The 230686-nt window shown below is 39.9% G+C and carries 222 protein-coding genes, 1 tRNA gene, 1 pseudogene, 1 riboswitch and 1 other annotated feature (2 of these 226 cut by a window edge); of the genes and pseudogenes, 169 read left to right on the top strand and 55 right to left on the bottom strand.

Annotated features, from left to right (window positions below):
• The 3 genes from AUF14_RS12280 to AUF14_RS12270 form a co-directional block, all read right to left on the bottom strand.
• On the bottom strand, window positions 1-121 hold the 5' end (the start) of the coding sequence (locus AUF14_RS12280; RefSeq protein ID WP_016179460.1) for an MATE family efflux transporter. 1268 nt of this gene lie to the left of the window's left edge; 121 of the gene's 1389 nt are visible here — the first part of the coding sequence; the start codon lies at window positions 119-121; its stop codon lies beyond the left edge, outside the window.
• A 122-nt stretch (window positions 122-243) separates the two neighbouring features.
• Window positions 244-567: a DUF960 domain-containing protein gene (locus AUF14_RS12275; protein ID WP_016179461.1), complete on the bottom strand. Its 324-nt coding sequence runs from the start codon at window positions 565-567 to the stop codon at window positions 244-246.
• A gap of 210 nt (window positions 568-777) precedes the next feature.
• Window positions 778-1395, bottom strand: a complete 618-nt coding sequence (locus tag AUF14_RS12270; protein WP_048717826.1) for a 50S ribosomal protein L25/general stress protein Ctc — start codon at window positions 1393-1395, stop codon at window positions 778-780.
• Between the two features lie 482 nt (window positions 1396-1877).
• Here AUF14_RS12270 and AUF14_RS12265 point away from each other — a divergent pair, with 482 nt between their 5' ends.
• The 3 genes from AUF14_RS12265 to udk all read left to right on the top strand — a co-directional run bounded on the left by AUF14_RS12265 (window position 1878) and on the right by udk (window position 3989).
• Window positions 1878-2594, top strand: a complete 717-nt coding sequence (locus tag AUF14_RS12265; protein ID WP_048717828.1) for a 16S rRNA pseudouridine(516) synthase — start codon at window positions 1878-1880, stop codon at window positions 2592-2594.
• Window positions 2595-2605: 11 nt separating this feature from the next.
• Entirely contained in the window at window positions 2606-3292 is a 687-nt protein-coding gene (locus tag AUF14_RS12260) for a YjjG family noncanonical pyrimidine nucleotidase (RefSeq protein ID WP_048717829.1), read from the top strand.
• 70 nt (window positions 3293-3362) lie between these two features.
• Window positions 3363-3989 carry a uridine kinase gene (gene udk, locus AUF14_RS12255; RefSeq protein WP_048717831.1) on the top strand — a complete coding sequence of 209 codons (627 nt, stop codon included), beginning with the start codon at window positions 3363-3365 and terminating at the stop codon, window positions 3987-3989.
• A gap of 49 nt (window positions 3990-4038) precedes the next feature.
• On the opposite strand, the gene AUF14_RS12250 is transcribed toward udk, so the two are convergent.
• The 3 genes from AUF14_RS12250 to rpiA all read right to left on the bottom strand — a co-directional run bounded on the left by AUF14_RS12250 (window position 4039) and on the right by rpiA (window position 5718).
• Window positions 4039-4122 (bottom strand) — tRNA-Leu (locus AUF14_RS12250).
• Window positions 4123-4224: 102 nt separating this feature from the next.
• Entirely contained in the window at window positions 4225-4911 is a 687-nt protein-coding gene (locus AUF14_RS12245; protein ID WP_016179466.1) for a 2,3-diphosphoglycerate-dependent phosphoglycerate mutase, read from the bottom strand.
• Window positions 4912-5037: 126 nt separating this feature from the next.
• Window positions 5038-5718, bottom strand: coding sequence for a ribose-5-phosphate isomerase RpiA (gene rpiA, locus AUF14_RS12240; RefSeq protein WP_049220099.1), 681 nt, complete (start codon window positions 5716-5718; stop codon window positions 5038-5040).
• 411 nt (window positions 5719-6129) lie between these two features.
• Here rpiA and rpsL point away from each other — a divergent pair, with 411 nt between their 5' ends.
• From rpsL to truA, 38 genes are all read left to right on the top strand, one after another.
• On the top strand, window positions 6130-6543 hold the full coding sequence (gene rpsL / locus AUF14_RS12235) for a 30S ribosomal protein S12 (protein WP_010742744.1): 414 nt from the start codon (window positions 6130-6132) through the stop codon (window positions 6541-6543).
• 44 nt (window positions 6544-6587) lie between these two features.
• Window positions 6588-7058, top strand: a complete 471-nt coding sequence (gene rpsG, locus AUF14_RS12230) for a 30S ribosomal protein S7 (protein WP_016179468.1) — start codon at window positions 6588-6590, stop codon at window positions 7056-7058.
• Window positions 7059-7138: 80 nt separating this feature from the next.
• Complete coding sequence (fusA, locus tag AUF14_RS12225) at window positions 7139-9223, top strand: elongation factor G (RefSeq protein ID WP_016179469.1); 2085 nt, start codon at window positions 7139-7141, stop codon at window positions 9221-9223.
• A gap of 164 nt (window positions 9224-9387) precedes the next feature.
• Window positions 9388-10575, top strand: a complete 1188-nt coding sequence (gene tuf / locus AUF14_RS12220; protein WP_016179470.1) for an elongation factor Tu — start codon at window positions 9388-9390, stop codon at window positions 10573-10575.
• Window positions 10576-10969: 394 nt separating this feature from the next.
• Window positions 10970-11278: a 30S ribosomal protein S10 gene (gene rpsJ, locus AUF14_RS12215; RefSeq protein ID WP_010756438.1), complete on the top strand. Its 309-nt coding sequence runs from the start codon at window positions 10970-10972 to the stop codon at window positions 11276-11278.
• 22 nt (window positions 11279-11300) lie between these two features.
• Entirely contained in the window at window positions 11301-11930 is a 630-nt protein-coding gene (gene rplC / locus AUF14_RS12210; RefSeq protein ID WP_016179472.1) for a 50S ribosomal protein L3, read from the top strand.
• A 28-nt stretch (window positions 11931-11958) separates the two neighbouring features.
• Window positions 11959-12582, top strand: coding sequence for a 50S ribosomal protein L4 (gene rplD / locus AUF14_RS12205; RefSeq protein WP_048717838.1), 624 nt, complete (start codon window positions 11959-11961; stop codon window positions 12580-12582).
• Complete coding sequence (locus tag AUF14_RS12200; RefSeq protein ID WP_048717840.1) at window positions 12582-12869, top strand: 50S ribosomal protein L23; 288 nt, start codon at window positions 12582-12584, stop codon at window positions 12867-12869. The genes rplD and AUF14_RS12200 overlap by 1 nt, the downstream gene beginning before the upstream one ends.
• Window positions 12870-12908: 39 nt before the next feature.
• Entirely contained in the window at window positions 12909-13742 is an 834-nt protein-coding gene (gene rplB / locus AUF14_RS12195; RefSeq protein ID WP_016179474.1) for a 50S ribosomal protein L2, read from the top strand.
• Window positions 13743-13784: 42 nt separating this feature from the next.
• Window positions 13785-14063, top strand: coding sequence for a 30S ribosomal protein S19 (rpsS, locus tag AUF14_RS12190; protein WP_049220104.1), 279 nt, complete (start codon window positions 13785-13787; stop codon window positions 14061-14063).
• A 21-nt stretch (window positions 14064-14084) separates the two neighbouring features.
• The gene (rplV, locus tag AUF14_RS12185) at window positions 14085-14432 is read left to right on the top strand and encodes a 50S ribosomal protein L22 (RefSeq protein ID WP_010742755.1); all 348 of its coding nucleotides are present in this window, start codon (window positions 14085-14087) and stop codon (window positions 14430-14432) included.
• A gap of 13 nt (window positions 14433-14445) precedes the next feature.
• On the top strand, window positions 14446-15102 hold the full coding sequence (rpsC, locus tag AUF14_RS12180) for a 30S ribosomal protein S3 (protein ID WP_010747212.1): 657 nt from the start codon (window positions 14446-14448) through the stop codon (window positions 15100-15102).
• Between the two features lie 2 nt (window positions 15103-15104).
• The gene (gene rplP / locus AUF14_RS12175; RefSeq protein WP_010747211.1) at window positions 15105-15539 is read left to right on the top strand and encodes a 50S ribosomal protein L16; all 435 of its coding nucleotides are present in this window, start codon (window positions 15105-15107) and stop codon (window positions 15537-15539) included.
• Entirely contained in the window at window positions 15529-15720 is a 192-nt protein-coding gene (gene rpmC / locus AUF14_RS12170; protein ID WP_010747210.1) for a 50S ribosomal protein L29, read from the top strand. Before rplP ends, rpmC begins: the two co-directional genes overlap by 11 nt.
• A 21-nt stretch (window positions 15721-15741) precedes the next feature.
• A complete protein-coding gene (gene rpsQ / locus AUF14_RS12165; RefSeq protein WP_010742759.1) occupies window positions 15742-16008 on the top strand; it encodes a 30S ribosomal protein S17 in 267 nt (88 codons plus the stop codon).
• Window positions 16009-16063: 55 nt separating this feature from the next.
• Entirely contained in the window at window positions 16064-16432 is a 369-nt protein-coding gene (gene rplN, locus AUF14_RS12160; protein ID WP_010742760.1) for a 50S ribosomal protein L14, read from the top strand.
• 35 nt (window positions 16433-16467) lie between these two features.
• Entirely contained in the window at window positions 16468-16779 is a 312-nt protein-coding gene (gene rplX / locus AUF14_RS12155; RefSeq protein WP_016179476.1) for a 50S ribosomal protein L24, read from the top strand.
• Window positions 16780-16805: 26 nt separating this feature from the next.
• Window positions 16806-17345 carry a 50S ribosomal protein L5 gene (gene rplE / locus AUF14_RS12150; RefSeq protein WP_010742762.1) on the top strand — a complete coding sequence of 180 codons (540 nt, stop codon included), beginning with the start codon at window positions 16806-16808 and terminating at the stop codon, window positions 17343-17345.
• A gap of 17 nt (window positions 17346-17362) precedes the next feature.
• On the top strand, window positions 17363-17548 hold the full coding sequence (locus AUF14_RS12145; RefSeq protein ID WP_028020384.1) for a type Z 30S ribosomal protein S14: 186 nt from the start codon (window positions 17363-17365) through the stop codon (window positions 17546-17548).
• A 32-nt stretch (window positions 17549-17580) separates the two neighbouring features.
• Window positions 17581-17979: a 30S ribosomal protein S8 gene (rpsH, locus tag AUF14_RS12140; protein ID WP_016179477.1), complete on the top strand. Its 399-nt coding sequence runs from the start codon at window positions 17581-17583 to the stop codon at window positions 17977-17979.
• 31 nt (window positions 17980-18010) lie between these two features.
• Window positions 18011-18547: a 50S ribosomal protein L6 gene (gene rplF / locus AUF14_RS12135; RefSeq protein WP_048717845.1), complete on the top strand. Its 537-nt coding sequence runs from the start codon at window positions 18011-18013 to the stop codon at window positions 18545-18547.
• Between the two features lie 52 nt (window positions 18548-18599).
• Entirely contained in the window at window positions 18600-18956 is a 357-nt protein-coding gene (gene rplR / locus AUF14_RS12130) for a 50S ribosomal protein L18 (protein ID WP_016179479.1), read from the top strand.
• Between the two features lie 20 nt (window positions 18957-18976).
• Window positions 18977-19477: a 30S ribosomal protein S5 gene (rpsE, locus tag AUF14_RS12125; protein ID WP_010747203.1), complete on the top strand. Its 501-nt coding sequence runs from the start codon at window positions 18977-18979 to the stop codon at window positions 19475-19477.
• A 14-nt stretch (window positions 19478-19491) separates the two neighbouring features.
• Window positions 19492-19671, top strand: a complete 180-nt coding sequence (gene rpmD / locus AUF14_RS12120) for a 50S ribosomal protein L30 (protein ID WP_010747202.1) — start codon at window positions 19492-19494, stop codon at window positions 19669-19671.
• 40 nt (window positions 19672-19711) lie between these two features.
• Window positions 19712-20152 (top strand): 50S ribosomal protein L15, encoded by a 441-nt coding sequence (gene rplO / locus AUF14_RS12115; RefSeq protein ID WP_010742768.1) that lies wholly within the window; start codon window positions 19712-19714, stop codon window positions 20150-20152.
• Window positions 20152-21453: a preprotein translocase subunit SecY gene (gene secY, locus AUF14_RS12110; RefSeq protein WP_049220108.1), complete on the top strand. Its 1302-nt coding sequence runs from the start codon at window positions 20152-20154 to the stop codon at window positions 21451-21453. Before rplO ends, secY begins: the two co-directional genes overlap by 1 nt.
• 62 nt (window positions 21454-21515) lie before the next feature.
• Window positions 21516-22163, top strand: coding sequence for an adenylate kinase (locus AUF14_RS12105; RefSeq protein WP_016179481.1), 648 nt, complete (start codon window positions 21516-21518; stop codon window positions 22161-22163).
• A 177-nt stretch (window positions 22164-22340) separates the two neighbouring features.
• On the top strand, window positions 22341-22559 hold the full coding sequence (infA, locus tag AUF14_RS12100; RefSeq protein ID WP_010742771.1) for a translation initiation factor IF-1: 219 nt from the start codon (window positions 22341-22343) through the stop codon (window positions 22557-22559).
• A 33-nt stretch (window positions 22560-22592) separates the two neighbouring features.
• Entirely contained in the window at window positions 22593-22709 is a 117-nt protein-coding gene (gene rpmJ, locus AUF14_RS12095; protein ID WP_010742772.1) for a 50S ribosomal protein L36, read from the top strand.
• Between the two features lie 18 nt (window positions 22710-22727).
• Complete coding sequence (rpsM, locus tag AUF14_RS12090; RefSeq protein ID WP_016179482.1) at window positions 22728-23093, top strand: 30S ribosomal protein S13; 366 nt, start codon at window positions 22728-22730, stop codon at window positions 23091-23093.
• A gap of 24 nt (window positions 23094-23117) precedes the next feature.
• Window positions 23118-23507 carry a 30S ribosomal protein S11 gene (rpsK, locus tag AUF14_RS12085; RefSeq protein ID WP_016179483.1) on the top strand — a complete coding sequence of 130 codons (390 nt, stop codon included), beginning with the start codon at window positions 23118-23120 and terminating at the stop codon, window positions 23505-23507.
• A gap of 79 nt (window positions 23508-23586) precedes the next feature.
• Window positions 23587-24525 (top strand): DNA-directed RNA polymerase subunit alpha, encoded by a 939-nt coding sequence (locus tag AUF14_RS12080; protein ID WP_010747196.1) that lies wholly within the window; start codon window positions 23587-23589, stop codon window positions 24523-24525.
• Window positions 24526-24552: 27 nt separating this feature from the next.
• Window positions 24553-24933, top strand: coding sequence for a 50S ribosomal protein L17 (gene rplQ, locus AUF14_RS12075; protein ID WP_016179484.1), 381 nt, complete (start codon window positions 24553-24555; stop codon window positions 24931-24933).
• 253 nt (window positions 24934-25186) lie between these two features.
• Window positions 25187-26023, top strand: coding sequence for an energy-coupling factor ABC transporter ATP-binding protein (locus tag AUF14_RS12070; RefSeq protein WP_048717850.1), 837 nt, complete (start codon window positions 25187-25189; stop codon window positions 26021-26023).
• Complete coding sequence (locus AUF14_RS12065) at window positions 25999-26868, top strand: energy-coupling factor ABC transporter ATP-binding protein (protein WP_048717852.1); 870 nt, start codon at window positions 25999-26001, stop codon at window positions 26866-26868. The genes AUF14_RS12070 and AUF14_RS12065 overlap by 25 nt, the downstream gene beginning before the upstream one ends.
• On the top strand, window positions 26858-27655 hold the full coding sequence (locus AUF14_RS12060) for an energy-coupling factor transporter transmembrane component T family protein (protein ID WP_048717854.1): 798 nt from the start codon (window positions 26858-26860) through the stop codon (window positions 27653-27655). The genes AUF14_RS12065 and AUF14_RS12060 overlap by 11 nt, the downstream gene beginning before the upstream one ends.
• Window positions 27656-27767: 112 nt before the next feature.
• The gene (locus AUF14_RS12055) at window positions 27768-28340 is read left to right on the top strand and encodes a DUF6434 domain-containing protein (RefSeq protein ID WP_102866067.1); all 573 of its coding nucleotides are present in this window, start codon (window positions 27768-27770) and stop codon (window positions 28338-28340) included.
• A gap of 98 nt (window positions 28341-28438) precedes the next feature.
• Window positions 28439-29185: a tRNA pseudouridine(38-40) synthase TruA gene (gene truA / locus AUF14_RS12050; protein WP_049220112.1), complete on the top strand. Its 747-nt coding sequence runs from the start codon at window positions 28439-28441 to the stop codon at window positions 29183-29185.
• 53 nt (window positions 29186-29238) lie between these two features.
• Here the strand turns inward: truA and AUF14_RS12045 are convergent, their stop codons facing one another.
• Window positions 29239-31833 (bottom strand): YfhO family protein, encoded by a 2595-nt coding sequence (locus AUF14_RS12045; RefSeq protein ID WP_049220114.1) that lies wholly within the window; start codon window positions 31831-31833, stop codon window positions 29239-29241.
• Window positions 31834-32218: 385 nt separating this feature from the next.
• Window positions 32219-32407 carry a 50S ribosomal protein L28 gene (gene rpmB, locus AUF14_RS12040; RefSeq protein WP_010747188.1) on the bottom strand — a complete coding sequence of 63 codons (189 nt, stop codon included), beginning with the start codon at window positions 32405-32407 and terminating at the stop codon, window positions 32219-32221.
• A 323-nt stretch (window positions 32408-32730) separates the two neighbouring features.
• Here rpmB and AUF14_RS12035 point away from each other — a divergent pair, with 323 nt between their 5' ends.
• The 5 genes from AUF14_RS12035 to acpP all read left to right on the top strand — a co-directional run bounded on the left by AUF14_RS12035 (window position 32731) and on the right by acpP (window position 38707).
• The gene (locus AUF14_RS12035) at window positions 32731-33093 is read left to right on the top strand and encodes an Asp23/Gls24 family envelope stress response protein (protein ID WP_010742791.1); all 363 of its coding nucleotides are present in this window, start codon (window positions 32731-32733) and stop codon (window positions 33091-33093) included.
• 29 nt (window positions 33094-33122) lie between these two features.
• Window positions 33123-34805, top strand: coding sequence for a DAK2 domain-containing protein (locus tag AUF14_RS12030; RefSeq protein WP_049220116.1), 1683 nt, complete (start codon window positions 33123-33125; stop codon window positions 34803-34805).
• 145 nt (window positions 34806-34950) lie between these two features.
• Window positions 34951-36984, top strand: coding sequence for an ATP-dependent DNA helicase RecG (gene recG / locus AUF14_RS12025; protein WP_049220119.1), 2034 nt, complete (start codon window positions 34951-34953; stop codon window positions 36982-36984).
• Window positions 36985-37342: 358 nt separating this feature from the next.
• Window positions 37343-38344, top strand: a complete 1002-nt coding sequence (gene plsX, locus AUF14_RS12020; RefSeq protein WP_048720261.1) for a phosphate acyltransferase PlsX — start codon at window positions 37343-37345, stop codon at window positions 38342-38344.
• 117 nt (window positions 38345-38461) lie between these two features.
• Window positions 38462-38707, top strand: coding sequence for an acyl carrier protein (gene acpP / locus AUF14_RS12015; RefSeq protein ID WP_034875629.1), 246 nt, complete (start codon window positions 38462-38464; stop codon window positions 38705-38707).
• Between the two features lie 69 nt (window positions 38708-38776).
• Here acpP and AUF14_RS12010 read toward each other — a convergent pair whose 3' ends face one another.
• The 3 genes from AUF14_RS12010 to AUF14_RS12000 form a co-directional block, all read right to left on the bottom strand.
• Window positions 38777-40117: an ISL3 family transposase gene (locus tag AUF14_RS12010; protein ID WP_102866054.1), complete on the bottom strand. Its 1341-nt coding sequence runs from the start codon at window positions 40115-40117 to the stop codon at window positions 38777-38779.
• Between the two features lie 179 nt (window positions 40118-40296).
• On the bottom strand, window positions 40297-40902 hold the full coding sequence (locus AUF14_RS12005; RefSeq protein WP_049218168.1) for an HAD family hydrolase: 606 nt from the start codon (window positions 40900-40902) through the stop codon (window positions 40297-40299).
• A gap of 43 nt (window positions 40903-40945) precedes the next feature.
• On the bottom strand, window positions 40946-41449 hold the full coding sequence (locus tag AUF14_RS12000) for a cysteine hydrolase family protein (RefSeq protein WP_049218169.1): 504 nt from the start codon (window positions 41447-41449) through the stop codon (window positions 40946-40948).
• Window positions 41450-41616: 167 nt separating this feature from the next.
• Between AUF14_RS12000 and rnc the strand changes: the two genes are divergently transcribed.
• Genes rnc through ftsY form a run of 4 tightly spaced genes read left to right on the top strand, consistent with a single transcriptional unit; the run spans window position 41617 to window position 48148 of the window.
• Window positions 41617-42312, top strand: coding sequence for a ribonuclease III (gene rnc / locus AUF14_RS11995; protein WP_016179504.1), 696 nt, complete (start codon window positions 41617-41619; stop codon window positions 42310-42312).
• A gap of 35 nt (window positions 42313-42347) precedes the next feature.
• A complete protein-coding gene (gene smc, locus AUF14_RS11990) occupies window positions 42348-45941 on the top strand; it encodes a chromosome segregation protein SMC (protein ID WP_102866066.1) in 3594 nt (1197 codons plus the stop codon).
• Window positions 45938-46753 carry a Cof-type HAD-IIB family hydrolase gene (locus AUF14_RS11985; protein WP_048720269.1) on the top strand — a complete coding sequence of 272 codons (816 nt, stop codon included), beginning with the start codon at window positions 45938-45940 and terminating at the stop codon, window positions 46751-46753. The genes smc and AUF14_RS11985 overlap by 4 nt, the downstream gene beginning before the upstream one ends.
• Before the next feature lie 12 nt (window positions 46754-46765).
• Window positions 46766-48148, top strand: a complete 1383-nt coding sequence (gene ftsY / locus AUF14_RS11980) for a signal recognition particle-docking protein FtsY (RefSeq protein WP_102866065.1) — start codon at window positions 46766-46768, stop codon at window positions 48146-48148.
• Window positions 48149-48243: 95 nt separating this feature from the next.
• Here the strand turns inward: ftsY and AUF14_RS11975 are convergent, their stop codons facing one another.
• Window positions 48244-48441: a hypothetical protein gene (locus tag AUF14_RS11975; protein ID WP_016179508.1), complete on the bottom strand. Its 198-nt coding sequence runs from the start codon at window positions 48439-48441 to the stop codon at window positions 48244-48246.
• 172 nt (window positions 48442-48613) lie between these two features.
• Between AUF14_RS11975 and gshAB the strand changes: the two genes are divergently transcribed.
• Window positions 48614-50875 (top strand): bifunctional glutamate--cysteine ligase GshA/glutathione synthetase GshB, encoded by a 2262-nt coding sequence (gshAB, locus tag AUF14_RS11970; RefSeq protein ID WP_049221848.1) that lies wholly within the window; start codon window positions 48614-48616, stop codon window positions 50873-50875.
• Between the two features lie 91 nt (window positions 50876-50966).
• Here the strand turns inward: gshAB and AUF14_RS11965 are convergent, their stop codons facing one another.
• The 3 genes from AUF14_RS11965 to AUF14_RS11955 form a co-directional block, all read right to left on the bottom strand.
• Window positions 50967-52241 carry an ISL3-like element IS1476 family transposase gene (locus AUF14_RS11965; protein ID WP_016252543.1) on the bottom strand — a complete coding sequence of 425 codons (1275 nt, stop codon included), beginning with the start codon at window positions 52239-52241 and terminating at the stop codon, window positions 50967-50969.
• A 175-nt stretch (window positions 52242-52416) separates the two neighbouring features.
• A complete protein-coding gene (locus AUF14_RS11960; RefSeq protein WP_049221846.1) occupies window positions 52417-52962 on the bottom strand; it encodes an LOG family protein in 546 nt (181 codons plus the stop codon).
• 46 nt (window positions 52963-53008) lie between these two features.
• On the bottom strand, window positions 53009-53410 hold the full coding sequence (locus AUF14_RS11955; protein WP_049221845.1) for a hypothetical protein: 402 nt from the start codon (window positions 53408-53410) through the stop codon (window positions 53009-53011).
• Window positions 53411-53597: 187 nt separating this feature from the next.
• Here AUF14_RS11955 and AUF14_RS11950 point away from each other — a divergent pair, with 187 nt between their 5' ends.
• The 13 genes from AUF14_RS11950 (at window position 53598) to AUF14_RS11890 (ending at window position 65305) form a co-directional block, all read left to right on the top strand.
• The gene (locus AUF14_RS11950; protein ID WP_049221843.1) at window positions 53598-54497 is read left to right on the top strand and encodes a metallophosphoesterase; all 900 of its coding nucleotides are present in this window, start codon (window positions 53598-53600) and stop codon (window positions 54495-54497) included.
• A 27-nt stretch (window positions 54498-54524) separates the two neighbouring features.
• The gene (locus AUF14_RS11945; protein ID WP_049221841.1) at window positions 54525-55871 is read left to right on the top strand and encodes a hypothetical protein; all 1347 of its coding nucleotides are present in this window, start codon (window positions 54525-54527) and stop codon (window positions 55869-55871) included.
• Window positions 55855-56304 (top strand): YaiI/YqxD family protein, encoded by a 450-nt coding sequence (locus AUF14_RS11940; RefSeq protein WP_048720283.1) that lies wholly within the window; start codon window positions 55855-55857, stop codon window positions 56302-56304. The genes AUF14_RS11945 and AUF14_RS11940 overlap by 17 nt, the downstream gene beginning before the upstream one ends.
• A 100-nt stretch (window positions 56305-56404) precedes the next feature.
• Window positions 56405-57469: a D-alanine--D-alanine ligase gene (locus AUF14_RS11935; protein ID WP_016179515.1), complete on the top strand. Its 1065-nt coding sequence runs from the start codon at window positions 56405-56407 to the stop codon at window positions 57467-57469.
• Between the two features lie 164 nt (window positions 57470-57633).
• Window positions 57634-58989 (top strand): UDP-N-acetylmuramoyl-tripeptide--D-alanyl-D-alanine ligase, encoded by a 1356-nt coding sequence (locus AUF14_RS11930; protein WP_049221839.1) that lies wholly within the window; start codon window positions 57634-57636, stop codon window positions 58987-58989.
• A gap of 331 nt (window positions 58990-59320) precedes the next feature.
• A complete protein-coding gene (gene cshA / locus AUF14_RS11925; RefSeq protein ID WP_048720287.1) occupies window positions 59321-60871 on the top strand; it encodes a degradosome RNA helicase CshA in 1551 nt (516 codons plus the stop codon).
• A gap of 147 nt (window positions 60872-61018) precedes the next feature.
• On the top strand, window positions 61019-61369 hold the full coding sequence (gene acpS, locus AUF14_RS11920) for a holo-ACP synthase (protein WP_016179518.1): 351 nt from the start codon (window positions 61019-61021) through the stop codon (window positions 61367-61369).
• A 19-nt stretch (window positions 61370-61388) separates the two neighbouring features.
• Entirely contained in the window at window positions 61389-62516 is a 1128-nt protein-coding gene (gene alr / locus AUF14_RS11915) for an alanine racemase (RefSeq protein WP_102866064.1), read from the top strand.
• 36 nt (window positions 62517-62552) lie between these two features.
• A complete protein-coding gene (locus AUF14_RS11910) occupies window positions 62553-62924 on the top strand; it encodes a type II toxin-antitoxin system PemK/MazF family toxin (protein ID WP_016179520.1) in 372 nt (123 codons plus the stop codon).
• A 270-nt stretch (window positions 62925-63194) separates the two neighbouring features.
• Window positions 63195-63512 (top strand): helix-turn-helix domain-containing protein, encoded by a 318-nt coding sequence (locus AUF14_RS11905; protein WP_048720293.1) that lies wholly within the window; start codon window positions 63195-63197, stop codon window positions 63510-63512.
• The gene (locus AUF14_RS11900) at window positions 63487-63702 is read left to right on the top strand and encodes a hypothetical protein (RefSeq protein WP_048720295.1); all 216 of its coding nucleotides are present in this window, start codon (window positions 63487-63489) and stop codon (window positions 63700-63702) included. The genes AUF14_RS11905 and AUF14_RS11900 overlap by 26 nt, the downstream gene beginning before the upstream one ends.
• Window positions 63703-63822: 120 nt before the next feature.
• Window positions 63823-65127 (top strand): IS91 family transposase, encoded by a 1305-nt coding sequence (locus AUF14_RS11895; protein WP_071879978.1) that lies wholly within the window; start codon window positions 63823-63825, stop codon window positions 65125-65127.
• The gene (locus AUF14_RS11890; RefSeq protein ID WP_040005624.1) at window positions 65105-65305 is read left to right on the top strand and encodes a hypothetical protein; all 201 of its coding nucleotides are present in this window, start codon (window positions 65105-65107) and stop codon (window positions 65303-65305) included. Before AUF14_RS11895 ends, AUF14_RS11890 begins: the two co-directional genes overlap by 23 nt.
• A 53-nt stretch (window positions 65306-65358) precedes the next feature.
• On the opposite strand, the gene AUF14_RS11885 is transcribed toward AUF14_RS11890, so the two are convergent.
• Window positions 65359-66387 (bottom strand): sortase domain-containing protein, encoded by a 1029-nt coding sequence (locus tag AUF14_RS11885; RefSeq protein ID WP_049221835.1) that lies wholly within the window; start codon window positions 66385-66387, stop codon window positions 65359-65361.
• Between the two features lie 243 nt (window positions 66388-66630).
• Here AUF14_RS11885 and AUF14_RS11880 point away from each other — a divergent pair, with 243 nt between their 5' ends.
• From AUF14_RS11880 to AUF14_RS11865, 4 genes are all read left to right on the top strand, one after another.
• Entirely contained in the window at window positions 66631-68085 is a 1455-nt protein-coding gene (locus AUF14_RS11880; protein WP_102866063.1) for a helix-turn-helix domain-containing protein, read from the top strand.
• A gap of 297 nt (window positions 68086-68382) precedes the next feature.
• On the top strand, window positions 68383-70122 hold the full coding sequence (locus tag AUF14_RS11875; RefSeq protein WP_049221831.1) for an ABC transporter ATP-binding protein: 1740 nt from the start codon (window positions 68383-68385) through the stop codon (window positions 70120-70122).
• Window positions 70112-71992, top strand: coding sequence for an ABC transporter ATP-binding protein (locus AUF14_RS11870; RefSeq protein WP_016179528.1), 1881 nt, complete (start codon window positions 70112-70114; stop codon window positions 71990-71992). Before AUF14_RS11875 ends, AUF14_RS11870 begins: the two co-directional genes overlap by 11 nt.
• A gap of 152 nt (window positions 71993-72144) precedes the next feature.
• Window positions 72145-72624 carry a GNAT family N-acetyltransferase gene (locus tag AUF14_RS11865; RefSeq protein WP_102866062.1) on the top strand — a complete coding sequence of 160 codons (480 nt, stop codon included), beginning with the start codon at window positions 72145-72147 and terminating at the stop codon, window positions 72622-72624.
• A 91-nt stretch (window positions 72625-72715) separates the two neighbouring features.
• Here the strand turns inward: AUF14_RS11865 and AUF14_RS11860 are convergent, their stop codons facing one another.
• Window positions 72716-73903, bottom strand: a complete 1188-nt coding sequence (locus AUF14_RS11860) for an IS110 family RNA-guided transposase (protein ID WP_002297293.1) — start codon at window positions 73901-73903, stop codon at window positions 72716-72718.
• A 322-nt stretch (window positions 73904-74225) separates the two neighbouring features.
• Here AUF14_RS11860 and AUF14_RS11855 point away from each other — a divergent pair, with 322 nt between their 5' ends.
• From AUF14_RS11855 to tnpA, 8 genes are all read left to right on the top strand, one after another.
• Window positions 74226-75158: an NADP-dependent oxidoreductase gene (locus AUF14_RS11855; protein ID WP_049221827.1), complete on the top strand. Its 933-nt coding sequence runs from the start codon at window positions 74226-74228 to the stop codon at window positions 75156-75158.
• A 1-nt stretch (window position 75159) separates the two neighbouring features.
• Entirely contained in the window at window positions 75160-75477 is a 318-nt protein-coding gene (locus AUF14_RS11850; protein ID WP_102866061.1) for a hypothetical protein, read from the top strand.
• Window positions 75478-75631: 154 nt separating this feature from the next.
• On the top strand, window positions 75632-78367 hold the full coding sequence (locus AUF14_RS11845; RefSeq protein ID WP_053089566.1) for a YhgE/Pip domain-containing protein: 2736 nt from the start codon (window positions 75632-75634) through the stop codon (window positions 78365-78367).
• Between the two features lie 239 nt (window positions 78368-78606).
• Window positions 78607-80430, top strand: coding sequence for an APC family permease (locus AUF14_RS11840; protein ID WP_049221823.1), 1824 nt, complete (start codon window positions 78607-78609; stop codon window positions 80428-80430).
• A gap of 206 nt (window positions 80431-80636) precedes the next feature.
• Window positions 80637-81083, top strand: coding sequence for a MarR family winged helix-turn-helix transcriptional regulator (locus tag AUF14_RS11835; protein ID WP_016179534.1), 447 nt, complete (start codon window positions 80637-80639; stop codon window positions 81081-81083).
• A complete protein-coding gene (locus tag AUF14_RS11830; protein WP_049221822.1) occupies window positions 81083-83464 on the top strand; it encodes an ABC transporter ATP-binding protein in 2382 nt (793 codons plus the stop codon). Before AUF14_RS11835 ends, AUF14_RS11830 begins: the two co-directional genes overlap by 1 nt.
• A gap of 15 nt (window positions 83465-83479) precedes the next feature.
• On the top strand, window positions 83480-85324 hold the full coding sequence (locus AUF14_RS11825; RefSeq protein WP_016179536.1) for an ABC transporter ATP-binding protein: 1845 nt from the start codon (window positions 83480-83482) through the stop codon (window positions 85322-85324).
• Between the two features lie 200 nt (window positions 85325-85524).
• Window positions 85525-85992 (top strand): IS200/IS605 family transposase, encoded by a 468-nt coding sequence (gene tnpA / locus AUF14_RS11820; RefSeq protein ID WP_028020983.1) that lies wholly within the window; start codon window positions 85525-85527, stop codon window positions 85990-85992.
• 132 nt (window positions 85993-86124) lie between these two features.
• On the opposite strand, the gene AUF14_RS11815 is transcribed toward tnpA, so the two are convergent.
• On the bottom strand, window positions 86125-86703 hold the full coding sequence (locus tag AUF14_RS11815) for a hypothetical protein (RefSeq protein ID WP_049220539.1): 579 nt from the start codon (window positions 86701-86703) through the stop codon (window positions 86125-86127).
• Window positions 86693-87712: a DUF4947 domain-containing protein gene (locus AUF14_RS11810; protein WP_102866060.1), complete on the bottom strand. Its 1020-nt coding sequence runs from the start codon at window positions 87710-87712 to the stop codon at window positions 86693-86695. The genes AUF14_RS11815 and AUF14_RS11810 overlap by 11 nt, the downstream gene beginning before the upstream one ends.
• A gap of 279 nt (window positions 87713-87991) precedes the next feature.
• Between AUF14_RS11810 and AUF14_RS11805 the strand changes: the two genes are divergently transcribed.
• Window positions 87992-88630 carry an L-fuculose-phosphate aldolase gene (locus tag AUF14_RS11805; protein ID WP_204371494.1) on the top strand — a complete coding sequence of 213 codons (639 nt, stop codon included), beginning with the start codon at window positions 87992-87994 and terminating at the stop codon, window positions 88628-88630.
• A gap of 26 nt (window positions 88631-88656) precedes the next feature.
• Window positions 88657-89697 (top strand): 2-hydroxyacid dehydrogenase, encoded by a 1041-nt coding sequence (locus tag AUF14_RS11800; protein ID WP_049220544.1) that lies wholly within the window; start codon window positions 88657-88659, stop codon window positions 89695-89697.
• Window positions 89698-89739: 42 nt separating this feature from the next.
• On the opposite strand, the gene AUF14_RS11795 is transcribed toward AUF14_RS11800, so the two are convergent.
• Genes AUF14_RS11795 through AUF14_RS11785 form a run of 3 tightly spaced genes read right to left on the bottom strand, consistent with a single transcriptional unit; the run spans window position 89740 to window position 92349 of the window.
• Complete coding sequence (locus AUF14_RS11795) at window positions 89740-90729, bottom strand: transketolase family protein (protein ID WP_049220546.1); 990 nt, start codon at window positions 90727-90729, stop codon at window positions 89740-89742.
• A 22-nt stretch (window positions 90730-90751) separates the two neighbouring features.
• Window positions 90752-91657: a transketolase gene (locus AUF14_RS11790; protein ID WP_049220549.1), complete on the bottom strand. Its 906-nt coding sequence runs from the start codon at window positions 91655-91657 to the stop codon at window positions 90752-90754.
• 38 nt (window positions 91658-91695) lie between these two features.
• Window positions 91696-92349, bottom strand: a complete 654-nt coding sequence (locus AUF14_RS11785; RefSeq protein ID WP_102866059.1) for an L-ribulose-5-phosphate 4-epimerase — start codon at window positions 92347-92349, stop codon at window positions 91696-91698.
• Window positions 92350-92563: 214 nt separating this feature from the next.
• Here AUF14_RS11785 and AUF14_RS11780 point away from each other — a divergent pair, with 214 nt between their 5' ends.
• The 6 genes from AUF14_RS11780 (at window position 92564) to AUF14_RS11755 (ending at window position 97716) form a co-directional block, all read left to right on the top strand.
• The gene (locus AUF14_RS11780) at window positions 92564-93967 is read left to right on the top strand and encodes a PTS galactitol transporter subunit IIC (RefSeq protein WP_048718953.1); all 1404 of its coding nucleotides are present in this window, start codon (window positions 92564-92566) and stop codon (window positions 93965-93967) included.
• Window positions 93964-95004: a zinc-dependent alcohol dehydrogenase gene (locus tag AUF14_RS11775; RefSeq protein ID WP_049220554.1), complete on the top strand. Its 1041-nt coding sequence runs from the start codon at window positions 93964-93966 to the stop codon at window positions 95002-95004. The genes AUF14_RS11780 and AUF14_RS11775 overlap by 4 nt, the downstream gene beginning before the upstream one ends.
• Window positions 95005-95018: 14 nt before the next feature.
• Window positions 95019-95483 carry a PTS sugar transporter subunit IIA gene (locus AUF14_RS11770; RefSeq protein WP_016179546.1) on the top strand — a complete coding sequence of 155 codons (465 nt, stop codon included), beginning with the start codon at window positions 95019-95021 and terminating at the stop codon, window positions 95481-95483.
• A 92-nt stretch (window positions 95484-95575) separates the two neighbouring features.
• Window positions 95576-95881 carry a PTS sugar transporter subunit IIB gene (locus AUF14_RS11765; protein WP_048718959.1) on the top strand — a complete coding sequence of 102 codons (306 nt, stop codon included), beginning with the start codon at window positions 95576-95578 and terminating at the stop codon, window positions 95879-95881.
• A 52-nt stretch (window positions 95882-95933) separates the two neighbouring features.
• Window positions 95934-96740, top strand: a complete 807-nt coding sequence (locus tag AUF14_RS11760) for a Cof-type HAD-IIB family hydrolase (protein ID WP_049220556.1) — start codon at window positions 95934-95936, stop codon at window positions 96738-96740.
• Between the two features lie 40 nt (window positions 96741-96780).
• Window positions 96781-97716: a sugar-binding transcriptional regulator gene (locus tag AUF14_RS11755; protein ID WP_102866058.1), complete on the top strand. Its 936-nt coding sequence runs from the start codon at window positions 96781-96783 to the stop codon at window positions 97714-97716.
• A gap of 95 nt (window positions 97717-97811) precedes the next feature.
• Here AUF14_RS11755 and AUF14_RS11750 read toward each other — a convergent pair whose 3' ends face one another.
• On the bottom strand, window positions 97812-98537 hold the full coding sequence (locus AUF14_RS11750; RefSeq protein ID WP_049220560.1) for a GntR family transcriptional regulator: 726 nt from the start codon (window positions 98535-98537) through the stop codon (window positions 97812-97814).
• 230 nt (window positions 98538-98767) lie between these two features.
• Between AUF14_RS11750 and AUF14_RS11745 the strand changes: the two genes are divergently transcribed.
• Window positions 98768-100078 (top strand): PTS sugar transporter subunit IIC, encoded by a 1311-nt coding sequence (locus AUF14_RS11745; RefSeq protein ID WP_102866057.1) that lies wholly within the window; start codon window positions 98768-98770, stop codon window positions 100076-100078.
• 26 nt (window positions 100079-100104) lie between these two features.
• Window positions 100105-101523, top strand: a complete 1419-nt coding sequence (locus AUF14_RS11740) for a glycoside hydrolase family 1 protein (protein WP_049220564.1) — start codon at window positions 100105-100107, stop codon at window positions 101521-101523.
• Window positions 101524-101577: 54 nt separating this feature from the next.
• Here AUF14_RS11740 and AUF14_RS11735 read toward each other — a convergent pair whose 3' ends face one another.
• From AUF14_RS11735 to AUF14_RS11720, 4 genes are read right to left on the bottom strand one after another with little or no spacing between them, the layout of a single operon-like run.
• The gene (locus tag AUF14_RS11735; protein ID WP_016179553.1) at window positions 101578-102240 is read right to left on the bottom strand and encodes an ABC transporter permease; all 663 of its coding nucleotides are present in this window, start codon (window positions 102238-102240) and stop codon (window positions 101578-101580) included.
• Window positions 102241-102245: 5 nt separating this feature from the next.
• Window positions 102246-103163, bottom strand: coding sequence for an osmoprotectant ABC transporter substrate-binding protein (locus tag AUF14_RS11730; protein ID WP_049220566.1), 918 nt, complete (start codon window positions 103161-103163; stop codon window positions 102246-102248).
• Window positions 103164-103166: 3 nt separating this feature from the next.
• Window positions 103167-103802 (bottom strand): ABC transporter permease, encoded by a 636-nt coding sequence (locus AUF14_RS11725; protein WP_016179555.1) that lies wholly within the window; start codon window positions 103800-103802, stop codon window positions 103167-103169.
• A gap of 2 nt (window positions 103803-103804) precedes the next feature.
• Complete coding sequence (locus AUF14_RS11720) at window positions 103805-104977, bottom strand: betaine/proline/choline family ABC transporter ATP-binding protein (RefSeq protein ID WP_016179556.1); 1173 nt, start codon at window positions 104975-104977, stop codon at window positions 103805-103807.
• Window positions 104978-105404: 427 nt separating this feature from the next.
• On the opposite strand from AUF14_RS11720, the gene queA reads away from it, so the two are divergent.
• The 10 genes from queA to AUF14_RS11675 all read left to right on the top strand — a co-directional run bounded on the left by queA (window position 105405) and on the right by AUF14_RS11675 (window position 117940).
• A complete protein-coding gene (queA, locus tag AUF14_RS11715; protein ID WP_102866056.1) occupies window positions 105405-106436 on the top strand; it encodes a tRNA preQ1(34) S-adenosylmethionine ribosyltransferase-isomerase QueA in 1032 nt (343 codons plus the stop codon).
• Window positions 106437-107244: 808 nt separating this feature from the next.
• Complete coding sequence (locus AUF14_RS11710) at window positions 107245-109887, top strand: cation-translocating P-type ATPase (protein WP_049220570.1); 2643 nt, start codon at window positions 107245-107247, stop codon at window positions 109885-109887.
• A gap of 165 nt (window positions 109888-110052) precedes the next feature.
• Entirely contained in the window at window positions 110053-110514 is a 462-nt protein-coding gene (locus tag AUF14_RS11705) for a DUF2975 domain-containing protein (protein WP_049220572.1), read from the top strand.
• 9 nt (window positions 110515-110523) lie between these two features.
• Window positions 110524-110730 carry a helix-turn-helix domain-containing protein gene (locus tag AUF14_RS11700; RefSeq protein ID WP_016179560.1) on the top strand — a complete coding sequence of 69 codons (207 nt, stop codon included), beginning with the start codon at window positions 110524-110526 and terminating at the stop codon, window positions 110728-110730.
• A 121-nt stretch (window positions 110731-110851) separates the two neighbouring features.
• A complete protein-coding gene (tgt, locus tag AUF14_RS11695; protein WP_016179561.1) occupies window positions 110852-111997 on the top strand; it encodes a tRNA guanosine(34) transglycosylase Tgt in 1146 nt (381 codons plus the stop codon).
• Between the two features lie 86 nt (window positions 111998-112083).
• A complete protein-coding gene (gene yajC / locus AUF14_RS11690; RefSeq protein WP_049220574.1) occupies window positions 112084-112464 on the top strand; it encodes a preprotein translocase subunit YajC in 381 nt (126 codons plus the stop codon).
• 301 nt (window positions 112465-112765) lie between these two features.
• Window positions 112766-113674, top strand: coding sequence for a hypothetical protein (locus AUF14_RS22815; protein WP_227656344.1), 909 nt, complete (start codon window positions 112766-112768; stop codon window positions 113672-113674).
• Window positions 113675-113749: 75 nt separating this feature from the next.
• Entirely contained in the window at window positions 113750-114358 is a 609-nt protein-coding gene (locus AUF14_RS22810; protein WP_227656343.1) for an MSCRAMM family protein, read from the top strand.
• Between the two features lie 276 nt (window positions 114359-114634).
• Complete coding sequence (gene adhE, locus AUF14_RS11680) at window positions 114635-117235, top strand: bifunctional acetaldehyde-CoA/alcohol dehydrogenase (RefSeq protein ID WP_016179564.1); 2601 nt, start codon at window positions 114635-114637, stop codon at window positions 117233-117235.
• 231 nt (window positions 117236-117466) lie between these two features.
• Window positions 117467-117940, top strand: coding sequence for a hypothetical protein (locus AUF14_RS11675; protein ID WP_016179566.1), 474 nt, complete (start codon window positions 117467-117469; stop codon window positions 117938-117940).
• Window positions 117941-118025: 85 nt separating this feature from the next.
• Here AUF14_RS11675 and fni read toward each other — a convergent pair whose 3' ends face one another.
• Genes fni through mvk form a run of 4 tightly spaced genes read right to left on the bottom strand, consistent with a single transcriptional unit; the run spans window position 118026 to window position 122070 of the window.
• Window positions 118026-119069 (bottom strand): type 2 isopentenyl-diphosphate Delta-isomerase, encoded by a 1044-nt coding sequence (gene fni / locus AUF14_RS11670; RefSeq protein ID WP_049220577.1) that lies wholly within the window; start codon window positions 119067-119069, stop codon window positions 118026-118028.
• Entirely contained in the window at window positions 119059-120147 is a 1089-nt protein-coding gene (locus AUF14_RS11665; protein WP_048720951.1) for a phosphomevalonate kinase, read from the bottom strand. Before AUF14_RS11665 ends, fni begins: the two co-directional genes overlap by 11 nt.
• Window positions 120144-121136 (bottom strand): diphosphomevalonate decarboxylase, encoded by a 993-nt coding sequence (gene mvaD, locus AUF14_RS11660; protein ID WP_049220580.1) that lies wholly within the window; start codon window positions 121134-121136, stop codon window positions 120144-120146. The genes AUF14_RS11665 and mvaD overlap by 4 nt, the downstream gene beginning before the upstream one ends.
• Window positions 121129-122070, bottom strand: a complete 942-nt coding sequence (mvk, locus tag AUF14_RS11655; protein ID WP_049220582.1) for a mevalonate kinase — start codon at window positions 122068-122070, stop codon at window positions 121129-121131. Before mvk ends, mvaD begins: the two co-directional genes overlap by 8 nt.
• A 380-nt stretch (window positions 122071-122450) precedes the next feature.
• On the opposite strand from mvk, the gene AUF14_RS11650 reads away from it, so the two are divergent.
• On the top strand, window positions 122451-123107 hold the full coding sequence (locus tag AUF14_RS11650; RefSeq protein WP_048720956.1) for a deoxynucleoside kinase: 657 nt from the start codon (window positions 122451-122453) through the stop codon (window positions 123105-123107).
• A gap of 25 nt (window positions 123108-123132) precedes the next feature.
• Here the strand turns inward: AUF14_RS11650 and AUF14_RS11645 are convergent, their stop codons facing one another.
• The 4 genes from AUF14_RS11645 to AUF14_RS11630 are packed head-to-tail and all read right to left on the bottom strand — an operon-like array spanning window position 123133 to window position 129296.
• Window positions 123133-124755, bottom strand: coding sequence for a glycoside hydrolase family 13 protein (locus AUF14_RS11645; RefSeq protein WP_049220584.1), 1623 nt, complete (start codon window positions 124753-124755; stop codon window positions 123133-123135).
• On the bottom strand, window positions 124752-126383 hold the full coding sequence (locus tag AUF14_RS11640; RefSeq protein WP_049220587.1) for a glycoside hydrolase family 13 protein: 1632 nt from the start codon (window positions 126381-126383) through the stop codon (window positions 124752-124754). The genes AUF14_RS11645 and AUF14_RS11640 overlap by 4 nt, the downstream gene beginning before the upstream one ends.
• Window positions 126384-126411: 28 nt before the next feature.
• Window positions 126412-128178 (bottom strand): glycoside hydrolase family 13 protein, encoded by a 1767-nt coding sequence (locus tag AUF14_RS11635; RefSeq protein ID WP_048720959.1) that lies wholly within the window; start codon window positions 128176-128178, stop codon window positions 126412-126414.
• A gap of 14 nt (window positions 128179-128192) precedes the next feature.
• Window positions 128193-129296 carry an ABC transporter ATP-binding protein gene (locus AUF14_RS11630; protein WP_102866055.1) on the bottom strand — a complete coding sequence of 368 codons (1104 nt, stop codon included), beginning with the start codon at window positions 129294-129296 and terminating at the stop codon, window positions 128193-128195.
• Window positions 129297-129738: 442 nt separating this feature from the next.
• On the opposite strand from AUF14_RS11630, the gene AUF14_RS11625 reads away from it, so the two are divergent.
• The 4 genes from AUF14_RS11625 to AUF14_RS11610 all read left to right on the top strand — a co-directional run bounded on the left by AUF14_RS11625 (window position 129739) and on the right by AUF14_RS11610 (window position 134332).
• Entirely contained in the window at window positions 129739-130995 is a 1257-nt protein-coding gene (locus tag AUF14_RS11625) for an extracellular solute-binding protein (RefSeq protein WP_049220591.1), read from the top strand.
• Window positions 130996-131093: 98 nt separating this feature from the next.
• Window positions 131094-132455, top strand: a complete 1362-nt coding sequence (locus AUF14_RS11620; protein ID WP_016179577.1) for a carbohydrate ABC transporter permease — start codon at window positions 131094-131096, stop codon at window positions 132453-132455.
• Window positions 132455-133294 carry a sugar ABC transporter permease gene (locus AUF14_RS11615; protein WP_016179578.1) on the top strand — a complete coding sequence of 280 codons (840 nt, stop codon included), beginning with the start codon at window positions 132455-132457 and terminating at the stop codon, window positions 133292-133294. Before AUF14_RS11620 ends, AUF14_RS11615 begins: the two co-directional genes overlap by 1 nt.
• A gap of 132 nt (window positions 133295-133426) precedes the next feature.
• Window positions 133427-134332 (top strand): magnesium transporter CorA family protein, encoded by a 906-nt coding sequence (locus AUF14_RS11610; RefSeq protein ID WP_016179579.1) that lies wholly within the window; start codon window positions 133427-133429, stop codon window positions 134330-134332.
• 41 nt (window positions 134333-134373) lie between these two features.
• On the opposite strand, the gene AUF14_RS11605 is transcribed toward AUF14_RS11610, so the two are convergent.
• Window positions 134374-135183, bottom strand: coding sequence for a Cof-type HAD-IIB family hydrolase (locus AUF14_RS11605; RefSeq protein WP_049220594.1), 810 nt, complete (start codon window positions 135181-135183; stop codon window positions 134374-134376).
• Between the two features lie 79 nt (window positions 135184-135262).
• Complete coding sequence (locus AUF14_RS11600; protein ID WP_049220598.1) at window positions 135263-136297, bottom strand: FUSC family protein; 1035 nt, start codon at window positions 136295-136297, stop codon at window positions 135263-135265.
• A gap of 192 nt (window positions 136298-136489) precedes the next feature.
• Window positions 136490-136618: a sequence feature (ribosomal protein L20 leader region), on the top strand.
• A gap of 27 nt (window positions 136619-136645) precedes the next feature.
• Between AUF14_RS11600 and infC the strand changes: the two genes are divergently transcribed.
• From infC to rplT, 3 genes are all read left to right on the top strand, one after another.
• The gene (gene infC, locus AUF14_RS11595; protein WP_010747120.1) at window positions 136646-137170 is read left to right on the top strand and encodes a translation initiation factor IF-3; all 525 of its coding nucleotides are present in this window, start codon (window positions 136646-136648) and stop codon (window positions 137168-137170) included.
• Between the two features lie 73 nt (window positions 137171-137243).
• Window positions 137244-137444: a 50S ribosomal protein L35 gene (gene rpmI, locus AUF14_RS11590; protein WP_010747119.1), complete on the top strand. Its 201-nt coding sequence runs from the start codon at window positions 137244-137246 to the stop codon at window positions 137442-137444.
• Between the two features lie 63 nt (window positions 137445-137507).
• On the top strand, window positions 137508-137867 hold the full coding sequence (rplT, locus tag AUF14_RS11585) for a 50S ribosomal protein L20 (protein ID WP_010781965.1): 360 nt from the start codon (window positions 137508-137510) through the stop codon (window positions 137865-137867).
• Between the two features lie 199 nt (window positions 137868-138066).
• Here the strand turns inward: rplT and AUF14_RS11580 are convergent, their stop codons facing one another.
• Window positions 138067-139407: an ISL3 family transposase gene (locus AUF14_RS11580; RefSeq protein ID WP_102866054.1), complete on the bottom strand. Its 1341-nt coding sequence runs from the start codon at window positions 139405-139407 to the stop codon at window positions 138067-138069.
• A 364-nt stretch (window positions 139408-139771) separates the two neighbouring features.
• Between AUF14_RS11580 and cls the strand changes: the two genes are divergently transcribed.
• Window positions 139772-141301: a cardiolipin synthase gene (gene cls, locus AUF14_RS11575; RefSeq protein ID WP_049218095.1), complete on the top strand. Its 1530-nt coding sequence runs from the start codon at window positions 139772-139774 to the stop codon at window positions 141299-141301.
• Window positions 141302-141333: 32 nt separating this feature from the next.
• Here the strand turns inward: cls and AUF14_RS11570 are convergent, their stop codons facing one another.
• Window positions 141334-142812 (bottom strand): helix-turn-helix domain-containing protein, encoded by a 1479-nt coding sequence (locus AUF14_RS11570; RefSeq protein WP_227132175.1) that lies wholly within the window; start codon window positions 142810-142812, stop codon window positions 141334-141336.
• Between the two features lie 272 nt (window positions 142813-143084).
• Here AUF14_RS11570 and AUF14_RS11565 point away from each other — a divergent pair, with 272 nt between their 5' ends.
• The 8 genes from AUF14_RS11565 to AUF14_RS11535 all read left to right on the top strand — a co-directional run bounded on the left by AUF14_RS11565 (window position 143085) and on the right by AUF14_RS11535 (window position 152794).
• The gene (locus AUF14_RS11565) at window positions 143085-144026 is read left to right on the top strand and encodes an L-lactate dehydrogenase (RefSeq protein WP_016179590.1); all 942 of its coding nucleotides are present in this window, start codon (window positions 143085-143087) and stop codon (window positions 144024-144026) included.
• 343 nt (window positions 144027-144369) lie between these two features.
• On the top strand, window positions 144370-145293 hold the full coding sequence (locus AUF14_RS11560; RefSeq protein WP_082158204.1) for a YitT family protein: 924 nt from the start codon (window positions 144370-144372) through the stop codon (window positions 145291-145293).
• Between the two features lie 15 nt (window positions 145294-145308).
• Complete coding sequence (locus tag AUF14_RS11555; RefSeq protein WP_048721992.1) at window positions 145309-146514, top strand: hypothetical protein; 1206 nt, start codon at window positions 145309-145311, stop codon at window positions 146512-146514.
• A 26-nt stretch (window positions 146515-146540) separates the two neighbouring features.
• The gene (locus tag AUF14_RS11550; RefSeq protein WP_049218096.1) at window positions 146541-147536 is read left to right on the top strand and encodes a SepM family pheromone-processing serine protease; all 996 of its coding nucleotides are present in this window, start codon (window positions 146541-146543) and stop codon (window positions 147534-147536) included.
• Window positions 147537-147579: 43 nt separating this feature from the next.
• On the top strand, window positions 147580-148692 hold the full coding sequence (locus AUF14_RS11545) for a M20/M25/M40 family metallo-hydrolase (RefSeq protein WP_016179594.1): 1113 nt from the start codon (window positions 147580-147582) through the stop codon (window positions 148690-148692).
• A 316-nt stretch (window positions 148693-149008) separates the two neighbouring features.
• Window positions 149009-149683, top strand: coding sequence for a GTP pyrophosphokinase (locus AUF14_RS11540; RefSeq protein WP_049218097.1), 675 nt, complete (start codon window positions 149009-149011; stop codon window positions 149681-149683).
• Between the two features lie 189 nt (window positions 149684-149872).
• Complete coding sequence (locus AUF14_RS23110) at window positions 149873-150001, top strand: hypothetical protein (RefSeq protein ID WP_016179596.1); 129 nt, start codon at window positions 149873-149875, stop codon at window positions 149999-150001.
• A gap of 240 nt (window positions 150002-150241) precedes the next feature.
• Window positions 150242-152794: an HAD-IC family P-type ATPase gene (locus AUF14_RS11535; RefSeq protein WP_049218098.1), complete on the top strand. Its 2553-nt coding sequence runs from the start codon at window positions 150242-150244 to the stop codon at window positions 152792-152794.
• 9 nt (window positions 152795-152803) lie between these two features.
• On the opposite strand, the gene AUF14_RS11530 is transcribed toward AUF14_RS11535, so the two are convergent.
• Window positions 152804-154252: a helix-turn-helix domain-containing protein gene (locus AUF14_RS11530; protein ID WP_102866053.1), complete on the bottom strand. Its 1449-nt coding sequence runs from the start codon at window positions 154250-154252 to the stop codon at window positions 152804-152806.
• 154 nt (window positions 154253-154406) lie between these two features.
• Between AUF14_RS11530 and AUF14_RS11525 the strand changes: the two genes are divergently transcribed.
• The 11 genes from AUF14_RS11525 (at window position 154407) to celB (ending at window position 170564) form a co-directional block, all read left to right on the top strand.
• On the top strand, window positions 154407-155333 hold the full coding sequence (locus AUF14_RS11525; protein ID WP_049218100.1) for an aldo/keto reductase: 927 nt from the start codon (window positions 154407-154409) through the stop codon (window positions 155331-155333).
• A gap of 667 nt (window positions 155334-156000) precedes the next feature.
• The gene (locus AUF14_RS11520) at window positions 156001-159486 is read left to right on the top strand and encodes a MucBP domain-containing protein (RefSeq protein ID WP_102866052.1); all 3486 of its coding nucleotides are present in this window, start codon (window positions 156001-156003) and stop codon (window positions 159484-159486) included.
• An 878-nt stretch (window positions 159487-160364) separates the two neighbouring features.
• A complete protein-coding gene (locus tag AUF14_RS11515) occupies window positions 160365-161570 on the top strand; it encodes a glycine C-acetyltransferase (RefSeq protein WP_016179601.1) in 1206 nt (401 codons plus the stop codon).
• 40 nt (window positions 161571-161610) lie between these two features.
• Window positions 161611-162612 (top strand): NAD-dependent epimerase/dehydratase family protein, encoded by a 1002-nt coding sequence (locus AUF14_RS11510; RefSeq protein ID WP_016179602.1) that lies wholly within the window; start codon window positions 161611-161613, stop codon window positions 162610-162612.
• A gap of 244 nt (window positions 162613-162856) precedes the next feature.
• Window positions 162857-164209, top strand: a complete 1353-nt coding sequence (locus AUF14_RS11505; RefSeq protein WP_016179603.1) for an APC family permease — start codon at window positions 162857-162859, stop codon at window positions 164207-164209.
• Window positions 164210-164416: 207 nt separating this feature from the next.
• The gene (locus AUF14_RS11500; protein WP_049218101.1) at window positions 164417-165850 is read left to right on the top strand and encodes a 6-phospho-beta-glucosidase; all 1434 of its coding nucleotides are present in this window, start codon (window positions 164417-164419) and stop codon (window positions 165848-165850) included.
• Between the two features lie 95 nt (window positions 165851-165945).
• The gene (locus AUF14_RS11495) at window positions 165946-166260 is read left to right on the top strand and encodes a PTS cellobiose transporter subunit IIB (RefSeq protein WP_016179605.1); all 315 of its coding nucleotides are present in this window, start codon (window positions 165946-165948) and stop codon (window positions 166258-166260) included.
• A gap of 15 nt (window positions 166261-166275) precedes the next feature.
• Entirely contained in the window at window positions 166276-168297 is a 2022-nt protein-coding gene (locus AUF14_RS11490; protein ID WP_049218102.1) for a BglG family transcription antiterminator, read from the top strand.
• A 12-nt stretch (window positions 168298-168309) separates the two neighbouring features.
• The gene (locus AUF14_RS11485) at window positions 168310-168624 is read left to right on the top strand and encodes a PTS cellobiose transporter subunit IIA (protein ID WP_016179607.1); all 315 of its coding nucleotides are present in this window, start codon (window positions 168310-168312) and stop codon (window positions 168622-168624) included.
• A 42-nt stretch (window positions 168625-168666) separates the two neighbouring features.
• The gene (locus tag AUF14_RS11480) at window positions 168667-169176 is read left to right on the top strand and encodes a hypothetical protein (protein ID WP_016179608.1); all 510 of its coding nucleotides are present in this window, start codon (window positions 168667-168669) and stop codon (window positions 169174-169176) included.
• Between the two features lie 14 nt (window positions 169177-169190).
• Window positions 169191-170564, top strand: coding sequence for a PTS cellobiose transporter subunit IIC (celB, locus tag AUF14_RS11475; RefSeq protein ID WP_016179609.1), 1374 nt, complete (start codon window positions 169191-169193; stop codon window positions 170562-170564).
• Window positions 170565-170610: 46 nt separating this feature from the next.
• On the opposite strand, the gene AUF14_RS11470 is transcribed toward celB, so the two are convergent.
• Window positions 170611-171045 (bottom strand): acyl-CoA thioesterase, encoded by a 435-nt coding sequence (locus AUF14_RS11470; protein ID WP_016179610.1) that lies wholly within the window; start codon window positions 171043-171045, stop codon window positions 170611-170613.
• Window positions 171046-171047: 2 nt separating this feature from the next.
• A complete protein-coding gene (locus tag AUF14_RS11465; RefSeq protein ID WP_049218103.1) occupies window positions 171048-171887 on the bottom strand; it encodes an NAD(P)H-hydrate dehydratase in 840 nt (279 codons plus the stop codon).
• Window positions 171888-172281: 394 nt separating this feature from the next.
• Here AUF14_RS11465 and pepV point away from each other — a divergent pair, with 394 nt between their 5' ends.
• Together pepV and AUF14_RS11455 are read left to right on the top strand one after the other, a co-directional pair.
• A complete protein-coding gene (gene pepV, locus AUF14_RS11460) occupies window positions 172282-173694 on the top strand; it encodes a dipeptidase PepV (protein ID WP_049222237.1) in 1413 nt (470 codons plus the stop codon).
• 270 nt (window positions 173695-173964) lie between these two features.
• Window positions 173965-174885, top strand: coding sequence for a nucleoside hydrolase (locus AUF14_RS11455; RefSeq protein ID WP_102866051.1), 921 nt, complete (start codon window positions 173965-173967; stop codon window positions 174883-174885).
• Between the two features lie 61 nt (window positions 174886-174946).
• On the opposite strand, the gene AUF14_RS11450 is transcribed toward AUF14_RS11455, so the two are convergent.
• The 3 genes from AUF14_RS11450 to AUF14_RS11440 form a co-directional block, all read right to left on the bottom strand.
• Window positions 174947-175282, bottom strand: a complete 336-nt coding sequence (locus AUF14_RS11450) for a membrane protein (RefSeq protein ID WP_048718218.1) — start codon at window positions 175280-175282, stop codon at window positions 174947-174949.
• A 177-nt stretch (window positions 175283-175459) separates the two neighbouring features.
• Window positions 175460-177400 carry an oxidoreductase gene (locus AUF14_RS11445; protein ID WP_102866050.1) on the bottom strand — a complete coding sequence of 647 codons (1941 nt, stop codon included), beginning with the start codon at window positions 177398-177400 and terminating at the stop codon, window positions 175460-175462.
• A gap of 2 nt (window positions 177401-177402) precedes the next feature.
• On the bottom strand, window positions 177403-177918 hold the full coding sequence (locus tag AUF14_RS11440; protein WP_049222229.1) for a DUF3237 domain-containing protein: 516 nt from the start codon (window positions 177916-177918) through the stop codon (window positions 177403-177405).
• 158 nt (window positions 177919-178076) lie between these two features.
• Here AUF14_RS11440 and AUF14_RS11435 point away from each other — a divergent pair, with 158 nt between their 5' ends.
• The 4 genes from AUF14_RS11435 (at window position 178077) to ytpR (ending at window position 180971) form a co-directional block, all read left to right on the top strand.
• Window positions 178077-179306, top strand: a complete 1230-nt coding sequence (locus AUF14_RS11435; RefSeq protein ID WP_225844223.1) for a PucR family transcriptional regulator — start codon at window positions 178077-178079, stop codon at window positions 179304-179306.
• 77 nt (window positions 179307-179383) lie between these two features.
• Window positions 179384-179701: a thioredoxin family protein gene (locus tag AUF14_RS11430; RefSeq protein ID WP_016179618.1), complete on the top strand. Its 318-nt coding sequence runs from the start codon at window positions 179384-179386 to the stop codon at window positions 179699-179701.
• Window positions 179702-179710: 9 nt separating this feature from the next.
• Window positions 179711-180166, top strand: coding sequence for a universal stress protein (locus tag AUF14_RS11425; RefSeq protein WP_016179619.1), 456 nt, complete (start codon window positions 179711-179713; stop codon window positions 180164-180166).
• 193 nt (window positions 180167-180359) lie between these two features.
• Window positions 180360-180971: a YtpR family tRNA-binding protein gene (gene ytpR, locus AUF14_RS11420; protein WP_049222227.1), complete on the top strand. Its 612-nt coding sequence runs from the start codon at window positions 180360-180362 to the stop codon at window positions 180969-180971.
• A 38-nt stretch (window positions 180972-181009) separates the two neighbouring features.
• Here the strand turns inward: ytpR and AUF14_RS11415 are convergent, their stop codons facing one another.
• A complete protein-coding gene (locus AUF14_RS11415; RefSeq protein ID WP_016179622.1) occupies window positions 181010-182302 on the bottom strand; it encodes a S1C family serine protease in 1293 nt (430 codons plus the stop codon).
• 414 nt (window positions 182303-182716) lie between these two features.
• Between AUF14_RS11415 and rlmH the strand changes: the two genes are divergently transcribed.
• The 6 genes from rlmH to AUF14_RS11380 all read left to right on the top strand — a co-directional run bounded on the left by rlmH (window position 182717) and on the right by AUF14_RS11380 (window position 190307).
• A complete protein-coding gene (gene rlmH, locus AUF14_RS11410; protein ID WP_048718007.1) occupies window positions 182717-183196 on the top strand; it encodes a 23S rRNA (pseudouridine(1915)-N(3))-methyltransferase RlmH in 480 nt (159 codons plus the stop codon).
• 97 nt (window positions 183197-183293) lie between these two features.
• Window positions 183294-184757 carry an IS1182 family transposase gene (locus tag AUF14_RS11405; RefSeq protein ID WP_456151921.1) on the top strand — a complete coding sequence of 488 codons (1464 nt, stop codon included), beginning with the start codon at window positions 183294-183296 and terminating at the stop codon, window positions 184755-184757.
• A gap of 459 nt (window positions 184758-185216) precedes the next feature.
• Window positions 185217-185386, top strand: a riboswitch (M-box (ykoK) riboswitch).
• Between the two features lie 570 nt (window positions 185387-185956).
• On the top strand, window positions 185957-186388 hold the full coding sequence (locus AUF14_RS11395) for a GNAT family N-acetyltransferase (protein WP_049218776.1): 432 nt from the start codon (window positions 185957-185959) through the stop codon (window positions 186386-186388).
• A gap of 200 nt (window positions 186389-186588) precedes the next feature.
• Window positions 186589-189243, top strand: coding sequence for a magnesium-translocating P-type ATPase (gene mgtA / locus AUF14_RS11390; protein WP_049218775.1), 2655 nt, complete (start codon window positions 186589-186591; stop codon window positions 189241-189243).
• A 95-nt stretch (window positions 189244-189338) separates the two neighbouring features.
• Window positions 189339-189695 carry a VOC family protein gene (locus AUF14_RS11385; RefSeq protein WP_016179690.1) on the top strand — a complete coding sequence of 119 codons (357 nt, stop codon included), beginning with the start codon at window positions 189339-189341 and terminating at the stop codon, window positions 189693-189695.
• A 102-nt stretch (window positions 189696-189797) separates the two neighbouring features.
• A complete protein-coding gene (locus AUF14_RS11380; RefSeq protein WP_016179691.1) occupies window positions 189798-190307 on the top strand; it encodes a DNA-3-methyladenine glycosylase I in 510 nt (169 codons plus the stop codon).
• 105 nt (window positions 190308-190412) lie between these two features.
• Here the strand turns inward: AUF14_RS11380 and AUF14_RS11375 are convergent, their stop codons facing one another.
• Window positions 190413-191186, bottom strand: a complete 774-nt coding sequence (locus AUF14_RS11375) for a DeoR/GlpR family DNA-binding transcription regulator (RefSeq protein ID WP_049218772.1) — start codon at window positions 191184-191186, stop codon at window positions 190413-190415.
• A 351-nt stretch (window positions 191187-191537) separates the two neighbouring features.
• Between AUF14_RS11375 and AUF14_RS11370 the strand changes: the two genes are divergently transcribed.
• From AUF14_RS11370 to AUF14_RS11315, 12 genes are all read left to right on the top strand, one after another.
• On the top strand, window positions 191538-192611 hold the full coding sequence (locus tag AUF14_RS11370; protein ID WP_102866048.1) for an alcohol dehydrogenase catalytic domain-containing protein: 1074 nt from the start codon (window positions 191538-191540) through the stop codon (window positions 192609-192611).
• A gap of 31 nt (window positions 192612-192642) precedes the next feature.
• Window positions 192643-193077 (top strand): PTS sugar transporter subunit IIA, encoded by a 435-nt coding sequence (locus AUF14_RS11365; protein WP_049218768.1) that lies wholly within the window; start codon window positions 192643-192645, stop codon window positions 193075-193077.
• 21 nt (window positions 193078-193098) lie between these two features.
• Entirely contained in the window at window positions 193099-193572 is a 474-nt protein-coding gene (locus tag AUF14_RS11360) for a PTS sugar transporter subunit IIB (RefSeq protein ID WP_016179695.1), read from the top strand.
• A gap of 24 nt (window positions 193573-193596) precedes the next feature.
• Window positions 193597-194364 carry a PTS mannose/fructose/sorbose/N-acetylgalactosamine transporter subunit IIC gene (locus AUF14_RS11355; protein ID WP_016179696.1) on the top strand — a complete coding sequence of 256 codons (768 nt, stop codon included), beginning with the start codon at window positions 193597-193599 and terminating at the stop codon, window positions 194362-194364.
• Window positions 194364-195221 carry a PTS system mannose/fructose/sorbose family transporter subunit IID gene (locus AUF14_RS11350; protein ID WP_048717791.1) on the top strand — a complete coding sequence of 286 codons (858 nt, stop codon included), beginning with the start codon at window positions 194364-194366 and terminating at the stop codon, window positions 195219-195221. Before AUF14_RS11355 ends, AUF14_RS11350 begins: the two co-directional genes overlap by 1 nt.
• 717 nt (window positions 195222-195938) lie before the next feature.
• The gene (locus AUF14_RS11345; RefSeq protein ID WP_049218766.1) at window positions 195939-200753 is read left to right on the top strand and encodes a SpaA isopeptide-forming pilin-related protein; all 4815 of its coding nucleotides are present in this window, start codon (window positions 195939-195941) and stop codon (window positions 200751-200753) included.
• A 103-nt stretch (window positions 200754-200856) separates the two neighbouring features.
• On the top strand, window positions 200857-201486 hold the full coding sequence (locus tag AUF14_RS11340) for a CatA-like O-acetyltransferase (protein ID WP_102866047.1): 630 nt from the start codon (window positions 200857-200859) through the stop codon (window positions 201484-201486).
• Between the two features lie 43 nt (window positions 201487-201529).
• The gene (locus AUF14_RS11335) at window positions 201530-202183 is read left to right on the top strand and encodes an endonuclease III domain-containing protein (RefSeq protein WP_016179700.1); all 654 of its coding nucleotides are present in this window, start codon (window positions 201530-201532) and stop codon (window positions 202181-202183) included.
• A 113-nt stretch (window positions 202184-202296) separates the two neighbouring features.
• Complete coding sequence (gene map, locus AUF14_RS11330; protein WP_049218762.1) at window positions 202297-203049, top strand: type I methionyl aminopeptidase; 753 nt, start codon at window positions 202297-202299, stop codon at window positions 203047-203049.
• Window positions 203050-203276: 227 nt separating this feature from the next.
• On the top strand, window positions 203277-204320 hold the full coding sequence (locus AUF14_RS11325) for a hypothetical protein (protein WP_102866046.1): 1044 nt from the start codon (window positions 203277-203279) through the stop codon (window positions 204318-204320).
• Window positions 204321-204608: 288 nt separating this feature from the next.
• Window positions 204609-206381, top strand: a complete 1773-nt coding sequence (locus tag AUF14_RS11320) for an oleate hydratase (RefSeq protein ID WP_049218336.1) — start codon at window positions 204609-204611, stop codon at window positions 206379-206381.
• A gap of 269 nt (window positions 206382-206650) precedes the next feature.
• Window positions 206651-207622 (top strand): diaminopimelate dehydrogenase, encoded by a 972-nt coding sequence (locus tag AUF14_RS11315; protein WP_049218338.1) that lies wholly within the window; start codon window positions 206651-206653, stop codon window positions 207620-207622.
• Between the two features lie 49 nt (window positions 207623-207671).
• On the opposite strand, the pseudogene AUF14_RS23265 reads toward AUF14_RS11315, so the two are convergent.
• Window positions 207672-207791, bottom strand: a pseudogene (locus AUF14_RS23265) (GHKL domain-containing protein); the annotation flags it as partial.
• A gap of 124 nt (window positions 207792-207915) precedes the next feature.
• Between AUF14_RS23265 and msrA the strand changes: the two are divergent.
• The 6 genes from msrA (at window position 207916) to AUF14_RS11285 (ending at window position 211866) form a co-directional block, all read left to right on the top strand.
• Window positions 207916-208740, top strand: coding sequence for a peptide-methionine (S)-S-oxide reductase MsrA (gene msrA, locus AUF14_RS11305; protein WP_049218340.1), 825 nt, complete (start codon window positions 207916-207918; stop codon window positions 208738-208740).
• A gap of 93 nt (window positions 208741-208833) precedes the next feature.
• Complete coding sequence (locus AUF14_RS11300) at window positions 208834-209496, top strand: TetR/AcrR family transcriptional regulator (RefSeq protein WP_016179706.1); 663 nt, start codon at window positions 208834-208836, stop codon at window positions 209494-209496.
• Window positions 209497-209612: 116 nt separating this feature from the next.
• Window positions 209613-209972 (top strand): hypothetical protein, encoded by a 360-nt coding sequence (locus AUF14_RS11295; protein ID WP_102866045.1) that lies wholly within the window; start codon window positions 209613-209615, stop codon window positions 209970-209972.
• 438 nt (window positions 209973-210410) lie between these two features.
• Window positions 210411-210734, top strand: coding sequence for an AAA family ATPase (locus tag AUF14_RS22805; RefSeq protein ID WP_225844220.1), 324 nt, complete (start codon window positions 210411-210413; stop codon window positions 210732-210734).
• Window positions 210735-210758: 24 nt separating this feature from the next.
• Window positions 210759-211142 carry an AAA family ATPase gene (locus AUF14_RS22800; protein ID WP_225844219.1) on the top strand — a complete coding sequence of 128 codons (384 nt, stop codon included), beginning with the start codon at window positions 210759-210761 and terminating at the stop codon, window positions 211140-211142.
• A 76-nt stretch (window positions 211143-211218) separates the two neighbouring features.
• Entirely contained in the window at window positions 211219-211866 is a 648-nt protein-coding gene (locus AUF14_RS11285) for a DUF998 domain-containing protein (RefSeq protein ID WP_049218344.1), read from the top strand.
• A 39-nt stretch (window positions 211867-211905) separates the two neighbouring features.
• Here AUF14_RS11285 and AUF14_RS11280 read toward each other — a convergent pair whose 3' ends face one another.
• Together AUF14_RS11280 and AUF14_RS11275 are read right to left on the bottom strand one after the other, a co-directional pair.
• Window positions 211906-212640, bottom strand: coding sequence for a GntR family transcriptional regulator (locus AUF14_RS11280; RefSeq protein ID WP_048719329.1), 735 nt, complete (start codon window positions 212638-212640; stop codon window positions 211906-211908).
• 144 nt (window positions 212641-212784) lie between these two features.
• Entirely contained in the window at window positions 212785-213147 is a 363-nt protein-coding gene (locus AUF14_RS11275) for a PTS glucitol/sorbitol transporter subunit IIA (protein ID WP_048719332.1), read from the bottom strand.
• Between the two features lie 176 nt (window positions 213148-213323).
• Between AUF14_RS11275 and srlA the strand changes: the two genes are divergently transcribed.
• The 7 genes from srlA (at window position 213324) to AUF14_RS11240 (ending at window position 219565) form a co-directional block, all read left to right on the top strand.
• Window positions 213324-213851: a PTS glucitol/sorbitol transporter subunit IIC gene (gene srlA, locus AUF14_RS11270; RefSeq protein WP_016179717.1), complete on the top strand. Its 528-nt coding sequence runs from the start codon at window positions 213324-213326 to the stop codon at window positions 213849-213851.
• 46 nt (window positions 213852-213897) lie between these two features.
• Window positions 213898-214908 (top strand): PTS glucitol/sorbitol transporter subunit IIB, encoded by a 1011-nt coding sequence (gene srlE, locus AUF14_RS11265; protein ID WP_049218346.1) that lies wholly within the window; start codon window positions 213898-213900, stop codon window positions 214906-214908.
• Between the two features lie 18 nt (window positions 214909-214926).
• Entirely contained in the window at window positions 214927-215295 is a 369-nt protein-coding gene (locus AUF14_RS11260) for a transcriptional regulator GutM (protein ID WP_016179719.1), read from the top strand.
• Window positions 215296-215299: 4 nt separating this feature from the next.
• Window positions 215300-216778: a xylulokinase gene (locus AUF14_RS11255; protein ID WP_049218348.1), complete on the top strand. Its 1479-nt coding sequence runs from the start codon at window positions 215300-215302 to the stop codon at window positions 216776-216778.
• The gene (locus AUF14_RS11250; protein ID WP_225844218.1) at window positions 216768-217442 is read left to right on the top strand and encodes a triose-phosphate isomerase; all 675 of its coding nucleotides are present in this window, start codon (window positions 216768-216770) and stop codon (window positions 217440-217442) included. Before AUF14_RS11255 ends, AUF14_RS11250 begins: the two co-directional genes overlap by 11 nt.
• 19 nt (window positions 217443-217461) lie before the next feature.
• On the top strand, window positions 217462-218295 hold the full coding sequence (locus AUF14_RS11245; RefSeq protein WP_049218352.1) for a class II aldolase: 834 nt from the start codon (window positions 217462-217464) through the stop codon (window positions 218293-218295).
• A 445-nt stretch (window positions 218296-218740) separates the two neighbouring features.
• Entirely contained in the window at window positions 218741-219565 is an 825-nt protein-coding gene (locus AUF14_RS11240) for a class I SAM-dependent methyltransferase (protein ID WP_016179724.1), read from the top strand.
• Between the two features lie 44 nt (window positions 219566-219609).
• Here the strand turns inward: AUF14_RS11240 and AUF14_RS11235 are convergent, their stop codons facing one another.
• The 3 genes from AUF14_RS11235 to AUF14_RS11225 form a co-directional block, all read right to left on the bottom strand.
• On the bottom strand, window positions 219610-220248 hold the full coding sequence (locus AUF14_RS11235) for a CPBP family intramembrane glutamic endopeptidase (RefSeq protein WP_049218354.1): 639 nt from the start codon (window positions 220246-220248) through the stop codon (window positions 219610-219612).
• Window positions 220245-221027, bottom strand: coding sequence for an LPXTG cell wall anchor domain-containing protein (locus tag AUF14_RS11230; RefSeq protein WP_102866044.1), 783 nt, complete (start codon window positions 221025-221027; stop codon window positions 220245-220247). The genes AUF14_RS11235 and AUF14_RS11230 overlap by 4 nt, the downstream gene beginning before the upstream one ends.
• A gap of 92 nt (window positions 221028-221119) precedes the next feature.
• Window positions 221120-221968, bottom strand: coding sequence for a helix-turn-helix domain-containing protein (locus AUF14_RS11225; protein ID WP_049218357.1), 849 nt, complete (start codon window positions 221966-221968; stop codon window positions 221120-221122).
• A 130-nt stretch (window positions 221969-222098) separates the two neighbouring features.
• On the opposite strand from AUF14_RS11225, the gene AUF14_RS11220 reads away from it, so the two are divergent.
• Both AUF14_RS11220 and AUF14_RS11215 read left to right on the top strand, forming a co-directional pair.
• Entirely contained in the window at window positions 222099-222791 is a 693-nt protein-coding gene (locus AUF14_RS11220) for an aspartate/glutamate racemase family protein (RefSeq protein WP_049218358.1), read from the top strand.
• A 12-nt stretch (window positions 222792-222803) separates the two neighbouring features.
• The gene (locus AUF14_RS11215; protein ID WP_049218360.1) at window positions 222804-224033 is read left to right on the top strand and encodes a glycosyltransferase; all 1230 of its coding nucleotides are present in this window, start codon (window positions 222804-222806) and stop codon (window positions 224031-224033) included.
• Between the two features lie 47 nt (window positions 224034-224080).
• Here AUF14_RS11215 and AUF14_RS11210 read toward each other — a convergent pair whose 3' ends face one another.
• Window positions 224081-224647, bottom strand: coding sequence for a hypothetical protein (locus AUF14_RS11210; RefSeq protein WP_049218363.1), 567 nt, complete (start codon window positions 224645-224647; stop codon window positions 224081-224083).
• Between the two features lie 161 nt (window positions 224648-224808).
• Window positions 224809-225699: a helix-turn-helix domain-containing protein gene (locus AUF14_RS11205; protein ID WP_016179731.1), complete on the bottom strand. Its 891-nt coding sequence runs from the start codon at window positions 225697-225699 to the stop codon at window positions 224809-224811.
• 293 nt (window positions 225700-225992) lie between these two features.
• Here AUF14_RS11205 and kduI point away from each other — a divergent pair, with 293 nt between their 5' ends.
• From kduI to AUF14_RS11175, 6 genes are all read left to right on the top strand, one after another.
• Entirely contained in the window at window positions 225993-226835 is an 843-nt protein-coding gene (gene kduI, locus AUF14_RS11200) for a 5-dehydro-4-deoxy-D-glucuronate isomerase (RefSeq protein ID WP_048719356.1), read from the top strand.
• Between the two features lie 18 nt (window positions 226836-226853).
• On the top strand, window positions 226854-227657 hold the full coding sequence (locus AUF14_RS11195; RefSeq protein ID WP_049218366.1) for a gluconate 5-dehydrogenase: 804 nt from the start codon (window positions 226854-226856) through the stop codon (window positions 227655-227657).
• 171 nt (window positions 227658-227828) lie between these two features.
• Window positions 227829-228938 (top strand): beta-galactosidase BglB, encoded by a 1110-nt coding sequence (bglB, locus tag AUF14_RS11190; RefSeq protein WP_016179734.1) that lies wholly within the window; start codon window positions 227829-227831, stop codon window positions 228936-228938.
• 18 nt (window positions 228939-228956) lie between these two features.
• Complete coding sequence (gene dctP, locus AUF14_RS11185) at window positions 228957-229988, top strand: TRAP transporter substrate-binding protein (RefSeq protein WP_102866043.1); 1032 nt, start codon at window positions 228957-228959, stop codon at window positions 229986-229988.
• Window positions 229985-230470, top strand: a complete 486-nt coding sequence (locus tag AUF14_RS11180; RefSeq protein ID WP_016179736.1) for a TRAP transporter small permease — start codon at window positions 229985-229987, stop codon at window positions 230468-230470. Before dctP ends, AUF14_RS11180 begins: the two co-directional genes overlap by 4 nt.
• Window positions 230471-230472: 2 nt before the next feature.
• On the top strand, window positions 230473-230686 hold the beginning of the coding sequence (locus AUF14_RS11175; protein WP_016179737.1) for a TRAP transporter large permease. Its footprint extends 1082 nt past the window's final position; only the first 214 of its 1296 coding nucleotides appear in the window; its start codon is at window positions 230473-230475; its stop codon lies beyond the right edge, outside the window.

Here is a 230686-nt window from a genome sequence, read left to right as displayed (position 1 = left end):
TTTGACCTACTACGATCATATCAACCATACTGTAAAATTGCTGAAAAACATTTCCTATAAACAAAGGCAAGGCGAATAAAATGATCAGCTTTGCCGGATTTCCTCGAGTTAATTCTTTCATCTTTTTCCTGCTTTCTAATAAAATTTTCTGATTGATATTACCATAAAATTTTCTGAAAGCAAGTGTCTTGAATAAAAAGTTAAGAAAAAAGAGACAACCCTTAAGAAAGGTTGTCTCTGAAATTAACGTTGCCGGATCTCGTGCGGCAAAAGGATCGTCTGACGGCTGCCGTCATCGTAGGCATAAACTTCTTGAGGGAAGTCATTAGAATAACCAAATGGGAGATCTATTCCCATTTCGACGCTACTTCCTTCTTGGGAGAAGTGCATCGTAACACGACCATCATTATTGATCAGGTCAAAACTTAAGATATTGTCTAATGGGATCAAGCCCTTTAAGTCTAGGTCAATGATATACCAGATACTATCAATCAGCTCGCCTGGCAAGCTGGATACCACACCGACAGAGGCATAACGACTTTTTTTAGAATCAAATGTTTCAAACATAGATTTTCCTCCTTTAGTTGGAATCACTTACTTAAAGTACGAGTAAGCTTTGTAGTGACTTATTGTAATTCTTTTTTTTAGAAAAAACCACTTATTACGCTTAGTCTATAAGAAAAAGTAAAAAATTCTAAATTTTTAAAGGAAGGAACCAGACTTTTGTAGTTTAAAAAAAGATGACCGGCTAGAAAAGCGGGCCATCGCATTAAATTTTTATTCTTCTGTTGACTCACCAATAACTTCTGGTTCAGCGCCTTCAGCAGCTTCATCTTCTTCAGGTAGTTCTTGCGCTTCTTGAACAGCAACGATTTGTTCTTCTGCATCAGTTACGATTGTGTAATCATCATTCTTAGGTAGATCACCTACAGAAATTGATTGGCCGATTTCTAATCCAGAGATGTCTACATCAATGCCTTCTGGTAATTTTTCTGGTGTTGCAGAAACAGTGGCTGTGTAAAGCGTTTGAGTTAATACACCGCCAGCTTTCACGCCAACAGATTCACCAACTAAGTTGATTTCTGTTTCAGCTTCAGTTTCTTCTGACAAGTTTACAGATAATAATTCAATATGCGTTAAACGACGAGTAAAGGTATCAACTTGTGAGTCGCGTAATAGTGTGTTCACCTTTTTACCGCCAATTTCAATGGCGAAAACAGTATTCGCACCATTTTCACGTAACAATTTTGAAAATTCACGTTCATCAATTGAGATAGGTGTACTTTCTATCTTGTACCCATTAACGACTGCAGGAACTTTTCCTTCGTGACGTAATTTGTTGCGAATGGAACGGGGACGAGTTGCTCTTTCTTCTACTTTCAATGATACTGCCATAACCAAATTCCTCCTTAAAATGTGACTGTCTGTGGTTGTTCAGACAGATTTTATTTAAGTGACGGGTTATTCTCAGCACAATGGCTTTGCGAAAAAACGCAAAAAGACAGTCGTCTACACAACTGTCCAAAAAAAGTCTACGTTCAACTTTCTCTACCAGGTCATAACGCTGTGTATGAGAAACCTTTGATTCACTTAATCATACGAATCTCTGACTCGTATAATTAAATTCTAGGACTTATCTAATCAAAATGCAAGTATAATGTCTGTTGACGATTTAAGTAAGGAATTTTTCGTAGTTGGTAAATACTATGTTAACGGAGCTAAATGTTCAAATGTGTCATTAGTTTTTGAGAGTTGTTTTCTTGATAGCAATACTTTTGTTTTTGAAAGTGAATAAAAACATCAAGAAAGAGTGTGAGGGTTTTGTCTCTTTTTGAAATTCGGTATAATGAGTCCAACAATATTGAAGGAGTTTTACCATGCGATTAGACAAAGTGATTGAGCAGAACTTAAAAACAACACGAAAAGAAATGAAACGTTTATTTCTAATGAAAAAGGTTTTAATCGATGGTGAAGTTGAGCTGAACCAGTGGCGCAACGTCGATAGTCAACTCCATGAGATTCAAGTAGATGGGCAGAAGTTGCAAACGGATCACGTGTATTACTTATTAAATAAACCAGCCGGCGTTGTAACAGCGAAAAGGGATAATAAATTTCAAACAGCTATAGAACTGGTGAAAGAAGGAGAGCGTCCAGCAGATTTATATCCAGTAGGTCGCTTGGATCGTGATACGACCGGGTTGTTGTTATTGACTGACAATGGTCAACTAGGTTACGATCTCTTACAGCCGTATGCTAAAGTTGCAAAGACATATCGTGCCACAATCAACGATACAGTGACATTTGAGGACGTGTTAGCTTTTGAAAAAGGGATTGTTTTTCGCGGAGGAATTCGTTGTCAGCCAGCGCGTTTAGCGATTTTACAATCTGATCCAGACCAGTCGGAAGTTTTACTTACGATCAAAGAAGGAAAATTTCATCAAGTCAAAAAAATGTTTTTGGCTTGTGGGAAAAAAGTTACGAGCTTGACTCGTATTGCGATGGGACCAATAGTTTTGCCAGCAAATTTAGCAGTAGGTAATTACCGTTCGTTAACATTGGCAGAGCTTAAACAATTAAAATCATATTTTAGATAGAAGGTTTGAAGATGGGATACGAGACAATTTTATTTGATATCGACGATACGTTGCTGGATTTTAAAGCAGCAGAAGAACAAGCATTAAGTCAATTGTTTCAAGATATGGGAGTGGAGCCTTCTTTATCTGTGAAGAACAATTACAAAAAAATGAACCAAGGCTTTTGGCGCGATCATGAAGCAGGACTGCTATCACGCCAAGAATTACTAGACAATCGTTTCCGCCTATTTTTTGAACAATATGAACGAGAAGTTGATGGGCCAAAAACAGAGGCGCGTTATCGCTACTATTTGAATCAAGGACATCAGTTGATTTCAAACAGCCTAGAAGTTGTAGAAAGTCTGAGTCAGAAAAAAGATCTTTATGTAGTAACAAATGGTGTGTCTGTAACTCAGCATCAGCGTCTAGAAAAATCAGGACTTGCACCTTATTTCGAAAAATTCTTTATCTCTGAAGAAATGGGTGTTCATAAACCAATGAAAGAATTTTTCGACATCGTTTTTGCGGAAATTCCTCGATTCGACAAAGAAAAAACCGTGATTATCGGTGATTCTTTAACTTCAGATATTAAAGGTGGGCAGGTTGCTGGGATCGACACGATTTGGATGAATCCCCATGAAAATGAAACGAAAGAAATTAGACCAACGTTTCAGATAAAAAAATTGACGGACCTCTATCAGATTTTAGATGATTTTTAAGTTTTATATAGCAATTTGACGTTGTTTCGCTATAATAGGACTAATGAAAAACGAAAGAGGTTTTACTTGCATGAAAAACAAACCGATCATCATTGGTGTAACGGGCGGTTCAGGTAGTGGGAAAACGAGTGTTAGCCGTGCGATTTACAATCGGTTTCCCGATCATTCAATTATGATGTTGGAGCACGATTCTTATTACAAAGACCAAAGCGCTATCAGCTTTGAAGAACGATTAAAGACAAATTACGATCATCCTTTTGCGTTTGATACAGATTTATTGATTGAACATTTAAAGGATTTAACAAAATATCAATCGGTGGAAGTGCCAATATACGACTATGTGGCGCATACGCGCAGCGCTGAGGTTTATGTACAGGAGCCTAAAGAAGTCATCATATTAGAAGGAATTCTGATTTTAGAAGATGAACGTTTACGTGATTTAATGGATATCAAAATTTATGTAGATACAGATGATGATATTCGGATTATTCGCCGAATTAAACGTGACATGAACGAGCGTGGAAGAACATTGGAATCGGTGATTGATCAATATTTGACAGTGGTGAAGCCAATGTATCATCAGTTTATCGAACCAACAAAACGTTATGCGGATATAATCGTGCCAGAAGGCGGCGAAAATCACGTAGCGATCGATTTGATTGCAACTAAAGTAGCAAGTTTTTTGAATCATGAGTAAAAAGAGCAAAGCAGAAACTTCCTGCTTTGCTCTTTTCACGTATTTGTTATGCGGCCGAGAAGACTCGAACTTCCACGGTATTGCTACCACTAGCGCCTGAAGCTAGCGCGTCTGCCAATTCCGCCACGACCGCAAGGAAATTACTTATTTATTTTAGCACAAAAATTTTTTTGTGCCAGAGATAACGTCGATAAGTCTCAAAAAACCCGACTCGCTATTGAGTCGGGAGAAAATTTTATAAGTAGTATTTTTTAGCAACTGTTAAGTCGTCGTTCAAGTCATAAACAAGTGGTTGACCTGTAGGAATTTCTAAGTCCATGATATCTTCGTCAGAAATACCTTCGATGTGTTTAGCTAATGCACGTAAAGAGTTACCATGTGCAGCGACTAAAACAGTTTTACCGTCTTTCAAAGCAGGAGCGATTTCGTCTTGCCAGAAAGGTAACGCGCGTTCCAAAGTAACTTTCAAGTTTTCGCCACCAGGGATATCGCGAGGGTCTAACATAGAGTAACGGCGATCTTGAGCTGCTGAACCTTCGTCAGTTGCTTCCATTAATGGAGGTAATACGTCGTATGAACGGCGCCAGATATGAACTTGTTCGTCACCATACTTTTCAGCGGTTTCTTTTTTGTTCAATCCTTGTAATTTACCATAATGACGTTCATTTAAGCGCCAAGATTTTACAGTTGGTACCCAAAGTTGATCAGATTCTTCAAGAATATAGTTACAAGTTTTAATTGCACGAGTTAAAACAGATGTATAAGCTACATCAAATTCAATTCCTGCTTCTTTGATTTTACGTCCGCCTTCTTTTGCTTCTTCGACACCTTCTGGAGCCAAATCAACATCTGCCCAGCCTGTAAATTGGTTCAACTTGTTCCATTCACTTAAGCCGTGACGAGAAAAAACTAATTTTGGCATAACATTCTCTCCTTTTGAAATTTCTGAAATTTTCAATTCCTGATTCATTGTACAATGTTTCTGCCGTGATTTCCATTAAATTGAGTGTGTTTTTTATCAAAACACAAGCTTTACAAGGATTTTTTATTATTTCTTTGGAACTTCCAAAGTTTTTGGACCTTCTGGTGTCCCGACGATTACGCGTGAGATCATATCAATAAACAATCCATGCTCAACTACCCCGACGCACTTATCCAGTTCTGCTGCTAAGGCGTGAGGATCTTCGATAACCTCTAGATGTAGATCAATGATATAATGTCCGCCATCTGTTGTTAAAAGTTCGTTGGAGTCAGTCATCCGCCATGTCGGGCTGTACCCCTTTGATTCAAATAAACGGAAGACATTGTGACTACCAAAGGGCACTACTTCGACTGGTAAGGGAAAGTTTCCCAATTTATTGACCATTTTACTTTCGTCTACGATCCAGATGCAGTCTTTGGAATAAGTTGCTACTACTTTTTCGAAAAGCAGTGCAGCACCTCCGCCCTTGATTCCTTGGAAATCATCACTGATTTCATCCGTGCCATCAATAGTAAGATCGACTGATTCTACATCATCGATTGCTTTTAACGGAATTCCTAATTCTTTAGCTTGTTGTTCTGTTTTAGAAGAAGTCACGACACCAGTGATTTTTAAACCTTCTTCATTTACTCGACGCCCAAGTTCCTTCACTAAATAGTAAGCTGTTGACCCAGTTCCTAATCCAACGGTCATTCCATCTTTGACAAACTTTGCTGCCTCGATCCCAACTAACTCTTTCAAATTCATTGAAAATCCCACCTTCTGCTAAGTTATGTCCATTGTAATCGCAAAAAAAGAAAAAAGATAGCCTTTTCAGTAAAAAAGACCAAAAAAGTGGATGCGCTTTATACAGCTTTCCTTCAGGTGATAGGGAGTATAGTTTAAAGAATAAATTTTTTCTTATTTTGAGCCATCTCGAAAACAAAAAAATACGATATTAAAAAGAAGAAAAAAACTTTAAGTAGTTTGTTGACAGTGAAAATCAATCATGGTATGCTATCAAAGGTGCTTTGTGAACAGGTCTCTCGATAGAGACGTGCTGACTGTGTCGAAGTACGCTTGATAGAGAATGCAGGGATGCATTATTTTTTATCGCTGAAAAAGAACCACCAGGATGTGTGGTACTAGAAAGCGGATCGAGGAAGGAGGAAACAAGGAATGCCTACAATTAATCAATTAGTACGTAAACCTCGTAAATCAAAGGTGGAAAAATCAAATTCACCAGCATTGAACAAAGGATATAACAGCTTTAAAAAAGCTCAAACAAACGTGAACTCACCACAAAAACGTGGAGTTTGTACACGTGTGGGGACTATGACACCTAAGAAACCCAACTCAGCATTGCGTAAATATGCTCGTGTTCGTTTGTCAAACTTGATCGAAGTAACAGCTTATATTCCAGGTATCGGCCATAACCTACAAGAACATAGTGTTGTTCTATTACGTGGTGGTCGTGTAAAAGACTTGCCAGGGGTACGTTACCATATCGTTCGTGGCGCACTAGATACTGCCGGTGTTAACGATCGTAAACAAAGCCGTTCTAAATACGGTACTAAGAAACCTAAAGCTTAATCAAACGAATAGATAAGACATATTTTCGGAAGGAGGAGTTACGTATGACTCGTAAAGGAACGATTGCAAAACGTGATGTTTTGCCAGATCCTATGTATAACTCTAAGCTAGTAACTCGTTTAATCAACCGTGTAATGGTTGACGGCAAACGTGGTACTGCTTCAAATATCGTATACAACGCTTTTAGTACTATTAAAGAATCAACAGGAAATGATCCATTGGAAGTTTTTGAACAAGCAATGGAAAACATTATGCCTGTATTAGAAGTTAAAGCTCGCCGTGTTGGGGGTTCTAACTATCAAGTTCCCGTTGAAGTGCGTCCAGAGCGTCGTACTACTTTAGGCTTGCGTTGGGTTGTGAATTTCGCACGTTTACGCGGCGAACACACAATGGAAGAACGCTTAGCAAAAGAAATCATGGATGCTGCTAATAATACTGGTGCTTCTGTGAAAAAACGCGAAGATACACACAAAATGGCGGAAGCCAACCGTGCATTTGCTCATTATCGTTGGTAAGATTTTTTCTGCTGACAAAGGTCAACAGATTTCTGACCAAACAACGCTAAATTTAATTTAAGAGAGGAGCAAACTAAGAAATGGCAAGAGAATTTTCTCTAGAAAACACTCGTAATATCGGTATCATGGCTCACGTTGACGCTGGTAAAACAACAACAACAGAGCGTGTTTTATACTACACTGGTAAAATTCATAAAATTGGAGAAACCCACGAAGGCGCTTCTCAAATGGACTGGATGGAACAAGAACAAGAACGTGGTATCACAATCACATCTGCCGCTACTACAGCGCAATGGAAGGGTCACCGCGTAAACATCATTGATACCCCAGGACACGTGGACTTCACAATCGAAGTTCAACGTTCATTACGTGTACTTGACGGTGCAGTAACTGTTTTGGACTCACAATCAGGTGTAGAACCACAAACAGAGACGGTTTGGCGTCAAGCAACAGAATACCGCGTTCCACGTATCGTATTCTGTAACAAAATGGACAAAATTGGTGCGGACTTCCTTTACTCAGTAAGCACTTTACATGATCGTTTGCAAGCAAATGCTCATCCAATCCAATTACCAATTGGTGCGGAAGATGATTTCACTGGAATTATTGACTTAGTCAAAATGAAAGCTGAAATCTATACAAACGATTTAGGTACGGAAATTCAAGAAACTGAAATTCCTGCTGAATATCAAGAACAAGCTGAAGAATGGCGTGAAAAATTAGTTGAAGCAGTCGCTGATACTGATGAAGACCTAATGATGAAATTCTTGGAAGGTGAAGAAATCACTGAAGAAGAATTGAAAGCAGGAATTCGTAACGCAACTCTAGCAGTAGATTTCTACCCAGTACTATGTGGTTCAGCCTTCAAGAACAAAGGTGTTCAATTGATGTTGGATGCAGTCATTGACTATCTTCCAGCGCCAACTGATGTACCTGCGATCAAAGGTTTCGATCCTAAAACAGACGAAGAAACGGAACGTCCAGCTGATGATTCTGCTCCATTCTCATCACTTGCGTTTAAAGTTATGACTGACCCATTCGTAGGTCGTTTAACATTCTTCCGTGTTTACTCAGGTGTTCTAAATTCTGGTTCATACGTATTGAATGCTTCTAAAGGTAAACGTGAACGTATCGGACGTATTCTACAAATGCATGCGAATACGCGTAAAGAAATCGAAACGGTTTACTCAGGCGATATCGCTGCAGCTGTTGGGTTGAAAGACACAACAACTGGGGATACATTGTGTGACGAAAAAGCGCCAGTTATCCTTGAATCAATCGAATTCCCTGATCCAGTTATCGAAGTTGCTGTTGAACCTAAATCAAAAGCTGACCAAGATAAAATGGGTGTTGCTTTACAAAAACTTGCTGAAGAAGATCCTTCATTCCGCGTTGAAACAAATGTTGAAACTGGCGAAACTGTAATCGCTGGTATGGGTGAACTTCACTTAGACGTATTGGTTGACCGCATGCGTCGTGAATTTAAAGTAGATGCTAACGTAGGTGCGCCTCAAGTATCTTACCGTGAAACATTCCGTTCTGCTACAAATGCGGAAGGTAAGTTTGTACGTCAGTCTGGTGGTAAAGGTCAATACGGTCACGTATGGATCGAATTTACACCAAACGAAGAAGGTGCCGGCTTCGAATTCGAGAACGCAATTGTCGGTGGTGTGGTTCCTCGTGAATACATCCCAGCTGTTGAAAAAGGATTAGAAGATGCGATGGCTAATGGTGTATTAGCTGGCTACCCGTTAGTTGATATTAAAGCTAAACTTTATGATGGTTCTTACCATGATGTCGATTCGAATGAAACGGCCTTCCGTGTAGCTGCGTCTATGGCGCTACGTGCTGCTGCGAAGAAAGCTAATCCATCAATCCTTGAACCGATGATGAAAGTTACGATTACTGTTCCAGAAGATTACTTAGGTGATGTGATGGGTCATGTAACTGCTCGTCGTGGACGTGTTGAAGGTATGGAAGCACATGGTAACTCACAAATCGTTAACGCTATTGTGCCGTTAGCTGAAATGTTTGGTTACGCTACAACACTTCGTTCTTCTACACAAGGACGCGGGACATTTATGATGGTCTTTGACCACTATGAAGATGTACCGAAATCAGTTCAAGAAGAAATCATTAAGAAAAATGGCGGTAAAGCTGAATAATTCTTAAAAGTCAATTGATTTTTGACGGCTTTTTCCAAAAGAACTGTATTTTTAACAACGTTTCATGTAAAATAATTAACTGATGATATGGGCTCGCATCGCTTTTGTGATGCGGACCTATCAGATAAAAAACTAAACTCATTTACTTAGGAGGAACATTTTAAATGGCTAAAGAAAAATTTGACCGTTCAAAACCCCATGTTAACATTGGTACTATCGGACACGTTGACCATGGTAAAACTACTTTAACAGCTGCAATTACAACTGTACTTGCTAAACAAGGCGGAGCGCAAGCTATGGATTACGCTCAAATCGACGGAGCTCCTGAAGAACGCGAACGCGGAATCACTATCAACACTGCTCACGTTGAGTATGAAACTGACAACCGTCACTATGCTCACGTTGACTGCCCAGGACACGCGGACTACGTTAAAAACATGATCACTGGTGCTGCTCAAATGGACGGAGCTATCTTAGTAGTATCTGCTGCTGATGGCCCTATGCCTCAAACTCGTGAACACATCTTGTTATCTCGTAACGTTGGTGTTCCTTACATCGTTGTATTCTTAAACAAAATGGATATGGTTGACGATGAAGAATTACTTGAATTAGTTGAAATGGAAGTTCGTGACTTATTAACTGAATACGACTTCCCAGGCGACGACACTCCAGTTATCGCAGGTTCAGCTTTGAAAGCTTTAGAAGGCGACGCTTCATACGAAGAAAAAATCTTAGAATTAATGGCTGCTGTTGACGAATATATCCCAACACCAGTTCGTGATACTGACAAACCATTCATGATGCCAGTCGAAGACGTATTCTCAATCACTGGTCGTGGTACTGTTGCAACTGGTCGTGTTGAACGTGGACAAGTTCGCGTTGGTGACGAAGTTGAAATCGTAGGTATCGCTGACGAAACTGCTAAAACAACTGTTACAGGTGTTGAAATGTTCCGTAAATTGTTAGACTACGCTGAAGCAGGCGATAACATCGGTGCTTTGTTACGTGGTGTTGCACGTGAAGATATCCAACGTGGACAAGTATTGGCTAAACCAGCTTCAATCACTCCACATACAAAATTCTCTGCAGAAGTTTACGTTCTAACTAAAGAAGAAGGTGGACGTCATACTCCATTCTTCACTAACTACCGTCCTCAGTTCTACTTCCGTACAACTGACGTAACTGGTGTAGTTGATCTACCAGAAGGTACTGAAATGGTAATGCCTGGTGATAACGTAACTATGGAAGTTGAATTAATCCACCCAATCGCGATCGAAGACGGAACTCGTTTCTCTATTCGTGAAGGCGGACGTACAGTTGGTTCAGGCGTTGTAACTTCAATCAAAGCTTAATCAACCTTACAATTCAAATTTATTATGCTCGGACGTAAAAGAGTCACCGATTATCGGTGACTCTTTTTTAGGATTATTCATTGGTCGCGAGAGGGATACATTGCTGTTTTTATATAGAAGAAAACTTTTATTCTGTTTAAAAGATTAAACTTTCTGAAAACAAAACAGAAAATCCTAAAAACTTTAGAAAATCCTTGCAATCATAGGTCCCATGTAATATAATCATAAAGGTGCTGTTTGCAGGAGTGTAAATATCACTGGGGGGTTCTGAAAAGAATCCGTCGGCTTTGAAACGAGAGGTTGCGACACGCCCGGACGCTTTGCCACGAACGAGCGTGACGGAGATTTTCGTGGAGCTATGTCTACTTTTAAAATAGGCGAAGGAGGGAACAAGATGGCAAAACAAAAAATTCGTATCCGTTTAAAAGCGTATGAACATGGTATTTTAGATCAATCAGCGGATAAAATCGTGGAAACTGCAAAGAGAACTGGAGCTAGCGTATCTGGTCCAATTCCATTACCAACTGAACGCAGTCTTTACACTGTAATCCGTGCGACTCACAAATACAAAGATTCACGCGAACAATTCGAAATGCGTACTCACAAACGTCTAATTGACATTGTGAACCCAACACCGAAGACAGTTGATGCTTTAATGAAGCTTGACTTACCATCAGGTGTGAATATTGAAATCAAACTATAATTAAGAAGATGGAGGTGTAATCATGACCAAAGGAATCTTAGGGAAAAAAGTGGGAATGACTCAAATCTTCACTGAATCTGGCGAACTTATTCCAGTTACTGTTATCGAAGCTACTCCAAACATTGTTTTACAAGTAAAAACAATGGAAAACGATGGCTACGAAGCTGTTCAATTAGGTTACCAAGATATGCGTGAAGTTTTGTCTAACAAACCTGCGAAAGGTCATGTTGCAAAAGCAAACACGGCTCCTAAGCGCTTCATTCGAGAATTCAAAGATGTTGAGCTAGGAGACTATGAAGTAGGTAAAGAAGTGAAAGTTGATACTTTCCAAGCTGGAGACATCATTGATGTTACCGGAACGACTAAGGGTAAAGGATTCCAAGGCGTTATCAAACGTCACGGACAAAGCCGCGGCCCAATGGCACACGGATCTCGTTACCATCGTCGTCCTGGATCTATGGGTCCTGTTGCACCAAACCGCGTATTTAAAAATAAAAAACTTGCTGGTCGTATGGGTGGCAATCGCGTAACGATTCAAAATCTTGAAATTGTACGTGTTGACGCTGACCGCAATGTTATCTTAGTAAAAGGAAATGTTCCTGGAGCTAAAAAATCTTTAATTACTATCAAATCAGCTGTGAAAGCTAAATAATTAGTTAGAGGAAAGGAGGAACTAAGGAATGCCAACTGTAGCATTATTCAAACAAGATGGAACACAAAATGGTGACATCACTTTAAATGAAGAAATCTTCGGAATTGAACCAAATGAAAGTGTTGTTTACGATGCAATCGTTATGCAACGCGCTTCATTGAGACAAGGAACACACGCTGTGAAAAATCGTAGCGCAGTTCGTGGCGGTGGTCGCAAGCCATGGCGTCAAAAAGGAACTGGACGTGCTCGTCAAGGTTCTATCCGTTCACCACAATGGCGTGGGGGTGGCGTTGTTTTCGGACCTACACCACGTTCATACAGCTACAAACTTCCTAAAAAAGTTCGTCGCTTAGCAATTAAATCTGTTTTATCAGAAAAAGTTGCTGAAAATAACTTGGTTGCTGTTGATGCTTTAAGCTTTGACGCACCTAAAACAAAAGAATTCAAACAAGTTTTAACTAGCTTGTCTATTGATTCTAAAGTATTGGTTGTATTGGAAACAGGAAACGAAGTTGCAGGCTTAGCTGCTCGTAACTTAGCAAACGTAACTGTTACTACTTCAGACAACGTTACTGTATTAGATGTAGTCGCTAATGACAAAATCTTAGCAACGCAAACTGCTCTTACTCAAATTGAGGAGGTGCTTGCATAATGAACTTACTAGACGTAATTAAACGCCCAGTGATCACTGAAAAATCTATGTTAGACATGGATGAAAAGAAATACACTTTCGAAGTGGACACTCGCGCAAACAAAACTTTAGTCAAACAAGCGGTTGAAGCTGCTTTCGACGTTAAAGTTAAGAATGTAAACATTATGAATGCTAAACCAAAAGCAAAACGTATGGGTAAATACCAAGGCTTCACTAAAAAACGTCGCAAAGCTGTTGTGACTTTAACTGAAGATTCAAAAGAAATCCAAATTTTTGACGCTGAATAAGCGTTAAAAAATCACTAGTAAATAGGAGGGAAACTAGACGTGGCGATTAAAAAGTACAAACCTACCTCAAATGGCCGTCGTAATATGACAAGTTCTGATTTCGCTGAAATCACTACTTCAACGCCTGAAAAGACGTTATTACAACCATTGAAAAACAACGCCGGTCGTAACAACAACGGTCGCATCACTGTACGTCATCAAGGTGGCGGACATAAACGTCAATATCGTGTTATCGACTTTAAACGTAATAAAGATAACGTGGTTGCTACAGTTCAAACGATCGAATACGATCCAAACCGCTCAGCAAACATTGCATTAGTTCATTATTCAGACGGAGTGAAAGCATACATCTTAGCCCCTAAAGGCTTAGAAGTTGGCATGACAATCGTATCTGGAGCAGATGCAGATATTAAAATCGGGAATGCATTACCACTAGAAAATATTCCAGTCGGTACTGTAATCCACAATATTGAAATGAAACCTGGTAAAGGCGGACAATTGATCCGTTCAGCTGGTACAAGTGCTCAAGTACTTGGTAAAGAAGGAAAATACGTATTAGTACGTTTAAACTCTGGCGAAGTTCGTATGATCTTAGCTACTTGCCGTGCTACTATCGGTTCTGTTGGTAACGAACAACATGAATTGATTAACATCGGTAAAGCTGGACGTTCTCGTTGGATGCGTAAACGCCCAACTGTACGTGGTAGCGTAATGAACCCTAACGATCACCCACACGGTGGTGGTGAAGGTAAAGCTCCAGTCGGACGTAAGGCTCCAGTATCTCCATGGGGACAACCTGCATTGGGTTACAAAACTCGTAACAAGAAAGCTGCTTCAGACAAGCTTATTGTACGTCGTCGTAAGACTAAATAAAATCATTGACTATGTGTCGCATATTTTGAGAGGAGGTACACCATGGGTCGTAGTTTGAAAAAAGGACCTTTCGCTGATGATCATTTGATGAAGAAGATCGAAGCACAACAAGGTGTTGAAAAGAAAAAAGTTATTAAAACTTGGTCTCGTCGCTCAACAATTTTTCCTGATTTTGTAGGATTTACTATTGCTGTTTATGACGGACGCAAACATGTGCCAGTTTACATCCAAGAAGACATGGTAGGACATAAATTAGGTGAATTTGCACCATCAAGAACTTATCGTGGACATGCCGCCGACGATAAGAAAACAAGACGTTAATTTTGAGGGGAGGATATTAACATGGCAGAACAAATTACATCAGCTAAGGCAACTGCGAAAACAGTTCGCACTTCTCCTCGTAAAGCACGTTTAGTAATCGATCTTATTAGAGGAAAAAGCGTAGCAGAAGCAATTTCAATCTTGAAATTCACACCAAACAAATCTGCAGGAATCATTGAAAAAGTAATGATGTCAGCAGTTGCTAACGCAGAAAACAACTTTGACTTAGATGTTGAAAATTTGGTAGTTTCTGAAGCATTTGTTAACGAGGGACCAACAATGAAACGTTTCCGTCCACGTGCAAAAGGTTCAGCTTCACCAATCAATAAACGTACAAGTCATATTACCGTTGTGGTATCAGAAAAATAAGGAGGGATAATCAGTGGGTCAAAAAGTAAATCCTATTGGAATGCGTGTAGGCATCATCCGTGAGTGGGATGCTAAATGGTATGCTGAAAAAGAGTATGCTGAATTTTTACACGAAGATTTGAGAATCCGTAAGTTCATCGCAACGAAACTTGCTGATGCCGCTGTGTCAACTGTTGAAATCGAACGCGCTGCAAACCGCGTAAACATTTCAATACACACAGCTAAACCTGGTATGGTTATCGGTAAAGGCGGATCTGAAGTTGAGAGCCTAAGAAAAGAATTAAATAAATTAACTGGTAAACGAGTTCACATCAACATCGTTGAAATCAAAAAACCAGATTTAGATGCAAAATTAGTCGGAGAAGGAATCGCACGTCAATTAGAAAACCGTGTTGCTTTCCGTCGCGCACAAAAACAAGCGATCCAACGCACTATGCGTTCAGGCGCTAAAGGAATTAAAACTCAAGTATCTGGTCGTTTGAATGGTGCGGATATCGCTCGTTCAGAAGGATACTCTGAAGGAACAGTTCCTCTTCATACATTGCGTGCCGATATCGACTACGCATGGGAAGAAGCAGATACAACATACGGAAAACTAGGAGTTAAAGTGTGGATTTATCGTGGAGAAATTCTTCCTACAAAGAAAAACACTGAGAAAGGAGGGAAATAATCATGTTAGTACCTAAACGTGTAAAACACCGTCGTGAATTCCGCGGAAAAATGCGTGGGGAAGCTAAAGGTGGTAAAGAAATCGCATTTGGAGAATACGGCTTACAAGCTGTTGATTCACATTGGATCACTAACCGCCAAATCGAAGCTGCCCGTATTGCAATGACTCGTTACATGAAACGTGGTGGGAAAGTATGGATTAAAATTTTCCCTCACAAATCTTATACTGCCAAAGCAATTGGTGTACGTATGGGATCTGGTAAAGGTGCTCCTGAAGGCTGGGTTTCACCAGTTAAACGCGGTAAGATCATGTTTGAAATCGCCGGCGTTCCTGAAGAAGTTGCTCGTGAAGCATTACGTCTTGCTTCTCACAAATTACCAATGAAGACTAAGATCGTAAAACGTGAGGAAATGGGTGGTGAATCGAATGAAGGTTAAAGAAATCAGAGAATTAACCACTGCCGAAATGCTAGATCAAGAAAAACAATTAAAAGAAGAATTGTTCAATCTTAGATTCCAATTAGCAACAGGTCAATTAGAAAACACTGCACGTATTAAAGAAGTACGTAAATCGATTGCACGCATCAAAACTGTGTTGCGTGAACAAGCTGACAAATAGTGGAAGGAGGCCATTTCCAGTATGACTGAAGAAAGAAATCAACGTAAGGTTTATCAAGGACGTGTGGTATCAGACAAAATGGACAAAACGATCACTGTTGTCGTTGAAACCAAAAAGAACCATCCAATCTACGGTAAACGTATGAAATATTCTAAAAAATACAAAGCTCACGATGAAAACAATGAAGCAAAAATTGGCGATATCGTGAAAATTATGGAAACTCGTCCATTATCAGCTACCAAACGTTTCCGTCTGGTTGAAATCGTTGAAAAAGCAGTGATTATCTAATCACACGAGATTTTCCTATATAGATGTTTCTTAAATCTGAAAGGAGGATACACAAGTGATCCAAGCAGAAAGCCGTTTAAAAATCGCGGACAACTCAGGCGCTCGTGAAATTTTAACTATTAAAGTTCTTGGCGGATCTGGTCGCAAAACTGCAAATATCGGTGATGTGATTGTTGCTACGGTTAAACAAGCAACGCCAGGTGGTGTTGTCAAAAAAGGTGACGTTGTTAAAGCCGTTATCGTTCGGACTAAATCAGGCGCTCGTCGTACTGACGGTTCTTATATCAAATTTGATGAAAATGCAGCTGTTATCATTCGTGATGACAAGAGCCCAAGAGGAACACGTATCTTCGGACCTGTCGCTCGTGAACTACGCGAAGGCAACTTCATGAAGATCGTTTCATTGGCACCGGAAGTATTATAATCGAAAGATTCAACCAAAGGAGGTGCGCAACAGTAATGTTCGTTAAAAAAGGCGATAAAGTAAAAGTTATCTCTGGTAAAGACAGAAATAAAGAAGGCGTAGTATTAGAAGCCCTTCCTAAAAAAGACAAAGTCGTTGTTGAAGGCGTCAATATCGTAAAGAAACATAAGAAAGCCTCTCAAGAAGCCCCTCAAGGCGGAATCGTTGAGGTAGAAGCACCAATTCATGCTTCTAATGTAATGGTGATCGACCCTTCAAATGGAGAAGCGACACGCGTTGGCTACAAAGTGGTTGACGGAAAGAAAGTCCGCGTTTCTAAGAAAACCGGCGAAGCTCTAGATAAATAATTAAACAAGGAAGGAGGATCTTATAGATGAACCGCCTAAAAGAAAAATTTGTAAGTGAAATTACACCATCTTTGATGGAAAAATTTAACTATGATTCAGTTATGGAAGTTCCTAAAGTTGAGAAAATTGTCATCAACATGGGTGTTGGTGATGCGGTATCAAACGCAAAAAACTTAGACAAAGCTGTTGAAGAATTAGCATTGATTTCTGGTCAAAAACCAATCATCACTAAAGCTAAAAAATCAATCGCTGGTTTCCGTTTACGTGAAGGAATGCCTATCGGTGCGAAAGTAACACTACGTGGAGAAAGAATGTATGAATTCTTAGATAAATTAGTGTCTGTATCACTTCCACGTGTACGTGACTTCCACGGAGTAAGCAAAAAATCCTTTGATGGCCGTGGTAACTTTACTTTAGGTGTCAAAGAACAATTGATCTTCCCTGAAGTAGATTATGATTTAGTTGATAAAGTCCGTGGTATGGATATCGTTGTAGTAACAACTGCTAAAACAGACGAAGAATCTCGCGAATTATTAACACAACTTGGAATGCCATTCCAAAAATAATCAAGGAGGCGAAAAAATTGGCTAAAAAATCAATGATTGCTAAAAATAAACGCCCAGCTAAACATTCAACGCAAGAATATACTCGCTGCGAACGTTGCGGACGTCCACATTCAGTTTATCGTAAATTTCATCTTTGCCGTATTTGCTTCCGCGAACTTGCCTACAAAGGTCAAATTCCCGGCGTGAAGAAAGCTAGCTGGTAAAATAAACTCGCATAAAGGAGGTAAACAGTTCAATGGTCATGACAGATCCAATTGCAGATTTTCTAACTCGTATTCGTAATGCCAACATGGTAAAACACGACACAGTAGAAGTACCTGCTTCAAAAATCAAACGTGACATCGCCGAAATCCTTAAACGTGAAGGTTTCGTACGTGATGTTGAATATATCGAAGATGACAAACAAGGCATGATCCGTGTTTTCCTTAAATACGGTAAAAATGACGAACGTGTTATCACGAACTTAAAACGTATTTCTAAACCAGGCTTGCGTGCTTATGTCAAAGCTGACGAAGTACCAAAAGTATTAAACGGTTTAGGTATCGCAATCATCTCTACTTCTGAAGGTTTAGTAACTGACAAAGAAGCTAGAGGTAAAAACGTCGGCGGCGAAGTGCTAGCTTACGTTTGGTAAGATCAAACAATCCATGAGGAGGTGTCTTTAAGTGAGCCGTATTGGTAATAAAGTTGTCGTTTTACCTGCAGGAGTTGAAGTAACTCAAAAAGGAAACGAAGTAACTGTTAAAGGACCTAAAGGTGAATTAACTCGTACTTTTTCTTCTGATATCAAAATGAACATCGAAGGAAACGAAGTAACATTCACGCGTCCAGATGACAGCAAAGAAATGAAAACAATCCACGGAACAACTCGTGCAAACTTCAATAACATGGTTGTTGGTGTTTCAGAAGGGTTCCAAAAAGCATTAGAATTAATCGGGGTTGGGTACCGTGCACAATTACAAGGATCAAAACTTGTATTGAACGTTGGTTACTCACATCCAGTTGAAATGGTAGCTCCAGAAGGTGTTACGATCGAAGTTCCTTCAAACACTCAAATTGTTGTTAAAGGATCTAACAAAGAAGTAGTAGGCGAATTAGCTGCGAAAATCCGCGGAACTCGTCCGCCAGAACCTTATAAAGGCAAAGGTGTTCGTTATGTTGGCGAATACGTACGTCGTAAAGAAGGTAAAACTGGTAAATAGTAGGTTGACCCTACACGCGGCTTAGGCCAGCTTAATTAAAGAGGTGACAATTGTGATTACAAAACCAGATAAGAATAAAACACGCCAAAAACGCCACATGCGCGTTCGCGGAAAAATCTCTGGTACTGCTGAGTGCCCACGCTTGAACGTTTTTCGTTCTAACAAGAACATCTACGCGCAAATCATTGATGACGTAGCGGGTGTGACGCTAGCAAGTGCCTCTGCCTTGGATAAAGAAATTTCAGGTGGAACAAAAACTGAACAAGCACAAGCTGTTGGGAAATTAGTAGCAGAACGTGCTTCAGAAAAAGGTATTAAGAAAGTAGTCTTTGACCGTGGTGGATACCTTTACCATGGCCGTGTAGCAGCTTTAGCTGAAGCAGCACGCGAAAATGGACTAGAATTTTAGGAGAAGGAGGAACACCATTCATGGTTTATATCGATCCAAAACATTTGGAATTAGAAGACCGCGTTGTAGCGATCAACCGTGTTACTAAAGTTGTTAAAGGTGGACGTCGTCTACGTTTCGCAGCACTAGTAGTTGTTGGTGACAAAAACGGTCACGTAGGCTTTGGTACTGGTAAAGCTCAAGAAGTACCTGAAGCAATTCGTAAAGCAATCGAAGACGCTAAGAAAAACCTAGTCGAAGTACCAATGGTAGGAACTACACTTCCTCACGAAGTTATTGGTGTATTCGGCGGCGGACGTATCTTAATGAAACCAGCCGTTGAAGGTTCTGGAGTTGCCGCTGGTGGACCAGTTCGTGCCGTCTTGGAATTAGCTGGGGTTGCCGATGTAACTTCTAAATCTTTAGGTTCAAATACACCGATCAACGTTGTTCGTGCAACTGTTGAAGGCTTGACTCAATTGAAAAAAGCAGAAGAAGTAGCGCAATTACGCGGCATCTCTGTTGAAAACTTAGCTAATTAAGGAGGACGAATGAAATGGCTGAATTAAAAATTACTTTAAAACGCAGTATTATCGGACGTCCTCAAAACCAACGTGACACTGTTAAAGCGTTGGGTCTAAAAAAAATGAATAGCACAGTTGTTAAACCAGCCAATGATGCAATCAAAGGTATGGTTAATACAGTGTCTCATTTAGTGGACGTAGAAGAAGTTTAATAAGACAATGATGATTAAAATCTAAGGAGGTGCCAATATAATGAAACTTCATGAATTACAACCTGCCGAAGGTTCACGTAAAGTTCGCAACCGCGTTGGACGTGGTACTTCATCAGGTAACGGAAAAACATCTGGACGTGGTCAAAAAGGTCAAAAGGCTCGTTCAGGCGGTGGTGTACGTTTAGGTTTTGAAGGTGGACAAACTCCTTTATTCCGTCGTTTACCAAAACGCGGATTTACTAACGTGAATCGTAAAGAATACGCTGTAATCAATCTAGATGTCTTAAATCGTTTTGAAGATGGAACTGAAGTAACACCTGTTGCTCTAGTTGAAGCTGGAATCGTGAAAAACGAAAAAGCTGGAATCAAAGTTTTAGGAAACGGATCATTAGATAAAAAACTAACCGTTAAAGCAGCAAAATTCTCTAAACATGCTCAAGAAACAATTGAAGCTGCTGGTGGTTCAATCGAGGTGATTTAATGTTCAAACTTTTAAAGGATTCATTCAAAGTTCAGAACATCCGATCACGGATATTGTTTACTGTCTCAATGCTGTTAGTATTCCGGCTTGGTGCACAAATCACTGTGCCGGGAGTTGATGCGCATGGATTGCAAGGCCTGAGTGAGATGCCATTTTTCAGAATGTTGAATATGGTTAGTGGCTCAGCTATGCAAAACTTCTCTATCTTCTCGATGGGGGTTTCTCCATATATTACTGCTTCAATCGTTATTCAATTGTTGCAGATGGATATCATTCCTAAATTTGTTGAATGGTCAAAACAAGGGGAAGTCGGTCGTAAAAAGCTAAATCAAGCAACTCGCTATTTAACTTTAGTCTTGGCTTTCATCCAGTCTGTAAGTATCACAGCTGGATTTGACTATTTTGCGCAATTTGGTTTTGTTCCAAACCGTAATGTTCAGACGTTTGTTACAATCGGCGTAATCCTTACTGCTGGTACAATGTTTGTTACGTGGTTGGGAGAACAGATCACTGAAAAGGGAATCGGTAACGGTGTATCAATGATTATCTTTGCGGGGATCATTTCGCGATTGCCACAAAGCATCAAAGATATCTATGATGATTATTTCGTGAACATCGATTCTAGTGATCTTTGGAAATCTGTTATTTTTGTTGTGATTTTACTTATCGCTATCGTGTTGATTGTCGTTTTTGTAACGTACTTTCAACAAGCGGAAAGAAAAATTCCGATTCAATATACAAAACAAGTCGTTGGTGCACCAACAAGCAGTTATTTACCGCTAAAAGTAAATGCTGCCGGAGTTATTCCGGTTATCTTTGCCAGCTCATTTATTGCGACTCCAAATGCGGTGTTGCAGGCATTAGCTAGCAAGTATAGTGCGGAAGGCTGGTACGATATGTTAACGAAGCTATTCAGTTATGATACCGTTCCGGGTGCTGCGATTTATACTGTTCTGATTGTTGCCTTCACCTTTTTCTATGCGTTTGTTCAGGTTAATCCTGAAAAATTAGCAGAGAACTTACAAAAACAAGGAAGTTACATTCCTCGTGTGAGACCAGGTAAAGGAACAGAAGAATATGTTTCTGCAATTTTAATGCGTTTAAGCGTAGTCGGAGCTATTTTCTTAGGTTTGATTGCCTTGATTCCAATTATCGCACAAATGATTTGGAATTTACCTCAATCAATTGGTTTAGGTGGAACAAGTCTTTTGATCGTCGTTGGTGTGGCGTTAGAAACTGCAAAACAATTAGAAGGACTCATGTTGAAACGACGGTATGTCGGATTCATGGATGAAGAGTAGATTCGTGTGTTGAGGGTCATCCTCAACGCCGTTCTCGCTTCAAATATTTAGGAGGGAAATCAATGAACCTGATCTTAATGGGACTGCCAGGCGCAGGAAAAGGAACACAAGCAGAAAGAATTGTTGCGACGTACAATATTCCGCATATCAGCACGGGGGATATGTTCCGAGAAGCAATCAAAAACGAGACAACACTCGGATTGAAAGCAAAATCATATATGGATGCAGGGGATTTGGTCCCAGATGAAGTTACTAACGGTATCGTGAAGGAGCGTTTAGCGCAAAAGGACACTGATAAAGGGTTCTTGTTAGACGGATTCCCTCGTACTTTAGATCAAGCCAAAGCATTAGCTGAAATGTTAACGGACTTGAATAAAAAGATTGATGCTGTGATTGAAATTCAAGTAGCAGAAGAAGTGTTAGTTGAACGTTTGGCAGGACGCTTCATGTGCCGCAACTGTGGTGCGACTTATCATAAAATCTTCAATCCTACAAAAGTAGAAGGTACTTGTGATCGCTGTGGTGGTCATGAATTTTATCAACGTGAAGATGATAAGCCAGAAACAGTTAAAAATCGTTTGTCTGTAAATGTTAAAAACAGCGAACCAATTTTAGCTTACTATAATGAAGAAGGTCTGTTATATCCAGTTGATGGAGATCGTGAAATTGATGCCGTATTTGCGGATGTAGAAAAGATTATCGAAAAATAATTTTGCCTGCCGACTTGAGATGCAGTTTATCTTGCCAAGTTCGATGTTTTATGATAGAATTTGTCAGTCCGACTTCTAGCTTTTTTTAGAAGTTTAACTTTAGAATTACGGTGGGAACTGCAGTTTCCGCCATTTTATCGTGTGAAAATGCGAAACAACTACAAGGAGGTACTCTGCGTGGCAAAAGAAGATATGATTGAAATCGAAGGAACAGTCGTCGAAACTTTGCCGAATGCAATGTTTAAAGTCGAATTGGAAAACGGACACGAAGTTCTTGCACACGTATCTGGTAAAATCCGGATGTATTATATTCGAATCTTACCTGGAGATAAGGTTACAGTAGAACTTTCTCCATATGATTTGAGCCGTGGTCGCATTACCTATCGCTTTAAGTAAGTTGTACTCCGTAAAACTTCAGGAGGTATAATCATGAAAGTAAGACCATCAGTAAAACCAATGTGTGAACATTGTAAAGTAATTCGTCGTAATGGACGCGTTATGGTGATTTGCCCAGCAAACCCAAAACATAAACAACGTCAAGGATAATTGGAGGTGTAATTAAGTATGGCTCGTATTGCAGGAGTAGATATTCCTCGTGATAAACGCGTGGTAATTTCACTTACTTATATTTACGGTATTGGAAATACTACAGCGAAACAAATTTTAGCCAACGCAGGCGTTTCTGAAGATGTTCGTGTACGTGACTTAACGAATGAACAAACAGACGCTATCCGTGCTGAAGTTGATAAATTAAAAGTTGAAGGCGATCTTCGTCGTGAAACTAACTTAAACATCAAACGTTTGATGGAAATCGGTTCATACCGTGGAATTCGTCATCGTCGTGGCTTGCCTACACGTGGACAAAACACTAAGAACAACGCTCGTACTCGTAAAGGCCCAGCTCGCGCTATTGCCGGCAAGAAAAAATAATTAGTGAAGGAGGTATAAATCTTCATGGTAGCAAAGAAAGTCAATCGTAAACGTCGTGTGAAGAAGAATATCGAAACAGGTATTGCTCATATTCATTCGACTTTCAATAATACAATCGTCATGATCACTGATGCTAGCGGTAACGCTGTAGCATGGTCATCTGCAGGTTCATTAGGTTTCAAAGGTAGTAAGAAATCAACTCCTTTCGCTGCTCAAATGGCTGCTGAAACTGCAACAAAAGCTGCAATGGAACATGGATTGAAAAGTGTTGAAGTCACTGTTAAAGGACCTGGTTCTGGTCGTGAAGCAGCGATTCGTTCATTGCAAGCAACTGGTTTAGAAGTAACTGCAATTCGTGACGTGACTCCAGTACCTCATAATGGATGCCGCCCTCCAAAACGCCGTCGTGTTTAATGAGTGCCCAACTCTATGAGTTTTACAGGAACGTCATTGAACAAGACACTTTTCGTTTTGAAAGGGGTAAAAGACAAGAATGATTGAATTCGAAAAACCAAGAATCACAAAAATTGATGAAGACAGAGATTATGGCAAGTTCGTTGTTGAACCTTTGGAAAGAGGTTATGGAACTACTTTAGGTAATTCTCTACGTCGTATTCTACTTTCTTCTTTACCAGGCGCTGCCATTACCAATATTCAAATCGATGGGGTGTTACACGAATTTTCAACCATCAAAGGTGTAAGAGAAGACGTTGTACAAATCATCTTGAATATCAAAGGTTTAGCGTTGAAATTATTTGCGGAAGAAGAAAAAACCCTTGAGATCGATATTACTGGACCAGCTACGGTAACTGCCGGCGATATTATCGTTGACAGCGACGTTGAAATCTTGAATAAAGATATGTACATTTGTACTGTTGCTGAAGGTGCGACATTCCATGCTCGCCTAACAGTAAAACCTGGTCGAGGCTATGTTCAAGCAGACGAAAATAAAAAGGAAGATATGCCAATTGGTGTCCTTCCAGTCGATTCTATCTATACACCGGTACGTAAAGTCAACTATCAAGTTGAAAATACACGTGTTGGTCGTCGTGATGACTTCGATAAATTAACGATGGAAATTTGGACTGACGGATCGATCATTGCTCAAGAAGCATTGAGTCTTGCAGCGAAAATTTTAACTGAACATTTAGATATTTTTGTAAATCTTACAGATGAAGCGAAAAATGCTGAAATCATGGTAGAAAAAGAAGAAACACAAAAAGAAAAAATGTTGGAAATGACCATCGAAGAACTAGACCTGTCTGTACGTTCGTACAATTGCTTGAAACGTGCCGGAATTAATACGGTTCAAGAATTAACGAATAAATCTGAACCTGAAATGATCAAAGTACGTAATTTAGGACGTAAATCACTTGAAGAAGTGAAAGCTAAGTTACATGATCTTGGTTTAGGACTACGTAAAGACGATTAATATTGTTGACAAAGGAGGGAAACCTACGTGAGTTATCGTAAATTAGGACGCACATCTAGCCAACGTAAGGCAATGTTGCGTGACTTAACAACTGACTTAATTATCAACGAACGCATCGTTACGACTGAAGCTCGTGCGAAAGAAGTTCGTTCAACTGCTGAAAAGATGATTACTTTAGGAAAACGCGGGGATCTTCATGCACGTCGCCAAGCTGCAAGCTTTGTACGTAATGAAGTCGCTGATGTTCGCGAAGAAAACGAAGAAATCGTTACTGAAACTGCATTGCAAAAATTATTTAACGATATTGCTCCTCGTTACGCTGAACGTCAAGGTGGATACACTCGTATCTTGAAAACTGAACCTCGTCGCGGCGACAACGCCCCTATGGTTGTTTTAGAACTTGTATAATAATCACTCTTCACTTTATAGATGATTCTTTTAGAGTGTTATGATGTTGGAGATTTTCTCCGAGTCTAGCTCAGCGCCGCTTCCCAGAATGTCTGGGAAGCTGGCACTCATCATAAAGTGTTTTTTTATACCCAAAAACACTGTCAAGACAGATCGGTATACAAAAGCATTTTATTGAGTATCAAGGATTGATAAAGTGAAGCTTTTTTGCTAGTCTTAGTACATATTTGCAATGAAGCGGAAAGGTGTAACCATGAAGCCAATTATTGAAATCAATCAAATTGAATTTAGTTATCAAGAAGAAGCAACTCCTGCTTTAAAGGATATTAGCTTTTCGATTAATAAAGGCGAGTGGGTCGCGATTGTTGGACACAACGGATCAGGGAAATCAACATTAGCCAAAGCAATCAACGGTCTGCATTTGCCTCAAAAAGGAACGGTTACTGTCGGAGGAATGACATTATCTGAGGAGTCTGTTTGGGATGTTCGTCGAATGGTCGGGATGGTTTTTCAAAATCCGGACAATCAATTTGTTGGAGCGACGGTCGAGGATGATGTAGCATTCGGATTGGAAAATCAGGGAATCGAACGAAGTGAAATGCAGCGACGTGTTCAAGATGCATTGGAAAAAGTAAAAATGCAAGAGTTTGCAACGCGTGAGCCTGCCCGCCTTTCTGGTGGTCAGAAGCAACGCGTGGCAATCGCAGGAGTAGTAGCTTTGCGCCCTGACATCATTATTTTGGATGAAGCAACAAGCATGTTAGATCCTGAAGGTCGAGATGATGTTATTGCAACAATTCGTAAGATTAAAGAAGAAAGTGATTTGACTGTTATCTCTATCACACATGATATTGATGAAGCAGCTAGTGCCAATCGCATCCTAGTGATGAGAGACGGGGAACTGTATCAAGAAGGAACCCCAGATGAAATTTTTTCTGCTGGACCGGAATTAGTTTCGTTGGGCCTAGATTTACCATTTCCTGAGAAGTTAAAATCAGCATTAAAGGATCGCGGTGTAAATGTACCTGCGAACTATTTGGATGAAGAAGGGATGATGGACTGGTTATGGACATCCGTTTTGAAAAAGTAAGCTACGTTTATCAACCGAATACTCCCTTTGAACAACGGGCGCTTTATGATATTGATTTGAATATTAAAGAAGGTTCTTACACAGCATTGGTAGGGCATACTGGTAGTGGGAAATCGACCTTGTTACAACACTTGAATGCATTATTGAAGCCAACTGACGGTCAAGTTATGATTGGGGAACGAACGATTACACCAACGACAGATAATAAGAATTTAAAACCTGTACGAAAAAAGGTGGGAATTGTTTTTCAGTTTCCAGAAGCTCAACTTTTTGAAGAAACTGTAGCAAAGGACATTGCTTTTGGACCGAAGAATTTCGGTGTTAGTGAGGAAGAAGCATTAGCATTAGCAGAAGAAAACTTAAAATTAGTTGGACTAGATGAAGAATATCTTGAACGCTCACCATTTGAGCTTTCTGGCGGTCAAATGCGCCGTGTAGCGATTGCTGGTGTTCTGGCTATGGAGCCTGAGGTTTTGGTCTTAGACGAGCCGACAGCGGGTTTAGATCCACTAGGCCGTAAAGAGATGATGGAAATGTTTTGGCGTCTTCATAAGGAAAAAAACATAACGATCGTCCTAGTTACACATTTAATGGATGACGTCGCGAATTTTGCTGATTATGTTTATGTTTTAGAAAAAGGACATGTGGCAAAACATGGTGATCCGCAAACGGTATTTGAAGATGTTGCCTGGTTAAAGGAAAAGCAATTAGGTGTACCGCAAGCAACTGCTTTTGCTGAAAAAATGCAGGCTCGCGGCGTGAATTTTGAAGCGTTACCTTTAACTGAAAATGAGTTGGCAGACTGGATCGTAAAATTTGCAGGAGGTCCTGCTCATGATGAATAAATTGATTTTTGGTCGTTATATTCCAGGTGATTCTCTGATTCACCGTCTGGATCCACGAGCAAAATTGATCGCAAGTTTTTATTTTATCGGAATTATTTTTTTGGCGAATAATTGGCAAAGCTATCTATTTCTAGGAGCTTTTACGATGTTCGCAGTATTCCTATCTAAAATTAATTTGAACTTCTTTTTGAAGGGTGTTAGACCACTAATTTGGTTAATTATTTTTACAGTCGCGTTGCAGATGCTGTTTACGCGAGGCGGAACCTTGTATTGGTCGTGGGGCGTCTTTAGTCTTTCTTCTTATGGAATCCAAAACGGGCTATTTATCTTTTGCCGATTTGTTCTAATCATTTTTATGTCGACGTTGCTAACATTGACAACACCGCCTTTATCAATGTCTGATGCGATTGAATCATTGTTGAATCCTTTAAAAAGATTTCACTTGCCAGTACATGAGATCGCGTTGATGTTGTCGATCGCTTTGCGGTTTGTACCGACATTAATGGATGAAACGGAAAAGATCATGAATGCTCAGCGTGCTCGTGGTGTTGATTTCAGTGATGGGAATTTGATTCAGAAAGTCAAAGCGATAGTGCCATTATTGATTCCTTTATTTGTCAGCAGCTTTAATCGTGCAGAGGATTTAGCGACGGCGATGGAAGCTCGCGGATATCGCGGCGGTGAAGGTCGAAGCAAGTATCGTAAATTAAAGTGGGCATCACGAGATACAATCGTTCTCGTTGTTTTTGCTATTGCAACAGTCATTTTAATCTTTTTACGCAGTTAAGCTTGGAGTGATCCAGGCTTTTTTTGAGCTTTTGGTAATTTTAACTTGTTGGTTCGATGGTTGTTTCTTTATGGTAGGATGAATGAAGGAGTAAGCAATTGGAGGAGAAAAAATGACTGAGGAACGTCCAAAACTGCGAATTGGATTGAAGCCAGAAATATTTCGAGAATATTATTATTTGAAAGCAGAACTACAAACTTTCTGTCAGGAACATGGATTATCTAAATCAGGAAGTAAAGCAGAACTAAATGAACGGATCGAATATTTTTTACGAACGGGTGAACAATTAGCAAGACCAATGAAGGAAAAACGGTCGGTTCGTACAGAGGAATTAACGCTGGAAAGTTTGATTGAAGAAAATATTATTTTTTCAGAAGTTCATCGCGCTTTTTTTAAAAGAGAACTTGGAAATTCTTTTACTTTTAAAGTTGCTTTTCAAAAATGGCTGAAGGCAAATACTGGAAAAACATACCGCGAAGCGATTGCGATCTATCCTGAAATCGTAGCGAAAAAACCACAAAAAATTGATGCACAATTTGAATACAATACCTATATTCGTGATTTTTTTGCTGACAATCAAGGTCGCTCTTTGCAAGAGGCGATTGTTTGTTGGAAGTATAAAAAGTCACTCCCGGGTAGTAACAACTATCAATCAGAGGATTTAAGTGCGTTGGATTTCGAATAAAAAGCTGCTATAATGACTTCGGCAGAAATTAGTTGAGGAGATGGATCATAGTTCTAACCTTAACAATCGGGTTCATTAATAGGAAATAGGAGAATAGCATGGTCAGATATAAAGCAGTGATTGCTTATGATGGTACAAAATTTAATGGGTTTCAGCGACAGCCGAATGGGCGAACGGTACAGGAGGAAGTCGAAAAGACGCTACAAAAAATGAATAATGGACAACCGGTGACAATTTTTGGTTCCGGACGAACAGATGCTGGAGTCCATGCAATCGGACAAGTGATTCATTTTGATTATCCGCAGGAACGACCGTTGGAGCGGATGCGGTTCGCATTAGATACCCAGACGCCTGAAGATATCGCGGTTTCTTCAGTAGAAATTGTAGCGGACGATTTTCATGCGCGGTATCATGTCGTCGAGAAGACGTATCATTTCAAAGTTCAAATAGCTAAGCCGCGAAGTCCCTTTCGCCGTTATTATGCGGCCTATTACCCTTATCCATTAGACTTAGATTTGATTCGTCGGGCGTTGCCAGATTTATTAGGTACGCATGATTTCACCTCTTTTTGTGCGACAGGTGGTTCGATCGAGGATAAGGTCCGGACGATTTATCAAGCGGATTTGGTTGTGAATGAGAATGAGACGGAATTGACCTTTATTTTTAGAGGGAATGGTTTTCTGTATAAGATGATTCGGATATTAGTCGGAACCCTATTAAAAATTGGGAATGGACGTATCCCGGCGGAGAGTATTCCAGCGATCATTGAAGCAAAGGATCGTAATGCTGCTGGACCAACTGCTCATCCAGAAGGCTTGTATTTAGCCGAAGTAAAATATGAATAGCAAAAAAGCATCCAATAACAATCACAAGTGATTGTTGCTGGATGCTTTTTGAGCTATTGACGTTGATCTTTTTTCGATTTCAACATTCGCAGATAAAGAACGAACATCCCGATCGCTACTATGAAGGAAACAGCACCGGCAATAAAGCCTTTTGGCATATAACTGAAAGTTACTTTGTGTTTGCCCTTTGGTACATGGATACTGACAAAAGCGTTTTGGAAGGCTTTTGTCTCGACTTTTTTACCATCGATTTTGGCAGACCAGCCTTCATCATATGGAATGGTCGTGATCAATGTTTGGGCTTTATTGCTGTTTACAGTTCCTTCAGCACTGCGTTTTCCAACCTTCATGTCTACACTGTTATCTTTAATCTTATCTACTGCTAGTCGATAAGCGACTGTATCCAAAGCTAAAACTTGTGGATTCTGGAAGCTAATAGATTTTGTTCCATAGAAGCTGGCGGTAAAGGTAACCATCGTTGCTTGTTGGTAATAGCCTAGATCATAATATTGTCCGCTGATCCCAATTTGCGCTTGCCGCGTTTGGCCGTTAGCGGTGACGGTCGCTGTTGAGCTTTCTAATTCAGCGAAATCGTAAGGATAGAGACTCAGATAAGCTTGTGTATTTGCGGGAACTTGAACCTTCCAAGTAACGTCTTTTGCCACGTTTCCTTGTTTTTCGGTAATTGTTGTAATATTCCCCGCGTTAGTGACGTTAGCATTTTTTGTGTCTATTTGCGTAATCGGTAAAAACTGGAAGTATTGGAACTGTTCTTGCGATAAAGCGTTAAATAATTGTGTTTGCGTACCTAGATTATCATTTGGTGAAGCCTGTAGTTTATCGATGCTCTGCGGTGCAGTGAAGGCTAATGGCAAGGCATAATTATTCTCGAAAAGATTATACTCACCGACGCTATTTTTCTTAGTAAAACCATATTTATTCAAGTTTTTCGTTTTGGCAATATTGTATTTAATTCCAGTAAAGGCATCCGCTAATAACGTATTGTTTTGATAACGAATATTGAGACTAGTTCCTCGCGAGCGGAAGCCCAACTGATCCATATAACCAGAAGAATGTCGGTTACGGATCGAAGAGAACATGCTGATACCGCTGTAGCCGTAATTAAATGCATCATTAGAAGAAACAGGATCTAGATTTTCCATCCGATAAAAGCTGTCATTGTCATTTTTCGTTTCGTCGACTAAAGCCTTGATGGATGGATATGGCTCCGTATAAAGGCTGCGTGACGCATAATTCCAATCCTTTAAAATGCCTTGTGTCATAAAGCTACTATTAATAAATGCCTCTGAAGACATCAACAGCAGTAATAGTATACTTAGCGCTTTTAATGGAATTTTGTTGTAATGATGTGCGGTAAAAATCAGCGCATAGACAGCCAAGAAACCAAGTGTGATATATAAGGAACTATTTTTGAGATAATCGTAGTCTTTTCCCTTCATACCCCAGAAAATCGCAAAGAGAGCGATCAGCATCAGACAGGCAGCGACTAATTGCAAAATATTTTCTTGATCTAATTTCTCCCATCCCCATACAGCTAATGTAATCACTAAAAATGAGAGCAGGTAGGCGTAACGGAATAGGAACATATTTGGTGCATGCATCCCATGCCAAAATAAATTCATTGGCTGGATGTAAAAGCTTGCGATCAAGATTGCGGCTACTGCTCCATAAGCAAGTTTATTTTTCCACGGTATTTTTTTGCAGATAAAGAAAAATAAACAGAATGCTAAAGGCAAAAGTCCTATATAGATAAAAGGAATCGAGCCATATTTAGTCGTATCATACGAACCAACCAAGTTCTTAGCGATAAAATCCCACCAGCTTGTCGCTTCTGTTTTAAAAGTCGTGATTTGTGTCAATTCCTCACCGTTAGCACGAAGGTCTAGAATTGACGGTAAAATCATGATCATAGATGCAAAGCCGGCTAATAGTGAAGTGAAGCCGTAGGGAATAATACTTTTTTTGTAGCTTTTCCAATTGGTAATCAAACGGGCGATGAAATAGAGGACCGAGAAGACCCCAATCATAAAGCCCATATAAAAACTAGTCAAAAACAGCATTAAATAGGAAACAAATAGAACGATCGGTTTTTTCTGATCCATCACGCGATTGATACCCAAGATGATCAGAGGCAGATAAACAAACGCATCCAGCCACATAATAATTTCTGAATGGGCAATAGTAAAAGACATCAATGCATAAGTAGTGCTTAAAGCTACGCGTGACCAATTAGGCAGCTTGAAGCTATCTTTCGCATAAAACCAAAAAGCTAATCCTGCTGCCCCGATTTTTAACAGCGTAAGAAAATACAACGCATCGGGCATCAGCTGATTAGGAAAGAAAATTACTAACGGAGTAAAAAAACCACCGAGATAATAGGAAACCAGTGATAAATAATTTAACCCCATAGAAGCATTCCAGGTATATAAAAAGCCTTGCTTACCTAAAAGCATATTGCGAAAACTTGCGTGGAAATTCGAAAACTGTGAAAAGGCATCACTGGCTAAAATACTACGACTTGATCCGGGATAAATACCGATCGTCAAGTAAACAATCACCATAATTAAAAATGGCAGGAAAAAACTGGCCAGTAAATACCAACGGTTTTCTTTAAGGTAGTTCTTCATATAAAAATCACCAAACTTCTTTCAACAGACTATTCAAATTTTACCATATAAGTGCCGAAAATAATGTGAAAGAGGTGTGAAGCCAAAGCTAAGAATTTAAAAATGAGCTTGCTCTATTATAAATAAGCAAGCAAAAAAGAGCCGAATCGATCGGCTCTTTGAATTAATAAATTATCTACAAAATAGTAATGTTAAAACACTTAGGGTTCTACGAATACTTAAAACCATGCTGAAATTGAAAGCTAGTTCACATCTTTCTGATGATCTAAAAAACAGTCTGAAACTATAAAGTAAGCGAAGACAGAACTTTGCTTTCTGTGAAAAATAGAAGAAACAAAAAAACCGTTCGTAACTGAACGGTTTGATATTGTTTGATTGGATAATATTAAACGCGCTCAACTTTTCCAGATTTCAAAGCACGAGTTGAGACCCAAACTTTTTTAGGTTTTCCGTCCACTAAAACGCGAACTTTTTGTAAATTAGGTTTTACAGTACGTTTCGTAGCGTTCATAGCGTGAGAACGGTTATTTGCACTTCTTGTTTTACGACCAGTAAAATAGCAAACTTTTGCCATGTGTAGTTTCCTCCTTTAGCCTTGATATTGGAGCGCTTCTTTGGCTCATACTAAAATAAAATAGCACAAATTGACAAGATTGGCAAGTGAATTTTTTTAGAAAGATTGACATTCTAAGGATTTGCAGGTAAATTATACTCTGTTAGCGTAAAAATTTTTAACAAAAGTTTTGATGCAAGAAAGTTAGCAGAAATCTGCGTCAACGCAGGGAGCGCCCTATCAGCAAATCACAATGGAACTTTCTTTTATTTGTCATAGGGCTATGATAAACTATTATAGTAGAAAAAATGGGCAATTAGGCCTATTTAAGGAGGCTAACAACTATGGCTGTGAAAATTAATACACAGACTGGTATGATCGAAATTTCAAACGACGTCATCGCGACGGTTGTCGGCGGTGCAGTTACTGACGTGTTTGGTATCGTCGGTATGGCTAGCAAAAATCAAATCAAAGACAATATCACAGAAATTTTAAGAAAAGAAAATTATTCACGCGGCGTCGTTGTACGTCAAGAAGAGAATGGTATCGCAGTCGACGTCTACACGATTGTCAGCTACGGCACGAAGATCTCAGAAGTATCGCGCAATGTCCAAGAAAAAGTGAAATACAATTTGGAAACGATGCTTGGGGTAACAGCTAACTCAGTGAATGTCTATGTTCAAGGTGTACGTGTTCTGCCAGACTAAAGGCAGCGTTCTTAAGGAGGACTAAGTAAGTGAAGGTAACAGAAATCAGCGCGAGTCAATTCCAAGAAATGGTTGAGGCTGGCGCTAAACGTCTGCAAGTTAATGCAGAATATGTCAATTCGTTAAACGTTTTTCCCGTTCCCGATGGCGATACTGGGACGAATATGAATCTATCGATGACCAGCGGTGCGACTGCTGTAGTCAACTCTGCTTCAGATAAAGTTGGTGAATTAGCCAACGTTTTGGCGAAAGGTTTGTTGATGGGTGCCCGGGGGAACTCAGGCGTTATCTTGTCACAATTATTCCGCGGTTTTTCTAAAGCAATTTTAGATGTGGATACATTAAATGCAGAGGATTTGGCGAAAGCCTTAGTTCATGGGGTAGAAACAGCTTATAAAGCAGTCATGAAACCTGTAGAGGGAACAATTTTGACTGTCGCACGTGAATCAGCGAAGGCTGGGGAACGCAAAGCTAGACAAACAGATGACGTGGTCGAAGTGATGTCAGCTGTTGTCAAATATGGGAAGAAAGCATTAGATAAAACACCGGACATGTTGCCAGTTTTGAAAGAAGTTGGCGTAGTCGATAGTGGTGGTCAAGGCTTATTGTTTATTTATGAAGGCTTTTTGAACGCCCTGAATGGTGAGTTCCAAGCAGATGATACGTATGAACCAAGTCCGGCTGAAATGGACGAAATGGTCAATGCCGAACATCATCGCAGTGTGCAAGGTCAATTAGCAACAGAAGATATCAAGTTTGGTTATTGTACTGAAATTATGGTGCGTTTAGGTGAAGGTCCAACTGTTGATAGCAATTTTGATTACGATACTTTCCGCAACTATTTGGATGGAATTGGTGATTCGCTGTTAGTTGTTAATGATGATGAGATTGTCAAAGTGCATGTGCATACAGAACATCCAGGGGAAGTCATGAATTATGGCCAAAAATTTGGCGCTTTGATTAAGGTCAAAGTCGATAATATGCGCTTACAGCATGAAATAATTTTGGAACATGACGAAGAAGTAGCTGAATTCGAAGCCGCTCCAACAGAACGTAAACCCTATGCAGTGATCGCTATTGCTGCTGGTGAAGGTGTTCAAGAGTTATTCAAGAGCCTAGGAGCAGCCTACGTAATCAGCGGCGGTCAAACGATGAACCCAAGTACCGAAGATATCTTAAAGGCGATCAAAGAGGTTAACGCTGATCAAGTAATCATTTTGCCGAATAATAAAAATATCTTTATGGCAGCTGATCAAGCAGCAGAAGTTGCTGACGTTCCTGTGGCAGTTGTTCCAAGTAAAACAGTCTCTCAAGGGATGACTGCGATGTTGGCCTTCAATGGAGAACAAAGCCTAGAAGAAAACAAAACAGCAATGACTGAAATGCTTGACTCTGTAGTTAGTGGTCAAATCACGAATGCGATTCGCGATACAGCGATTGATGGTGTAGAAATCCACGAAGGCGACTATTTAGGTATGGTCGATGGTAAAATCATTCTTTCTGAAGCGGATAAATACCAAGCGACGTTAGATACTTTAAACAAAATGATTAGTGAAGATATCGAAATCATTACGATCATTGTTGGTGAAGAAGGAACACAGGCTGAGGCTGAAAAATTAAGCGAAGCGATCGAAGCAAGCTACCCAGACCTAGAAGTTGAGATCCACGAAGGAAAACAACCGGTCTATCCATACTTGCTTTCAGCAGAATAATATGAAAAAAGTCGGAAGGAGTGGGCCAAGAATATCTGGCTCGCTCCTGTTTTTTTAGGAAAATGACACCCTTATCTCCGAAATAATTGCCGATAGATAGAACTTAGCATTTGAAAAACGTATTTTAATTGAAAGGAGGCTGTTTATGCCGATTCAAAAATCTGTATCGGTGCTGCCTGGTGTAGGGCCGAAGCGTGCACAAACGTTAGCTGATTTAGGAATCGTAACGATCGAGGACTTATTGAGTTACTATCCTTTTCGTTATGAAGATATTCAGGAAAAAAATTTATTAGAAATCAATGACCAGGAAAAGGTTACATTAAAAGGTGTAATCGTCTCGGCGCCAGTGGTTAGTCGTTTTGGCTACAAAAAAAGCCGGTTGCAGTTTCGAATGATGCAAGATCACGCGGTCTTTATGGTCTCCTTTTTCAATCAACCCTATTTGAAAGACAAAGTCGAAGTTGGTGAAGAGCTGGCGGTTTATGGAAAATGGGATGCTAAGCGAAAATCGCTGACTGGAATGAAGATTTTAGGTGGTAAGCAGACGGAAGAATACGCGCCAATCTATCACGTGACTAAGGCTATCCGTCAAAGTACCTTAGTTGATTTAATCAAAGTAGGATTTGAAAAATTTGGTGATCAGGTAACAGAAAACTTGCCAGATTATTTATTGGAAAAGTATCGCTTGATGCCACGAAAGCAAGCGATGCGGGCAATGCATTTTCCTAAAGATCCAAAGGAAAATCAGCAAGCAAAACGACGAGTGGTTTTTGAAGAGTTTTTCCTCTTTCAAATGCGGATGCAAGGGTTGAAGAAAAGTGAACGTAGCGAGAAGAATGGAATCGCGATCCGTTATAATGTCGAACGCTTGAAGCAGTTTACGCAAAAGCTGCCTTTCGAATTGACTGACGCCCAAAAACGTGTGACCAATGAGATTTGCTACGACTTACGCAGCAAGAAGCACATGCAGCGTTTATTGCAAGGAGATGTGGGGAGTGGGAAGACAGTTGTGGCGGCAATCGCCTTATATGCTACCATGACGGCTGGTTTTCAAGGTGCCTTGATGGTGCCAACAGAAATTTTGGCTCAGCAGCATTTAGAAAGTTTGAATCAACTATTTGATCCATTCGAATTAACAACTGCATTACTAACTGGTTCTACCAAAACCAAAGAACGACGCGCGATTTTAGCTGGTTTAGAAAATGGGGAAATTGATGTGGTGATCGGGACTCATGCGCTGATCCAAGATGATGTACAGTTTGCTAGTCTCGGATTGGTCATTACTGATGAACAGCATCGATTTGGAGTGAATCAACGAAGAGTTTTGCGAGAAAAAGGACTGCATCCAGATGTTCTATTCATGACAGCAACACCGATTCCGCGAACTTTGGCAATTACTGCTTATGGTGAAATGGACGTATCAATCATCGATCAAATGCCGGCAGGCCGAATCCCTGTTAAAACTAGCTGGATCAAACCTAAACAACTGGAGCATACCTTGGATTGGGCGAAGCAGGAGTTACAGGCGGGGCATCAGCTGTATGTAATCTGTCCTTTGATTGAAGAATCAGAAGCGTTGGATGTGAAAAATGCGACGGAGATTTATGAGCATTTAAAGGAATACTATGCACCTACTTATCAGGTCAGTTTGCTACATGGGAAAATGAAGAATGCAGAAAAAGAAACAATCATGGAAGAATTCAAAGAGAATCAAAGTCAGATTTTAGTTTCAACGACTGTTATTGAGGTCGGAGTCAACGTACCAAACGCAACGGTGATGTTTATTATGGATGCGGATCGTTTTGGCTTGGCCCAGCTGCATCAATTGCGGGGACGGGTCGGACGTGGTTCGGATGCGTCTTATTGTATATTGGTAGCAAGCCCCAAAAATGACATGGGGAAAGAGCGCATGAAAATCATGACTGAGACTAACAATGGGTTTGTATTGAGTGAAAAAGATCTAGAATTACGCGGACCTGGTGAAGTCTTTGGCTTCCGTCAATCTGGATTGCCGCAATTCTTGATCGCTGATCTGGTAAATGATGCAAATGTTTTAGAAGTGGCACGAGATGAAGCCAATCAAATTTGGCAGGTAGAAAATTGGCGTCAGCAGCCAGCTTTCGCACCATTAGCAGGAGCGTTGAAGCCTACTGAAACTGGAGAAACATATTTCGATTGAGTGTGCTATACTGTAGAAAAATTAAAAAGCAGTCAGTCTTATGCCCTGTTTCTATCAGAGATGCTGGCGGATATACGACTTAATACTCAGACTTATGTTCTAGAAAGTAAATAAATACATTAAAACAAAAAAGGATGCTAGTTCCTCTTGATGCTGTAGCATATTAGAGGAATAGTATGCGGCTTGAGAATCAGACTTATTTTTCAAAAAGAAAAATAAATACATTAAAACGAAAAAAGGATGCTAGTTCCCCTTGGTGCTTTAGCACAATAGAGGAATAGTATACGGCTTGAGAATCAGACTTATTTTTCAAAAAGAAAAATAAATACATTAAAACGAAAAAGGAGAGATTTTTCTCATGAAAATTGCTGTAGACGCAATGGGTGGCGATTTCGCACCAAAAGCGATCGTGGAAGGTGTAATGTTAGCGCAAAAGAATCATCCGGAAATTGAATTTCAATTATATGGAAAAGAAGACGCGATTCGTCAATATATAACAAATGAAAAGAATATTACGATCATTCATACGGATGAAAAGATCAATAGCGATGACGAACCAGTGAAGGCGATCCGTCGTAAGAAAAATGCCTCAATGGTTTTAGCAGCTCAAGCAGTCAAAGAGGGCAAAGCGGATGCGATCTTTTCAGCAGGAAATACGGGGGCGCTATTAGCTGCTGGTTTGTTTGTAGTGGGACGAATCAAAGGAATCGAGCGTCCAGGCCTGATGTCCACATTGCCGGTTTTAAATGGAGATAGCGGGTTTGATATGCTTGATTTAGGCGCGAACGCAGAAAATAAAGCAGAGCATATCCATCAATATGCAATTTTAGGATCATTTTATGCGAAGCACGTTCGTGGAATTGAAAATCCTCGTGTGGGCTTATTGAACAATGGTACAGAAGAAACCAAGGGCAGCGAGTTAACGAAAGAAGCCTACAAACTTTTACAAGCAGAAGAGAGTATCAACTTTATTGGAAATGTAGAAGCACGTGAACTGTTAAACGGTGCTGCCGATGTCGTTGTAACAGACGGATTTACTGGAAATGCTGTTTTAAAAACGATTGAAGGAACAGCTATGGGCTTGATGAGCTTGATTAAAGGCAGTATCAGTGATGCTGGGGTTAAAGGGAAAATGGGTGCTCTTATGCTGAAGGATACATTATACGGTCTAAAAGACAAATTGGACTATTCCTCTCATGGAGGTGCCGTTTTATTTGGACTGAAGGCTCCTGTGATTAAAACCCATGGATCTACCGGACCTGAAGCAGTGGCAAATACCATCGATCAAATTTACACGATGCTAGACACGAATGTTGTTGGGCAATTGGTCCAGTTTTTTGAAGCACCTAAGGGTGAATAAGAACCACGCCAATTTCGTGAAAAAGGTAGACAAAGCAATCAAACATCAGTAAAATGAACTGTGACCTTCTGGTAAAACATAGACGAATAATAGTTGATCAGGCGGAGGTGAATGTTGTTGACTCGTGAAGAAGTATTTAGCAAAGTTGCTGAAATAATTTCAAATCACTTTGAAATCGATAAAGATAAAGTGACGGTTGAATTGAGTATCAAAGACGATTTAAATGCAGACTCAATCAGTATCATGGAATTTGTTTTGGAATTAGAAGATGAATTCGGAACAGAAATTTCTGACGAAGACGCTGAAAAAATTGAAACAGTTGGAGCTGCAGTTGATTACATTATGGAAAACAACCAAGCTTAACAAAAAAAGGCTCTTCGTCAATGAGTGTTGGTGAAGAAATTCAATAGAATAATCGAGATACTCACACGGCTAGACAGCTATCTTGTCTAGCCGTGTTGTTGTTCTGGCTTTAGTCAGTTGGGTAGTATTCTTAGTTTTCTTAAAATATTTTCCTCGATATAAAAAGATTCGTTCTCGGTAGTTTTGAAAGTTTCTAAAGCCATAGGCAATTCGTTTTAGTACTTTGATATGGTTATTCAAACATTCTATAGGGCCGTTGGAATAGGGAACGCGCAACGCTCGTTTGATTTCTGTTTGGTATTTCTTGAAGGTCGTGAACACTGGTTGGTAGTGCTCTGGCAACTCCTTGTAGTCTTCTTTTAGGAGCGCGACGAATTCAGGAACATCTTGTCTTCTGATAACGGAAAGAAAATCCTGGTAGACTTCATAGCCTCGCTTTAAGGAATCATCATAAGATAATAGCCGATCGACTATCTCTGCTTCTGTCAGATGATCTCGAAATGACGGACGCCAGTAGCGATGCTGACCTTTCAATTCCCACGCATTCTTTTGAAGTAGTCTCCAGTATTTCTTTAAGTGCTTCGACCGACGATCCCCTTTTTTAAAGGTCTTCATTACTTGAATTCGGTGGTTGGTAAAAGCCCGACCAATGTGTTGGCTAATATGAAAGCGATCGGCGACGATTCGGGCATTCGGAAAACACTCTTTCACCAATGTGCGATAGGGTGTATAGAAATCTGAAACCACTAGACGCACTTGTTCACGGACTTTTATAGGGTAGCGCAAGAAATAGTCGCGTAAAGGATCAAGTTGCCGATTTTCCACAATATCAATCAGTTGATGGGTTTTGCCGTCCATCATGACAAAGCTCATGGCTCCCGAGACGTTTTTCACCGATTTGAATTCATCGAAACACACCACTTCTGGTAACGGCTGGTTCAAAGAAACGGTTTTAGGCCGAAGGCTGCGAAGTATTCGAATGACAGTGGTCGGAGAAATGTGCTTCATACGTGCAATCAAAGACATAGAAATAGGCTCACTTAATAGCTCAAGAATGGCTTGTTTGACTCTGCGGGCAATGGAGCAGCGACGATCACTAACTGAATCTTCTGCTAAAAAAGTCTTTCCACAGTGTTTACATTTGAAGCGCTGTTTGTTAATCCGCACAATGGTCTTGTAGTTACTGACATCATTCAATAAGATGGATACTTTTTTCCAGCCCCATTTAATGATCGTTTGCTTATTTTGATAGTGGCAATGGAAGCATTCCTCTGGTTGATAGGTCAATGTGCCATCAAAAACAAAACATGTTTCGTCATTAATGCGCTCTTTGCGAAAGGCATCTTCATGAAAGGTAAGATTTAGGTCTAGAATATCTAGTAACTCTTTGGTAAACTCTGAATAGGACATCTTGAAACACTCCTTTGAATGGTTTTCGTCGACTTTATTCTAAAGGATTTCAAGGTGTCTGTTTGCGTTTATTAGAAAAAAGAAAAAGTATTGGCAACAGAAGGCGTCACCAACACTAGATATTATAGAGCCCAAAAAAAAGGTGCACCAGCAATTTGCTGGTGCACCTTTTTTTACAGTTATAAAACCCCAAGGGCAGTCAAAGCTTTTTCTAGTGCTGAAAAATTTCTTTTAAAGTGAAAACCGTCCATCCCGGTTTCTTCAGCGGCTAAGATATTCGCTGCTGAATCATCGATGAAATAGCACTCGGCAGGATTTAAGCGGAAATGGCTGTAAAAGGTCCGGAAGATTTCATGCTCAGGCTTAGATAATTTCCAATCTGAGGAAATAAAGATACCATCAAAAATACTGTGACTAGGGACTTTATCTTCATAAAGATAATAGTCCTGCGGGGCATTTGAAAGGATATAGAGAGACAACCCTTTTTCTTTCAACCGTTTAGGAAGTTCCTCCATTTGTGGTATAGCATTCAGCCCGATATACCAAGTGTCCAGCAAGTCTTCGGCGATAGCATGCAATTCTTTTGGAAGCCGTGATTTTGCGGAGGTTAAAAGCTCCTCCCGATTCATCGTTCCCTTATCGAAACGCAGCCAGTCCACGGAACCAAAAATTTCGGACATAAGCATCTTTTGTTGATCCTTATTGGCAGTTTTTTCCATGACAAAACGTGGTGGATCAAAATCAACTAAAACATTTCCTAAATCAAACACAATATTTTTTATCATTCAAAGCCCTCCTAACAAGTAGATAACGTCTATTAAAATCCTTTTATTGAATAAGCTGCAAAAAACGTTTATTCCAAATATTTTCGTAAAAAGCGATGGTCTCTTCAGCAGAGAGAAAATCATTGTCATAGGTGGTTGACCCATTTTTCAGCATGGTTAATTGATAGCCTAAGCCATGGGCAAATTTTACAGTAGCGTCAATGCAGTACTGGGTTTGAGCGCCGCAGATTTCCAAGCTGGTAATGTTTTTCTGCTGTAAATTTTTTTGTAAATCAGTATGATAAAAGGAATTTGTGTGAGACTTCTGAAGAGTAATATCGTTCGGTTTACGATCAAGTTCCTCTACGATTTCCCAGGTTTCTGAATGTGGAACCAAAATTTCGTCACAATGCTGAACAAAGAGAATCAATTTATTTTGTTCTCGGTAGCGCTGGATACGCAGATTGACAGTAGTAATTAACTCAGAAAAATGGTTGATCGTTTCTCCGGCAAAGCAAACGCCCTTTTGTAAATCAATAATCAATAATGCATCAGAAAGATTTTCCATCGAAATTCCTCCGGTCGTTTTCTTTACTTTAGCATTTTTTAGATGTAAGAAGAGAAAAGTTCGTTGAATCTTTGAAAATTTCTTACTATAACGACTTCTGATTTAAAATTCACAGAAAAAACAGTATAATAGAGCGTGATGGAAATCTCAAAAAAAGGAATGAGCCCATGGATACACAGTTGATCAATGAATTGAAAGAAAACTACGACATCGTCTTTCACGATGTGAACTTATTGGAACAGGCGTTTACCCACTCATCATATGTGAATGAACACCGTAATATGAATATTTCAGATAATGAACGGTTAGAATTTTTAGGGGACGCTGTCTTAGAAATTCAAGTATCGGACTATTTGTATCACCATTATCCAAACTTGCCGGAAGGACGTTTGACGCGTTTGCGTTCGGCGATTGTGCGAGAAGAAAGCTTATCAAAATTTGCAAAAGAATGTCATTTTGATCACTATATTATGTTAGGTAAGGGCGAAGAAAATTCTGGCGGGCGTGATCGTGCAGCGTTATTGTGTGATCTATTCGAGGCTTTCTTAGGGGCCTTGTATTTGGATCAAGGCTACGATGTGGCGCTACGTTTTATTCAAACGGTCGTTTTTCCAAAAATCGAAGCAGGTGTTTTCACGCGGGAAATGGATCACAAGACGCGCCTGCAGGAAGTGTTGCAAAAAAGCGGAGATGTGACGATTGATTATCGTTTAGTCAATGAAGAAGGTCCGGCTCACGAACGGATTTTTACAATTGATGTATATGCGGATGATCGTTTGATCGGTTCAGGACAAGGTAAATCGAAAAAACTAGCAGAGCAAGATGCAGCGGAAAAAGCATTGATTAAGATCGCTGCAAATTAGTTTATATTTCCTGGGAAAATTTTAGGAGGAACATTTTGTATTTAAAACGAATTGAGATCGCTGGCTTCAAGTCTTTTGCTGATCGTACCAAGATCGAATTTGAAGAAGGCGTGACAGCGGTCATTGGGCCAAACGGCAGCGGAAAAAGTAATATCACTGAAGCAATTCGCTGGGTACTCGGAGAACAATCGGCAAAAAGTCTACGTGGCGGCAAGATGCCGGATATTATTTTCGCTGGTTCAGAATCACGAAAGCAGTTGAATATTGCCGAAGTAACGGTAGTATTGGATAATACCGATAATTATTTACCGCTAGGCTTTAGTGAAGTTAGTGTGACAAGACGTTATCGCCGAACAGGTGAAAGTGATTTTTTCATAAATAAAAAAGCCTGTCGTTTGAAAGATATTCAAGATTTATTCATGGATTCTGGTTTAGGGAAAGAATCCTTCTCGATTATTTCGCAGGGAAAAGTCGAGGCGATATTTGCCAGCAAGCCGGAAGATCGCCGAGGAATCTTTGAAGAAGCGGCTGGCGTCTTGAAATACAAGCAGCGAAAACGCAAAGCGGAGCAGAAGCTTTTTGAAACGGAAGATAATTTGAGCCGGGTTCAGGATATCATTTATGAATTAGAAGATCAGCTGACTCCTTTAGCTGCTCAAAGCGAAGCAGCCAAGGAGTTTTTGGCGCTCAAAAAAGAATTAACTGCGACGGATGTCAGTTTAACAGTTGCGAAGATTAAACAAACACGTGATTCTTGGGAGTCAGCGAAGGCAGATTTTGAAGAACTCTCCAAAACAGTTGAAGAAAAAAGCCGTTTTATCCAGCAAACTGAACAGCAGTTAGGCACGTTGAGAGAAAAACGCGGTTCATTGGATGAGCAGCTGGAAACTGGTCAGCAGCAATTGCTGCATTTATCCGAGGCGTTGAAGCAGGCTGAAGGGCAAAAAGCATTATTAAGCGAACGCTCAAAGAATACGCAAAAGACCAGCGCTGAATATCGTGAAACTTTGAATGAGCAACGTAAGAAAAAAGACGATGCACAAGCGAATTTACAGGAAGTTCAAACGCAACAGGCGGATAAGCAAACCGAAAAGGTCGCCTTAGAAGAAAAAATCCAGCAGCTGACAAATGAAGCGGAAAAATACAAGAAATCGCCGAAGGAACTCTTGGAGGATTTGCGTGGTACTTATGTTGAATTGATGCAAGAGTCTGCAAATGTCAGCAATGAATTAAAGTATTTAGAACGACAATACACACAAGAGACTGCTAAGAACCAACAGAATGTGACACGCTTTGAAGCGTTGCGAGATCAACTAGAAGAATTGACGGAGCAGCAGAGCGCGGCGCAGACGAAAACTAAAACGCTTGAAGCTCAGTTGACGGAAGAACAAGAAAACTACCGACGCTTAGCGGAAGAGAAAAACGTGTCACAGCAGCAATTGCAAAAAGAACAGCAGTTAATGTATGACATGATGAGTCAGGTTCAACAAGCGCGTGCGCGACAAAAAAGTCTGCAAGAGATTCAGGAAAATTATAGCGGCTTTTATCAAGGTGTCCGCAGTGTTTTACAGCACAAAGAACAATTAAGTGGGATTGTCGGTGCAGTAGCAGAGCTGATCGAGGTTCCAGAAAAGTATACCTTGGCGATCGAAACGGCCTTAGGAGCCTCGGCACAGCACATTATCGTAGAAAATGAGAAGGATGCACGGCAAGGGATCACATTTTTGAAAAAACAACGTAGCGGTCGTGGCACCTTTCTACCGTTAACAACGATTAAGCCACGTAGTTTAGGGGCTCATCACTATCAAGCAATTAAAGACGTAGACGGCTTTTTAGGTATTGCCAGTGAACTAGTTTCTTTTTCAGAAAATGTTGCTCCAGTCATGCAAAATTTATTAGGAGCGATCGTTATTGCTCGAGATCTTGATAGTGCTAATCTGCTTGCTCGTCAACTGCGATATCAGGTTCGTATAGTTTCCTTAGATGGAGATGTGATGAATGCTGGCGGATCAATGACCGGTGGCGCTACGAAGCAAGGAAATCGTGGGAATTTGTTTAATCAAGGACACGAATTAGCTGAATGGACCAAACGTTATGAAGAAATCAATCAGGCGTTACAGGCAAAAGAAGCATTTGTCCGTGATTTGCAAGCAAAGATTGCGGATCAGACGGAAAGTCTAGAAACATTACGGACACAAGGTGAACAAACGCGGTTGGCATATCAAGAAGCGCAAAGTAGTGAAGAACGTGTTGCAACGGAATTAACACGTTTGCAAAAGGAACAGAGCTTGTTTTCTTATGAAGCGAAAGAGCTGGAAAGCTTCTTGAATGATTATCAAGTACAAAAAGAAACGTTGGAATTTAAGCAAGTCGAGTTGAAAACCCAGCAAGATAAGATCAATCAAGAGATCCAACAGCTTAATGAAGAGAGCGACCAGCTAGAAGAAAAGCGTGCCGGTATTAATGCAGAATTGAGTCGCTTACAGGCGGACTATGCAGTATTAGATGAACGGCTGTTGTATTTGGAGCGGCAAGCACTAGGTTTTGAAGAACAGATTAACGAGTTGACCAATCAGATTGTAAACTTAGAAAATCAATTACTAGCACTTTCAAGTGATTCATCGGATCATGAAGAATCAGAAGAAAGTCTAACCCAGCGTTTGACAGAATTAGCTACAGCACGCGAACATTTGCAGGAGCAGCTGGCTGTTTGGAAAGAAATGCGGCAAAGTCTGCAGCAGCAAGTGGATCAAGCAGATAGTGAGTTGACTGAAGCCAATCGCGAGCAGAAACAATTATTAGCACGTCAATCACAAGCCGATGTCCAAAAAAACCGTTACGAGTTGAAATTGGACAATGCTTTGGCGTATTTGCAAGAAGAATATAGTTTGACTTTTGAAGGTGCGGAAGCACAAGCGGACCCTGAAATTGATCAGCAGGTTGCGCAAACGGAAGTTAGTCACTTAAAGCAAGCCATTGAAAAGCTTGGACCAGTCAACCTAAACGCCATCGAACAATACCAGCAAGTGGAAGAACGCTATGATTTCCTAACGACGCAGCGAGATGACTTATTATCGGCGAAGGAGCAGCTGTTCGAAACGATGGATGAAATGGATGATGAAGTTAAAACGCGTTTCTTCACGACCTTCCAAGCGATTCGTGAAAAATTCAATGTGGTTTTTCCAAATATGTTTGGCGGCGGTCGAGCGGAATTAGTATTGACAGATCCTGATGATTTATTGAATACCGGGATCGAAATCGAAGCTCAACCTCCAGGTAAAAAACTGCAAAGTTTATCCCTGCTTTCTGGTGGTGAACGGGCCCTGACGGCGATTGCGTTACTATTCTCGATCATCCAAGTCCGTCCCGTACCGTTCTGTGTGTTAGACGAAGTCGAAGCGGCGTTGGATGAAGCAAATGTTGCCCGTTTTGGTCGCTATCTGAGTGCCTTTCAAAACGATACACAATTTATCGTGGTTACTCATCGTAAAGGAACGATGGAAGCAGCAGATGTGCTCTATGGTGTCACAATGCAAGAATCCGGCGTCTCGAAAATTATTTCAGTGCGCCTTGAAGAAGTGAAGGAAGATGGGAAATTTCAAGTGAAGGAAGGGGAACTTCGGAAATGATAAAATTAATCGCGATTGACTTAGATGGTACGCTATTGACGGATGCTAAAACAATCTCTGATACAAATAAAAAAATATTGGCAAAAGCGAAAGCACGGGGTGTGAAGATTGTGATCTGTACAGGCCGTCCTTTAATCGCTATCAAGGATTACTTAGCAGAGCTAAATTTGCTTGATGCAGATGATTATTCGATCACTTTCAACGGCGGGTTAATCCAGACCAATACCGGTGAGATTTTAGGCAAGACAGCGATGGATTTGGCAGATGTAAAACATATCCATCAGCTGTTAGAAAAAATTGATTTACCGATGGATGTTTTATCAGACGCTTTATGTTTTCAGCTTGAGACATCAGCGGCTCATCCTTCAACCTATCCAACGATGAACAAGGCTTTAACTTACGTTTCGAAAACGATAGAAGCATTAAAAGAGGATGCGCTATACAATAAAGTTGTCTCAGCTGTGGATGTGGATTATTTAGATCAGCAGATGGCGTTGATCCCAGCAGAAGAATATGAGCGCTTTGAGATATTTAAAACACGGCCAAACTTACTAGAGTTTATGCCAAAGGGCGTGACTAAAGCCTTTGGTCTCTCTGTTTTAGGAGAACATCTCGGGATTGCAGCGAATGAAATGATGGCCTTAGGTGATGAAGCCAATGACTTATCCATGATTAATTATGCTGGTATGGGTGTAGCGATGGAAAATGCTACTGACGGCGTTAAGACGGCGGCCAATTTTGTCACTAGAACGAATCAAGCGGATGGGGTGGCACATGCCATTCAAAAATTCGTATTCGATGAATGGAAATAAGGGGGATTTTACATGGGATTATTTGACCGCATAAAAAAAGCCTTTAGTGGTGAACAGAATGAAGAACCTGAAAAGCAAGAAGAAGTCGTTGAAGATCAATCAGTCTCCGAGGATCGCGATGAGGTAGAAACCGGGGAAGTAGTTGAAACACCAAGCAATGAAGAAGCCACTGCTGATACGGATGAGGAGCAAGAAGGGGAACCGGAAAAATCGTCTGACCAAATCGAGAAATCAATGGAGCTTCCGCAAGAAATACCAACACAAGGATTAAAAAGTGATGATTTAGAAGTAAAAGAAGAGCCTGTCGATTCAGCAATTGGTAGTGAAGAAGTTCAGGTTGAACAGACAGAAATTGAATCCACACCTATAGAACTGAAAACAGAATCGGAATCGATAGAAGTTTCAGAGCTGGAATCTGAAAACATAGTTCCTGCTGAACCTGAGCAACCGGAAGAAACCGTTCAAGAGAAATACGACAAAGGTCTAGAGAAGACTAGAAAATCATTTGGTGAACGAATGAATGAGTTGTTTGCTCGTTTCCGTCGAGTGGATGAGGATTTCTTCGAAGATTTGGAAGAAACCTTGATCGGTGCCGATGTTGGTTTCGATACTGCTATCAAACTAACAGATTCATTACGGCAAGAGGTCAAGCTGAAAAATGCTAAGAAACCGGCTCAAGTTCAAAATGTCATCATTGAGAAATTGGTCGACATTTATGAAGCGGAAGGCATCAACGAGAATAATGCAATTAATCTGCAAAACGATGGATTGAGTGTGATTTTGTTCGTGGGTGTGAATGGGACTGGGAAAACTACCAGTATCGGAAAATTAGCGAACCAATACAAAAACGAAGGCAAGAAAGTCTTACTGGCTGCAGCAGATACGTTTCGTGCAGGTGCGATTGATCAATTAGTTGTTTGGGGACAGCGTTCAGGTGTTGAAGTTGTTCGCGGCAATGCCGGCGGTGATCCAGCAGCTGTAGTATTTGATGCTGTTGACAAAGCTAAGAAGGAAAATTATGATGTTCTGCTGATTGATACTGCAGGAAGATTACAGAATAAAGTCAACTTAATGAACGAGCTGGAGAAAATCAAACGCGTCATTCAACGAGAATTTCCAACAGCTCCTCATGAAGTGTTATTGGTCGTAGATGCGACGACAGGACAAAATGCGCTAGTTCAAGCACGACAATTTAAAGAAACAACGGACGTTACTGGTTTGGTCTTGACGAAATTGGATGGAACAGCTAAGGGCGGTATTGTTTTGGCAATTCGCAATGAGTTGCATTTGCCTGTTAAATTAGTTGGTCTAGGAGAAGGCTTAAATGATCTGGAAGCTTTTAACCCAAATGATTTCGCAGTCGGTCTGTTTAAAGGATTATTGAAAGAAGAGTAAAAAAGAGCTGTTGAGTCCACCTCAACAGCTCTTTTTGCAATTTTTAAAGTATAGATGTTAGTTACAAATAATGATTGGCTGTTTAGCAAAATGGGCTAGTGCTTTTCTTGAAAGTAAGGTGGAACGTGTAGACTGACCTTGTTTTGTCGGGCATTCGCGTCCATTATCTTCTGGATATCATCGCAATGAAATTGGTGCTGACGATGTGGGCGCAGCATTACAAATTCTTTAGTCCCACTCTTTTGACTTAGATGAGAGGGATCGTTTGTCATTGATTGATTTTTTTCCTGCATAAGCTAGGCCTCCATTCTTTTTAATAAAAGACGTGTAGTGATTTTTTTGATTAATCTTTTTGTTATTAATATTTAATCATATTATCATATTTAATACTATCTTTTTTTAAGCATTTTCGTTCTGTTTCTGGATATTCTTCTATATAATGTAGCATGGGAGGGCTATGGACAAATGAATACAAAAAAAATGATGACACAAGAAAAGGTGAAGCCTTTTTTACTGCAAGCGCGTTATGGAATTGAAAAGGAAAGCCAAAGAGTGACTTTAGACGGAGATCTTGTACAGACCGATCATCCGACATCTGTAGGAAATCGGAGCTTTCATCCTTATATTCAAACAGATTTTTCTGAAACACAATTGGAGTTGATTACGCCAGTTACTGAGTCTGTTGACGAAGTATTGGCTTATTTAGAAGCGATTCATGATGTGGCGCAACGGAGTATGCCAAAGGATGAGATGATGTGGCCATTTTCTATGCCGCCAGCACTTCCGGAGAATGAAGGAGATATTCAGATAGCGAAATTAGAACGACACGCGGATGTTTTGTATCGTCGGTATCTAGCTCGTGAATACGGCAAGCGGAAACAAATGGTAAGTGGGATTCATTTTAATTTTGAATATGGCTTAGATTTGATTCGGCAATTGCATTTAGCATGCGAGGAAGAGGTTTCAATGGAGGACTTCAAGACTCGTTTATATATGAAAATCGCCCGCAATTTTTTACGTTATCGTTGGCTGCTGACCTATTTATTTGGAGCAAGTCCACTTAGCGAAGCACGCTATTTTGATGATGAAGATCGTCCAAAGGAGCCTGTCCGTAGTATTCGTACCAGTCATTATGGGTATGTGAATAAGCCAGATGTGCAGGTCTCTTATGAAACTTTGTCGCGATATAGTGAAGATCTCGCTGAGAATGTTGCCTTAGGTCGTTTATCGGAAGAAAAAGAATTTTATGCGCCAATCAGGATGCGTGGAGGCAAAAAAGTTGCAGATCTATTTCATACAGGAATTCGTTATGTGGAATTACGTAATATTGATTTGAATCCCTTTGACCGCGTCGGAATTGATGCAGCTGAGATTGAATTCATCCATTTGTTCATGCTCTATTTACTATGGACAGACGAAAAATTACCAGCAGATGAATGGGTAGCTGAAGGCAATCGCATTAGTGATGCGGTTTCTTTAGAGCATCCTGCAAAAACAACGGCTTATTTAACAGAAGGACAAGCGATTTTTGCTGAAATGCTGCAAATGGTGGATGAATTAGAAATAGAAGGTGCCGACCTGCTGAAGAAATATCAAGCATGGCTGGATTATCCGGAAGAAACGCTAGCTGCAAGAATATTAGCCCTGGATGAAGCAAACGGTCAAGCTGCTGTAGCAACTGAATTGGGTCGTAAGTTTTATGAACAGGCTTGGGCGTATCCGTATCAATTGGCGGGCTTTCAAGAAATGGAACTGTCAACACAGAATTTATTATTTGATGCGATTCAAAAGGGGATCGAAACAGAAGTGCTGGATCGACAAGATCAATTTGTGAAACTACAGCACGACGAACATCAGGAATTTGTCAAAAATGGCAATATGACTAGCAAAGACACATATATTGCGCCATTATTGATGGCAAATAAAACAGTCACTAAAATCGTACTAGCTCGAGCGGGTTTCCGTGTGCCAGATGGTGAAACGTTTGGTTTGATGGATGACGCGAAGAAGGCCTATCCGCGATTTGCTCAAAAAGCGTTTGTCATTAAACCAAAATCAACGAATTATGGCTTAGGCATTACGATCTTTAAGGGTGAAACGTCAATAACCGATTTCAATGCAGGTTTAGCAATGGCTTTTGCAGAAGACGATGAAATCATTATTGAAGAATTTCTGCCAGGAACGGAATACCGATTTTTTGTGATTGATCATCAAGTAAAGGCCGTTTTACTGCGAATACCAGCGAATGTAATTGGTGATGGTGAACGTTCAATCGAAGAATTAGTTGCTGAAAAGAATGACAACCCTTTACGAGGGACGAATCATCGGTCACCATTAGAGAAAATCCAATTAGGTGATTTGGAGCAGTTAATGTTGAAAGAACAAGGATTGCGAATCGACAGTATTCCTGAAAAAGGTCAACAGGTCTTCTTGAGAGAAAATTCAAATGTATCCACCGGCGGAGACTCCATTGATGTTACGGATGATATTCATGAAAGCTATAAGCAGCTGGCGGTTGATGCAGTAGAAGTACTAGGCGCCAGCATCAGCGGCATTGATTTGATCATCCCTGATAAGGACAAGCCATATGAGACACACGAGGATTATGGAATTATCGAAGCAAATTTCAATCCGATGATGCACATGCATATCTATCCCTATGCTGGGAAGAGTCGGCGTTTAACGTTGGATGTGCTGCGTTTCTTATATCCTGAAATGACAATCTAAAAAAATAGGCTCTTCGTCAAATCGTGTTGGTGAAGACAAATTTGAATAAAACTTAGTCCGATATGCGGCGCGTTCTGTGCGCCGCATATTTTTAGTTTTCAAAGATCAGACCTTGTTGTAAATAGATCCGTGCCCGAAAGTTATAAAAGTTGCGATAACCAAACGCAATTCGTTTAATCAGCTTGATCTTGTTATTCAGCCCCTCAGTGACGCCGTTTGAGTGGGACACCTTAAAGGCATTTGAAATACCCGATTGGTAGCGATGGAAGATCGTAAATTTCTTTTTAAACGACTGAGGTAACGTAGATGAAATTGTTTTAAGGGTTTCTTGAAAGCCTTCCGTATCTCGTTTAACGAAATAATAGCGTAATAATTGACAAAAATGATACGCTGTTCGCAATTCTTCGTTGTAGCTTAACAGTTCATCGACGATTTCTGTTTGACTAATCGGTCGTTTAAACAGTCGGTGATAATGTCTTTTGAGTGGCTCCAATGTCGTGGAATCTTTGAGTAAGAGTTTCCAATATCGCTTGAGCCGACGGTACTTCTTCTGATTTTCAGAGTGTGAGGTTCGAAAACGATTCATGATCTGGACACGCAATTGATTGAAGCTGCGATTGATATGTTGGACAATATGAAAGCGGTCAGTTACGATCTCCGCATTTGGAAAGACCGTTTTAAGCAGCTGACAATAGCTGGCATTCATGTCCATCACTAGGTACTTGACCTTTAAACGAGCTTTTCTAGGAAAGCGCAGGAAGTATTGAGTTAGTTTGTAAAGTCTACGATCTTCAAGGATCGTAAATAGCTGATTGGTTGTTCCATCAACACAAATAAAACTCATGGAACCAGAAACAGACTTCATTGATTTGAACTCATCCATGCATAACACCGTCGGAAGGAAGTTCATACGTGGCTGGTAATGCTTCGTTGCTTCACGCAAGATCCGTGTCACCGTCCCATCCGAGACGAAGTACTTCTTAGCGATTAGTTTACGTGATTGATTTTCGTACAGTTCCATGAGAATCGCCTGCTTCAGTTCCTTTGTTAGTTGATGATGTTCATCAACTAAGTCCGTTTTCGCAGAAAAGGTCCTTCCACAATCATGACAGAGAAAACGGGTACGTTTTAATTCTAAAATAGTTAACTTTTCTTTGACTTTCAACATCTGAGTGCGTGTCGTATAGGAACCGTTGCGGATAATACGAACCGATCGACAGTGTTCACAACAGGAAGGAGAGTCATCCAATTTTCCTTTAATAAACTGCGCTTGAACGCCTTTATATTCTTTTTCAATCAGCCATTCTTCATCAAAAAATAAATGTTTATCTGTTAATCCGAGTAATTTTCTAGTATGATTATCCATTGAGAGACTCCTTTGGTAGGGTGACGTTTTGGTCGACTAAATTTTACCAAAAGTGAGTCTCTTTTTGAGTTGAAACGAAGAAAAAAGTGTTAGTAGAAAATCGCCTTCGATTTTCCACCAACACAAAATATTATAGAACCAAAAAATAAATCCACGCTGCATTGGCAACGTGGATTTATTTTGCATAATAGTTGTGAATGAATGTATCAATCGCTGACAATGAATCAGAAAATAAAACCAACTGCCGATCCTCCTTTGATAAAAAGGCTTGCTCCACCATCTGATCAAAAAATGCCTGCAACAGCTGATAGTAGTTTTTTACATCAAAGAAAATACAGGGATTATTATTCTGTCCAACTCGTGCCCACGAAAAGGCTTCACTGATTTCTTCGAGAGTTCCCACACCGCCTGGTAATGCCAGACAAACATCGCTATGCTGCATCAAGGCCTTTTTGCGTTCATCCAAGTCGTTAACAGTAATCATTTCTGTTAGTCCAGTGTGTATACGTTCGGTATCTTGTAAAAATTTTGGCATGATGCCAATCACTTTTCTATTCCCAGCCAAGACCATATCAGCTACTGCGCCCATTAAGCCTAGTCTACTGCCACCATAGATGAGCTCGTGATTATTTTCGACGATCCATTGTCCTAATTCCTTTGCGGCCGCTAGGTAGGCAGGATCTGCTCCAAGGTGAGCACCGCAGTATACAGCGATGCGCATATGATCGCCTCCTATTGGATTTAAGAATCCGTTTATTCGGGTGAAATTAGAGCTCTTCCAGCTCGATTGTTTGTTTTGTCTCTTCGACCGTCAGGCCAGTCTTTTCTTCCCACCAAGTTTTCATTTCTTTTTCGTAATTATCGGGGAAGCGATTGACGGTATCAATCAGGGGTTCGCCTTGGATCTTCGCGTGGGGAAAGTTCATAGCTAGATTGAATTTCAATTCTTTCAGCAGGCTGTAGTATTGGAACATCATATAATACATCTCTTCATCATCACCGCTAGCCAATACTAGCGCCGCGCGATCAAGCATGAAACCTAAACTTCGCATCATAAATAAGAAGCCTGGTAGTTCTTCTCTTTCGATATCATCAACTTCCTTTAAAATATCAATGTGCAGATCAAGCGCTTGCAATAAATCAGTTTGCAAATTGTGATAAGTAACCATTTAGATCCCCTCCTTTTTGTCTTCCAGAAAAAATAAATCTGTTTAATAAAACTTGTAAATAAACAGTTTGAATAATTTCTCTTATTTAAGTATAGCACAGACATAAAATTTCCAAATCAACATTTCAGCTTTTGACTCGCATTATTGTGGTGAGTTGTGTAAAGTAGACCAAGAAGGAGGATGTGAGATGGGAAAATTAGCGGTGATCACAGATTTACATGCCGATATCAATCACCTTGGCGAGTCAGAGTTGACCAAGCTTTTTGAGTTGTTGCAGGAATATGGAGCAACCCGCTTACACTTTGCTGGTGATACGGCTAATAAGATCGACCAGACACTAGCGATCAATCATTTTTTTCGCTCACGTGGGCTGCCAACAACCTTTAATTTAGGAAATCATGAGATGGGAAATGTTAAAGGAGAGCAGATGATTGAGCATTATCCTGACAGCCATTTTCTGAATCTACGCTATGTACCGTTGAATCAGCAAACCGTATTATTAGGCTTTAATGGCTGGTACGATTATGGCTTTTCTGAGCTTAGTGATCCGCAGCAAATTCGTTCGATCAAGAATATTTATTGGTTTGATCGAATTATTGAACGCTTTTCTGATGATCAGACGGTGGATAAAGCTATCTTAAGTCAATTGCACACTGTCTTAGATGATTTGGAGCAAAAAAAATATCAAATTATCTTAGCAACGCATTTTGTGCCGAAGGAAGAATTTATCGTGCACCTCAACGGAAAATATCAGATTTGGAATAAATTGAACGCTTTTTTAGGTTCTCAGGGTTTAGGAGAATTATTGGATCAATATTCCAATATTCAGCAGGTCGTGTTTGGACATACTCATCGGCGCTTTACTGATCAAAAGATTCAAGGAACGACCTATAGCTGTCGGCCATTAGGATATTATTATGAATGGGGAATCACACGGGATTTCGTTTTGGACAATCAATTAGCAGAAGTCTTTATTCCAATGAAAATGCGGAGCCTATTGAATAAGTATCAAGCGGAATTTGCCGCTTATAAAGAGGCCCACTTAATCGAAGAATTTCGAAAAGCAGTGACGTTGATTGCTTATTGATTTTGTATTAATGGGAAGGGATTTTTTATGGAAACAATGAAACGTTTTTTTAGACAGTTTACTCAGACGACACCATTCGTATTAGCCAATACGATGATTGTTATACCGTATTTACTTTTTATGCATCTTATCAATTATCAATCTTCCGTTACGGTATTGCCGTTTGTTTTATTTTATACTTTTCGAGTAACTGGGATTTTTTTGATACGAGGATTGTATCGCTCGATTGATCAATATACGTTATTGATGGTGTCACTCTTAATAGGTGGAATTGGTTCATTTCTAACATTAATTGGAGCATTACATTTTACTTTCTATTTATTTGGCAGTATCTTTTTAGGACTAAGCGCAGCATGGTTGCCCCCAGCAAATACGAGCGTAACTTATCTTGAAAAGTCTAAAGGCTTTCAAACGATGAGTAGTCACCGCTATTTGGCAGCACTGATCGTTTTAGTTCCTTTATTTTTTGGAACGACGCTCTCCTTAACGCTTCAAGCGGTGATTGTACCGAGTATCGTTACGTTTTATTTTGTTTGTGCATATCATACTGTAAAGCACTATCCGCATTATGAAATGGATTTTAAGGAGTTAACAAAACAGTTTTTTTCTATTTCAGAACTAATTTGGTTCCTATTGTTTTTTGCGGCACTCTTTTTACTTCGTAGCGGTCGTTTGCTATTTAATGAGTCCATGCTGGATTATGCGATTATCTTATTCGCTGGTATTTTTATGTTAGCTATTGTTGTGGTGAATCAAGTAAAAGATCGTTGGAAACTACCACTTTGGCAAAATATGTTAACATTTCTTAATGGTATGCTGGGCAATTTTATTTTTCTTTTTGGAGCCTTTTATGTTGCTGTCTATAAAGGCCCCGCCGCACAAGGAACGTATTTGTTTTTACCATATTTGTTAGGTGTAATCAGTTCGCTAGTTTTGGCTGGCAGCGTACGTCGCTATTTCAAAAATGATTTGTTTGTTCAACTTGTGGGTTTAGCCGCAGGGTTAGTATTGTTGAGTATTCGCTTCATGTTTCCAATCGCGATTTTTGTCTTAACCTTCTTTCAAAAGGGCACGAGTGCATGGTTAAATCGTTTGTATTATCAAACAGAAACAATCGAACCACAGCAACGTCTTACCGCGAAGTTCTCAACGTCAAATAAGGGCAGTATCACTCACCAGTTTATCTTGATGTTTTTGTTATTGATCACGCTGCAATTAAAAAAACTACCAATCAAAGATATCTTTTTACTGCGCAGCTTGCACACACCGGAGATCCTTGCAACAATGGATATAGTGAAATTTGCTTCGATCATTCTTTTATTGATTGGTCTTTGCTGGATTGGAAGGGTTGGAAAACATGCGTTTGATCATTGATGGCGACGGTTCGCCAGTGAAAGATACGACGATCGCCGTTGCAAAAAAATTTGGATTACCAGTAGTAATCGTAACGAGTATCGATCATTACTCGAAAAAAGAATACCCCGATTTCGTGGAGTTCATCTATGTTGATCGAGGGGCGGATTCTGCTGATTTTAAAATCGTTTCGGTCATTCAGCCGGAAGATATTTTGATTACCCAAGATTACGGGTTGGCTTCTTTGACGTTGGCAAAAGCAGCCCATGTTTTACATCAGACAGGGTTGGAATATACGCAGATGAATATTGACGCTTTACTGACGCACCGTTTTATTGGTAGTAAAATGCGTCAGGCAAAACAGCGTACAAAAGGACCAAAACCTTTTACAAATGAGGATCGCGAGCATTTTAGAAGCGTTCTAGAAAGCTTGGTTCAACAGTCTTTGATGTAATCTAAATGATAAGCATTGTAATAATTGTAAAATTTCTTTTTGGGGATTTTGATTTTTGTGCTAAAATGTTAGGGATCAGAAAGTAATGGAGGATACTCAGGTGAAAATAATTTTACTTTATGGTGGAAAGAGTCCAGAACACGATGTTGCGATTTTATCGGCTTTTTCAGTTATTTCTGCGGTTTATTTTGATTATTATCAAGTACAGCTTATTTATATTGATAAAACAGGCCAGTGGGTCAAAGGCCCCTTGTTGACAGAAGCGCCAGAAACAGATGAAACGTTGCGTTTGACGTGGGATCCGACTGGAAATGAAGTTGAAGGGTTCAGCGGCAAAGTAATCGCTCCTGGCGATATCAAAGAAGATAATGCGATTGTTTTTCCAGTCTTGCACGGACCTAATGGTGAAGATGGCACGATTCAAGGGTTCTTAGAGACATTGGATATGCCTTACGTTGGTGCGGGTGTAATGACGAGTGCTTGTGCAATGGACAAAATTATGACGAAATACATTTTGCAGGCAGCTGGCATCCCGCAGGTTCCTTACGTTCCAGTCCTAAAAAACCAATGGAAAGAAAATCCTAAACAAATTTTTGATAAATGTGAGGGAACGTTACTGTATCCAATGTTTGTCAAACCGGCGAATATGGGCTCTAGCGTAGGAATTTCACGTGCTGAAAATCGCGAAGAACTGCAAAACGCATTGCAAGAAGCTTATCGCTATGATTCAAGAGCTTTAGTTGAGCAAGGCATCGATGCTCGTGAGATTGAAGTTGCGGTATTAGGCAATGACGATGTGCGGACGACATTACCTGGTGAGGTCGTAAAGGAAGAAGCATTCTATGATTACAATGCTAAATACATCAATAATACGATTCAAATGGCAATTCCAGCGGATGTGCCGGAAGATGTGATGCAAAAAGCTCGCGATTTTGCAAAATCAGCCTATACAATGTTAGGTGGATCAGGATTAAGTCGCTGCGACTTTTTCTTGACAAATAAAAATGAATTATTCTTGAATGAGCTGAATACGATGCCCGGATTTACTGAGTTCAGTATGTATCCATTGTTATGGGAAAATATGGGCTTGAAGTATAGCGATCTGATTGAAGAATTGATTCAATTAGGAAATAAGCGCTACGAACAACAGGCGCGTTTTGAATAATCAAGTAGCTGTTTAGTCACAAACAGGACTTGAGACATGATTCGAATGAATGATGTCTCAAGTTCCTTTTAGCGTCCGGCTTATCGCATCTGTTCAGTACTCAAAAATGAACGGGTTTGCGGAGCCTTTGCAAAAGTCAGAAACAAAAATTTGGGAGGAACACCATGAATTTTACAACGACAATCATCAGCAAGGCCGTTCAAGGTAAAGTATTGGCGGAAAATGAGGTGACCGTTACTGGTGTCGAATTCGATTCACGAAAAATTGAAGCCGGCGATTTATTTGTTCCGCTACAGGGAACGAATGATGGCCATGAGTTTGTAGCAAAAGCAATTGAAAATGGAGCGACAGCAACATTATGGAGCCGGGATCCAGCTACAGCACCTGAAGATATCGCAGTGATTTTAGTGAAAGATACCTTGTTGGCTTTTCAAGCATTAGCAAGCTATTATTTACTGGAAGAAAATCCAGATGTGATCGCGATTACAGGTTCGAATGGTAAAACCACGACAAAAGATATGACTGAATCAGTCCTTAGCCAAAAGTTTCGGACATATAAAACACAAGGGAATTACAACAATGATATTGGTTTGCCGTACACGATCTTACATATGCCAGAAGGTACTGAAAAGCTGATTTTGGAAATGGGCATGGATCATGCAGGGGAAATTAACGTGTTATCTGAACTGGCTGAACCAGATGTTGCGGCAATTACAATTATTGGTGAAGCCCATATCGAAAACTTAGGTTCACGTGAAAAAATCGCAGATGCAAAAATGGAGATTATGACAGGCTTAGCCTCGGATGGTCTGCTGGTGATTCCGGCGAACGAACCGTTACTGGAAGACCGGATAACTTCATTGTCTCAAACGGTTCAAACAGTCGGCATTCAAGCAGGAGAGCTGTCTGCTACGATCCTGAACGAGAGTAAAGGTGCGACGGTTTTCTCTGTCGATGACAATGGCTATCAAATCCCATTACCAGGAAGCTACAATGTACAAAATGCATTGATCGCCATGGCGATCGGTCGCTGGTTTGGGTTAAATAATGACGAGATTTTCCAAGGCTTGGCGTATGTCCAAGTGACGCAAAATCGTACGCAATGGTTGAAAGCAAGTAATGGTGCAGACATTTTAAGTGATGTTTATAATGCCAATCCAACAGCTATGGGTTTGGTATTGGATACTTTTGCGAAATTACCAACAAACGGTCGTCGTTTAGCCGTTTTAGCGGATATGTTGGAGTTAGGTGACGATTCCTTCTCATTACATACGAGCATGGTAGAACATATAAATGATCAGGATTTTCATGAAATCTTTTTATATGGAGATGAAATGAAGGGTCTAAAGGTAGCGTTAGCTGATCGTTATCCAACATTAGCGGTACATTACTTTGGCAAAGAGGATAAACAGCAAATGTTAGAAGACATCAAAAACAGTTTGCAAGCTGATGACAGTATTGTTTTGAAAGGCAGTAATGGGATGGGCTTGTCCGAAGTCGTTGAAGCATTGCAGAAGTAATGAAAACTTGCAGAAAACGAAATGATGTGCTAAAATTAGCCATTGCCGAGAAATTGAAGTAATGATTGAACGAGTCATCTAATAAATTAAAGATTCGCTAGCGGAAGATTCGCTGGCTTACCAATTATTTTGAGAAGCGGTTGGGGCATTTTTCAGTTGAATGATGTCTCAGCCCCTTTTTGTGAGAGATGATCCTTCCGCCTGACTTCGCGGAGCGGTTTTTCGGTAGTATCGCCAAGGACGGCAACTAAAGGGACAGTTGCAGACCAAACGCAGATACCAAACCATACGCTCTAAATGATAAGGTCAACAGACATTAGGAGGATATCATTTGAAATTCAAAGAACTAAAATTAGCACCAGAACTATTAGTCGCAATCGAGCGCTCAGGTTTTGAAGAAGCAACGCCAATCCAAGAGCAAACAATTCCATTAGCTTTAGAAGGAAAAGATGTAATCGGACAAGCACAAACAGGTACAGGTAAAACGGCTGCTTTTGGCTTGCCGATGCTGAACAAGATCGACACAACGAAAAATGTATTACAAGGACTTGTCATCGCACCAACACGTGAGCTTGCGATCCAAACACAAGAAGAACTGTTTCGCTTAGGCCGCGATAAAAAAATTCGCGTACAAGCTGTTTATGGCGGAGCAGATATTGGTCGTCAAATCCGCGGTTTGAAGGACCGTCCGCATATCGTTGTAGGAACCCCAGGCCGGATGTTGGATCATATTAATCGCCACACCTTGAAACTAGAAACTGTGGAAACATTAGTCTTGGATGAAGCGGACGAAATGTTGAACATGGGCTTCTTAGAAGATATCGAAAAAATTATCAGTAAAGTCCCTGCAGAACGCCAAACATTGTTGTTTTCAGCAACAATGCCTGATGCAATTAAAAAAATCGGCGTGAAGTTTATGAAAACTCCAGAGCACGTGAAGATTAAAGCTAAAGAAATGACGGCTGATTTGATTGATCAGTATTACGTTCGAGCAAAAGATTACGAAAAATTTGATGTTATGACACGTTTGTTTGATGTTCAAACACCAGATTTAGCCATCGTTTTTGGTCGGACAAAACGTCGTGTTGACGAATTGGCTCGTGGTTTAGAAGCTCGCGGCTATAAAGCTGAAGGTATCCACGGTGATTTATCACAACAAAAACGGATGAGCGTTTTGCGTTCATTCAAACGTGGTGATTTGGATATTTTAGTAGCGACAGACGTTGCTGCTCGCGGCTTGGATATCTCAGGTGTTACCCATGTGTACAACTATGATATTCCGCAAGATCCAGAAAGCTACGTTCACCGTATCGGCCGTACAGGTCGTGCTGGTAAAGGTGGGATGTCTGTAACGTTTGTTACACCAAACGAAATGGGCTACTTGCATGTGATCGAAAACTTAACGAAAAAACGCATGAACCCAATGCGTCCACCAACCGAAAAAGAAGCCTTTAAAGGTCAACTAGGCGCTGCAATGGAACAAATTCAAAATCAAATGGAGGAAAATTCCGACAGCCTAGAAAAATACAACGAATCAGCAAAAGAATTATTAGCTGCTTATTCACCAGAAGAACTGGCTGCTTTATTATTGAAGACGACAGCCAAAGATCCTGCTGATGCGGTTCCTGTAAAAATTACGCCTGAACGTCCATTACCTTCAAATAAAAAAGGCGGTTTCAATCGTGGCGGCAAACGCGGCGGTGGAAATAACCGTGGCGGCGGACGTGGAAAAGACAACTACCGTAAAGACCGCGGTGGTGATCGTGATCGTAACAAAAATAAAAATTACGGCGGTAATAAATCACGTAGCAACAATAAAAATACGAACCGCAGCAATGATAAAAAACGCGGATTCGTTATTCGCACTAACTCAAACGATTAGTTTTTCAGAACTATCAAAGCCATCGATCTTTTTGATTGATGGTTTTTTTCTTGTTATGAAGGACTTTTCATGGATTATTAAAAAAAAATCGTAGCATTTAAAGAAGTCTTTGGTAAAATAAAGATGTTACTTGAAAGGGTTGAGAGCATGATTAAAGGAATCGGGATCGATGCGACTGAGCTTGAACGGGTCGCAAAAATCATTGAACGCCGGCCGCATTTTGTGGAACGGATATTAACTCCAGCGGAACAGACCCTTTTTGCTAGCCATTCTCCACATCGTCAGGTAGAATTTCTAGCAGGACGGTATGCATGCAAAGAAGCTTTTTCTAAAGCTTGGGGGACAGGCATTGGGAAAGTCAGTTTTCAAGATTTAGAAATATTACGCGATGATAATGGTGCACCCGCCTTTACAAAATCACCTCATCAGGGAAAGGTGTTTGTCAGCTTGACCCATACGGAGGAACTAGCAATCGCACAAGTATTGCTGGAGGAATAGAAAGAAGGACACTAAGTTTATGGTTGTAACGTATCATCGACCAACGAGAGCTATTATACATAGAAACGCATTGAGAGAGAATATTAAAAATGAAATTGATCGATTACCTAAAGGGGTAGAATTATTCGCAGTCGTGAAGGCAGATGGCTACGGACATGGAGCGGTGGCTACCGCTCAACAAGCTTTATCAGTTGGCGCAACCGGATTTTGTGTGGCAACTCTAGATGAAGCGATGGAATTACGAGAAGCGGGAATCACTGAACCCATCTTAGTATTGAGCGTTGTATTTCCAAGTTATTTATCATTGGTGATTGATTATGATTTATCAATTACTGTAGCAACAAAGGAATGGTTAATTGAAGCACAAGAGGTACTAAGAGATTTAGAGGAGGCAACAACTCCAATAAAAATTCATATCAAAGCAGATACAGGTATGAGCCGGCTGGGTTTTTTAACACCCGAAGAAGTCAAAGAGGTAGCTGCAATTATTGAAGCCTCTCCTAATATGGTCTGGGAAGGTTTGTTTACTCATTTTGCGACAGCAGATGAAAAGGATACAAGTTATTGGCACAAGCAAGCGGATCGCTTTAAACACGTGATCGAAGCACTAGATCATCTTCCTCGTTATGTGCATTCAAGCAACAGCGCAACTGCCCTTTGGCATAATCAAGAGATGCCGGGAAATATGATTCGTTACGGTGTTGGGATGTATGGATTGAATCCTTCGGGTCATGAATTACCTGAATCTTATCCATTGAAACCAGCAATGGAATTAGTATCTGAATTGATTCAGGTGAAGGAATTGGCTGCTGGTGAGGGTGTCGGCTATGGAAAAACCTATGACACACCTGCGAAAGAATGGATTGGCACCGTTCCAATCGGGTATGCAGATGGTTGGCTACGGAAAATGCAGGGTTTTTCATTGTTAGTAGAGGGCCAGTTTTGTGAGATTGTCGGCCGCGTTTGTATGGATCAATTAATGATCCGACTGCCGCGTGATTTTAAGGTTGGAACTAAAGTCACATTGATCGGTGAAAATAATGGGCAAGAGATTACGATGCAGGATGTAGCCGACCACTTAGGGACAATCCATTATGAAGTTTGTTGTATGCTTTCGGAACGCGTACCAAGAATATATCAAGAGTAAATATATAAAAAAATTCTGAAGCTCAGGAGGAAAATTATGGTTAAGCGTGGTGATATCTATTTCGCAGATTTATCGCCAGTTATTGGTTCTGAACAAGGAGGCATTCGGCCGGTGTTGGTAATCCAAAATAATTTGGGCAACCATTTCAGTCCAACGATCATCATTGCAGCGATCACGGCGAAAATGGCGAAGCCTAAATTACCAACACATATTGGAATAAAATCGAATGGAACCGGAATTGAAAGAGATTCGGTAATCCTATTAGAGCAGATTCGGACGATCGACAAATCTCGTTTAAAGGAAAAGGTTTGTCATTTGGATCGTTGTCTGATGGCAGAAGTTGACGCAGCTTTGCGTATTAGTATCGGCATTGAAACGATGGCTGCGGTCACAACGAATCTTACATAAAATCAACTTTTTGTTGGTTAGCCAAGATGCGGTTTGTTGCTATTTTTTATCTGTCTGATCATACTGCATTTTTTCGAATTTTTTAATTATAATGATAAAATTTGGGTTTGGATTCTTAATACTGTAATTTATCTTAGTTTATCGAGGGATACAACGATTCGTTGTGTCTCTTTTTTTGCGGTTCAACGATTTATCTATCAATGATTTGTAGTAAACCGGAAGTTTCTCATTGTATACTGAGGATAAAGAAAGAAGAGACGAGGGAGTAGGATGGTTGAAATCGGAGAACAGCTTAGGTATTTTCGCCAAAAGAAAAAAATGAGTCAGAAACAACTTGCTGAGCTTTTACACGTCACACCGCAAACCATTTCTAAGTGGGAATTAAATAAGAGTGCCCCGGATTATGACCAGCTGATTGTTCTTAGCAAAATTTATCGAAAAAGTATTGATGCGCTTTTAGGGCAGGCGAAGCCTAGTTTTTTAGATTATTTAGCTGATTCACAGAATGTTAGAGATAAAATCGCCTTTTATGGAATGCGTGTCACTGAAGGGAGGGAAAATCATGGAGAGGATTCGCAAAATCAATAAACTGCTTTTGATTACCTATAATTTAGGTGGTATCTGCTTGATGATGATTGGTGCAATGGTCGGGGTGCCCGGTCCTCCAGGTTATGTTCCGATGGGGATAAAGGTCGCTACTGGAATTGTTTTTGGAACCATGATTATCGCGCACATTGTTCGCTTTCTTCTAGAAAGAGGATTGAAAAAAACAGGCTGACATGAATCAGCCTGTTTTTCTTAACATTAAAGGAAGTATAACATTTTAAGCGGTCAAAGGATTGATACATCAATCTTTTGACCGCTTTTCATCTGGTCTTTTTCCTATTAAACTGGAGATATGAAACCCAATATTTTACACGCCATTTTCTTTGATGAATATCAAAACTGGGAGAAATTCAATCAAAGGTACACAAGAAGGATTCGATCCGTTGTGAAAAGAGAAGTGAAGAAGTTTCGCGATTGTGGTGACCTTAAAAAAGGTTATCGTCTATTTGTCTGTGAAGGATGCCATGATGTAAAGAAAGTGGCTTTTCGTTGTAAAGGGAAATTTTGTCCAACTTGTGCAACTGGGGAAAGTCAACGGTGGGCAGAGGTTGCGGCGAATGATCTGTTTACAGTGACGCATCGACACGTCATCTTCACGATCGATGAAGGTTTACGTGAGATTTTTCTGAAGGAGAAGTATCGTAAGGAGCTTTTAAAAGGATTAATGGATGAAGCTGCACGGATACTATTAGATTTTTTTAGAAAGCACCATATACAAGCTGGGGTTGTGGCAACACTCCACACCTTCGGTTCTCAGCTAGAATACAATCCGCATGTTCATTTAGTCGTCACCATGGGTGGACTGACGAAGGATGGAAAATGGAAGGACTATGACTATTTTCCGTTCGCAATGTTGAGGAAATATTGGCAGAATGCGGTCCTAAAGCTCATTCGAAGAACCTTATCCCAATGGGATAAGGCACGAGTCCAGCCGCTTTTACAAGCGGCGTACACGAAAAATGCAGAGGGTTTTTACGTGCATGCACCCAAAAGGAGCCGAACTTCTCTCAAAAAGATATTAGAATATATCAGTCGTTATATGAAACGTGGTCCCATTGCTTTAAATCGTATCCTTTTGTACGATGGGAAAATAGTGATGTTTCAGTATCATGATAAACGAACTAACACGGATAAGATAAAGACGATGTCGGCAGAGGAATTTATTGGTGCACTGATTCGTCATATTCCAGAGAACCAGTTCAAAACAATTCGTAGATACGGCATTTATAGTCGGCGGATCAAGACAATCATGAAAAAAGTATTAAGTAATTACCAGAAAGAGATTCAACGAATGCTTGTGAATGTGAAGAAAGCACTTAAACCAAAATCATGGTGTGAACGAATAGCCGAAGAATTCGGAGTAAATCCATTGGAATGTACTAGATGTGGCGAATATTATGAATTTAGTGGAGTTAGTGTGTCTAAAAATGGACGACTTGTAGTGAAATATGCGAAGAATAAAGAATCGGAACGATTCATGCGAGAGGAGAATAAAAAAATTGGGGAAGAAGCATCGAAACGTAAGTATGAAAAAGAAAAAGAAGCAGCTTTTAAAAAACTTCGATTCCAATGGAGTGGTTCATTACATTTGTCTTGAATGTGGGATAAAGGAAAAAATTCCAAAGGAAGTAGTTCAATTTTTGGATGCAGGAGATGTTGCATTTGATCCTGAGAACGCTCCGCAATTTGATTGCGAAAAATGTGGTGGAGAGATGTATCCAGAATACTATAAGAACGTACTTGGATACGAATTTAGAATCAGTGATCGACAATAAAATGATTTATCTAAACAAAAAGTCCTCAGGAGCGGTTTTCTCCTGAGGTTTTCTTATGCTTGTGCAAAGACGATGAGATTGACTGTGTCAGTGATACAGGTTTGTAAAGTAATGCGTTCACCACCGCCTGCTGATGTGATTTGATCCCAGTTGTCTTGTCCAGAATGGATATCTCTGCCGCTGTCATCGACTTGAATGATACCATTCACTATATATGTCGTGGCGTTACCTAAGCTATCTGTAACTATAATTGGACTTCCCGCACTAAGTGAAAAAATTGAGGAAAAGACGCCTGGATTATGACCAATAAAATGAGTATTTTGGTTATCTGTGCCAGATTGTATCGGATTACCGCCCCAAGTCGCTGCAACGGAACCGCTGTTGATGATTCCTTGACCATTACCTTGACCAGCATTTTGATAAGGGATAGAAGTTCCTAAAAGTGCAATTTGATTTGGCTGCTGTACGGATTTTTGTTGAGGAGGAGCTTCATTTGTTGGTTTTGCCGCTTCAGGCGTGACTTGTAATGTTTCTTGTGCAATTTCGACGGGTTCTTGTTGAATGGGCTCTTGAGACTTTTCTTCTGATCGTGATGGTTCGATTGGGGCGCTTGTTACTGAAGATTGAGTGGCTGAGCTTTTGGCTGTTTCTTGTGTCGTTTCTTTTGAAGAGGAGGCAGGTGTTTGATTTGGTTGAGCTTCTTTTTCAACCTGCGGCTTTTGAACGCTTTTTTCTTCTTCAATGATAATCAGAACAGTTCTTTTGTCGTAATCTTGTTTGTTTTTTGCAGATAAGGTTAAAGCGTAGCGACCAGGTTTGCTTGTGTTAATATTCGTGTAATTTAGTTTAACAGGATGATGGTCATCACCAACCGCTTTGTAGTACTGGTTGGGATTGAATGAGTCATTCGCATTGATCGTAACTTTGTCTTCGCCATAAATCCTTACTTGACGCTCATGTGTCACTTTCCTTGATTGAGACTGAGCATCGGAAATAGTAGAAAAAATGATCAGACTGGCTAGAAAGAAAAGACATACAATAACATCTGAAAAAATGAATCGTTTTCTCATTGATGAATTCATGGAAAACACCCCTTTTCCTGATTTGCTTAAATGATAAAGCATGGCTTGATAATAAGAAATAAAAATAACATAATATTTAGACCTGATTGTTATTTGTGGATTTTAGTTAAATAAATATCAATATTTTTCCGTTTTCAAAAGGTTATTTTATGATATAATGACCAAAGAATGTTATAATCCAAAAACTTAAAAATGCATATTCGATTTGAAGAATAGTGACAATTGACTGAGGAGGGTACTTTTGTGCGGAGATTACTTAAAAATACAACACAACGACGTTTAGCCATTATCGGTGTATTAAGAGATTTGATTGGCTGGCAGAATCCGGAAATGATTGCTGATTTGTTGGAATGTTCGGTAAAAACGATTTTGTCCGATGTAGACGCGATCAATAATCTTTGGGGTGAGCACGTTGGGATAGAGTATTCCCGAACAAATGGATTAAGATTAAACGATGCCCTTCACAATAAAACACGTCAGCTAGCTAGAAATTTGATGAATGAATCTGAGGCATTAATATTTTTAGAACGGCTCTTTTTTCAGCCAAATGAGGATATGGACTACTGGATCAATGCCCTTTATATCAGTGAGGCAACCTTCTATCGTATGATTAAGCAACTTGATAGAGTTTTAAATGAAAGAGGATTAGTCCTTGAACGTAGACCGTTTCGGATTACTGCAAAAAATGAACGCTGGGTACGCGTCTTTTATGTACAATTATTTTTAGAAAAATATGGCGTCAATGAATGGCCCTTTGAGCTGGAGCGTAGTAAAATGATTCATTTCATTAAAACTGCCAATCAATCTTTTGATATTGCTTACAATGATCGTGAAATTCTGGAAAGCAGTTATTTACTGGCAATTATTGTCGTACGAACTTCGCAAGGATTTCAGCTGACAAGAGGTGAGAAGTATGATTTGAAACCAGCATTGATTCATCAAATTTTGACCTTACGTCCAGAGGCGGATCGAATCGTTCAAAATACCAATTATACAGTGACAGATCACTGGTATTATGATGTGGCGAATAGTCTATTTTGCCCTTGCTTTATCACACGCTTTGATCCGAACTGTCAGATCACGTTGAATTATTTAGAGAATTTTTTAGGTGAATTGGAGCAGGTATACGATTTGCCGCTATCAGATAAAGGTCGGAAAAACCTTTTGCAAAAATTACTACAGATCCAAACTACCTATCAAGTATGGCCGTATCCAAAATCAATCTTGTTTGATTCGGCGGCGTACTTTTCACGAAATGCAAAGGTGCAGTATCCGCATTTTACAAAGTATGTCCATCAACTATTGCTACGAATAGAACGAAAGACGGGGGAACCTTGGTTCAGTCAATTTTATTTTTCGGTGGTACAAGTATTGTTTAAGGAATGGGAAGGACTTGCTCATTCACTGGATGAACATGCCGCTAAGGTGAAAATTTTTGTTGTGAGTGATTCGGGGGTAAGCCACGCGAAAATGATTGCTGAACTGATTCAAAGTCGTTTTTATTATCGGGTAGTGATTGAAACTCATGAGGGCTCAGCATTGGATTTTGAACATGATGAAAGCTTCATGGAGTATGATTTGGTTATTGCGAATTATCCGATCAAAAATTATTCCTATAGTAATTTAAAGATTGTAGATGATTTTTTGACTGAAAGTGATCTGACTTCGATTGGTTCTTATGTAAAAGAAATACGTTAGAAGGCTCTAGTTGGGTCTTCTTTTTTGTACCTAAAGAAATGCGATTGCTTTACTAAAGGTAATGGATTGCCCAGAAAAAATTGTGGATCAGGCTCAGAAAGAGGCACGCTATTTCGATGAGCAGCGGACTTGGCCAATCGTTGGTAGTGATGAGGTGTAGATAGTTTCGTTTTGAGGAAAGAATCATCCTAAGCTCGGGATGGTTCTTTTTTATGAAAAGTAGATGAATTTATTAGAACTTTTGAACAAAAATCTCTATACTAGAATAAGCAATTATTAATGAAAGGACGTGAATGCATGTTAAAAAAATTACTGGCAAATGTCGGTGAATATAAGAAGCAAAGCCTGCAGACACCTTTATTTACGATGGGGGAAGTCTTGATGGATGTGATCATGCCCTTGATTATGGCAGGTCTGATTGATAACGGAATAGAAAAAAGTGATACAAATGCGATTTTGCGTTATGGAGGCTTGCTCTTTTTATGTGCCTTGTTTGCATTAGCGATGGGGACGTTAGGTGGTCGGACAGCTGCGATCGCTTCAGCGGGATTTGCGAAGAATTTACGCCATAATTTATTTGAGCGAATCCAAGGTTTTTCTTTTTCTAACATTGATCGTTTTTCGAGTTCGAGTTTAATTACTCGTTTGACGACGGATACAACAAATGTTCAGAACGCGTATCAAATGGTGATTCGAATATTAGTTCGTTCGCCGCTGATCTTGATTTTTTCTTTAGTAATGACGTTTCATATTAATCGGGAGCTATCAATGATTTATTTAGTGATTGTGCCGATCATGATTATTGGTTTAGGCCTGATCATTCGTTTTGCTCATCCGTTGTTTGAAAAAGTTTTTCGGACATATGATCGTTTGAATAACGTTGTTCATGAAAATCTGCAAGGGATTCGAGTGGTTAAGTCCTATGTTCGTGAGGAATACGAAGAAGAAAAGTTCAGTCGTGTTTCACAAATGGTATTTGATAATTTTACTAAGGCGCAACGAATCGTGGCCTTTAATATGCCGCTTTTACAAGTAGCAGTGTATACATGTATGTTACTGCTTTCGTGGTTGGGTGCCGAATTGATTGTGAATAAAGGGAATCTGTCTACTGGTGAATTAGTCAGCATGTTCAATTACACGATGCAGATTTTGATGAGCTTAATGATGATGTCTATGACCTTTGTCCAATTAATGATCGCTCGTACCTCTGCCGAACGTATCACTGAAGTCTTGAATGAAGAAAGTGACCTGAAGAATGGGGAAAATCCACTGATGGAAATTCCAGATGGTTCAGTAGAATTCAAGAATGTTTGCTTCAGCTACAAGGATGACATGGATAAACTCGTTTTAGAAAACATTGATTTAAGGATCGCTTCTGGTGAAGTAATCGGGATTGTCGGTGGAACTGGTAGTTCCAAGTCCAGTCTAGTGCAGCTGATTCCACGATTATATGATGTGACCCATGGGCAGATCAAAGTTGGCGGTCATGATGTGCGGAGCTATGACTTGGAAACTTTACGGGATCAGGTGGGGATGGTTCTGCAAAACAATGTGTTGTTCAGTGGAACAATCACTGATAATTTGCGCTGGGGTAACGCTAATGCGACGGAAGAGGAAGTCATTCACGCAGCAAAGATCGCTCAAGCCGATTCCTTTATCCAAGAGTTTCCTAATAAATATGACACGATGATTTCTGAAGGCGGAAATAATGTTTCTGGTGGACAAAAGCAACGTTTGACCATTGCTCGTGCATTGTTGAAGAAGCCGAAGATTTTGATCTTGGATGATTCTACCAGCGCGGTAGATACAAAAACAGATCGTGCAATTCGTGAAGGCCTAGCAAAGGAAATTCCTGGAACGACCACCTTCATCATTTCCCAACGGGTCAGCTCAATTCAGGATGCCGATCGAATTATTGTCTTAGATGACGGAAAAATCAATGGAATCGGGACCCATGATGAATTGCTGGCGAACAATGTCATCTATCAAGAAGTCTTTGATTCTCAACAGAAAGGATTTGGGGAACATGATGAATAGAGGAACCGCAGCCAAATCCAGACCCACCAAAACCATCAAGCGCTTGCTGAAGATCATGGCAAAAGAACATAAAGCTCAATTAATCATTGTCTTTTTTATGATTCTGATCAGCGCCTTTGCCAATGTACGAGGTTCGCTGTTCTTACAGGTCGTGATCGATGATTATATCACTCCGCTGATTGGTCAAAGCAATCCGAATTTTACAGGATTGTTAAAGGCAATCATGACTATGGCCTTAATCTATGTAATCGGGATTGCTGGTACCTTGTCTTACAACTTGATCATGGTAAAAGTATCTGAAGGTACCCAGAAAAAAATTCGCGATCAGATGTTTACTCATTTAGAAACATTGCCGTTACGTTATTTTGATTCAAATGCCGATGGTGATATCATGAGTCATTTTACCAATGACACAGATACTTTGCGGCAAATGATTTCACAGAGTATTCCTAACCTGATGATGGCTTTAGTTACTTTTGTTTCTGTGTTTATCGCCATGTTTTCATTAAGTGTTCCCTTGACCTGCTTTGTGATTGTCTCAGTCTCTTTGATGTTTGTGATGCTGCGTTTTATCACCAATCGCAGTGGCCGTTATTTTGGTGAGCAGCAGCGTTCACTTGGTAAGGTCAACGGCTATATCGAAGAGATGATGCACGGCCAAAAAGTCGTGAAGGTTTTCAACCATGAAGAGACAGCGATAAAGGAATTTGATGTAATCAATGATCAATTACAGGAAAGTGCCACGAAGGCCAATGCGACTGCGAATACCTTGATGCCGATTATGATGAATCTTTTGAACATCCAATATGTGCTTGTAGCAATTATTGGCGGTTTATTCGCAGTTTACGGTGTTTCAGCATTGACTGTCGGGATGATTGCTTCCTTCTTGCAACTGAGTCGTTCACTCAACGGCCCGATTAGTCAAATTTCTCAACAAATTAATTTTGTAATTATGGCTCTGGCAGGGGCTGACCGAATCTTCCAATTATTAGATGAAGAATCAGAAGTCGATGATGGCTATGTGACACTGGTAAACGTAAAGGAAGTTCAGGGTGAATTGATCGAGACGAAAGAACGGACTGGAATCTGGGCTTGGAAACATCCTCATGAGGATGGAACGACTTCTTATGTTCGTTTAACCGGCGATGTCCGTTTTGAGGATGTTAATTTTGGCTATAATGACGATCAGCTTGTACTGCATGATATCAATCTATATGCAGAGCCGGGACAAAAAGTCGCTTTTGTGGGTGCGACGGGTGCTGGTAAGACAACCATTACGAATCTGATCAATCGTTTCTATGATATTCAAGAAGGTAAGATTCGTTATGATGGTGTCAACGTTAAAAAAATCAAAAAGAATTCTTTGCGTTCTTCTTTGGGAATCGTTTTGCAGGATACCCACTTGTTTACTGGAACAGTCAAAGAAAATATTCGTTACGGTAATTTAAGTGCGACAGATGAAGAAGTTTATCAAGCGGCAAAATTATCAAATGCGGATACTTTCATCCAACATTTACCAGAGAAATACGACACGGTGATTACTGGTGACGGTGAGGGTCTATCGCAAGGGCAGCGGCAATTGCTGGCCATCGCTCGAGCGGCGATCGCTGATCCACCGGTGATGATTATGGATGAGGCGACGTCTAGTATTGATACTCGGACAGAAAGCATTGTTCAGTCAGGGATGGATCGCTTGATGGAAGGTCGGACGGTGTTTGTAATCGCTCATCGATTATCCACGATTCAAAACTCTGATGTCATTATGGTAATGGATCATGGCCGGATCATTGAGCGTGGAGATCATGAAAGTCTATTAGCTGAAGGCGGCATGTATTATCAATTGTATACCGGGAAAGTCGAATTAGATTAATCCTACAGACGTGTCTTGCATAAAGCGAGATACGTCTTTTTTATTGGGGGCCTCTTTGTCCCTAGAAAAGAAATACTTGAAATGATTTAGTTGGAACAATTGAAAGATAATCGTTACAATGAACTAAAGATTTCGAGAAAGGAAGTGCTGCTATGTCCATGACGGTTTTACGATTGGATGTATCCGATTTATCGGAGGTCAAGGAATTGATTAAAAAAGTATTCATGAGGTTTGAGGCTCCAGAGTATTCTGATGAAGGTGTGGCACATTTTATGACGTACTTGGACGAGGAGCTGGAAAAGGAAATCGTAATCGAACAGCTACAGCTTTGGGGTACAAAGATCGATCAGCAGCTTGTCGGGGTTCTAGCGATTCGTTCGGGTAAGCATGTGGCGTTGCTCTTTGTTGACGAAGCCTATCATTGTCAAGGAATCGCCAAGAAAATGTATCAAGCGATGCTGACAGAACTTTCGCCGAAACAATTGACCGTAAATTCTTCCCCTTATGCAGTGCCAGCTTATAAGCGGTTAGGCTTTCAACTTAACGGTGAGGAGGAGACGGTCTCAGGGATTCGTTTTCAACCAATGATTTTTATTAGAGAGACTAACTATATAGAGTCAAGTAAAAATTAGCCAAATCAAAAAATATTTTATAACAGATAATTCCGAAAAAAGGGTACAACAAATAAGCTTCTTACCATTAGTTTTTTTGAATGTTCAATAGCTAATCAGAAACAATTATATAAGGCTCGTTTTTAGTCAAAATAGCATGAATCACGTAACAAAGCTTACGAGAAACCGCACCTAAGGCAGTTAGATGATGTTTTCCTTCGGAAACTTTTTTCTGGTAAAACGCACTAAAAACAGGATCACATTGAGAAGCTACTAAAGCCGCCGAAAACAAGGCTTTTCGCAAATATGGAGACCCTCGTTTACTCATAACATTATGCGTTGCCTCATATTGCCCTGATTGTGTCACGGAAGCGTCTATCCCAGCGTAAGCAACGAGTTTTTTCGGGTTAGAAAATTTTTGAATATCTCCGATCTCACCAAGAATAGTCGCACCGTTTATAGGACCAATTCCAGGAATTGTGAGAATAACAGAATTTAAAGTGTCCATTATGTGCTTGATTTCTCTTTCCGTTTCCTTTATTTGGCTTTCAATGAATTTTAATTGTTCAATCATTGAACGTAGTTGGAAGGTGAACGCTTCTTGAGCAAATTTTACTCCAAAGGAGTTAGAAGCTGCTTGCTTCAATTGGTCCGCTTTTTCTGCCTTGATTCGGTTCCTGCTTAACTCAGCTAAGTATTGGGCCAAAGTTTCTGAGGAAATGTTTTCTAAGTCGATCGGGGCACTAAACGCCAGCAATAACTCTTTAGAAGCTTTTCCGAAAACGCCCTGCTTGGTAAAAATCGTCGCGTATTCTGGAAAGACTTGATCCAATACGGCTATAATTTTTCTTTTGAAGTCGCTCGCTGTACCTACTAAATAAGTTCGGTAACGAGAAAGTTGTTTCAAAGAAAAAACATTTTCATCGGATAAGACCGTTTCGACAAATGAGCCATAGCGCATTAAGTCAGCAATCAAAACAGAATCAATAATATCGTTTTTTCGTTTCCGTATTTCTGTACCTTTACGCCATCCGTCTGTTTGAAGGGGATTCACAACGTGAATCAAATAATCTGATTCGTGAAGGTATGAAAAGATGGACAGCCAATAGTGCCCCGTGGCTTCCATCCCTATAACAAAGTCACTGGGTGCTCCGGAATAGTCGACCATTCGCTCAATTAATGACTCTGCTCCTTCAGTGGTGTTAGGAAATGAAAAACCTTTTAGTAATACCTTTCCTTCCTCGTTCATGATAGAAGCAACGTGAGTGCGTTTACCGATATCAATGCCTAAAAAGTACATGTATATCTGACCTTTCAAAAAAAGAATTTTGGATTGAAATCCACTCAACTGAAAAGCGTCACTACCTTGTACGAGATACGGAGTAAAGTAAGGACTTTCAACATCTAACTCATACGCAATCCACTTATCAGAGAGAGGAGCCAGTCTCTCGAGTGCGGGTTCAATGACCCAAGGGGGGAACGGCTTAGCCTCTCAATCCAATAAATATATTATCTCAAAAGAAATGAGTTAATACCAAATTAAAATAACGATGGTTCATAGGGTTATCCAATCAAAACCGGAAGGTTAAAACCCTAACTCTAATATACAAGGATGTATAGAGATGAAACGTTTTGCAATGAAGGATTATGGAAAAGCAAAAGAGGTATTGATCGAAATCGAGGCACAATCGCGTCCGATGGATGAAACGCATGTTCGAGTGGAATTAGCGGCTTTCGCAATTAACCCATATGATGTGGCGCTGAGACAAGGAGCTATGCGTGATTTTCGGACGTTGAAGTTTCCTTACGTTTTAGGAAATGATGGTGCGGGGGTTGTAACTGAGGTTGGCGGTGAAGTCAGTCATATTAAAGTTGGCGATGAAGTAATCGTTCATGCAGTCGGAGGCACCTATGGTGAAGAAGTGGTTGTGCCTGGGGGAAAGGTCGTGAAAAAGCCAAATTCTATGTCCTGGGAAGTTGCGGCAGGCGCTGTAACTCCTTGGTTGACTGCTTATAACTTAGTGACTCATTTATTGGGTGACAAAATTGGTGAGACGGTGATGGTGCAGGGGGCTTCTGGTGCTGTGGGGTCATTGCTGGTTCAATTTTTAAAGGAGCAGGGAAAGACGGTCCTCACTTCTGCCTCTAAACGAAATGAAGCGATGGTCCGCAGTTTAGGTGCTGACGATTTCGCTGCCTATGATGATACGGATGCCGGAGAAGTTTTTGCAGATCGGGCCGATACGGTGATCGATGCAACAAAAGGCGGACGAGCAGGTGAAGCAGGCATGAAAATCATGAAAACCGGCGGTAATTTCGTGGCATTGAATGAGCTGCCTAGTGAACAAAAGAAAATTGGGAATTATTTAGCTTTTGGACCATCTAAAGAGTATTCTGACCACGAGGCATTAACAGTATTCACAGAGCTGTCTGATAAAATCCAGTTGAAAATTATAGAAGTGCTGCCGTTTGCCTTAGCAAGTGTTGTTTCTGCTCATGAAAAGCTGGAGGGGCATCCATCAGCTGGCAAAATTATTATAAAAAAGGTGGATTAGTATGGATCAGCAGAAGTGGTTATTAGTAAAAGCAAATTTCGATGGAACAGAGGATTTAGCAGATGGGTATTACCGTTTGAGAGAAGTTGATGGTGGCTATCAATTGGCATATTTGGTGGCTGGACCTTGTGGTGATAAAAATCCGCATCCCGAGATTACATTGCGGCAAGAAGGAAATCAGGTTCGACCAATTCGATTGCGAGATACAGAGACGTCCCCAATTTTGAACCTATCAGAAAAAGAAGATGCCACTACGATCGAGGAACTGACAGATCAGCTTTTAAATCGCTTTATCAGGATCAAGAAACTTAGTATTTAAGCATTTCTTTAGCAATTCCTAGTTGAAAAGGGATACAATTATGACAAATTGTAAGGAATGTCAAAAAAGGTGATTTCAGAGACTAACTAGAATTGAAATTAGCCGAAATTCCATGCTACATTAGTTCAGCGAGAAAAAATAGTAGGTGAAATCAATGAAAGTTATTCAATCTCTTAAACACACATGGAGTCTGTTCATATTAGATTGGCGTCGTATTTTCAAAAATCCGATCGCCATTTTTCTGATGGCTGCATTAGTCGTCATCCCATCTCTTTACGCTTGGTTTAATATCAAAGCTTTGTGGGATCCTTATTCTAACACTGGGGAATTGCCGATTGCGGTCTACAGTGCCGATACCGGAGCAAAATTCCAAGACAAGGACGTCGAAATCGGGGACGAGGTTATCAAGAACCTGCACGAGAATAAACAGCTCGGCTGGCGTTTCGTTGACTCGAAGAAACAAGTTGTCGAGGGTGTTAAGTCAGGTAAATACTACGCAGGAATCTACTTACCAAAAGAATTTTCAAAGGATTTATTGAGTTTCACTTCTGGAGATATTCAAAAACCGAAAATCGAATATTATTTGAACCAGAAAATCAATGCGATCGCGCCCAAAATCACTGATAAAGGTGCCGGTTCAATACAAACAGAGATCAGCCAAGAATTCATTAAGACAGCTAGTTCAACCTTGCTGAAGGTTTTTAACGAGATCGGCTACGACATTGATGCGAACCTCGTTAGTATTAACAAGGTCAAAAATTTAATTTTGACGACCAACGACAATTTAGGCGAGATTGACAAGTACACGCAAGAAGTTGTCGAAGTGCAAGGTAAACTGCCGGAGCTGAAAGAAAAATTAGCGAAGGCGAACGAAATCGAAACCTATGTACCGCAAGTCGATGAGCTAGGACAGAAATTGATCGTCTTGAATCAAAAAATGCCTGAAATCAAACGACAAGCCAGTGTCATCTTAACGTTGCAACAGAAAATTCCAGAAATCCAACAAGCTGGAAATCAGTTGGCACAAGTTGATAATGATTTTGCTGAAATTGAAAAAACCATGAATGATGGGATTAACGAAGCAAAACAAGGCTTGAATATCATTCATCAAGTTCAAACGATTTTACCGGATATTCAAAAGTTGGGGAATCAAGCAGATGACTTTGCTACAACGACCAAAAATGGTGCAGAACAATTGAAATCAGCTGTACCAAGTATTTCCAGCAGTGTGCAAGTGACGTTGCAGGCGATTGGACAGGTGGCTACAACTACTCAAGCAATTACAAGTGATTTATCTGCCCTGTTAGATAAAGAAGAGTTAACGCCAGATGAAAAGGCTCATATTGCTTCGATCATTAACGACTTCCAAAATAATTTATCAGAGCAGCAAACAGCTATCGACAAACTTAACCAGTTCTTAGCTGATTTGAAGAAGACTGCTGATGATAATGGTAATACTGAAGTCAGTCAAAATTTGGCAACCATTATGAGTCGATTAGATAATCTAAAAAATGCTATTGGTGATATAAGCACTCGTTTTGGACATCTAAATGATATAGTTCAAAACGGTACTACAGATCAAGCAAAAGACTATTTAAACGAGATCAATAGTGCTGCTGTAAACGTAGCGAATGTGGTAAACAGCATCAACGCTGAACAAATCGGTCAAACAGTCAGCACGATCCTTGATAAGCTAATCAATACAATTACTACAGCGCAAGGTGTCTTGAATCAAGCTCAGCAAATTGATTTTGCGTCATTATTGAATTCGACGGAAGGCACCGTCAGCAATGCGATTGCCTTTTTAGAAAAATATCAAAAGCAAATGCCGGCGATTGGTCAAGAAGTTCATGATGCGAACGTTCTATTGAACGGTCATATGAATGATATTGTCAATGGAATAAATACAGGTGCAGACCTCTACAACAATGAACTCCCTATAGTAGAACAAAAATTAGGTTTGGCCGCAAACTTTATGCAAAATGACTGGCCTGGTGTGAAAAAAGATTTGACTAGCAGCTTGAAGCTGGCAAATGATAAAATGCCAGAGGTTGAACGGGCGTTGAATCTTGCAACGGATCTGATCAAAAATGATTATCCAACCTTGCGAGCAGGGATTCAAAAAGCAGCAAATGCTATCCAACAAGGCGATCAGACGATTGACTTCGGTCAGGTCTTGAAATTATTGAAGCTGGATGCCCAAAAGGAAAGTGACTTCTTCACGACTCCGGTAGATTTACAGACGAATACAATGTACCCAATCGCCAATAACGGTTCAGCTAGTACACCATTCTACACGGCTTTGTGTTTGTGGGTCGGTGCGGTACTATTCTCTAGTGTTACTACCACTGAGTTTTTCTTAGACAAAAAAGATCGCGGCAAATACACGAAACGTGAACAATTTGGTGCTCGGATGTTAACTTATTTAGTTGTAAGTGTCGGACAGGCCCTGATTGTTACATTAGGAAATATGTTTTTGTTAGGCGTTTATGTGAAGAATCCAGTGTATAGTGTCCTCTTTGCTGTTTTAGTTGCTCTAGCCTTCATGATGATTGTGTACGTGTTGGTTGCGCTCTTTGGAACAGTCGGGAAAGGAATTGCGATTATTATTCTCGTGCTCTCCATTTCCGGCGGGGGCGGAAACTATCCGATCCAAGTATCCGGGAAGTTCTTTCAAGCGGTCAATCCATGGCTGCCATTCACCCATGCTGTCAATTTATTGCGTGAGAGTGCTGGCGGAATCTATTGGCCAAATGCGTCAGGCGATATCATAATCATGATTGTTTTGTTTGTGGTATTCGGTACATTAGGTACGTGGGCATATCCACTCTTGCAGCCACATTTGACGAAGTTGACAAAAGTGGCTCATGAAAGTAAAATATTCCACTAAAAAACAACAGGTAAGACAACAGCGTATTGCTGTTGTTTTACCTGTTTTCGTGTTTTACTAAATGTATGAAAAGTCATTGAAAAAAACATTGACTTTTAGATTAAGGACGAGTAATATTTCGCTTGTTTGCTTTTTTTTAGAAGACTTTTATTGATAGAAATAATAATTTGCGGCGTAAAAACAAACATATTTTTCTGTAAAGTAAATGAGTACATTATTTGGAACAAGGAGTGAGTCTAATGGATTATCTTAAACGCTTGCTGGTTGGTCGACCATTGAAGTCGTCTGAAAATGATGATCAAAACTTATCACGTTTCGCAGCTTTAGCGATGCTTTCATCAGATGCGTTATCTTCTGTTGCGTATGGGACAGAACAGATCGTCGTCGTTTTGGTAACCTTGTCAGCAGCAGCGATTTGGTATTCATTACCAATTGCATTTGTAGTATTAATTTTATTGGCTTCATTGATTTTATCTTATCGTCAAATTATTCATGCTTATCCTCATGGTGGAGGCGCTTATGTCGTTAGTAGTGAGAATTTGGGGAAGAATGCCGGCTTGATTGCTGGGGGCTCGCTTCTGGTGGATTATATGTTAACTGTTGCTGTATCTGTTTCAGCTGGTGCTGAAGCTATCGCCTCTGCGATTCCTGCTTTGTATCATCATCGCGTCCTGATTTCTGTCATTATTGTTTTATTATTGATGCTGATGAATTTGCGTGGTTTACGTGAGAGTGCGGGGTTACTGATGGTACCCGTCTACAGCTTTATTGCGGTGATAACGGTGTTGATCCTAGTGGGATTAGTAAAAATTGTTTCCGGAGCAGCACCGCTTCATTCCACCGCTCAAGTCGGAGCAATTGTTCCAGGAATCTCGGTGGCGTTATTGCTACGAGCTTTCTCTTCAGGTTCCTCTTCATTAACTGGTGTGGAAGCGATTAGTAATGCGGTGCCATTCTTTAAAAAACCGCGTGCCAAAAATGCAGCAGGGACATTGGCCATGATGGGCTTGATCCTAGGCTTCTTCTTTACTGGCATCACATTTTTGAACTATTGGTTTGGCATTGTTCCTACTGCTGAAGTGACAGTCTTATCCCAAGTGGGTGAAGCTGTTTTTGGCAAGGGGATCATGTATTATGTATTGCAATTTGTTACAGCCCTAATTTTAGCTGTGGCAGCCAATACGGGTTTCTCAGCATTTCCTGTTTTGGCCTACAATTTAGCGAAGGATAAATTTCTCCCGCATCGCTACCAAGATCGCGGGGATCGCCTAGGCTACTCAAACGGAATCATTACGTTAGCATTAGGGTCAATCATCTTGTTATTAATTTTTCAAGGTTCAACGGAGCGCTTAATTCCCTTGTATTCAGTCGGAGTATTCATTCCGTTTACCTTATCGCAAACTGGGATGGTTCTGAAATGGCGCAAAGAAGGCCAACATTGGTTTAGAAAATCGATTGCGAATATGATTGGTGCTTTGATTTCCTTTGCGATCGTCTTGATTTTATTTGTTTATCGTTTGCCGGATATTTGGCCTTTCTTCATTATTATGCCAATCCTGATCTATGCCTTCTATAAAGTACATGAGCATTATAAAAATGTGGCGGAACAATTACGTTTGGTTGATGATGTGGAATTACATGAGTATGCAGGCAATACAGTGATCGTACTTGTAGGGAATGTGACGCAGGTCAATATTGGTGCGATTAATTATGCTCGTTCGATTGGTGATTACGTGATTGCGATGCACGTTTCATTGGAGGAAAATGAAGAGAAAGAGCGCGAGATTCGCCATGAGTTTCGTGAGAAGTTCCCAGATGTTCGCTTCTCAGTTGTTCGCTCACCGTATCGATCAATTGTGAATCCAGTCAGTCGCTATGTTGACCGAGTAAGTAAAAATGCGAAGGAACATAATTATACGACAACTGTTTTGATTCCAGAGTTTGTTCCAAACAGAACCTGGAAACGTTCGTTGCATAATCAAACAGCGTTGCGTTTGCGTTTCCGGCTGTCCTATCGCGACGATATTATCATTAGTACGTACAACTATCATTTGAAGAAATAATTTCAAGAGTGTGCCGATATTAGGTACACTCTTGTTTATTTTAAAAAAGTTCAAAAAATAGAAAGGATAAAACGTATTCATCTTTTTTTTTGAGCAAAAAGGGTTGATTTTAGTTCTTATTAGAGGTAATATCAAACAGCATTAATTACTAACACTATTAGGTATTAATGAGACGAAAGTTATTTTTTGAAAGAAGGGGGAGTATGATGACATACGCAGAAGATGCAGAACGTGAACTAGTGCAACTGATGTTTCAGAATCGCCATGGTGCGTTTAGCAGGATTGAGAAGAGCAGTAAGGGTGCTAATATCGTCATTAAAGTACTCGATCGATTAGGTGAACCTACGAATCCAAAACATTTGGCTGATACCTTAAATCTATCCACTGCTCGGATTGCTGCTGTACTGGGAAACTTGGAAAAACGCGGGCTGATAAGTCGCACAATGGATCCTAATGATCGACGACGAATCAACGTCAGTTTAACAGAGAACGGGAAAAAAGTGGCTAAGGCTGAAAAGCTGGAAATGCGGAATAAAATCATTCGAGTATTTGAGCTGATGGGAGAAGAGGACACTAAAAAATATCTTGAATTGACTGCCAAATTTGTCAAGTACTCTCAAAAATTAACCATGGAAGGGGAAAGTGATCAATAGTGAAGATTTTTAAATATCTTGGTAAATACTGGTACGCAATTATTGCTGTGTTCATGCTTTTAATCGTGCAGGCATCTAGTGATTTGAGCTTACCAAGTTTAACGTCAGATATCGTTGATATCGGTATTCAACAAGGAGGACTTGAACAGTCAACGCCAGAAAAAATTAGAAAATCAACGCTTCAAGGAATCGAGATATTTATGACCGATAAAGAGAAGCAAACAATCAAGGAAAATTATAAAGAAGCCACCCAAACGATTGATGGCAAGAAGGTTGATATTTATAAATTAGATCTTCAAGAGGGTATGACAAAAGATAAGTTAGCAGATATCTTTAATTTACCGATGATGATGATTGCTTCCACTCGTTCAAAGGATTCAAGCAATGCGAAAGAAGCAAAAGAAGTTATCAATGATTATACAGCTATCTCAAAGGATGCTGCTCAGGCACAGGCTTTGGGGCAAGAGGCGAAAACCCTTGGTGAGCAAGCTCAATCAGCTGGTAAAGAAGCTGCTGCGGCTACAGACGGTGCAACTGCCGCTGCAAAAGGTGCGGAAGCTCAGAGATTAGCTGCTGAAGCGCAAGCAAAAGGAGAAGAAGCTCAAAAACTTGGCGATTCTATCAAAGCCAAAAATGACGCGATGCCAGCAAAAGTTGAAGCTGCACGTAAAGCTACTAAGGAAAGCCTAGGCGATGTTGGTGAAGACTCATTGAAAACGGTAGGGATTCAACTGACTTTGGCGGAATACAAAGCGTTAGATGTGAATACAGGAAAAATCCAGACGGACTATATGATCAAGACTGGAGCGAAAATGCTTGGTTTGACTTTAGTATCTGCTGTTGCGGCAATCATTGTTGGTTTAATTGCTTCATTAATTGCTGCGACTGTTGGTAAAAACCTGCGTGTTGGACAATACGAGCGAACATTGGAATTTTCAAATAACGAAATGGAGAAATTCTCACCTGCTTCATTGATTACACGAAATACCAACGATATTCAACAAATTCAAATGGGTATCGTTATGATCATGCGAATCGTTTTATACGCACCGATCTTAGGTATCGGTGGTGTTTACAGAGTATACAAGACCGGCACTGGTATGGGCTGGATCGTAGGTGTGGCTGTAGCAGCTGTTTTAGTTTTAGTCCTAACCTTATTGCTGACCACAATGCCTAAATTTAAGGCCCTACAAAACTTAGTCGACCGTGTAAACTTAGTTTCTCGTGAAATTATCACTGGGTTACCAGTTATTCGTGCGTTCTCACGTGAAAAATATGAGGAAGAGCGTTTCGATGTTGCTAATACGAACTTGATGAAGACGCAAATGTTCGTTAACCGTGCGATGTCATTGATGATGCCCATTATGATGCTGTTGATGAATGGTATTTCAGTCTTGATTGTGTGGGTTGGTGGACACAATATGGACAATGGTCAATTACAAGTTGGGGATATGATGGCCTTCATTACTTATACAATGCAAATTGTTATGGCCTTCATGATGTTGTCAATGGTATCAATCATTTTACCTCGTGCCAATGTTGCAGCTGGACGTGTAGATGAAGTGTTGAACACGGAACCTACGATTAAAGATCCAGAATATCCAAAAGACGACCATGACTTCAAAGGTGAAGTGAAATTTGAAGGTGTTCAATTCCGTTATGGCGATGCTGATGCAGATGTCTTGCATCATATTAATTTCACTGCTAAACCGGGTGAAACAACTGCTTTGATCGGTTCGACAGGTTCAGGAAAGTCAACGATCGTCAATTTGATTCCGCGTCTCTTTGACGTAACTGGCGGACGTATCACGATTGACGGTATCGATATTCGTGAAATGAGCATGCATAAATTACATGAGATTATGGGATTTGTACCACAAAAAGGTGTGCTGTTCTCTGGTGACATTGCTTCAAATATCAAATTTGGTGATGCTGATATTTCAGATGAACAAATGAAACGAGCTGCTGAGATTGCACAAGCAGATGAATTTATCAACTCGAATGAAAAAGGATTTGATCGGACAATTTCCCAAGGTGGAACGAATGTTTCTGGTGGACAAAAGCAACGGTTATCAATCGCTCGGGCACTGGCTAAGAATCCGAAAATATTGATCTTTGATGATTCCTTCTCAGCTCTTGATAACAAGACGGATGTTGCTTTGCGTAAAGCATTAGCTGAGAATATCAAGGATGCAACTCAAATTATCGTAGCGCAAAAAATTTCTACGATCTTGCATGCGGACAACATTATCGTATTAGATGAAGGCCGTGTAGTAGCCCAAGGTCGTCATGAAGAATTGATGGAATCATCAGCTGTCTATCAAGAAATAGCTCAGTCACAATTAAGTAATGCTGAACTAGGCATAGAAGAAGCGGATTAAGGAGGAGCGAAAAGAATGGCAGAACAAAAACAAAATCGCCCTCGTGGTGGCGGACCTGGTCGAGGGATGAGTGCGCCAGTTGAAAAAGCGAAAGATTTCAAAGGTACGATCAAAAAATTGGTTTCGTATCTTGGCGCTTATAAAATCGCCGTTTTCTTTGTAATGATCTTTGCGGCAGCTTCAACGATCTTCAATATTTGGGGACCAAAGATCCTGTCAAAGGCGATCACAGAATTATTTAACGGTCTGATCAAGAAATATCAGGGAACTGGCGATATCAACTTTGATAAAATCGGTGGTATCCTGCTCTTCATGTTAGGTCTTTATGTAGTTGCTTCCTTATTTGGGATCATCCAAGGCTGGATCATGTCGACGATTTCGCAAAAGATTACTTATCGGATGCGGAAAGAGATTTCTGAAAAAATCAACCGCATGCCAATGAATTATTTTGAAAGTCGGACGACTGGTGAGGTTTTATCACGAATCACTAATGACGTGGATACTTTAGGACAATCATTGAACCAAAGTTTGACTCAATTAATTACTTCAACATTTACCATAATCGGAGTTATCGTGATGATGCTTTCAATCTCAGTGAAGATGACCGGTATCGCGATCTTGATCGTGCCGATCTCACTTCTATTGATCATGGTTGTCGTGAAGAATTCGCAAAAGTATTTCAAAACGCAACAAGAATATCTTGGTGTGATCAATGGTAAAGTTGAAGAAACAATCGGTGGATACACCATCGTACGCTTATTCAACGAGGAAGAAAACTCATTGAAAGAATTCAAAGAACAAAATGATATTCTCTTCAAATCAGCATGGAAATCTCAATTTCTTTCTGGTTTGATGCAGCCGATCATGAACTTTGTCGGTAACTTAGGATATGTAGGTGTGGCGATTGCCGGTGGTGTGATGGCTTATAACGGTACGATCACTGTTGGGGATATTCAAGCGTTTATTCAATATGTACGAAATCTGACACAGCCGATCGCACAACTAGCTCAAGTATCAAACATGCTGCAATCAATGGCAGCAGCGGCAGAACGGGTCTTTGAATTCTTAGCAGAAGATGAAGAAGAACAAATGGCTGAAAATCCTGTTCAAATTGATAAGGCAAAAGGAATGGTCGATTTCGATCATGTTCAATTTGGCTATACATCTGATAAAATCGTTATTCAAGATTTTACTTCGCATGTTGATCCTGGTCAGACAGTTGCGATTGTTGGTCCAACTGGTGCAGGTAAAACCACGATGGTTAAATTATTGATGCGTTTTTATGATGTCAACTCTGGTGCGATTAAGATTGATGGTCACAATATCAAAGATTTCAATCGTGCTGATTTGCGTAAGAACATTGGGATGGTCTTGCAGGATACGTGGTTGTTCAAAGGGACGATCATGGACAACTTGCGGTACGGTCGTTTAGATGCGACCGACGAAGAAGTTTACGCAGCAGCTAAAGCCGCTCACGTGGATCACTTCATCAAGACATTGCCTGGTGGCTATGACATGGAATTGAACGAAGAATCTTCCAATATCTCTCAAGGGCAAAAGCAATTGCTGACGATTGCGCGTGCGATCTTAGCTGATAAGCCAATTTTGATCTTGGATGAGGCAACATCATCTGTTGATACACGGACAGAAGGATTGATTCAAGAAGCGATGAACAATCTGATGAAGGGGCGGACGTCATTTGTTATCGCTCACCGTCTATCAACGATCAAGGATGCCGATAAGATTCTTTATATGCAAGGCGGAGATATCAAAGAACAAGGAAGCCATGAAGAACTATTGGCTCAAAACGGACTTTATGCCGCGTTGTACAACTCACAATTTGAAGAATTATCAGAATAAAGCAAAGACCAATCATCCATTTATTTCGGATGATTGGTCTTTTTTATTTAATGACTTTAGTCAGTTTCGTTCGCGGAGCGTACGAAACAAGAAAACCGCGCGCTTCTACGCGTGGATGGAATAGCTTTAGCGATAAAAACTCCTTTCGATATACTAATAAGTGGCTACCAACCGCTTATTTTATCGAAAGGAGTTTTTCTATGTCTAAAGACGACAAAAGTTTATCACATACTAGATGGAATTGTAAGTATCACATAGTCTTCACCCCAAAATATAGAAGAAAAGTAATCTATGGGGAATTAAGAAAAGATATTGGAAGAATTTTGAGGAAGCTTTGCGAGATGAAAGAGGTAGAAATAATCGAAGCACACGCAATGCCAGATCATATTCACATGTTGGTAAAAGTACCACCAAAAATAAGTATCTCGCAGTTCATGGGCTACTTGAAAGGAAGAAGTGCGACGCTTATCCATGAGCAGCATGGAAACTTAGTCTATAAATATGGAAATAAAAGTTTCTGGTCAAAGGGGTATTACGTGAGCACAGTCGGTCTGAACCAGAAAACAATTGAAAAATATATACGAGAGCAAGAATCAGATGATCGAATCCGAGATAGTATAAGTAAACGAGAATACGTTGATCCATTCAAAATGAAGAAAAAGAAATAAAGTAGCGAGCGAAGAGCGGTTGGTGGTCTTTTAGAAAGCTCCATTTATGGAGTAGGCGAGTAGTGACCTCTTCTAGAGGTGTTAAAAAGCCACCCGTTCTCACGGGTGGATGTGTTACTAAAAAATCGTCTACTAGTAGCGACTTTTGTCTGTGATCATCTTTGTTTGTTTATCATAAGTGATTGTAACAGAGCCGTTGGCATATTCGCCGTCTTTAGTTTGATCCCATGTGGCTGTCGATCTTGGAGGCATACCATATTTTTCTCTTTCCCAGCTGGTAACTCTATCTGGTGGGCCAACTAGCTTTTCTAATTCTTCATAGCTGGCACCGCCCTTAAAGGAGTATTTTTCGTTGTCAGCATCGTAATGCTCTGTCGCGACCTTTATACTATCGTAAATCTCTGATGTCCACTCTCCAGGAAACGCCTCCTTTGGTTTGGAGGTTCCTGGTTGTGTATCGATCGGTTCATAGGAAACGGTATTAGAAAACATAAAAATGACAGAACCAATGATGAGTAAAATAGCGAAACTCAGTGCCAGCACCTTATTTTTAGGAGATTTCTTCGGGAGTGCAGTTTGTTGCCGCACTTTTTGTGACAAATCCTTTTTTTGTGGTTTTAAATAAATCGTTCCACAATAATCACATTTCCAACCTTGTTCAACTTTATGGAAATGTGTGCTACCGCAATTCATACATTCTTTACTTTTCATGATAGAGTCCATCCGATCCGTAATTTTCAGGGAAGTCATCCGGATATTTACCTAATCCAGCGCGAGAATATTGCTCTGGTAGACGGTTAAAGTAAATGTAACGCACGATTGGGGTAACATATCCTACCTGGTCATTTTTAAAATAAACGTTGGGTTTTCCCTGTTTTTCATAAACAAATAGTTTGGTGAATCCACCAAAAGTATTATCCGTGTTTATGGCGATGAAGGCACGAACCTCTCGCCAAGTCAATTCTCCTTGCTGCCACTGCTTTCTAAGCATCTTTGCTTCATAATTGATGGGATTATTTTGTTCATCAAACTTAAGAGCAAGCTTTTTTTGAATTTGCTCGGAATCTGTAACAATCTCATCTGGCTGCCCCCAAATCCGTAAAATATCTGAGCTGGAGTATTGATCGAAATCTGGTCCGTAAGCAGCTAGAAATCCAGCTTCTCGATAATAGGTCGTTATGGCGAAGTCGCTATTAGGATTTTCGATGATCATCTCTTCGTTTGGAGATGTTCTTAGACGATTTTTTTCAAGAGTATCATGTTGCTTTTGTGCGGCTGATACTCGTTCTTTAAACTCTTCCGTCTCGTCGCCGCCGTATTCTTCCGCTGATACAAGTGCTAAATCAATCTCCTCTTGGTTCAATGAAAGCTCGGCGATTCTCACATTTCGCTCAGGATTATTCAATTGGCTAGGTGAATAGGTTGTCGAATCTGTCGAGCTTTTAGCGTTGGTGACAGGCTTAAATGTAGTCAGCTTCGATCCGCTCTTTGAAGGAGTTGCTTTCAATGAAAAGGGATTAAAAATACTGCTAATAAAAAGAATACCCACAATAAGAAACAAGGTGATGCTTATAATGAAAGCCAGCTTTTTCCGCGGCTGTCTTTTTTCTAGAGGTGGTGCATCAAGCTCGTAGACTGCGTGACAATAGCTACATTCATAACCAGATTCTATTTTTTCGAACTGATTTCCACCGCAATATTTACAGACCAAGCCCTTCATTTTCACCACTCCTCTCATTTTATCCAAAGCCCCTCAGACAGATAACTTTGTTTTCGATGTTACCAGAACACTAACTGTTCATAAATGATACCACGGGATAGGTAACGCGAAAAGAGACGATGCAAAGATTTTTGGTATAGCTAGAGATTTGGTTAGAGAAATATTTCTGTAAAATGAACTTTTGCTCTTTGTTGACTAATCAACAAGAAGATGATATTTTAACTATAGAAAATATTTTCTATTAAATGAACATAATTTCGAAAAGGAGTAGCGCGTATGATGGATACAGAAAAGGTACAGCTGGTAGAATATGGCAAAAAATTGATTTCGACTGGATTGACTGCAGGGACTGGCGGAAACATCAGCATGTATGACCCTGAAAGCCAGCTGATGGCAATCACGCCTAGTGGCATTGATTATTTCGAGATGACAGTAGAGGATATTGTTGTGCTGGATCTTGAAGGGAAGGTTGTTGAAGGAGCAAGGAAGCCTTCAAGTGAATGGCAGATGCATTTGATTAATTATCAACGGCGAGGTGATGAGATTCGTGCGGTCGTACATGCACATTCGACATTTAGTTCGATTCTTGCGACTTGCCGCAAGCCTCTTCCAGCGACTAATTATATGATAGCGATTGCAGGAGGCGGTGATGTTCGCTGCTCTAAATATGCGACGTTTGGGACGGAGAAGTTGGCAGAATACGCCTTTGAAGCAATGGAGAATCGTTATGCTTGTTTTTTAGCGAATCATGGACTGCTGACATGCGGTCCGAATTTGCACGATGCTTTTTCGGTAGCAAGTGAGATCGAACGTTTAGCGGGTTTACATGTGGGTGCTTCTTTATTTGGAGATCCAGTAATATTGGACGATGCAGACATGGCCGAAGTACACGAGCGTTTTCCTAGTTATGGACAATAAGAGAAGTGTAGCGAGGAGATGAAGCGATGAGTAAAGTAATTGTTGTCGGAGATACATTTATTTCTGTAGACACATGGAGACAAGCGGTTGAAATGATGAATCTGCCCGAGCCTGTAGAGGTGGTTTCTTTAGAATGGTATCCGGAAGATTCTCCGAAAGAATTTCAGCGAAAGTTAAAATTGATTGAACAAAACGGTTCTGAATCGCTAGCGATTCCTGAAGGGATTCTGGAAGAAATAAGTGATGCCGATTATTTCTTCGTTCACGTGGCTCCAGTTTCTCGTAAGTTGTTGAAAAATGCGCAGAATCTGAAACTGATTGGAACTTGTCGTGGTGGGGTAGAGCATCTTGACATTGGGTTAGCGCGGGAAATGGGAATTCCAGTTATTCATGTCATTCGGAACGCCGAACCGGTTGCAGACTATACCATCGGTATGATTTATTCAGTGACCAGAAATATTGCGCTTTCTCATGCGGCGGTGATGCAGGGAGCGTGGCCGAAAAATTTTCCGAATGATGCCTATCGAACGACGCTTGCTAGTCAAACAGTTGGTTTAGTTGGACTGGGGCATATTGGGAAAATGGTGGCCCAACGACTTGTCAATCTTGGAGTAAAAGTGATCGCCTACGATCCCTTTGTTGATCAAGAAGCCGTACGGTCATCTGGAATTGATCTAACCTTTGTTTCTTTAGAGACATTATTTAAGCATTCAGATATTGTTTCTCTGCATATGCGGGTAACACCTGAAACAGAAAATTTGATCGACGGGAAATTGTTGTCTCTTATGCAGCCTAGTGCGTATTTAATCAATACTGCTCGTCCTGGTATTCTGGTTAAAGCGGATTTTATTGAGGTTTTGAAGAAGAGAAAAATTGCTGGAGCTGCTATTGATGTTGTGTGGGAGGAGCCAATAGCGGCGGATGATCCTTTACTCGGACTGGATAACTTGGTCATTACTTCGCATATCGCAGGGGATACTGTGGATGCGATTCCTAAATCACCGCTTTTGTTAGCGAAAACGGTAAAGGATTATCTTCAAACTGGAGTTAGTGAATTCATCGTTTAAAAAGAGTTCCTGAGAATTGATTTTCTCAGGAACTCTTTTGTTTTATACGCGATCGTAGTCTTCTAAACGAATTTCTTCTAGCTCATCCTCATTGAAGTCGAGGTCTTTGTCTAGGATTTTTTCAACAGCTCGGATTAATGAAGCGGCATCTAACCCGTATTTTTTCAACAAATAAGGTTTCGAAGCGCCGTGTGTCCATTCATCGTTGATTCCAACCTTGATTAATTGCTTATGCAGCTGATGCTCTAGCATTACTTCGCCGACTGCGGTACCTAAACCGCCAATGGTGACATGATTTTCCATGGTAACAACACCGTGTTTTACTTTCTTGATTGAATCAACTACTAATGGGTCAGTGAAAGGTTTGAGTGTCGTAACATGAACATGTTGGACTGAAACACCTTTTTTCTCAAGCCACTGAGTCGCCCGCATTGCTTCTTCGGTACAGATACTGCTAGAGAACAAAGCGACATCATCGCCTTCTGAGATGACACGACCCTTATTGAACTCTGTTGGTTTGTCAGGTGAGAAGAGACGCGGCATTTGGCCTCGCAGCATTCTGACATAGATTGGTCCATTGACTTCTTTACAAATATTCAATGCTGATTCAACGTCTGTCGCATCACCGCAGTCAAAAATCGTCATGTTTGGGATCGTTCGCAGGATACCGACATCTTCAATTGATTGGTGAGTAACACCGCCGGGAGTAGTGATCCCAGGTACGAAGCCTAAAAGGGAAACGGGCAGGTTCGGATAAGCAATCGACATTTCTAGTTGATCCAGCGGTCTGCGATAAAGAAAGACTGCAAATGTGTGTAAGAAGGGGCGGAAGCCTTCACGAGCTAAACCAGCGGCCCAACTTAACATGTTTTGTTCCGCAATCCCCATTGATAAATATTTTTCAGGGAAGACCTTTGGAAACTCTTTGACCTCACAGGAGGTACCTAAGTCAGCAGATAAGACTAACACATCCTCATTTTCTTGTGCGAATTTAATCATATTTTTTGAATGTACATCCGATTCGATTTTCATAGTAAAACTCCTTCCTTTTTTCTTACATTTCGTTATAGAATTTCGTATATTTATCGAATTCTTCGCCTTCTTTTAAACGAACGAAATGCAGGATCGGTCTTCTTTCGTTTAAATACGGAATCCCTTGCGTTGGATCGGTATAGCAAAGAATCACTAACGGCTTGTTCTTTTCTCCCTGTTTGGCAGCTTCTTCAATCGCTTCAATATCATGTCCATTAACCGAAATAGCCTTGGCGCCAAATGCAGTGAAGCGATCCTCTAGAGGTTCAATATTCATTACTTTTTTTGTTTCGCCTTCGACTTGTTGTCCGTTGATATCCACGATTAAAACCAAATTGTCCAATTGATAGAAGACCGCCGCTTGAATTGCTTCCCACAATTGTCCTTCTTCCATTTCGCCATCAGACATCATAACGAAGACACGGCCTTCTTCATCACGTAATTTCCGGGCATGAGCTGTCCCGCCTGCAACGCTGATTGCTTGGTCTAGTGTTCCGGCAGCGTTTTCAAAACCGGGTGTGTGATTTGCACCAATCATTTCCATTGAATAGCCGTCACGATTGAACATTTCTAATGCGGCTTCATCTAAACGATCTGCTTCTATCAATGCTGCATATACAGGTGCTGCATAATGTGCCGGTGAGATAAAGAATCGATCATAAGGTGCTTTTAATGATCCGTGATATTCAGCCCCTTGAATGTAATCCATATTGTCCTTCGACGGTGTACCTGGAAATTTTCCAGGTAAACGAGGTGCTTTGCTTTCGCTTAAGTTCAATACACGTAAGTAAAGAGTCGCGAAAAGCTCTGCTGATGAACAAGCTTGTGAGAGGTAGCAGCCGTTTCTTTCAAGTGTCAATTTTAGAACATGTTTGCGAATGTTTTTTGCCGCTTTTTCTACATCAGCGACCGTATAATGATTTGCCATGATAAAACTCCTTTTTCGTATTAATGTATTTAATTCCTTTATTTTTGTCCGTAATTATTTTGGTAGAAGTCATATACTTCGGCAGTATAGGAATCTTCTAATGGTTTGAGTGAGGTGTTTAAAGTTCTGGCGTAATAGACGCTTTGAGCCGTTTCTTCTAGGATAACCGCATTTTTTAGTGAATTTATCGCAGACTTTCCAACAGTAAAGACACCATGGTTTTTCAGTAGAATTGCGGGACAATTGGTTTCTTGGTAACAACGAACAATCTCGGCTCCAATGGCTTTCTCGCCGACAGCAGCGATTTCTGACAACGGAATCTCTTTGCCAAAAACGGCAGCAGAAGTAGTTGTATGTATAGGTAGTGATTCTCCGGCAATCGAAAAAGCTGTCGCATAAGGAGAATGTGTATGTGTAATACCTAATACTTCAGGACAATGGTTGTAGACATATAAATGAGATTCTGTATCGACAGAAGGAGTCAGATCACCTTCAATGACATTGCCCTTCAAATCTACGACAATCATGCTCTCTGGTGTTAAATCGTCAAAATGAATGCCGCTGGGTTTGATGACCACATATTCTGTTTCGGGATCTTTTGCGCTGACGTTTCCGCTCGTCCATAAAACCAACCCATTTTTAGGAAGCGCTTTATTATCCTTGCATACCGTTTCTTTTAATTGTTCCAGCATAGTATAACCTCCAATGTTGTTTTTTTACATTATTTCATTATAAAGAACAAAAGTCAATAAGGTTTTTTGGATCGTTTTTATTAATCTGCGTATATTTACATGGTTTATTAGCTGTAATCGTTTTCAAGAAAAGTGTTGACAATGATAAAATGTCATGCGATACTTTTCATAAGTTCTATTAAGTGAAAAAAAGTTCATAAAGGGAGGAATTATTGTGGAGTTGTTACAAAATATCTTAAGTTCATTTGGAGCGGCGGTTGTTGTACCAGTAATGCTATTCATTGTGGCATTATTTTTGAAGGTAAAACCTAAAAAAGCTTTTCAGTCTGCTTTGAATGCTGGGATCGGATTGACAGGGTTCAATTTGATCGTGAATTCATTTGTACCAATTGTTACTCCGGTCATCAACAACATGGTCGAGCAAACGGGTGTAAAGCTGCCGGTATTTGACACAGGCTGGCAGGCGACTTCGGTCATTGCGTATTCGACGCAAGTCGGAGTAGTTTTCTTAGTAGTAGGTTTGGTTCTGCAAGTGGCATTATTCTTATTAAGATGGACCGATGTATTTATGCCAAGTGATATGTGGAATAACTATTCTTTCATGGTTTGGGGCTCGATGATTTATTTGATCACCAGTAACATGGCGTTGGCAATGGCTTGCATGATCGTACAGAATTTATACGTCATGCTACTAGGTGAGGTAATTGCGAAACGTTGGGCGAATTACTATAATTTACCAGGAACAACCTTGACTGCACCGCACCATGTTACTTCAGTGCCGTATGCAATCATCATGAATTGGATTTTAGACAAATTAGGTGCTGGTAAAATTAATTGGGACCCTGCAACGCTGAAAAAGAAATTAGGCTTCTTAGGAGAACCGATTACTTTAGGATTATTTCTTGGTCTGCTGATCGGAATCATGGGGAACTTGAACAATTTAACGAGCTTAGATGGTTGGGGCAGTGTTTTCACAATGGGATTAGCAGTATCAGCGGTTATGGCAATCTTCCCACGCGTTGCGAGTATTTTTGCTTCGGCATTTACTAGTTTGACAAATGCCAGTAAGAAAACGGCAAAAGGCAGCGGTAAGAATCGTGAATGGATGCTCTCTGTTAACGACGCAGTTGGTTATGGTGAGCCTGCGACCTTGATGACGGGACTGATTCTAATTCCGATCATGGTATTATTGGCGATGATCTTGCCAGGAAACGAAACTTTGCCGTTAGTTGATTTAATCGCATTGCCTTACATGGTAGAAATGATTATTTGTGTATCAAAGGGAAATATTTTCAAAGGCGTGATCTCGGGCATTATTTGGTTTACAATCGGTTTGTATGTATGTACGTTAACAGCTCCATATTTTACTGAAGTTGCTGCACAAGTTGGTGTAAATATTCCAGAAGGAGCCATGATGATCACCAGCTTCGGAATTTTATATAATCCTGTAATGGCCTTGATCTTCTTAGCATTTTTATCAGGAAACTTTTTGTGGATGGGAATTGTTATTGTAATTTACTTCGCAATGTATATCTTATTCAAGAAAAACAAGCAAGCAGTTTGGAGCTTCTTGGAAGGCGAAAATTCAGATACGCCAAAAGAAAAGGTGGTTGCATGAAGGCGTTAGTTAAAACAGAACCTGGTTATAACAAAATGGAATTATTAGAGATTGAGAAACCTGTGCCTAAAGATCGGGAAGTCTTAGTCAAAGTCATTTACACGGGGATTTGCGGAACAGATATCCATGGGTTTAAAGGTGAGTATGATCGTTTAAAAACGCCACTAGTTTTAGGACACGAATTTTCTGGTGTAGTAGAAGCGATTGGAAAAAATGTCACGAAAGTTCAAAAAGGGTCATTCGTTACTAGTGAAACAACCTTTGATACCTGTGGAGAATGTGAATCTTGTCAAAATAAAGAATATAATCTTTGCTTGAATCGCAAAGGCATAGGCAGCCAAGTGAACGGCAGCTTTGCCGAGTATGTACTGACTCGTGAGGAAAGTATTCATGTGTTGGATGAAAAAATCAGTTTGTTGGCAGCTTCGATTACTGAACCGATTGCTTGCGGAGTTCATGCCAGCTTGGAAAAGGCTCGAGTTAAAAAGGATGAAGTAGCAGTCATTGTCGGTCCTGGTCCAATTGGGTTATGCTTAAGTCAAGTGTTGAAAAGTGTGGAGGCTAAAGTAATCGTTGTAGGGATTACCCAAGATGCCGAGCGGTTGAAGACAGCTAAAGAATTGGGTGCTGATCGAGTGATTGATTCGCTGACAGAAGATGCAACAGCGATTATCAAAGAGTTCACCAACGATAAGGGTGCGGATTATTGTTTTGAGTGTTCTGGAGCGGCACCGGCGATAAAAGCGATTTTTGATTATTTGAAGCAAAAGGGCACCTTAGTACAAATGGGCGTTTTTGGCAAAAATTTAAATGAATTGGATATGAATTCGATTGTACAGCGTGAGATGAATATTATCGGCTCGCGTTCGCAAAAGCCTTCCACTTGGCATTTGACTTTAGATCTGATGAAACAGGGAAAAATCGACGCGGAACGCTTGATCACAAAAATTTACCCATTGGAGCAATGGGAAGAAGCAATTAAACAAGTGATGGCTGGCAATGAAATCAAAGTTGTTCTGCAGCCGAATAAACAATAAAAGGAGGGTTTGCGATGGAAGAAAAGAATCTTGTTGAAAAAAATTGTATTTTACTTGATCAGGATGTTCATTCATTTAAAGAGGTCATTCAGTTGATCGGTGCTGAATTTGAAAAGGCGGAAATAGTTAAACCGTCTTATGTGGAAGCAGTCGTGGCTAGAGAAAAAGTTTTTCCAACTGGGCTAGCAGCAGATGGACACAACATCGCGATTCCTCATACAGATCCGGAGCATGTCTTGCGGCCGGGTATGGGTGTCGTCGTAACCAAAGAACCGATTGAAGTATCGATGATGGGCAGTCCTGATATTAAACTGCAAAGTAAAATATTTTTCCCGTTGGCGATGGAGCATCCGAAAAAGCAGTTGGATTTACTGCGACAATTAATGAACGTTTTTAAGACCAAAGAAGATCTTGATACAATCAGCTCTGCGACAACACCGGAAGAGGTTTTAGCAGTGACTAGCAAAATTAAATTCTAAAAAACTCCATTTTATGAAAGCGTTATACTATAATGGATAAAAGGGCTTATCAGAGTGTGAACATGAAAACTACTTAAATTGGAGGTTTTGAGATGACCGAAATCAAAATATTATCTGTATGTGGATCTGGTACGGTTAGTTCTGCCATGGTGGGGGAGCGAATCGTGGAGTTACTAGAGGAACACGGTTATGAAGTAGAAATTCAGGAAGTAAATCCAGGAATGGTCAAAGGAGCAGTTGCTAATAATGATATTGATTTAATTGCCTTTACCAGCCCAATTGATCCTGCCGATGCTGAAGGGATTCCGCAAATCAATTCTGTGGGATTACTGACTGGATTGGACGAAGAAACATTTTTAGATGCAGCATTAGCCGCCTTAAAAGAAATGGGAAAATAATATGTCAAAAGGCTGGATAAAGTGTCCAGCCTTTTTTTGAAAGGAGATTCGGATGGTATTAGTTGCTTTAGATCTTGATGGAACAGCGCTGGATTCGAATGGCAGGCTGTCACAAAGTGTTGCAGAAGCAATTCGCCAGAGAGCTAAAAGTAAAAAGTACATATTCGCCTTTTGTTCTGGACGTCCGCTTTCAGGAGTGCTGCCTCATGCTCAAGCAGTGGGAATAGCAGAGAATTATCATGTTCTCGCCAATGGTGCTCTGGTTCAAAATGGTGCTGGTGATAGACTGGTTGAGGAGCTTCTGGATTTTTCGGCGTATCAAGAACTGACAAATTATTGTTGTGAAAATGGCTTGACCTGTATTGCGGTTAATGATCGTGGAGCAATCACAGCTTTTCCTTCGATAAATCTTGGGACACTGGAATTTTGTTTTTTGACAAATAATCTGCTGAGGTTTTGTCCAATAAGCGAAAGTGAGCCGACTGAAAAATATTCCAAATTGCTTATTTGCGATAACCCCGATATAATAAAACAGAACAAAAGTCGAGTAGAACAGCGTTTTTCAAAACACTATACCTGTGTGGAAGGCTATCCGACGATGATCGAGTTTGGTAAGAAAAATGTCAGTAAAGGCAGCTCTTTAGCTAAACTGGCAGCTTATTATGGATTTTCGGACAGCGAGGTCTTTGTCGTGGGGGATAATGACAACGATCTTTCTTCTTTTGAACGCTTTTCGCAATCAATCGCGATGGGAAATGCAACGAGTGAATTAAAACAGGCAGCCAACTGGCATTGTCCGACGAATGATGAAGACGGTGTAGTCTTGGCTTTGAAAATGATTGACAACTTTATTACATAATTATAGGATGCTGATCCAGTATTTGAACTAGGAGGATAATATGGCGAATGATATTTCTACATTATTAAAAGTAGCAGAAATGTATTATTTAGATAGGATGAATCAAAACGATATTGCGAAAATAATTGGGGTATCACGTCCATCCATTTCTAGAATGCTGGAGGAAGCACGAGAGAAGCAGATCGTTAAAATCACGATCGAAGCGCCTTTTGAACGTAACAATGCGTTAATGACGAAATTAAAAGAAAAGTTCGATCTTTTGGAGGTTATTGTTGTAAAAAGCTTGGGAGATTATGAATTCAATCTCGACAATGTAGGTAAAGCTTCAGCTGATTATATCAACGGAGTTTTAGCGGATGACAAGCTTTTAGGGATTTCGTGGGGGAGAACCGTTGAAAAAATGGTTAAATACTTCCCAGATCATGAGCTGAAAAATATCCATGTGGTCCAGCTGACTGGAAGCTTAGGTCCGAACCGAACAGTGATGGATGGGAATGAGCTAGTTTTTCGCTTGGCTCAAAAATTAGATGGTCGCCATGAATTCTTCAATGCACCAGCGTTTGTCAACTCCCGTAAGCTGCAGGAAGAACTGCTGGCTCAGCCGCAAATTGATTTGAATATTTCGCTGGGACGCAAGATTGATGTGGCTTTTAGCGGAATCGGAAATATCGAAACGACGCGGAATACGCTCGTCTCTTCAGGGATCTTAGATAATCGTGATTTGAATGATTTACTCGCTGAAGGAGCTGTGGGAACAATGATTGGTCGGGCCTTTGATGTCGAAGGAAAAGAAATTCAATACCGTAATCAGTTCCCGATTTCTAGTGGTCTAGATTCACTTCGACTATCCCCAATCAGCATTGGTGCAGTCTGCTCAAAAAAAAGAGCAACAGCAACCCTTGGTGCAATCAATGGTAAATTAATCAATGTTTTGATTTGTGATGAGGAAGTCGGTTATGAATTGTTGAATAGTTAATTTAGTTGTACTGAGTTTATAGAATAGCAAATAACCTCTTCCTTTAAAAAAGGAAGAGGTTATTTGTGTTTTGGAGAATTTGCTAAATAAAAGCTTTACAACCGATAAATGTGTCTGCTGGATTTGTTTACGATGGTAATATCACCTTTGTCATAACGATGTCGTGTTTGAGAGTATTCAAAGGGCTGATCGTTTTCCAGATACACCGTTTGTTCGATTTCTAAGACAGGGTCGTCTGGCTGACAGTGAAGGTATTCAATGTCATATTGATCAGGTTTGTCTGCTTTGATTCTACGATGCGATTGACCAAATTTTAAATGCAAGTCCTCTTGGATATACTGATAGATCGAGCTCTTTAAAATTTCTTCACTGATTCCTGGAATTAGTAAGACAGGCATCACCGTGTATTCAATCGCTAAGGGCTCGTCGTCCAGCATACGAAGTCGAATAATATCATAGATTGGATCATTTTTACCGATCTTCAGTTTTTCTTGATCCTTTTCACTGGGGAAGGTCACACCAAAGGAAATAATTTTACTGTTTAGATTTCCTAGGTGCCCCAGTTTTTTTGTCATGCCGCCATAAATACTAGCGTCATAATCATAGACCGATTCAGGTCCCTTTACATAAGAACCTGATCCTTGTCGTCCTTCGATTAATCCCTCGATTTGTAGGCTTTTCAACGCTTTTTGGATTGTTACGCGGCTTGTGGTGTAAAGCTTCGCTAATTCTGCTTGATTCGGTAATCTAGAGTTTTTTGGGTAAACACCATCGATAATCTGCTTTCTTAGGTCTACTGCGATATCTTGATAAAACGCCATTTTTCTTCTCCCTTAATGTTGAAAAGTAAGTTGATAAGCCTGAGGTTTACAAATTTTTCAGAAAAAGATACTTGAATTTACAAATTTTTATAACTGTATTAGATTGGCAATGTAATCGATTACTAAAAAGATTGATATTCCGATTTTATCATGATTTTTTATAAGTTGTAAAAAGAGTATAGCATAGTTGAAAACTAAAAAAGCAAGAATCAATTACGAGGAGGAGTATTATGGAAAACGGCTTTATGGGAAAACTTACGGAAGTTCTTGGTAACTTTGCGACGAAGGTCAATTCATTTCGTTACATCATGGTAATCAAGAATGCTTTTGCTTCCTTAATCCCAGTTATCATTACCGGAGCGTTTGGGACCTTGTTCTCAGCGATGGTATTTGACAATGAAAATGGTTTAGCGAGAATCAAGGCACTGAGCTTTTTAGCAGAATTGAAACCGATATCATCAGCTGTAAGTTATGTTACTTTGAGTTTTCTAACGATTTACGCAGTTTTTCTGATCGGTATCGAGTTGGCCAGGTTGAACAACGTGAAAGGCATTTTTCCGGGAATTGTCGCGGTGATGAGCTATCTATCAGTCAATCCTTTTGTCTATGAATATGTAAATGCTGATAATATCACTGTCATAGCTGAAAATGTTCTAGCGAAACAATATACAGATACGAAAGGATTATTCCTCGGGATGTTTGTGGCGATTGCTTCGATTGAGCTGTATTGTTGGCTAGGACGCCAAGAACGTTTGAAGTTAAAAATGCCAGATACTGTTCCCACCAATGTATCAGAAAGCTTCTCAGCTTTATTTCCAACCATATTAACGGTAGCTATCATTGCAACTGCGGGTTTTGTAATAAAAGCGGTGACGGGAATGTACGCGTATGACATTATTTACAATATTGTACAGCGACCGCTCGAAGGGATCGTTCAAGGCCTGCCAGGAATCCTACTGCTTATGTTTATCGCGCAGGTGTTCTGGGTCATCGGAATCCATGGAAACCAGATGGTAAAGCCTGTGCGTGAACCGTTACTGTTGGCTGCCATCGCTGTGAATACCGAAGCCTTTGAAGCAGGAAAAGAAATCCCTAATATTATCACAATGCCTTTTTGGGATATGTATATGAGCATGGGCGGTTCAGGGGTTACGATCGGTTTATTGATCGCAATTTTATTCGTTAGTAAACGAGACGATATGCGAGAAATCACCAAATTATCCTTGGCTCCCGGAATTTTCAATATCAATGAGCCGGTAATTTTCGGAATGCCAATCATGCTTAACCCGATTTTAGCAATCCCATTTATTGCGACCCCATTGATCGCCGGGACGATCGGTTATATAGCGACATCACTTGGTTTTGCGGCAAAAGCGGTGGTGATGGTCCCTTGGCCGATGCCGCCTATCGTGAATGCTTATCTTGCGACAGCAGGTGATATTGGTGCAGTGGTTACTCAAATTATTTGTATTATCGTATCCATCTTGATCTATTTACCGTTTGTTAAAGTTTCGAACAAAGCAGCAATAAAAAATGCGTAAAACTACTATGAACTAGGAGGTAACTAATGGAAATTTCAATTCCGAAAGATTTTATAATTGGAGCAGCAGCATCAGCTTGGCAAACAGAGGGCTGGAAAGGTAAAAAAGCAGGTCAAGACTCTTTTATCGACAGCTGGTATAAAAACGAAAGATTTGTTTGGCACGAAGGATACGGTCCAGCCGTGGCGACGAATTTCATGGAAAATTATGAGAAAGATATCGCGCTGATGAAGGAGATTCATTTGACTCATTATCGAACCTCCATCAATTGGGCACGCTTTTTTACAGACTACGAAAAGTTGATCGTAGATGAGGAGTATGCCGCACACATTGATGAGATCATTGATAGGCAGATCGAAGCAGGTGTAGAGCCGATGATCTGTTTAGAGCATTACGAGGTGCCTTCATATTTGCTGGATACCTATGATGGTTGGTCTTCTAAACACGTCCTTGAACTATATGTGCAATACGCGCAGATTGCTTTTGAGCGATATGGTGATCGCGTGAAAAATTGGTTCACTTTTAATGAACCGATTGTCGTTCAAACTAGATGCTATTTGGATGCTGCGCGCTGGCCGCATGAACAAAACACAAAAAAATGGATGCTATGGAATTATCATAAGGCCTTAGCAACAGCCAGAGTCGTTGAAAGCTATCATCGGACACAAGATGACGGACGGATCGGCTGCATTTTGAATCCTGAAATGGTCTATCCTCGATCAAGTTCAGTTGAAGATGTTCAGGCAGCGAAGATGTATGATCTATTCTTTAATCGTGTGTTCTTTGATCCCATGATTAACGGCGAATATTCTGAAGAGCTGATTCAAGTATGTAAAAAACATGAGATTTATTTTGATCCGACAAACGAAGAACTTGAGGTTATCAAAAACAATCCTGTTGATTTTCTTGGAATCAATCAGTATTATCCAAAGCGCGTCCGTGCGCCAAGATATGCTTGGAATGACCAAACACCCTTCCACCCAGAAGCCTATTATGAAAGCTTTGATCTTCCTGGAAGACGAATGAATAACTCTCGCGGCTGGGAAATCTACCCAGAGATTATGTATGATATGTCGATGTATCTAAAAGATAATTATCGCCCAATTCCATGGTTGATCACAGAAAATGGAATGGGACGTGAACAAGAGGAATTATATAAAAATGAGGATGGGATTGTTCAGGATGATTATCGTATTGAATTCATCTCGCAACATCTCTACCATTTATTGCGAGGAGTTAAAGATGGCTCAACCTGTGAGGGGTATATGCTTTGGGCCTTTACTGATTGTGTTTCACCTATGAATGCTTTTAAAAATCGCTATGGGTTGGTTCGCATTGAGTTGGATAAACAACGTACGCGATCATTGAAGAAATCTGCCTATTGGTATCGTTCATTAGTGGATGATCGGAAGCTTATTGTTGAGGATGAAAAAGATTTTAAATAGAAAAATGCTCTCCAATCATTTGTATAAATAGTTGGAGAGCATTTGTTTTACGGCTTATTTACTTGTCCTTGTAGCTGGGTCGAGTTTGCGTTCGACGATACTCAAAATCCAGTCGGTCATGATTGCCATTAAAGCAGTTGGTAAAGCTCCCGCTAAAATGATGGCGGTTCCGTCTGTTGCATTGGTTCCGCGAATAATAATATCACCTAAACCACCAGCTCCAACAAAGACACCGATGGCAGTAATTCCGATCGCTACGACTAGTGCGTTTCGAATACCGGCCATAATCACCGAAACAGATAATGGAAGCTCAATCATATATAGCCGCTGCCAATTGGTCATTCCCATGCCGGTTCCAACATCCAATGCATTTTTATCGACTTGACGCATGCCAGTATAGGTGTTTTTGATGATCGGCAGCAGCGAGTACAAGAACACGGTCAAAATTACGACGTTAACTCCAAGCCCCATTCCAATCATTAAAACGGAAATCATCGCTAAAGAAGGGATGGTTTGGATAACATTGGCTAAACGAATTACCCAGTTTGCTAATTTTGTATGACGAGCAATGAAAATCCCCAGAGGAATCCCCACGATCGCCGCAAAAATCACCCCGTAAATCGAAATCAGAAAGTGGCGTATAAATTGGGCAAAAATAATACTGCCATTCGTTTGATAATATTGAATGAATTGTTGAAATGTATTTAGATTTTGCATTACGCTCACTTCCCTTCGAAATAGTTATGTTCTTTTAGAAAATCTTCTGCAACGATTTGTGGTTCCACAAGGTCATTGTCTGCTCGGTAATTAAGTCTTTGCATTTCTTCAGTAGAGATTTTTCCCGCTAAACGTTCCAACGCGTCTTTGACCTTGGGATCAGTTTTCAATAATTTATTTGAAACGATCGGTGCTGCGTCATAAGGTGGGAAGAATCGCAAGTCATCTTCTAGCATTACAAGGTCATAGCTGGCGATTCGTCCATCTGTTGAATAGCCAAGAACGATATCCATTTTTTTCGCGGACAACGCATCATAGACGAGGCTGACCTGCATAGGCAAAATGGAAGAAAACTCAAAACCGTAGGCTTGTTTAAAGCCCTCGTAGCCATCACCTTTTCGCGTGATCCAAGAAGTATCTACTCCAGCTTTTAATTCTCCTGCAACGCGCTTTAAATCACTAACCTTTCTCAGGTTGTATTTTTCTGCTGTGTCTTTTCGAACTAAGAATACATACGTATTGTCAAAACCATAAGAAGGGAGCCAGGTTTGATCAAAACGCTTCTCAAATTCATCATGGACGATAGTAAAGGCTTTTTTAGGATCCTTTTCTGCAGGTAACTGCAGGATGGAAGATAAATCCGTTCCTGTATATCGTGCGGATGAGATGGAAGCATCGTCTTTCAACATCGCTTGGTGATTGATCATATTGGTGGCTAAGTTATTGATCACTGTCGTTTTCTTGTCAGTATAATGTTCAACCATTCCAGCAGTGATACTTCCAAGTATCTGCATTTCTGAGGTGATTCCCCCAGTAACAGCGATAGTATCTTCGTCATCGTTGGAGGCTAGACCAGGAAAGGAACAGCTGCTTAGGAACAATAGAGAAAGTCCCATTAAAATGAAAATCTTTATTTTTTTCATGGATTAATCCTCCTTCCTTAGTGCTGCCGGAGTCATCCGATCTTCCAATAAACCTAGAAGCTGATCGATGATCAATGCCATTAAAATAACAGGGACAGTACCTGCGATAATCAAAGGAGGTTGAAAGTTGTTTAGTCCACTGAAAATAAGGTCGCCTAGGCCGCCTGCGCCAATATAAGAAGCGAGTGTGGCCCATGCGATTACATAGACAGCTGCTAAACGAATTCCTGCCATGATCGTAGGAATCGCTATAGGCAATTCCACTGTAAAGATCGATTGCAGGTTGGTCATTCCCATTCCTTTTGCAACGTCCCGATAATTACGATCAACATTTTTCATCCCGATAAAGGTATTTCGCAAAATCGGCAAAAGTGAATAAATAAACAGTGCGATAATCGCCGGAAATTTCCCTACACCGAAAAAAGGGATCATCAATGCTAACAAGGCAAGTGAAGGAATGGTTTGTAAAACGCTGGCGATCCCGATCACTAAATTAGAAATTTTTGGCAAACGGGTCAATACGATCCCTAAAGGAACAGCTACGAGAATTCCTAGGCCTAAAGCGATGGCTGAAATATATAAATGTTCAGCGCTTTTTGTCAGCATTTGTCCACCATATTCATTGATGAATGCTTGCATAATTACGCCTCCTCACTACTGATGTTTTCGGCCGCATCTCCGAAAGTATCTTCCTCGCCCCAAAGAACATCATAGATAATATCCACAAGAGAAACTCTTGTTAAGATCCCCACAAGATGATTGCCTTCATCTACAACAGGCACATATTTTACGCCACGTTTTAGAATACGTTGTAGGCTATCTCGCACCAAAGCCGCTTCTTTAACATAGAATACCTTTGGATTAATGATATCACCGATGCTTGTTGCTTTTCCTCGGCGGCGTTCGCGGTCGATTGTTTCAACGTCAACGAAGCCCTTCAGGACATTTTCTTCATCAACGACCAATAAGGTATCTACCCGTTTTTCTCGCATCAGACGAATCGCATTTTGCAAACTTTTTTCTGGCGTGATAGAAATAGCTGTGTGCATCATGATCTCACCAACTGTTGTGGTATCTGGTTTTGCTTGCAATAAGCGGTCTTCACCTAATAATTCTTCAACAAACTCATTGGCTGGATTTTGCAAAATATTTTCTGGTGTATCAAATTGAATGACTTTTCCGTTATCCATAATGGCGATCCGGTTCGATAATTTTAACGCTTCATCCATATCGTGAGTAACGAAGACGATCGTTTTACCTAACCGTTCTTGCAAATCCTTTACAAGATCCTGCAAAGAATCACGAGTAATCGGATCTAAGGCTCCGAAAGGTTCATCCATTAAAATGACATCCTGATCAGCTGCAAGCGCACGAACAACCCCGATTCGCTGCTGTTGTCCACCAGATAATTCGTGTGGATAACGATCTAGCATATCTCGTGGTAATTCTACTAGGTCAATCATTTTCTCTGCTGTCTTGTTTTGCTCTTCCTTGTCGACTTTCAATAGTCGTTGTACAAGAGTAATGTTGTCACGAATCGTCATATGCGGCATCAAACCAATATTTTGAATAACATAGCCAATTTGGCGTCGTAATTCAACGGGATTTTTCTTTTGGATATCCTCTCCGTTGATTCGAATCGTTCCCTTTGTTGGATCAATCATACGATTGATCATTCGCATGGTTGTTGTTTTTCCGCTCCCACTAGTCCCAATCAAACAAATAAATTCACCCTTATTAAAAGAAAGGTTGACGTCTTCCACTGCTACTTTGTTTCCATTATAAATTTTAGAAACGTGGTCAAATTCAATCATCTTCTGTGCTCCTTTTTAATCGTTGGAAATCTTCCAATTTTTTCTTTTTTTACGGTCGATACATTTTGTTAGAACTCAAGTGAGAACAGCAAAAAGTATCAATTGAATGTAAAAAAATGAACATAGTTATGATTTTAGTATGCAACAAGAAGCGTTTAAAAACAAATAGACCGCTTCTTTTTGGTCAAAAAGAAGCAATTTGAACCGATTTCACTGAAAGAAGAATAACATTTTTAGAATGTTTTTTTCGAGTACTTTGACTTTTCGCAACGTTTAGCAGAACTCATAAAAAACATTTTTCTGGACCTTAAGAAAAATTTTGACAAATTTGCTCTTTTTTCTATTGGTATCGTGAGAAAGAAAACAGCACAGTGCTTTTCAATAGGATTGACCCATGATAGAATAGCGGAGGAAAAGAGGAGAAGCTATGTTAACCACAGAAGATTTTGATTTTGATTTACCAGAAGAATTAATTGCCCAGACCCCTCTAGAAAAACGCGACAGCTCGCGTCTATTAGTGTTAGATCGAGAATCTGGCCAAATCGAGGATAAGCATTTTGATGAAATTATTGAAGATTTGAATCCAGGAGATGCCTTAGTGATGAATGATACACGGGTATTGCCTGCTCGTTTATATGGCGAAAAGCCTGAAACGGGAGGACACTTGGAAGTATTATTGCTGAACAACACCCAAGGAGACGAATGGGAAACTCTGATCAAGCCAGCGCGTCGTGCGAAAGTCGGCACTCAGATTGTTTTTGGAGATGGCCGTTTACGGGCAGAAGTGAAGCAAGAATTAGAGCACGGTGGGAGAATTGTGGAGTTTTCCTATGAAGGAATCTTTTTAGAAAACTTGGAGTCTCTTGGTGAAATGCCACTGCCACCATATATCAAAGAACGTTTGGAAGATCCAGAGCGTTACCAAACCGTATACGCAAAGGAAAACGGCTCTGCTGCAGCGCCAACAGCTGGATTGCACTTCACGCCAGAATTGCTGGAAAAAATCGCTGCTAAAGGTGTGAAATTGGTTTACTTGACCTTACATGTAGGCCTTGGCACATTTCGACCAGTGAGTGTTGAAAATATAGCTGAACATCAAATGCACAGTGAATTTTATCGCTTAACGGAAGAAGCTGCTGCTCAGTTAAATGATGTTCGTGACAGTGGTGGAAAAATTATTGCAGTAGGGACAACGTCGATCCGTACCTTAGAAACGATCGGGACGAAATTTTCTGGGGAAATCAAAGCAGATTGTGGCTGGACCGATATTTTCATCACACCCGGCTATGAGTTCAAAATTGTTCAAGCCTTTTCGACCAATTTTCACTTGCCCAAATCAACATTAGTGATGCTGGTAAGTGCGTTTGCTGGACGTGAGAAAACGTTGGCTGCTTATCACCACGCTATCGAGGAACGTTATCGCTTTTTCAGTTTTGGCGATGCGATGTTTGTGAAATAAAGGAATCGAAAGGTAAGGCACTAGATACAGTCAAGTATTTAGTGCCTTTTTGTCGTTGAATAGTCCTTAGAAGCTAAAGCAGGAAGAAAAATTGACCGCTATCTTGAAGTAAGGAATTCATTTTTCGAAACCCATGAAAAATGAGTTTTAATCTCGCCACGCCTACGATTCGACTAAAGTGTTCAACATTTTTGATAGTCTAAAACTTTATCATAGCGGATATTAATAATAAATACTGCGAAAAGTCGATCTCGCAAAAAAAAGCCAGGCTCTCGATAAGCCTGGCTCTTAGAATTTCGGAAGGATTAGTTCATTCGAATTTTATATTACTTTATGATACATGCAAAGTATTACATGAATTTCTTGACTATAAACATAAATATTTGTTTTTACTACGTTTTCACTTCTATTCAGTTTTAAGAAACTTTTTCTTACTTACGTATCATTTTACTTGTGTGTTTGATGTACTACTCAACCTTGGATACGCATTCACTATTTATAAAGAAATACTTCACACGTACACTATTGACAACTTTTCGGTGAATCTTGTATTACTAACAATTTTATTGTTTACTTTTTTCTACTTTCCTTTATCGAGAAATCCTTCGAATGATCTAAGTTCCTCCTTCCTTGTATCTATAATATAGCACATTACCAACTTTTTTAAAAGCGATTACCTCTGGTTATTTTAGATATTTATATTTGTTACTTTTTGACGAAAATAAAAGGTGTATGCTTTGAGTTCACCTGCTTTTCTGTGTTATAGTAATAATATAGACAAGTTTTTTATAACAAAAGGAGGAATAGGATGGAACCCTACAAAGAGACAGTGGATGCTGTAGTTAGCGAATACGATGCTAGTTTGGATGATGGACTGACAGAAAAAAAAGTTGAAGAGAAAATAAAAAATAACGGTAAAAATAAGTTTGATGAAGCGTCTAAAGAATCATTGGCAAAAAAGTTTTTCCATAGTTTGACTGATTTTACGACGATTATTCTATTGGTAGCTGCAGTGATATCTTTATACACTGCCATTGCTACAGATCATGGTGATTATTTCGAGAGTTTTCTAATTATTGCGATCGTTGTGATTAACTCTGTTTTAGCAATCGTACAAGAAGGAAATGCAGAAAAAGCATTATCAGCCTTACAAGACATGAACAAGCAAACGGCTACTGTTATACGAAATGGTAAACAGGAAGAGATTGATGCAGAGGACTTAGTGCCAGGTGATACATTATTACTGGAGTCAGGCTCGATGATCACAGCAGATGCGCGAATCGCAGAAGCATCACAATTACGAGTAGAAGAATCAGCCTTAACTGGTGAAAGCGAACCAGTGATGAAGGATCCAGAATATCAGGGTGAAGAAGACGATTCTTTAGGTGATCGTTTAAATATGCTTTACAAAGGCTCGACAGTAGTAAACGGCCGCGGAAAAGCAATTGTAACGGCAACAGGTATGAAAACCGAGATGGGAAAAATCGCTGGCCTTTTAAATAGTGATGAAACTCAAAAAACACCTCTGCAAAAACGATTAAATCAATTAGGCAAACGGATCAGTTTGATCGCTTTGGCAGCTGCGGCTTTTGTGTTCTTCATTGGGCAGATGCAAGGGGAACCAATGCTAGATATGTTCATCACAGCAATCTCATTAGCAGTTGCCGCTGTTCCAGAAACCTTGACCGTTATCGTGACCTTGACCTTGGCATTTGGCGTACAGAAGATGGCGCAGAAAAATGCGATTATTCGTCGGTTACCTGCGGTAGAAACACTTGGCTCTGCGAATGTGATTTGTTCAGACAAGACCGGAACCCTAACGCAAAATAAAATGCGGGTTCGTCGCGTTTGGACGCATGGGGATTCGGTGGTGGATACAGAAGAAGGCATGACTGATGAAGCGATGGAAGTATTAAGTATCGCGGCCTTGTGTACCGATGTCATCGTGGAAAATGATGATAATGAATTAGAAATAAAAGGAAATCCAACGGAAGCGGCGATTGTTCGTGCCGTGGAAGAAAATTATCATACGAAAGCAGAACTGGAAGAAAAATATCCGCGAATTGGAGAAATACCATTTGACTCAGATCGAAAGATGATGACGACTGTACATAAGCGCGGAAAGAAATTTATCTCCATTACAAAAGGCGCTTTCGACGTTTTATATCCGAAGTTTCATTATGGTGACGTAGACCAAGCGGCGATCGTCAATGATCGCTTTGGAAAAAAGGCCTTACGGGTCATTGCAGTAGGTTATGCGATCCATGAAGAAGAGCCGAAAGAGATTACTTCAGAAGCTTTAGAGAAAAATTTACGTTTGATGGGTCTAATCGGAATGATCGATCCACCACGTCCAGAATCAAAAGCGGCAATCGCCCGTGCGAAAAAAGCCGGAATTAAAACGGTCATGATCACAGGGGATCATGTCGTGACTGCTGGAGCAATCGCAAAAGAACTAGGTATCATGAAGAGCCGCAAAGAGGCGATTTCTGGTGCTCAGCTGCAAAAAATGACTGATGAAGAGCTGGATGATCGTGTCAAGGATCTATCTGTCTATGCTCGAGTAACACCGGAGGATAAGATCAGAATTGTAAAATCTTGGCAACGATCAGGAGCTGTTGTGGCAATGACTGGTGATGGTGTCAATGATGCGCCGGCATTGAAAGCCAGCGATGTTGGTTGTGCGATGGGGATTACAGGAACAGATGTGGCTAAAGGCGCAGCCGATATGGTTTTGACGGATGATAACTTCGCGACAATTGTTGATGCAGTCGCCCGCGGTCGTTCTGTTTATCAAGGGATTCGCAAAGCGATCAATTTCTTGTTAAGCTGTAATATCTCAGAGATCTTTATTGTGGTTATTGCTATGCTGCTAGGTTGGGGGGCGCCATTTACAGCCGTTCAATTGCTTTTCGTAAACGTAGTCGCTGATGGTTTGCCAGGTTTTGCGTTAGGTAGAGAACCAGCAGAAGCGGGAATCATGGATGAAAAACCAATTCCTCGTGATGAAGGAATCTTTGCCCGTGGCCTCTGGAAGAAAATTGGTTTGAATGCAGCGGTCTTTACTGTAGTGACATTGATCGGTTTTTATATCGGGGCTTTTGTCGAACATATTAGCTACTTTACTCCGCCTAGTTTAGAAGTTGGTCAAACTGTGGCATTCTTGGTCTTAGCTTATTCATCAATACTACATGTATTTAATGTTCGCAGCAGCAAGTCGATTTTCAAAGTTGATTTAGCTACGAATAAATCATTGGCGCAAATGGCTTGGTTGGCACTAGGAATTACCACGGCGATTGCTTTGATTCCGCAAACTCAGGAGCTGTTCTACTTGGTTCCGATTAGTATGAATCATTGGATTATCGCGATTCTTCTTTCATTAGTTCCGATTATTGTGACTGAACTAATTAAGTTTCACAAAGCGCCGGAAGTCGATCCAGAAAATATATAAAAAGCAAGCGCTAAGTTGAAATCAGCTTAGCGTTTTTTGTCTGTTTAAAAACGACCTGTATAAATCTATAAAAATAGTTAAATTTATCGTTTATCAACAAAAAAATATTGAATATCAATTTTTCGAATGCTAATCTATGGGTATCAATTTTAGTGAGGTGTTTTGATGAAGCGTAAGGTCAATTTGCTTAAACTGGCGTTAATTATTATTTCGTTCTTGGTTATCTTTGTCACAGTGATTTTTACTTTCCAATTCTCTTCGGAAAGAAAAGACGGCATTAACAGTCTACTTTACTGCGCGGTTTTTGGTTCCGTTGTATTAGGATTTCGTGTGTTGTTTCTATTAAATCGAATTTTGAATTTTATTAAGGGTGCGGAGGCTTTTTCTGTCAAGACGTTGAAGGTCGTTTCGCAGATTAAGAAGCTTATTTTGTTGGTCAGTATCGTATTTGTAGGTATTTTACCGTTTTTTTACAGAGTTGCTGATCGGAAAGATGCTCCTGGTGTAATGGTGATTGGTTTAGCGTTCGTTTCGATTCCGTTCACAGCGTTTATTTTTACGCAAATTGTCGAGGAATTATTTAAAAGTGCCACTGAGTTGAAGAGTGACAGCGAGTTAACCATTTAGGGGGAAAAGATGGCGATTATCATTGATTTAGATGTTGTTTTGGCACAGCGGAAAATGAGTGTGAGCGAACTCTCGGAGAAAGTCGGAATTACGCTTGCAAATATATCAATACTGAAAAACAACCGTGCAAAGGCAATCCGGTTTTCAACGTTAGACAAGATCTGCGAAGTTCTGGAGTGCCAACCTGGTGATATTATAAAGTATCAAGGAGATTGAGATGAATAGAGGAAGTATCCTTCTTTCTTAAGCTCTAGATAGAAAGTTGCAAAAGCGGTTTAAAACCAGTATCATGATACAAGTTGCAGACTTATACATATAGAAGAAAGTAGGAAATTAAATGACTGAACCTGCCATTTCTTATCGTTTAATAAAGAAAGAAAAACATACAGGAGCTCGCCTCGGTGAGATTATCACGCCTCATGGAACATTCCCAACACCCATGTTCATGCCTGTAGGAACTTTGGCTACCGTAAAAACGATGTCGCCTGAAGAATTAAAGGAGATGGGTGCCGGTATTATCTTAAGCAATACCTATCATCTTTGGTTACGTCCTGGAGAAGATTTAGTTGCTGAAGCAGGCGGCCTGCACAAATTTATGAATTGGGATCAGCCGATCTTAACAGATTCTGGCGGCTTCCAAGTTTTCTCATTAGCGGATATGCGAAATATCGTCGAAGAAGGTGTTCATTTCAAGAATCATTTGAACGGCTCAAAAATGTTCTTATCACCAGAAAAGGCCATCGATATCCAAAATAAATTAGGCTCCGACATCATGATGAGCTTTGATGAATGTCCCCCATTTGATGAAAGCTATGACTATGTTAAAAAATCAGTCGAGCGCACGTCTCGCTGGGCGGAACGCGGTTTGAAAGCCCATGCCAATCCAGCGACTCAAGGGCTATTCGGAATCATTCAAGGTGCTGGCTTTGAGGATTTGCGTCGTCAAAGTGCCAAGGATCTTGTCAGCATGGACTTTCCTGGTTACTCGATCGGTGGACTTTCAGTCGGTGAACCAAAGGAAGAAATGAATCGGGTCTTAGAATTTACGACCCCATTGATTCCAGAAAATAAACCACGTTACTTGATGGGCGTAGGAGCTGCGGATTCATTGATCGATGGCGTGATTCGCGGTGTTGATATGTTCGACTGTGTGTTGCCAACGCGAATTGCTCGTAATGGTACCTGTATGACCTCATCTGGACGCTTAGTTGTTAAGAATGCGAAGTTTGCGCACGATTTCCGTCCATTGGATGAAAAATGTGATTGCTACACTTGTCGTAACTATACGCGTGCCTATATTCGTCACTTGATCCATTGTGATGAAACTTTTGGGATTCGTCTGACGTCTTACCACAATTTATATTTCTTAATCAATCTAATGAAGCAAGTTCGTCAAGCGATTATGGATGATAATCTATTAGAATTCCGCCAAGCCTTTTTTGAAGAGTACGGCTTTAATAAGCAAAACGCAAAAAGTTTCTAAAGTCTGAATAAAAAAGCTAGTGTAACCTTAAAAACTTTGTTACAGTTAAAAGTGGATTTACTAAGAATGCGAGGGGAAATTTAAAAATGGGAAACTTTTCAATGATTATCTTACTTGTGTTGATGCTGGGAATGTTCTTCTTTATGAATCGTTCTCAAAAGAAACAACAGCAAGAACGTCAAAATTTATTAGATGCAATGAAAGTTGGAGATAGCGTTGTAACCATCGGCGGCTTACACGGTGTAATCTCTGAGATCAACAATAGCGACAAAACAGTCACGTTAGACTGCGAAGGAATTTACCTGATATTTGATCGCGCGTCAATTAGAACGGTGAAATCTGGCGTACGTCCAGCTGCAGCACCTGTTGAACCAGCCGCAGTTGAACCAGAAACAACAGAAACAACAGAACCAGTCGTTGAAGAAACACCAGAAGATAAAACTGAAGAGAATACAGAAGAAAAGTAAGATTTTTTCTTGCTTCAATAAGCTCTAATTAGGTGCGTAGTTATACGCGCCTTTTTGCGCTCATTTTTCTAATGTCCTCTTACATATTGAACAGTAAACCAATCATTAACTGAAAAAACCAGATTGCTTATTATAAGTAAAAAATAAGGAGAATTAGTTTAGGAAAAAGCCCCAGATTTCGTGGATATTCTGAGAAAATAAGTAAAAGTAGTATTTCGGATAGAATCATAAGGGGATTAAGAGAAGCTTTTACTTCCAAGGAAGTTTGTTTGGTAAATCGTGTGCATTGGAGGGGGAAAAAATGAAGAAAGGAAGCAAATTTTCATTGTTTGTTTTGCTGTTACTATTGGTTTCTTATTTAATGACGTTGGGTTCAGCATTACCAATAGCTTCAACAGCGGCAAGCGATATTACAAAGAACATAAGCATTATGGGTTCGAAGATAATAGACAACAAGGGTGTCGAAAAATCAACAGAAAATCCGATTCGGGTAAATGATTCGATTGTTATAAGCTATTTATTGAAGATCAACCAAGAATGGATGACTCAAATTGAAGTAGGAGATACATTCAGAGTTTCTTTGCCGGATAACACTTATTTTCGCGTTAAGGATAATCTTTCAGCGCTATCATTGAAGGATTCAGTAACAGGAGAAATATTTGGTCAAGCTTCGCTAACAGGAAATCATTTGATAGTGACCATCAATGAGTCAGGTGCAAGGCAAAAAGTGTTAAATAGTCTTCAACTAACGATCGGGCTGAAAGCTGTAAAGGCAGGAAATGAGATTGATGCAGGAGGCAATAGCTCGTTGAATATACCTAAACTCGAGATTATTGAGACGCCTCTTACAACTGTTGAACTCCTTCAAGCTGAAATGAAGGTTGAAGGAAAAATGGCAGCTTCTAGAAATTTTGAGTATGTTATCGTAGATCAATCAGATGAAGGAAAACCAATTGCCTATGGAGTGACAGAAAGAATGCTGGACCGGCAGGACGAATCAGTAATGATTGATTTTTATAAAGTTAAAACAGTTGAAGGTGCCTTTAAAGATAAAATTGAAACAGACTGGCGAACACTGTTAAAGGATGGACATAGTTATTTGATTCATGAGGTTCCTGATCCTGAATACGTTGCTGTGATTACTGGCGGTATCGGAGAGGGAAATCAATATGATTATCAAGCCGAGAAAAATCGAAGCGTTCGTTTTTGAATCTTGAAGCAACCAGTAACGAAGAAACAATTGTCAAGCAAAATTTCAGATATTCCAATGTTAGCAGTTTCTAAAATGAAGAAGATAGAGGAGACAACGTCTATTGAAAGAGGCATTAAAAAACAAGCAGCGAACGATTTCTTAACAAAAGAAACGAAAACACCTGTATCGACGAGCCGCTCTGATAAGGAAGGTAAAGAAGAGAAAGGAATCAATTTGACGAAAACTGATTCAGCGACGGGAGAAAAACTTCAGGGGGCTGAGTTTGAACTAAAAAATGCGGCAGGGGAAAAAATGTATCTTCGTAGGAAGCTGATCACTGACGAGAATGGGCTACTTCATATCAACTCCTTACCGGAGGGCGAGTATTCATTAGTAGAAATAAAAGCACCAGAAGGATATGTACTTGATAGTGAACCATTAACATTTACTTTTACTAAAGAGGATAAATTAGTCGTATTAACAAAAGAGAATGCGAAGGATGGGGCAGCAGTTCCAGTAAAAAAAGATTTTCCTCAATCGTCAGAAACACGTGAAGAATTCAGCAGCCAGCAAGCGAGCAAACCCAGCTCCAATTCAAAAAAACAATATCCACGGACGGGAGAGTTAACAAATCCATTAGTGACGATCTTAGGCTTTGGCATACTGGGTGTACTTTGGATAGTTAGAAAAAAGATAGGATAATGATTGGTTAAGAAGAAGGAAGAACGCAACAATTTTATCATTGCTGCGTTCTTCTTTTTTCGTTCAAGAGACTGTAATTGTGAAAAAAGTTCTTTGATAGCGTTTTTATAAGTTCAAAATACCATAAAATCAAATGTTCAAATAATATTGATATTATAGCATTTGTTAAGAATTAGAAATGGTGTGAAAAAAATCACAAAAACTATTTACAAACGATTGACGGTGTTGTATGATGTGTATGTGAAAAGTAACACAAAAATTTTTAGGAGGATACACATGGCTAAAGCGATTGAAAAGGAAAAAGACGCAATCAGCGTTGAGCAAGTGATTGATGAATTAGCAGCAAAAGCAAATGTTGCTCTGAAAGAAATGGAAGATTTCGATCAAGAAAAAGTTGACCATATCGTTCACGAAATGGCAATGGCTGCACTAGACAAACATATGATGTTGGCGAAAATGGCGGTTGAAGAAACAGGCCGTGGGATTGTCGAAGATAAAGCAATCAAAAATATGTATGCATCAGAGTATATCTGGAACAGCATCAAACATGACAAAACAGTTGGCGTAATTGGCGAAGACAAACAAAAAGGATTGATTGAAGTTGCTGGACCAGTCGGCGTTGTTTGTGGTGTTACACCTACAACTAACCCAACTTCTACAACGATTTTCAAATCAATGATCGCATTGAAAACAGGGAATCCAATCGTATTTGCATTCCATCCAAGTGCTCAAAAATGTTCTGCTGAAGCCGCACGTATCGTTCGTGATGCTGCAATCGCGGCGGGCGCTCCTGAAAACTGTATCCAATGGATCGAAAAGCCATCGATCGACGCAACATCAATGTTAATGAACCATCCAGGCGTAGCAATCGTTCTTGCGACTGGCGGACCTGGCATGGTGAAATCAGCATACTCTACTGGTAAACCAGCTTTAGGTGTTGGTGCTGGTAACGTACCTTCATATATCGAAAAAACAGCGAAAATCAAACGCGCAGTAAACGACTTGATCGTATCAAAATCATTTGATAACGGCATGATCTGTGCTTCTGAACAAGCAGTCATCGTTGATAAAGAAGTTTACGAAGAAGTAAAAGCTGAGTTCCAAGCACATCAAGTATATGTAGTGAAAAAAGCAGAATTGAAGAGATTAGAAGACGCTGTAATGAACGAAGGCAAATATGCAGTTAACCCTGCAATTGTTGGACATTCAGCTGAAGATATCGCACAACGCGCGGGTATTAAAGTTCCTGCTGGCACAAAGATTCTGATCGCAGAATTAGACGGTGTGGGTGCTGATTACCCATTATCACGTGAAAAACTTTCTCCAGTTTTAGCAATGATCAAAGCAAATGATCACCAACATGGTTTCGATCTTTGCCAAGGCATGCTTGAATTAGGCGGATTAGGACATACAGCAGTTATCCATACTGAAGACGAAGATTTACAAGTGAAATTTGGTTTGCGTATGAAAGCTTGCCGTGTATTAGTAAATTCACCATCTGCTGAAGGCGGTATCGGTGACATCTACAATGAAATGATCCCATCATTGACTCTTGGTTGTGGTTCATACGGTAAGAACTCTGTATCTAAAAACGTATCTGCTATTAACTTAATCAATGTTAAAACTATAGCGAAACGGAGAAATAATATGCAATGGTTTAAATTACCATCAAAAATTTACTTTGAAAAGAACTCTCTATTGTACTTGACGCAAATGGAAAATGTTGAACGCGTGATGTTGGTTTGTGACCCTGGTATGGTTCAATTTGGGTATGCGGACATCGTTCGTGAAGTTCTTGGACGTCGTACAAATGATGTGAAAATCGAAGTATTCTCTGATGTTGAACCTAACCCTTCAACAAATACTGTTTACAAAGGTTTAGAAATGTTCAACGAGTTCCAACCTGATACAGTTATCGCTCTTGGTGGTGGTTCTGCAATGGATGCGGCGAAAGGTATGTGGATGTTCTTTGAACACCCAGACACATCGTTCTTCGGCGCGAAACAAAAATTCTTGGATATCCGTAAACGTACGTACAATATCGGCAAACCTGAAAAGACTCAGTTCGTATGTATCCCGACAACTTCTGGTACAGGTTCTGAAGTAACGCCATTTGCCGTTATTACAGATAGCGAAACACACGTGAAATACCCATTGGCAGATTACGCGTTGACACCAGATGTTGCGATCGTTGACCCTCAATTCGTTATGACAGTACCTGCTTCAGTAACAGCGGATACTGGTATGGACGTATTGACACACGCAATCGAGTCTTATGTGTCTGTTATGGCATCTGACTACACTCGTGGATTAAGCTTACAAGCAATCAAACTAGTCTTTGAAAACCTTGAAAAATCAGTGAAGACAGCTGATCCAGAAGCACGTGAAAAAATGCATAACGCATCAGCAATGGCTGGTATGGCATTTGCCAATGCATTCTTAGGAATTTGTCACTCTATCGCCCACAAGATTGGTGGAGAATACGGCATTCCTCATGGACGTACGAATGCAATTCTATTGCCTCATATCATCCGTTACAATGCGAAGGATCCGCAAAAACATGCGATGTTCCCTAAATATGACTACTTCCGTGCAGATGCAGATTATGCTGACATTGCTAAGTTCTTAGGACTTAAAGGCAATACAACAGCAGAATTAGTTGAAGCATTGATCGAAGCAGTTTACAACTTAGGAGCTACTTGTGGCATCGATATGAACTTGAAAGCACAAGGGGTAACTCAAGAAACATTGAATTCTACCGTTGATCGTATGGCTGAATTGGCTTATGAAGACCAATGTACAACAGCTAATCCGAAAGAACCATTAATCAGCGAATTGAAAGAAATCATCGTAACAGCTTACGATTACAAAGCATAAAAAGTTTAGAAAGTCATTTGAAATCAGATTATCTGATTTCAAATGGCTTTTATTTTTTGCTGTCTATATCAAAATAGGAAAGAAAGTATTCTTATAATTTTTGAAGGAGATAACAATAATTGTTTTTGTTTAAAAAATTCAATTCTTTAACGCAAAATGGTCCTCTTTGATTGTTATAGTCTGTGAAAAACGATAGACTAGAATTAGGATAAGAGGAAGGATTCGAAGGGCATGGAGAAACTGAAACGAGAGATAAATGAGTTGGCTGAATCAAATGCACGATTAGGCATGTTGATTGATTATTTAGTGGATGAAAAAAATTTAATGGCAAGTAAGTCAAACCATATTTTTATGTTAGATATGCAGGATTATGTAGCTGCGCTAAAAAAATTAACACCTTCGGATTCGAAAAAGTCTGTGGCGCTTCCTGAAATCAAACAAATCAATCATTTGCTGACACGACAATACGAATTGATGAAAATGATCCAAAGAGACTATGCTCGGCTTGAGGCTCAGGGAACTATCCCTGAGGAGCTAACCTTTGATAAGGATAAGAAAAAGCATTTTCGACGTCTGCAGGTTATTAATCAATTATTATTACAGGACAATATCTTTTTCCAATCAATGTTAGATGCTAAAAAGATTAGCGGTAATATTCGGATCGGTGAAAAGAAAAATTGGCTGCAACGTCTTTTCGGAAAATAAATACTGCTCTTGATTTTAGAAGTAAAATATTACTATAAGCAAAGAGGATGAGACCTATTGATCTCATCCTCTTATTATTTGTACCTTAATTGCGTACCGCTAGTTTTCTATAATCGATGCTGCGAGCTTGGCACCATTCTTTTGGTGTGCCACTGATAATGATAGGATTATGGATCAAATCTGCAGTCTTTGCTTTGTTAGTCATCAGATACAAACGTTGAAGCTGGGATTTCCAATCTTCAATCATTTCAATCGTAGCATCAATGCCATTGCTGATTAGATGATCTAGAATCGTAGCGGAGATGCCGACTGCTTTAGCTCCTAAACAAAGAGCTTTAAAAATGTCATAAGCATCGCGAATTCCGCCGGAAGCAAGAAGCGTCAGATGATCAAATTCTTGGGCTTCTAGCAAAGAGATTACCGTTGATTGGCCCCAGTCATCTAAATAGTTCAGCTCTCTTTTTTTTCGACGAGCATTTTCGATTTGTGAGAAGCTGGTACCGCCGCGCCCAGAAACATCTACGGCTTTTACGCCAAGTATTTGGAATTGCTGAATGGTTTCTCGGTTCATCCCGAAGCCAACTTCTTTAACAATCACAGGAATATCTAATTGTTGAACGGTTTGCTGGATATTATGCGGCCATTCGTGAAAATCACGATCGCCTTCAGGCATGACAAGTTCCTGTGGCACGTTTACGTGAATCTGCATCCCGTCGGCTTGAAGCAGATCGACGATTTTTTTGGCATCCTCACTTGTTCTGCCTGCGCCCATATTGCCTAAGATCAAACCGTCAGGATTTACTTCACGGACTACACTATAAGAGTCTGCAACAGTTGAATCTTTTAACGCCGCACTGACAGAACCGGTAGCCATCATTAAGTTTGTTTCACGAGCGATAATCGCTAGATCATGATTGATCTTTTTGGTTTTCTCACTGCCGCCGGTCATCGCATTGATGTAGAAGGGGGCGCTAAGCTGCAAGCCGAGAATCTCGGTACTTAAATCAATTTCTTCTGGTCGTATAGTGACGAAAGAGGAATGAATCAGACGAACAGCATCGAAATCATTTTCTTTTGGTTGTTGATGGAAGGCTCGCGCCAAGGAAACATGTTCATCTTTACGATTCATGGTAGCCCTCCGTGAAATGATAGACGTGTAAAGGAAGCGGTGTAATGCCGGCCTTTTCCCAAGAACTCATCAGAGGAAGAATACCTGCGCGCTTATCAACAATCACGATACCGCAATCGCCGCCGCCAGCACCAGATGATTTCGCTGCGCCGCCATATTGTTCTGCTAAATCATTCAAACGTTTCAATTCTTCTGTTTCAATCGAAACGTTGCTAAGACTGGTTAATTGATTCAATAGACTACGGTTTTTACGAATCATTTTTTGAATCAAAGCCACATCATTTTGTTTGAAACCTTGAATCATTTTATCGACACATTTTTTACTTTCTTGAAGAAAGTTTTCATAGGAAGTTTTCTTCTCGTCCCGAGATTGATGAACCTGGTCGACTAAATCGGAAGTCGATGCGGGACTGCCAGTCCAACCAATCAATAAACGTAAATCTTCCGGCACTTCTAAAGGTTCAATTTTTAGACTAGGCCAGTCACTTTCAATTAATGTAGTCAGTCTTTCAGATTCTAATTTGTTTAGTACCCAATCGTGATCAAAAGTAGAAAAGGCCAGCCAGCCGCCGTAACAGCTTGCCGCAATATCTCCGCAGGAGCCATTTCCCTGTACATTTAAATGGGCTAAAGTTGCTAATTTGAACAATTCCAGCTGAGAAAGCTGTAAATTATAAAAAGCATTTAACGCTTTAACCGTTGCAACTGTTACCGCACCGCTAGAGCCTAAACCATATTTACGACCGTTAGAATTATCTAATTCACTGGTTACTTTCAAATCAAAGAAGGCTAGTTGTTTCCCTTTTTCTTGAGCGAACTTTTCAGTAAAATGGATTGCCGCCAAAATGTAATGGAAGGGATTGTCGCGAATATCTAAAACCAATTCATTTTTACGTCTTGTCCAACGAATCGGCATATCACTATATTGGGCAGATTGAATACTGCCGCTTTTTTTAGTAGGGCCGATCGAAACGGAAATAAATTGATCAATCGCTGCGATAATAGCCGGGTGTCCCGGTTCCACCACCGCGTACTCACCGGCGATATATAATTTCCCAGGTGCTGTTACTTCGATCATTTTATTTCCTCCTCTGTCAAAATTTCAATTGCAGGACCAGCGTGGGCGACAACGAGTTGTTGACTGTCCATTTGATCCTTCAATATGCGAAGTAATGCTTCTTCGTTTTTACGTTCTACTAAAATCTTTACATTTGGACCAGCATCCATCGTGAAGTAGCAAGGCAATCCGCTGCTTCTAATTTGACGAACAAGGTTCATCACTTTCATACTTTCCGCTGACCAATAAGTAAACGGCGGATTCGCTGCTAAAGTGGTACCGTGCATTTTCAATGCACTGGCTTCGGTTACTTCGCCTAAAGCAGTGAAATCTTTTTCAGCGATTGCTTGCTTTGCCTTAGCTAAATCTGCTGGTACAGTTTGTAGCCAGCCATCATAAAAAGCAGAAGTTTCCACAGTGCGCTGCATGCCATCGCGACTTGAAACATCTTTTTGTGCATCATTGACGACGACAAAGATCATACTTAAGCCATCTTCAAAGCCGCCGCTGGGAATATTGACAGCATAAGAGGTTTCATCAGAATCACCTTTTTGCCATTCCGCAAAACCGCCGTAAATGCTGCGACAGGCAGAACCAGAACCACGACGTGCGAGACGAGACAGCTCTGCAGATGAGAGCTTCAAATCTAATGCGGCACTTGCGGCACCTGCTAAAGCGGCCAATCCGCTAGCAGAAGAAGCCAAGCCTGCTGCGGTCGGTACGAAGTTTTGACTTTTAACAATCGCTCGCAAGGAACAATCGGCTTTGTCGCGGATGACATTAAGAAAGCGACTCACTTTTAAGGTCGCTTTCGAATCTTGTAGTTGATTGTCTAAATAGAATTGATCTTCAATGAGCTCTTCTGAAAAGGTCACATGTGTTTCTGTATAAAAAGCATCCAATGTCAGCGATAAGCTGTTGTTCATTGGGATGATTAATTCTTGGTTTTCTTTGCCCCAATATTTAATCAAGGCAATATTCGTATAAGCTCGAGCTTTACCACTAAACATGTGCGTACACACCTAACCCTTCGATCCATGTATTTCGCGCACCAGCATCCAATAGAATTTGCTGCAGCTGACGTCCGCTAGTCTCATCTTCTGCCAGAGCGATCATGCAGCCGCCACGTCCGCCGCCCGTTAATTTTGCTCCCAGGGCTTGATTTTCTAAAGCTGTTTCAATCAAGTGGTCTAAGTGACGATTGCTGGTACCTAATAATCGTAATAAGCCTTGTGCCTGATTCATGCAGTCGCCTAAATTCCGTGGTTGGTTTTGTAAAATGGCTTTTTGTGCTTGGCTAGTTAATTTTCCTAGTGTCTGCATTTGCTTATTAGTTTCATAGGGACGCATCTCCATTAATTTTGCGATGTCTTTAACCGCTTTACGTGTCTGTCCCTTCACACCTGTATCTGCCACGACTAAAAAGGCATCCATATTTAACTGGAAAGGTTGGAAACCAATGCCTCTTTGGTAAAGGATCGGTTCAGTACCGCTGATGGTTGTCGCATCAATACCGCTAGGATTGCCGTGAGCAACCGCTTCAGCTTGATTGACAAAATGCAGTACGCTATCTTGTGTAGCGGGTTCTTCCATCCAGTCAAAAACAGCACGTGTAATTGCGACCGCTACTGCTGCACTAGAGCCCATTCCCCGTTCAGCGGGGATGGAGCTTTCAATTTTTAAATAAAATGGTTCTGGAATTTTAAAATGCTTCACTAAATACCATAGTAAGACCGTCACGTTGCGCATTGTGTTTGGGGCTTCTGAAAGCGGCCCATGGAAGAAACTAGATTCGATCCATGATTCTACTTTATTTGCGCGGACCGTTGCTTGGATGCCCGTTCCTGAAAAAGGAAAGGCAATCGCTGGTTCCCCGTAGACAACTGAGTGTTCCCCCATTAAGATGATTTTCCCGCTGGCATAACCCGTGCCAATCGATTTCATTCAAAAAACCCCTATTTCGTTTTAGAGTCGTTCTTTCTCATAAGAAAAATTAAAATATTCTTGTTAATATTTATTTTAATTGAACTGTTCTTGTAGTAAAAACAATTTGTTTTCATTTTATCTTTTACTAGAAGTGCTAACAGAAACCTTACTTAGTAATAATTTCCTACTTTAGTCTCTTCCCATTTTACTCAGAGAAGACGGACAAGTAAACGAAACGACTGAAAAGTTTTTGAAAATCAGTGATTTTTTAAACATTCTTTAGAAGAAAAAAGTGATTTTTTAGATAGGTATTTTGATTGACGATACAAGATATTGGGGGTATATTAGAAAAGTTGAGAAATAATTACTATATTTTGTATGAAGTGAGTTGGAGGTTTATGAGCGTGATTGTATTAGCAGGTACCATTGGAGCAGGGAAATCAAGTTTGACCGCGATGTTGTCAGAGCATCTAGGTAGTCAGGCTTTTTATGAATCAATTGATGATAATGAGGTATTGCCGCTGTTTTATGCTGATCCAGAGCAATATGCTTTTTTATTACAGATTTATTTTTTAAACAAACGGTTTGACAGCATCAAAAAAGCAATGCAGGATGACAATAATGTGCTAGATCGCTCAATATATGAGGATTCTTTATTATTCCATCTAAATGCCGATCTTGGTCGGGCAACGGAGACAGAAGTGAAGGTTTATGATGAATTGTTGGCGAATATGATGCAGGAATTGCCTTATGCCGCTCACAAGAAGCATCCAGATTTGTTGGTTCATATCCGTGTTTCTTTTGAAACGATGATGGAACGGATTCAAAAGCGTGGACGTGAATATGAACAACTGGAATTTGATCCAACCCTTTATGATTATTATAAAGAATTGAACAGCCGTTACGATCAATGGTATGAGGACTACAATGAGAGTCCTAAAATTCAAATCGACGGGGATCGTTTGAACTTTGTAGATGATGCTGCCGCACGCGATGAAGTCATACGCTTGATTGATGAAAAAATTTTAGAAGTCCAAGGTGTCGTATTCGAATAATGAAAAGATGCTTAATCTTAATTGGTTAAGCATCTTTTTTTACCACCACCGCTTCAAATGGTCGCAATGTCATTGTTTTTTTCCATGACGAATCTTGATAATTCGCCAATAAAATCATGGCTGGTGCGTTTACCCAGCGATTGGGTAGGGTGACAGACTGCGACTGGTCACTCAAATTTGTGAGGACATACGCTTCCTCTAAGTCTAGTTTGCGGGTGTAGGCCCAGACTTTGGGATGTTTTGCTAGTTCGATATGATAATTACCGTCTAGAAAAACAGGAAATGACTTTCTCAGTGCAATCAATTTCTTGTAATAGTTTAATGGAGAAAACGGGTCTGCTTCCTGAAGTGCAACGTTAATCTTATCCGTGTTAGGATTGATCTTCATCCAAGGGAGATTTGTTGAAAAGCCGCCAAAGTCAGTCCAGTGCATGGGTGTTCGAGAATGATCACGGGTCCAATGAGTGATTAAACGCAAGGCTTCTTCTGGTGGAATTCCTTTATTTAGACAATCATGATACGCCGCTAGTGAATCTGTTGCATTGACCTCTTCAATCGATTCGAAAGGGAAGTTCGTCATTCCTAATTCCTGACCTTGATAAATGAAAGGTGTCCCTCTCAATAGCATATAAGCAGTAGCTAGTGCCGTAGCTGATTCATGGGTTTCATTGCCAAAGGTTGAGTTGCTGCGGGGATTATCATGATTATCGGTATACAATGCATTCCATCCTAGCGGCTGCATGTCTTTTTGCCAGCGGGATAATACCTTTTTGAAGCCCAGCAGATCGCCTGTTTCAGAACCGGGTTCACCAGTTCGAACCTGATGCTCCAGTTCGAAAATCATATCGATATAGCCGCTCTCTTCATCGGTCCAAAAGGGGGCTGTTTTACTATTCACCCCGCTTGCTTCACCGACAGTCATGATGTCATAGCTTCGGAAAATCTCTCGCAATTCGGCCATATACGTTTCGATTCCGACAACATTCATGAAGGGCGCCCAAGGGTTAGTCGTGATTTTAAAATCCCAAGGTTCTTTTTGAATGTGGCTGATGGCATCTAAACGAAAACCGTCAATGCCGAAGTCCAGCCACCAGCGAATCATTTGGTAAATATTTTCCCGCATCGCTGGATTTTTCCAATTTAAATCAGGCTGCTCTTTAGCGAAGACGTGAAAATAGGCCTGTTTTGTGTTGGGATCATAGGTCCAGGTTGATCCGCCAAAAAAACTTTGCCAATTATTCGGCATTTTCTCCGGCGTCGCATCGGCCCATAAGTAATAGTCGCGATAAGGATTGTCCTTGCCTTTTTTTGATTCTATAAACCAAGGGTGCTGATCGCTGGTATGGTTGACAACTAAATCCATAATAAGACGAATCCCCAGCTCATGAGCAGCAGCCAACAAGTCTTTCAAGTCCTCAAGTGTCCCAAATTCAGGATTGATGGCTTGGTAATCTGAAATATCGTAGCCATTATCTACATTTGGACTCTTGTAAATAGGATTTAGCCAAATAAAATCAATGCCTAGCTCCTTTAGATAAGTGAGTTTTGCTTGGATACCCTTTAGATCACCGATACCATCATCGTTACTATCCATAAAGCTGCGAGGGTAAATTTGGTATCCTACGGCATTTTTCCACCATTTAGTCATATGTCTTCTCCTAGTTCTACGACAAAGGCATCCCAAGGTTCTAAGTGAATGGTTTGTTCACGTGGGATAACAGTCGTTAAATTTGAAATGATGACCTTTCCTAACGTTCCCTCGGGATAAGTAAATGAATGAGGATCATTTGAAAAGTTCGTGACAATCAGCCAGCGCTTGTTTTCATAAATTCGGAGATAGCTGAAGACGTCATCGGCTGTTTCAGTCAATAATTTGTACTCGCCCCATACCATGATCGGTTGTTCTTTTCGCAACTGGATCAATTGTTGATAGGTGTAGAAAATGGAGTGAGGATCACGTAAAGCATGTGTCACATTGATCTTGGGATAATTTGGCACGACTGCCAGCCAGGGAGTACCTGTTGTAAAACCGGCGTAAGGGGAAGCGTCCCACTGCATTGGCGTTCGTCCGTTGTCCCGTCCTTTTCGATTGATTGCTGCTAAAAGCGTTTCTTTGGATTGTCCGGCAGCGAGCCGTTCGGCATACATATTTCGACTTTCGATATCCTCGACTTCTGTGATGTCCGCGACGACATGATTGGTCATGCCAATTTCTTCTCCTTGATAGATATAGGGCGTTCCTTTCATACAATGGAGCAAAATGGCTAATAATTTCGCTGATTTTTCATGATAATCCTCATCATTTCCCCAACGTGACACAATACGAGGAAGGTCATGGTTGTTCCAAAAAAGTGAATTCCAACCTTGATCACCTAATTCGGTCTGCCATTTTGAAAAGACTTCCTTCAATTCTTTTATCTGTAAGGGGCGACTCACCCATTTGGATTGACCGGCGACTTCATCTAAGCCGATGTGTTCAAATTGGAAGACCATCGACAGTTCATCGCGTTCCGGATCAGAATAGAGCTTGGCGATTTCGGGAGTAGCACCCCATGTTTCCCCGACAGTCAGTAAATCTTTTCCGCCAAAGGTTGCCTGATTCATCTCCTGTAAATAATCATGCAGCTTTGGTCCGTTGCCGGTAATTTCTTCATCAGGAATTTTTCCAATAAGGTCAATCACATCCATGCGGAAGCCGCCGATCCCTTTATCAATCCAAAAATTCATCATATCGTACACCACTTGTCGTACAGTAGGATTTGCCCAATTCAGATCCGGTTGTTTTTTGCTAAAAAGATGGAAGTAATACTGTTGCGTTGTCTCATCATACTGCCAAGCAGGTCCGCTGAAGATACTTTTCAAATTATTTGGATAGGTGTTGTGAACAGGATCACGCCAAATATAGAAATCACGATAAGGATTGTCTTTCGATTTTCGGGCTTCAATAAACCAGTTGTGTTCATCGCTGGTATGATTGACGACTAAATCTAGGATAATTCGAATACCACGTTCTTTTGCTGCTTGGATCAGCTGCTCCATTTCCGCCATCGTTCCGAATTCCTGCATGATTGCTTGATAATTTGAGATGTCATAGCCGTTATCATCGTTTGGACTTTGATATACCGGACTTAACCAGATTGCTCCGATTCCCAGCTTCTGTAAATAATCAAGACGCGAAATAATTCCTGCCAAATCTCCAATCCCATCTCCATTCGTATCTTGAAAGCTACGTGGGTAGATTTGATAAACGACAACTTCTTGCCACCAATGATGCATATACTTTAACCTCCTAAAAAATGCATGGTTACTTTTTCAAAATGACAAAACCATTGGGCTCAATTGCGATACTATCTCCTTTGATATTCGCAAGCTGCAGCATAAGGACTTCATCAGATACCTGCTCGAAAATGGAATGATTCCCCGTATTGAAGATACCGATGATCTTTTCGTTGGAAATGTCTCGTGAAAAAATCAGCGTTCCCGTAGACGTATCCACCTTTTGCCATTCAAGCGATCCTTCACAGAGGGTGAATTGATTTTCTCGGCGAAGTGCGATCAACTGCTTTACAAATTCGAAAAGTTGCAAATCTTGTTTTTCTGGATCCCAAATCATACATTTTCGACAATCTGGATCTATGCCGCCATCCAAACCGACTTCATCACCGTAATAAAGACAGGGGATTCCTTGCTGTAAATAAAGAAAGGCTAAAACCTGTCTCATTAGGTCTTTATTACCACCAGCCAAGGTCAATATGCGTGGTGTATCGTGGCTATCAATCGTGTTAAGCATCATTTGATTGGTTTGTTTGCGATAAAGCGTCAGCTGTTCATTCAGATTGCTGACCAATTTATCTAATGGAATCGTTCTTTCCAAGAAATAGTTAATGATCGATTCGGTAAAGGCATAATTCATCACTGCAGTAAATTCATCTCCTTGAAGCCATGGCTGAGAGCTATGCCAGACTTCACCCAGCAGATAAAAATCATCCTTTAATTCGTGACAGGTCGCTGCAAATTTTTTCCATAATTGATGATCTACTTCATTGGCAACATCTAAACGCCAAGCGTCAATGTCGAATTCTTGAATCCAATATTTTGCGATCGACAAAATATATTCCTGAACTTCCTTGTTGGCGGTATTCAGCTTTGGCATGTGTGGAGTAAACGCAAACGTATCGTAATTCAAGTCTTCAGCAACTTCAAAATCGTCAGTTTTCGTATATTGAACAGGAAAAGAATGGATATGAAACCAATCTTTAAAGCGAGATTTTTCTCCCTTTTCGAGAACATCGCGCCATTGTGGGGAAGTATCTCCCATATGATTAAATACTGCGTCCAGCATAATGCGGATTCCTCGTCGATGACATTCCTCAATGAGTTTACGGAAGAGCTCTTTATCACCGAAGGCAGGATCAATCTCTAAATAGTCCGTAGTATCGTATTTATGATTGGAAGGTGCTGTAAAAATCGGGCAAAAATAAATCCCATTGATTCCCAAATCGCTTAAATAATCTAGATGATCAATGACACCTTGCAGGTCACCGCCATAAAAATCCTGTTTTCCAGGATATTCCTTACTGTCCCAAGGAAGCACGCCTTCTGGATCGTTGGACGGATCGCCATTGGCAAAGCGTTCCGGAAAGATTTGATACCAGACAGTTTCTTTCACCCATTGCGGCGCTTTAAAACGATCGATTTCATGGAAAAACGGCATGCGAAAATAATTATTCGCCATCAATAAATAGTTTTCTTCAACCGGAAAAACTCCATGTTCAGTGAAGAACACCGTCGTTTCATCATAGCCGGTAACAATAAATCCGTAGCTTAACCGATGATAAGGAGCGGTGACATCAACTTCCCAATAATCATAAAGATCTGTGGATAGTGTTTTTCGCATTGCAGACGGTTGCTTGTACCAGCGCTTTTTTTCTAGTTCATAGGGATCCCCATGAACTAACGAAACGTTTTTGCAGTCTGCGCGTGCTGTACGCAAACGCACGTGCATTAGTTCGTTGGTGTATAGATAGGCATATTCGCTTTCAGTACGATGATAGATTGCTGCTGTATTCATAGAAACCTCCGTAGTTAATCGATTGCTTTTTCTGTGTCACTATCGAAAAAGCGCGCTTTGCTTAAATTAAAGGCTAGATCAATTTGTTCACCGGGATCATGGAAATCTCGAGCATCTACTTTAGAAACAAATTCTGTGTCACCAATCGTTGAATACAGCATGGATTCATATCCAAGCAGTTCGCTGACAATGACAGTAGCTGAAACCACTGAATCTTTATAAGCTTCTAAAGCAACCTCTTCAGCTGTGATATCCTCTGGGCGGATTCCGAAAGTTAAAGGTTTTCCTTCATACCCCTGTGCCGATAAGACCTTCGCCTGACCTTCTGGTAAAGGCAAATCTAACCCTTTTTGATTTGCGATGCGTCCATTTTTGAAAATGACCTCAAAGAAATTCATTGCTGGACTGCCCATAAAGCCAGCGACAAATTTATTAGCGGGTCTGTTGTACAATTCTTGCGGTGAACCGACCTGCTGAATCACGCCTTGATTCATAATCACGATGCGATCTGCTAGTGTCATGGCTTCAGTTTGATCGTGTGTTACGTAAATCGTGGTAGAGCCAAGATTTTGATGAATCTTAGCAATTTCCGCCCGCATTTGAACCCGCAGTTTCGCATCTAAATTTGATAAAGGTTCATCCATCAAAAAGACCTTCGCGTCACGAACGATTGCTCGTCCCATAGCGACCCGTTGTCGTTGTCCGCCTGACATATCTGCTGGCTTTCGATCCAATAATTCTGTTAAGCCTAAGATTTTAGCAGCATCCTCTACGCGTTTTTTAATTTCTTCTTTCGGATATTTTCGTAGTTTCAATCCAAAAGCCATATTTTCGAACACAGTCATATGGGGATATAATGCATAATTTTGAAAAACCATAGCGATATCGCGATCCTTTGGTGGTGTATCATTCATTCTTATGCCGTCGATTTCAAAGTCACCTTCAGTAATATCTTCTAGACCTGCGATCATTCTTAACGTAGTGGATTTTCCGCAACCGGAAGGGCCGACGAAGACAATGAATTCACGATTTTCAATTTTGAGATTAAAATCCTTTACAGAATAGGTATTATTGTTCGGATACTTTTTGTTTATGTGCTTCAAATTTAGTTCGACCATTTGATTACTCCTTTTTCCTCCAGAAAAATAAGCCTGATTGTCAAGTCGTATGTCATCCAACTATACTGCTTGCCATAATATCGTCTCGTTTCACCTGACATTCTTTTTGCACGAATAAAATTGGGAAAAGTTGGACCGCAATCATTTTTTATTTACCGGTTATTGTGGTGCAATTATTACATATTGCGCAATCGGTTGCAACAAGTATATTTATAGTCTCAATAGAATTTCTAAGAGTTCCAATTGAAATTTTGAGTACTAAATATGGTAGGAAACCGCAAATAGATGGTTCTTTTCTAGTTTTGATATTTTGTAAAAACACTCGAACAAAGATAATTCTAGAAAAAAATAAATAAATTAAGCGCTTTCTCTTGCAATTATGCGCAATCGGTTGCATAATGTGCCTTGTAGCAAAAATTCAATTGACACAGGAGGAAGCGAAATGAAGAGCAATTTGAAAAAGTATTTATTATCAGGGGTAATGTTAGGTGCAACAGCCTTAACATTGGCGGCGTGCGGTTCAGGGTCAGGTGAAAAGAAAGCATCAGGCTCGTCTGATAAAACAGATGTCACGTTATGGATCACCACAGATTCAAAAAAATTCTATACGAAAGTTTTAGAGGATTTTGAGAAAGATAATCCAGATATCCATGTGAAGGTCGTTGAAACAGAAGATGCAAAAGCACAGGAAAACGTGAAAAAGGATCCTTCCTCCGCTGCGGATGTTTTTGCGCTCCCTCATGATCAATTAGGACAATTGGTTGATTCAGGAGTCATTCAGGAAATTCCTGAAAAATATGTGGATGAGATCAAGTCAGATCAATCAGAAACAGCTTTGGCTGGTGCGACTTATAAAGATAAAGTGTATGCGTTCCCATATGGGATTGAATCGCAGGTTCTGTATTACAACAAAAAAATGCTAAATGAAAATCAAGTCAGCTCCTATGAGAATATCACTAAAGACGCGACATTTGGTGCAAATTTAAAAGCTGTTGACGCTTATAAAATCGGACCATTATTTATGTCAGTGGGGGATAAGCTGTTCGGTGATACTGGAGAAGATGTGAAAGGCACGGATTGGAACAATTCAGCTGGGATTTCCGTCTTACAGTGGATTGCCGATCAGAAAAATAATTCTGGCTTTATAAATGTCGGAGATGATTATATTTCGCAATTTGAAAATGAGAAGATTGCAGCATTTGAATCTGGTCCATGGGATAAAGAAAAAGCTATCGAAGCGGTAGGAAAAGATAATTTAGGAATTGCAGTTTATCCAAAAATAACTATCGGCGGCAATGAGGTTCAGCAAAAAGCCTTCTTGGGTGTGAAGCTTTACGCGGTGAACCAAGCACCGGCTGATGGCGATTCAAAGAAAATCGCTGCAGATTATAAGCTAGCTTCTTATTTATCCAGCGAAGCGGTGCAAGAAGCCCAGTTTAAGGATGAAACTAGAAATATTATTCCATCGAATACAACGATTCAAGAAGCCGATTATGTGACGAATGATGAATTAGCAAATGCAGTCGTTACTATGAGTGGTTCGGATTACTCCGTCGTTATGCCGAAGATTCCTGAAATGACGAATTTTTGGACTGCCTCTGCAGCTGTTTTAAGTGATACCTATAATGGAAAAATCAAACCGGATCAATATCAAGCAAAACTGGATCAGTTAGTGAAGGATATCTCTGGTGATAAGTAAGATTTAGCGGATGTCGGAGCAAAAGAAATCATTTTTTTTTGCTCCGAAATCTTTTTGTATAATTGTCCGAATTAATTCGAAAAAGGGAGGTTTTATCGATGGAAATAGCCGGGAGTTACGGCGAAGTGATTTCGATGAAACAAGTGTTCAAAGAAGGTGATCTCAAAACAAAGCTATCATTTTTAATTATGGGATTCAGTAATCTGTTAAATAAGCAAATCTTCAAAGGGATTTTATTTTTACTAGCTGAAATTTTCTTTATTATCGCCTGTATTTATCAAATTATTCCCGGGATCGTTGGTCTGATAACTTTAGGGACGAAAACGCAAGGAATGCAGTGGCAAACGATTGATGGAATAAGGATGAAGGTTTCTGTTGAAGGCGACAATTCCATGTTATTAATGATTTATGGATTAGCAGCCATTATTTTTTGTGGAATATTCTTTTATGTGTATTGGTGCAGTTTAAAGAGCAACCGTAAATTATTTGTCTTGAACAAGGAACATAAGAGCATTCCGAGCTTTAGGGAGGATCTAAAAACACTGACTAATGGTCGTTTCCACATGACATTAATGATCATACCATTGATTGGAGTATTGCTATTTACGATTTTACCCTTGGTTTACATGATCGGTCTGGCGTTTACGAATTATGACCATAATCACTTGCCGCCAGGGCATTTGTTTGATTGGGTTGGATTCGCGAATTTTAGAAATATTTTGACGGGACGTATGGCAGAGACGTTTATGCCACTGTTGTCTTGGACACTGATCTGGGCCGTTGCTGCGACAGCGACCAATTTCTTCTTTGGAATTTTGTTGGCATTATTGATCAACACCAAAGGCTTACGCGGAAAAAAGATATTTCGAACGATTTTCGTTATTACGATGGCGGTACCGCAATTTGTCTCTTTGTTGATTATGCGTAATTTATTAGCCGATTGGGGACCAGTGAATGCGCTGCTAGAGAGATGGGGATTGATTTCTAACGCATTACCGTTTCTGAGTGATGGTACTTGGGCAAAATTTTCAATTATTTTTGTCAATATGTGGGTAGGAATTCCGGTGACGATGTTAATTGCGACTGGAATCATTATGAACTTGCCAACTGAACAGATTGAAGCGGCAGAGATTGATGGTGCGAATAAGTTTCAAGTTTTTCGCTCGATTACGTTTCCGCAAATTTTGTTGATTATGACACCAAATTTGATTCAGCAATTTATTGGCAACATCAATAATTTTAATGTGATCTATCTATTAACAGAGGGCAAGCCGAACAACTCTGCCCTGTATCAAGCCGGAGACACCGATTTGCTGGTCACTTGGCTCTACAAACTGACGGTCATCGCCAGCGACTATAATTTGGCTAGTGTTATCGGAATCATTATTTTTGTGTTGAGTGCGGTCTTTAGCTTATTGGCCTACACACGCTCGAAATCTTATGAAGGAGGTCTGCAATAATGAAAAAGCAAAAACGCCGTACCTTAACGTTTGTCTATGTCTTGTTGATCATTCTTTCAGTGATTTGGCTATTTCCGATTTTATGGGTCGTTTTGACCAGTTTTCGTGGAGAAGGTGCCATGTCGGTTAATTATATTATTCCAAAAACCTTCACGTTAGAAAATTACAAAATGCTATTCACCAATAGTTCGTATCCGTTTGCCCGCTGGTTTATGAATACACTGATTGTCGCCATCGCTACGTGCCTTATTTCAACCTTTATTACAGTGGCGATCGCTTATTCTGTTTCTCGAATCAAGTTTAAGTTTCGTAATCGTTTCTTGAAATTAGCGTTAGTTTTGAATATGTTTCCTGCCTTTATGAGCATGATCGCTGTGTATTACATCTTAAAGGCGATGGAGCTGGATGGTACGCTGGTTGCACTAGTCATCGTCTATTCTGCAGGTGCCGCGTTAGGTTTTTATATTGCTAAAGGCTTTTTCGATACGATTCCGTATTCACTGGATGAATCGGCGATGATTGATGGCGCTACGAAAAAAGATATTTTCCTTAAAATCACATTGCCGTTATCTAAGCCGATCATTGTGTACACGGCTTTGATGACATTTATGATTCCATGGATGGATTTCATTTTCGCCCAAGTAATTTTGGGTCAGCAAAAACAAAAATATACCGTAGCGATCGGATTGTTCACGATGCTGCAGCCGGATAAAATTAATCACTGGTTTATGCCTTTTACAGCGGGGTGTGTAATTATCGCGATCCCAATCACGTTGTTGTTTATGGTGATGCAGAAGTATTATGTGGAAGGAATCACAGCTGGCGGCGTGAAAGGATAATTAATGAAGTGATAGAGAACAGGAACGACAAGAGTTCGTTTCTGTTTTTCTTTTATTGGAGGGCGGCAGTGAACTATCAAAGCCCAGTTTTTGTTATACTGGACTAGAACGATCTAGACCAGGAGGAGTTTAATGGACAGCAAACAAACATTCAATCAAGAGATGTGTTCGTGGATTAATGTGGACAGCACGCAATCTCACGAAGTAAAGAAATTGCGGGAAAGCTACGCAATCAGTGATGAGATGTTGACCTACGCGCTGGACGATAATGAGCGGGCACGTGTGGAGTATGATCCGATGGAAAAAGCCTTGCTGCTGATTTTTAATGTACCGAACTTGTTAAAAAAGGATAATCATTATGAGACAAGTCCAATGGCCTTTATTTTAAAGGATCATTATTTCTTTTCTTTTGTAAATGAGCGGACCGCTTATGTTGAAAATATTATCGACAATTTATTAATGAATGAGCCGAATCAAAGCACCGCGAGTTTATTGTTCCATACCCTATTTTTGATTTCTGATTATTATTTTCCTTTAGTTGAGGAAGTTGATAGCCAACGAATACAATTAAATAAAAAACTTCGAGAGAAAACAACAAATAAAAATTTATTAGCACTTTCTGATCTAGAGATTGGTTTAGTTTACTTAGTAACTGCGACAAAACAGAATGCCGTACTTTTAGAGCAAGTAAAAGTCCAAGTGATCTTTTCGAGTTTCACAGATAAAGAAAAAGAAGAGTTAGATGATGCGTTGATCGAGGCCAAGCAGGCGGTAGAAATGACCAGGCTGTCCAGTGAGGTCCTGGATCAGCTATCGGGAACTTACAATAATTTATTGAACAATAATTTGAACGACACAATGAAAATTTTAACGATCTGGTCGTTGTTATTAACGATACCAACAATTGTGACTGGTTTTTTCGGAATGAACATGCCGCTGCCATTTACCCATTCTGAAATCGGTTGGGTGATTACGGTAGTGATTAGTATTGGACTGTCCATCTGGTTGATTTTGATTTTATGGCGCAGAATACGTTAAAAGCGAAGCAAGCTCAAATGAGTTGCTTCGCTTTTTTTCTTTTATAGAATAAAGGTTTCGATGACTTCAGCCACAGCGCTTTGTTCATGATCCGCAATTGTTGTATGCTGCGCTGCTTCTTTTATAGCAGGCACAGCATTCGCTACTGCAATTCCTAATTCAGCTTCGCGGATCATGGCTAGATCGTTGATATTGTCACCAATGGCGATGGTTTCGTTCATCGGAGTGCTTAAATGATCTGCCAATGTTCGCAATGCTGCACCTTTGTTAACGCCCTTTGGATTGAATTCGATATAACGATTAGAGGAATAGCTAATCTCCAATACATCGTGCAGCTCTTTAGGCATTTCCTGCTCTAATTGTTCTAAATAGCTGCGGTCCAAATTTTGAAACAAAGCTTTGTAACATACGTGGTCTTTTAAAAAGTGAATATCATCATCGAATCTTTTTTCGTGAGGAATCGTCGTTAAGTAGGCGTCTTCCTCAGGATTACTGTGATAGACATAGGTTTGTTCAAACGTATAAAGATGGATTGCTACCTGATAGTTGGAACCGAATTCAAACAAACGTGACAGGATTTCAAAGGGCATAGGGAAATCTTTGATAATGGTAGGTCCGTGATTTTCTACCACTACGCCGCCGTTAAACCCTATCATATAATGATTGGATTTGTTTACAGCCTCCAATTCCTCCAAAGTCTGTTTAATTGAGTAAAAGCCGCGTCCAGTGGCTGGTGCAAATATCAGCCCTTGTGCTTCGGCCATTTTTATTGTTTCCTGCGTCCTTTTTGAAACATGCCGACTTTTATCTAACAAGGTTTCATCCAAGTCGCAGGCGATTAATCGATACATAGAAGAGCCTCCTTCAATTTATATAGTCCTCATTATAGCAAAAACCGAGTGTTCCCACTCGGTTTTCGGTGAATCATATTTAGTTTGAATGAAATTTTCGATTATAAAAACTCAGACTGGTGGTCATCATCCAAGCAGCAAGTAAGCCTAACAGGCTACCGATTACAATGCCGAGAAAACGAAATTGAATCAGGCTGTAGAGATATTGCTGCTTCACTAGCATGGACAGCATCAATGACATCGGGGTGGTAAAGAATTGAGCGATCGCGTAATTGCGCTTCACAAAATATTCAACTGTTACAAATAAGACTGTGATCATTAACAGTGTTTCGAAAATTGATAAAGGTAGATTCAGCAAAAATGCAGCGATCGCTAGACCAATAATTGTACCGAAAATACGTTGGATATTACGGTGGGCCATTACGCGAAGATTATCTCCTTGTAAGATAGCGGCGCAAGAAACAACTAGCCAGTAAGGATTTTTCAGCTGCAAGCCCATACTTAGGTAGACTGCGAAAAAAAGGATGCCACTGTATAGTAGACTATCGATAACTACAGCCGGATCTTCATCAATTCGTGACTTGAGTGTTTTTTTTGTTTTACTGATAGGCAAGGGTTCTTTTTCTATGAAATGCATAATAAAAGCCCCCGCCAAAGAAAATAGTACACCGATAAAAAAATAGCTGCTCATTACTGGGATTTTAGCCAATGGGACATTGGTACTAACGCCCATTGCCGTGACCATAACAATAAAAAAAGGTCCTGGTTTAGCAATGCCATACAAACGGAAGAAAAAGCGTCCTAAAAAACCGACCACCGCAACAATAATTGGTGCGATCCAGACAGCATGAGTTGAGAGCATGCCAAGAAAATTAGCGGCAGTCAAAAAAGTACCTACTATTGATAAACGTAACATTAATTGTTTTAATGGAAGTCGTTGATAATAAAGAAAGGTGAAGATACCTAAAGAACCGTAGCTAGAGATTGCGAGCTGGTGGAATAAATAACCGGTGAATAACACACTGATCATACAAAGGCCGGCGCCGATTAAGCGAACAGGAGATTCCTTTGGTTTGTTGTAATGAATCAATTCTTTAAAAAAGGATTGTTCCATCCTATCACTTCCTTCTATAAATAATGGATTAAGTTTTTAAGCTATGTATGTATTAAAGTAAGAAAAAAAGCTTCAATTACAGGTTAGCATACAAATCAAAGAAAACTCAATAGAAAGTTTCTGAAAGTAAACAGAAATGAGTCTTAAGTGGTTGACAACATGAAGTTTAGCTTGTATACTATTAAAGTTGAGAAATGAAAGCAGAAGCACCCGCTTCTCGCCTTACGCGAATATCTCGCTGGGCTAGATAGTTAATGACGAGTCATTTTGATGAGTCGAACTACGTGCGGGTTCGCAAAGAACTCGTTTTTTTATTTGCTTTTTTTCTCTCAAAAATTTTGGAGGTGAATGACCATAGCAAAGGATATGATGGTTAACGACGGCATTCGTGCACGTGAAGTACGTTTGATCGGACAAGACGGCGAACAATTAGGTGTTAAATCGAAAGTAGAAGCCTTAAAGATTGCTGAACAAGCAAATCTGGATGTAGTCCTAGTAGCTCCTGGTGCGAAACCACCTGTAGCGCGTATTATGGATTACGGGAAATACCGCTTCGAACAACAGAAAAAAGAACGTGAAGCTCGCAAGAAACAAAAAGTGATCAACGTTAAAGAAGTTCGCTTAAGTCCAACGATCGACGTGAACGACTTTAATACAAAACTTCGTAATGCGCGTAAATTCCTGGAAAAAGGCGACAAAGTGAAAGCTTCGATCCGCTTCAAGGGCCGTGCCATTACCCACAAAGATATTGGTCAAAAAGTTCTTGATCGCTTAGCTGAAGAAACTGCCGATATCGCGACAGTGGAACAAAAAGCGAAGATGGACGGACGTAGCATGTTCTTAGTGCTTGCACCGAAAGAGAAGAAAGACTAGCAATAATTTTGAGAATGCTTCTTTGACTCTAGTTAAAGAGTATGCGAAATGAAAAGTAGGAGGAAATTTAGTCATGCCAAAACAAAAAACACATCGCGGTTTAGCAAAACGCGTAAAACGCACTGGTAAAGGCGGTTTGAAACGTTTCCGCGCGTTCACAAGTCACCGTTTCCACGGAAAAACGAAAAAACAACGTCGTCAATTACGTAAAGCGTCTATGGTTTCAAAAGGCGATTACAAACGTATCCGCCAACAATTGGCACGCATGAAATAATTGCGCAACCCGCTTTACAACTTAAAAAATTCAATGATTTATATTTATTAGGAGGAATTAAACATGGCACGTGTTAAAGGTGGAACAGTAACTCGTAAACGTCGTAAAAAGACATTAAAACTAGCTAAAGGTTACTACGGTTCTAAACACACTCTATTTAAAACAGCTAAAGAACAAGTAATGAATTCATACAACTACGCATATCGCGATCGTCGTCAAAAGAAACGCGATTTCCGCAAATTGTGGATTGCACGTATCAACGCTGCAGCTCGTATGAACGGCTTGAGCTACTCAAAATTAATGCACGGTCTTAAAGTTGCCGGTATCGAAATCAACCGCAAAATGTTAGCTGATTTAGCAGTTAACGATGCAGCTGCTTTCACAGCACTAGCTGACCAAGCTAAAGATTCATTAAATAAATAAAGCCTATAAACGTTGGCACATCAACTTATGAGCTGCCGTCGTTTATTCGTGAAAAGGAGCTGATTCAAAAGTCTAAAGACTTTTGGGTCAGTTCCTTTTTTGGTTATTAAAGGGAGTATAGAATTTTCACAGAAAAAAGGCTCTTCGTCAATGAGTGTTGGTGAAGAAATTCAATAGAATAATCGAGATACTCACACGGCTAGACAGCTATCTTGTCTAGCCGTGTTGTTGTTCTGGCTTTAGTCAGTTGGGTAGTATTCTTAGTTTTCTTAAAATATTTTCCTCGATATAAAAAGATTCGTTCTCGGTAGTTTTGAAAGTTTCTAAAGCCATAGGCAATTCGTTTTAGTACTTTGATATGGTTATTCAAACATTCTATAGGGCCGTTGGAATAGGGAACGCGCAACGCTCGTTTGATTTCTGTTTGGTATTTCTTGAAGGTCGTGAACACTGGTTGGTAGTGCTCTGGCAACTCCTTGTAGTCTTCTTTTAGGAGCGCGACGAATTCAGGAACATCTTGTCTTCTGATAACGGAAAGAAAATCCTGGTAGACTTCATAGCCTCGCTTTAAGGAATCATCATAAGATAATAGCCGATCGACTATCTCTGCTTCTGTCAGATGATCTCGAAATGACGGACGCCAGTAGCGATGCTGACCTTTCAATTCCCACGCATTCTTTTGAAGTAGTCTCCAGTATTTCTTTAAGTGCTTCGACCGACGATCCCCTTTTTTAAAGGTCTTCATTACTTGAATTCGGTGGTTGGTAAAAGCCCGACCAATGTGTTGGCTAATATGAAAGCGATCGGCGACGATTCGGGCATTCGGAAAACACTCTTTCACCAATGTGCGATAGGGTGTATAGAAATCTGAAACCACTAGACGCACTTGTTCACGGACTTTTATAGGGTAGCGCAAGAAATAGTCGCGTAAAGGATCAAGTTGCCGATTTTCCACAATATCAATCAGTTGATGGGTTTTGCCGTCCATCATGACAAAGCTCATGGCTCCCGAGACGTTTTTCACCGATTTGAATTCATCGAAACACACCACTTCTGGTAACGGCTGGTTCAAAGAAACGGTTTTAGGCCGAAGGCTGCGAAGTATTCGAATGACAGTGGTCGGAGAAATGTGCTTCATACGTGCAATCAAAGACATAGAAATAGGCTCACTTAATAGCTCAAGAATGGCTTGTTTGACTCTGCGGGCAATGGAGCAGCGACGATCACTAACTGAATCTTCTGCTAAAAAAGTCTTTCCACAGTGTTTACATTTGAAGCGCTGTTTGTTAATCCGCACAATGGTCTTGTAGTTACTGACATCATTCAATAAGATGGATACTTTTTTCCAGCCCCATTTAATGATCGTTTGCTTATTTTGATAGTGGCAATGGAAGCATTCCTCTGGTTGATAGGTCAATGTGCCATCAAAAACAAAACATGTTTCGTCATTAATGCGCTCTTTGCGAAAGGCATCTTCATGAAAGGTAAGATTTAGGTCTAGAATATCTAGTAACTCTTTGGTAAACTCTGAATAGGACATCTTGAAACACTCCTTTGAATGGTTTTCGTCGACTTTATTCTAAAGGATTTCAAGGTGTCTGTTTGCGTTTATTAGAAAAAAGAAAAAGTATTGGCAACAGAAGGCGTCACCAACACTAGATATTATAGAGCCAGAAAAAAAGGCTTTACAACAGCTATATCCATGTCCGGCTTCACGAACGAGCTTTTCTTATATAAGGAAAGCTAACTAATGAGAAGTACGAATGACAGATGGAATACTTTTTTTTAAATAGCTATTCAGAAATTCGATAAACTAGATTGATTCCAAATTATAGCGTAAAATTAAATTAATAAAAGTTATGAAATGCGTATAAATGACAATGTGAATCTTGAGGAGAGCAGTAATGAAAAATAAACTACAGCGCTTGCTGGTTATCAGTTTGCTATTTATTTGCGTTTGCTTTGCAGCGTATCAATTTTTTGATAGTATGATTATCCTAACAATCTTTGCAGAAGTGGTATCTTTTGCATTGTGCGGGTATTTAATACTGATCGACAAGCGTCCTGCTACTTCAAAATTTGCCTGGTTATCCGCTATTTTGTTTTTTCCTTATATTGGGATTTTGCTTTTTTTCTTAGTAGGGGGTAAGCCAAGTTTTAGGCGTTTTTCTCCAATACAAAAAAGAAATGAGCAGTTATTGCACCAATACATGTCTCAGTTGTTAAACGATCATCCGGAAATAATTAATGAGCCCTACGCTATTTCGAAAGAACTGACTTATCTTTCTGGAAATGAATCCTTGAGAGGAAATCAGCTTACACATTTAGCTGATGGTGAAAAAGCTTATCAAGAATTACTGATAGACCTTCAAAACGCCAAGCATCATATTCATCTAATGTATTTCATTTATAAGGCAGATGAAACAGGTCGTGAATTAGCGGATATATTAATAGCAAAAGCCAAACAAGGTGTAAAGGTTCGTTTTATTTATGATAGCGTTGGATCGATCAAATTGCCTTTTGAGTTCATTTCTAAACTGAAAGAAGCAGGTGTTTTAGTTCGTACGTATGATTTAGTGAATTCTCCGTCTTTGAGCACTAGAATAAATTGGCGAAATCATCGGAAAATGGTCATCATCGATGGTCAAATAGCTCACATGGGCGGTATGAACTTAGGCAATGAATATCGCAGCCGAACAGATAAATTTAACTATTGGCGAGACACCAATCTAAAAATATTAGGACCTAGTACGATCTATGTACAGTATGCATTTTTATTGGATTGGCTTTTTTTAAATGAGGATGAACAAGGATTGCTGCCTTTTTTTAATGAGCCACAAAATTACTTCCCACTAGAAAAGAATTCTTCCGAAGAACAAACTGAAATCTGTCAAATAATTTTTGGCGGCCCTTATGACTCAGAACGTATTTTGAAGGATTCGATCATGGAATTGTTTGGAAAGGCGAAAAAAACGATTCAGATAGCAAGCCCATATTTCGTGCCGGACGAGGAATCTTTATCTGTTATACGTCGTGCAGCAAGGTGCGGGTTGAAGGTACAATTAATTATTCCCGGCAAAGGAGATCGAGCGATTTCTTATTATGGAAATCATTCGTTTGTGGATCGTCTGCTGTCTGCGGGAGTTGAAGTTTATGCGTATGATGCAGAGTCATTTTTACATTGTAAATATCTGATTGTAGATGGTCTCGTCGCATCAATAGGCTCGACAAATTTTGATATTCGAAGTTTCCATCTAAATCATGAAATATCCGCCTTTATATATGGGCCGAGTCCGATGGTCTCTGAAATTCAAGCACAGTTTGAAGAGGATGTTCGCCGATCTGAACGTCTAAGCAATGAAAACCAGAAAAAAAGAAGAGCAATGACGATTGTAAAGGAAAGATTAAGTGAATTTTTTACCCCGCTGCTTTAATTGATATTAAAGCAACGGGGTGTTTTTTATCTTTAGATGTTAAAAAGCAGGTCTTGCAGTTCCTGCCATTCAGTATCTAAGGGAATATCAGATAAACGATAAAGATCTGATGATGTAAGATGGAGCTGTGGTTCAAAATTGTATACGCACAAATCTATCTGCAGTGTACTTAGCAATTCATTTGTTAATGGTCGATTGAATAAAAAATGATATTCAACGTCATTTGGAATAACTTTTTTTGCTAGAGCCTTGTAATAACTTACAGAAGAGGAGTCTCCAGTTAGCGCAAAGAGTACTTTTTTCTTATTATATTTTTTTACCTCATACAATAAGGTTAGTCTGGCGGCGACATCCTCAACCTGTGAAAAATATTCGTGATTTTTTAAAATATGACACCAAATAGAAAATGTATCAGAGTAATTATTTTTAGCCTTGCGTATCAAAATGCGGGAGTATTTTTGAAACAGATCCGTACACTCCGTCAATATCGATAGATTTGTGAGGTAGGATTGAATAGCTGATTTTGCCTTATGGTTGAGTACTAAATTCTGCTTTGAAGCGATAAAAAAATTTGTAATAAGCAAATCCTGTTCAGTGAATTCTTGAATAAAGTCATTGGTTAAGTATGAGCTGTTTGATTCATAAATAATGGTATCGACTTGTGCAAAATAAGAGAACAAGATTTCTTGGTTCCGATTGTTTTCCTTAGGTACCTTTGAATGAAAATAAGTAGAGAAGGCTGTTTTAAAACGACGGTAGCTATCTTTATTCTCATATTTTTCCAGTATTGAAGCATCAAACTCAATAAAATGCTGGTTTTCTATTCGTTTTTCTATGATGAACATCCAAATTGTTGCTCTATAGTAATCGAAATTTAAATTTAGATCGTAGTCTCTTTTCATTTTTTCTAAGACTTCGGTTATCTCATGATATTGATCATTATGGATGATGGGTGCACTACTTTCATGAATGGAGCGAAAATACTGGAAGAAAAAATAACGGATATTTGCTTCGTCACCGACTAAGGAAAAGGTAGTGGTATCGAGGTCAAGCCTGAAATCTTTAAGAACGTTTCGGAAGGTTCTGATGTAATTTTTCATTGTTGATTCGGAAATGTATAAGTCCAAAGCGTAAGTAACCAAATCTTTCTTTTCTTCATAGAAAATGGATTCGATAATGTGAAATATTGGATTATCTGAAATTAGACTATCAATATAAGTGACAATCTCACGGCTCGGGCCATATTTTTCAAGGGATAAAGTATGATTGAATTCTTCTAATAAGAGAGCGTTTGGCAAGTTATCGATTAGGTAGGCGACATCTTGTTGTATCGTTTTGAAAGAAACATCACAGAGATCGCTAAAAGTTTTTAATGACACCGGGCGATTGGCTTCAAGTAAGATTTGAAGGATTTTTATTTTTCTTTTTATAGATTTATCGACTAGCAAATCATAGGAGTAGGTATTCATTAGAAAAAGCCCCCTTATCAAAAAGTGGTGATACGGTTCCATTATAATACGAACGAAGCCTACAAATAAAATATTTGTCTTGATATTTATAAATTATTTTTTGCAGATGATTTATTTCTATTTAAAGCTTCTTTTTTTTAATTCTTTCAGACAAATTATTTCCGATTTCTAGAATTAGTTTATTTGTGAAAAGCTTAGCTGTTCACTAAACTTACTATACAAGCTATCCTTGAAATTGCTTGATAATTGTAAAAATCATTAAGGAAAAGTTCGATAGTAGATTAATAAGATAGAGAGTCGAAAGGAGAATTATGATGAATAAAATTGTGGTAATTGGTAATGGAGATGTCGGTTCAAGCTATACCTTTGCTCTAATGGCACAGGGTGTTGGGAATAATGTAGGTATTATTGATTTGGATTCTCAAAAGGTTGCCGGTGATGTGAAAGATCTTACGAATGGTTTGGCTTATGTTGGGCCTAAAAGAATTTATTCTGCAGAGTATTCGGATTGTTCTGATGCAGATTTAATTGTTATCACAGCTGGAGCGGCACAGAAGGAAAATGAAACTCGATTGGATTTGGTGAAGCGCAATGCACGCACTATTAAGTCAATTGTCCAATCAGTTATGGCACATCATTTTAATGGAATATTTTTGATTGCCAGCAATCCAGTTGATGTTCTCACCCATTATGTAAAAAAACTAACAGGATTTCCCGCAAATAGAGTTATTGGCTCGGGAACCTCTTTGGATAGCGCTAGATTAAGAAGTGCCATTGGAGAAAAATTTCAAATAGATCCAAGAGACGTGAATATTTATATTTTAGGTGAGCACGGGGACACACAATTTCCTGTTTGGTCTCATGGAAATATTGGTGGTTTAAAGATCAGCGAATGGTTGAATCAACATCCTGAATTTTCCGACTCTGACTTAATAGAATTGTCAGAAAACGTTAAGAATGCAGCATATGAGATCATTCATTACAAGGGTTCTACTCATTATGGGATTGCCATTTCTTTGGCAAGGATTACAAAAGCGATTTTGCTGGATGAAAATTCTGTTCTTCCAGTCTCGGTACATTTGGAGGGTCAATATAATAGTAAGGATGTTTGTATTGGTTCTAATGCTGTTTTAAATAGATCAGGGATTCGAGAGATCATTGAAATACCGTTAGATAAAGATGAAATAGAAAAAATGCGCTTTTCTATTCAGACCTTGAAAGACATGCAGAAAGAAATACTTGAGAGTGATAGCTGATGTAATGGAATATTTTTGTTCACTCTGCGGCAAGAGAAAATATTAAAAAAGCAAAACCTCACTTAGAAAACAAGAGATATCCATCTATGCTTTTTCAAGAAGTCCTTTCATTCCGACCAATTTTTTTCACAGCCGCATAGTTGTTTAAGCAGATACTAATAGCCTAAGAGATAACCATTTCTCTTAGGCTATTTTTTTATTAAATACGCCAATATTAAAAAAACAGTAATGCTCTCAAACAAATTTTTTCCAATTTTTAGAAATAGTTTGTTTGAGAGGGCGGTATTAATTTACTAAACTAGCACCATACTCATTAAGGAGTTATTACGAAAGGGGAAAGGGTATGAAAGAAAATACTACTTTAAGCTTAAAAGCAGGAGCGAAAAAAAGAAAATCCGTTGTCGATAGAAAAAATAAAAGCGATACGCTATTTTCTTTTCTATTGCAACTACTAAAAATATCAGTGGCGGTATTACTATTAGCCATTAGTATTAATTTATTTTTAGGACCGCATGATATTGCCGCTGGAGGCGCCAGCGGGATTGGGATTTTAGCAGAATCAGCGTTAGGAATCGATCGTTCATGGGTCGTCCTATCATTGAATGTTGTTGTTTTAATTTTAGCTGCTTTATTTTTAGGAAAAAAGATTTTCTTCAATACGTTAATTGGGAGCTTGTTGTTTCCTTTAGCATTACGTATAGTACCGATCGGTATGCTAACTGAAGATCGTTTACTATCAGTTATTTTTGGAAGTATTGTTTTTGCAGTCGGAGTAGCTATTTTATATAAGATCCAAGCATCTAGTGGAGGAACAACAATTCCACCGCTGATTTTTGAAAAATATTTTGGTATGAATCCATCACTAGGACTATTGTTTACTGATATGGTGATCGTATTTATGAGTCTTTATGTTTTTGGTTTCGAAGAGTTTTTGTTCGCTATTTTATCTATTGGGATTACTTCAATCGTTATGAATTATATTGAAAATGGTTTGAAGAGAAGAAAGGCGATTATGATCATAAGTCAAGACTATACAAAAGAAATACGCGATCAATTAACAAATGAATTGGATAGAGGTATGACAGTATTCGACGCTAGAGGCGGAAAAAATGATTGTGATAGAGAAATGATCATGGTAGTGGTGACTGGGCAGGAGTATCCGTTGGTTAGAAAAATCGTAGATGAGATTGATCCTAAAAGCTTTATGATCACTTATAATGTGGCAGAAGTTCATGGCTTGGGATTCACGTATCATCCGATTCAATAATAAGGAGGAAAAATAATGGAACCTATATTAGCTTTTACTATTGTAATGTTTATTTGGACGATTGGGGAGTTTGTATCAAACAAAAGCAAGGCTTTGATTTCGATGATGTTAGTAGCTTCTTTGATCTTTTTGGTGGGTTTTGCAACAGATTTATTACCTCATGATCTGATTCAGGACTCAGGATTGTTAGGCTTAGGAAATGCTGTTATTGGGGTAATTATCGTTCATTTAGGAACAATGATGAGCTTTAAAGATTTGAAGCTGCAGTGGAAGACCTTTGTTGTAGGATCGTTAACAGTTGTTTTAATGACGGTGATTCTAATCTTTATCGGTGAATTGATCTTTGACAGAAATATTGCCGTAGCTGGCACCGCGTCGATAACCGGGGGGACACTATCGATTTTAATGGTGCAGGAAAAAGTAAATGAGATTCAGAATGCTGGCGGCGATCTAGGGATTTTATCTAGTTACTTATTAGCAGTTTTTCCGCTCTTGATACTAAACTTAAAAAATTTGGTTGGTTTCTTATTTACGGCGAATATTTTGAAAAAAGAAGCACTTCGCGTGAAGAAGCAATATCGTGATGGCGAGCTGACTTTTTTTGAACAGGAAGTAGCTGAAAATACTACGGAGGCTAAAGAAAGTATTTTACCAGATTTTTTACGGACACCTTATGGCACATTGTTTTTACTGGGACTGACAATGTATGTTTCTCGATTTTTAAGTCAATTAACTAATGGGACGGTAAATGCTTTTGTGATTGCCTTACTATTGGGAATCATTTTGCGACACTTCAGAATTCTGAAGCCTAATGCATTATCATCTACCGACTCTTTTGGTTTGCTAATGATTTCCATCATGGTTATTGCGTTTGGTCCATTAGCAGATATTGTTCCGGCAGATCTATTGCATTTGATTGGTCCAATTGCTTTCTACTTAGCAGCAGGTTTGGGGATAATCTTTATAGCGTCATTCCTTATCGGTAAAAAGGTCGGTTACTCTGGTTCATTGTCGATTGCTGTAGGTATGACAACCTTGTTTGGATTTCCAGGAACAATGGTCTTAACCAAAGAAGCAGCTGCAGCTGTAGGGGAAACAGAAGAAGAAATCGCTGTAATTGAGCAAAATATTCTACCGATCATGGTAACGGCAGGATTTTCTACAATAACGATAACTTCTGTCATTACCGGAGGGTTGATTGTTGGGTTGATGCTGGGATAAGTGTTCATTGATAAAAGAGGTTGATTATGAAGAAATTTAGTAAATATTTTGTGATTGCTTTGTTAAGTGTTGTAGTTGTATATTTTGCTTTTTTTTACAGAATTCCTGATTTATATATAACTAAGCCGGGTCCAGTAGCAGATGCAATGGAAATGGTGTCGGTAGCAGACCACACCTCAAAAAGTGATTCAGAAATTTTGGTGACAACAGTCAAACGTGAACAAGGAACAGTATTTAAGCTAATCAGGGCCTTGATCCATCCTTATCAAAATCTAACAAAAGAAAGCCAGAACTACGAAGCGGTAAAACAGGATAGCAGAGATGTTCAGCGGGCTTTCATGGCAAATTCTAAACAAACAGCAGTGATGGAGGCTCATAGACTTGCTGAAAAGGAGAAGGAGCTTGATTTTGTTGGAATACGAGTGATGAATATTAATCGAGATGTGCAAAACTTGAATTCACTGAGAATAAACGATGTCATTCTTTCAATAAATGGTGAAGCAGTCACACCTAGCGCTCTAGCCTTACTCCCACAAAAATTAAGGGCGGCACGAACCGAGCTTGTTGTTGCGAGGGAAGGTAATAAACAGGAACTATCTATCCCGAGAATTACAAGAAGCGGCTATTTATTAAACGGTGTACTGGCAGTGACTGCCAACGAATCAATTAGCATAAATTCTAAAGGATTCGGCGGACCTTCAGCTGGGGCGATGTTAACCTTAAGTGTTTATCAGCAAATTACAGGTCAGGATCTGCTAAATGGAAGAACGGTTGCTGGTACAGGAACGATAGAAACGAATGGTAGTGTAGGACTTGTTGGCGGAATTCCGCAAAAAGTCTACGCCGCACATAACTCGCAAGCGGATATTTTCTTTGTCCCTTATCTGGGAAATGAAGAAGGAACTTTTTCAACAAACTATTTTGAAGCTAGAAAAGTGGCAGAGGATATTCAGACTGAGATGAAAATTGTGCCCGTTGGAGATATGGCTGATATTATTGAATACTTGGAATTGAATGGTTAAGTTGTCATTTCAAGAGTATCAAAAATAAGAAGGAGGAAAAATTATGGATACAAAACGATTGGTTAAAACATTTATTGAGTTGGTTCAGATTGATTCTGAATCGGGAAATGAAGGAAAAATACATGAATATTTAAAAAATAAATTTATGAAGCTTGGCTTGGAGATCGTGGAAGATAACAGTAAGGAAGATACCGGATTGGGTTCAAACAATTTAATTGTTAGGCTTCATGGAAAAGACCGCAATAAATTGCCTCTTTTCTTTTCCTGCCACACTGATACAGTTTCTCCGGGAAAAGGTATTGAAGTGATTGAAGAATCAGGGATTTTATCCTCTAAAGGAGAAACGATACTAGGTGCAGATGATAAAGCGGGAATCGCGATTATCATCGAAGCGATTGAAACAATTCAAGAACTAGGCATCACAACAGGAGATTTAGAGTTTGTTTTTTCTCCAGGAGAAGAAATTGGATTAATTGGTGCATCAGCCTTAGATATGCAGCTGATCAACGCCAAAAGTGGATATGTTTTAGACAGCGGCGGAGAGGTAGGTCGTGTGACTATAGCCAGTCCGACATTATTTATGTATGAGATTCAAGTAAAAGGACAATCAGCGCATTCAGGTATAGAACCAGAAAAGGGAATATCTGCTGTTTCAATTTTATCAGAAGCCTTACAAAAAATTGAGATAGGTCGTATCGATGAGATGACAACCGCGAATATCGGAACAATTAATGGAGGGAACGCGACAAATATTGTTATGGATTCGTTGGTGCTAAAAGGAGAAGTACGTTCAGTATTGCCAGAAGTAGCAGAACAATTACTCAAGGAAATAGAAGAGGCCTTTAGTGCAGCAGTGCAAAAATATGGCGGCTCCTTTGAGATGACGGTAGAAAAAATGGCCACTGGGTACAATATTCCTGATGAAGCAGTGATAATGAAAAGGTTAGATAAGGCAATGCATAAACAGGATCTTTCCTTGATAAAGGAGATTAGCGGCGGCGGAAGCGATGCTAATATTTTTAATGAAAAAGGAAAAGAAGTTGTTAATTTGTCTATTGGCTATGAAAAAATTCACACGACTGAAGAATATATAGCTGTTGCAGAAATGGAGAAGGCTGTTAAATTGGTGATTGAATTGGCGGAGATGGCTTCTTAAGGATTAATAGTCGATAGAAATTTTTTATGAACAGAGGACTTTCAATAAATCGTTGAATGAGCGGAATAAATCAAGAAAAGGGGAAAGAGCATGCTTGCAATAAGTGCTATTTTGTTAACTAGTGTCTTATGTTTTTTTAAGATCATTCTAAAATGGTGGAAAAAAACTTTTTCTGCAACAGAACAGCTGATGATCTCGTTATTATTTGTACTGTTCTCTCTATTACTAATTATTCTTTCCTCTGTTCGTTTATTTTTTAGACTGTGAACGAAACTAGCAATGCCTGTACTATAAATTTTATGAGTGGTGGGGAAAAATGAACGAAATTCATTCATTTCAACAAAAAGAAATCCAACAAGCGCAGTTTTTTTATGAATGTGCCATGAAGGAATGCGAAACAAAATTTCAAATTCTTTTTTCTGAATTATTAATGAAAAATGAACGCTCATCTATTCAAGGAGTTAGCACAAGAGTAAAGACAAGTACCTCGATTTATGAAAAGTGTGATAGAAAAGGAATCCCTATAAAATTGGATGAAATTCTGTCGAATATATTTGATGGTGCCGGTGTTCGGGTGATCTGCTCTTATATCGATGATGTATACCGAATCAGAGAAATGTTCCTTGGTCAAGATGACGTGATTTTATTAAATGAAAAAGATTTTATTGAATGTCCTAAGGCAAATGGCTATCGCAGCCTGCATCTGATTGTTCAATTACCCGTTTTTCTATCTAATATGAAGAAAAATGTTGTTGTGGAAGTTCAGCTTCGTACAGCAGCGATGGATTTTTGGGCCAGCCTTGAGCACGAATTAAAATATAAAAGTGATAATAAAGATCCGGCGTTAATAAATGAATTGCGCGTCTGTTCAGATAAAGCGCATCTATTAGATGATGAAATGATGGGGCTGAGAGACCGAATCATCGAGTTTAATCAAAAGCTAGAACGCTCTAAAAAGGACACTGAGTTTAGCCGTTTTCTTAATAGATAAAGCTTGACCTCGTGATCCGGTCGCTTAGAATCCTTTCTAGTGTAAATTTTTGAGAGAAAGAATGAGCATATTAGGAGATACATAGAATTACTTGTGCTATGGTAAATATATACAATGATCGAGACATTTAATCTAATTTTAGTTAATGTGTTTTTCAACAATAATCAAAACACTTAGGAGGGAAATCGTATGAAATCACTATTTAAGTTTATGGTTGCTAGTACACTTATTGTAGGCGGCGTTTTAGTAGCAGGAACAATTTTGACAACGAAGAAGATCGACAAATACGGCGACGATCTGCAAAACTTTTTACACTAATCTATTCTCAGAATCACACTTTCTTGTTTGGAAGTGTGATTTTTTTTAATTATTGGGAAAGTACAAAATTTCCATATAAATAAATCGTTTTGCAGCAGGCATATCCATGTCTGGCTTTACGAACTCGTGAAGCATTTTTCAACACAATTATTTCAGACTTCCATGAAATTACCGACCTTAATAATTGTTATTTATAGGTATACTTAAGGTATCGAATGAATGATATGGAGGAATACATATATGAAATGGTATAAGCAATCAATTGAAGAGGTTTTAACTAAAGTGGATTCACAAACTACAGGGTTATCTAAAGAAGAACGTGAGGCCCGTTTGAAAAATAATGGCCCGAACCAAATGGAAGAAAAAGAACAAGTAAAATTATGGCGGAAAATCGCAAAGCATTTTACTGATTTATTGATGATCGTATTAATCGCAGCTGCTTTGTTGAAGTTTGCGACAGGTGAGTTGGCTGAAGGTGGAATTATTTTTCTAGTTGTGATTATCAACGGTTTTGTCGGTTATTGGCAAGAACGTAAGGCAGAAGAATCGTTAGATGGCTTGAAGCAAATGATGGGACAAGAAGCGACTGTTCTAAATGAGGGTCAGCCGTTAAAACTGGATTCAGAAAACTTGGTTAAAGGGGATGTAGTGATCCTAAAAGCAGGGGATGTTATTCCAGCGGATTTGCGTTTGATCGAAGTTCATGATTTAACAGTTGAAGAATCAATCTTAACAGGTGAATCTGAGGCAGTTGAAAAGACAGTGGCGGTGATTCCGCAAAATGCCTTAGCTGGCGATCAACTAAATATGGCTTTCTCAGGAACACTCGTACAGACGGGTTCAGCTTTCGGAGTAGTAGTTGAGACTGGAGATGCAACAGAAATTGGAAAAATTAATCACGCGCTGCAATCGATCCAAGCACAAACGACACCGTTAGTTAAAAAGATGCATCAATTGAATAAACAAATTTTTAGAGGGATTTTGGCATTGATCGTTTTCCTCTTATTCTTTACAAGTTTTAGATATGGAATGGATTGGAGCTTGCTGTTTTCTGCGAGCATCGCATTGATCGTTGCGATGATTCCAGAAGGTCTGCCGGCAGTTTTAACGATGATCCTTTCAATGGGGGTCAAAGAAATGGCTGATGAGAACGCGATTATTAAAGCCATGCCTGCGGTAGAGACGTTAGGGTCAATGACGGTGATCTGCTCGGATAAAACCGGCACGCTTACAAAAAATGAAATGACTGTACAGGAAGTCGTAACAGAAGATCTGCCGCGGGTCAAAGAAATCATGAATAATTGTCAGGACTTAAAGACCAAAGATCATCAAAAAATTGAAGACATCCATGGCAATCCCACAGAACTTGCATTATTGAAATATATAGCGGAAGAAGAACAGCAATTAAAACCTGTTGCAGCGAAAATTCCCTTCAGTTCCAGTTACAAGTATATGGCAACAATGCATAATGATGGAGAAAATCAACTTATCTTTGTTAAGGGAGCACCTGAAGTATTATTGGAAAAAGCTGATTTAACAAATGAGGAGAAGACGAATTGGGAGAAACGCGGGTTAGAATTAGCTCGTAAAGGTCAACGTGTATTAGGCTTTGGTTATAAAAAAGTATCTTCAGAGGAGTTAACCCACGAGTCATTATCAGGTTTAACGTTTGTTGGTCTGGCAGGAATTATTGATCCGCCAAAAGAAAGTGCCGTTCGTGCAGTTGAACAGGCGCAGCAGGCAGGTATCTCAGTCAAGATGATTACTGGTGATCATAAAGCAACGGCGCAAGCAATTAGTGAACAGGTCGGTTTGAAGCACACCTCTAAAATTTTAGAGGGGACAGATATTGACAGCATGACAGACGAGGATTTAGCGGAGGCAGTTGGAAAAGTCGATGTCTTTGCTCGAACGACACCAGATCATAAGCTTAGAATCGTAACGGCTTTACAGAAAAAAGAGGAAGTCGTAGGGATGACTGGCGATGGCGTGAATGATGCGCCGGCATTGAAACAGGCGGATATTGGCATTGCGATGGGAATCAAAGGCAGTGAAGTTAGTAAACAGGCAGCGGATATGGTATTAGCGGATGATAATTTTTACACGATCGTGAAGGCTGTTAAAGAGGGACGAAGGATTTTTGATAATCTGCAAAAAACGATTAACTTCTTTTTACCAACAGCGTTAGCACAAGGGCTGATAGTCATTTTAGCTTTATTGATGAATCAACCATTGCCATTGACCCCAACCCAAATTTTGTGGGTCAATATGGTGACTACGATCACACTATCATATGCTTTGGGCTTTGAAAAAGCGAGCGGCGACACGATGAATCGTCCGCCTAGAGAGACAAAGAAGGGAATTTTATCAGGCTACAGCTTTTTTAGAATCCTGTATGTTTCCCTGCTGATCATGATTCCAGCGTACTTTTTGTCCATGCGCTTTGAGGGGGCGGCTTTACAACAAACGATTCTTTTACAGAGTATTGTTCTAGGGCAAGCGGTTTACATGATCAATTGTCGAGAGATGTTTGATCCGGCAATCAATCGTCGTTTCTTTGAAAATAAATTCTTATTTATCTCCTTAGGAATCCTTTTAGTTCTTCAATTAGGAGTGATTTTCCTCCCATTAGGACAGCAACTGATTGGGACTACAGCGCTTAATTTGGCACAGCAATTAGTTATTTTAGGAAATGCTCTGCTACTGTTTTTGGTGGTCGAAATCGAGAAGCGGATTAGCAAAGGGATTTTCCGAAGAAAAGAAAAAGCGGTCAGTCGCTACCAAAATGACTAACCGTTTTGACTAAAGATAGGAATGGGAAGTGAGTTCAGTCAATTGGCTGAGCTCATTTTTTGTTGGAATTGTAGATAAGTAGATTACCGGTAGGGGCGTTGAATTCAGCGGAACATTAGAAAGAATCACGTCTCCGGTTTGAATAATTTCTTCTTGTAACTGAGAAACCTCAAGCGAAACTAAGTTGATCCGTTTACCTAAAAGATCTGCTAATTCTTGTTGTAAAAAAATTTTCCAGGCTGGCTCACTTTGAAAAATAAAGAAGACTGTTTTCGTATGAGGACGAACCGTGAAAATTGCCTGCTGACTTAGCAAGGAAAAGAGATTAACAAAATAGCTCGTATCTTCAATCGTAGAAAACTGCGGCAGACTATTAAAAAGTGCCATACTTTTTTCATTTAGAAAGGCGTATTCCTCATGTCTTTGGAGAAGCAGCTCCTGATACTCTAATTGAAATTGCTCCGAAAGTGCGGGTGATTCAGCATACTTTAATAGTAGCAACAATAAATTTGTTTGTAGATTTGTCTGAAGTAACTCTTGTAAATTTAGTCTGTCTGCGATTTCCTGGACGATTTGTTGAGCTTTCTCTCGTAGTAAGGGATAGTCTTCGGTAAGGGCGTTTAAAACATTTTTGCCTAGATGATTATCATAATTCCAGCTTTCTAAAAAGCAGAAGAAAGCAAAAAAGATTTCCTTATCTTTCAGATAGACCCCCTCTTTTTTGTATAAATCTTGAAGAAAGGGTGCATAAAGAATAAATAGTGAATCATTTGCATCAAAGTTGAAATCATTGATTGAACAACCTGCTTTGATCCGGATACTGTTAATAAAGAACCAACAAATTCCAAAAATTTGTTCTGTATCTACAACTAGCTCTTCGGTTAATTCTTTTGTTAAGAAACGTAAATAATGCTCCTCATGAATCGCATAATCTTTAAAAAAATAGTTGTTATGAGTAAAGGGCAGCAGCAGCCGATGATAAAAAATTCGGATGGCACTTTCTTCGCCATTCAAGTAGGCTCGTTTGGAAGTTAAATGAATCTTGATATTAAAAGACTGAAGGTGATGATTTATTTTTGTTCGATGACGTTTGAGTGTTTCATAGGAGACACCCGTTTCATCAAGAAAACGCGGAATGTTCAATTCCTTTGTAAAAAATAATTTTTTGATCAGCTGCAAACTGACCGAATGGGGCAAAAAAGACTCCCAGATATCATTAGTTAATGAATTTTTTTGTGAGCTCAAACGAATGCCGCTTTTATCGGAAGCTAATACCCAATGTTCTGGCAGATAACTACGAATCAGCTGCAGATCAGAAAAAATGGTTCGCTCAGTGGTGTCAATTTTCTCCGCCAGTTCTTTAGATGTCAATTGGGAATGATTAAGCAGCTGTTCCAAGAGTGGAATCTGGCGACGGATGTCTTTTTCAGTGATAATTTTTTTCAACATTGAGTACATAATAGGCCACTCCTTTGAAAATAAGCATACGAAGAAAGGGTTAATGGGTCAAGCACAAACTTTTTTGACTAGGGGTTAGGGATTTTTTTTATGGGAAAAATAGTCTATACTTCTATAGGTAAGAAAAAATGCTTTTCCAGAGAGGATGGACATCATGTTACAACGAAAAATTGGCAACAGCTATTGGAAAACCTCCGCAATTGCTTTAGGCATTATGCGAATGGCAGCGTTAACCCCAACAAAAGCAGCCGCTGCTTTAGAGGCTGCTTTAGAAAGTGACATCAATTTTATTGATTCAGCAGATATGTACGGAGATGGTAAATCAGAATTGGTTTTTGCTGCTGCTATGAAAGAAGCGGGCATTTCTCGTGATCAATTTTTTATTCAATCAAAGGGTGGAATCGTCACTGGTGATGAAAAACGCTATGATTTTTCTAAGCAGCATTTATTGGATTCAGTTGATGGCATCTTGAAACGGATGGAGATCGACTATTTAGATAGTTATCTATTGCATCGTCCCGATCCATTGATGGAGCCAGAAGAAATCGCAGAAGCGTTTGATATCTTACAGGCAAGTGGAAAGGTTCGTCACTTTGGGGTATCAAATTTCAATCCTGAACAGTTCCAATTATTGCAATCACAGGTAGATCAAAAATTATTGATGAATCAATTGCAATTTTCGATTATGCACACGGGAATGATTGATTATGGAATGCACACGAATATGACAGATACTCGCTCATTTGATCATGATGGTGGCATATTAGAATTTTCTCGTCGTAAAGGTGTAACAATTCAAGCCTGGTCTCCATTCCAGTATGGATTCTTTGAAGGAGTTTTTGTTGATAATGACAAGTTCCCAGAGTTGAATGAGCTATTAGACAAATTAGCGAAAAAATATGATACGAATAAAAATGCGATCGCAACCGCTTGGATTTTGCGCCATCCAGCAAATATGCAAGTGATCTTAGGTACCATGAATCCAGCCCGCATTAAAGAAAGCGCAGCAGGTGGAGACGTGACCTTAACGAAACAAGAATGGTATGATGTGTACTTTGCAGCAGGAAATGACCTGCCATAAAAAGTAAGAGAACAAATCTTAGAAATATAAGAAAAGCAAGAATCAGCAATTATGTAGTTGTTGTTGATTCTTGCTTTTTAATTTGCTTAATTTCCGAAATAATTTTGATAAATTACTTAAAACGAGACTTTATCTTTATTTTCTTGTCAAAAAAGATTAAAACACTCAGAAAAGAATCGCTGCATAACTTTACTGAAGCTTTGGTAATACGAAATAAATTATAGAAGATATTTTTTTGAAAGTTTATCCTATATTTTAATTAAAAAACAGTTGATGTTTTTTATTTTATAAATTACAATGATTACAAATAATTCAAATATTATTTAATTTTTGAAGATAAAAGATAATTATAAATCTATTGGGCTAACCACTTAACGAATAATAAGTGAAAATTAATCTAACAAAACTATATTCATAGTATGTATTTTTTAGATGATGAAAAGAGCATGATTTTAAAATAACAAATGTTTTTATCGAAGGCTATTCGACAGTTTCTTGTAAGGGGACAACGATGACAGTTTACGATACTTAAATAGAAAAAAATGTCGCCTTTGTGTTTGGTTTTATAAGTATAGTAAAAATGTATAAATTGGACGTTTGCGTATGTGTAAATAAAACATTTTACAAAAAAATATAGTTAATAATTTGGATAGAGAGGAAGATAAAAATGAAAAAGGATAAATGGATTGTTTTATTTGGTTTTGTTTTAAGTATTTTCTTATTAGGAGCAGCGGGACAAACAGTATCAGCTGATGAAATAACGGTTAATACTGTAGCTGATCTTCAGGATGCAGTAAAAAATGCGCCAGAAAATCGAAAAGTTACACTTGGCGGAAGCTTTCCGACAGATATTGGGGCTACAATCGCTCTGGTAGAATCACCATATCAAGTTGAGGTTGATGGCGCTGGTATCACACTTCAATCTACTACAAGTAAACAACTATTTTCTTATGGGGGCGGTACTGGAACGGCAGCCTCAAGTTTGACCCTTAAGAATTTTACGCTTGAAGGTTTAGGGAATAATACGCGAGCTTTAACAGTTTCTGGGTATAAAGGAGAATTTATTCTCGAGAACACAATCGTCAATAATTTTCACGGATATGATGATGGAGGCGCCTTCTATACTAGTGGGAATACAACACTGAAAAATAGCACGTTCTCAAATAATGTAAACAATGCATCAGGATATTCAGGCGGTGCAATCGCTAGTAAAGGGTACTCGGCAAACTTTAAAGCCTACAATTCTAAATTTATCGCGAATGAAACAAAGCAAGTAGGAACAGGAAACGTCGGTGGTGAAGGCGGAGCGATTTATTTCTTCCAGCCGAGTGCTTCAGCAAAATTTACTTTTAAGAACAACTATTTTGAAGGAAATAAATCGGTTGAAGATGTCTCTGGTGGTGGATCGAAGAAACTAGCTGATGGCGGAGCGATCGCCTTCTTCAATACAGTTGATGGAACAGATATTCAGTTTGATGGAAATTCTTTTGTTAGAAATATTGCTGGGGATGATGGCGGAGCGATCTTAATTCAGACCAACGCAAATATTGCGAGTGCAGCGACATTTAGAAATAACACGTTTTATCAAAACAAGGCATTAGGACAAGATGTCTCTGCAAATAATGGTGGAGCGATTCAAATTTATGCCAATGGCGGGATAATGGAAGGCAGAAGAGCCGTCGTTGATTACATTAATAATTCATTTGTTGAGAATGAAGCTGTCTATGATGGTGGAGCCATTGGTAGTTCTGGGTATGTTACCAATTTATCTGCAGGTCGTTATGCGAATAACCTATTTGCTGGAAACAAATCTCGAACAGCCAGCAAGAATAATATTGCAGATTCCAATGTTACTGGAGCTGGAAATATTGAATCCAATCTTGGATACGATAATGGGACAGTTACATCCGTGACCATGGAGAATGTTTTTGGGACCGCTCCGGTTGGTTTAGTTGATAATTACAATAAAATCACTGCAGGAACGTCAGGTGATGCGATAATTTTGCCAACAGTACCAATCGCGCCAGAGAAGCTGGCGGATGATCAAGTTGAGAACTTACGTGAAGTGAACGAAGATCAGCGAGGGTTGCCACGAACAGCGAAAGCAGACATTGGTTCGGTGGAAATTGATTGGATTAAGTATGACAGCAATGGCGGGATTTTTGATTTAGGCACGGCACTGTCGAAATATGAAGGCACGATCTATTATGAAGGAACGCAACCTGAAACCTATTACCAAGTTGGCTATAAGGATTTGAATCAGACGATTCCAGCGGGTACAGATTTAAAAGCAACACGCGACGGGTATCAATTTGCTGGCTGGTCGAAAGAAAAGGATGCGAAAGATCCGGATGAAAATTTAGCCGCTGGTCAAACAATCACAATACCGAAGGGCAACGAGACGTTATACGCTGTTTGGAAAAAATCAGAACCGGTGACGGTCCATTACATGACCTATGATGAAAATAAAAAGCTGGTACAAATTAGTCCAGACGAAATATTAACTGGCGCACTAGGTGCAGAGTATCATGCAAACATCAAGCAGATTGATAATTATGTTTTCTCAGGGGTCAAAGAAGGAGATTCAATTACCGGCTTCTTTAGTGAAGAAGCAAAAGAAATCACATTGATTTATACAAAGGCCGTGAAAGAACAGGGCATCGTTCTTGCACAATATCAAGATGAATCTGGTAACCCATTGATCGGCGACGAAGTTATGACTGGTGAGGTAGGTAGTGAATATACTACGACTCAAAAAGTCATCGATGGCTACGTGTTTAAAGAAGTCGTTGGAACTCCTTCTGGAAAATATGTACTAGGAATTACAAAAGTTGTTTATGTATACACGAAAATACCTGCTGAACAAGGCAAGGTGATCGTTCATTATCAAGATGAAGAGCAAAATTCATTAAGTCCAGATGTTGAATTAACCGGTGATATTGATGATATCTATACGGCAGAGGTGAAGCCTTTTGATGACTATGTTTTAAAAGGCATCGAAGGAAATGTAAGCGGGAAGTTTACAGCTCAAGATCAAGAAGTTACTTTGATTTATGCGAAGAAGGGTTCAGGTACTGAAAAAGGGGTACTCATTGTCGATTATCAAGACGAGACTGGTCATCCGCTTTTAAATAGTGAAGTTACGATCGGTGAAATCGATGAAGACTATGAAACAACACAAAAGAGCATTGATGGCTATACATTTAAAGAAGTTCAGGGAAATGTCACTGGAAAATATGTCGATGGTATTACTAGAGTTACGTATATCTACACGAAAGATAAAGAACCTGAGAAATTAGGTAACCTTACAATTAAGTATCAAGATGAAAAGGGCGAAAAACTAGCAGAAGATTTTACTGAATCACAACCAATCGGGACATTGATTCCGTTGGAGCAGCTGAATAAAACCTTTGAAAACTATGAATTTAAGGAAATTAAAGGATTTACCTCAGGCGTTTACACAGCAGAGGATCAAGAAATTACGGTGATCTATCGCAAGTTGACTGGGAAGGTAATTGTTAATCACATTAGCGATTCTGGTAAAGTATTAGCAAACCCTGTTTTGATGAGCGGCGATGTTGGTGATGGGTATGAAAGTGCGAAAAAAGAGTTCAAAGGCTACAAGTTTAAAGAGACACTAGGTAATTCGACTGGAATATACACATCAGAGCTGCAAATCGTTACTTATATTTACAGTAATAAAGCTACGATCCGGATTCTTTATGTCGATGAACAGGGCAATGAATTAGCACCTGCCGAGCAAAAAATTGGCATCATCGGAGACAAATATGAAACGCAAGCCAAAGCTATCGATGGTTGGACAGTGAAGGAAACGCCAAAAAATGCTAAAGGAAACTATCAAGAAACAGAGCAAACCATCACGTATGTCTACCTTAAAGAGAATAAACCTGCAGCAAACGTTGAAAGTGATACAACAGGAAATGGCGGAGAAAATACAAACAACTCAAATGCTAGTATAACGACCTACCGTTCCACAAAAATACTTCCAAATGCAGGCGGAAGCACTACGGCTACTAGCAAGGTTTTACCACGTACTGGTGAGCAAAAGAATAATACAACAATTCTTACAGTGTTCGGGTTGTTGCTTCTGACGATTGCTTGTGTTGGCGCAATTAAAAGAAGAAGAGCTTAGAATCAATAAATGCGATATCTAAAAAATGAATAGAATTATGAGTGATTCGGTTGTTTATTTCCCGTAGTCTGCGGGAAATAAACAGCCGATTTTTGATTATATTCAACAGGTATCAAGCATTTAACTTTCTCAAGTCGTTCGATTGCTGGGCAGCATCGTGAGCATAAAGACTTATTCAATATGAAAGACTCAAACCCATACTGCTTAAATACCGGAACTTATAATTGTCAAAATAACTTTGCTGTTTAACAAACGGAGATTTCAGCGAACTAATCTAAACAAAGAGGCAGTCTTTTGATTCAAGTAATTTTTTTCTATGGAAGGAGGAACTTTTCTTTTTTATTTTCTTCCTTTTTGGCGCTAAGTTGGTCTTAAAATACAAAATCTCAGTTTTATATGAAAATGAATCTCCGTTTTATTTGTAAATGATTAGAACCAGTTTTTGGTGTTGCAAACATTCTGATTCTGTTTTTAATTAAAAAATTAAATTTTTATTGTGACGAAAAGAACATGTCTGACAATAAAAGTATCATTCTTATATTAGCCTTTTTTTAGAATGAGGAAAATATTTTTTGCTAAATTTTGTTTTATTGTGAATAAAGAAACGTTATGTATTGGTAATTTCAGTATGGTAAATTTCTTTCGATTCTTACTCAAAAACCTAAATTTCCAATCATTAAATAAAATTAATTAGAAGAGTTCTAACTTTCATTATAATTCAAGAAATTGTCGAGTGTTAAAGTTGTAAACGGTATCAATCGCTTATAAACTGAGTGTGTAAGTTACGAAAGCGCAAACAAATAAACGAGCTGTTTCTTTTCAATGTCAGAAAAAATAACAACTTTTATGCGCAATAATCAGTATGGAGGAGAATCGTTATGAGTTCAAAAGTTCTTGACCAATTTCTTGAAACGAATTTGGAAGATCTAAAAGAAAAAGGATTGTTCAACACGATCGATGTTTTGGAAGGAAGCAATGGTCCGATCATTACAGTCAATGATAAGAAGATGATCAACTTGGCATCTAACAACTATCTAGGATTTGCTACTCGTCCTGAATTGATCGAAGCAGATGTAGAGGCAACTAAGCACTATGGTGCCGGCGCTGGCGCGGTTCGTACGATCAACGGAACTTTAGACATTCACCAAAAATTAGAAGAAAAAATTGCTGAGTTCAAAGGAACTGAAGCGGCAATTGCATTCCAATCAGGCTTCAACTGTAACATGGGAGCTATTTCAGCAGTCATGAAAAAAGGCGACGCTATTTTATCAGATGAATTGAATCATGCATCAATCATTGACGGCTGTCGCTTATCTGGTGCGAAAATCATCCGTGTGAACCACCAAGATATGGAAGATTTAGAGGCGAAAGCTAAAGCAGCAACTGAAAGCGGCGAATACAACAAGGTGATGTATATTACTGATGGTGTTTTCTCAATGGATGGCGATGTGGCTAAGATTCCTGAAATCGTTGAAATTTGTGAAAAATACAATGTCATTACTTATGTCGATGATGCTCACGGAACAGGCGTGATGGGGCATGGACATGGAACAGTGAAACATTTTGAAATGCAAGATCATATTGATTTCCAAATGGGAACTTTATCTAAAGGAATCGGTGTTGTTGGTGGTTATGTCGCTGGAACGAAGCAATTGATTACTTGGTTGAAATCACAAGCACGCCCATTCTTATTCTCAACCTCATTAACACCTGGGGCTGCGGGTGCTTGTATTAAAGCAATCGACTTGATTGAAGAGCATCCGGAATATGTGGATACACTTTGGGATAATGCCAATTACTTCAAAGCAGAATTAAAACGTATCGGCTATGACATTGGTAAATCAGAAACACCGATCACCCCAGTTATTGTTGGCGATGAAAAATTAGCACAAGAATTTTCTAAGAAATTATTGGAAAACGGCGTATATGTAAAACCAATCGTATATCCAACAGTACCATTAGGAACAGGTCGTGTACGGAACATGCCAAACGCAGGTCACACAAAAGAAATGCTAGATGACGCGATCAAGGTTTACGAAAAAGTTGGGAAAGAACTAGGCATTATCAAAGAAACCGTTCAATAAAAAAATCAAATTTACCATAAATAGAGAGGAAGTCACATCCATGAAAAAAGTATTAATTACAGGCGCATTAGGACAAATTGGTTCAGAATTAACAGAAAGACTCCGCAATGATTTAGGTGTAAAAAATGTTATCTCAACAGATATTCGTACAGTTGAAGGCAGTCCTGTTGTTGAAAATGGACAGTTTGAAGAACTAGATGTAACCGATTACGAAAGCTTTTTGGATATTGCGAAACGCTATGAAGTAGATACTATTATTCACTTAGCGGCGTTACTTTCTGCTACAGCTGAAAAACGTCCGGCTTTTGCTTGGAACTTGAATATGACTGGATTGATGAATGCCCTAGAAGTAGCTCGTGAAATCGGACCAAAAACGAAATTCTTTGCGCCATCTTCAATCGCAGCTTATGGACCAGATTGCGAACCAGACAATACACCGCAAGATACAGTGATGCATCCTACTACCATGTATGGAGTGACCAAAGTAGCAGGCGAATTATTAGAAAACTACTACCATGATAAATACGATGTAGACAGCCGTTCAGTCCGCTTCCCAGGATTAATCTCATATAAAGTAGAGCCTGGCGGTGGTACAACAGATTACGCAGTAGATATCTATTACGAAGCATTAAAAAACAAATCTTACACATCATTTATCGATAAAGGAACTTATATGGACATGATGTATATGGATGATGCGATTGAAGGAATCGTGAAATTAATGAACGCGGATGCTGATCGTTTAGAACACCGCAACTCATTCAATATCACTGCAATGTCCTTTGAACCAGAACAAATTGCCGCATCAATTCGCCGTCGGATTCCAGACTTTGAATTGAAGTATGACGTTGATCCAGTTCGTCAAGGAATCGCTAATTCATGGCCAAATTCGATCGATGACAGTGATGCTCGTAAAGAATGGGATTTCAGTCCAAGCTTTGATTTAGATAAAATGACTGATGAAATGTTAGAAAGATTATCAGAAAAATTTAAGGCAGAAGGCATCGAAACAAAAGTGTCTTTTGATAAAGTGAACTCGTAAAACGGCAGAGGTTTCTTAACAGAACATGAGGAGGAACTAAGAAAAAAGGAAATGTTTAAAATAACGTTTCCCTTTTTCTTTCTCCATGTTAAAATAATGTCCGGACAAATAAGAGAAGTTATTAAATAGTTGTTATATCGCATTTTTTTGTTCTCTTTCTTTTATGGAATAACTTCAGCTGTTTGTTTTAAAGATCAAGTTAAGAAGTGAGCAAAAGCCACTTCAAAAATTAGGAGGAAAAATTATGGCAGTCGACCAACAAGAACTCGTGGGTTCACAACCATCTGGTGAACTAAAGCGAACAATGACGTTCTTCCCAGCTCTTTCGACAGTAATGGGTACTGTAATTGGGGCGGGGGTATTCTTTAAAGCAGCCAGTGTTGCTGCAGTAACTGGATCAACGAGTCTGCACATGTTGTCGTGGTTCCTAGGCGGTCTGATCAGTGTCTGTGCGGGACTAACGGGTGCAGAATTAGCAGCAGCTATTCCGGAAACAGGCGGTATGCTTCGCTACATCGAACGTGCGTATGGAGAATTTTGGAGTTTCTTACTTGGATGGGCACAGGTAGTCATCTACTTCCCAGCTAATGTAGCGGCTTTAGCAATTATTTTTGCCACTCAGTTCAAAAATCTATTTGGTATGAGCGATTCAACGATCATTCCGATCGCAATCGTGGCAGCAGCTTCAATCATGTTGATCAACTTCTTAGGCTCAAAAGCTGGCGGAATGTTCCAATCAATCACGTTAGTTTGTAAGTTAGTGCCTTTAGCATTGATCGTCATTTTCGGTTTGATACGTCAAGGCGATGTCTCTGTCAGCTTATTCCCAGTTCAAGCCGGTCCAGCAGTTGGCGGTTTTGCTCCAGCTTTAGGTGCTGGATTGTTAGCGACAATGTTTGCTTATGATGGCTGGATTCACGTTGGAAACATCGCAGGAGAATTGAAAAAACCAGCACGTGATCTTCCTCGAGCAATTGCAGGCGGGATCTTAGGAATCATGGCTGTTTACTTATTGGTACAATTTGCTTTCTTGCGTACGATTGATATGTCTGCGTTAGCTGGGAACGAAAATGCGGCGATGGACGTTGCTGGAAAAATTTTCGGCGGCATGGGCGGTAAATTAGTAACGATCGGGATCTTAATCTCAGTATATGGAACAATCAATGGTTATACGATGACAGGGATGCGTCTTCCTTATACGATGGGTCTTGAAAAGCAATTACCTTTCTCAGATAAATTAGTGAAATTAAACAAAAATCACGTACCTTATATCGCTGGGATTCTAGAATTAGTCATCGCTATTGCTATGATGATGGTGGGCGGATTCGATATGCTAACAGACATGTTAGTCTTCGTTATCTGGATCTTCTACACATTAGTCTTTATCGCGGTAATCAAATTGAGAAAAACTGAACCAGATTTGGTTCGTCCTTACAAAGTACCGCTTTACCCAATCATTCCGATTGTTGCGATTATTGGTGGGGTATTTATCTTAGTAATGACGTTGATCAACCAATTCCAATTAGCGATGGTTGGGATTGCCATTACAGCATTAGGTATTCCTTTCTACATTTACTTGAAGAGAAAATATAAATAGAAACGGCTGATTTGACTCAGGACTGTAAACTATTCCGACAAAAAACATCTAAGGCAGATTTTCTGCTTTAGGTGTTTTTTCTATTCTATTGTTATAGAAGAAAAGCCGTTGCCAAGAAATTACCACAACGATATGGTAATTGTCTGTGTTCTAAATGGAAACGCTATCTTTTATGATGGGGTTAGAAAGAGAAAGGATGGTTGATTTATGACAGGATTTTCAAAAGATTTTTTGTGGGGAGGTGCAGTAGCAGCGCATCAGCTTGAGGGAGCTTGGCAAGAAGGCGGCAAGGGTATCAGCGTAGCGGATGTGATGACTGTCGGTGGTCCTGGTATTCCACGTAGAATCACGGAGGGTGTCCTTGAAGGAGAGTATTATCCAAACCATGAGGGCATTGATTTTTATCATCGGTATAAAGAAGATATCGCACTTTTTGCTGAAATGGGTTTTAAATGTTTCCGAACCTCGATTGCTTGGACAAGGATCTTTCCAAAGGGGGATGAGGATGTTCCAAATGAAGCTGGGTTAAAATTTTATGATGATCTCTTTGATGAATGTTTGAAGTATGGGATTGAGCCTGTGGTGACACTTTCGCATTTTGAACTGCCGTATCATCTAGTTACTGAATATGGTGGATTTGCCAATCGTAAGGTGATTGATTTCTTTGTTAGGTTTGCTGAAGTTTGCTTCAAGCGCTATAAGGACAAAGTCAAGTATTGGATGACCTTTAACGAAATTAACAACCAAGCCAATTACAATGATCAATTTTTCCCGTTTACGAATTCAGGAATTTCCTATAAGGAAGGCGATGATCGCGAGCAAATCATGTATCAAGCGGCTCACTATGAACTCGTTGCCAGTGCAAAGGCGGTTCAAATCGGCAAAGCAATCAATCCAGATTTTGAAATTGGATGTATGATCGCTATGTGTCCCATCTATCCGGCAACGTGTAAGCCGGCGGATGTATTGATGGCCCAAAAGGCGATGGAAAAACGGTACTATTTTACGGATGTTCATGTTCATGGAGCTTATCCGGGGTATATGCTGACATACTTCGCTAGAAAAGGATATGATTTAGATATCACCTCAGAAGATTTAGCCGAATTGAAAAAAGGAACAGTCGATTATATTGGCTTTAGTTATTACATGTCCTTTGCGATCACGCATAAAGAAGACAATGTGTACTTTGACTATCACGAACAGGAAGATTTTGTCAGAAATGAATACCTCAACGTCACCGACTGGGGCTGGCAAATTGATCCAGAAGGTCTGCGTTATTCACTGAATTGGTTTACGGATCATTATCGTGTGCCGCTCTTCATTGTCGAAAACGGCTTTGGCGCAATCGACGAAAAAGAAGCCGACGGCAGTGTCCATGATACGTATCGGATCGATTATTTCCGTGATCATATCAAAGAAATGAAGAAGGCTGTAGTGGAAGATGGCGTGGAGTTAATGGGTTATACCCCGTGGGGATGTATTGATTTAGTCTCTGCCAATACTGGCGAAATGAAAAAACGTTATGGGTTTATCTATGTTGATCGAGATAACGAAGGAAATGGTACGTTAGAACGCAGCAAGAAGGATTCATTTGATTGGTTCAAACAAGTCATTGCTTCAAATGGCGAGGATTTAGGATAAAAAAACGAATCCGCTGTCATTCATGCCTACGTTAAAATAAGAGTAGATGAATGTATGGGGATAAGAAATCTATTAAAAATAGGGAGGAAAAAACGATGAAAAAAGCTTTGATTATCTGTGCCGGAGGAATGTCTTCATCCGTCATTGCAAAAAAAACAACCGAGAGTCTGCAAGGAAAAGGAAATGAGATTCAAGTCGACGCGACTTCGCAATCCCAAGGAGCAAATACCATCGCTAAGGATGAATACGATTTGTATCTAGTTAGTCCGCAAACCAAAATGTATTTTGACAGCTTAGAAAAAAGCGCAAAGAAATACAATAAACCGATCGTCAATATTCCGCCACAAGCGTATGTACCAATTCCAATGGGGATTGATAAATTGTCTAACGTGATTCTTGAAAATATTTAGTAAGGGCTGATAACCATGTTGAGCAAGCGCGAGACACAAATCCTAAAATTATTATTTGACCATAAGCATACGTATTTGACGAGTCAAGAAATCGCTTCAGGAATTGATGTTTCCAATCGAACAGCTAGAAAATATCTTCATCTGCTTGAGGATGCATTAAAGCAAGAATCACTTGCTACAATTGAGGCAAAACAAGGAAACGGGTACCAGTTGAAAATTGAGGATGCTAGGCGATTCGACGAATTTTATCTTGAAGAGGTCAAAAGTCAAATGGCTTCTAAAGATATCACAACGATTCAAGAATCAAATGATCGACAATACTATATTTTGAACCGTTTGTTTTTTGAACAAAGTACTGTCTATGTGGATGCGATAGCCGATGAACTGTTTGTATCTCGCTCAACGATATCAAATGATTTAGTAGAAATAAAAAAACTAATCACGCCTTACCAAATCGAGCTTCAAAGCAAAAGTAATAAAGGGATTTTCATTGTCGGAAATGAGCAAAATATCCGTCACTTCATTATGAACTATTTCTTTATGGAGCGGTTGCATGACAATTTATTTGCCTTTTCCATGTACGCGAACTTATTGGAAGGGATCAGTGTTGAAGAAATTGTCATTATTGTTTTAGATGAATGTCGAGAATCACAGTTAAAGCTTTCAGATTTCATCGTTTATAATTTAGTCCTTCATATTGGTTTGGCGATCAAACGAATCCAAAATGGCTTTTTTATGGATATTCAGGCGCCGATATCTTTTGATGAAGATTCGATTGAATATCAAACCGCTTTGAAAATATTAGCCAGAATCGAGCATGCGGTAGGGATTACGTTTTCTTCGGAAGAAGCGGATTTTATTGCTCTTCATTTAAAAAACAAGATTACGGCGAAAACAATTTTTAAAAAAGCGGATGCAACTGAAGAGCAAATCCGAGCACAATTGCTTGAAACATTGAAGGCCATTGATCAGGATACACCATTTGATTTAGAACACGATACGATTTTGATTGATGGATTAATGCTCCATTTTATCCCGCTGTTAACTAGACTGCAAAATAACTCTAGTATCGAAAATCCGCTGCTAGAGGAAATTAAGACGCAATACCCGGATTTGTTTGAATTGACGGTCAACTATTTTTCGAAAATGCCGGTGTTTAAATCATATCAAGTGACTGAAGGGGAGTGGGCCTATCTTGCGATCCACATCACAGCAGCGGTGGAACGCTACTTCAATGAACAGAAGACTCATGTATTGGTCATCTGTGCCACCGGGTTAGGCAGCTCGCAAATGATCAAAAATCGGCTGGAACGCGAATTTGGTTCGAGAATTTTGATTGAAAAGGTCATTAGTTACTATGAAATCGCTGAACAGGATTTAAGTCACATTGATTTAGTCATTTCTTCGATTAATTTAGGAAATGTTGTCTTAAATGCACCAATCGTCAATGTCAGTGTTTTCTTAGGAAAAGATGACATTCAAAAAATCAATCATGAAATATCTAGTAATAAGGGTAGCCATTTCGTTGCAGGTCGAAAGGAAAGCGACCGAAAAGAATTGGTTGAAGAACAAGTTGAATTAATTGAGCGAAGTTTCAAACCTGATTTATTCTATTTTGTCGGAGAACATTCAACCAAAGATGCTGTTTTAAAAGAATTAATCAGCAAAATTGAAGCTGTTGAAGGAACCGACTTGCAAGAAAACTTTTTAAAACAATTAAAACTGCGTGAATCCTACAGCTCCGTCGTATTTTCTGAATTTATGGCGGTTCCGCATCCCATCGAAGCCTTGACCAAAGAGGGGCATGTGGCCGTTGCGGTAGCACCTGAAGGGATTACTTGGGACAAGGAATATCAAAATATTCAGTTAGTTTTCTTATTATCACCGGATAAATTTGGAAAGTTTGAGATAGACAAGGTTAGTCAAATGCTGGTTGAGATTATGGAGGATGATACCTTCAGGAAAGCCTTAGCCTTCAGTGATACTTTTGATAACTTTATAAAAGCGTTTATTGATCAATTTAAAAAAAGAGAGTAGAAGGAGAAAACAATGGACTCAGAAAAATTACAAGAAGCAGCATTTGAAATTATTTTGAGTAGTGGGGATGCCCGAACACTTGTACATGAAGGCTTCAAAAGTATGCGTGAAGGAAACTATGAAGAAGCAGAGGTACATTTGAACGAAGCAAATGATTCACTAGTCAAAGCGCATAAAGCGCAAACCGAACTCCTGCAGCAATATGCCAGCGGAGAAAAAATTGAAATGGAAATTATCATGGTGCACGCTCAGGATCACCTGATGACCACTATGACCTTACGGGAAGTTGCGATCGAGATGCTGTCGTTATATCGCAAAGTATCGTAAGAAATGATAGTCATTAGTTTGAAATAAAGAGGAGAACAGACGATGGATAAAGAAACTGTTAGTCAATTAAAAAAAGAAACGGCATTGAAGAATTTTCGCTACAATCGTTTCCTTCTACTTAGATACTTATTAGCTGGTTTTTTCTTTACTAATTTATATTGGTTGCTTTCTTTGGCTATGAGCAGAAGTGCTTGGTCATTGCTGCCGCTGGGATTAATTGTGCTTTCAGTCCCTGCCATCGCAGAACATTTGCGACTTTACGGCTATCCATCAGATGATGTTCGCAATCAGTTAAAATGGCATCGCTTGTATCAAATGACCCAAGGAATAATCAATCTTGTTCTACTGGTATCTGTTTTAACCAATTTTGGGTTCGAACAAGTTTTTCCATTTTTCACAAATAGTGCAACCAGCAAAGGATTTGTCAGCTGCATTTTATTAGTCGGTATGTTGTTGTCAGGAATTATTTTAAAACGCATTCAGAGCATTTATAGTCAGAAAGATAGACACGCCTCATATATTACAGAGTTCAGTAAACTAAATAATAAATAAAGGGTGATTAAAAAATGGACGGATCAAATAACAAAGTCTTTGCTTTTTTAGAGAAAAACCTGATGGGCCCTATGGGGAAAATTGCCTCACTAAAAGTTGTGCGAGCGATCATGGGTGCTGGTATGGGCGCAATTCCATTTACAATTGTCGGTTCCATGTTTTTAGTGTTCAATATTTTACCAATGACCTTTCCGTTTCTAGAAGGGATCTTCAATTCAACCTTCTTTAAATTTGAAAGTCTTTATATGTTAGCAAATAGTACAACGATGGGTATTTTGGCATTATATTTCTGTGTTGGATTAGGCTATGAATATACAAAAATTATTGCTGAAGAAGAAGAATTGAACATGGCGCCGATCACAGGGGCGTTACTATCAATCTTCGCTTTCTTCTTGTCAATTCCGCAATTAATGATGGAAAAAGGCAGCATCGTTCGTTTGACGAATCTTGACGAAGGAATTATCAACGGCTGGGCAATCGGCGGTGATGGGGTCTCTCGTTTAGGAACAGTCGGAATCTTTACTGGAATTATCATGGCAGTGATTGCTGTTCGGCTTTATCGTTTATGTGTGAAGAGAAATTGGGTCATCAAAATGCCAGAACAAGTTCCAGAAGGCGTATCAAGAGCCTTTACCGCATTGATTCCAGCATTTGTGGTTGCTTTTGTTATTTTAATCATTATTGGCATTTTAGTCTTCTTTAATACAGATATTTTCCAATTGATCGCGATTCCGTTTGGTTTCGTAACCAAATTAACCAGCAGCTGGATCGGTGTTATGGTCATCTACTTCTTGATCCATGCGTTGTGGATCGTCGGTATTCATGGTGCCAATATCATTTCTTCATTGATCGCTCCGATTACTTTAGGAAACTTGGCATTGAATGCTGATGGCGCGCATATTCCGTTAGCTGGTGAATTCCAAAATGCCTTCGTAACCATTGGAGGTTCGGGTGCGACGTTAGGCTTGTGTCTCTTCTTAGTTTATATGGCTAAATCAGAACAGTTGAAGGTATTAGGAAAGGCTTCAATCGTTCCATGTCTCTTCAATATCAATGAACCGTTGATCTTTGGTATTCCATTGATCTACAATCCATTCATGGCGATTCCGTTCTTCTTGGCGCCAATGGTTTCGGCATCAATTGCTTACTTCGCGATCCAATTTGAATTGATTCGTCCAGTAATTGCTAATATGCCATGGCCTTCACCAGTCGGAGTCGGTGCCTTTATCAGTACTGGCGGTGACTGGAAAGCAGCTTTAGTTGCGATTATCGGTGCGGTAGCAGCATTTGTCATCTATTTACCATTTGCTCGTGCCTACGATAAGAAATTGGTCGATGACGAAGTGGCTAGCACAGAAGAAACTGCTGGAGACAGCGTTTCAGTATAAATACTCAGAGAAAAAATAGCTGCCGGCAATTGTCGGCAGCTATTTTTTAGCATTCCTCTTTCGTTGTTTCGTAATAGTCTAAAAATAATTCGTGTAACGCAGGATGTGTTTTTCGCAATTGCACCAAACGATTGGTTTCATAGGACATAAAGCAGTGTTGGCTCGTTCCCGTCGTGACTAATTTTTCACCATTATAGACACGGTATTCGAAATCCAAACGGGTGCCCGTATATTTTTTAACGACAGGCTGAATCAGGACTTCATCGCCAAAGCGAACCATCTCCTTGTATTCACAGCTGACTCCTAAGACGGGGATCATAATACCGTCTGCTTCGATTTTTTCAAAGGGACAATTCATAAAGTTCAGAGCGTCAACGCGAGCTTCTTCAAACCAGCGAATGTAATTGGAGTGGTGGATGATGCCCATCTTATCGGTTTCATAATAAAAAGGCTTGCGAGAATAGCCGGGATATTTTTCCATGATTAATTCCTTTCGAGGGCGTATTTTTTCATATAACGAGGAAGCGCCTCACTGATGGTTGTAGGTAAAACTACATAGTTCTCTTCAGCCAAATCATCGCCGATCAAGCTATGAAGATAAACAGCAGCACCGATTGTATCGGTATTTTTTTCGAACTGAGCGAGAAAACCAGTGATCATGCCAGCCAGAGTGTCACCCATGCCGCCTGTGGCCATCCCAGGATTACCAAGTGGATTTTGATAATAGGCGACCGCATCATCATAAATCGTTGTGCGATGACTTTTTAGGACGATCTTGGCGCCTAAGAGCGCTTGCTTTGCACGGTTATTTTCATCGGTCTGCTGGATAAAGCTTAAACCACTTAGGTGTGTCCATTCCGCTAAATGCGGGGTAAAAATGGTTTGTTCAGGAAATTTTAGGGATAATTTGTAGTCCTTAAACAGCGTGATCGCTGAGCCGTCAATCACTAACCACTGCTCGGCCTGTTGATTGGTCAAAACCTCTTTTAACAGCATTGCCATTTCCTTTGCTAGTCCTAAACCAGGACCAATCAAAATGACATCGGCCTTTTCTAATACTTGATAAAGCGTCTTCGTCTCATTGAAATCCAATACCATTGCTTCTGGTAAACGAGTATGAAGTGCAGTATGATTTTTTTCAGCAGTGACGACAGTAGTGAGTCCTGCGCCACTTTTGATACATGCTTCGGCGCTCATGATGATCGCACCGCCATATTGGTGATTGCCGCCAATCAATACCACTCGTCCAAAGGTTCCCTTATGAGAATTCTCGGGCCTTTTCGTAATCACTTTATGTAAGATGTCTTTATTTAATTGGACCATCTAGTCACCTGCTTTCATCCTATAAATCGTAGCGAATAAACCGTTCAAGATAAAATTCACTATGGGTATCATTATAAGGGAAAAAGGAGAAATTTTCCTAACAAATATTAAAGAGTTTTCATTTTTATTCTATTGAATAGAGTGCTATCATTAAAGTGGTTTAAATTAAAGAATGTCAGTTGCGAGTTCTACTTCGTATTTCTAATACGTTAGTGGAATCGTATGCCAACGACAATAAGAAAATTTGATTCAAATTTTACCTCTTCATTAGAGTAGGCTCGACATTTCGTATTGTTTATAGTATGCAATCTCGTTATCCACGAGCTCGCCTAGCAGTTGATGAGATATCTAGTTGGATATTTGGCATTCGCATCGAATAAGGAGGAATCTTTCAATGACAATCGATTTTAAGAAAGAAGTCGAAGCACGTAAAGACGATCTATTAGCGGATCTATTCACTTTATTGCGTATCAAGAGTGAACGTGAAGACGACAAAGCAACTAAAGAAGCACCATTCGGACCTGGACCGGTGGAAGCATTAGAAAAAATGCTTGAAATCGCAGAACGCGATGGCTTCACAACAAAAAACGTCGACAATTATGCCGGCCATTTTGATTACGGTGACGGCGATGAAACCTTAGGAATCTTCGGTCACTTAGATGTGGTACCAGCTGGCGACGGTTGGGATTCAGATCCTTACGAACCAGAAATTCGCGACGGCAAATTGTACGCTCGCGGCTCAAGCGATGACAAAGGCCCATCAGTTGCGGCTTATTATGCAGTAAAAATCATCAAAGAATTAGGCTTGCCAATCTCTAAAAAAATCCGTTTTGTCTTCGGTACTGACGAAGAAAGCGGCTGGGGAGATATGGACTACTATTTCGAACATGAAGAAAAGCCTGATTTCGGCTTCTCACCAGATGCGTATTTCCCAATCATCAATGGTGAAAAAGGGAACGTAACCATGATCCCTCATTTTGACGGAACAAACGGCACTTCTTATGTTTTAGTAAGCTTCGAAGCAGGCTTGCGTGAAAACATGGTTCCTGGCAATGCTGTGGCAGAAGTAAAAGTTGCCGATGCAGACGCTGCGGAAAAATTAGCCAAAGAATTTGCAGACTATGTAGAGAACAACCCGGTTAGCGGTAAAGCAGATGTTGCTGGTTCAAGCGTTACCTTACATTTAGACGGGAAAGCAGCTCATGGTGCCAGCCCTCAATTAGGAACCAACGCTGGTACTTTCTTAGCAGTCTTCTTAAATAACTATGATTTCGACAAAGGTGCTAAGGCCTTCATCGAAAACAGTGCAAAATACATCCATGAAGATGTCTATGGTAAAAAATTAGGCGTTGACTTCAACAATGAAAAAATGGGTGAATTGACAATGAACGCTGGAATCTTCAGCTTCAAAGATGGTCAAGAAAACGACAACCGGATCACGTTGAACTTCCGTTACCCTAAAGGTACAACTAACGATGAGATCAAAGCAAAATTAGAAGAATTATTCGGTTCAGATGTGAAAGTAACAGAAGGCGCACACCATATGCTGCCTCACTATGTACCAGCGGATGATCCTTTGGTTGCTACTTTGCTAGATACTTTCGAAGAACATACAGGCATCAAAGGGGAAGAAAAAGTCATCGGCGGCGGCACATTCGGTCGTTTACTAGAACGCGGTGTGGCTTACGGCGCACAATTCCCAGGTTTTGAAGATACAATGCACCAAGCCAACGAATATATGTCTGTTGAAGACATTTTGAACTCTGCTGTGATCTACGCAGATGCGATTTATCGTTTGGTTAAATAATTGATTATTGAAATGGGCCTCGCAAGTTCTTAATTGCGAGGCCTTTTTGTCAGTCACGCTTTTTGCAGTTTGCAAAGAGTAACTTGTAATTAATAGTTTTCGTTAATACAAAAAACAGACTGTTTAGCGTGATGATATGCGTACGAAGATAAGGTCATTTTTCCCGTTTTTGGGAAAATGACTTTCCTTCAAACTGAGCTAGCTATCTGCGATTGGCTTAAATACCGATCTTGTTGTATGCTTTTTTGAGAACGTTTAAAGGAGTACCCTATGAAGAGAAAACCAATCATTTTAAGCACCGATCCGGGAATCGATGACGCCGTAGCGATTGTCTTAGCCCTGTTTAGTGAAGAGCTGGAGGTAAAACTAATCTGCCCAACCTTTGGCAATGTCAATTTAGAACATACAAAATCAAATACGGAAAAATTATTAACTCTATTGAAAAAGTCCCCTGAAGTTGTTTTGGGAAGTTCACATTCGTTGCTAAGAGAAGCAATCGATGCCAGTGAGATTCATGGAGAGTCGGGGATGGATGGCTATGATTTTCCTGAAGCTACTATTTTTGCGGATGAATCCCAAACCGCTGTTGCAGCGATGCATGAGATCGTGAGCCAAGAAGAGCAGACGATTCTAGTTGGGATCGGCCCCTTAACCGATATCGCGTTGTTCATTCATCTTTATCCCCAAGATTTGCCGAAGCTTGATCGCATCGTTGTGATGGGCGGCAGCTTAGGGCGAGGAAATTATGGTGTGTTGTCTGAATTTAATTTTGCCGCCGATCCGGAAGCGGCAAAGATCGTTTTCAACAGCGGCGTACCGATCCAAGTAGCGCCATTAGAAGTAGGCAATCAAGCCAAAATCATGCCAGAAACTACAGATAAGATTCGCAACTTCGGAGAAATCGGTAAGATGATCCATCAATTATTTACGAACTATCGCAGCGGCAGTTTGGTATCAGGACTAAATATGTATGATGCGCTGGCAATCGCTTTAATTCTAAAGCCGGAGATGTTTGAGCTTGTTTCTACTAGAGTTGAGATTGAAACAACTCCATCATTGAGCTATGGTGCATCACTAGTTGACCTAGAGAACTATTTGCATTTACCAGCAAATGTGGAAGTGGCGACTAAGGTTGATCCAAAGCAGTTTGAACAATGGTTTGTTGAGACTTTGGCAAAGACAATGAGCTAAAAAAGGAATAAACTATTTATACAGACAGTAAAAGCGTAGGTCGATTTTTTCGACCTACGCTTTAGTCATTAATGATACGATCGATACTTAATACCGCACCGGTTTTAGCATCAGCTTTAAATTCATAAGCGACCAAGTGATCATCTTCTGTCCGAGTGATTCCGCCAGAAAGAATATCCATTGTGATAGCGAATTTTTGCATGTGCTCAGTGTCGAAGGAAATCCAAGAGCCTTCGATTGGTCCTTCTTTCAGAAAAGCCGCTTTGATTTGATCCAGGACCTTGTCTGGGGACATTTTTTGTTTTTTTCGATAATAGTGATTTGCTGCGATGCCTGCAGCTAAACCGATCGTTGAACCGATAGCCAAGCCTTGCGCGAATCTTTTTGTTTTCTCCATAGCATAGACCTCCTTGTTTGTCGTTCATCTATTTTCTAGTCAAATATAGTTTTGTGTGTACGCCTTATTTTACCATTGTTACAAACGAATTTGAAAATTATACGTCATTATTTTAGATAAAAGAACACAAAAAATCAGTGATCAATAAAATCACTGATTTTTTAGCGGCGTATACTACTAAATCGTGCTGCCGGCGTAGAAACCATCACGAATGGCATCGCCGATCTTGCCGATTTTATTACTATCACCCAGCACGCGAGTTTTGGTATGGTATTTTTCCTTCACTTGATTAACGGTCGTTAGGACAGGCTTCATCCCGAAGGCATTGATCACGGTATCTGCCGGGATCACTTCGGTTGTACCATCGGCTTTTTCGATCGCCACACCTGTTTCGGTGATCGCAGTAACTTTCGCTTGAGTGATCATGGTGACGTTATTGGCAGCTAACGCATTCATCAATGAAATTCGATTGATAAACATTGCATCTTCTGCACAATTCTCCTTCATTTCAATGATCGTAACCTTTTTGCCCATCTCTGAGGCGATTTCTAAGGCACCATCACAACCGGTTGAACCGCCACCGCAGATAACGATATTTTCCCCATCAATCAGGGATTCATCCTGATGACATTCCACCATAGTAGCAACATTTGGTGCGTCGATTCCTGGGATTGGCGGAACAAGTGCCTCTGCGCCACAGCCAATAAAAATTTCATCACATTCGGCTAAGATAGGATCATCTGGACGGATAAAGGTATTCAGATGCACGTCAATACCTAGTTTCTCCATTTGTTTTTCATACCACTGACTTAATAATTGGATATTGATCTTGAATTTTGCGGTAGAGACATCGCGCATCATGCCGCCTAAGCGAGGTCCTGCTTCATAGAGTGCTACCTCATGACCTCTTAATTTCGCCACTCGAGCGGCTTCCATTCCGGCTGCGCCGCCGCCGATAACCACGATTTTCTTCGCTGTTTCCGCTGCTTCTAATTTGAATCGCCGTTCCTCCATGGCTTGAACGTTGACGGAGCACCCGAGTTTGGTATGATTATTCCAAATTCGCCCGATACAGTTTTCGTTACAACGCAGACATGGACGGACATCTTCTCGTTGATCAGCTAATAATTTATTAGGTAAGTTAGGATCAGCAATCAGCCCGCGACCGATCATCGCAAAATCAGCAGTACCAGATTGAATAAGTTCCACAGCAGACTCAGGATTGTGGGTTCCGGCATTTAATAATGGGACAGAGACGGCTTGACGCGCTGCATTGGTGACATAGGACATACACGATTCGCCTAAATAAGAAGGTGGGAAAATATAGTCCAAGGTCTCATAACAGCCGGCATCAATATCAAAGGCATCGACGCCTTCTTCTTCTAATAATTTGATCAAAGGAATCGAATCCTCTAACGTGCGCCCACCTTCAAAGCGATGGTCTAACGAAATTCTGAAAAGAATCGGTAATTCGTTGCCAACCGCTTTTCGGATCGCTTGAATAATTTCTCGTGGGAAGCGCGCAAAGTTTTCTGGTGAGCCGCCGTATTCATCGTTGCGTTTGTTCCAAACCGGCGACATAAATTGATCGACTAAGTAACCGGCGTGAGCGTGAATCTCAATCCCATCGAAGCCTGCATCCTTCGCTAACCCAGCTGCAAAGGTAAAACCATCCATGACGGCTTGAATGTCCTCTTTGGTCATTTCGCGGCAGGGAACATTCGGGTCAAAGGCAGAAGGAATCGGTGATGCTGACATCGGTGGTCGTCCTAGTGTATCAGGAAAGGCATTTCGTCCGGTTCCGCAGGTGATTTGGCAAATGACCTTCGTTCCATAGCGATGAACCGAATCACATAAAGAGGTGAGAGCTGGTAAGACGGTAAATGAATCCAAGGTTCCTTCCATCGAGCCTTGAGCGATTTCTTCGTTTAGGGGCTGGCAGCCGAGAATGATCATACCGACACCACCTTTGGCCCGTTCAACGAAATAATCGATTTCTTGTTCATCTTTTCGACCGCTGGCAAACGCCGAGTTGGTACCCATTGGCGACATCACAAGGCGATTTTTGACTTCCATATTTCCGATTTTAAATGGAGTGAAAAGCGTCTGGTAATCCATGACTATTCCTCCTCGTCTTTAGCAAACGGCGTTGCATAATAACGATAAACATCGTACTGAATCACTATCGGATCATTGGTAAAGTCCACTCTGCCGATTCCAAAGCAGGCGATCCGGTTGCACCAATCGTAGCGTTCATCATCGGTATCTAGTACCGGCATCGGCTGGGTGCCCATGACGGCTGGGAATTTTCCGTTGGCATAATCCGCGGCTGCCTCTGCCGAACCTAAGTCGATTCGTCCTTGGTAAAACATGTTGATATCTGCGCCGTCCTCAGTATGGATCATTGCCCGGCAGTCGACATCCACGATTCCATTTGGATGAACGGTCGACCAATCCGCCCCAACAGGTAATATTTCACCAGTGATTTTTGGTCCCCAGACCTTCCCGCCAGTGATAACGCCAGTCACCCGCGTTGAACCAGTGGGTAATTTTTGAATAAACATCTTGGCATCCACATCGATCGAGTAGGTAAAAATGTGCTCGATCTTAAACTTGTTCAATTCAAATTCTGTCATTTTCTTTTCCTCCAATTCTTATTGTTGTTCTTGTAAAAAGCGTAACATGATAACGTTTTCTTTCCATTGGCAAAATATCTGATTTTTTCGGATGCTGTCGTCAAAAATACCAATAGGTGCTACTATTAATATATAAATAGCGGGTAAGAGGTGACTGGATGATGGAATACAGTGAGAATAAACTACTAGAATTTACCAAAAAAGCAATTGAAACTGTTTCACAAGGGTGTCGGATTGAGGAGCTGGCACAGCTTGCCTACCAGACCTTCAAGTTGCCTTTGATTGTAGCAGATCCAGGTTATCGCTTGATTGCCTATGCGGGCGGAGAGAATATCCATGATCCTTATTGGCAGCAGATCATCTATAGCGGAGAACCAACGGATCATACGATCATGAAATTTTATATTGATGATGGATTGATGGAGGCGATCACCGGCTCAAACGAGGCGATCTATATTGATTGGGGCGTGTGTGTCGACTATCCGCAAACCTGTGGGCCGATCTATATCGATAATAACTTAGAAGGCTTCGTCAGCATCTTATTCATGCGTGAGGAACTGTTGAAGTTTTCGCTGAAGCTGAATAATCTATTGCGCCAGTTTTGTGCCATCTTAATGCAGTCGAATAATTACCGTCTGACTCACGCTATTAATCCAGTCAAGGAATTACTAGCACAAAAATTCTTCGATATTGAAAACTACGTCGACGCCGCGTCCTTAGAAGATTATCTTAAAATCGTACAATTAAAAGCAAGCTATTGTATTGTAGTTTTGTCTCAAAAGAATCATGATTCGATGCTGTTTTCCCGTCTGAAGAGTCAGATCGTCAAAGAATGTCAGAACCTGCTTTATTATGAAAAGGAGCAGAAGCTGTATTTGCTGTTTCATCAATTAAGGGATTCAAAGCTGAGTCCGGCGTTTTTGCAGCTGATTCGTCAGAGTGAATGTTATTGCGGAGCTAGTACGGTTTTTGATTCCTTAGATCAGCGAGCAGTCTTTATTCAACAAGCTGAGATCGCCCGCGATACGGCACAATCGTTAAATACCAGCAGCCAATGTATCGCCTTTTCTGAGTGTCTGACAGAAGCCTTCTTGCTGCATCCATTGAAGGCGTTTAAAAAGGAAAATCTGATGCCAGAAGAGATACACACCTTATTTGCTTATGATGAGGTGCATGAAACGGAGCTTGCCAAAACCTTGAGTGTCTATTTGCAGCTCAGAAATGATATTAATAAAACCGCTAAGAAACTGCACGTTCATCGAAATACATTAATCTATCGCTTGAATAAGATTCGTGATTTGGCCGGCGTTGAGATTGATGATCCTGAGGTTGCTTGGCGTTTCCAGCTTATTTTTCGGGTCCTTGAGGTCTCTACTGGCAGAAAATAGGTTCGAGAGTTCGCTTCTTTCTCAAAAAGAATGAAAAGTGTATAATCAGAGGTAGTAAATGAAAAGGTCGTGACGCTATGATTATCCCTAAAAGTATTGAAGAGTTAGCTGGTTATGCGGAAAAAGGCAAGAATGTGTTTTTCTTTACTGCTGATTGGTGCGGTGATTGCAACTTCATCAAACCACAGATGCCAGAGATCGAAGCAGCATTTCCGCAGTTTCAATTTATCCAAGTCGATCGGGACGAATATATTGATGTGGCAGCCGAGTGGAATATCTTTGGGATTCCTAGTTTTGTCGTAATCAATGACGGAGAAGAATTAGGTCGATTAGTTAATAAAAATCGCAAAACAAAAGACGAAATCGCTGGCTTTTTGCAACGAGTAGAAGGGTAGGAGATTGTTATGTTTACACAATCATATCAAAACATCTTAGTCGGAATTGACGGCAGCGATCAAGCCATGGAAGCCTTCAAAAAAGCGCTGGCTGTGGCAAAACGTAATCACGGAACCGTTTATGTGGCCAATGTGATCGATCATCAAGTCTATACGTTCATGAGTTATTCGCCTTTAAATGAAAATATCATGGATCAATTAACCGCCGATGCGAAAAATCTGATCAATGAATGCAAAGCCTTTGGCAAAGAATATGGCTACAACAAGATCGAAGGGATTATCGCCTATGGATCAGCCAAAGAAGCGATGGCGAGAACCCTGCCAGAGAAATACGACATTGATTTAGTGATGGTTGGACAATCGGGTTTGAATGCGGTAGAACGCTTCATGACCGGCAGTGTTGCCAGCTATGTGATCAAAGAAGCCTTATGTGACGTGTTGATCGTTCATCCAAGTGCTGAATAAAAGCTGGCTTGACCAGCTTTTTATTTTGAAAAAAAGAGGATCGGGATGGATTGGCAAACTCGTTAAAATTGCTTTTTAAAGTTTGCTTCTTGCTGATGAAGTTTGTTTGCTGAGCTAGAAATGAAAAAAATCTCATGCAAAAGTCCTGTCAGATTTGTTAAGATACGAGAGGAATACGACTGGAGGTAAAAACGTGATTTTTGCGTATAATAAACAAAATGTCGGCGATACCTTAATGGTCATCGTCAAAAATGATGAAAACAAGGAAAAATCTGTCGAACGAAAGGGCACGGTTGCCCGTGTTCAGACAACCGATGGGAAAACTGTCGCTTGGAACTTTTTCAATGTTTCAGACTACTTAACCATTCATGGCAATGGACAAGTTGAGCTATCAGAAAAAGATATTGAAGTCTTGAATGAACAATTAAAGCAATCCGGTTTTGAAGAACGCTTGGTGGCAGATCTTTCACCAAAATTTGTTGTGGGCTATGTAAAATCGTGTATTGATCACCCGGATTCAGATCATTTGCATATTACCGAGACAGAAATTGACGGTGGAGAAACGTTGCAAATCGTTTGCGGTGCCCCTAATATCGAAGCTGGACAAAAAGTCGTTGTCGCAAAGCCTGGCGCGATGATGCCCGATGGACAAATGATTTGGCCCGGCAGCTTACGCGGCGTAGAAAGCTTTGGCATGATCTGTTCAGCCAGAGAACTGCATTTACCAAATGCGCCTGAGAAGAAGGGCATTTTAGTATTGGCTGAAGATGCTAAAACTGGTGAGAAGTTTGAAGTAGGGAAATAAAAAATCCGTTGAGAAATATTTCTCAACGGATTTTTTATTTAGTTATTTCCTTGTTGCTGTGAGTTCGATTTCAAAGAATTGGCATCAATACTTAATTTAACAGAAACCGTTTCTTTTTTATCCTTGCGATAATAAGTGATTTTCACGGTATCGCCAACTTTGTGTTTGTACAATTCAGATTGCAATTCGACGCCAGTTGAAACGTCTGTGTCATCGATTTTGGTAATCACGTCGTATTTCTTCAGGCCCGCTTGATCCGCTGGTGTAGAAGATTGAACGTTGTTAATTACGACCCCTTGGGTAACAGAGCTAGGAACTTTGACAATTTCGCTGACTTGTTCCGTCGATAGATCAGACAGGTTGACCATTGTGATACCTAAAGCTGGGCGAACCACTTTGCCGTCTTTTTCTAATTGGTTGATAACATTCACGACATCGTTACTTGGGATGGCGAAGCCGATTCCTTCCACACTAACATTTGATTCCGTTTGAACAATTTTACTTGAATTGATTCCGATTACTTGTCCAGCCATATTGACTAATGGACCACCGGAGTTCCCAGGATTGATCGCCGCATCTGTTTGGATCGCGTTGATATTCACCGTTTGACCTTCATCATTTTGGTTGACGACTTGACGATTCAAGGAAGAAATAATCCCCGATGTTACGGAATTTGCATATTGAGAGCCTAAAGGAGAACCTAAGGCGATGGCTGGTTCACCAACTTTTAGATTGTCAGAATCACCAAAGGTTGCTGGTTTGATATCTGCCACTTTGTCTGATTCGACTTTTAAGACAGCCAAGTCAGTATAAGAATCGGTTCCCACCAAGGTTGCTTTAACTCTTGAACCGTCTTTCAACAAGACTTCTAAACCATCCTGTTTTTCCACCACGTGATTGTTGGTTACGATGTAGGCTGTTTTGCCCTCCAGCTTGTAAATGACCCCAGAACCCTCTGATGTTTCTTCAAGCTGTCCGCTATCTTCCTGTGACTGTTGATTGTCATTTCCGCCGAAAAAGTCAGAGAAGCCGCCTAAACCACTTTGTGACTGTTGTTTTTGCAAGTTGATAACAGAGACAACCGCATCCTGTACTTTACTAGCCGCATCAGTAATATCTGAATTTACATCCACCTTCATGTTGCTGACTTTTGTATTACCAGCACTTGGTGAACCGCTAGCATTTTGGTTATTCGGTGCAAGCAGCGAACCATTCGCTACATAAAAAATCCCAATTGTTAAAACAGCACCAAGAACACCGCCTAATAAGCTGGTCCCAAAGCGCCTAAAAAAACCTGGAGATTTTTTTGGTGTAATATCTTTTCTCATCATATTTACTCCACCTCTACTGTGTTATACGTTATATTAAGTATAGTATTTTATTGTAAGGTAAGTCTACTACAGCGATTTGACTTTTTTATGAAAAAGTTTCGTAGGAAAATATAGATAAATGATGAAAAAACTTGTTTTCCACAAGATTAGTGGAAAACTAAGGAAAAAGTTTGTTAATTGATTTAGTTTTTTTATCCACATAAATGTGGATAAAGTGGATAACTCGGTGGAAAACGTATGTTTGTATAGAGGATTCCTTACAAAAAGGGAATCAATATCCGAAAAACTGTGGATAAACCTGTGATTAGTGTGCATAACTACGTGGAAAAAGACAAAGACTTCTGTTTTTAACTGTTTTGATCGGTGGAAAAGTTTAATAAGCAAAAGAAACTATAATGAAAAAGGTGAAATATAATGAACATCAAAATTATTTCTGTGGGAAAATTAAAAGAAAAATATCTCGTTCAAGGAATTTCAGAATATACGAAGCGCTTATCGAAGTATTGCAAGATCACGCTAGTCGAAGTCCCAGATGAGAAGGCACCAGAAAAACTCAGCGATGCCGAAATGATCCAAGTCAAAGAAAAAGAAGGAGAACGCATCCTTGCGAAGATCAAAGAACAAGAATACGTCTTCGCCCTAGCCATCAATGGCAAAAATCCTAGCAGCGAAGACTTCGCTGCCGCGCTAGACAAATTGCAAACCAGCGGCAAAAGCCAATTCGTTTTTGTCATCGGCGGCTCACTAGGACTAAGTGACCAAGTCCTAAAACGCAGCAACGCGCAGATTTCATTTGGTAAGATGACTTATCCACATCAGCTGATGCGGCTGATTTTGGTGGAGCAGATTTATCGGGCGTTTAGGATTAATGCGGGGGAGCCGTATCATAAATGATGATATCAGACTGTAGACAAAGTCCATTTTATGGATGATGTCTACAGTCTTTTCTTTTATAATAGATTTATGAAAACGAATGCAAGGAGTGATAGTTATGATGTCTAAAAACAATACGAACGGTAGAAATCAATTTGCGATGCTCACGATTGATGATTTGGTTCCTCAAGATCATCTCGTTCGAAAGATTGATGCTGCGCTTGATTTTGAATTTATTTATCCAATCGTTGAAGCCACTTACTCCGATCTAGGTCGCCCAAGTATCGATCCAGTGATTCTGATCAAATTGGTGTTTATTCAGTATTTATTCGGTATCCGTTCCATGCGACAAACCATTAAGGAAGTCGATACCAATGTCGCTTACCGCTGGTTTTTAGGCTATTCCTTCGAGGAGAAAATCCCCCACTTCTCAACTTTTGGAAAGAATTATGTCCGCCGATTTAGAGAAACGACGGTGTTTGAGGATATTTTTGCCTATATTTTAGAACAAGCAGTTAAAGCAGGTTTTGTAACAGAGGATAATTTGTATCTTGATTCTACCCACATCAAAGCTAACGCCAATAAACATAAGTTTACGAAAGAAATGACCCACGATGAAGCGAAAGCCTATCAGGATGAATTAGAAGATGAGATCAATCGTCAACGAATAGAGGCCGGAAAACGCCCTTTTACTTTGGACTTAGAAAAGGAAGTGAAGCTGAAAGAAAGAAAAATAAGTAAGGCTGATCCGGAAAGCGGCTACTACGTCAAAGGCGAACGAGAAAAACAATTTGCTTATTCTGCCCATACTTCATGCGACGACAACGGATTTATTCTTAGCACAATCATCACTCCTGGAAATATTCATGACAGTCAAGTCGCCTTTCAGCTCGTCAAACAATCGAAGAGACTTTTTCCTGAAATCAACTGTGTTGTCGCTGATGCTGGGTATAAGACACCTAAGTTTGTTCACTTTTTGACTCATTTGAACCTTCGACCTTGTTTGCCTTATTCAAGGCCTAAAGGGAAAAAGGGGCTATTATCAAAAAACGAGTTTCTCTATGACGAGTATTATGATTGTTACATTTGTCCGCAAGATCAAATGCTCGCTTTTTCAACGGTTACTCGAGAAGGGTACCGAGAATACAAATCCAATCCAAAAGAATGTGTGAACTGTCCTCTGCTAAACCAATGTACCAAAAGTAAAAATCATCAACGAGTCATCACGAGACATGTTTGGGGTGACCTAATGGATGAAGCAGAACATCTTCGCCTAACGGATCTGAATAAATCAATTTACAAAAAACGGAAACAAACGATTGAACGAATATTTGCGGATGCAAAAGAAAAGCATGGGATGCGTTGGACCAAGTATCGAGGCTTGGAAAAAGTCGCGACGCATACGATGCTAGTGTTTGCTGCAATGAATTTAAAGAAATTAGCCACCTGGCTATGGAAAGGCAAGGAGCCTTTATTTTTTTGTTCAAAATTTCGAAAGAAATCAGATAAAAAGACGTCTCAAACTCAAATTACGAGTTCGAGACGTCTTTTGTCTACAGTCTGGCAGGACTCAATCATATGATTGGGCCCTGTTTTTTTAAGCAAATCTTTTGTTGTTTTGAATCGCCAACAATTGTGGGAAAAGAACAGATTGATAATCGGCAATCAGTTGCTTATTTATAAGCTAATTTTATTCTATCATGAAGGAGATGTTCACTTTTTTTCTCGAATCTGCCACTGCCTCGATCATTCGTCAATTCAATGTAAACACGAAAGATAAAATTTATTTTTCAGGGTTGCTATTTATTTAGCTATACAAAAATCTTTTATAATTGATTAAAGTTCGCTTTTTAAAAAAAATGAAATATCGTAAATTTTTTGGAATTGAGTATTCAGTAAAAGCATACGAAAAGGTTAATTGCCAGAGATTATTAAATATAATATGCGTTTTTTTATAGAGTATCATTATATTTAACAACTTTTTAACTGATTATAGTTGACAATGTTCATTCATTTTGTTAAATTTTGAAAAGAAAAATAAAATATGATTTGTTAGGTGAGGCTCCTATACAAACACAGGCTACTGCCCAAAAATGTCGAGAGACGCCAATGGGTAGAACAGGAATTGTCGAATACAAGGCTTTTCTTAAGGTAGCTAAGATGTTTGTCTTTACGTTGTATAGTGCCAAAACTCAACGATTAGATCGATAAGATATTTGTCTTTTTAAGATGGATTTGTTAAGGCCTTTCGCTGAGTTTTTTAGAGCGAAAGGCCTTTTTTGTCAGTCGTGCTTTTCGCAGTTTGGCTCAGTGATGACAGCTCTAAAAGAAGTTTTTAATAATTTGGCTGAATGAGTTTAGCACGATGATATGCGTACGAGAATAAGATCATTTTTCGTGCTTTTCGAAAAATGAATTCCTAGATAGGAGCTAGCTGTCAGTCGTGCTTTTCGCAGTTTGGCTCAGTGATGACAGTTTTAAAAGAAGTCTTTAATAAATTGTAGCTGAAGATGCTTAGCACGATGATATGCGTGGTGAAACTCAACTCATTTTTCTGCTTTTTAGAAAAATGGATTCATTAAAATGAACTAGCTGCGAGTTCAACTTTCTGCAGTTTCACATCGCCGAGCTACTTGTTCTCAACGGCATGGCTTTCTTTCATGGAGCTAGTTCTCACTAACCGTCTATTTTATTTTCAATCAAAAACAAAGGAGGAATTATCATGGTAAAACAGTGTATATGCTAACGAGATGGAACAGTTTATTTTATCGGGAAGCCTTGATGCTTCGAAATCGGGTGTTGAAGGAAAGTGCGGGAAAGGCGTATTTGTTCGAGGCACCGATTGAAGAAAAGCAGGATATTCATTTGGTCGTGCGGCAAGGAGATGAAGTAGTGGGAACGTTGCTGCTGCATCCTGTATCAAACGCATTTGTTCAGATCAAGCAGGTTGCGATCGAACCGCAGACTCAAGGAAAGAGTCTTGGGAAGAATTTGATGATCTATGCAGAAGAGATTGCGGAAAGATTAGGCTTTTCGACTATTTTCTTAACAGGCAGAAAGCAGGCCTGGGGCTTTTATGAAAAGCTGGCTTACCAAGAGCTGCCGTATGAGTATCAAGAAGACCAATTGATTTTGAAAATTTTTAAGAAAGAAATTCGACAACCATTGACTCGAATAACCACAAAGGAGATGAAAACAAATGGACGACAGTAGTTCGCGAAGAACGGGTTTATGGATGATAGAGGAACGGGGCATTGGCAAATTATTCTTGTCTATTTGTTTTTAGCCCCTTCATCTCTCCGTGAGCCCACAATAGGAGGCGCAAAAAAATGAAAACATTCGGAAATATTCTTTTATACCTAATGATTGGGATAGGATTATGGCGAATTTTTTTTGGAGAGAAGGAAAGAACAGTGGAAAAAGTAACGAAAAATAACCAAAAGGTTAATTATGATTTATTTGCTAGAAAAACAGTGGCGAATGTTTTTGAGACCTTTCATACATCAAAAAAGGGGTTATCAGAAAAACAAGCCAGCATTGCTAGAGAGCGATACGGGGATAACAAGATTTCTTATGGCAAAAAGACGCCTTTCATTTTGGAGGTGCTAAAAGCGTATATCACACCCTTTACCTTGGTATTAATTGGTCTAGGATTAACCTCGATTACGACAGATGTATTAATGGCGGCTCCGGCAGACCGCGATTATTTTGGCAGTGCTATTATTTTTACGATGGTCATTATTAGCGGAACAATGACCTTGATCCAATCAGTTCGTTCGAATCATGCTGCTGAAAAGTTGAAATCTTTAGTAAAAGTTACAGCGACTGTTCGTCGGAAAAATCAATTCCTTGAACTTCCCATCGAGGAAATTGTCTGTGGAGATGTCGTTAAATTATCTGCCGGTGATATGATTCCAGCGGATGTCCGGTTAACAGTCACAAAAGATTTATTTGTTTCTCAATCGGCTTTGACTGGGGAAAGCTATCCAGTTGAAAAAAGAGCGGAGAGTCAAATTGAAGCCCAAGATTCTGAGACAAGTTACGAAAACATGGTCTTTATGGGAAGCAATGTCATTAGCGGGAGTGCGGAAGGAGTTGTAATTGCAACGGGGAATCGAACGTTGTTTGGCGATGTGGCAAAATCCTTGAGTACCAAGCCTGACTTGACGAATTTTGAATTGGGAATCAAGAAAACTTCGTTCATTTTTATCAAATTTATGGCGCTCATGGCACCAACGGTCATCGTGATTAATGGGCTGACTAAGGGGGATTGGATGGAGGCTTTTCTGTTCGGTTTATCTGTGGCTGTAGGATTGACACCTGAAATGCTGCCGATGATCGTAACCACTAATCTGGTCAAGGGTGCCTCAAGGATGGCGAAAAAGGGAACGGTTATTAAAAATATCAATTCGATTCAAAATTTCGGCGCTGTTGATGTGCTTTGTACGGATAAGACTGGAACGTTGACTCAGGATAAAATCATCTTGGAATATCATTTAGATTGTGATGGGAAGGAAGATTCACGGGTTTTACGTCACGCATATTTAAACAGCTATTATCAAACTGGATTAAAAAATTTGATGGACGTCGCGATTATTGATGCTGCGAAGAATGAATTGGATACGACTAAAATCAATTATCAAAAGGTCGATGAGATTCCATTTGATTTTGACCGTCGCCGTATGAGTGTGGTTGTAGCGGACAATGATGGCAAGACTCAAATGATCACAAAAGGTGCAATTGAGGAAATGCTGCGAATCTCGAGCTTCGTTGATTTTAAGGGAAAGGTCATACCATTAACAGAAAAAGCAAAACAAGAGGTTTTAGAAAAAGTAAAAGAACTAAACAGCGATGGCTTGCGGGTATTAGGGGTGGCACAAAAAACCAATCCAAGTGTCGTCGGCGAATTTTCGGTATCGGATGAGTCGGAGATGGTCCTAATTGGGTACTTGGCCTTTTTAGATCCGCCAAAGGAAACCACGAAGCAAGCGTTAGAAACACTGAAGAAACATGGCGTGGGAGTCAAGGTGCTAACAGGCGACAATGCGCTGGTTACGAAATCTGTCTGCAAACAGGTTGGTTTGGAATCGGAAGAATTAGTTACAGGTGAACAAATCGCCAATCTAAACGAAGTACAATTAGCTGACATCGTAGAAAAATACAATGTCTTTGTCAAACTGAATCCTCAGCAAAAGCAACGTATCACCCACGCATTAAAGAAAAATGGACATACCGTCGGCTTCTTAGGAGACGGCATCAATGACGCTCCTGCGATGAAGGCAGCCGATGTTGGAATTTCCGTGGATACCGCTGTTGATATTGCGAAGGAATCTGCAGACGTGATCTTACTGGAAAAGGATTTGATGGTCTTGGAACGGGGAATCGTTTCAGGCAGAGAAACCTTTGGCAATATTATGAAATATATCAAAGCAACTGCCAGCTCGAACTTCGGTAACATGTTCTCTGTCTTAATTGCTAGTACGTTCCTGCCCTTCTTGCCAATGCTGCCATTGCAACTGCTATTTTTGAATATGATCTACGATATTTCTTGTATTTCGATTCCGTGGGATCATATGGACAAAGAGTATTTGGATGAACCAAAAAGTTGGATCTCGGCCAATATTGGCAAGTTTATGCTTTGGATTGGACCAACTAGTTCAGTTTTTGATATCACGACTTATCTATTAATGTACTTTGTCATTTGCCCAGCAATGCTAGGCGGCAGCTACCACACCTTGAGTCCAGCACAACAGGCGACCTTTATTGCGATTTTCCATGCCGGCTGGTTCGTGGAATCACTTTGGACGCAAACGATGGTGCTGCATGCGTTGCGGACTCCGAAAGTGCCGTTTTTGCAAAGTCGGGCCTCATTCAGTATGATTGCTATTACCACTTTAGGAATCGCTGTAGGAACAATCGTGCCGTTCACTAATTTTGGCAGAAACTTAGGGATGCTGCCATTGCCAGGAAACTATTGGTTATGGTTGTTTGTCACAATGGTTCTTTACTTGGCTTTAGTGACTGTAGTTAAACGGATTTATATTCGTCGTTACGGTGAACTATTGTAAGCATCCGTGTCCTTATTCCTCAATAATTCGACTTGGTAGGCGCTTTCTTTTCAGTTATACTTAAAGCTAACAATGGTAAAAGGAAGGTGCAGTACATGATTGATCATTTAAGTATTGGTGTCAGCGATTTGGAAAAGAGTAAGGTGTTTTATAAGGAAGCTTTGGAACCATTAGGCTATCAGGTAAAATTCGAGATGGACCATGGTGTTTGTTTTGGGGCAGAGGGAGGAGATATATGGATCGTCAAAAGCGAACCAAGCAAGATCCATTTGGCGTTTAGCGCATCTGATCGTACAACGGTCGATCGCTTTTATGAAGCAGCGATGAGGGCCGGCGGAGCAGATAATGGAGCGCCAGGTGTACGACCTCATTATCACGAGAATTATTACGGTGCCTTTGTCTTTGATCCCGATGGATACAATATTGAGGCCGTTTGCCACAAAGAAATGTAGTGAAAATGCTGGCTGAAGGGTCAGCATTTTTGTTGCTTTTTACTGTTTATCAGGAATGTTAAGTGTGCTGAATTAAAGTGAACTAAAAATGGAGGTGAGGTAGTGAGTAAATCTCAATGGTACAGTGATCGGTGGGGCGAGCCGACACATGATGATCGGATGCTGTTTTTATTGTTGACGGTGGGCGTTTTTCAAGCAGGATTAAGCTGGCAGGCAGCAGCAAGTAAACGGGAAGTCTTCGAAAGAAATTTTTGTGGAATGGATTTTCGCAAAGTGGCGGCTTTTTTTCCTGAAGATATTGAACAGATTGCCAAAGATCCGGAAATGATCCAGAATCGGCGAAAAATTAAAGCAGTCGTCCAAAATGCGCGAGCTATCGTGCTGCTGTTAAACGACTATGATAGTTTTGCTGACTATTTATGGGATTTCGTAGGTGGGGTGCCAGTCCTCCATGAGTACGAGACGGCAGAGGAAGTTCCGAATACATTGCCTGAAGCAACGGTGATCGCCAAAGATATGAAGAAAAGAGGCTTTACCTTTGTGGGTCCAATTGTTACTTGCATGTTTCTGAAGGCAGCAGGGATTATGCAGGATCGGGTGTGGGATAGTTAGAATTGGATACTAACAGCTTGATGAGTAGAAAAAGCAAAGAATGAGGAAAATATACTCCTCAATTCTTTGCTTTTTTTGTTATAGACGCCAATTTTTGTAAGGAAGCTAAATACTTTCGATATGGATTATTCCGTTTTTATACATTTCATCAATTAGTTTCTTATCTGTCTGATTATCTGTAATGAGTAAGTCGATTTGATCAATCGGAAGAAACGTATACAGCGCTCGTCGGCCGATTTTTGTGTGATCGGTAACGACAATTTTTTTTGCAGCAGCGTCAATCATATTTTTTTTGGTGGCGATCAATAATTCATTGAAATGGGTTAAGCCCTTTTCAACATTAAGTGCAGGCGTAGCAATAAAGGCCTTATCGACACTTAATTGCTGCAGGGATTCATTAGCAATTTGTCCGTTGAGCATATAGCTGTCGTGGAAAAGTGTCCCTCCAGTGACGATGGTGGTGATTCCTCGATTGGACCGTAAAACAGAAGCGATATTGACATCATTGGTGATAATCGTAATGTCTTGCAACTGCGGCATTTCATTGAGGGTTTTTGCGATTTGCAGGGTGGTGGTACCAGAATCTAAAATAATCGCTTCGCCGCTTTTTATATAATTTGTCGCATATTTTCCGATTTTTGTTTTTTCCAGCATATTTTCAGTTGCCCGATCTTCAAAATCTGGCTCATCCTGTTTGATACTTGCAGGAACCACTCCGCCATGGATTCTAACAACAAGTCCCTGTGACTCCAATTCATCTAAATCTCGCCGAATCGTTGTTTCATGAACCTGAAAAATCTCTGACAATTGGGCAACAGAAATAAATTGTTTATTTTCAATAGCTTCTAGCAGCTTTATTCTCCGCTCTCCTGTTAGCATGTTTCTTCATCCTCTCGCTTTCCCAGTGAAAATCCCCACCGTTGAAAGACTTTCTCACTTCTCAGTCTAGGGAAAATAATAGAAGGTGTCAATACATACAGATGAAAAGCGCGCATCAACGAGCGTATTCGAGTGAGACTGCAACTAAATAGATTTAAGACCTCACAATTTAAAATCAATTTTTTTGTTTTTTTATATCCAATCAAATGATTCATTTGTAGCTGTTTTACTAATAGCGCTCTGATATTTTTAAAATAAAGCGTTTACAGAGCTGTATTCTGATGCTATACTCGTAAACGAGCAATAAAGAGTTTATACGAGCGCTCATAAACGAGTGATAGGAGAGGAAGAATGAAACAAATGCTTGAATCAAAAGTTTTTAGTTTGGTGGAACCTGGTGTGATTGAGGAGGTGAACAAGACGAGAAGTCTTCCTGAAAATTGGGTGGCTGTTGAGCCGACCTATGCGAGTATTTGCCATGCGGATTTAAGATATTTTGCAGGGTTGCGAAGACCTGAGGCTTTAGCTAAAAAGTTGCCGATGGCTTTGCTGCATGAAGGGATCGCAGTGGTCAAGGAAAGCCGTTCAGAAAAATTTTCAAAAGGGGATCGAGTAGTCGTTGTTCCCAATATACCGGGACAAATCTTGCATCCTGAGATTGATCAGAAGCCCGATATTCCTGTGAATTACTCAAAGGGAAATGCCTTTTTAGGAAGCGGCTATGATGGTATGGCCCAAAGCTGCTTGGTTCATCCAGAAGAATGTCTGGTGCGTATCCCTGATGAAATTCCCAATGAAATCGCGGTTTTAGCGGAGCTTTCGTCTGTTTCTCATCATGCTCTTAGCCACGTGCAGGAGAAGCTGAAAAAGACAGATACTCGTGTAGCCCTTTTTGGTGATGGACCTGTGGGATACTTCACCGCTGTTATGCTGAAATATCTGTACGGCGTGACTACTGAACGCTTTGTTGTCTTTGGTGCAGCGGATGATAAGTTGGCGCATTTCGATTTTGCTCGAAGAGAGAATGTACTGTCTTATGATTTTAAGCATTCTAAAGAAAAGTTTGATGTACTGATCGAATGCACAGGCGGAAAATTTAGTCAAAGTGCTTTGAATCAAGCAATTGATATTGCAGATTCGTTGGCGGATATCATTTTTATGGGTGTGACTGAAGAGCTGGTCCCAATTGATACACGAGACATTTTGGAAAAAGGGATTACCGCTCATGGCAGTAGTCGATCGTCAACGGCGGACTTTGAAGCAGTTGTTGAAGGCATGAAAAATCCAGACTATCGACGTGCGTTGAGTAAAATATTGCCGGAGAAAATTGTTGAGATTTCAACAGGAGAAGATTTTAGAAGAGTGATGGAGCAATTTGTCGAAAATCCAGGCTGGAATAAAACAGTTATGCATTTCAATTGGTAAGTGCGACGGGCTAAATGAATGAGGTGAGAATATGATAGGAATAGCAATTGTAACGCATGGCGAGATGGCGACAGGTCTGATGGACAGCTTGAGCCTTATCATGGGGGAGCAGGAAGATTATCAAACGCTTGGATTAAAACATGGGGATGACATTGGCGAATTCGGAGAGAAGATTCAAACGGCTATTTGCGAACTGGACACAGGTGATGGGGTATTGGTTTTCGTCGATTTATTTTCTGCAAGTCCCTATAACCAAGCAGCTATGTCCTTCAACAAATTGAAGGGGCATCACTATCGATTAATTTCAGGGGTGAATCTTCCCATGATTGTCGAAGCCTTTAATCAGCGAATGATTGGAGCGGATTTAGAAACAATGTATCAAGCCGCAATGATCGCGGGAAAAGACGGAATCAAAGAGTTTTTGGAAGAAATGGCAAAGCTGGAAAAAATACGTACGGATAAATAATAGAAATGGAGTGGAGTACAAATGGGTGAAATCGTATTAGCACGAATCGATGATCGCTTGATTCACGGACAAGTAATGACGGCCTGGCTGCAGTTTACTGGAGGAAATCATATTGTCATTGTGGATGACGCGACAGCAGGAGATGAGTTTACCAAATCGATCATGTCGATGGCGGTGCCGAATGGGATTAAATTATCGATTTTGGGAGTGGCAGATGGAGCGAAACTTTTGGCGAATATTCCTGACGGACACAAGATCATTGTGTTGGCGAAGGAGCCTCAAACGTATTGGCAGCTGATTGAAAAGGGCGTGACCTTCGATGAAATTATTATCGGTGGGATGGGAGCACGGAAAGATCGTAAAACCTTCCATAAAAATATTTCGGCTTCGGAGGAAGAAAAGGAGACCTTTAGAAAGATCGTCGCCCAAAATGTCAAAATGAAAATCCATGTGATTCCAGATCAGGGTTCACAAGCAATTGAAGGATTGCTATAAAAAAATGGTGAAGGAAGTGGAGAAATGAAAATTAGTCTAATCCAAGCAATTTTAATCGGGGTCGTTTATTATCTTGGAATCAATGGCACGCCGTGGCTTTCATTAGTGGGAACGCATGGCTGGATGCGTCCGCTGGTCAATGGAACTGTAGTCGGATTGATTTTAGGTGATCCGGTTCAGGGGTGTATCATCGGAGCGGCTATCAACCTGCCATATTTAGCTTTTATTTCAGCTGGCGGAACGGTGGCGATGGACCCAGCGCTTGCGGGGACTCTTGGAACCGCTTTAGCGATGGCGGCTAAGGTTGAACCGGCTGTTGCTGTGACCTTGGCTGTACCGATCGGACTGCTGGGGACCTTGATTTGGGTCGCTCATATGACCGTTGATATTACTTTTGTGCATATGGCAGATAAGGCTGCAGAAGAAGGAAAAATTGACCGCATTAATTGGCTGCATATTGTACCACCGCAATTATTTTTACTTTTGATTACTGTCGTGCCGGTTGCCTTAGCCGCTTATTTAGGAGCAGATGCAGTTGAGGGGATCGTGGATGCTTTAAGCGGACGCCCGCTAGATGTTCTTTCAGCGATTGGCGGTATACTGCCAGCTCTGGGGATTGCCATGAACCTGCGTGCGATGAATGGTAAAGGAACTTTATTATTTTTCACTTTCGGCTTTATGCTAGCAATCTACTCCGGACTGCCTTCTGTACCGATCGCTGTTTTTGCAGGAATCATCGGCTATGTCTTTACGGAGTTGTATTTGAAAGATAAAAATGGAGGGCTGACATAATGGAGCAGACAGCAGTAGAAGCTAAAGAAAAGCTATTAACAAAAAAAGATGTAGTTAAAGCCTTTTGGCGTTGGACATTTTTCTCGCATGCAAATTACAACTATGAGCGGTTACAGGCAACTGGAGTTGTTCATGCCTTTAGTCCGATTTTGAAAAAGCTGTATGGCAAAGATGAAGACGAAATGAAATCAGCACTAGAGCGTCACATGCAGTTTTTTAATACCGAGCCATCTTTTGGCGGTCCGATTTTAGCCATGACGATTGCGATGGAAGAAGAACGAGCATTGGGAGCAGACATTAATGATCAAACGATCAATGGATTGAAAACAGGATTAATGGGTCCCTTAGCGGGGATTGGCGATACCTTATGGCAAGGAACCTTGATACCAATTCTGCTCTCCTTTACGCTGCCATTTGGTGCGAAGGGAAATATTTTTATGGGACCTGTCCTATTCTTTGCCCTCCATTGGATCATTATGACTGTCATTGCCTACTTCTTATGGATTCAAGGCTATGAGCAAGGAAAAGAAGGCATCCAGAAGATGATGGCAGGCGGACGCCTTTCCTATATCATGACCTTCTCGCAAACATTGGGGGCGATCGTGATCGGTTCGCTGGCAGCCAATTTTGTTAAAATCGCCACCCCATTAAGTATACATTTGAGCGGGAAAGAAAATCTGTCGATTCAAACCGATGTGCTAGATGCATTGGTCAAAGGCATCTTGCCGTTGGGTGTGACTTTGTTGACCTATTATTTATTGAAGCATAAAAAATATACCCCGACAAAGGTATTAGTTATTCAAATTGTGGGCGGTGCGATTTTAGCCGCGATTGGTTTGATTGTGAACTCAATATAAGTGAATCAACGACGTCAACTAAAAACAAGGGAAACTTTGTTTTTAGTTGACGTCGTTTTTGCTTGATTTAAGAAGAATAAAAGCATATTTAACACGAGAAAAAGCAGTATTTCATGTAATTAAAAAATTTTGATGGCAGAGCTTCTGCAATTGACGTGTATCTGAGAATCGCGAATTCTAGCGGGTGTGATTTCATTCGAGGGTTTTGATTGATTAAGTTAGGAATCATTGATATTACGAAGATTGGTTATTAAATCTGAAGAAAATAGCCTTTGAAGCAACTATAAACATGAACACTTTTTGGGATAGTCATTAATATTTAAAAAAAGTGACAAACATACGAATGAACAAGAAAGAAATTGTCATGTTCATACTGGTAAAAAAAGTGAAAATTAAAGGGCAGGGCAGCTAGACCCAAAGAGTCTTTTTGACCGAGTATTTTTAAAGTAAGAGAAGATGTTGGTCTGATACCAGCATTTTTTATTTTGTAAATAACTAAAATAGAAATAGTTTAATTTTAAGATAGATTAAATAATTTAAATTTACAAATTAAAAATCTCTTCGAGTATTGTATTTATATTTAGGGTGTTTTATAATTTATTAACTGATAGCGATTATTTTCGACTTATTTCTATAATGAAATAAATCGTAAGTAAATTATAGTAGTCACTATTAACGCTTACAGCTATTAAAAAATCATGAAAGGTGTTAGTGGTTATGAGAAACAAATTAGTTGTATTTGGGTTGATTATACTGTTAGTTTTACAAACCCTAAGTCCTGCTTTTGCTTATGCGCAAGGCACCACTGAATCAACGACGAATTCAACAGAGCAAAAGGAGACGGTAGCCTCTTCAACAAAGCCATCCGCTGCAACGTCAGCACCATCGTCTTCATCAATTAATGAGGATAAAACGGCTGAAAAAAGCAGTTCGACAGATTCAGTTGAAGCGAGTAAAGCAACAGTAGAATCAGAAAGTAAAGAGCAGCCAAAGAAACAAGCTCGTGCAGCAATTACTGATAATATTTTCAGTTCAGTAAAAATGTACAAAATTAATGGAGATGAAGTTCAGCCGAATGATACCCTACCGAATATGACTGGGATAAAGCTGGCGTTACAATTCTCTTTTACAAACAAGAATTATCAAACAGGAGATACCTTCACAACACAGCTTCCTGCACAGGTAGCGATTGCTAAAGATCTATCCGGCAGCTTTAGTCCAATGACTTCAGCCGAATGGTCGATAAACGCAGCTACTAAAGAATTAACAATTACTTTCTTAGAAGATAACGTATCTTCAGAAGTTTATGATTTAACATTGGTAACCTCACTTGAGAAAGTAACAGGTATTGATGAGGAAAATCAAAAAATCGTTTTTGATACCGCGCCGACACCAACAAGCTTTTCAATAGAAATGACTTCAAGTGTTGATCCAGGAAAAAATAGTATGGCATTGACAATGGATACGTTGAATCCTAAGAAAGCTGATTTAACGTCAGTATTCAACTTGGATCGAACAGACAACACTGACCGGATGTATCGAATCGAAGCGTACAACAATAACAGTAAAATTAGTTTTGATTCCGTCAAAGTATATGCTAGTGATGTTGACTTTAATGGTACCTTGGTCGGCAGTAAAACCTTATTGACCAAGGACATTGATTATGAAATCGTCTATAAGAATGCCGGGACGACTCGCGCGACAGCAGAAATTCAATTGAAAAATTCCATTGGGAAAAAGGCGATAATTGCTGAATCAGTTGTTTCTGGGATTGATGGAAAGAATTACGTGGATGAATCTGTTACAGGTAATGAGTACAACTACTTCTATGCGTATTCATATACTTACGAGAATGGCAGCCAATTAAATTCTTCCTCTACGTCTAAAACGTTTGTGACTTTGCAACCTTTGGAAGCGAAAGGGAAAATCAATCAAGAAACTGGCGCCATCGATTGGGAGATTAAGTATAATTTTAACGAGCAGCATCTAACAAGTGCTTCACAGCTGCTTACAGATTTAACTGATCAAGGTGTAGAGTTCGTTGCTGGTTCAATCAGTATTGAAAAGGTTGGCTTTAATTATACTAGCGGCAACAACTATGAGGTGGTTTCCCAAGGTGACGGCGCCGGTGATTTTACAGTTTCGACTGATAACTCAGGCTCGTTAGCCTTTACGCCTAAGAGTAATACGACTCAGGCATATGTAATCAAATACTCCACCAAAATTACTGATCCGACTGAACGGATTATTAAAAATAAGGTGACTAATGGAACGGTCACGAAGGAAGCACAAGTGAGTCTTATTCCGAATCTTTTATCAAAAGAAGCGGGAACGATCGATATTTTCAATCGGACGATGGAGTGGAATATCACCGTCAACGCTGAGAAATATACGATGAAAAACCCTGTCGTTCATGATTACTTTATTGGCGCGGTCAAGGATTATACTGGACTGACGATCAATAAAAAGATTTCTGACACCGAATCTGTTCCGTTAGTGGAAAATGTTGACTACAAAATAACTCGATTTGATGAGAATGGTTCGCCAGTCGGGGCACAGCCGAATGTCAATGGCGCACCAGATGATTTTAACGGCGGTGTGCGAATCGACTTCCTTGGTGAATACAATGATTTAAAGGATACACTGGTCATTACAATCAAAACTAAGATCGAAACCTCCGATCAGAGAACAGAAATTAAAAACAAGGCAACGCTAAATTATGGCAATACTCCAGGAGTCATCGAGTATGAGGCCAAAGGAACCTTTGTCGATCCTTATTACACAGGCGGAGCAAAATTAGCTCAAAATGCTAGTACGACGGGGAACTATTTGTATCAAAATTGGCTGGTCTTTCTAAATTCCACTGGGGCAAAATTCAATTTAACGAAAATGGAAGACAGCTTGCCTGCTGGCACAGAGCTGGTTCCAGGATCTCTGCGTTTTGAAGAGGTCACAAGCCAGTCAATGATTGATAATATGTCACGCTATTTAACAAATGATTATAACTTGGTTCAAGAAGGTTCAGATGTTTATCCAACGAAGATTGATACTGAGAATAATCAAATTAATTTGGAGTTTGGCAATTTGGGTGCTAAGCGTGTATATGTGAAGTACCGGACACGGATCAAGCGAGATTGGTATGTTTATAGTCGTTTGGATAATGTGGCGAAAGTCACCTATGACGCGAAGGCGCCAGCCGAATATAAAGCCAGTCTGTATGCATACAATTATGAATATGCGCTGCTAAAATCTGTAGCAAAAGATCCATCAAAAGAAAACGTAGCGAATTGGACCGTTACCACGAGAAATATTTCAGCAGATCTGCCCGTTCAAGATCCTGTGATTACAGATACCTTGACACCAGGAACAACTAACGCGGCCTATGATCCAACGTCTTTTGTGGTTACCGATACAGCTACTAATGAGAAAATCAGTACAGATCATTATAGCTTGACGATTACAGGGAATACATTCAAAATTACTTTTTCTGATTACAAAGCCGAGAGTAATATTCAAGTGAAATACAATACGGTCAGTGAATTCCCAGGGGGAGTCAGGAACCTTTCGCAGGTAAGTTCTACTAGCTATGGTGCGTTGAGCACTTCCTACCGACAAGCGAATACATCCGTGAATTTAAGCTTTACTAGCGGCAGCGGAACCGGGGTAGTGAAGACCGCCGATCTATCCGTCTTGAAGGTAAATGAGAAGGACGAGCCTTTGGCAGGTGCAACCTTTGAAATCCTTAAAGAAGACGGAACAGAAACAGGCCTTAAAGCCGATACCGACGATACTGGTGAGGTAACCTTTACGGGATTACCGTTAGGCAACTACCTATTGAAGGAAAGCAAGGCACCAAATGGGTATGAAATCAATCCTGATTATGAAACCGGCAAAGCAATCACTTTAGTCGAAGAGATGGACATGATAAAAGTTGTCAATAAAGAAACCATTCCAAACAGTATCGAACTTACTAAAACAGATAGTCAAACAGATGAGCCTTTAGCTGGAGCGAAATTCAAACTTGAAAAGGCTGATGGTGAGTTAGTCAGTGAAGATCATGAAACAGACGCAAATGGACAGTTTAAGGTGACTGGTCTGCCGAAAGGTGACTATCAATTTGTGGAAACGGCAGCACCAGCAGGCTATCAAAAAGATGATACTCCCGTTAAGTTCTCAATCACTGAACGCCAAGGGCAAGTCGTCAATCTTAAGAAAACCAATACGTTAGCACCAGGAGCAGTACGATTGACCAAAATCGATGATCAATCGGAGGAAACATTGAAAGGTGCGATTTTCCAATTACAGGATAGTGATGGAGAGATTGTAAAAGACAACTTGGCTACCGATGGGTACGGAATTTTAGAAGTAAAAGATTTAGCACCCGGTGATTATCAATTTGTCGAAACACAAGCACCGACTGGTTATGAAAAAGATGCAACACCAATTGAGTTCACTATTACAAAAGCTCAAGCTAAAGCTGCTGAAGTTGAAAAAACCAATACAAAATCACCAGCGGAGCCAGGTACAGTCACATTGACTAAAACAGATGCGAAAACAGGAAAAGCTTTACCTGATGCGGTCTTTGAATTGCAGGACAGCAAAGGAAAAGCAATAAAAACAGATGTTGAGTTAGTGACAGACATATCTGGCAAGCTTAAGTTTAAACTTGGGACGATGGCTCCGGGAACCTATCAATTGGTGGAAACCGAAGCCCCAACAGGCTATGAAAAAGATGCGACGCCGGTGAAATTTACGATCAAAGATCAAAGCGACACAATCGAGCTAACAAAGACCAACAAAGCGATTAGTGGTGTCATTTTAGAAAAAGTTGATGGTGCCACCAACCAGCCTTTAGCTGGCGCAGAATTCATTTTACAAACACAAGCAGGAAAAACAATTGAGACTGATGAAAAAATGATCACGGATGGTAACGGCCGTTTAGCGGTAAAAGGCTTAGATCCCGGTGATTACCAGTTGGTTGAAACCAAAGCACCTGCTGGTTATAAATTGGATTCAAAACCAGTGCCATTTACGATTAAAGAAAAACAAACAAGTCCTGTTCGAGTAAAGAAAACGAATAAGGGTCTGACTTGTACCGTTGTGTTGAGAAAAATTGACAGCAAAACAGGCGAAGGATTGGCAGATGCGACATTTGCTTTACAGGATCAGCAAGGGAAGGTCTTAAAGGATAAATTGAAGACCGATGAAACAGGAAACCTTACTGTGACAGACTTGAAACCTGGGAAATACCAACTAGCGGAAACCGAGGCGCCTAAGGGGTATATATTGAATACCAAACCAGTGACCTTCCAATTAACCGAAGCGAAGAAGCAGTTGGTTACAGTCAGAAAAGAAAATGTGAAGGCGAGCGGAAAAGCTGGCAATACAGTATCTACTTCTACTAGCTATGTCCGACGCAACCATACGTACCTGCCTAAAACAGGCGAACAAAGATCAACTATTTTGATAATCGCTGGTATTATCATAGTGTTAGTTGCAGGTGGCGTAATCTACTTCAAACGTAAAAAATAATTTTTGAATAAGTCCGGTTAGCTAAGCTGCTAGCCGGATTTGTTTTGTCCTTCGTTTCATTGTATTTTATAGATACTAGAAAACATATGAGGAAGGTGTCAAGATGGGAAATCAGTTTGTACGGATAGATGAAAAGACTTGGAAACGAGCGATGCATTGTCAGGTATTTAGAAATAGTGTGGAACCGACTTTTTGCGTGACCTTTGAGCTGGATATCACCAACTTTCTAAACAAGATTCGTGAGAAAAAATATTCCTTCACTTTTGCGCTGGTCTATAGTGTTTCAGTTTGTGCCAATCAAATTGAAGAATTTCGCTATCGTTTCTTGGATGGAGATGTGGTTCTTTATGATCGAATCGACACCGCTTTTACTTACCTTAATCAAGACACCGAATTGTTCAAAGTCGTGAATGTGCCATTAACAGAAAACCTTGAAGAGTACATCGTCTTAGCTGCTAAAACGGCAGAAGAACAGCAGGCGTATTTCACCGGTCCTTTAGGCAATGATGTCTATCAATTTTCGCCGATGCCGTGGGTGAGCTATACCCATATTTCACACACCAATGCTGGTAAAAAGGATAATGCTACGCCGTTATTCGATTGGGGAAAATATTTCCAGCGTGACGGTCGCATGTTGTTGCCATTCTCTGTTCAAGTACATCATTTCTTTGTTGATGGTCTGCATGTTGGTAAACTGGCGGATACTTTACAAGCATATTTGGATGCTTTCTAATATAATGGACAGCAAATCAAATAATTGTTGGTGAGGAAGAACAATGATCACGAATATTGAAGAATTGTATGAAGCATTTAGTCAAGTCATGACGCATAAACGCTGGTGGGACACGGATAATAAATGGGAAATCCTATTAGGTGCAGTCTTGGTTCAGAACACTAATTGGAAAAATGTAGACTATGCACTGGAAAATTTATATCACACGACTCAATTTTTGCCAGAAAAAGTTTTGGCTTTAGAAAAAATCCAGCTACAGGATTTGATTCGGCCAAGTGGCTTTTATAAAGGGAAATCAAATACGATCATCGGGTTATTGACTTGGTTAGAAGGGTATCAATTTGACTTATCAATGGTTGCAGAGAAAGATTTTTCTGTGCTACGCAAGGAATTGTTGGCAATCAAGGGAATCGGTGATGAAACAGCTGATGCTTTATTGGTGTATGTCTTTGATCAGTCGACGTTTATCGCGGATAAATACGCACAGCGGATGTTTGAAAAATTCGGTTTTATCTCTACGGGCTATAAACAATTGAAGAGAAAGATTATTTGGCCCGACGTAATGGACACACTAAAAGCACAAAATCTACATGGCTGGATCATTCAATACGGACAGATGTATTTAAAAAATGACGAGATTTGGCAAAGCGGACCGCTGAAAAATTTTAAGCTCAAGTTAAGCGCGACCAATGCTTAACAAGTCATAAAGTCTCTAAGCTTTCTTTTAAAAGCCTTTCGTGGTATAACATGCTGTATGTTTTAGTTGTTAAAAAAGTAACCATTAATAATGAATAAGGGGCAATGAAATAAATGGTCACATTAAAATCAAAACGAGAAATCGACCAGATGAAAGAATCGGGCGCGATTTTAGCAGCGATTCATAAGCAATTACGGGAGATCATCAAACCAGGGATCACCACAAAAGAAATTGATCAATTTGTTCAAGAAAAAATCGAGGCGGCCGGAGCGACAGCTGCCCAAATTGGTTTTGAAGGCTATGAATTTGCTACATGTACCAGTGTGAATGATGAAATTTGTCATGGGTTTCCATCGAGTTATCGGCTGAAATCGGGCGATGTCCTGAAGGTGGATTTTTGTGTGGATTATCATGGTGCCATCTCAGATAGCTGCTGGACCTACGCAGTCGGTGAGATTGCACCAGAGCATCAAGCGTTAATGGATGTGACGAAAGAAGCGTTGATGATTGGAATCGCTCAGGCACAAGTGGGAAATCGAGTGGGAGATATCGGTCATGCCATTCAAACTTATGCAGAAGGGAAAGGTTATGGCGTGGTACAAGATTTTCTAGCTCATGGCATTGGCCCAACGATTCACGAAGAACCTTTCTTTCCGCATTTTGGTACAGCTGGAAAGGGCACACGCCTTAAGGAAGGAATGACCATTACAATCGAGCCGATGATTACTACCGGAACCTGGGAAGCGGGCATTGATGGCAATGGCTGGACTGCCCGTACGTTAGATGGTAGTTTTTGCGCACAATATGAGCATTCCATCGCGATTACTAAAGAAGGTCCTGTTATCATGACAGAACAAGGGGCATAATTTTGAAAAGGAGGATTCGTGAGGGCGAGTTCTCTTTTTTGTTATTTAGATAATTTAAATGTTTTGTTTTTTAGAACTTTGTTACTGAAAATGTTGCTATGAATTCAAATTTTTTAGTCAAAATTAAAATTAAAGGTATTTCGCTTTCCTATTTACAACACGCTTTTCGTTGTTATATTATATGGTTGTTGAATAATGAAAGCGCTATAAAGTTGGAGGGGTAGACAATGAATGTGGCAAAACTAGCTGAGAGACAGTTATTTCTAATGAAAGCTGAGAATTTGGAGAAACGTGTGCGTGCGTATTATGCTCAAACGCAGGACGTTGATTCTTTGATTGAGTACGGAGTCGCGATCCTTGTGCGGAGCTTTTTCTGCATGGGAAGCTTTGCGGAGCTGATCCAAGACTTGATTCAAGAGGTTTATTTTACAGTTGAACCCACTGCTGTCATGCGCCGATATTTGCCCTATTTTGAAGACTATTTCACCGCAGATGAGTGGCAAACAATAGTAAATCGCCTATTTGGCAATCATACAACCTACCTTGCGCAAACGGAAGAGGCGCGTGTAAATAAAGGCTATTTAGAACAAACTGGGACACTCGATAATCGGATTGAGGGTCTTGTTTATCGTGTAGAAGCCGTTTTTGAAGATACTATTGGGAAAAAACACAAGTTGACGATTCGTGATACCGACTCCACTTTTAATGAAGCGCAAACGATTCAAGTGTTGAATATATTGACGACCTTGAGTATTTTTGACACAGCTGATGTGCGGAAATACGAAACCTATGTGAGTTATCAAACACCGGGAAAAATCATTGCGACATCTCATAATTCCCGTCAAAAAACCAAACCAACAGCGAAGGAACCGGAAACCATCGCTGCTCAACAAGACGCTCAACAATCAGAAAAAGCTCCGAAAAAAATGGTAGCTGCTGCAAAAACGCGGTCATTTGCAGCTCCAGCATCTGCAGGGTCTGAAAAAGAGTCGAATAAGCCCGCAAGTAACAGTACGGCCACAAAGGAAAAACAATCCAGTCCTGCCAATCCGCCGAAAAATACCAACAGCCCATCACCGAGTGTCGAGGCGAAGAAAAAAGCAGCCACGAAAAAAGCCAATGAACTGCTGCAGCAACCAGATATGTCCTATAAACGTGTCAGCAAAAATGAAGAACAAATTCAGACCAACGGAAATAGTAAAAAGATGAAGAACAAAATAAATAATGCGCTGGGGCGGAGTAAGAACCGGAAAAGGAACAAAAGGAAATAGCAATCTTGTTTAGACAAGAATGTTTATTTGGCGAGCCCCAATAAAAGAAAGCTTTCAATTGCTTTTATGAGCGACGGACAAATATGAGTCACGTGGCTTATTTGGCGTGTCCAAATTAATTAAACGAGATTAAGTGAAGCGTGAAATGTCGGAGAAGGAGTCTGACGTTTCTTTTTTTTAGACAAATCAGCCAAATAGTCTAACTTTATGAATACAAGGAAGCGTCTCGTTTTCAATTATTTTTGGCTATTGGTAAGCTGAGTTTATCAAATTGAAGGGGGAAACATCATGAGATATACGAATGGGAATTATGAAGCATTTGCTAGACCAAGAAAACCGGCAGGCGTGGACGACAAGAGTGCCTATATCGTCGGAGCAGGTCTGGCAGGCTTAGCTGCAGCTGTTTTTTTAATTCGGGATGGACAAATGAAAGGCGAACACATCCATATTTTTGAAGAGCTTTCCTTGTCTGGCGGTTCATTAGATGGAAAATTTATTCCTCATGACGGCTTTGTAACTCGTGGCGGACGAGAAATGGAAAATCACTTTGAATGCTTGTGGGATTTATTCCGCTCAGTGCCTTCATTGGAAGTAGAGAATGCTTCGGTTTTAGATGAGTTCTATTGGTTGGATCATGATGATCCGAATTCATCAAATTGCCGGATCATCTACAATCGTGGAGAACGTGCAGAGGATGATGGTGATTTTACATTGTCGAAAAAAGCACAAAAAGAATTGGTTGAGCTTTTCATGACTTCAGAAGATCAACTGATTGGTAAGAAAATCGAAGACGTTTTTGGAGAAGAATTTTTTGCATCGAACTTCTGGTTGTACTGGTGTTCAATGTTTGCCTTTGAAAAATGGCATTCAGCGATTGAAATGCGCCGCTACGTGATGCGTTTCATTCACCATATCAAGGGCTTGCCAGATTTTACAGCATTGAAATTTACTCGCTACAATCAATATGAATCGTTAGTGAAACCATTATTGGCCTTCTTAAATGACCATGGAGTAGATTTCCAATATGAAACGAAAATCAATAATATTGAAGTCGAAGCTACTCCTGATAAAAAAGTAGCGAAAAAGATTCTGTTGACACGTTCAGATAAAGCTGAAGAGATCGACTTAACAGAAAATGATTTGGTTTTCGTTACGAACGGATCAATCACGGAGAGCTCTACAGAAGGCAATCATCATACCCCAGCACCGATTACTCATGAATTAGGCGGCAGCTGGAATCTTTGGAAAAACTTGGCAAAACAATCGAATGAATTTGGTCACCCTGAAGTTTTTTGTGACAACCTGCCAGATGAAAGCTGGTTTGTTTCTGCCACAGTGACTTGGGAAAACTTTGATATTGAACCGTATATTTCACGCTTGACTCAACGTAAATTGCGAACTGGGAAAGTGGTAACAGGCGGAATCATCACCATCAAGGATTCGAATTGGCTGATGAGCTTTGCGACACACCGTCAACCACATTTCAAAGAGCAAAGTGATCAACAAACGGTGACTTGGGTCTATGGTTTATTATCTAATACGCCTGGAAATTACATCAAAAAACCGATCGAACAATGCAGCGGGCAAGAGATCGTTCAAGAACTGATGTATCATTTAGGGGTTCCAGAAGAAGACATCAAGAAATTCTCTGAAGAATCATGCGTGGTAACACCAGTTTATATGCCGTTTATCACCTCGTATTTTATGTTGCGAGAACCTGGTGATCGTCCATTAGTCATTCCAAATGGCTCAGAGAACCTTGCCTTCATCGGCAACTTTGCTGAAACCGAACGTGATACTGTCTTTACGACAGAGTATTCAGTTCGAACAGCGATGGAAGCTGTTTACACATTCTTAGACATCGAACGGGGCGTGCCAGAAGTATTTGCCTCGGCCTATGATCTTCGGACGTTAGCTAATTCAGTCTATTATTTAAGTGATCGTAAGAAGCTTTCGGAAATGGATCTGCCATTTATTGAGAAAAAAGTGTTGGAGCATTTTGTGAAGAAAGTGGAGCATACCTATATTGGCGATGTGTTGAAGGAAAATCATTTACTGTAGGAGAAACATCCTAAGCTTAACGACCGAATCATCAGAGTTCAGCGTCAAGAAAAAAGAAAAATCCAAAAATTTCCTTTTCAAATTTTTGTGAGTTTTCGGTTTATTTTCGCAGATGTTGTTTATGAATCGATGTATATTCGTGAAAATGAGCTGATCTAAAAGTCTTTTAGAACTTTGGATCAGCTCGTCCTGTTTGTTATGAGATTTTTTCTAATGTTGCTGCTTGATTTATAGTATAATTCTAATAAATACATTGAGGGGGACAACGAATGATCAAAGTAGCAATTGTTGGATATGGAAATTTAGGGCGCGGAGTGGAACGGGCATTAAAGCAAAATGCGGATATGGAATTAGTTGGTGTTTTTACAAGAAGAAATCCCGAAACCGTTCAGACAGATGGCGCACCAGCCTTTGGACTAGATGAGTTAGACGCACAGAAGGGAACCATTGATGTGTGCATTTTGTGTGGTGGATCAGCAACGGATCTACCTGTCCAAACACCGGCGATCACGAAAAACTTTAATACGATCGATAGTTTTGATACCCACGCGAAGATTCCTGAGCACTTTACGAATGTCGATAAGGAAGCGAAGGAACATCAAACTGTTTCGATTATTTCCACCGGTTGGGACCCCGGCTTGTTTAGCTTGAATCGGTTATACGCGCAAAGTATTTTACCAGAAGGAGAGACCTATACTTTTTGGGGCAAAGGTGTGAGTCAAGGACATTCAGATGCTTTAAGAAGAATTGCAGGGGTTGCGGATGCGATCCAATACACGATTCCTAAAAGCGAAGTGATCGAGAAGCTAAAAGCTGGCGAGAAAATGGAATTGACGACTCGTGACAAACATTTACGAGAATGCTTTGTTGTTTTAGAGGCAGGAGCAGACGCTGAGGCGATCAAGAAAGAGATCGTTACGATGCCCAATTATTTCGATGAATATGATACGATCGTTCATTTTATTTCAGCCGAAGAATTGAAACGTGATCATCATGCGATGCCTCACGGCGGTACGGTGCTGCGTACAGGTACAACTCATAAAGAAACGAAACAAGTGATTGAGTACAATCTGCAATTAGAAAGCAATCCTGAATTTACTGCCAGCGTACTGGTCGCATATGCCAGAGCATGCGCTCGCTTGGCAAGAGAAAAACAATTCGGCGCCTTTACGGTATTAGACATTGCACCGAAATACTTGTCACCGATTGATGATGCAACATTGAGAAAAGAATTACTATAAGCAGTATTAAAGCGAAGTGATACCTAGCCAGCTAGGTCACTTCGCTTTTTTATATGTCGCTGATCAGCACTACCAGAGAGAATCGTTCCTCATCATAGTTGATATCCAAGTTCCCATTGTAGCTTTCGACGATGGAACGGACAGATTGCAATCCGATTCCGTGATCCTGTAGTTTTACTTTGGTTCAGAAGAAACGAGTGCCAGAAGGTGGGTTATCCAATCCAACTATTCGATTATTCTGCTTTTTTGTGGTAAATTTCAGGCACTAAAGTAACGAGATAGAGGTGAGCATCATGCGATTAACCCAAGAAGAAGTTCTAGAAAAAATCTATAATCTGATCTTAAATCCCAATACGCGCGAATGGGAACGGTATTTGTTAACGACAGCCAAAGATGGTTTAGAAGCTGACGTAAGCTTCAAAGATCAGGTTGCAAAGTTGGAAGCCGATTTGCGCCCGTTAGCTCTTCGGAATAATCTAACTCCGGACGTGACGGATTTTTATCAGGAGCTTACAGGTGACGAATCCAGTGAACTAAAAGCGGAAAAGCATGAGATTGATGATCCAGCTTTTCAAGAACGAGCGATTTTTGCGGGGGGCTGTTTCTGGTGTATGGTGGAGCCTTTCGAGACACATCCGGGCATCGTCTCAGTATTATCCGGGTATACTGGAGGAACGACAGAGCATCCCAGCTATGACCAAGTCAGCGGTGGCTACACTGGTCATGTCGAAGCGGTCGAGATTATTTTCGACACACGAATCGTCAGCTATCAAGAGCTGATGGAACTTTATTGGCAAATCATTGATCCCGCCGATGCGTTTGGGCAATTTCAAGATCGAGGCGTTCAATATCGTCCGATTATTTTTACCTTGAATGAAGAACAACGTGAAATTGCTGAGAAAAAGAAACTGACAGTGATCGAGTCAGGTGCTTATAAGAAACTGATCATTGTTGAAATAGAAGCAGCCCGCACATTTTGGCCGGCGGAAAATTACCATCAAGAATTCTACAAGAAGCAGCCGAAGCGCTACAAGGCCATCAAACGTGCGCGTCAGCAATTCCTGACCTATCAGCATTTAAAGGGAAAATTACGAACCGGATTCCTGCGAAGTAAATAAAACAAAAGAAATTTTTTTAAAGTGTTGACATTCGGCTAGGATGGGATTATATTATATACATACCAACCGAATGTATGAATAGGAGATACCAAGATGGCTCGGAATAAATACCCAGAAGAAACAGTAAATAAAATTTTGGATGTTTCGATGCAACTATTTTTAGAAAAAGGCTATGAACATACGTCAATCCAAGATATCGTCAATCATCTCGGCGGTTTATCAAAAGGAGCGATTTACCACCATTTCAAATCAAAGGAAGATATCCTCGATGGCGTGATGAATAAGCTTTATCAAAATAATGACAACGAGTTAGATCACCTGCGACTGCTTGAGAAAGATTCAAGTATGACCGGATTACAAAAGCTGCAGGCGCTGTTTACGACAGCGTTAGAAAGTCCCCGCCAGGATGACATGTTTCAAATGGCACCTGACTTTCTAAAAAATCCCCAGATGCTGGCGATGCAAATCGAGGGAATCTATACCGAATCGGTGCCGCACTTTGTTCAGCCGATCATTGAAGAAGGAATCGCGGATGGCTCGATCAAGACCGATTATCCTAAAGAGCTGGCGGAGATGATTCTGTTACTGATAAATATCTGGCTGATTCCATTGGTTCATGATGAAGATCCAAGTAGTGTAACCAACCGCTTTGCCCTCTTTCAAGAAATGATGGGTAAAATGGGCATTGAGATTTTTGATAAGGATGCAGTCAAGCGGCTTGAGAAATTTCGCAAGATGTACAATCAAAAAAATTAATTTCTGCCTTCTAGGCAGTTTTATTTAAAAGTTATACATACCGTCGTTCGGTATTTATATAATGAATGTTACTTCAACAAATGAAGCCAATAAAAAAGAAAAAGGAGTGTTTTAAAATGGAACAAAAAATGAATAAAAGCAATGTCTACGGTGTAAATGGTGAGAATCAAAAACAAAGAACAATGTTCGAACGAATCGGCGGAGGGATCACAGTAATCTTTTCAGGGATGTTTATTTTACCAATCCTATCGGTGCTAACCGGAGCTTTCGGCATCATCGGGATTGGTTTACCAGCAGTTGCCATGATGAATCTTTTTGGTATCCTGCATATTCCATTCAATGTACTGTTTGTTCAGTTGACCGGATTTCCTCAGGTGTTGGTTGGCTTTATCGTTGGTTTGATCTTTGTGGCTTTATCTATTGTTTGCGGCACCCTGTTGAAAAAGTATATGGCTATTGCCAAACGAATGATCTAAAAGAGGTACTGCTAGAAAAGTAGAAACAATACTTTCCGATTTTTATGAATTTCTGCTTTGCTCATCCAATAAATTGTCGTTTCGAAACAATACGTTCAATTTGAAAATAACCATCAATTGTTGCGTATATTTGTGAATAGGCAAAGAGGAGAGTGAATATGAATGTTTAAAGTGTTGTTAGTTTTAACGTTAGTCGGGTTGTTGCTATCATCCGGTTCTAGCAAGAAAAAAGTAGGTTAGCCAATTGGATATATTCTTATCGTTTGTTCAAGGAGTTTGCCTAAGTGTAGTATTAGTATTAATTGAAAAGATCGAACATGAATCTAATAGGCAGAGGTGAAATCCTCTGTCTTTTTTTACAGAAATCGTCTTTCTCTTTGTCAAATAATTAAGGTATGATGAGAAGGTGTATAAGTCAAATTTATGGGAGGAAGATGGGTGTTTGTTCATGAACTTAAATTAACTGATTTTCCTAAAAAGATCGTTTATCCATTTGATGTTTTTGCGGTTCAAGAAATTTTTCGCAAAGGGAGTCTAAGCTTTGAACAACCGGTTACTTTTCTATCTGGAGACAATGGGACGGGGAAATCCACCATTCTAGAAGCGATTGCGGTTGCCTATGGAATTAATCCGGAAGGCGGCAGTCAGAACTTTAATTTTCAAACTGTGGAGAGTCACTCTGAATTACATGAGTCAGTGCGTTTAGTTAGAAAGGGAAATCTTCCTAAGACAAAATTTTTCCTTCGTTCGGAGACTTATTAAAATGTTGCCTCTGAATTGGAATACATGGCGAAGGATGATGGCGAAGTTGCTTTTGCCTCCTATGGTGGAAAGTCTCTACACACCCGCTCTCATGGAGAAGGACTGTTGTCGATCATTGAAAATCGTTTCGGTAAGGAAGGCTTTTATCTGTTAGATGAGCCGGAAGCAGGTCTTGCGACGAGTCGTCAATATACGTTGCTGCGAGAAATTCACCGCCTAGTTGAGACAGGAAGTCAACTGATTATCGCCACCCATTCTCCGATTCTGATGGCCTATCCTGCTGCAACGATTTATCAGTTCTCAGAAGCCGGACTGGAGCAACTACCGTTAGAAGAGACCCTTGCTTATAAAGAAACGAAGCTTTTTTACGACGACCATAAGCGTATGTTGCATTATTTGTTGGATTGATTCAGGGGTTTTCCTTTTTCTAGTTCACAATGCCAGTGTTAGAATAATTCTAGCTAGAAAATGGGAGATGGAAAATTTGCGCTACTTAAAAAAATACGGCTTCTATTTTTTACTCATCGCGGTAATCGCTGATTTTTTGACGCCGTACGTCTTAGGAATATTTTACCCAAAGCTCAATCAGTTGATTGCTGTAATCAGCCTGTTTGGGGATATAGATAGCCCAGTTCGAAGTGCTTTCTTGATTTGGTCAGTAGTTGCTGGTAGTTTTTATACGCTATCGTTGCCAGCAATCTATGCAGCTTTGAAAGAAACTTCGAAGGGACTAGCTAGTTTAGCTACCGCAGCGATCGGGCTGTATGGTATTGGTGATTGTATTTTTACTGGCTTGTTTAGCGTCGATTCTGTTGAAGTTCAGTGGGATTTCTCGACTTGGGTGCACAATATCGGCTCAGGGATCGGTTATACTGGCTTTTTGCTGTTTCCTTTAATCTTGTATTGGATTTACAAAAAACAGAACAATCCTTACGAAAGCCGGCGCTATTTAAAATTATTTGTTTTAAGTGTAACAATTGCTTCGATGTATGGACTGGCTCGTATCCCGCAATTGAATCAATTCATCATTTTTCAACAGCTAGGCTTTTGGCAGAGGCTCAGTTTTGTTTTTAATTATTTGCCGATTGTTCTTTTTACTTGGAGCCAGATTAAAAATCCTGTAAACCGATGAGCATTAGCTGCTGTGTTTACAGGATTTTTCTATTTGATTTTATAATCTTTGTAAAATACTTCCAACATAAAATTTATTTGACTTAAGCCAGACTCTTCCTAGTTCGATAATCGAATCATCTTCTAGATGAACCAATTGTTCTTGATAAAGTAATGGAGAATTTTCTTCTATATGAAGTAGTTCGGAAATTGTCTTAGTAGATGGAACAGCCGCAAAAGAAGTTTCACTATAAGCCACCTTATGTTCACTGTATTTTTCAACTATATTAAAAAGACTTTCGTGAGCATAATCTGCAGTATCGATATTGGGCGCTAATTGGATATTAATATTATTTTGAATGAACATGACCACTTCATCATGCACCGTTCGTGTTCGCTCAATAAAAAGATAGTCGTCGCCAATATTGATTTTTAGCTGCTCAGCAATTTTTTCATCTGCCTTCTTTTTTTCTAAATTGATTAATTCTGTCTCAAAATCAATGCCTTGGCTTTTCATTGATTCAGAGAAAGAGATCAAACCTTCTGCTAAAGGAAAGCTGATGTTTTCGTCAATGACAAAGGTACCTTTGCCTTGCTTTTGAGTTAAAACCTTTTCTTCTACCAGTAATGAGATAGCCTTCTTGATCGTACCGCGACTTACATCGAAAAGTTCCATGAGATCTTTTTCTGTAGAAATTTTATCTCCCTTTTTCCATTCGCCTTTTTCAATTTTCTTCTTAATATAATCCATCACTTGTTCGTAAATTGGTACTAATGAATTCTTATCGATTTCCATAAAATCAAATTCTCCTAACCCTTAGTCGAAAAGTTCTTGATATCATTATATCCAATTTTACATGCGATATGTAGGGATAATTTCTTTGAAATGGAACTAAATGACATTCGTTCTTTCTCGATAGCTATGATCTATTCGGGAAAATTACGTTCTTATGATAGAAACAAGATCGCCAACATTAATAGTTGGAAGAGGTTTCTGCTCAACATGAATAGTTCCTGGCAGCTCGCTTATTGCAGCACCATCGAAATTGACAGTAATATGACCAAGCTGCCGTAGATTTTCTTCTGCAACTTTCCCTACAGCAGTTATTGCATATCTTTCATTGTTAAAGCAAAGAACCATATCAGGAACAATTCTTTCCTGAATTGGCGTAACCATAATTTTATAGCAAAAATCACTAAGTTCAGGCGGCGCTTCTTCGCCGAAAAATAGCAGCATGTTCTCCTGTTTAAATTCTTCCGCATCCTGCCCAATCGCAATTACCGTAGTTTCAAAGATTTTCATTGTTATTCCTCCTATTATTTTTTGAAATCCTGTTGACAAATGAAAGCGTTCCTATTACTATACCATTATAGACGTTTATATATGTATAGTAACAAATAGCTTTCGGCACCGTCAAGTAAAGGAGGACATTCTAGCTTTAAAGAAGGATCAATTAATTAGAGAAAGGAAGATTTATTATGGATTTTTTGATTAACATCGCAGAACACTTTACTGGTTTGTTTCAAGCGGGAGCAGATCAATTCACTTCATTTGTTGGAGGAATGATCCCGTTGATTGCTTGTCTGATTCTTTTTGTTAACGCTCTTATTCAATTTATCGGCGAAGATCGAGTCTTTGGTTTTATGAAGAAGATGACTCGTTTCACACTTTTGAGATACACCGTTATTCCTTTCTTGGCTTGTTTCTTTCTAACGAACCCAATGTGTTATACCTTTGGAACCTTTTTAGAAGAAGAATACAAGGCAGGGTTCTATGATTCAACTGTTTCAATGCTGCACCCGATCACTGGTTTGTTTCCACATGCCAATTCCTCAGAACTATTCGTTTGGCTAGGGGTCTCAGGCGGGTTTGCATCAGTCGGAAATCAAAGTGATTTGGCCATTCGTTTCTTATTAACAGGTTTTGTCATTTGTCTGATTCGCGGCATTGTAACTGAGCAATTAGCCAAACGCTTCGCAGCCAGAAGAACAGCGGAAGTTTCTTAAAATAGAAATTCAGCAGGAATGAAAAGAGAACTGGGGAGGAAATAACATGTTCAATACGATAAAGATTTCTCATGGTAATGGCGGCTGGGGCGGACCTTTAGTTGTAACGCCTACAGCTGAAAAGAAATATGTGATCAGTGTGACGACAGGCGGAATCAATCCAGTAGCAGAACGTATCGCCGAATTATCTGGAGCGACGGTAATTGACCAATTTACTAATCCGATTGATACCAAGGAAGCATTTTGTGCAGTAATTGACTGCGCAGGAATTGCTCGTTGTGGAACATATCCAAAATTAGGAATTCCGACAGTAAATGTAAAATTAGGTTCACCTTCTGGTCCGTTAGCAAAATATATTACGGAGGATATTTTTGTTTCAGGAGTAACGCCTACGAGTATTACTTTAGCTGCTGAAGGAGAAGAAGCAACTATTAATCAGACAAGTACTGAAAAGGAAAATGCAGGAGTCAAGAAGAGCATCACGAAAGAAGCACGTGAAAAGTACGAGTCGAATAAAACAAAAAGCAATGGCATGATGGATGCTATCAACAAAGTAGGGGTAACCGTTGGAAATGTAATCAACGTCATCTATCAAGCCGCACGAGATACTGTTGATACAATTATTCGAAATATCATTCCTTTCATGCTGTTTGTATCTGTTCTAATCGGTATTATTAACTACACAGGTTTTGCAGATGTCATTGCAAACTTATTATCCCCATTAGCTGGAAGTATTTGGGGTCTGATCGCGATCGGTCTGTTTTGTAGTATCCCATTCCTTTCGCCGTTGATTTGTCCAGGAGCAATCATCGCGTCAGTGATCAGTCTATTAATCGGGAATCAAATTGCTTCGGGAACGATTCCGGCACATTATGCTTTACCGGCGTTGTATGCGGTGAATTGCCAGGTGGGTTCTGATTTTGCTCCAGTTGGCCTGACATTAATGGAAGCAAAACCTGAAACCATTGAAAATGGAGTGCCAGCCTTTCTGATTGGGAAATTATTGACAGGACCATTGGCAATTGTGATTGCTTACTTTGCTTCATTTGGTCTATAGAGGATAGGAGCGAGAGTGATGGATGAAATAAAGATTTTATTTGTGATAATTCTAGTCTGGTTGCTAGGAACGATCTCTTCTTATTTTCATTGGAAAAAAGTCAACGGCAAGCTTAGTGAATTGAAGCAGAATTTTACTGGTTATTTAGGAACTGGAATAAGCAAAGTCAACTTTTTCAGAAAAGTAATGGTCATTATCGTTGCAGACTTTGATGGGAAAATTACAGATTGTCAGTATTTATATGGGTGGACAACCTTTTCTAACTTTAGACAAAAATCTGAGCTGGTTGGCTGTGGCGTGGATTCAGTCTTGGAGAAAGCGAACGGAGACAAGTTCTATGATGCGCTGAAATTATCCCTAAACAAAATTCAAGAACAACGAGGCTAAGTCAATGAAAGACGTTAACGCAGAATACTATATTGGAATCGATATCGGTACTACTTCAATCAAGACAGTAGTCTACGATGAAAGATTCAACATCTGCTTTCATGTTGGTAAGAGATACAACTATACCGCAACCGAAGACGGCTGGAGGGAAATTGATCCGACTATTTGGTCAACGATCGTTCTTGAACAATTAGCAGAAATTTTTTCCAATTTTCCGTACCAGAAAATAGAAGCGATCGGCGTTACCGGACAAATGCATACAACCGTATTCTTAGATCAAGCGCAGCAGCCAGTGCGACCAGCCATCATGTGGAATGATGAGCGAACAATTGATGTGGTAAAGAAAATCAAAACGGAATTACCGAAAAATTCGCAAACTGAAAATATTTTAGCTATTGTCTCAACAGGCAGTCCTTTAGCCAATCTTATTTGGCTGAAGCAATTTGAGCCAGAACATTACGAACGTTTAGGGAAAATCTTGATAGCCAAGGATTATGTTCGCCTGATTCTTACTGGGGAGCTGTTTACAGATTATTGCGATGCATCAACCAGCAGTTTATATAATGTGACTACTGAACAATGGTCTGAAGAGGTTTTATCCACATTCCAGCTTTCCGAAAAAATACTGCCAGAGGTTGGCTATGCTTCTAGTCGTGCGGGCACCCTGGATCTATCCTTGTTCGATATTGAAGGAAAGAAAGGAATTCCTGTAGTAGTTGGAACTGGGGATAATGTCGCTTCGGCGATTGCAAATCAAAACCAACAGGTCCAGCAGCCGATTATTTCTTTAGGAACATCAGGAGTAGTAATTCTATCAAACAGATGTAATGAGCGGCTGACCACCGGGAAAAATATACTAGCTAAAATCGCCAAAGAAGACCAGCGGGTTATCACGCAAGGAGCATTGCAAAGCGGTGCGAAAGTGATCGAGTGGTGGTCAGAGAACATCATTCAGCAAGATATTACTCAATTTGAAGCAAGGCTAACAACTAAACTAGGTGAGAACCAAGTGATTTTCTTTCCCTATCTGAACGGGGATAAGACCTTGTTTAAAGAGAGCAAACTCTCCGGAGCATTCTTTGGCATTGATTTAAATAGCGAACAAGATGATTTTTCATTGGCAGTTTATGAAGGAACCGCCTTTGCAATCAAGAGATTGATGCAACAAATGCGGCCGTTGCAAAAAAATGATAAATGCCTGCTGATTGGCGGCGGCGCTAAAAGTCAGCTTTGGCCGCAAATATTTGCCAATGTTTTAAATTGTGTAATCCAGATCAATTGTACTGCCCGCGAAGCCAATTGTGGTGCGGCAATGCTGGCTTATTATCACTGTCACCAACGGTATCCCGTTCTACCAAATGAGCTGCGGGAATATGAACCAGAAGAAATATTAGTAAAAAAATATCAGAACAACTATCAAGCATTTATCACTTATTCAGATGCGTTGATTAAAAAGGAAAGGAGCGAAAATGATGAAGCGTGAAGCAATAACTCCTCCCTTTTTCACAGTTAGCCCTAAGTCTTATTTAGTAGGTAATGAGCTGCTAGAATTAGCAAAGTTGACCGATCAGTATGCAAAGGAACATGAATCTACGATTTTTTTTGTTGCACCGGCTACAGAATTGGTAAATATTGTTCAGAATACGGAACACGTCATTGTAACTGCACAAACGGCGGATGCTAACGGATTAGGAAGAGGAATGGGGAGGACAATCTTGGAATCCCTCAAAGAAAATGGTGTACAAGCGACATTCTTAAATCACATGGAACATCAATTAACAATAAAAGAATTAAGCACAACAATCATACGTGCCAAAGAATTAGGGATCATTACTATTGTATGTGCAGACACACCAGATGAAGCAGCTGCAGTGGCAATGCTTGATCCGGATATTGTACTCTGTGAACCGAATCATTTAGTAGGGACAGGAACATTGAGCGATGAGAAATATATTGCAGATACAATGGCGGCTGTAAGAAAAGTAAATCCAGATATTTTAATCATGGAAGGGGCTGGAATTACTTGTGGTGCAGATGTTCGTCGCTTGATTCGTTTAGGTGCGCAAGGTACGGGGATATCTAGCACTTTGGCATTAGCCGAGAATAAAGAGGAGCTGCTATCTGATTTATTAGGAGCGTTGAGATGAAAAAGGAGTGTGAAAAGGAATGCCATTAGTCAACGGAAATTTATTAGTTGAATTCATTCAGGAACAACAAGTAGTGGGCGGTGCCTTTAATACAACCAATTTGGAAACAACAGTAGGTATCTTGGAGGCTGTTGAAGAAACCAAAATTCCAAGTTTCATCCAAATTGCTCCTTCTAATATTGGATTAGCCGGCTATGAAGGCATTGTGGAAATGGTTAAGCGCCAAGCTCGCTTCATGGATACACCAGTAGCGCTGCATTTGGACCATGGGAAAAAACTGACGGATTTTAAAGCAGCGGTACGTGCTGGATTTAATTCAGTAATGATTGATGGTGCAGAGTTTGATTTTGAAGAAAATATTCGTTATACCAAAGCAGCCGTCGATTTTGCGAAAGCCTATGGCGTTCCGGTGGAAGCCGAATTAGGTGCGATTAAGGGAAAAGAAGATGATCATGTCAGCGAAGCAGATTGTAAAACAGATCCAAAGCAGGTGAAAGAGTTTGTGGAACGAACAGGCTGTGATCTATTGGCGGTTTCTGTGGGGAATGTTCATGGGATGGATGAAGAACCGCAGATTGATTTTGACTTATTAGCAAAAATCGCTGAAGAATCGGCTGTTCCTTTAGTCATTCATGGCGGATCCGGGATTTCTTCAAGTGATTTAAAACGAATGAAAAGCTACAATGTAGTCAAAATAAATGTAGCAAGTGAATTACGCCAAAGCTATATTCAGAGTATTGGCCATGCCTATGATAGCAATCCTGCTGAGGCTAATTTGATCGCTGTTTTGACAAATGCAAAAAACTCGGTTCAGAAAAAAACTGTAGAAAAGATCAAAGAACTGAATAGATAACTACTACGAATAACGAGTCAACAAACGGTCGATGTTTGTTGGCTTCTTTTGTGAGCTAGGCTACTTAATTTATTGATTGAATTTTAGCGGGAAAACTCTTTATTTTGACTAAAAATATTTGTGTTACCGTTTCTCTACCTATATGATGGAGAAAGAAATAATCGAAACAGCAGCGTAAATTAGCTGACGGACTGAGTTGTAATAATACAACTGATTATGCTAAACTTATTATGACGACAATCACAAAAAATAGATGAGAGGCGATTTTGGTCCGGCGCACTATTCATTCCGTAATTAAAGGATTTTAGTGAAACGTGGAAAAGTATTCTGACAATGAATAAACTGAAAATTTTCGGATGAAAAGACAGTTTATTTGTTGTGCAGAAATTTTTCACGTTTTTTTGTTGTCTGTTGGATTGTCGTCAGTGAGAAAGAGGAATAAAAAATGATGGAATATATTAAACAGGATGTCCCGATTTTTAGTCACAGCAAGGATTCAATTTGGTTAGATGCGCATTTAGCGCCTCAAATGTTGGCGGCCCACTTGGATACCGAATTTGATGGGGCCACGAGAAATGCGGAATATATAAATCAATCTATGGCGTGGTTGACACAAAAATGTCCGGCACAGTCGTTTCCTAAGCTGCTGGATCTGGGTTGCGGTCCTGGGATTTATGCTGAAAAATTTTATGAGGCAGGTTATCAAGTCAAAGGGATTGATTTTTCTAAATTGAGTATTGCTCATGCTGCGAAGTCAGCTGAAGAAAAGCAATACGTCATTGATTATCAATGCGGGGACTACTTGAAAGAGGATTTAGGGAGCGAGGCCTATGATCTTATCGTCTTGATCTATTGTGATTTGGGTGTTTTTTCACCAGAGGATCGAAAGCGCGTATTTCAAAAGGTTTATGCTGCGCTAAAAAAAGGTGGAAGATTCATTTTTGATGTCTTCACTCCGAAGAAATATGCGGACTTCGAAGCGGCGAGAACTTGGCAGCTGGAGAAAAATAATTTTTGGACGCAGGAAACGTGTGTACACTTAACAGCACAGAAAAATTACTCTGGAACCAATACCTATTTGGATCAGCATTATTTGCTTTATCCAGATAAGATCAAAGAATTTTTCATTTGGGAAACGGTCTTTGAACAAGAACAACTGCTTATGGAATTAAGCACTATAGGTTTTGAAAGCAGTGAAGTTTTTGGAGATATTCGTGGAATGAAAGCTACAGAGGATTCAGAAACGATTTGTTTCGTTGTTGAAAAATAAAAAAAGGGCAGTTTCTGAATTGTTAGAAACTGCCTTTTTGAGTATTAATGAAGAAGAAAGGAAAGCATGAAACCAGCAAGATCAAACAGGTAATGAACGGCAAAGCTGGTAAGAATAGAGTTTGACTGTTCATAACTGCGATTAAACCAAAATCTGGCAGAACCTTGAAGCGCAATCACTTGAAGGATCGTTAATAGGATAGACCCATTGAAATAGGTCCAGTAATGAATTAGACCGAATATGATGCTAACAAGGATATTTGCTACTAAAGGTGAAGCTTTTAATTTGAATAAGTCATAGAAATAAATACTGAATAGTTCTTCGCCTATCAAGGCAAAGGGCATAATTAAAAAGAAAAACCAAATTGGATTATCTGCTGCTGGATTTCCTTTGTGGGTGTGAGTAATCGCAACAATCAATATCCCTAAAACAAAAGAGAAAAGCTGGGCGATGAGGAAATACTTGATAAAATTCTTCCAGAATTGAACTGGTTTTTGATAAAGCTTTTCGTATGCTTTAAAGCCAAAAACAAGGCAATAGGCGATCGTGCCAAAAATCAAAAGAGAAAAATAGCCGATATAGGGAATAGAGATAAAGTGATTTACATTGCTAACAAGATAGAAACCAAGTCCGACGAGCAGCGTTGCGACGATGATCTTAGAATAATTCAATTGTCTAGTCATTTTTTTCCTCCTAAGGAAGCTTCGTTATGGTTCGTTTTTTTGAACAAAATTAGCGTTAACAATAAAAGAATTACGCCTGAAATTGTAAAAAATAGGTTTTGCCGCCTTGATGATCCCGTTTTAGGCAGTAATTTTTTATCAGAGAATACCTGTGTTTCTGATTGGATTGACTGGCTCTCTTTTGTCCTTTCAGCGGAAGAAACTTGCGATTTTTCCGTTGTTGCGACTGGGCTAGTTTGTTCGGAGCCAGCGGCTGATTCTTTTTTTGGTTCAGTCGCTTTTTTTTCATTATTTATCACTTGCTTAGCAGGTGACTCGTCACTGCTTTGTGGTTCCTTTTCGAGCGCAGATGTTTCTGAATTATGCTGTTTATCAGTAAAATCATCCTTGATTGATTCAGGTGTATTTGTTTTCTGATCAATTATTTGTACGCTTGATGAGGTAGCTGTTGTCGGTACCTCCGTTGTTGTCTCAGTGACAGGTGTGCTTTCAGGGATTGTCGTTGGTTCGGTATAAGGTTCTGGAATCACTTCGCCGCCATCACTATACCAATGGTTGCCGTCACGATAAAGTGTTAAACTTCCGTTATCATTATGAAGGAATAAACGATTCTCATCATTGGAGCTATCGGTTTCGTAAAGTGTCCCGTTGACTAAATATTTGTGTGAAGAAAAATTAACCGCTCCATTTGTATTTCCAAATGCGTGAAACGGAAAGACGACGATTGTCGAGAGTGTAAGTCCGAATCCAATAGCGATTTTTTGTTTAATAGTTTTCATTTCAAAATCCTTTCCTGTTGTTTTGATACTTGTTAGTTGTATCACAGAAAAATGGATTTTTTTAAATAGGTCTTATATACTGGACCAGATTTTTATAAAAGTGATTCAAGTTCTTTAGCAAGGGGTGCATAATCGAGCTCATGAAGAATCTTTAAGACCATCTCACTTTCTGTTTGTCCGTTCGCGTCGCCGCGTTTTGTCAGCAAAACCCCTTTGAAAAATTTGGCACACAGTCGATGAAAGCACTCTTTGTACTCGGTACTTAGCAGCAGAAGCTGTTCAATTAATACTTCCGCATAGTCTAATAGGTTTTCATCAAGCGTCTCCCGAATTAAGTTGACTAAAAGACTGCAGAAAATCTCTCTGCCGCGATCATAATTTTTATACAGCTCCAAAGATTTTGAGAGCTGCTTGAAGAAGAGCAACTGTTTTTCGCCTTCAATAAATTCCAAGGTGTTGGCAAATAATTGGATTTCTTGCAGTGTCCACGTTTGCAGATTTGTCAGGTACTGAATAATCGTTGCCTTATCTTCTGACAAAACGACATCAGGTGTATAGCTGCCTGTTTTGTTCGTCGCTTCGATGATCCGAATCCGAGAACGAACTTCCGCAACATGGACATTCGCGATCGGTCCTTGTAGCTCTTGTAGCTCCTGCAAAAGCTGATAAAGAGCTGGAAGATCATAGTTGTTACTGTAATTGGAGTAACGAAAAATATAATCGGCTTGCTCATTCAAGCGGTAATCCTGACTAATATAGAGAAACTCGTCCATATCTAAGGAAAGTCGCTCTAAAATATCTAGCAGCAAGGTCGCCGAAATACTATGATTGCCCTTTTCAAATTCAATGGCGTAGGATTTTGAAACAATGCCGAGATAAACCTCTTTTTGAGTTAAGCCTTTACTTAGCCGAATTTTCCGAACCACTTCTCCATGATACATCGCTTCACCAGCTCTCTATTTATTGCCGTTAGCATAGCATATTTCAGTTAAAAACTGTTTTTAAATGTTTGCGAGGAATGTCGAGTTCCTTTTCGTTTCTTGCTATAATAATTGGAAAACGAGGTGGCGCATGAAAACGATTGGATTATTAGGCGGGATGAGCTGGGAAAGCACGGTAACGTATTACACACGAATCAATGAATTAATGAATCAGCAATTAGGTGGGCTGCATTCGGCTAAAATTAAACTAGCCAGTGTTGATTTTGAAGAAATTGAAAACTATCAGGCAGCAAATGAATGGGAAAAAAGCGGAGCGGTTCTCGGAAAAGAAGCGCAGCAATTAGAACAAGCAGGGGCTGATTTTCTACTAATCTGCACCAACACGATGCACAAGGTCGCACCACAGATTGCTGAATATTTAACGATTCCGATCCTGCATATTGCAGATGCTACGATTGCCGAACTACAAGCGCAGCAAATCAAAAAGGTCGCCTTATTAGGGACGAAATATACGATGACTCAAGCTTTTTACAAACAGAAAATTATCGACAGTGGGATCGATGTATGGATTCCCAACGAAGCCACGATCGAAACGATCAATCAAATCATTTTTGCTGAATTGTGTCATGGAAAGATTTTAACGGAATCAAAAGAGAAATTTATCGAGGTGATTGAAGAAGCAATCAAAGCCGGAGCGGAAGGCGTCATCTTAGGCTGCACGGAAATTGGATTGTTGATCCAACAGGCGGATGTTGCGATCCCAGTTTTTGATACAACTGAAATCCATTCCCAAAAAGCCGTCGAACAAGCCTTGGCAGAATAGATGAGGACTGTGATGAAAACGATTCTTTTTGCTCCAGCGACCTTTAATTTAGCGGAGACCACTCGGATGATCGAGATTGCCAAACAAATGCGTAAGAACTATCACTGTGTTTTTTGCGGGTTTTCAAAAACGTATCTCAAGTTGATCAAAGAGGCAGAGTTTGAGGTTTCTTTGTTGAGCCCCACACTGACACCACAGCAAGAAGCCGCGATTATTAAATTTGATCAAGGAAAAAGCTTGAAGAATCCCTTTACGGCAGAAATTGTGGCTGATCGAGTCGCTAGTGAGTTAGCTTTGATTAACGAGTTGGCTCCTTCTGTGATCGTGACAGGCAGTAACGTGACGATCTTCCTATCCGCCCGTATCGAAAAAGTTCCTTTGGTGTACGTCAAACCAGTGGCGATGTCTCGTCCGCATTTTAATCATGAAGCGGGTTGTATTATTCCTAGTCAGCTGGATAAAGCCTACTTGCCAAAGTCGGTTCTGTGGAAGCTTTTTCTGAGGGCTTCTAAACATTTGACCTGGAAACCCAGTGGATTCAAAAAGGTTGCGCAGCACTACAAACTAGCACTGCCTAAGTATACGTTGGATTTGCTGGATGGCGATTTGAATTTAATCACGACACTTCCGGCTTTCACAAAAGATTTAGTCTTTCCGGATAATTATCAATCTGTCGGTCCGATATTTGCGTGTCTGCCTTATGAGCTGCCAGCTAAGGTGAGTCGAATTATTGAAAAAGCTCGTCAGCAAAAAAAGCCAGTCGTCTATTTTGCGATGGGCAGTTCAGGAAATCGTTCATTGATCGAAAAGCTGTTAGCCTATTTTGTGACCACCGACTATGAGGTGATCGCACCAATTAAAAGCTATTTACCAGAGGATTTCGTTGCTGGAAATATCCATGTCTTTGATTGGCTGCCAGCATTGGAGGTTTCTGAACTTGTTGATTTTTCGGTGATCCATGGCGGCGAAGGAACCGTGCAAACCGCCTGCTCTTCTGGCAAACCCTTTATTGGCATCGGCCTGCAATACGAACAGGAAGTTAACGTCGCATATTGCGAAAACTTTGGCAATGCGCTTGCCTTGCCGCCCAATAAATTAACAATAGAAGCTTTGTCGCGTAGTATCAAAAAGCTGCAATCACCCGATTATCGAAAAAAAGCGGAAGAAATGCAGCGTTTGATGAAGAGAGTCGATGGTGCGAAGGCTGCGGCACAGCAAATCGAAGAGCGGTATCTTCGTTGATAAACAAAAAAGCCATCCAGATTAATTAAAAAATCTGGATGGCTTTTTTAATGCTTGCGTTTACGCATAAACAGACCAGCAATCAGCCCGAGTCCGCCGCAGGATAGTAACGTGAGAATAGTGATAAAGCTCATCTCGATCACATTATAGACAGTTGTTTGATTAGCAATTGTATTGGTTATAAGAACAGCCGGAATCGCCAGCAGTGAAGCCATCCCTAAACAAGAACCCATATTCCAGTGCAAGATTTTTCGAGTGCCGATCGATGCCCAGAAATAAACAATCCAAGTCACTGCGATGGGAATTCCAATTGGCCCAAGCCAGTAAACCGGAGCATCTAGAAAGTAATTATTCACCGTTCGTTCGACAACCATAAAGAATGGAATGATCAATACAGTAAAAACTGATACCGAGTGAATTACGCGATAATTCTTGCTGAAAAGCAACGCATCCAATAAGGAACCTCCAAAAATCAATGCACTCCCGACAATTCGAAACCAAGTAAATTGCTGATCAATCGCAAAGTTCGTTACGCCCGTTATTGCGAATGCTAAAATAAATAAAATCCAGAAAAGCTTTCTACCAACACTTCCCTTTTTATCTGAATCCTTCATTAGTTTCCCTCCTTATTCCCGTTAAAGTATTTTTTGCCAGTTAGCCACTGCGAAAAGTGGAACTGACATCCTTATTTCCTGTAATCTTTCTTAAAGTATAACAGTCTTTATTTTTCCTTAATATCAGACCTGCGACGCATTTTACCTACGACCCATAAAAATCAATGGGGTTCGATAAATTTGATCGGCGGATTCTCGTTCGCATGCTTCAGAAATTCTTTTGGCGTAATTCCAAATTCCTTTTTAAACGCTTTCAAAAAATGTGCATAGGAGTTGAAGCCGCACTTGCTGTAAACATCAGAGGAGCTTTTGTATTGCTTCAATAGCTGCTTGGCATAGAGCAGCTTCTTTTTCAGGACAAATTGATGAAAGGTAAAGCCTGTATGCTTTTTAAATTCCCGCGTGATATAGTACTTGCTCACATAAAAATTTTGCTCCATTTCCTCTAAGGTCAAAGGATGGGAGAGATTTTCTGTAATAAAATGAATCATTTCTACGATTCGTTCATTTTGGATGATGGGCAGACCGTGATTTTCTTGGGTGTCCTCTTCGATCAATTGGTTCAGCTGCATCATGTAATGAACCAGCTGCTGTTCATAAAGAATATCTGAACCATAAACCTCAGGGGAAGGCTTTTCATCTACAAAACGCAGCAGTTCGTGTAGTTTTTCCGGCTTTAGCTGTAATACCTTGCTTCGCTGCTCGCCAACAGGATGGAAGCAGGCTTCCAAATTTGTCCATTCGGTTGATCGATCCTGTAAAAATTTTTCCGTTAAAAAAATATACACCCGTTCAAAATAATCGGTACTTTGCTTCATGATACGATGGAGATCATTGTAATGAATCAGCAGGACGGTTCCAGGAACGATATCAAACTGCCGATTGTCTAAATAAAAGGTCGCCACGCCTTCCAAGGTAGCATGCACTTCGTAAAAATCATGGTAATGATACACAGTCTTTTCGTTATTTACATTGTCCTTTACATGATAAATCTCATATTGATCAGAAAGCATTGTATTCACATAATATTTTTTTTTATTATGGTGGGTCATGTAATCACTCCTAGTGAATAGTTGAACAATCGTTGCTTATTATACTGTAGTTTTGTGAGGGCAGGTAGAGAAATAAATAAAATTTCTTTCGTTATCTTTTATTAATTCTATTAAACATCAGAAGAGAGCTGAGTAGTTCAAATTTTCAAAATTCTGCAATTTTTGACAGTTTTAAATCAAAAATTGCCATATTTAAAAAAGGGTTTCCCTGCTAAACTAACCCTTGTAAGCAGTTACAATAAATTTTTATAGGCAATTAATCAATCTTTTTAAGGAAAAAGGAGTGTTTTAACATGCAGCAGATGGAAACTCGATATACGCATAGTCCTTTGGATATTCGTCATTACTCAACGGAAGAATTGCGAAAAGAATTCTTGGTAGAAAAGATTTTCGCACCTGGTGAAATCAGCTTAACGTATACTCACAATGACCGAATGATTTTTGGTGGTGTTACACCGACAGATGAAGCACTGGAAATCAAACTGGATCAAGAATTAGGGGTGGACTATTTTCTTGAGCGTCGGGAGTTAGGGGTTATTAATATTGGCGGACCAGGATTTATTGAAATTGATGGGCAAAGAGATACGATGAAAAAGCAGGATGGGTATTATATTGGCAAAGAAACAAAGCATGTGGTCTTCACCTCTGAAGATCCGTCAAACCCGGCGAAATTTTATATCAGCTGTGTACCAGCGCATAAAAAATATCCAAATGTCAAAATTAGTATTGATCAAATCAAGCCAATGGAAACTGGTGATGGCCAAACGTTAAATGAACGGAAAATTTATCAATACATTCATCCGAATGTTTGCGAAAGCTGTCAGCTACAAATGGGTTATACCATTTTAGAGCCCGGCAGTGCTTGGAATACCATGCCGTGTCATACCCACGAACGGCGTATGGAAGCGTATGTCTATTTTGATTACGCAACAGAAGATACGCGGGTCTTTCATATGATGGGCAAACCTGATGAAACCAAACATTTAGTTGTAGACAATGAACAAGCGGTGATCTCGCCTAGCTGGTCGATTCATTCTGGTGTCGGCACAAGTAATTATTCTTTTATCTGGGCAATGTGTGGTGAAAATATTACCTATACTGATATGGATATGGTAGAAATGGATCAAATAAAATAAAGAGGAGCAGACTAAAAAATGGAATTTAAAATGGACATGTTTCGTTTAGATGGAAAAATCGCTTTGGTTACTGGAGCGGTCTATGGGATTGGCTTTGAAATTGCCAAGTCATTAGCAGCGGCGGGAGCGACGATTGTTTTTAATAATTTGGATCAGGCTTCGGTCGATCAAGGGTTAGCAAATTATACAAAAGAGGGTATTCAGGCTCATGGCTATGTTTGTGACGTTACTGATGAGGCAGCGGTTCAGGCCATGGTTAAGCAAATCGAAGATGAAGTCGGCGTAATTGATATTTTAGTCAACAACGCTGGGATCATTAAACGCATCCCGATGCTAGAAATGTCTGCGGAGGATTTCCGCCAAGTAGTTGATGTTGATTTGAACGCACCTTTTATCGTGTCTAAAGCAGTCCTACCATCAATGATCAAAAAAGGTCATGGGAAGATCATCAACATTTGTTCTATGATGAGTGAACTGGGTCGGGAAACTGTTGCGGGTTATGCAGCTGCTAAAGGCGGACTAAAAATGCTGACGAAAAATATTTGTTCAGAGTTCGGAGAAGCGAATATCCAGTGTAACGGGATTGGACCTGGCTACATAGCCACGCCGCAAACAGCCCCTTTAAGAGAAAAACAAGCAGACGGCTCACGTCATCCCTTTGATCAATTTATCGTATCAAAAACACCGGCAGCGCGTTGGGGTGAACCAAGTGATTTAGCAGGCCCAACGGTTTTCTTGGCATCGGATGCCTCTGATTTTGTGAATGGACATATTTTATATGTTGATGGCGGCATTCTAGCTTATATTGGCAAACAGCCGTAATCCTATTTTTCAAGAGGATAGGAATTATTAGAGCGCTTGTTCCTATCCTCTGATTTTTACGAATAGCAATTTTTGCAAGTTTTTGATCAATTTAAGACATTTATTGTGGTCTTTTTATTTGTTACTCTATTCACGTGAAAGAAATGAAAGCGATTTATTAAGGAGAGAGCAATGGCAATTATTTTAGAAGAACTATTCATACCAAAAGAAACAGTCAAAGAAAAAATCGATTTATTAATCGAGAATCTCACAACGATCAAAGATAGCAGTGGAGAATTCATTCTGGACTTTGATGGCTTGAAGGTCGACGATAAAAGCTGGACTATCTGGAATTGGCCGCAGGGAGTGGGCTTATACGGTATCTATAAAAATTATCAAATAACCAAAAATCCAGCTGCTTTGAAGGTCGTTACTGATTGGTTTGAGGCGCGCATGGAAGAAGGAGCGCCACCAAAAAATGTCAATACAATGGCGCCTTTATTGACGATGGCTTACTTGTACGAAGATACACAAGATACACGTTATATCCCTTACTTAGAGCAATGGGCTGAATGGGTGATGCACGACATGCCGCGAACAAAAGAAAACGGACTGCAGCATGCAACTTATGGTCCTGAAAATAAGAATCAACTGTGGGATGATACGCTGATGATGACGGTCTTGCCATTAGCAAAAATTGGAAAATTATTTAATCGTCCAGAATATTTGGAAGAAGCCCGGTATCAATTTTTGATTCATATCAAATACTTGATGGATAAGAAAACCGGATTATGGTACCACGGCTGGACCTTTGAAGGAAATCATAATTACGCAGAAGCATTTTGGGCACGTGGCAATTGCTGGTTAACCATTGCGATTCCAGAGATCATCGAAATTTTAGAATTATCAAAAGAGGATGCCTTAAGAAAATTCTTACTTGAAACATTAGAAGCACAAGTGAAAGCCTTAGCAGAATATCAAGCGGATAGCGGGTTATGGCATACATTGATCGATGATCCGACTTCATATGAAGAATCTTCTGCAGCGGCTGGGTTTGCTTATGGCATATTGAAAGCGGTGCATAAGAATTATTTACCGAAGAAATATGAGAAAGTTGCGTATCAGGCGATCGAAGGATTATTAGCGCAAATTGATGAAAATGGCACGGTACAAAATGTATCAGTCGGGACAGGAATGGGAGACAGCTTGGATTTCTATAAAAATATTGGGATCACTGCGATGCCATACGGACAATCCTTAACTGTTCTATGCCTGACTGAGTTGTTAGTTTCTTACTGCTAAAGAAAAAGGAGCAAAACGATGAAAATTAGATCATTGATTTTAACAGCCGCAGCACTAGTTACAACAACCTTTCTTTTAAGCGGCTGCAGTAATACGAAAGTTGCAGCCGCTGACGAACAGGCGGTAACGTTACGTTATGCCTATGCTTCCAACAGTCAGCCAGTCGTTGATTCAATGAAGGAGTTCGGACGACTGGTAAAAGAAAAGACAAATGGAAAAGTCGAAATCGAATATTATCCAGATGCACAATTAGGCGGAGAAACCGAACTGATCGAATTGACGCAAACTGGAGCAATCGATTTTACCAAGGTCAGCGGTTCGGCCTTAGAAAGCTTTTCGAAGGATTACTCGATCTTTGGTATTCCATACCTGTTTGACGATGAAGAACACTTCTTCAGAGTGATGGAAAATGAAAAAATCATGAATGAAATCTATCAGTCCACAGAAGAGCTGGGCTTTGTAGGCTTGACTTATTATGATTCAGGGCAACGGAGCTTTTATATGACAGAAGGACCGATCAAAACACCCGAAGATCTAAAAGGGAAAAAGATTCGTGTGATGCAAAGTGAGACGGCGATCAAAATGGTCGAGCTGCTGGGTGGATCAGCGGTTCCAATGGGAAGCAACGAAGTGTACACCTCGTTGCAATCGAATTTGATCAATGGTGCTGAAAACAATGAGTTTGTGCTATTTACCGCTGGACATGGCGGAGTAGCGAAATATTATTCCTACGATGAGCATACCCGTGTGCCGGATGTAGTGATTATGAATGATTCGGTTAAAGAGCGTCTAACTGCAGAACAATACAAAGCTGTACAGGAAGCGGCAAAAGAATCGACAGAATATGAAAAGAAAGTATTCAAAAAGGCTGTCGAGGAAGAAAAGAAAATCGCGACCAAGGATTATGGTGTTCAATATAACGAAGTAGATAGTGAACCATTCCAAAAGCTGGTTCAGCCATTACACGATGAGTTTAAGAACAATGAAGATTATCGCGAGCTGTATCAGGAAATTCGAGCGTTAGCAGAAAAGGTAGGAGAAGACAAATGAAAGCGTTTAGAAATGGGTTGGATAAGTTCATGGAGATTCTATGCTCTACAATCTTAGCAGCGATGGTTTTGATTGTCCTCTATCAAGTGTTTGCTCGGAAGGTTTTGAACAATCCCAATACAGTTACGGAGGAATTGGTTCGTTTTGGTTTAGTTTGGGTTGCGATGTTAGCGTCAGCTTATGTCGTAGGGAAAAAGAGCCACTTATGTGTCACCTTGTTAAGCGATAATTTGAATGAAAAAGGCAAGCTCTTTTTAGAAATTGTCGTTCAGGTTCTCTTTATCTTGTTTGCGGCAGTCATCATGATTTATGGCGGCTGGCAGGCTTCTCTTGTGACAATGGGGCAAATTTCGCCTTCATTATCGATCCCTATGGGCTATGTGTATTTATCGGTTCCAGTATCGGGAGCCATCATGCTTTTATATAGTGTAATGAATTTATTAGATAGAACTCCTCGAACAGTTGAAAGTGAGGCGGAATAGTTATGGCTCTAGAAGCTGGCCTGATTCTTTTTGTAATTTTTGCAATTCTTTTAATCGTTGGGATGCCGATCGCGATCAGTATCGCTGCTTCCTCGATTTGTACATTGTTGTTAGTGATTCCTTTTGAAAATGCGGTCTTTACCTCTGCACAAAAAATGGTTTCTAGTCTAAATAGCTTTTCGTTGATCGCCATTCCCTTCTTTGTCTTGTCGGGAA

Origin of the sequence: Enterococcus avium (assembly GCF_002891025.1) — a bacterium.
In the GTDB taxonomy this organism is placed as follows: Bacteria; Bacillota; Bacilli; order Lactobacillales; family Enterococcaceae; genus Enterococcus_A; species Enterococcus_A avium.
This window is presented reverse-complemented; position numbering and strand designations above follow the sequence as displayed.

Excerpts from the sequence above, each read along its gene's own strand:
- AUF14_RS12275 (WP_016179461.1), bottom strand. The coding sequence starts at position 567 with ATGTTTGAAACATTTGATTCTAAAAAAAGTCGTTATGCCTCTGTCGGT.
- AUF14_RS12270 (WP_048717826.1), bottom strand. The coding sequence starts at position 1,395 with ATGGCAGTATCATTGAAAGTAGAAGAAAGAGCAACTCGTCCCCGTTCC.
- AUF14_RS12265 (WP_048717828.1), top strand. The coding sequence starts at position 1,878 with ATGCGATTAGACAAAGTGATTGAGCAGAACTTAAAAACAACACGAAAA.
- AUF14_RS12260 (WP_048717829.1), top strand. The coding sequence starts at position 2,606 with ATGGGATACGAGACAATTTTATTTGATATCGACGATACGTTGCTGGAT.
- udk (WP_048717831.1), top strand. The coding sequence starts at position 3,363 with ATGAAAAACAAACCGATCATCATTGGTGTAACGGGCGGTTCAGGTAGT.
- AUF14_RS12245 (WP_016179466.1), bottom strand. The coding sequence starts at position 4,911 with ATGCCAAAATTAGTTTTTTCTCGTCACGGCTTAAGTGAATGGAACAAG.
- rpiA (WP_049220099.1), bottom strand. The coding sequence starts at position 5,718 with ATGAATTTGAAAGAGTTAGTTGGGATCGAGGCAGCAAAGTTTGTCAAA.
- rpsL (WP_010742744.1), top strand. The coding sequence starts at position 6,130 with ATGCCTACAATTAATCAATTAGTACGTAAACCTCGTAAATCAAAGGTG.
- rpsG (WP_016179468.1), top strand. The coding sequence starts at position 6,588 with ATGACTCGTAAAGGAACGATTGCAAAACGTGATGTTTTGCCAGATCCT.
- fusA (WP_016179469.1), top strand. The coding sequence starts at position 7,139 with ATGGCAAGAGAATTTTCTCTAGAAAACACTCGTAATATCGGTATCATG.
- tuf (WP_016179470.1), top strand. The coding sequence starts at position 9,388 with ATGGCTAAAGAAAAATTTGACCGTTCAAAACCCCATGTTAACATTGGT.
- rpsJ (WP_010756438.1), top strand. The coding sequence starts at position 10,970 with ATGGCAAAACAAAAAATTCGTATCCGTTTAAAAGCGTATGAACATGGT.
- rplC (WP_016179472.1), top strand. The coding sequence starts at position 11,301 with ATGACCAAAGGAATCTTAGGGAAAAAAGTGGGAATGACTCAAATCTTC.
- rplD (WP_048717838.1), top strand. The coding sequence starts at position 11,959 with ATGCCAACTGTAGCATTATTCAAACAAGATGGAACACAAAATGGTGAC.
- AUF14_RS12200 (WP_048717840.1), top strand. The coding sequence starts at position 12,582 with ATGAACTTACTAGACGTAATTAAACGCCCAGTGATCACTGAAAAATCT.
- rpsS (WP_049220104.1), top strand. The coding sequence starts at position 13,785 with ATGGGTCGTAGTTTGAAAAAAGGACCTTTCGCTGATGATCATTTGATG.
- rplV (WP_010742755.1), top strand. The coding sequence starts at position 14,085 with ATGGCAGAACAAATTACATCAGCTAAGGCAACTGCGAAAACAGTTCGC.
- rplP (WP_010747211.1), top strand. The coding sequence starts at position 15,105 with ATGTTAGTACCTAAACGTGTAAAACACCGTCGTGAATTCCGCGGAAAA.
- rpmC (WP_010747210.1), top strand. The coding sequence starts at position 15,529 with ATGAAGGTTAAAGAAATCAGAGAATTAACCACTGCCGAAATGCTAGAT.
- rpsQ (WP_010742759.1), top strand. The coding sequence starts at position 15,742 with ATGACTGAAGAAAGAAATCAACGTAAGGTTTATCAAGGACGTGTGGTA.
- rplX (WP_016179476.1), top strand. The coding sequence starts at position 16,468 with ATGTTCGTTAAAAAAGGCGATAAAGTAAAAGTTATCTCTGGTAAAGAC.
- rplE (WP_010742762.1), top strand. The coding sequence starts at position 16,806 with ATGAACCGCCTAAAAGAAAAATTTGTAAGTGAAATTACACCATCTTTG.
- rpsH (WP_016179477.1), top strand. The coding sequence starts at position 17,581 with ATGGTCATGACAGATCCAATTGCAGATTTTCTAACTCGTATTCGTAAT.
- rpsE (WP_010747203.1), top strand. The coding sequence starts at position 18,977 with ATGGTTTATATCGATCCAAAACATTTGGAATTAGAAGACCGCGTTGTA.
- rpmD (WP_010747202.1), top strand. The coding sequence starts at position 19,492 with ATGGCTGAATTAAAAATTACTTTAAAACGCAGTATTATCGGACGTCCT.
- rplO (WP_010742768.1), top strand. The coding sequence starts at position 19,712 with ATGAAACTTCATGAATTACAACCTGCCGAAGGTTCACGTAAAGTTCGC.
- secY (WP_049220108.1), top strand. The coding sequence starts at position 20,152 with ATGTTCAAACTTTTAAAGGATTCATTCAAAGTTCAGAACATCCGATCA.
- AUF14_RS12105 (WP_016179481.1), top strand. The coding sequence starts at position 21,516 with ATGAACCTGATCTTAATGGGACTGCCAGGCGCAGGAAAAGGAACACAA.
- rpmJ (WP_010742772.1), top strand. The coding sequence starts at position 22,593 with ATGAAAGTAAGACCATCAGTAAAACCAATGTGTGAACATTGTAAAGTA.
- rpsM (WP_016179482.1), top strand. The coding sequence starts at position 22,728 with ATGGCTCGTATTGCAGGAGTAGATATTCCTCGTGATAAACGCGTGGTA.
- rpsK (WP_016179483.1), top strand. The coding sequence starts at position 23,118 with ATGGTAGCAAAGAAAGTCAATCGTAAACGTCGTGTGAAGAAGAATATC.
- AUF14_RS12080 (WP_010747196.1), top strand. The coding sequence starts at position 23,587 with ATGATTGAATTCGAAAAACCAAGAATCACAAAAATTGATGAAGACAGA.
- AUF14_RS12070 (WP_048717850.1), top strand. The coding sequence starts at position 25,187 with ATGAAGCCAATTATTGAAATCAATCAAATTGAATTTAGTTATCAAGAA.
- AUF14_RS12065 (WP_048717852.1), top strand. The coding sequence starts at position 25,999 with ATGGACATCCGTTTTGAAAAAGTAAGCTACGTTTATCAACCGAATACT.
- AUF14_RS12060 (WP_048717854.1), top strand. The coding sequence starts at position 26,858 with ATGATGAATAAATTGATTTTTGGTCGTTATATTCCAGGTGATTCTCTG.
- AUF14_RS12055 (WP_102866067.1), top strand. The coding sequence starts at position 27,768 with ATGACTGAGGAACGTCCAAAACTGCGAATTGGATTGAAGCCAGAAATA.
- truA (WP_049220112.1), top strand. The coding sequence starts at position 28,439 with ATGGTCAGATATAAAGCAGTGATTGCTTATGATGGTACAAAATTTAAT.
- AUF14_RS12045 (WP_049220114.1), bottom strand. The coding sequence starts at position 31,833 with ATGAAGAACTACCTTAAAGAAAACCGTTGGTATTTACTGGCCAGTTTT.
- rpmB (WP_010747188.1), bottom strand. The coding sequence starts at position 32,407 with ATGGCAAAAGTTTGCTATTTTACTGGTCGTAAAACAAGAAGTGCAAAT.
- AUF14_RS12035 (WP_010742791.1), top strand. The coding sequence starts at position 32,731 with ATGGCTGTGAAAATTAATACACAGACTGGTATGATCGAAATTTCAAAC.
- recG (WP_049220119.1), top strand. The coding sequence starts at position 34,951 with ATGCCGATTCAAAAATCTGTATCGGTGCTGCCTGGTGTAGGGCCGAAG.
- plsX (WP_048720261.1), top strand. The coding sequence starts at position 37,343 with ATGAAAATTGCTGTAGACGCAATGGGTGGCGATTTCGCACCAAAAGCG.
- AUF14_RS12010 (WP_102866054.1), bottom strand. The coding sequence starts at position 40,117 with ATGTCCTATTCAGAGTTTACCAAAGAGTTACTAGATATTCTAGACCTA.
- AUF14_RS12005 (WP_049218168.1), bottom strand. The coding sequence starts at position 40,902 with ATGATAAAAAATATTGTGTTTGATTTAGGAAATGTTTTAGTTGATTTT.
- AUF14_RS12000 (WP_049218169.1), bottom strand. The coding sequence starts at position 41,449 with ATGGAAAATCTTTCTGATGCATTATTGATTATTGATTTACAAAAGGGC.
- rnc (WP_016179504.1), top strand. The coding sequence starts at position 41,617 with ATGGATACACAGTTGATCAATGAATTGAAAGAAAACTACGACATCGTC.
- AUF14_RS11985 (WP_048720269.1), top strand. The coding sequence starts at position 45,938 with ATGATAAAATTAATCGCGATTGACTTAGATGGTACGCTATTGACGGAT.
- ftsY (WP_102866065.1), top strand. The coding sequence starts at position 46,766 with ATGGGATTATTTGACCGCATAAAAAAAGCCTTTAGTGGTGAACAGAAT.
- AUF14_RS11975 (WP_016179508.1), bottom strand. The coding sequence starts at position 48,441 with ATGCAGGAAAAAAATCAATCAATGACAAACGATCCCTCTCATCTAAGT.
- gshAB (WP_049221848.1), top strand. The coding sequence starts at position 48,614 with ATGAATACAAAAAAAATGATGACACAAGAAAAGGTGAAGCCTTTTTTA.
- AUF14_RS11965 (WP_016252543.1), bottom strand. The coding sequence starts at position 52,241 with ATGGATAATCATACTAGAAAATTACTCGGATTAACAGATAAACATTTA.
- AUF14_RS11960 (WP_049221846.1), bottom strand. The coding sequence starts at position 52,962 with ATGCGCATCGCTGTATACTGCGGTGCTCACCTTGGAGCAGATCCTGCC.
- AUF14_RS11955 (WP_049221845.1), bottom strand. The coding sequence starts at position 53,410 with ATGGTTACTTATCACAATTTGCAAACTGATTTATTGCAAGCGCTTGAT.
- AUF14_RS11950 (WP_049221843.1), top strand. The coding sequence starts at position 53,598 with ATGGGAAAATTAGCGGTGATCACAGATTTACATGCCGATATCAATCAC.
- AUF14_RS11945 (WP_049221841.1), top strand. The coding sequence starts at position 54,525 with ATGGAAACAATGAAACGTTTTTTTAGACAGTTTACTCAGACGACACCA.
- AUF14_RS11940 (WP_048720283.1), top strand. The coding sequence starts at position 55,855 with ATGCGTTTGATCATTGATGGCGACGGTTCGCCAGTGAAAGATACGACG.
- AUF14_RS11930 (WP_049221839.1), top strand. The coding sequence starts at position 57,634 with ATGAATTTTACAACGACAATCATCAGCAAGGCCGTTCAAGGTAAAGTA.
- acpS (WP_016179518.1), top strand. The coding sequence starts at position 61,019 with ATGATTAAAGGAATCGGGATCGATGCGACTGAGCTTGAACGGGTCGCA.
- alr (WP_102866064.1), top strand. The coding sequence starts at position 61,389 with ATGGTTGTAACGTATCATCGACCAACGAGAGCTATTATACATAGAAAC.
- AUF14_RS11910 (WP_016179520.1), top strand. The coding sequence starts at position 62,553 with ATGGTTAAGCGTGGTGATATCTATTTCGCAGATTTATCGCCAGTTATT.
- AUF14_RS11905 (WP_048720293.1), top strand. The coding sequence starts at position 63,195 with ATGGTTGAAATCGGAGAACAGCTTAGGTATTTTCGCCAAAAGAAAAAA.
- AUF14_RS11900 (WP_048720295.1), top strand. The coding sequence starts at position 63,487 with ATGGAGAGGATTCGCAAAATCAATAAACTGCTTTTGATTACCTATAAT.
- AUF14_RS11895 (WP_071879978.1), top strand. The coding sequence starts at position 63,823 with ATGAAACCCAATATTTTACACGCCATTTTCTTTGATGAATATCAAAAC.
- AUF14_RS11885 (WP_049221835.1), bottom strand. The coding sequence starts at position 66,387 with ATGAATTCATCAATGAGAAAACGATTCATTTTTTCAGATGTTATTGTA.
- AUF14_RS11875 (WP_049221831.1), top strand. The coding sequence starts at position 68,383 with ATGTTAAAAAAATTACTGGCAAATGTCGGTGAATATAAGAAGCAAAGC.
- AUF14_RS11870 (WP_016179528.1), top strand. The coding sequence starts at position 70,112 with ATGATGAATAGAGGAACCGCAGCCAAATCCAGACCCACCAAAACCATC.
- AUF14_RS11865 (WP_102866062.1), top strand. The coding sequence starts at position 72,145 with ATGTCCATGACGGTTTTACGATTGGATGTATCCGATTTATCGGAGGTC.
- AUF14_RS11860 (WP_002297293.1), bottom strand. The coding sequence starts at position 73,903 with ATGTACTTTTTAGGCATTGATATCGGTAAACGCACTCACGTTGCTTCT.
- AUF14_RS11855 (WP_049221827.1), top strand. The coding sequence starts at position 74,226 with ATGAAACGTTTTGCAATGAAGGATTATGGAAAAGCAAAAGAGGTATTG.
- AUF14_RS11850 (WP_102866061.1), top strand. The coding sequence starts at position 75,160 with ATGGATCAGCAGAAGTGGTTATTAGTAAAAGCAAATTTCGATGGAACA.
- AUF14_RS11845 (WP_053089566.1), top strand. The coding sequence starts at position 75,632 with ATGAAAGTTATTCAATCTCTTAAACACACATGGAGTCTGTTCATATTA.
- AUF14_RS11840 (WP_049221823.1), top strand. The coding sequence starts at position 78,607 with ATGGATTATCTTAAACGCTTGCTGGTTGGTCGACCATTGAAGTCGTCT.
- AUF14_RS11835 (WP_016179534.1), top strand. The coding sequence starts at position 80,637 with ATGACATACGCAGAAGATGCAGAACGTGAACTAGTGCAACTGATGTTT.
- AUF14_RS11825 (WP_016179536.1), top strand. The coding sequence starts at position 83,480 with ATGGCAGAACAAAAACAAAATCGCCCTCGTGGTGGCGGACCTGGTCGA.
- tnpA (WP_028020983.1), top strand. The coding sequence starts at position 85,525 with ATGTCTAAAGACGACAAAAGTTTATCACATACTAGATGGAATTGTAAG.
- AUF14_RS11815 (WP_049220539.1), bottom strand. The coding sequence starts at position 86,703 with ATGAAAAGTAAAGAATGTATGAATTGCGGTAGCACACATTTCCATAAA.
- AUF14_RS11810 (WP_102866060.1), bottom strand. The coding sequence starts at position 87,712 with ATGAAGGGCTTGGTCTGTAAATATTGCGGTGGAAATCAGTTCGAAAAA.
- AUF14_RS11805 (WP_204371494.1), top strand. The coding sequence starts at position 87,992 with ATGGATACAGAAAAGGTACAGCTGGTAGAATATGGCAAAAAATTGATT.
- AUF14_RS11800 (WP_049220544.1), top strand. The coding sequence starts at position 88,657 with ATGAGTAAAGTAATTGTTGTCGGAGATACATTTATTTCTGTAGACACA.
- AUF14_RS11795 (WP_049220546.1), bottom strand. The coding sequence starts at position 90,729 with ATGAAAATCGAATCGGATGTACATTCAAAAAATATGATTAAATTCGCA.
- AUF14_RS11790 (WP_049220549.1), bottom strand. The coding sequence starts at position 91,657 with ATGGCAAATCATTATACGGTCGCTGATGTAGAAAAAGCGGCAAAAAAC.
- AUF14_RS11785 (WP_102866059.1), bottom strand. The coding sequence starts at position 92,349 with ATGCTGGAACAATTAAAAGAAACGGTATGCAAGGATAATAAAGCGCTT.
- AUF14_RS11775 (WP_049220554.1), top strand. The coding sequence starts at position 93,964 with ATGAAGGCGTTAGTTAAAACAGAACCTGGTTATAACAAAATGGAATTA.
- AUF14_RS11770 (WP_016179546.1), top strand. The coding sequence starts at position 95,019 with ATGGAAGAAAAGAATCTTGTTGAAAAAAATTGTATTTTACTTGATCAG.
- AUF14_RS11765 (WP_048718959.1), top strand. The coding sequence starts at position 95,576 with ATGACCGAAATCAAAATATTATCTGTATGTGGATCTGGTACGGTTAGT.
- AUF14_RS11760 (WP_049220556.1), top strand. The coding sequence starts at position 95,934 with ATGGTATTAGTTGCTTTAGATCTTGATGGAACAGCGCTGGATTCGAAT.
- AUF14_RS11755 (WP_102866058.1), top strand. The coding sequence starts at position 96,781 with ATGGCGAATGATATTTCTACATTATTAAAAGTAGCAGAAATGTATTAT.
- AUF14_RS11750 (WP_049220560.1), bottom strand. The coding sequence starts at position 98,537 with ATGGCGTTTTATCAAGATATCGCAGTAGACCTAAGAAAGCAGATTATC.
- AUF14_RS11745 (WP_102866057.1), top strand. The coding sequence starts at position 98,768 with ATGGAAAACGGCTTTATGGGAAAACTTACGGAAGTTCTTGGTAACTTT.
- AUF14_RS11740 (WP_049220564.1), top strand. The coding sequence starts at position 100,105 with ATGGAAATTTCAATTCCGAAAGATTTTATAATTGGAGCAGCAGCATCA.
- AUF14_RS11735 (WP_016179553.1), bottom strand. The coding sequence starts at position 102,240 with ATGCAAAATCTAAATACATTTCAACAATTCATTCAATATTATCAAACG.
- AUF14_RS11730 (WP_049220566.1), bottom strand. The coding sequence starts at position 103,163 with ATGAAAAAAATAAAGATTTTCATTTTAATGGGACTTTCTCTATTGTTC.
- AUF14_RS11725 (WP_016179555.1), bottom strand. The coding sequence starts at position 103,802 with ATGCAAGCATTCATCAATGAATATGGTGGACAAATGCTGACAAAAAGC.
- AUF14_RS11720 (WP_016179556.1), bottom strand. The coding sequence starts at position 104,977 with ATGATTGAATTTGACCACGTTTCTAAAATTTATAATGGAAACAAAGTA.
- queA (WP_102866056.1), top strand. The coding sequence starts at position 105,405 with ATGTTAACCACAGAAGATTTTGATTTTGATTTACCAGAAGAATTAATT.
- AUF14_RS11710 (WP_049220570.1), top strand. The coding sequence starts at position 107,245 with ATGGAACCCTACAAAGAGACAGTGGATGCTGTAGTTAGCGAATACGAT.
- AUF14_RS11705 (WP_049220572.1), top strand. The coding sequence starts at position 110,053 with ATGAAGCGTAAGGTCAATTTGCTTAAACTGGCGTTAATTATTATTTCG.
- AUF14_RS11700 (WP_016179560.1), top strand. The coding sequence starts at position 110,524 with ATGGCGATTATCATTGATTTAGATGTTGTTTTGGCACAGCGGAAAATG.
- tgt (WP_016179561.1), top strand. The coding sequence starts at position 110,852 with ATGACTGAACCTGCCATTTCTTATCGTTTAATAAAGAAAGAAAAACAT.
- yajC (WP_049220574.1), top strand. The coding sequence starts at position 112,084 with ATGGGAAACTTTTCAATGATTATCTTACTTGTGTTGATGCTGGGAATG.
- AUF14_RS22815 (WP_227656344.1), top strand. The coding sequence starts at position 112,766 with ATGAAGAAAGGAAGCAAATTTTCATTGTTTGTTTTGCTGTTACTATTG.
- AUF14_RS22810 (WP_227656343.1), top strand. The coding sequence starts at position 113,750 with ATGAAGAAGATAGAGGAGACAACGTCTATTGAAAGAGGCATTAAAAAA.
- adhE (WP_016179564.1), top strand. The coding sequence starts at position 114,635 with ATGGCTAAAGCGATTGAAAAGGAAAAAGACGCAATCAGCGTTGAGCAA.
- AUF14_RS11675 (WP_016179566.1), top strand. The coding sequence starts at position 117,467 with ATGGAGAAACTGAAACGAGAGATAAATGAGTTGGCTGAATCAAATGCA.
- fni (WP_049220577.1), bottom strand. The coding sequence starts at position 119,069 with ATGAATCGTAAAGATGAACATGTTTCCTTGGCGCGAGCCTTCCATCAA.
- AUF14_RS11665 (WP_048720951.1), bottom strand. The coding sequence starts at position 120,147 with ATGATCGAAGTAACAGCACCTGGGAAATTATATATCGCCGGTGAGTAC.
- mvaD (WP_049220580.1), bottom strand. The coding sequence starts at position 121,136 with ATGTTTAGTGGTAAAGCTCGAGCTTATACGAATATTGCCTTGATTAAA.
- mvk (WP_049220582.1), bottom strand. The coding sequence starts at position 122,070 with ATGAAATCGATTGGCACGGGTTATGCCAGCGGGAAAATCATCTTAATG.
- AUF14_RS11650 (WP_048720956.1), top strand. The coding sequence starts at position 122,451 with ATGAGCGTGATTGTATTAGCAGGTACCATTGGAGCAGGGAAATCAAGT.
- AUF14_RS11645 (WP_049220584.1), bottom strand. The coding sequence starts at position 124,755 with ATGACTAAATGGTGGAAAAATGCCGTAGGATACCAAATTTACCCTCGC.
- AUF14_RS11640 (WP_049220587.1), bottom strand. The coding sequence starts at position 126,383 with ATGCATCATTGGTGGCAAGAAGTTGTCGTTTATCAAATCTACCCACGT.
- AUF14_RS11635 (WP_048720959.1), bottom strand. The coding sequence starts at position 128,178 with ATGAATACAGCAGCAATCTATCATCGTACTGAAAGCGAATATGCCTAT.
- AUF14_RS11630 (WP_102866055.1), bottom strand. The coding sequence starts at position 129,296 with ATGGTCGAACTAAATTTGAAGCACATAAACAAAAAGTATCCGAACAAT.
- AUF14_RS11625 (WP_049220591.1), top strand. The coding sequence starts at position 129,739 with ATGAAGAGCAATTTGAAAAAGTATTTATTATCAGGGGTAATGTTAGGT.
- AUF14_RS11620 (WP_016179577.1), top strand. The coding sequence starts at position 131,094 with ATGGAAATAGCCGGGAGTTACGGCGAAGTGATTTCGATGAAACAAGTG.
- AUF14_RS11615 (WP_016179578.1), top strand. The coding sequence starts at position 132,455 with ATGAAAAAGCAAAAACGCCGTACCTTAACGTTTGTCTATGTCTTGTTG.
- AUF14_RS11610 (WP_016179579.1), top strand. The coding sequence starts at position 133,427 with ATGGACAGCAAACAAACATTCAATCAAGAGATGTGTTCGTGGATTAAT.
- AUF14_RS11605 (WP_049220594.1), bottom strand. The coding sequence starts at position 135,183 with ATGTATCGATTAATCGCCTGCGACTTGGATGAAACCTTGTTAGATAAA.
- AUF14_RS11600 (WP_049220598.1), bottom strand. The coding sequence starts at position 136,297 with ATGGAACAATCCTTTTTTAAAGAATTGATTCATTACAACAAACCAAAG.
- infC (WP_010747120.1), top strand. The coding sequence starts at position 136,646 with ATGACCATAGCAAAGGATATGATGGTTAACGACGGCATTCGTGCACGT.
- rpmI (WP_010747119.1), top strand. The coding sequence starts at position 137,244 with ATGCCAAAACAAAAAACACATCGCGGTTTAGCAAAACGCGTAAAACGC.
- rplT (WP_010781965.1), top strand. The coding sequence starts at position 137,508 with ATGGCACGTGTTAAAGGTGGAACAGTAACTCGTAAACGTCGTAAAAAG.
- AUF14_RS11580 (WP_102866054.1), bottom strand. The coding sequence starts at position 139,407 with ATGTCCTATTCAGAGTTTACCAAAGAGTTACTAGATATTCTAGACCTA.
- cls (WP_049218095.1), top strand. The coding sequence starts at position 139,772 with ATGAAAAATAAACTACAGCGCTTGCTGGTTATCAGTTTGCTATTTATT.
- AUF14_RS11570 (WP_227132175.1), bottom strand. The coding sequence starts at position 142,812 with ATGGAACCGTATCACCACTTTTTGATAAGGGGGCTTTTTCTAATGAAT.
- AUF14_RS11565 (WP_016179590.1), top strand. The coding sequence starts at position 143,085 with ATGAATAAAATTGTGGTAATTGGTAATGGAGATGTCGGTTCAAGCTAT.
- AUF14_RS11560 (WP_082158204.1), top strand. The coding sequence starts at position 144,370 with ATGAAAGAAAATACTACTTTAAGCTTAAAAGCAGGAGCGAAAAAAAGA.
- AUF14_RS11555 (WP_048721992.1), top strand. The coding sequence starts at position 145,309 with ATGGAACCTATATTAGCTTTTACTATTGTAATGTTTATTTGGACGATT.
- AUF14_RS11550 (WP_049218096.1), top strand. The coding sequence starts at position 146,541 with ATGAAGAAATTTAGTAAATATTTTGTGATTGCTTTGTTAAGTGTTGTA.
- AUF14_RS11545 (WP_016179594.1), top strand. The coding sequence starts at position 147,580 with ATGGATACAAAACGATTGGTTAAAACATTTATTGAGTTGGTTCAGATT.
- AUF14_RS11540 (WP_049218097.1), top strand. The coding sequence starts at position 149,009 with ATGAACGAAATTCATTCATTTCAACAAAAAGAAATCCAACAAGCGCAG.
- AUF14_RS23110 (WP_016179596.1), top strand. The coding sequence starts at position 149,873 with ATGAAATCACTATTTAAGTTTATGGTTGCTAGTACACTTATTGTAGGC.
- AUF14_RS11535 (WP_049218098.1), top strand. The coding sequence starts at position 150,242 with ATGAAATGGTATAAGCAATCAATTGAAGAGGTTTTAACTAAAGTGGAT.
- AUF14_RS11530 (WP_102866053.1), bottom strand. The coding sequence starts at position 154,252 with ATGTACTCAATGTTGAAAAAAATTATCACTGAAAAAGACATCCGTCGC.
- AUF14_RS11525 (WP_049218100.1), top strand. The coding sequence starts at position 154,407 with ATGTTACAACGAAAAATTGGCAACAGCTATTGGAAAACCTCCGCAATT.
- AUF14_RS11520 (WP_102866052.1), top strand. The coding sequence starts at position 156,001 with ATGAAAAAGGATAAATGGATTGTTTTATTTGGTTTTGTTTTAAGTATT.
- AUF14_RS11515 (WP_016179601.1), top strand. The coding sequence starts at position 160,365 with ATGAGTTCAAAAGTTCTTGACCAATTTCTTGAAACGAATTTGGAAGAT.
- AUF14_RS11510 (WP_016179602.1), top strand. The coding sequence starts at position 161,611 with ATGAAAAAAGTATTAATTACAGGCGCATTAGGACAAATTGGTTCAGAA.
- AUF14_RS11505 (WP_016179603.1), top strand. The coding sequence starts at position 162,857 with ATGGCAGTCGACCAACAAGAACTCGTGGGTTCACAACCATCTGGTGAA.
- AUF14_RS11500 (WP_049218101.1), top strand. The coding sequence starts at position 164,417 with ATGACAGGATTTTCAAAAGATTTTTTGTGGGGAGGTGCAGTAGCAGCG.
- AUF14_RS11495 (WP_016179605.1), top strand. The coding sequence starts at position 165,946 with ATGAAAAAAGCTTTGATTATCTGTGCCGGAGGAATGTCTTCATCCGTC.
- AUF14_RS11490 (WP_049218102.1), top strand. The coding sequence starts at position 166,276 with ATGTTGAGCAAGCGCGAGACACAAATCCTAAAATTATTATTTGACCAT.
- AUF14_RS11485 (WP_016179607.1), top strand. The coding sequence starts at position 168,310 with ATGGACTCAGAAAAATTACAAGAAGCAGCATTTGAAATTATTTTGAGT.
- AUF14_RS11480 (WP_016179608.1), top strand. The coding sequence starts at position 168,667 with ATGGATAAAGAAACTGTTAGTCAATTAAAAAAAGAAACGGCATTGAAG.
- celB (WP_016179609.1), top strand. The coding sequence starts at position 169,191 with ATGGACGGATCAAATAACAAAGTCTTTGCTTTTTTAGAGAAAAACCTG.
- AUF14_RS11470 (WP_016179610.1), bottom strand. The coding sequence starts at position 171,045 with ATGGAAAAATATCCCGGCTATTCTCGCAAGCCTTTTTATTATGAAACC.
- AUF14_RS11465 (WP_049218103.1), bottom strand. The coding sequence starts at position 171,887 with ATGGTCCAATTAAATAAAGACATCTTACATAAAGTGATTACGAAAAGG.
- pepV (WP_049222237.1), top strand. The coding sequence starts at position 172,282 with ATGACAATCGATTTTAAGAAAGAAGTCGAAGCACGTAAAGACGATCTA.
- AUF14_RS11455 (WP_102866051.1), top strand. The coding sequence starts at position 173,965 with ATGAAGAGAAAACCAATCATTTTAAGCACCGATCCGGGAATCGATGAC.
- AUF14_RS11450 (WP_048718218.1), bottom strand. The coding sequence starts at position 175,282 with ATGGAGAAAACAAAAAGATTCGCGCAAGGCTTGGCTATCGGTTCAACG.
- AUF14_RS11445 (WP_102866050.1), bottom strand. The coding sequence starts at position 177,400 with ATGGATTACCAGACGCTTTTCACTCCATTTAAAATCGGAAATATGGAA.
- AUF14_RS11440 (WP_049222229.1), bottom strand. The coding sequence starts at position 177,918 with ATGACAGAATTTGAATTGAACAAGTTTAAGATCGAGCACATTTTTACC.
- AUF14_RS11435 (WP_225844223.1), top strand. The coding sequence starts at position 178,077 with ATGATGGAATACAGTGAGAATAAACTACTAGAATTTACCAAAAAAGCA.
- AUF14_RS11430 (WP_016179618.1), top strand. The coding sequence starts at position 179,384 with ATGATTATCCCTAAAAGTATTGAAGAGTTAGCTGGTTATGCGGAAAAA.
- AUF14_RS11425 (WP_016179619.1), top strand. The coding sequence starts at position 179,711 with ATGTTTACACAATCATATCAAAACATCTTAGTCGGAATTGACGGCAGC.
- AUF14_RS11415 (WP_016179622.1), bottom strand. The coding sequence starts at position 182,302 with ATGATGAGAAAAGATATTACACCAAAAAAATCTCCAGGTTTTTTTAGG.
- rlmH (WP_048718007.1), top strand. The coding sequence starts at position 182,717 with ATGAACATCAAAATTATTTCTGTGGGAAAATTAAAAGAAAAATATCTC.
- AUF14_RS11405 (WP_456151921.1), top strand. The coding sequence starts at position 183,294 with ATGATGTCTAAAAACAATACGAACGGTAGAAATCAATTTGCGATGCTC.
- AUF14_RS11395 (WP_049218776.1), top strand. The coding sequence starts at position 185,957 with ATGCTTCGAAATCGGGTGTTGAAGGAAAGTGCGGGAAAGGCGTATTTG.
- AUF14_RS11385 (WP_016179690.1), top strand. The coding sequence starts at position 189,339 with ATGATTGATCATTTAAGTATTGGTGTCAGCGATTTGGAAAAGAGTAAG.
- AUF14_RS11375 (WP_049218772.1), bottom strand. The coding sequence starts at position 191,186 with ATGCTAACAGGAGAGCGGAGAATAAAGCTGCTAGAAGCTATTGAAAAT.
- AUF14_RS11370 (WP_102866048.1), top strand. The coding sequence starts at position 191,538 with ATGAAACAAATGCTTGAATCAAAAGTTTTTAGTTTGGTGGAACCTGGT.
- AUF14_RS11365 (WP_049218768.1), top strand. The coding sequence starts at position 192,643 with ATGATAGGAATAGCAATTGTAACGCATGGCGAGATGGCGACAGGTCTG.
- AUF14_RS11360 (WP_016179695.1), top strand. The coding sequence starts at position 193,099 with ATGGGTGAAATCGTATTAGCACGAATCGATGATCGCTTGATTCACGGA.
- AUF14_RS11355 (WP_016179696.1), top strand. The coding sequence starts at position 193,597 with ATGAAAATTAGTCTAATCCAAGCAATTTTAATCGGGGTCGTTTATTAT.
- AUF14_RS11350 (WP_048717791.1), top strand. The coding sequence starts at position 194,364 with ATGGAGCAGACAGCAGTAGAAGCTAAAGAAAAGCTATTAACAAAAAAA.
- AUF14_RS11345 (WP_049218766.1), top strand. The coding sequence starts at position 195,939 with ATGAGAAACAAATTAGTTGTATTTGGGTTGATTATACTGTTAGTTTTA.
- AUF14_RS11340 (WP_102866047.1), top strand. The coding sequence starts at position 200,857 with ATGGGAAATCAGTTTGTACGGATAGATGAAAAGACTTGGAAACGAGCG.
- AUF14_RS11335 (WP_016179700.1), top strand. The coding sequence starts at position 201,530 with ATGATCACGAATATTGAAGAATTGTATGAAGCATTTAGTCAAGTCATG.
- map (WP_049218762.1), top strand. The coding sequence starts at position 202,297 with ATGGTCACATTAAAATCAAAACGAGAAATCGACCAGATGAAAGAATCG.
- AUF14_RS11325 (WP_102866046.1), top strand. The coding sequence starts at position 203,277 with ATGAATGTGGCAAAACTAGCTGAGAGACAGTTATTTCTAATGAAAGCT.
- AUF14_RS11320 (WP_049218336.1), top strand. The coding sequence starts at position 204,609 with ATGAGATATACGAATGGGAATTATGAAGCATTTGCTAGACCAAGAAAA.
- AUF14_RS11315 (WP_049218338.1), top strand. The coding sequence starts at position 206,651 with ATGATCAAAGTAGCAATTGTTGGATATGGAAATTTAGGGCGCGGAGTG.
- msrA (WP_049218340.1), top strand. The coding sequence starts at position 207,916 with ATGCGATTAACCCAAGAAGAAGTTCTAGAAAAAATCTATAATCTGATC.
- AUF14_RS11300 (WP_016179706.1), top strand. The coding sequence starts at position 208,834 with ATGGCTCGGAATAAATACCCAGAAGAAACAGTAAATAAAATTTTGGAT.
- AUF14_RS11295 (WP_102866045.1), top strand. The coding sequence starts at position 209,613 with ATGGAACAAAAAATGAATAAAAGCAATGTCTACGGTGTAAATGGTGAG.
- AUF14_RS22800 (WP_225844219.1), top strand. The coding sequence starts at position 210,759 with ATGGCGAAGGATGATGGCGAAGTTGCTTTTGCCTCCTATGGTGGAAAG.
- AUF14_RS11280 (WP_048719329.1), bottom strand. The coding sequence starts at position 212,640 with ATGGAAATCGATAAGAATTCATTAGTACCAATTTACGAACAAGTGATG.
- AUF14_RS11275 (WP_048719332.1), bottom strand. The coding sequence starts at position 213,147 with ATGAAAATCTTTGAAACTACGGTAATTGCGATTGGGCAGGATGCGGAA.
- srlA (WP_016179717.1), top strand. The coding sequence starts at position 213,324 with ATGGATTTTTTGATTAACATCGCAGAACACTTTACTGGTTTGTTTCAA.
- srlE (WP_049218346.1), top strand. The coding sequence starts at position 213,898 with ATGTTCAATACGATAAAGATTTCTCATGGTAATGGCGGCTGGGGCGGA.
- AUF14_RS11260 (WP_016179719.1), top strand. The coding sequence starts at position 214,927 with ATGGATGAAATAAAGATTTTATTTGTGATAATTCTAGTCTGGTTGCTA.
- AUF14_RS11255 (WP_049218348.1), top strand. The coding sequence starts at position 215,300 with ATGAAAGACGTTAACGCAGAATACTATATTGGAATCGATATCGGTACT.
- AUF14_RS11250 (WP_225844218.1), top strand. The coding sequence starts at position 216,768 with ATGAAGCGTGAAGCAATAACTCCTCCCTTTTTCACAGTTAGCCCTAAG.
- AUF14_RS11245 (WP_049218352.1), top strand. The coding sequence starts at position 217,462 with ATGCCATTAGTCAACGGAAATTTATTAGTTGAATTCATTCAGGAACAA.
- AUF14_RS11240 (WP_016179724.1), top strand. The coding sequence starts at position 218,741 with ATGATGGAATATATTAAACAGGATGTCCCGATTTTTAGTCACAGCAAG.
- AUF14_RS11235 (WP_049218354.1), bottom strand. The coding sequence starts at position 220,248 with ATGACTAGACAATTGAATTATTCTAAGATCATCGTCGCAACGCTGCTC.
- AUF14_RS11230 (WP_102866044.1), bottom strand. The coding sequence starts at position 221,027 with ATGAAAACTATTAAACAAAAAATCGCTATTGGATTCGGACTTACACTC.
- AUF14_RS11225 (WP_049218357.1), bottom strand. The coding sequence starts at position 221,968 with ATGTATCATGGAGAAGTGGTTCGGAAAATTCGGCTAAGTAAAGGCTTA.
- AUF14_RS11220 (WP_049218358.1), top strand. The coding sequence starts at position 222,099 with ATGAAAACGATTGGATTATTAGGCGGGATGAGCTGGGAAAGCACGGTA.
- AUF14_RS11215 (WP_049218360.1), top strand. The coding sequence starts at position 222,804 with ATGAAAACGATTCTTTTTGCTCCAGCGACCTTTAATTTAGCGGAGACC.
- AUF14_RS11210 (WP_049218363.1), bottom strand. The coding sequence starts at position 224,647 with ATGAAGGATTCAGATAAAAAGGGAAGTGTTGGTAGAAAGCTTTTCTGG.
- AUF14_RS11205 (WP_016179731.1), bottom strand. The coding sequence starts at position 225,699 with ATGACCCACCATAATAAAAAAAAATATTATGTGAATACAATGCTTTCT.
- kduI (WP_048719356.1), top strand. The coding sequence starts at position 225,993 with ATGCAGCAGATGGAAACTCGATATACGCATAGTCCTTTGGATATTCGT.
- AUF14_RS11195 (WP_049218366.1), top strand. The coding sequence starts at position 226,854 with ATGGAATTTAAAATGGACATGTTTCGTTTAGATGGAAAAATCGCTTTG.
- bglB (WP_016179734.1), top strand. The coding sequence starts at position 227,829 with ATGGCAATTATTTTAGAAGAACTATTCATACCAAAAGAAACAGTCAAA.
- dctP (WP_102866043.1), top strand. The coding sequence starts at position 228,957 with ATGAAAATTAGATCATTGATTTTAACAGCCGCAGCACTAGTTACAACA.
- AUF14_RS11180 (WP_016179736.1), top strand. The coding sequence starts at position 229,985 with ATGAAAGCGTTTAGAAATGGGTTGGATAAGTTCATGGAGATTCTATGC.